The sequence below is a fragment of the Leeuwenhoekiella obamensis genome (assembly GCF_055391795.1).
Genome location: NZ_AP029251.1, coordinates 3119836 through 3350521, shown reverse-complemented (window position 1 = coordinate 3350521; position 230686 = coordinate 3119836). Strand labels below are relative to the sequence as shown.

Genomic DNA, 230686 nt, shown 5'->3' with positions numbered 1-230686 from the left:
AGAAGCATGATTTTAACAGCGCATCATTAGAGATCACCCCTTCGCTTACTAAAGGTGTTTACCTCTTAAAAATTGACAGCGATGGACTACACAAAACTCAAAAAATCATCAAAGAATAAAATCTACGCTATGAAATTCAACCATAAAATAATACTATCCTTTTTCCTGTTTTGTCTAATAACGTTACCCATGGCAGCGCAACTCACCCTGCCTGGCGGTGAAACAACTGTAGATGACGCACCTATCGACGGACTCATCGCAGTAGGGTTAATTGCAGGCGCAGCTATTGGGCTTAAAGCCAAAAGCAAAAAATAGAGTATTTTTAACCTTAAACTCAAAGCCTCACAATTGATTGTGAGGCTTTTTAAATTATAACATTGATAGATCCTAAAGACAAACTAATATCGAAGATTACGCAGTTCTTAAACTCCATTGGTATTGAAACTCAAGAAACGAAAATTCATGAAGCCACCTTCCTTCCGGGAATTTGCATTAAAAACGGTGTATTACTTTTTGATTCTACAAAAATCTATCCCGGAGATTTACTTCACGAAGCCGGCCATATTGCTTTAATGCCCTCCAAACATAGAATAAAGTTAAGTGGCGACGTAGATAAAATTGAAGAATTGGGTAACGACGGCTTAGAAATAGGCGCTATCTGCTGGAGTTATGCAGCAGCAAAATACCTTGATATTGACTTAAATATTCTCTTTCACAAGGATGGCTACAAAGGTGAAGCAGACTGGCATATCAACAATTTTCAGTCTGGAAATTACATAGGATTACCGCTGTTGCAATGGATGGAAATGTGCAAAGGCCCAACAGACACAACCGATTTAAAGCCCTTTCCGCATATGATAAAATGGCTAAGAGATTAGTCTAAAGAAACACCAAACTGCCGGGCAAGATCTTGAGCAAGTTTTGTAGAGTTTGCATTGTCATGCGAAAGCAACTGCGCTATCATTTCCTTTTTTTGAGCAAGTGTCATTTGGTCTTCCTGAGTCTCTGGCACTTCGTTAGCCTGAATAATTCCTTCTGAAAGAAAAAGATCTTTGAGCCAATCGTTCACTTCGCAATCAATAACAAGATGCACACGAGCCGAATTCCCTTTGTTAACTACAGAATGTGATTTACTAAAATCTGCAAACCAGCACTCACCTTCCTTCATATCAATACGCGCATTGTCTACAATAAACTCAACTTCAGGATTAGTGAAAACAGGAATATGAATTCTCACATAACCATCCCAAAAAACCATATCAAAGTCCTTGTGTTCGCGTATTTCAGAATTTGGCTGCAGCCTTAAAAAACGCACAGAAAGTTTAGGACATTGCAAAGCATCCACAGCCTTTTTTGTATACGACAGATCGCCATAAATAGGCTTATCTTCAAAACCACCTGAAGCTACATTGCCAGCCGACAAACCATGAGAAGTGTCTATCGGCCCACGCAAAACGATCCCGCTCCAATCACCAGAATAGTAATCTGTATTAAAATGGCTCGTCCAATTTACCAAAACTCCATTTAATTCCTCCTGCAATTTTGCAGCGTCAAACAGCAATGGAAGTTGGTGTGCCGTTTTCATAATTAATGCGCTTCTAGCCAGTTTTGACCTGTCCCAAGGTCAACATCAAGCGGCACGGTCAATTTGTAAGCATTTTCCATTTCGCTTTGTATCATTTTTGAGACTTTCTCTAATTCTGGTTTATAGACATCAAAAACCAATTCATCATGCACTTGTAGTAGCATTTTGGTCTTAAAATCTTCTGTCTCCAGTTTTTTGTGAATATTGATCATCGCGATCTTAATGATATCCGCAGCACTTCCTTGTATTGGTGCATTTACGGCGTTACGCTCTGCAGCACCTCTAACAACTGCATTACCACTGTTGATATCCTTCAAATAACGACGACGACCTAAAACGGTAGAAACATATCCATTATCACGTGCAAAATCTACTTGCTCGCTCATATAGTTTCTAAGCTTAGGATATGTTTTGTAATACGTGTCGATCAGCTCTTTAGATTCAGCGCGCGAAAGCTCAGTTTGATTACTCAGCCCAAAAGCAGAAACCCCATAAATAATTCCGAAGTTCACAGTTTTCGCATTGCTACGCTGCTCACGAGTCACCTCTTCCAAGTCCACATTAAATACTCTAGCCGCTGTAGATGCGTGAATATCCTGCCCTTCTTGAAAGGCTTTGATCATATTCTCTTCTTCGCTCAATGCAGCAATGATGCGTAATTCTATCTGTGAGTAATCGGCAGCGAGTAAGATGTAATCTTCACTGCGCGGAATAAACGCTTTTCTAACCTGACGACCACGCTCTGTGCGAATAGGAATATTCTGCAGGTTTGGGTTGTTTGAACTCAAACGCCCTGTGGCTGCCACCGTTTGCATATAATCAGTATGCACATGTCCCGTTTTAGAATTCACTTGATCTGGCAAAGCATCTACATAAGTGCTTTTTAATTTGGTCAACCCGCGATAATCCAGCACATGCTGAATAATATCGTGCTTAGGTGCGAGATAAGAAAGCACATCCTCAGCCGTACTATATTGACCAGTTCTGGTTTTCTTCGGCTTGTCAACGAGCTTCATTTTGTCAAACAAGATCTCACCTAATTGCTTTGGCGAACCAATGTTAAACTCCTCGCCTGCCTCGTCATAAATTTTTCGCTCTAGCGAAAGAATATCTGCATTTAATTCTGCCGCAAGGCTACTTAAAAATTCTTCATCTAGATTGATACCTTCAAGCTCCATATCTGCCAAAACACGCAACAAAGGCACCTCAATATCATCAAAAAGGCTTTGCGTATTCGCCTCACCTAGCTCCTTCTCAAAATGCTCTTTTAATTGGTACGTCACGTCAGCATCCTCCACCGCATATTCCGTTTGCTGCTCTAGCGGCACATCACGCATCGATTTTTGATTTTTGCCCTTTTTCCCTATCAATTCTTCGATAGAAACCGGCGTATAATTCAAATACGTTTCGGCCAGCACATCCATGTTATGACGCATATCTGGATTGATTAGATAATGCGCAAGCATGGTGTCAAAAAGTTTCCCTTTTACCGCAACATCATACTTTTTAAGCACCTTGATATCATACTTAAGGTTCTGCCCTATTTTCTCAATATTCTCGTTCTCAAAAAACGGTTTTAACTCGTCGATGAGTTTTTGGCTTTCGCCAAAATCCTCCGGAAACGGCACATAGAATCCTTTTCCTTTTTCCCATGAAAATGCAATACCTACCAGCTCTGCATCAATAGGATCAAGACTGGTGGTTTCGGTATCAAAACACACCGAGTCCTGCTTCATTAAATTCTGCAGGAAAAGCTTCATTGTCATGCCCGGTTTTACGAGTTGGTACAAATGCTCAGTATCCTTAATGGTCTTGCGCTGATTAAGCTCTTCGATCTCCATCCCGTTACCTTCTCCACCAAAAAGGGTGTACTGCCCAGCACCAGCCTTAGCAGCTTTCTCAGCTGAAGAAACCAGTTTTTTAGCAGTCTCAGTATTGCTCACAGCAGCGCCGGTATCGCTATCTAGATCACCACTAAAGATCTTAATAAATTGATCCTTGATACGACGAAATTCCAGTTCGTCAAATATCTCCTGAACCTTTTCAGCATCAGGTTTAGAAAGTTCATATTTCTCAGCGTCAAACTGCACATCACAGTCGATCATGATAGTAGCAAGCTTTTTTGAAAGTCGGCCCAGATCAGCATTCTCAATGACCTTTTCTTTCATTTTGCCTTTAAGCTTATCTGTATTTTCAAGAAGACCTTCCATGCTTCCGTATTCCTTTATAAACTTCTTTGCCGTCTTATCTCCCACACCAGGCAATCCCGGAATATTATCACTCGCATCACCCATCATCCCGAGGTAATCGATCACCTGCAATGGATTCTCAACTTCAAACTTTTTCTGAACCTCCGGGATTCCCCAGATCTCTATACCGTTACCCATTCTTGCCGGGCGGTACATGAATATATTTTCACTTACAAGTTGCGCATAATCCTTATCTGGCGTTACCATAAAAACTTGGTAACCTTCTTTCTCTGCCTGCTTTGCCAGAGTACCGATCAAATCATCTGCTTCAATTCCTTCAATTTCAACACATGGCACATGCATCGCTTTCAGGATCTTCTGGATCCACGGCACCGCAACTCTAATCGCTTCTGGCGTTTCATCACGATTTGCTTTGTAATCCTCATACATTTCTACACGATCTGCACTGCCACCTTTATCAAAAGCAACCGCAAGATGATCTGGCTTTTCACGCTTGATCACGTCAAAAAGTGAATTGACAAACCCCATTATTGCAGAGGTATCCATCCCCTTGCTATTGACACGTGGATTCTTTATAAGTGCGTAATACCCACGGAAAATAAGCGCGTAAGCATCGAGTAAAAAAAGTCTTTTAGGTGCAGACATGTTTTGAATTTTGAAAGGATTTAAAAATAAGAAGAAATACCGCGACGGACTAGCTTCTCAATAAACAATGCTTAAATTTCCATAGCACTTTTATAAAGTATTTAATGTCATGCTGAACTTGTTTCAGCATCTCACAAGAATGATGAGACCCTGAAACAAGTTCAGGGTGACCACAACCACAAACTTATAGTAAAGTAAATCATGACCACACCATCTACATACTCAGAATTTGAAGCAACATTATCCCAAGAAAATCCGCCAGTAGATTGGCCAGAGACATTAAAATCTCTTTGGCACCAAGCCAAAGGAAACTGGGAAGCTTCACATGATATCGCTCAAGATATTCATGATACAATGGGAAGTTTAATTCATGCGCATTTGCATCGCGATGAAGGTGATGACTGGAATGCCGGTTACTGGTATCGCCAAGCGGGAAGAACTTTTCCTACTACTTCACTTAAGGAAGAATTAAGGGAGATTGTTGAGGAGGTTTTGAGTGGTCTAAGATGATATAGCTCTGCTATGCGCTCGCAATTAGACATAAAAAACCTGCTAAGTTTTTAGCAGGTTTTTGTGTTTGAGTCGCTTTCGCGGAAGCGATATTATAAATCCGTTTTCACGGAAATTGTTATAGCTCTAATGCTTTAAGCACGTTATTGTCCATCAATAATTCTTCTGGATTTTCAATAGCTTCTTTGATCGCTACTAGGAAACCTACAGATTCTTTACCGTCAATGATACGGTGGTCGTAAGAAAGCGCCACGTACATTACTGGTGCAATTGCGATAGCTCCATCACGAACGATGGCACGCTCTACGATGTTATGCATACCAAGAATCGCGCTCTGTGGAGGGTTGATAATTGGTGTAGAAAGCATACTACCAAAAACTCCACCGTTAGTGATCGTAAATGTACCTCCGGTCATTTCATCTACTGTGATCTCACCTTCTCTAGCACGAATTGCAAGACGTTTTACCTCGCTCTCCACACCACGGAAACTAAGATTCTCTGCATTGCGGATTACAGGAACCATAAGACCTTTAGGTCCAGAAACGGCAATTGAAATATCCTGATAATCGTAAGTGATCATTTCCTTACCATCAATCATTGAGTTAACCGCAGGATATAATTCTAACGCACGAACAACAGCTTTTGTGAAGAATGACATAAAGCCAAGCCCAACACCGTGTTTTGATTTAAAATCATCTTTGTACTTGTTACGCAGTTCAAAAACAGCGCTCATATCAACCTCATTAAAAGTGGTCAACATTGCTGTTTCATTCTTAGCCGAAACAAGACGCTCTGCTACTTTTCTACGTAGCATGCTTAATTTACTTCTAGACTCTCCACGGTTTCCTGTTCCTGGAGTTCCCATAGCAGCTTTAGCATTTACCGCATCTTCTTTTGTGATGCGACCGTCTTTGCCAGTTCCTTGTACTGCGCTTGCAGCAATACCCTTCTCATCAAGTACTTTTTTAGCTGCAGGACTTGGAGTTCCTGTAGCGTATGTATCTTGTTTTTGAGATGGTGTTGAAGCTTTAGAAGGAGTTTCAGTTTTAGCTTCAGCCTTATCACTTTTATCTGCTTCTTTTTCTGCAGCTTTATCGTCACCGCCTCCTGGCTTTTCAGCATCGGTATCAATTAAGCAAACCACAGCACCTACAGCTACTGCGTCTCCTTCTTCCGCTTTAAGCGTAATAATACCGCTTGCCTCAGCAGGAAGTTCAAGTGTTGCTTTGTCGCTATCTACCTCAGCGATTGCCTGATCTTTCTCAACATAATCACCGTCTTCAACAAGCCATTGGGCTATTTCAACTTCGGTGATCGATTCTCCCGGAGATGGGACTTTCATTTCTAAAGCCATAATCTAATTATTATGATATTTTAATTGCTTTCTTAGTCTTCTTTAATTTGGAATACATCTTCTATTACACGCTGATGTCTGCGTTTGTAGCGCACTGCACTACCTGCTGCCGGCGAACCATAGAATTTACGGCTGCACACACGGAAATCTTTTGCCTCTGGCAAATGCATTAACATGTGCCCGTATGCTCCCATGTTGCGTGGTTCTTCTTGTGCCCACACGATATCGTCAGCATTACTGTATTTTTTGATCGCCGCTCGCATTTCTTGCTTTGGCAGCGGAAATAATTGCTCCACTCTTACCAAGGCTACGTCTGTGCGACCTAAGTCTTCGCGTTTATCCAGCAAATCATAATAGAATTTACCCGTAACGAAAACTACTGTTTTCACCTTATCAACTTCAACTGATTCATCATCAATCACCATCTGGAAGCTGCCATTAGCAAGCTCTTCTTTAGTTGAATTCACCTTAGGGTGACGCAGTAAACTTTTTGGTGTAAACACAATAAGCGGTTTTCTAAAATCACCTTTCATCTGGCGACGAAGTAAGTGATAGAAGTTAGCCGGTGTTGTACAATCTGCAACATACATATTGTCTACCGCACAAAGCTGTAAATAGCGCTCCATCCTCGCCGAAGAGTGCTCTGCACCTTGACCTTCATACCCGTGAGGAAGTAACATTACGAGTCCATTTTGTAATTTCCACTTGTCTTCTGCAGCAGAAATATACTGGTCTATCATGATCTGTGCGCCGTTGCTAAAATCACCAAACTGCGCTTCCCATATAGGAAGTGTGTTTGGACTCGCCATTGCATAACCATAATCAAAACCTACAACTCCATACTCAGATAGTAAAGAGTTGAAAATATACATATGCCCTTGCTCGCCTTTAAGGTTATTGAGCAAGACAATTTCTTCTTCGCTTTCTTCAACCTTAGTAACCGCGTGACGGTGAGAGAACGTACCACGCTCTACATCTTGACCAGTCATACGAACATCAAAACCTTCTTTAAGCAACGAACCGTATGCTAGAAGTTCAGCAAGACCCCAATCGATCTTGTTATCTTCAAAGTACATGGTCTTTCTCGCATCAATAAGTTTTGCGATCTTACGCATGAACTTCTTGTCTTTAGGCAACTGCGTGATAACCTCAGCAATTTCAGAAAGGTCATCAAGATTATAAGAAGTATCAATTTTTGCCATCATGTTATCTTCAGTAGCTGGGTGGAAACCTTCCCACTCATCCTGCATGATAGCTGTAATTCTTGTAGTTTCTTCCTTACGAGAAATCTCTAATTTCTCCTCAAGGGTTTCCTTGTATTTCTCCTCTAAAGAAGATACAAAGTTGTCATCAATAACACCTTCAGACTTAAGCTTCGCTGCATAAATATCTCGTGCGTTATCATGTTTGGCTATAGCCTTATACAATTTAGGCTGAGTAAAACGCGGCTCATCACCTTCATTATGACCGTATTTTCTGTAACCTAAAAGATCAATAAATACATCACGACCAAACTCCATTCTAAAGTCTAATGCGAATAATGCTGCGTGCACTACCGCTTCAACATCGTCTGCATTTACATGCAATACCGGAGAAAGCGTGGTTTTACCTACGTCTGTACAATATGTTGATGAACGTGCATCCAGATAATTTGTAGTAAAACCTATCTGGTTATTGATCACAATATGAATGGTACCTTTTGTAGTGTAACCATCTAACTGTGCCATTTGCACAATTTCGTACACCAAGCCTTGACCAGCGATCGCCGCATCACCGTGAACTACGATGGGCAACACATCTGCCGGACTGTCAAAATGGTGTTTATCTTGTTTTGCACGTGCAATACCTTCTACCACGGCTCCTACCGTCTCAAGATGAGAAGGGTTTGGTGCAATATTTAAGTTAATTTCTTTACCGTTGTCTGTTGTACGGCTAGAGGTCCAACCCAAGTGATATTTAACGTCACCGTCAAAAACCTCCTGATCGTAATCCTTACCGTCAAACTCGCTAAAAATATCCTTAGCGTTCTTACCAAAAATATTAGTCAGTGTATTTAAACGACCACGGTGAGCCATCCCCATCACAAATTCCTTCACACCAAAATCTGCCGCAGCTTCAATAATAGCATCAAGCGCTGGGATAAAGCTTTCTCCACCTTCTAGCGAAAAACGCTTTTGCCCCACATATTTTGTATGTAAGAACGTCTCAAAAGAAACCGCTTCATTCAGTTTTTTGAGAATGTGTTTTTTTCTGTCTGAAGAAAACTTAGGGTGATTGTCATTAACGTTGAGCTTGTTCTGTATCCACTGAATTTCTTCAGGTTTACGGATGTACATATACTCAACACCAATAGACTCACAATAGATCTTTTGCAGGTGCGAGATAATTTCGCGTAAGCTAGATGGGCCTATGCCTAAGATCTCTCCTGCAGAGAAATTTGTGTCTAGATCACTTTGGCTTAAGCCAAAATTCTCTATATCTAATGTAGGCACGTACTGCCTACGCTCCCTTACCGGGTTTGTTTTAGTAAAAAGGTGGCCGCGGGTGCGGTAACCGTCTATGAGTTTTACAACCTGAAATTCCTTTTGAAGATTCGCAGGAATTTCAACATTTTGACCAGCCTGTGGCTGCGTCGTTATCTCTCCATCATAATCACTCTCCTGTTGCCCGAAATCAAAACCCTGAAAAAAAGCCCTCCAACTGGGCTCTACACTGTCTGGATGCTCAAGGTATTGTTCGTACAGGTCAGCAAAATAATCTGTGTGTGCTGCATTTAGGAACGAAAATCTATCCATCTGAATTTTTAACGCAATAATTGGGCAAAAATACAATATTTGCAGGTCATAGCTTTGAACAATTCAACTTTTTCTAGCTATGATTAACAAGGCCTTAACGGTTATGCTAAAATGATGCGTCTCTAAATTTTACTTTTTTCAACTCTCGCGTTAAAATCAACGAAGTAACCTGTGTCGCAAGATCATCTACCGTGTTAGCTGGCAGCGCTTTAATCGCCCGCTCAGAAACATCTATCGCATACAGCAGGTTGAGATAAACTGCCATATCACTCACAATTAGATCATATAAAAATGCTCTAAAGCTGCGCTCAAGTGAAGCTGGCGTAATATCTTCAGGATAATTCTCTTGTAAACCGGCTCTATTGAGATCTTTATTAAGTTGCCGTACCAGCAGGGTGTATTTTGCAGTTTTTACCGCTTCTTGTAGAATTTCAGCGCTTTTCTGCAGATCTGCCATTTACACTTTTCTGTTCATAAGGCTTTCGCCAAATTTCCTCAGCAACATTTTCTTGTCATCACTCACTTCTATCTTATCTAGAACAGCAAATGCTTTCTCAGTATAATTCTTGATCTCTTCCTTAATAGCATCAGTCGCACCAGAAGAAACATAATGTTGTTTTACACTCTCTATCTTTTGTGTAGAATCCTGCGGACTTATACTAAAAAGGTGCTCTAGTTGCAAAGCCTCTGCATCAGGAAGATTTTCGTGTGCAACGAGATACAAGAAAGTCTTTTTATTCTCTATAATATCACCGCCCACTTGTTTCCCGAAGGTTTTAGGGTCACCAAAGGCATCCAGATAATCATCCTGTAATTGGAAGGCGATCCCTAGATTTTTACCAAACTCATAAATACTCTGCTTACTCGCATCAGAAGCTTGAGCCACGATTGCTCCCATTTGTAACGCCGCACCCACAAGAACCGCAGTCTTAAATTCTATCATTTTAAGATACTCTGGCAAAGTGACATCATCACGAGATTCAAAATCCATATCATACTGCTGCCCTTCACAAACTTCTAGTGCGGTTTTAGAAAACAATTTTGCCAATTCTCTAAAGACCTCAGCATCATAATTCTCAAACAATTGGTAGGCAATGATCAGCATCGCATCACCACTCAAGATCCCAGTGTTCACATCCCACTTTACATGCACGGTCTCTTTACCGCGACGCAGTGGCGCATCATCCATAATGTCATCGTGAACAAGCGAGAAGTTATGAAATACCTCAACAGCAAGTGCTGCATCAAGCGCTGTTTTATGGCTTTCGCCAAAAATCTCTGCACTCATTAACGTAAGCACGGGACGCAAGCGTTTACCACCCAGATCCAGTATATAATTTATTGGATCATAAAGCGTTGCCGGCTCTCTATTTACAGATTTATTTTTAAGATATTGTAAGAATGCTTCGGTGTATTCCGGTATGGTGAGCATTAAGGAAAATTTTGCTTCAAAAATAGGCCTTTAAGCACATTGAAAAAAGGAGGCTAAACTTTCTTTCAAAAAAAGTTTAAAAATTTTAAAGTAAAACCGCTTTTCATTCGTCTTATATAATGTGGAGCAAGCTAAAGCTTTAAAAATGTCCGATCAGGAAAAAGATAACATGATTTCGCAAGCGGTTGTAGATTATGGAGAGCGTTTGCGCTCTTTCATACAACCTAAGGTGAATAATGATGAAGATGCTGAGGATATTTTACAAGAAGTATGGTACCAGTTTAGTAACCTCACAAACATTTCTCAAATAGTAAACGTGGGCGGCTGGCTGTATAGAGTTACACGCAATAAGATCACAGACAGTTACCGCAAGAAAAAAACAGCAAATCTTGAAGACTTTGTCTACGAGGATGAAGAAGACAGTTTCTCTATTAAAGAATTACTCCTGCTAGATCATGAAGAAAGTCCGGAGTTAAAATTCTTCCAAGAAGAGATATGGAACGAGATGAAAACCGCGCTTGATGAATTGCCAGAAAAACAGCGCGTAGTTTTCATTTTAAATGAAATAGAAGACAAAACACTACAAGAGATCGCTGACAATCAAAACGAAAATTTAAAAACCATCATAAGCCGCAAACATTATGCAGTAAAACATCTGCGCATGCGTCTTGCTCAGCTTTATGATGATCTAGAAAACATTTAATTACAATATTATGAGACAAAAAATGAAAGGAAAAAGGAAGTTGCTTTTTCTAATCCCAGTAGCGCTGCTCTTTATTATTAGCGCAATTGTTAAGTGGCTATGGAACTCATGTTTAATAGATGCCACAGGTCTTAATGCGATCACCTACTGGCAAGCGATGGGAATTCTTGTTTTGAGCAAGATCCTTTTTGGCGGATTTCACGGTTTTAGAAAGCGCGGTGAGCACATGCGCAAGAAAAAATTCTTTGACAAGATGAAAAACATGACTCCAGAAGAACAACAGCGCTTTAAAGAAATGTGGAAGCAACGCTTTGACAAACAAGGATTTTGCAAGCATTGATCAATTAAGAATAGCACTTAGATAATTCTCCATTATGCAACATTAAATAATTGTGAAACTTTGGAAACTTTTATTGTTTTTAAAGTTTCCATGATTTACTTTTGCGCCAAATTATGGAAGAAACTTTATTAAATAAAGCAACAGAGATGTTCCTGCAATATGGTTTTAAGAGCGTTACCATGGATGATATCGCTACAGAACTTGGGATGTCTAAAAAAACAGTGTATGCACACTACCCCACAAAATCTGCTTTAGTAGAAGCTGTGGCAATTAATGTTTTTGAGTCAATTTCTAAGGGAATTGATGAAATACGATCTAGAAACCTTAACCCTATTGAAGAAATATATGTCATAAAAGACTTTGTAAGAAAATTACTCAAAGACGAGCAGTCCTCGCCAGAGTTTCAGCTTTGCAAGTATTATCCTGATGTGCATGAAAAGATGCATGGTCAGAAGTTAGAAACCATGATGGTTTGTGTTACTGAAAATTTAAAAAAGGGTATTGATCAGGGGCTTTTTCGCGAAAGCATAAAACCAGAATATATCGCTCGTTTTTATTTTGGCGGTATCGCAGCCATTAAAGACACTACTTTATTCCCTACTAATGAGTTTACACCGGTTACCACCATGGACGAATTTGTAGAATATCACTTGCGCGCTATTGTAACTCCAGAAGGAGAAAAGATTCTTAAACAGCACATTGATGAAAATAATGATTAAAAACATATCACTCTTCCTGATGCTAGTGCTTCTGGCCTACTCAACAAAAGCACAGGAAACCACAACCCAGAACTACACCTTCTCTTTAGAAGAAGCCATAGTCTACGGTCTGGAAAACAACTATTCGGCAAAAAACTCTAGTAGAGATATCGCTATTGCGCTAAAGCAAAAATGGGAGATCATCGCACAAGGGTTACCACAAATTAGCGGTAAGATAGATTATCAAAATTACCTGAAACAACCGGTAACTCTTATTCCTGGTGAGATCGCTGGCGGTGCGCCTGGTACATTTGTTCCTGTGACCTTTGGTACAAAACAAAATGTAAATGCAACCGGCACATGGAATCAGATCATTTTTGACGGAAGCTATATTGTAGGTGTACAAAGCGCCAGAACATTGCTTCAAATAAGTGAGAACGCAAAAGTAAAGTCTGATCAGGAGGTTAAGCAAGCCATCATAGATGCTTATGGCAATGTTTTACTTGCTCGCGAGAGTGTAGACATTTTACAGAAAAACGTTACTACACTTACTAAGAATCTAGATGATACACAGAAGATCTTTGATAATGGTCTTGCAGAAGAAGAAGATGTTGAGCAATTACAGATCACACTTTTAGGCCTTGAGACTAATCTTAACAATGCAAAGAGACAAGAAGCTATTGCGCTAGATATGCTAAAGGTAACTTTAGGAATTCCGCTAGAGAATGAGGTGATGATCACAGATTCTTTAGAAGATCTTTCAATGCAGTATTATGACCTTGGTATTCTTCAACAACAAATCGCGGTAGAAGATAATATTGATTATCGCATTGCAGAAGATCAAGCCAATCAAGCAGAAATTCAAGTGAAGTTAGAAAAGGCTAAAGCGCTTCCTTCATTAACCGGATTTGTGAATTATGGCTTTCAAGGAAACAGCAACGAGTTCTCTTTTCTTGATAGTGATCAGGAGTACTTCCAGTCAAGTATTTTGGGCGTAAGCCTAAACATCCCAATCTTTAGTAGCGGTATGCGCAGCGCTCGTACAGCTCAGAAGAAGATCGCTTATCAGCAGTCGCTAGAGCAGCTAGAAGAGACTCGCAACAGGGTAAAACTTCAGATCGCTTCCGCGAAAAATGATTACAAATTTGCATTAGACAATCTCGAGAATCAGAAAAAGAATCTCAATCTAGCAGAGCGTATTGAAAATAAGAATCAGATCAAATTCTTTGAAGGTATCGCAACAAGTTTTGAACTAAGCGAAGCTCAAAGTCAACTCTACCAGGCACAAAGCGATTATCTGCAAGCCATGCTAGATGTAATAAGCAACAAAGCAGCGCTTGAAAAAGTGCTAGACACAAGTAAATATCAACCAGAAGAATACCAGAAATAAAAGTCACACACCCATGAAAAAAATAATAACACTAGCTCTTGTAGGCTCACTTCTTGTCGCCTGTGGCGGTAAGGAAGATTCAGTAGATGGGATCATTGCAAATGGTAGCGTAGATGCTATGCGTGCAAAGAAATCTGAACTTACTAATGAGCAAAACGCGATCAAAGCAGACATTGAGAAACTTACAAAAGAGATCGAGAAAAAAGAAGTAGGTAAACGCGCTTCTCTTGTTACCACAACAACAATTGAAGATACAACCTTTAAACATTATATAGAAGTTCAGGGTAATGTAGAGACTGATGAGAATATCATAATCTATCCAGAATATAGCGGTGTGCTTACGGCTGTGTATGTTGAAGAAGGACAACGCGTGAGCAAAGGGCAACGCCTTGCTAAGATTGATGATGGCGGACTAGGAAGTCAACTTGCTCAACTTGAAGCACAGGCTTCTTTAGCAAAGACAACATACGAACGTCAAAAGAGACTTTGGGATCAAAAGATAGGTTCTGAGATTCAATATCTGGAAGCAAAAACAAACTATGATGCTTCACAGGCTTCTGTAAACCAGATGAAAAGTCAACTAGGCAAAACAGTGATCACTGCTCCATTCTCTGGTGTAGTTGATGATATTATTGCAGAGCAAGGTCAGGTTGTAACGCCAGGACAAACTGCGGTAATTCGTTTAGTGAATCTTAGCGACATGTATGTTAATGCATCGATCCCAGAATCATACTTAGGTAAAGTAAATAAAGGTACAGATGTACTTGTAGACATTAGCTCAATAGGCGAATCTTATGAAGGGCAGATCAAACAAGTAGGAAACTTTGTTAATCCAGACAATAGAACCTTTAATGTTAAGGTTGGCATCCCTAATCCTGACAACAAGGTAAAACCTAATCTTATCGCAACCGTTAAGATCAACGACTACACTGCACAAAATGCTATCGTGATCCCTCAAAATGTGATTCAGCAGAATGCTGCTGGCGATAACATCGCATTCATCTATGATAGTAAGACAGATACAACTGGAGTTGCAAAACAAGTTGTTCTTAAAACAGGAATGTCACAAGGTGATGATGTAGAAATTACAGAAGGTCTTAAAGACGGAGAGATCTTAATTCTTGATGGTGCTCGTGCACTACGTCAAGATCAAAAAATACGTGCCAAAGACTCAGATAACAACTAACCATGGCAAAGAATAATTATAAAGAATTTAAGCTCTCTTCATGGGCGATAGATAGCAGGATGACGGTTTATGTCATCATGGCCATACTTCTTGTGGGTGGTCTTGCTGCATACTATACCATGCCTAGAGAAGCTTTTCCAGAAATTGTAGAAACTAAGATTTACGTAAGTTCTGTAAATCCTGGTAATGCTGCAGAAGATGTAGAGAAGTTTATCACAGAGCCGCTAGAAGAAGAATTTAAAGACATTAGCGGTTACAAAGAGATCACTTCCACCACGGTTCAAGATTACTCTATTGTGATCGTAGAATTTGAAGAAGATGTTGATGTTGATGTGGCTAAAGCCAAAGTAAAAGACAAGGTAGACCTTGTTAAAGCTGCAACCACATGGCCTACGCTAGACAATGGCGCAAAAGTAGAGCCTAATGTCTTTGACCTCAATTTCTCTGAAGAAGCTCCTATTTTAAACATTAACCTTACTGGTGATTACAAAGTTCAGCAGCTTAAGGATTATGCAGAACATCTACAGGATAAAATAGAATTGCTTCCTCAAATTAAAGAAGCTACCATACGTGGTGCTGAAGAAATGGAAGTTGAGATCGCTGTTGATATTTATAGAATGAGCGCCTCAAAGGTGAGTTTTGATAATATCATCAATGCAATTCGTTCAGAGAACTTAACCATCTCTGGTGGTAACGTGATCACAGACGGACTTAGAAAAAACATCAGGGTTTTAGGAGAGATCGACAATCCGCAGGAGTTACAAGATGTCGTGGTAAAACGTGACGGTGGTAACATTTTTCTTAAAGATATCGCAGATATTAGATTTAAAGAAAAAGATCCTACTACTTATGCACGCGAATATGGCGAGCCTGTGGTAATGCTTGATGTTAAAAAGCGTGGTGGTAAAAACATGATCGAGGCGGTAGAATCTATCAAGAAGATAGTAGCTGAAGAAGAAGCAAATTATTACCCAGAGACGCTCCACATTTCGTTGACAAACGATCAATCTATCAAAACAGAAAATCAAGTAGATGATCTTGTAAACAACATCATCTTTGGGGTGATCCTAGTAGTACTTGTATTGATGTTCTTCTTAGGATTCCGTAATGCATTATTTGTAGGATTTGCGATTCCGCTTTCTATGTTCCTGTCGTTATTTATTCTATCAGGACTAGGATTTACATTAAACACCATGGTACTCTTTGGACTTGTAATGGGTCTGGGTATGCTTGTAGATAATGGTATTGTGGTTGTAGAGAACGTCTACACGCTTATGGCGCAAGGTATGCCGCGTATCAAAGCCGCAAAACAAGGTATGGGTGAGATCGCATGGCCTATTATCGCTTCAACAGCGACAACGCTTGCCGCATTCTTCCCATTAGGATTATGGCCGGGTACGATAGGTAAATTCATGATCTACTTCCCTATCACACTTTCTATCGTGTTAGGTTCATCACTTTTTGTGGCATTGATCATTAACTCTATGCTTACGTCTAAGTACATGGAGACTGAAGAAGAGCCGCTTTCGCGAAAGCGCCTAATACGCACTAGCGCCATTCTTGCAGGTGTAGGAGCATTGCTTCTTATCGCAGGATTTGCAGGCGATATGGCAGGATTTAGAGGTATGGGTAACCTGCTTATTTTCTTTGCTATAATGTTATGGATCTACAAATATTTTATCGCTGGTGCAGTAGAATATTTCCAATACAAGTCGCTTAAAAAGCTTGAGGATATTTACGAAGCTTTCTTGAAGTACGCTTTGCGCGGAAAGAGGATTTACTTCTTTATTTTCGGAACCTTAGGAATTCTTATTCTATCATTCATGCTTGTGGGGATCGCACAGCCAGATGTTCTTTTCTTCCCAGAAAATGAACCAAACCAGATCATCACATACATAGAATATCCTGAAGGTACTGATATTGAAAAAACAAACGAACTGACTAAACAGGTTGAGCAACGCATTTTTGAAGCCATCAAGAAATATGAAAATGAAGATGGTTACAACTACATGGTTGAAAGTGCTATCTCACAAGTAGGTCAGGGAGCCGGTAACCCACAAACAGATGGTGGCCAGAGCAACGAGATGCCTCACAAAGGAAAAGTCACTTTATCCATGCGCGATTACAAAGAGCGTAACGGAGTAAAAAGTAGCGACGTTCTTAGTGAAGTGCGAGAAGCTGTAAAAGGTTTCCCAGGAGCTTCTATCATTGTTGAAAAAGATGCTGCTGGACCTCCTGTAGGCTACCCAGTTAACATCGAGATCCAAGGTGAAGATTATGCTCAAATGCTTGCTGAGGCACAACGCATGAGAACCTTCATTGAGGATCGTGGCATAGGCGGTATTGAAGAGTTAAAGATCGATGTAAACCGTGCGAAAAGCGAACTTGCCGTTAAGGTAGATAGACAAAAGGCGGGTCAATTTGGCGTAAGCACAGCACAAATAGGTCAAACATTAAGAAGATCTGTTTATGGTGAAGAAGCTGATACGTACAAAGAAGGTGAAGATGATTATGAGATCAACGTGCGTTTTGATGACAAATACAGATATAATGAAGATGTATTGTTCAATCAGCCTATTACGTTTAGAAACAATTCTGGTCAACTTATCCAAGTTCCTATTTCGGCATTGACCGAAAAAGAAACACAGTCAACCTTTAGCGCAATTAAGCGTAAGGATCTTAAACGTGTGATCACTCTTTATTCTAACGTCTTGAACGCCTATAACCCTAACGAGGTTGTGCAAAATGTGAAGCAAGAATTAAGCGGTTATGAGATGCCAGATGGTCTTTCTTACTCATTTACAGGTGAGCAAGAAGAGCAAGAATCTAACATGAATTTCTTACTTATGGCACTTGGTATCGCCGTAGGTGGAATCTTGTTAATCCTTGTAGCGCAGTTTAACTCGATCTCAAAACCTATTATCATTCTTTCGGCGGTTGTATTGAGTCTTGCAGGTGTATTCTTAGGTATGGTTTTCTTTGGTGACGACTTTGTGATCATCATGACCATGATGGGTATTATTTCGCTTGCCGGTATTGTAGTAAACAACGCGATCGTATTGATAGATTACACACAGATCTTGATAGATCGTAAGAAGGAAGAAATGGGTATGGATGAAGAAGATCATCTTACCAGAGAAGAATATTATGACACGGTTGTTGCCGGTGGTAGATCACGTTTAAGACCTGTACTACTTACAGCGATCACAACCGTATTAGGACTTATTCCTCTGGCAATTGGTCTTAACATAGATTTCTTCGGACTCTTCACAGATTATGACCCAGGAATTTACCTAGGTGGTGACAACGTGATCTTCTGGGGCCCACTTGCATGGACGGTAATTTACGGTCTGATCTTCGCAACCTTCCTTACCTTAGTGATCGTTCCTGCAATGTTCTATCTAGTAAATAGGATCAAGATCAGATTAAGAAATAGAAGCAAACGCAAAGAGCAAGAAAAACTAGAGCGCAAAGCGTTAAGAGAGCAAGCTCAAGAATAAAATAGTTATTGATTTTATCTCCTTTCGGAGAAAAGTAAAACGCCTGGATCACTTCGGGCGTTTCTTTTTTAGAATGATTTTAAATTATAGAAATGTGCATAATTTGGAGTAAATCGATTTAATAAAAAGTCTTAACGTATTCTAAAAATCTTTAAATTACCCACTCTAAAATGCGCGATATTTAAGGAAATCAAAATATAGCGCCAAATAATTCAGAATTAAATGCAAATTATTGAAGACTCAACGTTCTATGACGCCATAATTGTAGGCTCTGGAGCGGGTGGTGGTATGGCCACAAAAGTTTTAGCTGACGCCGGTCTTAAAGTCGCTGTGGTAGAAGCAGGACCATTTTTTGACCCCGCAGATCCCGAACAAAGAACACAATTACGCTGGCCTTATGAATCAGAGCGACGCGGTGCAAGCACCTCACGTCCTTTTGGTGATTTTGATTCAGCTTACGGCGGATGGGAAATTGAAGGAGAACCTTATACACACGCAGAGGGAACTAAATTTGACTGGTTTAGATCTCACATGTTAGGTGGTCGTACAAACCACTGGGGAAGGATCTCTTTACGTTTCGGGCCTCATGATTTTAAGCATAAAGATATAGATGGATATGGTGATAACTGGCCTATCAGTTATGACGATGTTAAACCATATTACGATAAGGTAGATAAGATGATCGGGGTCTTTGGGACTAATGAAGGTCTTGCTAATGATCCTGATGGATTCTTCCTTCCTCCACCAAAGCCACGTCTTCACGAGCTATTTTACATAAAAGGAGCTAAGAAGTCTAACATCCCGGTTTACCCATCAAGAATGTCTATGTTGACTAAGAAGATCAACAATGACAGAGGGGTTTGTTTTTACTGTGGTCAATGCTCTAGAGCATGTATGGCATATGCAGATTTCTCTGCAGGTACATGTCTTGTATTCCCGGCACAAAAGAGCCGCGGTCAAGTTGACCTATTTGTAAACTGTGTAGTTCGTACAGTTACAACAAATGATGAAGGTAAAGCAACTGGTGTATCTTACATCAACAAAGAAGATAGAAAAGAATACAAACTTAAAGGTAAGGTTGTGATCTTAGGAGCTTCAGCATGTAGCTCTGCTAGAATTCTTTTAAACTCAAAAAGCAAGCAACACCCTAATGGTTTAGGAAACAGCAGCAACTTAGTAGGTAAATATCTACACGATTCTACTGGAGCTGACCGTATGGGCTTCATCCCAGATCTTATGAACCGTAAGGTTTCTTATAACGAAGATGGTGTGGGTGGTATGCACGTTTACTCACCATGGTGGGGCGACAACTCTAAACTAGATTTCCCTCGTGGGTATCACATTGAAGTTTGGGGTGGTATGGGTATGCCTAGCTACGGTTTTGGATTTAATGTGAATGACTTTAACCAGTTCTTTGGCACAAATGCGGGTGGATATGGAGATATCCTTCGTAGCGACGCTAAGAAATACTACGGTGCCGTTGTAGGTATGAGTGGTCGTGGTGAGTCTATCGCTAGAAAAGAAAACTACTGTGAGATCGATCCTAATACTGTAGACCAATTTGGTATTCCGGTGTTAAAATTCAACTACAAGTGGTCAGATCTAGAGCGCAATCAGGCGAAGCACATGCAAGATACTTTTGAGGAAATCCTTGTAAATATGGGCGGTATTCCTTTGGGCGAAAAGCCAGGAAAAGATATAGACTACGGTCTACACGCGCCAGGTAGAATTATCCACGAGGTAGGAACCACTCGTATGGGTGACGATGCTAAGACTTCTGTGACAAACAAATTTAACCAGCTTCACGACGTAGATAATGTTTATGTTGTAGATGCAGGACCATTTGTTTCACAAGCTGATAAAAACTGTACCTGGACGATCCTTGCACTTTCTTGGAGAGCTTCAGAGCACATCGTTGAGCAATTAAAACAACAAAATATATAAGTACCATGGATAGAAGAGAGAGTATTAGATCAATGGTATTAGCTTCTTTTGCAGGAGGTCTTGCCATGTATGGTTGTAAACCAGATGGCACTCCCATAGAAGCTGAAGAAGTAGCTACAGCAACTGCTGAGTCTAAAGAATGGCGCACGCCACTAGAGAATGCAAAAATTGAAGAGCTTAATAGCGAGCAATTCTTTAATGAGCATGAACTAGAAACGCTTACTGTACTTTGTGACCTTATCCTTCCTGCAAGTGATGAGTTTAAAAGCGCATCAGATGCAGAGGTTGTGCCGTTCATAGAATTTATGTCTAAAGACATTCCTGAAATGCAAGGACCTTTGCGTGGTGGTTTAATGTGGATAGATCATAAAGCAAACGCTGAGTTCAACAAAGAATTCATCGCAGCTTCTGAGGATGAGCAAAAAGCAATTCTTGATGAGATCGCTTTTTATGATCCTAAAACTCCACAAAACGAGCGCCCATTTGAAGTAAACTGGTTCTCATTAGTAAGAAACCTTACAATGACTGGATTTTACACTTCAAAGATCGGTATCGAAGAAATAGGCTATAAAGGTAACCAACCTAACACTTGGGATGGTGTGCCGCAAGACGTGCTAGATCAGCATGGCGTAGCGTATGATGAAGAGTGGATCGCAAAATGTGTAGATCACAGTAAAGCTGGTATTCAGGCAGAGTGGGATGATGAGGGTAACCTTATCACTTAATCTGTAGATCATATTAGATTTTATTTCGCTTAAAGCGAAAAGGAAACACCCGGCATTGCTGGGTGTTTTTTATTTTATACCCTTATAAAATGGAGTTCTGCTTTGCCTACAATGCGCACTTCCATTCCGTCGATGGTTTCAATTCTATCAATAGGTATTTCTAGATGCAGATTCTCACTGTCTAGCAGCGTGATTTTCGCGTTAAGCGTAGCATTATCTACAACTAAAAACAAAGATTCTTCATCAAAAGAATAACTACCGCTAGATAAAAAATCTGCCGCAACAATGGGAATTACTTCCTCATAACTTTGCCCTATAAACGTGGTTTGCAATGTGAGATTAAAATTACCTTCAGAGGTGAAATCTCCATTTTCCTTAAGTTTAAGTAAATAGAAAAATTCATTTCCAAGACCTGCGACATAAGCAGTTACCGGCTGTCCACCAATATTTGCAGAAGCCGTCGCATTCTTAAGATTTAAATATTCAAGGCTCCAAGTATTAATGATGAGATCTGTTTGCACCTCGTCCTGATCATTACCGGTTGACACGTCACCTTCCACATAATCAGGCGGTATATCATCTGTAGTTCTATCTAAAATATAAGGCTCATTCTCACACGACTGAAGAACAAAGAACATAATTAATATGGGCAACAATCTCACAATTCCTTTCATAGCTGACATTTAAGTGATTAAATGCATTCTTTATAAAATTATCGAATTTCTCTCCTGCATCAAATATTTTAACGCCGCTATGCGCTAAGCCCGCTTAACTTCTTAAATTTGCACCTCTTATTTATAAGCAATGTACAGATCACACAACAATGGAGCCTTAAGGGCTGAAAATATTGGAGAAACAGTAACCTTATCTGGCTGGGTGCAAAAATCCAGAGATAAAGGTTTTATGATATGGGTTGACCTTAGAGATCGCTATGGCATCACGCAACTTATTTTTGATGAAGAGCGTACGCCAAAAGAAGTGATGGATAAAGCGCGTGAACTTGGTAGAGAATTCGTGATACAAGTAGAAGGTGAAGTTATTGAGCGCGAATCAAAAAATGCTAAGATCCCAACTGGTGATATCGAGATCCTTGTAAAAGAACTTAAAGTTCTAAACGACTCAAAAACACCTCCTTTTACCATTGAGAATGATACTGATGGTGGCGAAGATCTAAGAATGAAATATCGCTATCTAGACATTCGTCGAAATCCTGTTAAGGAGAAATTGATCTTCCGTCACAAGGTTTCTATCGCTGTGCGTAATTATCTTTCTGAGCAAGGATTTATTGAAGTTGAAACTCCGTATTTAATAAAATCTACACCAGAAGGTGCTCGTGATTTTGTTGTGCCTAGCCGCATGAACGAAGGACAATTCTACGCATTGCCTCAATCGCCACAAACCTTTAAGCAATTGCTTATGGTAGGCGGTATGGATAAATACTTCCAGATCGTAAAATGCTTTAGAGACGAAGATCTTAGAGCAGACCGCCAGCCAGAATTCACGCAAATTGACTGCGAGATGGCGTTTGTAGAACAAGAAGATATTCTTGACACTTTTGAAGGACTTACAAAGCACCTGCTTAAGGAAGTTAACGGCGTTGAGATCGAGAAGTTCCCAAGAATGACCTATGATGAGGCTATGGCCAAATATGGTAACGACAAGCCTGATATTCGTTTTGGGATGGAGTTTGGCGAGCTTAACGAAGTTGCCCAGCACAAAGACTTTAATGTATTTAATAGCGCAGAGCTTGTAGTAGGTATTGCAGTACCTGGCGGTGGCAAATATACTCGCAAAGAGATCGATAAATTGATCCACTGGGTGAAGCGCCCACAAGTGGGAGCGCTTGGGATGGTTTATGTAAAATGTAACGAAGATGGTTCTTATAAATCTTCTGTAGATAAATTTTATGATCAAGATGACCTTGCAAAATGGGCTGAGAAAACCGGTGCTAAACCTGGTGATCTGATCTGTGTTCTTTCTGGCGAAAGCCAAAAAACAAGAGCGCAACTTAGCGCACTACGTATGGAAATGGGAGAGCGTCTTGGCTTGAGAAAAGCAGATGAGTTTGCTCCACTTTGGGTTATAGATTTCCCGCTTCTAGAATGGGACGAAGAAACTGAAAGATACCATGCAATGCACCACCCGTTCACTTCGCCAAAACCTGGTCAACTAGAAATGCTTAATACAGATCCTGGCGCGGTAAAAGCAAACGCGTACGACCTTGTATTAAATGGTAACGAAATAGGCGGTGGATCTATCAGGATCTTTGACAGCGAGACGCAGTCTACAATGTTTGACCATCTAGGTTTTACAAAAGAAGAAGCGCAGGCACAGTTTGGCTTCTTGATGGAGGCGTTTAAATATGGTGCTCCTCCACACGGTGGTCTTGCCTTTGGTCTTGATAGACTGGTTGCGATCCTTGGCGGTCAAGAAACCATTCGTGATTTTATCGCATTCCCTAAGAACAATGCAGGTCGTGACGTGATGATCGATGCGCCGGCAACTATTGATGATGCACAATTAAAAGAGCTAAATCTTAAGGTTACGCTTTAAGATTTCAGTAGTTATACAACACAAGAAACCCGGGCAGATGTCCGGGTTTTTCTTTTGGCTTAAAGCCAAAAAAACTCCCACTCAATTAAGAATGGGAGTAATTTATGGCTAATAGTAATATGGAATATTATTTAGTCCAACCTGCACCCCAAGTAGCGTATGCAGCTGTACCATCATAATCACCTTCTGAAAGGATGAAATCACCTTCGTCGAAAGTTACTCCTGTATCATTTTTAAGTTTAGTAGTAACGTTTACAAAGTTTACACCAGTAACGTTAAGATCACCATCTACAACACCTTGACCAGTTGGGCTATCACCACTGTCACCATCAAGATCAAAACCTTCGTAGAAATCCTGGATGTAGATGTTAGTGAAGATACCGCGAGTTCCTGCACGTAGACGTACAGCTTCGCTACTATCGTCAGCTGCATTAAATCCTATGAATGTAGCGTTAGAGATCTCTGGCATTGAGAAATAAGTTGGGTTAGAGTTGTTACCTATATCTGTGTTGAAACCATCAGCTTCCACAGCTTTGTCATGAGACTCCATATGCTTAACATAAGCATAGTTTACGCTACCAGACCAACCTTCAGTCCAGTCGATAGAGTCATCTTGAGCACCTACTACAGAAAGGTAAGCTACGTTTACTGTACCACCGAAGAATTCAACACCATCATCAGCACCGATGTATGTTTGAATGTGGTTTACAGTAGTACCGCTACCTACACCGTAGAAAGAGAAACCGTTGTTTTCTGACTGACCATCAGCAGCACCACCACCATACTCAACACGAGTGTAAGTGATAATTCCAGAAAAATCAGCATCGTCATTACCACCGTAAGGAAGACCGCCTATCTCTGAAGTAGAAGTTGCACCACCAGAAGTAGAGTTTATAGGAGCACGACCTAGAACGATAAGACCTCCCCAGTCACCAGCAGCAGGAGCACTAGCACCTGAAGTCATTACGATAGGAGCGTTAGCCTCACCTTGAGCATCAATAGTTGCACCTTGAGAAATAGCGATATAAACAGAAGCACCACTTGCATCAGCTACGATAGTAGTACCTGCAGGGATAGTAAGCTTTGTTCCAGGAGCCATGATCATAGCACCAGTAAGCATGTTGTTATCTTGTGGTCTAAGTACAACATTATCAGTATAAGTACCAGCAAGAGTTACATCTTTACCAGTCTCATCGTCTTCACCACTATTATTAGGGTTATTGTTTACTACGCTGTTGTCAACACTATTATCTGTATTGTTAATCACAATCTCAGCAGTGTCATCAGCTTCACAAGAGGCAAACAACATTGCCACAATTGCTAAGCTTAAGAATAGATAATTAGTCTTCATCGTGTTTTGAGTATTAAATTAATTTTTGTTCAGAATTGATAATTAGAATTTGTATTTCACGGCAAGACCTAAGTCTATACCTCTTTGATATTTAGAGATTGCAACATCACCTTCTGATGTTCCTTCTCTTACGTATTGAATTGTAGGATCTAGTAGATTCTTTGCGCTTAAGTTTAGCTCCCAAGCTTCACCTAACTGGTTTTTCCAGATAAAGTCTAGCGTGCTAACACCGGTTTCTACGATGTTACCTAGTTGACCAGAACCAAGTGCATCGATACGATCTGCGAAATATGAGTAGATCAAACTAGCGTTAGGCGTCCAGTTCTCAAATTTTGCTGGGCTCCAGTTTATGTCTGCGTTGATCAAGAAAGGAGATGCACCTTGTAATTGCTCTTCTCCGCTTAATGTTGAAGAGTACAAACCATTAGAGCTCTTTAGATCTTGATTAGTATACATGTAAGTAGCATTAACACCTGCTGAAAGCTCAGAGTTGTCATCTTCATCAAGAAGTAAATTCTTTCTTACTTCTAGCTCAACACCATATACATTTGCTTTATCTCCCGTTCTAAAGTAACGCTGAGTACCAGTTGCATCGTTAGCGATCACTTTGTTAATAGGATCGTTGATCTGTTTTGCAAAACCAGCTACAGAGATCAATTCTCCCTTAGTTACAAACCACTCCCATTTCAGGTCTACGTTATAAATTTTTGAAACTGCAGGATCTTCAAGAAGATCAGAGTTACCACCCACACGAGTTGTTACGTCTTCATAAACAAACGGCGCAACCTCTTTAAATTCTGGGAAAGAAACTGTCTTAGATGCAGAGAACCTTAAGTTCATATCATCATTAAGCGCATACTTAACGTTAAGACTAGGTAAATAGAAGTTCTCATAAGAAGATGCAAAACCATCGTCATTTACAAGGTTTATCACATCATAAGAGATAGATTGATCGTAAGACTCCATACGGAAACCAGGAACAAATAACCACTTACCCGTAACGATCTCTGCATTGATGTAACCTGCATGAATTCTTAAGTTACCTGTATATTGATTCTCGTAAGTACCAGGAACGTTACGCTGGCCTATACCTGCATCAGGAATTTCGTTAAAAACGAATGTATCATAAACAACACCTAGGTTGTCAACATTAAAAATGCTGTTTAGATTATTGATATCTTGCACTTCTGTATTTGGCGAAAGCAAATCATAACCATAACGAGTGTTCTCAAAATAACGCTCTTTGTAACGACCGTTATAACCAAAGCTGAATTTAAAATTCTCTGAAGCTTTATACTCAACATTTAAACGGCTGTTAAGTTCTTCATCTTCGATATCCTGAAAATATCTCTGGTTATCAAAGTTTGTGTTGTTATAAAAAGTAGGGCTTGTACTTGCATCATTGTCTAAAGCAAGATCATAACGCTCTAACGTGAAACGCTTTCTATCTGGCTGGTGAGCAAAAACCTTGTTATAACCCACACCCCAATCAAGTGTCCAGTTGTCATCAAATTGATGTAAACCAGAAAGCTGATTCACAAAAATTAAATCTTCTTCAAAAAGTATGTTTCTTACAAAGAAACCTTTATCTGTATCGCGAATCGCATCACGGTTTTGACCCATACCGTCAATACCATAATCACCAACCTCATCATTAGAACTATTGATAAACAAGCTGGTAAAATTGATCTTGTGATTACCATTTCTATAGATAAAGTTTGTCATCGCAGTAGTTGTAGTTGAGTATTCAAACTCTTCTACATCGTCAAAACGTTGCTTAACCGTAGTTGTATAATCTACCGCAGAACCTCTTCTGTATTCAAAACCATTTGTGAATGACGCTGTCGCGAAAACACTAAGTCGACTATCATCTTTAAAGTCAAAAGACTTACCACCAGAGATAGTTCCGTTTATGTTGATAGGTGTACCACCATCTACTGGATCTACAGGGTGAGAAAGAATAACTGCAAATGGATGGTGTGCGTATCTGTTGTAGAAACCAAAGTATCCAGTACCCTCACTACGCATGAAGTTTTGACCAGCAGCTCTTGTGTTAATTCCAGAACCAAGTTCTGCTTCAAGATAACCTCTTCCTTTATAATCTTTAGGAGTTACATCAATGTTACTTGCTGCAAAGTCTCCATAGAATTTAGAACTGTATGCTTTACTTACAGCTACATTCTGTATTACATCAGATGGAAAAAGATCTAAATCAATATTCTTTTTCTCGATATTGTTTGAAGGAAGTGTTAGTCCGTTTAAGGTTGTGTTTAAGTAACGGTCACCTAAACCACGTACATATACGTTTCCAGAACCACTGTTTTGTTTAGAAACACCACTTATTTTTGCGATAGCAGCGGCAGCGTTGCTTACACCTTTTCGCGAAAGCTCTTGTGCACCTATCGCCTCTGTGATAGAAGTTGCGTTCTTCTGCTCAAGTAATAATGCAACCTCAGACTCTCTAGATACTGTAGTTGTAATTACAACCTCATCTAGCGCAGCAGCGGCAGCACTAAGACCTGTATTGATCTCTGTAACTTTACCTGCTTCTACAGTAACATTAGGAACTTCTAGAGTTTCATAACCCACAAAACTAAAGATCACAGTATATGATCCTGGATCTACATTGTCTATAGAGTAAAGACCGTCAAAGTCTGTAGTTGCTCCTTTAGTAGTACCTTTAAGTTGAACCGTTGCGAATGGCAGGGGCTCATTATTCACTTCATTGTCACTAAGTACTCCTACGATCTTTCCCTTATCTTGAGAAAATCCCGAGAATACTACAGTAAGTAATACAAGTGATAATAGATAAATTTTCCTCATTACTAGCTTTAATTAGTCGAGGGCAAAATAACGGCGCGCCTGTAAAGCCATTGTTACCTCAGGATTAAACAAGGTTTACGTTTGTGTTACCTAAACGTTAACACCGCTAGTGCTCAAAACTAGCGTTAAGCTCTTCACCTACTTTTCAAATAACGTATCTTGCAAACTGAAAAAATTACAGCTATGATGCACTGGGAGCAATTGCTTTCGCTAAAGAAATTTGGAGATCAAACCAAGCGATTAAGAAATGAGCAAGACGAAACTCGTCTAGGTTTTGAAGTAGATTATGATCGCGTGATCTTCTCATCAGCTTTTAGAAGTCTGCAAGATAAAACGCAGGTGATCCCGCTTTCTAAAACAGACTTTGTGCACACACGTCTTACACACAGCCTTGAAGTTTCGGTTGTGGGAAGGTCGCTAGGCAGACTTGCAGGAACGCAGATCCTCAAGAAATACCCGCACCTTCAGAAGGTGCATGGGCATCAGGTAAATGACTTTGGAGCGATCGTCGCGGCGGCGGCACTGGCGCATGATATAGGTAATCCACCCTTTGGCCACAGTGGCGAAAAAGCAATAGGCGAATTTTTTAAAAGCGGTGCAGGAAAAAGGTTTAAAGACAGGCTTTCGCCAAAAGAATACCAAGACCTCATCAAATTTGAAGGTAACGCTAATGGTTTCAGGATCCTTACAAAAAGCCGGCCAGGCGCAGAAGGCGGAATACGCTTATCGTATGCGACCTTAGGAGCTTTTACAAAATACCCTAAAGAATCTTTACCGCACAAACCCACGCCACACATTGCCGATAAGAAATATGGCTTTTTTCAAAGTGAGAAAGACTTTTTCACGGAAGTGGCAGAAGAGCTTGGCTTGATAAAAAGAGGAGCAAAAGAAGACATTGCATATTGCAGACATCCGCTTACCTTTCTTGTAGAAGCTGCAGATGATATTTGCTATACCATCATTGATTTTGAAGATGGTATAAACATGGGACTTATTGAAGAAGAGTTTGCTTTAGAATATCTGGTAAAACTCGTGGGCAAGACAATAGACAAAGCAAAATATTCTAGCCTCACCACCACTCCAGAGCGCATAGGCTACTTACGCGCACTGGCGATCAACACTTTGATACGAGAAGCTGTTGAAATTTTCATGACGCATGAAGAAGATATCTTAAAAGGCGAATTCTCATCTTCTTTATTAGATAAAAGCACATTTTCAGCTCAGATAGACGACATCATCAAGCTAAGCATAGAACGTATTTATGAAAGTCATGAAGTGATAGAAAAGGAAATTGCAGGGTATGAGATCATGGCGACTTTGCTTAAAGCAAAATGTTCTGTTCTTGATGAAGACAGTCATTATAGTCATTTGCTCACAAAGTTATTTGGCTCTAAACCAAAAGAAGAAAACCATCTCTACGATAATCTCGTAGAAATATGTACAGAGGTTGCTCTTATGACAGATGGGCAAGCGTTGAGATTGTTCAGAAAAATTAAGGGTATTAACTTAATTTAATCGTCAACTTTATTTGAAAATCGATAAATTTAGGCCGTTTGAAACCCCTTTAAGTTTACTTTTTTCATAAAATCATAGGTGCCTTTGTGGGTTTATCAAACTTCACCCAAAATTTATTCTATGAAAAAATATTACATTCTATTTCTTTTGGCCTTGAGCCTCACCTCTTTTACGCTACAAGCGCAAAATTATGAAGCGGCAATTGAGGCTTACATTAGTGCAAATCAGAAGAAGTTTACGGGCACTACTTCTCCAGAATATGTACTGTCAACTTTTGCTGAGAAGAAAAAAGATTATGCTACTGTATACGCAAAGCAGACGTTAAATGGTATTGAGATCTACAATGCGATAAGCAGCTTTGCTATTAAAGATGGTAAAGTGATCTATGCGGCAGATAGGTTTGTAAAAAATTTAAAATCCAGAAGTGCAGAACAACCCAATATCGATCCTCAAACCGCAGTTGAAAAAGCTGCTAAACGATTTGATCTTGGTGCTACTGGAACTATACAAATCGTAGCCGCAGAGGGTAAGGATTATCTTTTGTCTAAAGGTAATATCTCTTCTAAGAATATCCCGGCGCGATTACTTTATGTCAATACAGAAGATGGTTTAAAGTTGTCTTGGCATGTAACCATTTATGAAAAGTCTGATCTACACTGGTGGAGTGTAAATGTGGATGCTAAATCAGGAGAAATACTCACGATCAATGACCTAGTACTTTCATGCAACTTTGATGAAAATCCATTTTCTAGATCAAATCATACAGGGCACAATCATGATCATTTTGACTTAAATCTTCAAAACTCAAATGCTTCGTCAGCCCTAGCAGGAGAGCAATATAGAGTTTTTGCACTACCTTTAGAAAGCCCGAATCATGGGTCACGTTCACTAGTTGTAGAACCACAGGATGATCTTGCATCACCTTTTGGGTGGCATGATATAGATGGAGCTCCTGGCGCAGAATGGACAGACACAAGTGGTAATAATGTATACTCTATTCTTTATGACTCAGAAACTGAAGACCTATATTTTGCTGAAGGTGGTACAAATTTAAATTTTGATTTCGATCTTAATTTAGATTCTCGCCCTATAGATTACTTAGATGCTTCTCTTACGAATCTATTTTATATGAACAATAAAGTTCATGACATTCTCTACCACTATGGCTTTGATGAACAAAGCGGTAATTTTCAAACAAATAACTACGGTAGAGGTCGTGTAGACGATGAAGATAATCCTATAGGTGATGATGATTTTGTTTTCGCTTTAGGTCAAGATGATTCTGGACTTAACAACGCAACCTTCGCTACTGATGTAGATGGAGTAAGCGGAGTAATGCGTATGTTTTTATGGTCTGCTACAGGTCCTGCTGGAAAATTATTGACAATCAACAGTCCTAATTCTTTAGCCGGACAATATGGAGCTACCGAAGCAACTTTCGGGCCGAGTCTTACAGATCAACCCATTTCAGGTGATTTAGCTCTTATGAAAGATGATAATTCAGGTTCGTCTACTGACTCTTATGATGCTTGTGACCCGCTGACAAATGGTAATGATCTTAATGGTAAGATAGCCGTAGTGCGACGTGGTTCCTGCGACTTCACGTCAAAAGTTAGCAAAGCTCAAGCAAATGGAGCACTTGCTGTAATTGTAGTTAACAATGTTGAGGGAGAACCTATTGTAATGGGAGGTGTAGATGAAGGAATAAATATACCTTCAATAATGATATCACTTTCAGATGGAACTCCAGTTATAAATGCATTACTTGGAAATGAAGTTATTAATGCTTCTTTAGCTTTTAATGGACCATATCAAAAAGATGGCTCCTTAGACAATGGTATTATAGCTCATGAGTATGGCCATGGAGTGTCAAATAGATTTACTGGCGGGCCAGATCAGGCAGATTGTCTTATCGCATGTACAGAACGTGATACCGATGGTGATTGTGTAGGCAGTACCTACACGGAACAAATGGGTGAAGGTTGGTCTGATTATATCGGCTTGATTCTCACTATGACAGCTAACGATTCTGCAGAAGACCCAAGGGGTTATGGAACTTACGTAATAGGCGAAGGAACTGACGGAAATGGAATAAGACCTGAACCTTATACTACAGATATAGCAATCAATCCGCTAACTTATAAAGACACTAACAATGACATTAAAATCTCTGCACCACACGGTGTAGGTTCTATCTGGGCAGAAATGTTATGGGAAATGACCTGGTCATTAATTGATGTTTATGGCTTTGACCCTGATTTCTACGAAGGTAATGGCGGCAACAATATTGCGCTTCAACTTGTGATGCAAGGTATGAAGATGCAACCTTGTCAGCCTGGTTTTGTAGACGGTCGCGACGCCATTCTTGCTGCAGACGATCTTCTTTATGGTGGTAAACACAAATGTTTTATCTGGAAGGCTTTCGCCAAAAGAGGTCTTGGACTTAGCGCAGATCAAGGAGATCCTTTAAAAAGAAGAGATCAAAAAGAAGCTTTTGACATCCCAGAAGAATTTCAAGGAGAATGTGTGCTAGGAGTTAAAAATGTACAAACTCAAGGCGCTTTTAAAGTTTACCCTAACCCAAACAACGGATTATTTAGAGTTTCTCTTAACCGTAGTTTTGGAGATGGAGAATTAACTCTTTATGACCTTAATGGAAGAAGAGTATATCAAGAAACAAAAACGCTAGAAGGAAATATAGAACTTAATGTAGGTTCACTTTCTAAAGGTGTTTATATCCTAGAGATCAAAAATGACCAAGTTTCTCAAACCGAGAAATTACTTATTCAATAGTATATAAATAATAACAGATAAAAGAGAGCGGCTAATTGGCCGCTCTCTTTAGTTTCTTAATGCGCTAATCTTTTGCTCTAAAGCATTTCTATCTATACCGGCGATGGTGTGGAGTTCTTCTGTCGTGCCATGCTCTATGAAGTTATCCGGAATTCCCATAATTTGTATGGATTCTTTGTATCCTTTTTTCGCTGCAAAGCAAACCACATTACTGCCAAAACCACCTACCTCAGCGCCATCTTCTATGGTGATGATGTTTGTATACTGATCGAATATTTGAAGTAACATATCTTCGTCCAATGGTTTGACAAAACCAAAATAAAACACCCCTACTCCATCAAATTCTTCTGCAACTTCTAATGCCAGATCAGTGATCTTACCGGTTGTGAGAATGGCAATGTCTTTTCCTTTTTTCAAAATTTCAGCTTTGCCAAAAAGGGTTTTCTCAAATGGTTTCTCCCAATCTATTAAATCACCTCTTCCCCGCGGATAACGAATAGCAAGTGGACCGTTAAGTCCGTTTTGCGCAGTAAACATGATATTGCGCAAAGTGACTTCGTCACGTGGAGCATAAATCGCAATGTTTGGAATACAATTAAGATAAGCCAGATCAAAAACTCCGTGGTGCGTGGCACCGTCCTGGCCCACAAGACCAGCTCTATCTAAACAAAATATAATAGGCAGATTTTGCAAAGCCACATCATGGATCACTTGATCGTAAGCTCGCTGCAAAAAAGTAGAATATATATTACAAAAGACTACAAATCCTTCAGCTGCCATACCAGCCGAAAGCGTAACCGCATGTTGCTCGGCAATCCCAACATCAAATGCTCTGTCTGGTAATTGCTCCATCATATACTTAAGAGAACTACCTGTAGGCATCGCCGGCGTGATACCTATGATCTTTTTATTTTTTAGCCCAAGCTCTACTATGGTTTGCCCAAAAACATCCTGAAATTTTGGTGGCTGTAAAGCAGTGGATTTTGGCAACGTTTCGCCAGTTATGGCATCAAATTTACCGGGAGCATGATATTTTACTTGATCTTTTTCGGCTTGTTTTAAGCCCTTTCCTTTTGTGGTAATTACATGAAGAAACTTAGGTCCTTTAATCTTTTTCATGGTATTTAAAACCTCGATCAACTTCTCTAGATCATGACCATCTACGGGACCAAAATATTTAAAATTAAGCGCTTCAAAAAGATTCTCATCTCGCTGATTTCCTGTTTTGACATTCGTCAAATATCTTTTTAAGGCTCCCACGCTGGGATCAATACCTATCGCATTGTCATTGAGAATAACCAGCAAATTCGCATCAGTTACTCCCGCGTGATTTAACCCTTCAAAGGCCATCCCACTTGCAATTGAAGCATCACCAATTACCGCAACATGTTGCCTATTTTCATCTCCTGTAAGCTTTGCTGCGATCGCCATACCCAGCGCAGCAGAGATCGATGTACTGCTGTGCCCTGTACCAAAGGCATCATAATCACTTTCTGCTCTGCGAGGAAAACCGCTAATTCCATCCAGTTGACGATTCGTCTCAAAAACATCTCTTCTACCCGTTAAGATCTTATGACCATACGCTTGATGGCCAACATCCCAGATTAGTTTATCTAGCGGAGTTTTATACACATAATGCAGCGCGATCGTAAGCTCTACAACACCCAGACTTGCTCCAAGATGACCTTCTTTTACCGCAACAATATCAATGATAAATCTTCTTAATTCTTCACTAAGTTGTTGCAGTTGCTCTAGAGAAAAATCTCTAAAGTCTGCCGGGTCATTAATAGTATCAAGAAGTCTGGATGCCATACGTCAAATTTATGCTTTAAACCAGCCCGCAGCGCAGCGGGAAACAAAAATCTTGGTTATCTTGCGAGCTACAAAGTTATGGCATTACTAGAACCTTTTGACGATAATTACTTCATGAAACGAGCCCTTGTGGAAGCGCAAGCGGCGTATGATGCTGGCGAAATTCCTGTAGGAGCAATCATCACGGTTAACAACACAATTATCGCTAGAGCGCATAATCTCACAGAGCGGCTTAATGATGTTACGGCTCATGCTGAAATGCAAGCGATCACAGCTGCTGCAAATTATCTAGGAGGTAAATATTTGAAAGATTGTACAATGTACATCACCTTAGAACCCTGCCAGATGTGTGCCGGCGCGTTATACTGGAGCCAGATCTCTCGTCTTGTGATAGGCGCTTCAGACCCGCAGAGAGGTTTTGCTGCTATGGGCGCAAAACTTCATCCTAAAACCGCGGTAACATCAGGAATTATGGCTGAAGAATCTTCTCAATTAATGAAGCGTTTTTTTATCGAGAAACGTAATCTCAACTAGTTTCTTGCAGCGTACTTTTTGCCGAAAGGCTTTTTGTTTTTCTTTATAAATTTGGGTAAACCCAAATTACATGAGCCAGAATACGATCGCAGCCCGCGTTTATGACTTTTTAAAGAGGTATCCGCCTTTTACTTTTATGGAAACTGCAGATGTGCGCGAAATCGCAGATCAGGTTAAGGTGATCTATCTTGAAAAAGGCAGCGAGGTTTTTAAAGCCGGCGAGGAAGACAAGGGAATTTTTTATATGGTAAAAGATGGTGCGGTAAAGATCATGCGCGAGCAACCAGATCTTCAGATCGTAGACATGTGTGATGAGGGCGATCTTTTTGGTTTGGGACCGCTAATTATTAACGAGAACTACAAACTTTCAGCGGTTGCTAACGAAGAAAGTATCGTATACGGTATCCCGATCCAATTACTGCTTCCGCTTGCGATGCAAGATAAAAAAGTGAGTAATTATCTTATTACAAGTTTTGCCAGCAACGTGAAAGATCCATATTCTTTAGAGGACAGCGGCAAACTTTTTACAGACTACATAAAAGAAAATACGCAGGATGTAAGCGATCTGCAAAAGATTAAATACTCTCGTGATGCATTGATCTGCAGTCCAAAGACCAAAGTTCAAAAAGCTGCAAAAATGATGCAGGAAAAACGCGTAGGTTCTATCATTATCACAAAAGATGATAAACCTGTGGGTATTCTAACAAACAGAGATTTGCGCGATCATATCGCTACAGGAAACTTCAGTATTGATGCGCCCGTTGAGCAAATTATGAGTCATCCTGTAAAATGCTTTCAGGCGGGACCCACGGTGGCTCAAGCCCAACTTATAATGCTTAAGAACAACATCAATCACCTTTGTATTACAGAAGATGGAACACCAGACACAAAGGTGCTGGGCATTATCACGCAACATGATGTTGTGGTTGCATTTGGCAACAATCCGGTGGTTTTAATGAAAGAAATAAAAAGGGCAAAACGCTACAAAGAACTCAGAGAAATTAGACAAAAAGCTGAGAGCTTACTGAAGAAATTTCTAGACCAAAATCTGCCATTATCAGAAATTCTCAACATTCTCAACGAGATCTATTATGCTATAAATACAAGAGTTGTTGAGCTTGCGCTAAAAAAACTCAAATCACCTCCATGCAGGTTTGCCTGGTTGGCTTTGGGAAGTTTGGGACGCAAAGAGCAGCTTCTACTCACAGATCAGGATAATGCAATCGTTTTTGAAGACGTTGCAGAAGAAGACTACGAAAGTGTCAAGAGTTACTTTCTTGAGCTAGCAAAAGAAGTCACAAAAGGCATGCACAAAATAGGCTATGAATACTGCCCTGCAGACATGATGGCTAGCAATCCTAACTGGTGTAAATCGCTTAGCGAATGGAAAAAACAATACACAAACTGGATTCTTAATCCTACGCCAGAGAGTATTCTACTGGGCACCATCTTCTTTGATTACAGTTATGTTTATGGTGACACGATACTGGTAACAAAATTATCTGACAGTATTTTTGAAGTGCTTAAAGACGGTAATACATTTTATAATAACCTCGCGAGAGAAGCCGTAAAAAGTAAATCACCGCTGGGATTCTTCAGGCAGTTTCTTGTTGAGCCAGATGGTGAACACAAAGACTTTTTTGATATTAAAAGCAGAGCGATGATGCCGCTCATTGATGCTGCTCGCGTGCTGAGTTTAGAACATCAAATAAGAAATATAAACAACACCGCTGGCCGTTTTGAAAAACTTGCCATGCTAGAAGAAAACAACAAAGAGATCTATGAAAGTTGTGCTTATGCTTTTAAAGCACTTTTAAAGTTTAGAACACGTCAAGGCATTTTACACGGAGATAGCGGTAGATTTATAGAACTCGCAACGCTCACAAAAGCCGAAAAACTTAAATTAAAACGCTGTTTTAAACCCATTAGAGACATTCAGGAGATATTGTCTGTACGCTATCATTTTGTTCAAAACGTGATCTGATGAAGTTTTCTTTTTTTGGCGCCAAGCAAAACAATATTCCCAGCTTTTATGAGGAATACGAGAAGAAGTTTACAAAAGAACAACACGCTCTTGAGAACACTCCGTTTGTGGCTTTTGATACTGAAACCACTGGTCTAGATGTGAAGAACGACCGTATTTTGAGTATTGGTGCGGTAGCGATCATGGACAACACCATTTACACAGATGAGTCTTTTGAACTTTATATTGAGCAAGAGGTTTATAAATCTAGTTCTGCGGTAATTCACGGAATTTTAAAAAAAGGCAAACAGCAACGGTTTACTGAAGTAGAAGCCATCAAAGAGTTTCTGGATTTTATAGGTAACGCAGTGCTTGTGGGTCATCACGTGGGTTTTGATTATACCATGATCAACAACGCACTAAAACGTCTGGGCGCTCCTAAACTCAAAAACAAACTTCTAGACACAGGCACTTTGTATAAAAAAAGCGTGCACGAGGTGAATTTACTTCACAAAGACAAAGTGTATAGTCTTGACGAACTGTGCAACGAGATGAAAATAAGCATGGAAGACAGGCATACCGCGGCGGGCGATGCTTACATCACGGCTTTGGCTTTTTTAAAGATCTGCTCTAGACTTAGAAAAAAGGGTAAGCTTTCGCTAAAAGATCTCTTCAGGAATTAATTGTAGTGAAAGGCGCTAAGATACGTTTGTATCAATGAAGCATTCGTAGCTTCGGTGAAATTTGAAGGTGTATCTATCTCACTTCTAAGCTTCTTTATCTTATGATAAAAAGGCACATTTTCTTCATCATCCAGATACTGAATATAATTATCCAGACACTGAAAGAGGATTTTATCCAGCTTGCTATTAATACCCATTTCTTTAAACTGCATCAATATTTTTTTAACGCAAGAGTATAACAATTGTGGATGACTCGTTAAAGTATGCACTACAACATTAAAATACTTTAGAACCTCTTGGCCCATATGTTGCTCCTCGATACTTATGTTTTTGTGAGGATCATCTGCATGAAAGAGATACAAATACCTAATAATAAAATTAGAATAATCCTTCTCTGAAATGTAGTAAACATCAAGCCCGAGACCAGTGCTTACCACGAAAACGTTTTCGTTTATAGAGTCAAAAAGAAATCTGCGTAGAGCGATTTCCTTTTCTGGCTTTAAAATGCTTTTGCGTTTATAGCCCGTGTTTCTAAAACGTATAGATCTTAAGTTCGCTATGTCTGTAGCGTGAATATTCATCCTTCAATTAACTCAACAAGATGATTTAAGCCTTGCATACGCGCATGATCTGCAGCCTTCTGCCCTCTAGAATCTGTAAGATCAGTATCTGCATTATTGTCAATTAATAATTTTACGATCTCTTCTTGATTAAAGGTCGCCGCAAAGATCAGAGCAGTTGCTCCATTAAAATTCTGCGCGTTAACATCTGCACCGCTTTCGATCAATAATATTGCGATACCGGGATATCCTTTAAAAGAAACGCCCATTAACGCGGTATTTCCTGAGGCATCCTGAGCATCAATATTTTGATCAAATTTTAAAACCTCTGCCGCTACATCTTCAAAGCCATAATAGGTTGCTAATAGTAAAGCTGTAGAGCCGCGTTGATCTTTGGCTGCAGCCAAAGAAGGATCTTTCTCCAGTAGTTCTTTAACGCGAGTGGCATTTTGCGATCGTATCGCATCAAACAATTCATCTGTGTGCATAATTCTAAAAGTAATAAAAAAAGCGGAGTCACTAATCATCCTCCGCTTTTTTGGTAATATTTTAAGCTATTATTCTACCTCGTCTGGATCTACATTACTGTTAGGATCTGCTTTTTCACTTTCTTTAAGCGTCGCCATGGCATGCTCTACACCCTTGCGATAATCCGGATCTGCTTTTTCAAAATGACTCAATTGCAACTGCACGATCTCTTCACTTACTCCATCTAGCGCAGTAGCTATATTCTTGAATAATCGCTGCTTTTCTTCATCATTAAATAACCTAAAAAGATCTCCCGGCTGCTTAAAATCGTCATACGAAGAATCAAAACCATAGCGATCTACATCACCTGAGATCTGCATAGGTGGTTCTTGAGCTTCTGCCACCGCCACTGGACCACCTTTTGTATTTGGCTCATAGTAAGCGTCTGGATTTTCATTGTGATTTTCAAAAAAGCGCATCGCACCATCTTTATGATAATGATTTACTTCGCTTTTAGGAGTATTTGCAGGTAGCGCTTCATAATGCGTCCCTAAACGATATCTGTGCGCATCAGCATAACTAAAGATCCTTGCTTGCAACATCTTATCTGGCGAGAAGCTTATACCAGGCACAATATTGCTAGGCGAGTATGCGGCATTCTCAACATATTGAAAATAGTTACTAGGGTTGCGATTAAGCTCCATCACTCCCACATCTATTAGCGGATAATCGCCATGCGGCCAAACTTTAGTAAGATCAAAAGGATTATAAGGCGTTTGCTCTGCTTCCTTCTCTGGCATGATCTGAACTTTCACATCCCATTTTGGGAAATTGCCATCCTCAATCGCGCTGAACAATTCTTCTTGATAGGTCTCTCTACTTTTTCCAACTATTTTCTCGGCTTCCGCATTTGTGTAATGTTTATGTCCTTGCTGAGTTTTGAAGTGAAATTTCACCCAGTAGCGCTCGCCTTCTTTGTTCCAAAAGCTATACGTGTGCGATCCATAACCGTTCATGTGCATAGGGGTTTGTGGTAAACCACGATCAGACATTAATATAGTAACCTGATGCAAACTCTCTGGCTGTTGTGACCAGAAATCCCACATGGCTTCTGGCGATCTAAGGTTTGTTCTAGGATGTCTTTTTTGTGTTCTTATAAAATCAGGGAATTTGTATCCATCTCTTATGAAAAATACTGGCGTGTTATTACCCACGAGATCCCAGTTTCCTTCTTCAGTATAGAATTTTAAAGCAAAACCACGCACATCACGTTCTGCATCTGCTGCACCTTTTTCTCCTGCCACCGTACTAAAACGCGCTAGCATCTCTGTTTTTTTACCTACCTCACTAAAGATCTTAGCACAAGTATATTTTGAAATATCATTAGTCACAGTAAATGTACCGTGAGCTCCCCATCCTTTTGCATGCACCACGCGCTCTGGGATACGCTCTCTATTTTGATGGGCAAGCTTTTCTATAAGTTGGTAATCTTGTAACAAAACGGGTCCTCTTTCTCCCGCAGTGATCGAATTTTGATTACTAGGTTGAGGAGAACCTGCAGTTGTTGTTAATTTCTTTGACATGGCTTTACTATTTTTGGATTCGTATAAAAGTAGACCGCAGACTTTCTAAAAAAATCTTAAGACCTATCTCATGTATATATTAGACAATCAATAAAACCTATTGAGTTAAAGAAAAGCCAAGCTTATGAAACCCCTATTTTATTTATTATTTATTCTATTTTCTTTTTCGGCTTTCGCCCAAAAGATCCACTTCCCAAGCTATGGTGAGCAATGGGAAGCCATGACTTCTCAAGAAGCCAAGCTTAACGACACTAAAATTCAAGAAGCAGTAGATTTCGCGGAAGCGAACGAATACAGCGAAAGCAAAGATCTGCGTCAAGCCATCCTTAAAGGATTTATGCGCGAACCTTATCATCAAATCTTAGGTCCTACAAAACGTCGCGGCGGCCCTGCAGGAATGATCATAAAAAATGGTTATGTAATTGCCAGCTGGGGAGATACAAAACGTGTAGATATGACCTTTAGCGTTACTAAAAGTTTCTTGAGCACAACCGCAGCGATCGCGTTAGAAAAAGGTTTTATAACAAAAGTAAATGATGTTGTTGCAAATTATGTTTGGGATGGCACCTTTGACGGTGATCATAACAGCCAGATCACTTGGAAGCATCTTTTACAACAAAACTCTGACTGGAGCGGTGACCTCTGGGGTAGTAAAGATTGGGCAGATCGCCCACCACGCGACGGCGGCATAGACGATTGGAAAAATCGTAAGCTAGAAACTCCAGGAACCGTTTTTGAATATAATGATGTTCGCGTAAATGTTTTAGCATACAGCTTAACAAATGTATTGAGAAAGCCATTACCGCAGGTTTTAAAAGAAGAAGTGATGGATCGTATAGACGCATCTACAACATGGCGGTGGTATGGATATGATAACAGCTGGTTTACTCTAGATGGTCATAAAGTACAAAGTGTAAGTGGCGGCGGTCATTCTGGTGGTGGGATGTTTATCTCTACAGAAGATATGGCGCGTTTTGGACTACTTTTTATGAATGATGGTAAATGGAATGACGAGCAAATAATCGCACCTTCATGGATCAAAGCACTTAGAACTTCGTCAACGCCTAATCCTAACTATGGTTATATGTGGTGGCTTAATGCAGATGGGCCAAGACAATGGGAAGGCGTGCCAGATCATGTGTACTATGCAGCAGGTTTTGGCGGAAACTTCATCATTGTAGATGACAAAGAAGATCTTGTGATCGTTACACGCTGGTTAGAACCTTCAAAAGTGGGTGAATTTGCAAAACTGATCTACGAGGCGCTCTGATGTCAAAACCCTGTTAAAGGGAACGGCAGGTTGTTTTGTATCTTTTAATTTTATTGAAAATTAGATGTATGAGCAACGCAATTGAAGCCTGGTTAGAAAAAGATACACTTCCTGCAAACGTAAGCCGCGGACTTATCTCTGGCGTGCTGGGCGGACTTGCCGGAACGGTGGTGAAATCTGCAATTGAGAAATTCTTGCCGGTGCGTAAACCCAATACGCGCAGTGCTCAGATCAAACTCGTTGATGAACTGAGCGTGAAGGTTACTGGCGATCGCATCAGTGAGAGCAATCATGAGCTCGCAGAACAGTTGGTTAATATCCCTATTGGTGCCAGTCTGGGAGCGACTTACGGTTATGCAAAACGAGATCGCGTAGGAACTAATGTTATTGAAGGCGCAATGTTTGGCGCTTCTACCTGGGTTGCAACACACGAAACTTCGCTGCCCATGATGGGCCTTGAAGAAGAGCCAAAGGACATTCCTGTAAAAATGCAGGCTAACGAACTTATCGCTCACATTGCTTTTGGCGTAACCACAGAACTTGTAAGAGGTTTGATCTCTAAAAAACTTCGTAGCTAGCACTTTACATTTCTATTGTTTACTTTTAAAGCATTAGGATTTTTCGCTATATTTGACAGTATTGCAAACGTTGTAAATTTCCTGTCATGAAAAAACTGTTGTTTTCCTTAGCGATGCTTGTATGTTTTTTTGGCTATAGCCAAAATCTTAAATACACACTCACAAAAGATATAGTCTGGGCTTCGCCTGAAGGTTTTGACCTCACGATGGATATTTACCATTTTCCGCAAACGGCAAAACCACTTCCTGTTTTAGTGATCTTGCATGGTGGCGGCTGGTTGATCAACAACAAATCTATCATGGATGAGATGGCAGCTTATGTCGCAACAAACGGAAACTACATTGTTTGTAATGTAAATTATCGCCTTCTTGGAGATCAAGAAAATACAGTAAAGCTCAACGAAATTATTGAAGATGCGCTAGGTTCTGTGATCTGGGTAAATGAGCATATTCACGAATATGGCGGCGACCCTAACAGAATCGCAGTAACTGGTGATAGCGCTGGCGGCCACTTGTCTGAAAGTGTTGTGCTCTTTAGTGATGACCTTTCTTCTACTGGTTTTGATGGTGAAAAATTGGGCTACAAGCCAACGTATTTACCAGTAGGTGTAACCGCAGAGGAAGCTGAAGAAAAAGAACTTGCAAAAGTTGAAACTGCAATAATAAGTTATGGCGCTTTTGATCTTTATGCTGCTGCAAAAGGTGGTTTTGAAAGTGATGGGAATTTCTTCTGGCAAATGGGCGGCGCAAAAGCACGACCACTTTTTGGAGAAGGAACTTCTCTTGAAAAAAACCCAGAATATTATAAAGCGATCTCTCCTATTTATCACGTTCCACAAGCTACTGATCGTAAACTACCTCCACAGTTTTTTACCGTGGGAAGTAAAGACAATACCACCACACCAGAATCCGTAAAAGCGTATTTCAACAAACTGAAAGAAGCCGGACAAGATGTTGAGTTCTGGATGTATGAAGATAGACCGCACGCATTTTTAGACTCAGGCGCTAATGAATTTCTAGGAACTTCTTTTGAAAAAGATGCACCAGAGGCCTTGGATCTTATGATTCAGTTTCTTGATAAGCATTTAGATTAGAAAATTCGCTTTCGCGAAAGCGAATTATTCTTTTTTGATCAACGTACCGTCTTTTTTATAATACTCCCTGGAGGTTACCACACCCAGGGTCCTAAATTCCTTGAGCTTCAATTCTCCAGATTCATAATAGGTGAAGGTGGCACCATTTTCATGCTTTTGTTTTACATTTCCGTTTTTGTGATAGAAAACTTGATCGCGTGGGCCATATGCACTATACTTAGCCTCGCTATGCAGTGCGCCATTGGTATAAAATGTCTTCCATACACCCGTGGGCTCATTTTTCTTATAAGCACCTGTTTGCTTTAACTGCCCATCGATGAAATACCAATTTAATACCCACGTCATGGTAGGGGAATCATACGTTCCGGCAAGCTTTGTCTGACCCGTGGTGTACAATGTTTTAATGGTTCTATCACTTCGGGATTGCGGTAATTTATCTTCTTTGGGCACAAAATAATCTTCTTTCTCTTCTGGTCCTATGTAATCTGTGTACAGTATTGACCCATCCTCATTGTAGTGGTCAAATTCACCATGGGCCAAGCCATTTTCGTAATTTCCTTTAAGTTTTAAATTGCCGTTTTCGTAATAATTCTCCCAGATGCCCTGCTGTTTACTTTTAGAATAAGAACCTTTTGACTCTAATTTTCCGCTCTCATAATACAACTCCCACTCGCCTTCTCTTTGTTTATTAATGATCCGGCCGCGCTCTTTGAGATTTCCATTTTCATGATAAAACTCTAGTGGTCCTAGCGGTTCGCCGTTATTATATTTTCCTTTTGAACTTAGATTTCCATTTTCATAAAACCACTCCCAATCATTGTACATCTTGTTGTTGATCCATGTGCCGGTAGCTTTCTTTTTGCCAGACGGATAATAATATGTTGTGGTGAACATGTTAGGACTTTTCTTGTCATATTCTTCCACGCGCTGCAAACCGCCCGATTCATAATAATACTTCCACTCGCCTACTTTTTGTTCCTTTTTTAATTTGCCTTCGCTCTTGATCTTGCCATTATCGTAGTATGTTTTTTCTTGGGCTTTCGCCAAAAGAACTCCGCCAATGATCAAGAGGCAAACTGCTAGATGATTTCTTAACGCCTTCATAATGCTGATTTTTACAATAGTGAAGGTAGCAGGATTGAAATTTTTCTTCAATAAGGCATATGACGTATTTAGAAAACGCATGAAATATGTTAAATTTTATCCATATCACTAATAGCCAAAAAGTTGCTCATCGCAGTCAGGCTGTGGCTCTGAGCGTTATATAAATACTTTAGAGAGATACTAATTATCTGTGATTATGGTTTTCCGTACGTTTATTCCAGAAAAATTGCGAATTTTGCGTTAATCATTCAGGGTAATGATTAGTATAGGGGACTTAAAAGAGCATCTGTAAAAGGATGCTCTTTTTTCATTTATAATTATCAATAATAATATAAAAAAAAAGCACTCTATGCTTTAAGGTGCTTTTGTTGTAGCCTCGGCAAGAATCGAACTTGCATCTAAAGTTTAGGAAACTTCTATTCTATCCATTGAACTACGAGGCCTAATTATCACAAAATTAGGTTATTTACAATCTAAATTAAAAATCCAACTTACGCTTAAGTTTGCGTCATGCTTCTTTTGGCGAAAGCCAAATACTGCTATTCTGTATAGCCTTTTTTATGACCTTCCCAATGCTCTGCGATCTCTGCTACTTCTGTATACCAATCTTCACCAAACTTTCTTATCAACGCGTCTTTAGTGAATTTGTAAACGGGAACTTGCAATTCTTTACCCAGTGAACAGGCATCATCACAAATGGGCCAGCGGTGGTAATTTACCGCCGAAAATGATGAATACTTCTGGATGCGCACAGGATAAAGATGACATGAAATAGGTTTTCTAAAATCTATCTCGCCTGCATTGTAAGCATCTTCAATTCCGCATGAGGCAACGCCTTCTTCCGTGAAAGTAACATAGGCACATTCTGCACCGTTTACCAGCGGAGTTTCTAGATCACCAAGGTCTGTTTCTATGTGTGTTCCTTGCGCCTCAATAGCTTTGATGCCTTCTTCTCTAAGAAACGGTTTTACCTTGGGATAAATCTCTTTAAGGGTCTCAACCTCATCTTCTTCTACCGGCGCGCCAGCTTCTCCAGCTATACAGCATTCGCCTTTGCATGAAGCGAGATTACACACAAAATCCTTCTGGATCACATCCTCTGATACTATGGTTTTTCCTACTTGAAACATACTGCAAAGATAAGGTAATAAAAGTGCAATTTATTTAGCAAAAAATTAATGTTAAGGTAAATTGTCACAATGGGAAATGGGAGTACTTTTGCGGCCTTTTAAAACACCATAGTGATGAATTTTGATTTTAAGGAAATAGTTACAGCGAGCATGATCCTTTTTGCGATCATAGATATTGTAGGTAGTGTCCCAATTATATTAGGCTTGCGCAAAAAAGTAGGTCATATACAAAGTGAGAAAGCCTCTATTGTGGCGTGTATCATTATGATCGTTTTCTTGTTTTTAGGAAAAGAGATCCTAAATCTTATAGGCATAGATGTAAACTCATTTGCTGTGGCGGGTGCTTTTATTATCTTTTTCTTAGCGCTTGAGATGATCTTAGGAATACAATTATACAAAGACGACGCTCCTGAAACTGCATCTGTAGTGCCGCTTGCCTTCCCGCTTATCGCTGGTGCTGGTACGATGACAACGTTGCTTTCTTTAAGAGCTGCTTATGCGGTAGAGAATATTATAATCGCAATTATTGTAAACATCATATTTGTTTACATCGTTCTTAAATCTAGCGGGAAGATAGAGAACTTTCTTGGCAAACAGGGAATCAACATCATTCGTAAGATCTTTGGTGTGATCCTTCTTGCGATCGCAGTGAAGTTATTTGCGTCAAATATTCAGGGATTATTGAGTCAAGAAGGCGGTTTGGCTTCTAGCTTTTAGAATTTTGGTTACCAATAAAAAAGGGTACTTTTGCACACCCTAATACTTCATTCTTAAAATTAGCCCATGAAGACTTTTATTTACATAATTCTAGCGCTTGCTGGTGCCCTTTTTATTTTTAACCTCGCTCAGATAGATTTTGCTGCGCCGCTCAAAGGCGAAAGCGAGATCGCTGTGATCTCTGCACTTGCCACAGGCTGTGCTATTTTACTTCTTGTAATTCTTATTATGAGTAGAAGAATCGCTGATAAACGCGGTGATAATGCTCCTAAAGTGAAGACTAAATTATAGCTTTCGCCGAAAGGCTAAAAGAGATAAACCAGTAATGGATCGTAAAATTCGTATGCGATCCCACCCACAAACAACACGATTGAAAGTATCAGGAAGACTTTATGCAACGTCTGAAAGATCAAAATGCGTTGCAACTTCTTAAGCAGCTTCTTATCCTTAACGCGGTTCATTTGTTGTTTAACCTCGCGTCTTGACAGATAAAAAGGGTTTACAGAAATACCATTAGATATAAGCACACCCGCACTGTTATCTAGCAGCCTAAAAACAGCTGCGATACAGAAGACAAATATGGATGCGATAATTACCATTATCTTTTATCTAATTCTATTACTTTTTTGATCACAGGATCATTTTCATTAAGCATTTGTTCATACACATTATTATTGAACAATTGCTGCGCCATCACGGCCTTTATGTAATTTTTGTACGTCTGGCTATAACTGCGAATGCGTACTGTGATGTCTCTCCTTTTGGCGAAAGCGATAAAATCACTTAAGTCTGCATCAGAGATCTTTACATCACTCTTAAAACGCTCCAAATTTAAACTATTATAATAAATTCGGTTTTTTTCTATGAGTTCAAATACAAATCTGGATAAAAATCCTGACTTAAGGAAATAATCTAGCGACTCCATCTCATAATTTGTATCCTTAGGCACAAAAATGTCTGGGATAATCCCGCCGCCGCCATAAACCACTTTACCTCCAGGTGTTACAAATCGCAAACTATCTGCCACCTGAATGCTATCAACACTCTGCAGTTCGCCATTTTTATAACGAGACAGATAATCTTTATAATATTCTTCTGTACCGCCGTCGTATGGGCGCTGTATACTTCTACCCGTAGGTGTGTAATATCTTGCGATGGTTAAGCGCACTGCACTACCATCTCCCAGTTCCATCTCACGTTGCACAAGACCTTTACCAAAGGATCTTCTACCTATGATCGTACCTCTATCATTATCTTGTATCGCTCCTGCTACGATCTCACTTGCAGATGCAGAATTCTCATTGATCAGCACATAGACCTTTTTATCTTCAAAGGTTCCTTCTGACGTGGCGTAGGTGTTCTCGATGTTTCCGGTTTTGTTCTTTGTAAAAAGTATTAGTTTATCGTCTTTAAGAAACTCATCTGCCATTTTTTGCGCTGCCGAAATATAGCCACCAGGATTATCGCGCAAGTCAAGAACAATGCCTTGGGCTCCTTTTCGCGCAAGCGAAGACAAAGCTTTAGAAAATTCATCTGGAGTAGACTCTGCAAAGCGATTAACCTTAACATAACCCATGATAGAATCTACCATGTAGCTTGCTAAAACACTGCGCAAAGGCACAACATCGCGCACTACCTTAAAATCTAGCAAACCTTCTACACCAGGTCTTTTTACTTTAAGATTTACGCTAGTTTGACGTTGACCTTTAAGACTTGATGTAACGGTGTCGCTAAGCAAAACATCGCCTATAAGCGATTCTCCATCCGCGGCGATTATTCTGTCTCCCCCGCGAATTCCCACTTTTGCACTTGGGCCACCAGGAATAGTGCGAATCACCGCAAGAGAATCTTTAAAACTGTAAAATTGAACTCCGATGCCCACAAAATCTCCCTTCATGTTCTCGGCAACTTCTTGTAACTCGCTAGGCGGAATGTAAACTGAGTGTGGATCTAGCGATTCTAGAATGCTATTTACGGTAACCTCAACAATGCTGTCTGTATTGATGGGATCTACATATTCGTACTCAATGTAATCTATGAGACGGTTGAGTTTTTCTTTTTTGGCATTACCGCCCAGAACATTAGGGTTTGCGCTATAATTGAGTTGAGCGCCTATAAAAATCCCCACAGCAATAGCGAGCCCTATAAAAAAAGGAAGATATATTTTTTTGTACCCGCTCATTAATCGTCCAGCATCTCTATTTGTTCAATCTCAACACCTGCCCGTTCTAAAAATTTAAGACCGCTGTCATCTTTGTATAAATTATGATACACAATGCGCGTTATGCCCGCTTGATGTATCAATTTACTGCATTCTCTACACGGCGAAAGCGTGATATAAAGCGTCGCTCCATCACAACTTTGTGCTGACGACGCTACCTTAGTTATCGCATTTGCCTCGGCATGTAGAACATACCATTTTGTGTAGCCTTCTTCATCCTCACAAAAGTTCTCAAAACCCGTAGGTGTGCCGTTATAACCGTCTGAGATTATCATTTTATCTCTAACGATCAATGCACCCACTTGCTTGCGTTTACAGTAAGAAAGTTTTGCCCACTCTCTCGCCATACGCAGGTAAGCTACATCATACTTATGTTGTTTCTTTGATTTTTCTTTTTTAGGCATGCGCCAAAATAAATCAGGCAGTTAGCAATGTAAATCTCTAACTAGCGAATATAAAAAACTTAACCGGGTTGTAAGCTATATTGATCAAAATTACCAAGGGTATGTATTCATCAACATCGGGATCACAATACCTATCACAACGGCAGAGATAAACATAACCCAATCTCTTCTAGAAAATCTAAAGACTCCCTGAAAGATCAAGTTACAGATCAACACTATAAGCACAACAATGATCTGTGACGCTTCAATACCCAAAGCAAATTCTAACAGCGGAATCATCTTGCTATCTAAAGAGGCAGTAAGCATCTTAAAGAAAGAAGAAAATCCTAAACCATGTATCAACCCGAAGAACAGCGCAGCAAATAATAACAGATTAAATCTGTCTTTTCTGCCGCTTTTTCCCGCGGTAAAAACATTATACAACGCACTTACAAAAATGGTGCACGGTATTAAAAATTCAACCAGCGCCGAATCTACACTTACAACCTCATAAACAGATAAAATAAGTGACGTGGTATGCCCCAGCGTAAATAGCGTAACCAGCAACAACGTACGTTGCCAATTCCTAAACTCATACGGCACGGTAAGCACTATAAAAAAGAGAATATGGTCATAAGCATGAATATCTAACACATGCTCTAAACCCATTTTAAAATAAAACCAAAAATCACTCATAATATCTAGGCTTACGCCAAAAATACAAACGTTAAACTAACGATAAACACAAAAACCGAAATAAAAAGCTTTTGTAATTTGACCATTACCAAGCCATATTATGAAAGGTATTTTTAAAGTTTTATTGTGTCTTAACACGCTTGTTTTTCTGGGATGTGGAGCAGCGCCTGTTGATCAGTCATTTAGCGATAAGCAAAATATTCCCAGAGCGACATACACATATCTGGATGCTTGGGGAAATCAATATGTGATCACAAAAAACAAACTAGAATACACACCCGCCTCTGAAGAAAATTCTGTAGATGGTTACGAAGATCAAGGCAGGTATTCTCAACTTAACATCACACTCAATGAATATGGCAAAATTGCCAGCGTTTGTGATGCAGAATTAGCAAGAGCTCAAGATCTTCCATATTCTACAAACGATAGTTTACCGGTGCCTTCTCTCACAAGATCCTTTAATGAAGTTTCTTCTACAGATCTAGACCTTGACGGCGTGCGTGAACTTAATTTTATTCTCAAACCCTTTCTTAAGGCCAATCAATAGATCTTGAAAAGACGAGTAATTTACATAGCCAACTTTATAAAAAAAACGTACATCGCCTGGGATTCTAACGATCCTTTTGCGCAAAGTGCGATCATCGCATATTACACGCTTTTTTCTTTGCCTTCTCTTCTAATGATCGTTACTACCATTGCTGGACAATTTGTGGGGCGTGAAGCAGTAACTGGCAGAATAAGTAGCGAGATAGGAAATTATATAGGTGAAGGATCTGCAGAGGCTGTGGAAGATATGATATCTAACGTAGCACTAACTGACGGTGGCGCGTTTACTATCATTGTGGGAATTGGAGCGCTTCTTTATGGTGCAACCGGAGTATTCTTCCAGATGAAGAAAGCTATGAACAACATCTGGAACGTGCGCGAGAAAAAACAAACGTTTATAAGAATGTTGATCAACCGTGCTATTTCCTTTGGGATGATTCTTGTTATCGGGTTTTTGCTGCTTGTTTCGTTTATGATCACGGCGGCGGTTGGTGCTTTTAGTGAATATCTTAATGACACAGCTCCTGTGATTGCAAGTGTATTTGCAGATAGCTTCAACTTTGTTTTCTCTTTCATCTTTATAACGGCTTTGTTTGCTGCGATCTTTAAGATCCTGCCTGATGTAAAAATGACTTACAAAACCACTATTCTAGGTGCGAGTATTACTGCGGCGCTCTTTCTTGTGGGTGAGTTTGCTTTGGGCTATTACTTTTCGGCTAGCAATCCTGCTTCGGTTTATGGTGGTGCGGCTTCTGTGGTTTTAATTTTGCTTTGGGTTAATTATACGTGCTTGATTCTGTTTTTTGGAGCCGAGATAACCGTGCAATATGCGCTTGCTACAAAGCATAAGATCGTCCCGAATAGTCATGCAGAACTTGCTTATAATCAAGAAATGCAAGAGTTAAAAGAAAAAGAAGAAGAGGTGGCAAAAAATAAAAAAAAAGCCAAAAAACTAATGGAAAATCCTGAGGAGTAGTCCTTTTGGCGAAAGCCTAATCAACCTCCTTTATCAAGTAAATATACACGGGAAAATGGTCGCTGTAACCGCCTGTAAATGATCCATTAGCAAAACTCCTAAACGGATAACCTTTGTACTGACCCCGCGGATTCATCAAATAATTTTTATTAAAAATGCCTGCCTTATAAAAGCGATATGAGCTAAAATTATTTTTAAGCAATGGCTCGCTGATGATGATCTGATCAAACAGATTCCAACTGTCGCGATATGCAAGCGTGCCCACGCCATTTTTATACATCGTCTCCATGGGATTAAACAGTCCGAAGGTTTTGACCTTTTTACGCTTTGCTTTTGCTTCCAGAATATCTTTTACACTAGCGTTTGTGGGATCGTCATTAAGGTCGCCCATGGTGATGATCTTTGCCTCAGGCTCCGACCTCTGTATTGAATCTATCAGCCGCTTGTTTAAAGCAGCGGCAGCTTCACGCAACGGTCTTGTGCGCGCTTCTCCCCCGCTGCGACTGGGCCAGTGATTTACAATCACACTTATTTTGTCACCATCCAGCAAACCCGTAACTAGCAATTGATCGCGCGTGTAAACACGCTTTTCTGGATCTTCCAGATCATAAATCACAAGCTCGTGTTTTGTAGCGCTGATGACTTTAAAAATGTCTTTTTGATAAAGTAATCCCACGTCAATACCGCGTCTGTCTGGCGAATCATAATGGGCGATACTGTAGTTTTTATCAGCTAAAACCGGTTGGTTTATTAACTCCTCAAGTACCTTTCTATTTTCAATTTCGGCGACGCCAATGATTGCCGGCGAGGTTTTTGTAACCTCCTCGCCTATCTCGGCGATCACACGCGCCATGTTTTCCAGCTTTTGATCGTAGATCTCCTCCGTCCAATGATCTTTGCCATCTGGCGTGCGATCATCGTCAAAAGTTACTGGATCATTTTCTGTATCAAATAGATTCTCTAAGTTGTAAAATGCTACTGTTATTACACGATACTGTTTGGTCTGGGCTTGCGCCAAAAAACCACAAATCAAAAGGCAAAATAGTATCAAAAAACGTTTCATCTCAAAACCTATTAAACTGATAGTCAGACATAAAAATAAATGAATTTTTGAATAAATAAAAAATATACACTATATTAACACCTGAATTACAGATTATTACGCCTCAAAATTCTTAAAAACCTACGCATCTAGTAAGAAATAACATTTCATAAAAGATGGTAAGGAAATTATTGACTCTAGTTCTGATCTTTATCAGTCAGATCTGCTTTGCGCAACAGTATAGCGTTACGGGTAATCTCGCAGGTGCAACAACTGCAAAAGCAATTGTAGACGCAACGATCACGATCGAAAAAACAGACTTCACAACATCCTCAACAACTGATGGAAGTTTTGAAATTACAGGAAATCTTCCTCAAGGAAACCAAGTCTTAAGAATTCAGAAAGACGGCTATCTTACTCTGCGACTTCCTCTGCTTTTAGAAAATGAAATGCTTCTACCCATCGGTACGATTCCCATGGAAGTTGATGTCTCACAAGAACAATTACAAATAGGTCTCATCAGCCTTTCAGACAATGATCTTAATGGCGATGACGATCAAGGAGATTATGCGATCGCCGGCTTACTCTCAGCTTCAAACGATGCGTTCATAAATGCTGCTGCCTTTGATTTTAGCGCGACTTTTTTTCGCCCTCGAGGCTATGGAAGCGAGAATGCAAAGCTTCTTATCAACGGCATAGAAATGAATAAGATCTTTAACGGCAGACCTCAATGGGGCAACTGGGGCGGCCTCAATGATGTGCAGCGCAACAGAGAATTTAGTATGGGGCTTTCGCCAAATGACTATCAGTTTGGCGGCTTAGGCGGAGCTACAAATATCACGATGCGAGCCTCGCAATACCAAGCCGGCGGAAGAATTTCATACGCCATCTCAAACCGAACCTATACCGGCAGAGTTATGGCCAGCTACCACAGCGGACTGTCGCAAAACGGTTGGGCGTTTTCATTTTCTGCCGCAAGGCGATATGGCAATGAAGGTTTTGTGAATGGCACTTTGTACGATGCAAATTCATTTTTCACTTCTATCGAAAAAAAGATAAACGATCACCACAGCATTAATCTCACCGCGTTCTATACTCCAAACCGTAGAGGAAAATCTTCTGCAAACACGCAGGAAGTTTATGATCTAAGAGACATCAAATACAATTCGTATTGGGGCGAGCAAAACGGTGAGATACGCAACTCGCGCATTAGAAAGATCCAAGAGCCCGTGATCATCTTAAACCATTATTGGGATGTGAATGAGACCACCAGACTCAACACGAATATCGCATATCAATTCGGTAAAATAGGCTACAGTAGGTTGGGCTATGATAACGCTCCTAATCCTGACCCTTCGTATTATCAAAAGTTGCCCAGCTACTTTCTCGCCACAGAAGATCCTAACTACAAAAGCGCCTATCAAGCCTATGAAAATTTCACACTTGACGGCCAGATAGATTGGCAAAACATCTACGCCACAAACATTGCTTATGGCGGCACTTCTCGCTATTATCTCTATGAAGATCGTGTGGATGATAAGCAGATTTCAGTCAATACCATTTTTACAAAAAACATCAACGATGCTATTGTTTTTACGGCTTCCGCCAAAATGAATCAGCTAAGATCACACGCATTTGCAAATATGGTAGACCTTCTGGGTGGTGATGGATATCTGGATATTGATACATTTAATCAAGGTGATGCCGCTCAAAGCGACTTGAATAATCCTAATAGAATTCTTGGCGAAGACGAGATCTTAAAATACAATTATGAGATCGACGCGCAGGTGTATGGTGGCTTTGCCCAGGCACAATTTAGCTACAGCAAAATAGATTTCTACTTAGCAGCAAATGTTGATCAAACTTCATATCAACGCAACGGACTTTTCCGAAACGGGAATTACCCTGAGAGCTCTTTTGGCGAAAGCCAAAAACTAAACTTCACAACTTACGGCGGTAAGGGTGGCGCGACTTATAAATTCACAGGGCGACACCTGCTGGATGTGAATGCGGCACATTTTACTGATGCGCCTATGGTGAGAAATAGTTTTTCTAACGCTAGGCAAAACAATGAAACGGTAATGGGCTTAACGCCCGAAAGTAAGACATCGCTTGATGCAAGTTACATTTATCGTTCGCCGCTTGTGAAAGCGAGATTGACAGGTTATTACACCATGATCAACGATGCTACTGAGGTTAGTTTTTATTACGCTGACGGGATTTCGGGTATAGGCAGAGATATTACCACAGCTTTTGTACAAGAGGTTTTGACGGGATTAGATAAAAAACACATGGGCGCAGAACTAGGCATAGAAGCACAAGTCACACCTACTTTTAAACTAAAGGCAGCTGCAGCTTATGGAGAATTTACTTATGCTAACAATCCTGATCTTTATCTCACTTCTGATGATTTTACTGAGGCGCTAGATTTTGGCGAAAGCCATCTTAAAAACTATCGCATCGCTGGTGGACCGCAGCAGGCGTATCAATTAGGTTTTGAATATCGGGATCCTGATTATTGGTGGGTGGGCGTGACCACAAATTACTTTTCACATGCTTTTCTGGATGTTGCTCCGCTTACGCGAGCAAGTAATTTTTATACAGACGCAGATGGCTTGCCTTTTACAGAATATGATGAAGCGCAAGCTAGAGATTTGTTGCGACAAGAGCAGTTTGATGATTACGTCCTAGTCAATATCGTGGGCGGTAAATCATGGCGTATTAAAGACAAATATGTAGGCTTTTTTGCCACGGTAAATAACGTGCTGGATCAGCGGTATAAAACAGGTGGTTTTGAACAAGGTCGCAGCGCCAATTATAGAACGCTTTTAGAGGATGCGTCGAATGAAAAGCCTGTTTTTGGACCAAAATACTGGTATGGCTACGGCACCACATTTTACCTCAATGTGTATTTAAGATTTTAAAAAATGTACTGTTATGAAAACACATAGATCACATTTACTAATTCTCGTTTTTCTATTTATTTCTTGCGTTCAGGGTGATGATTTTAATCTGCCTCCTGTGGAATTTGAGGAACCGCAAGTGACAGCAAATTTTGAGATCAGCACTATCAAAGACCTCTACCGCGGATTTCAATCTGTGAGAATTGAATCTGGCACAGATTCCAATACAGAACTTTGGATCGAAGCCTATGTTGTAAGCAGTGATGAATCTGGCAACTTTTACAAAACGCTCATCATTCAAGATTCGCCTGAAAATCCTTTGCACGGCATATCGATCTCTACCGAGAGTACAGACTTGTATACCTTCTACGAACCGGGCAGAAAAATCTATTTTAGAGTGGATGGATTATTTAGTGGTGAGTATGCAGGACTGCCAACCATCGGTTTGCAAGGCAGTGGTGACGGTGAAGTTCAGCGGATTTCGATTGAAGAATTTCAAAATCGTATTAAGCGCTCTACCGAAATTACAGAACTCAAACCTAAGATGGTAACCATTGACGAGATCACCGAAGATCACCTCAACACTTTCATACAATTACAAAATGTTCAATTTACAGATGAGGAGTTGGGCAATTCTTACGCCTATCTTAGCGGCTCATACAGTGCAAATCGCGATCTAGAAAACTGCAACAAAGCGTCCACTATCATTTTAAGAACAAGCGGATTTTCAGATTTTAAGAATCTACCGCTTCCAGAAGGCAACGGAACTATCAATGCGATCGTAAGCATTTTTAACAGCACGATGCAATTGTTCATACGGGAGCCTGATGATGTGAATTTTACGCAAGCTCGTTGCGAGTAGGTTTTATTTCTTTTCGCTTTAAGCGAAAAAAACGCATCAATCTTCTATTTTGAAAACACAATACACAGGAAAATGGTCGCTGTAACCTCCTAGATAATTGGGACCGGCATACGTGCGAAAAGGATTTCCTTTAAACTTGCCGTCATATTCTGTAAGGTAATGATCGTTATAAATGTCTGAGCGGTCATAAACCAATGGATTGTCGTACGCCTTCATCCAGCTGTGTGACAAAATGATCTGGTCAAAAAGATGCCACGTAAATCGGTGATTTAACGAACCTTCATAACGCGTATGCAAGAAGATCATGGGATTGTAAAGATCGGTTTGCACCAGAGCATTGCGCACTTCATCTTCCTCTGGATCTGCATTAAGATCGCCCATAACGATAATGCGCGCCATTGGGTTTTCGGCTAGAATTTCATCTATTTTCACGCGATTAGTTTCTGCCGCCGCAATGCGTTTATGCTGTGTGATCTCAGCGCCTTCTCGCCTACTGGGCCAATGATTTACCAGAATATGAACTTCCTCGCCGCTTAACTCGCCATGCACATAAAGAATATCTCGAGTATAATCTCGCACGCCGGGATAACTCTCAACATTAAGCGTAATTGGCTCTGAGTAAATTACATCAAAAAATGCCGAGCGATACAAGAGTGCCGTGTCAATACCCCGCTCATCTGGACTATTGTAATGCACAAAATCATAACCGTATTCTTTTAAAACCGGCTCAGCAATGAGGTCTTTCAGGACCTTTTTGTTTTCTACTTCTGCAATGCCAATTATTACTGGTGGCCCGCCGGTTTCTTTTTCGCTTACGCGCGAAATGACTTCTGCTAACTTCCTTAATTTATTCTCGTAGCGTTTTGGCGTCCAGTTATTTTGGCCTTGAGCCGTAAAATCATCATCCAGAATATGCGGGTCATTAACCGTATCAAATAAATTCTCTAGATTGTAAAAAGCTACCGAAATCTTCTTAGTGTGCATGTGTAAAGGTATTGCGATAAAATTAAGAAAGCTTTACTTCTTAATTAGTTAACTTTGCCTTCCTATTATTTTTTATGTTAGAAAAGAACACAATAGAATATGAAAAGACCGTACTGATAGGTCTTATTACACAAAGTCAAGACGAGGTTAAATCTAAGGAATATCTTGACGAATTAGAGTTTCTTGCTTACACTGCTGGCGGTGAAGTATTGGGACGCTTTACGCAAAAATTAGACGCTCCTAATCCTAAGACTTTTATAGGAACGGGTAAAATGGAAGACGTCAAAGCTTTTGTTGATCAGCATGATATAGGCACGGTGATCTTTGATGATGAATTGAGCCCGGCACAGCAAAAGAATATCGAGAAGATCTTAAAATGTAAGATCATTGATAGAACAAATTTGATCCTTGACATTTTTGCACAACGAGCACAAACAAGTTATGCGAGAACGCAGGTAGAACTTGCGCAATACGAATATATGTTGCCACGCCTTGCAGGATTGTGGACGCACCTTGAGCGTCAACGAGGTGGTATCGGGATGCGTGGTCCTGGTGAAACAGAGATCGAGACAGACCGTCGTATTGTACGCGATCGCATTGCGTTGCTTAAGAAAAAGCTTGAGAAGATCGATAAGCAACAAGCTATACAACGCGGCAATCGTGGCGCGCTTGTGCGTGTAGCGCTCGTGGGTTACACAAACGTGGGTAAATCTACCCTTATGAATGTAATAAGCAAGAGCGAGGTTTTTGCCGAAAACAAACTGTTTGCAACGCTAGATACAACTGTGAGAAAGGTTGTAATCCGCAATTTGCCTTTCTTGCTTACAGACACCGTGGGATTCATCAGGAAGTTGCCTACGCAGTTAGTAGAGTCTTTTAAAAGTACGCTGGATGAAGTAACAGAATCTGACTTGCTGCTGCATGTGGTTGACATCTCTCATCCCAACTTTGAGGAGCATATAGAATCTGTAAATCAAATTCTGGATGAGATCGATAGCGCTGATAAGCCTACATTGATGGTTTTTAATAAAATTGATGCTTACGAGCACGAAACCATCGCAGAAGATGATCTTGTTACCGAAGCTACAAAAGCACACTACACGTTAGACGACTGGAAGGAAACCTGGATGGCTCGTGTGGGAGAAGATGCGATTTTCATTAGCGCAATAAACAAAGAGAATATTGAGGAGTTCAGGAAAAAGGTATATGAGCGCGTTCGCGAAATCCATATCACCCGCTTCCCGTATAACAACTTCTTGTATCCGGAGTATGACGCTTATGTTGACGAAGAAGAATAAAAAAAGCCCCGATCAAGGGGCTTTTGTTTTTTTGGCTGCAGCCAAATATTAAAAATTATAAGTAAGACCTAATAACCAGTACGACTGAAGGTCGTTATCTACCGTTTCAAAAGTTGGTGTAGTTTCTCCTTCTGCGGTTTGTTTTATGGTATAATCAAGCGCTTCTTGCTTGTTGCCACGTAAACCAAATTCAAAACCTACACCAATCGCATTCCATAATTTGTAGCTAAAAGAGTTGATCCACGTGAAGTTTGAAAGGTTTGAATCTTCATAACTCTGAAAGGTTGATAAATTAGATTTAAGGCTAATTCTCCCAAGCGTTCGCGTATAATCTACAAGGATCTTTGCACCGGCAGAAGACTCATAAATATCATCACCACTGCTAAAAACAAAGTTGTAGTTAATAGGGTTTACCACCACATTTAAATTTGTAACGGGCCTCCAAGTAATACCGGTACCTACGTCAAGATATCCAGGATCGTTGAAGTTGCTAAGCAGCGTTGTGCGGTATTCTGCAAGCGCAGATAAAGCCAGTTTTTCGCTTAGTTTGTAACCATAAAGTGATGTTACATTAAACACATCTGTAGCCTGCTGAAAGCTATCATCATCTTCAGGATCGTCTTTATCATCAAATTTAAACCACTGCAAATTTGTGTTCAGTGAGTTGTTCCAGAAGTGTTGCTCTGTCTCAAGGTTTGCAAAAGCATTAAGCGTAACACCTATCTTACCAGAAGAAACATTAGGCGCTTTTTGCGCATACCAATTATTAAATTCTGAGATATTAAAACCTATTGTCCCAAAGGCTCCAAGCTCCCATCCTGCTGGGATCGCATTCAGTTTTTTGTCAATAGCATCTATGCGTTTTTGAATTTTAGCAATGCTATCTTTTTTAGCTTTTTTCTCGGTTTCTAGTTGTTGTTTTAGCTGTTCTTGCTCGTCAATTTCTTGCGCAAAAGCAGCTCCTGCAAGCATAAAGCTCACAAAGAAGAATAATAGTTTCTTAGTCATAACTTGGTGATTTTGTATGCAAAGATAGGCACGACACATCACAGTAAAGAACGATAGAAGATAGAAATCTGCCTGAGTTTATTTTCTCTTAAACAGCGGCACAGAAGAACATGCCTCACCATACATCAAGTTTTTCACGATGGGCTGAAGTTTTTGAATCAGCAGTAAATATGCATTTTCTGGCACGGGTTTATTGCTACACCCTTTTACGATCACATATTCATCCTTATATTTTGAGAAATCTATCTCATGGATCTGATCTGTAAAAAGAATAGTTTCAAGATCTTCAAGAGAACCTTTCACAACTTTTTTGGCTGCAGCCAAATATGTCGTCACCAGCATATACGCCCAGCCTGGTACGATCGCATCTGTACTGCAATGCAAGGCTACAAAGGCATTATCATATTGCGACCAGTCGTGTGTTTTTAAGCTTTCGCGAAAATCCTTCTCACGCAATAAAAAACCCTCCAAAAGCCATTGCGAAATATCAAGTTGCATGCGCTGACCTGCAGGATAATATTGCTCTAGATCAAAAGTGATCAATTTACTATTTGCTACTCTGTTTACGATCTCGTCCATTATTCTTTAACCTTATGATAAATGTAATCTGACGTTATGGGTGCAATGTCATTTTGCCTTGCAAGTAATGAGATCTGCGCGCGGTGATGTGTGGCGTGATTTGCAAGATGCAATAGAATATCACCAATTTTTGCGCTATACGCATCGCCTGACGAACTGTGATAATTTAGAATTTCTTCTAGGTCACTTTGTGCAATGATCTGCAGGCTTAACTCATGATTAAGTTGCTCTATCTCTTCCCAAAGATCTATATTGTTCTCTTGCCAGACACCCACAGTCATATCATCTTTAAGGATCCTATGATTCCAAATATGATGTGCATTAAGAGTATGATCAAAAAGCTGAATTACCTTAAGCGGAAGTTCACTTCTATTTTCTTTGATGAATCTTATAAACTGCAGGTTCGTCTTATGAGAGTATTCAAAAAGCCTTAAAAGGTATTCTTGAGAAGTCGCCATTTACAGCAGTCCAAGCTCAAGTTTTGCTTCCTCGCTCATAAGATCCTGGCTCCATGGCGGATCAAATGTGATCTCTACTTCACAATCTTTTACTGCATCGATGCTTTTTACCTTTTCTTCTACTTCTACGGGTAGCGTTTCGGCAACTGGGCAGTTAGGCGTTGTAAGTGTCATAAGGATCTTTGTATCATAATCCTCGTTTACAAAAACATCATAGATCAAGCCTAGCTCGTAGATATCTACTGGGATTTCTGGATCGTATATTGTTTTAAGAACGCGTACGATCTTCTCGCCTAGTTCTGCTGTATCTATTGTTGTTTCTTCACTCATGATTTGCCAAATTTTTCTCTCAGTGCTTTTTCAGTCGTATAAAATAGGTAAACACAACACAAAATTAGAATTAAAACTCCAAGTATGCTTTGTGATCCTGCACTGAGAAATTGAATGTCAAAAATAAGAAATAAACCTGCCAGAATAAGCATTACAAATCCGCAGGTTTTCATTTTTATGCTTGAGAAGCGTTGTGCAAAATCCCATCTTTCTTGGGTTTGCATAGATCGCTTTGTTCGGTAGCCGTAAAAGTGGTTGATCTCTTTTGGCGGAAGCCATAACATTACATAACCCACAATGACGAAGATCGCCCCGCTAAGTCCCAATATTAAACTGAGACTGTTTGTCATTTTATTGTTGTTTTGCTTGGTAAGCCACGGCGTAAAGTTTGATCTGTTTGATCATGCTTACAAGACCGTTTGCTCTGGTGGGTGATAAATGCTCTTTAAGGCCTATCTCGTCAATAAAAGCTGTATCTGCCTCAATGATCGCCTCTGGTGGCTGCCCTGAGAATGCGCGTATCAAAATAGCAATGATCCCTTTTGTAATGATCGCGTCGCTATCTGCAGTAAAAAGCACATCGCCTTCTTTCATATCTGCGTGCACCCAAACTTTACTCTGGCAACCTTTAATGATATAATCGTCTGTCTTGTATTTATCATCAATAAGAGGAAGCGATTTGCCCAACTCGATCATGTATTCATAACGCTGCATCCAGTCGTCAAACATTGAGAATTCGTCTACGATCTCTTCCTGTATTTCTTTTATGGTTTTACTCATTATCTATTTTTCTGCGACAAGAAGAAGCATTTCATCTTTATATAATTTTAATCTTCCTCTTTTAAGTTGATATGTTGTTGCGTTGCGCAAAGCTTCTAAGAATCTGTATTCTTGCGTTGATCCTTCTGGACACAACATCTTAGTAGACTTTGCTGGTGTAAATTTAATACCCCCATTTGCAAGTGTGTAATCTGCGCTGTATTTATTGCAAATTGCTGTACCGCTAACTTTGTCATTAACCTCATCAAAGATCATCTCCATAGGGCCATCCCAGATAGAATCTTTATCTACGAGTTTAACTTCAAATTTTCCTGATGGTTCTGGCTGAATGCCGTTTTTGCTCTTACAACTTCCTAAAATCGCACATGCGATAATCACAAAACATAAACTTCTCATAACTTGCTTTTTAGGAGTGAATTTAGCTATAAATGAACAATCTAAAGCCTAGCACTTTCACAAATTTCGCAAATGTGAATGGTAGTAAGAAAAGAATTACGACAACATTTGTACAGCCTTCTTCAAAGCTTCAATAAAAACGTCTATTTCCTCTTTTGTGTTGTAGAATGCAAATGATGCTCGCACCGTGCCGGGAATATTATAAAAACTCATGATAGGTTGCGCACAATGATGCCCAGTTCTTACCGCAATACCCAGTTTATCAAGAATTGTCCCGATGTCATAAGGATGAATTTCTCCCACATTAAAAGAGATCACAGCTGTTTTCTCTTTAGATTCACCGTAGATCTTTAAACCTTCTATCGCTAGTAATTTCTCGGTAGCATAGGTTAGCAGTTCGTGCTCATAAGCTGCGATCGTTTCAAAACCTATGGCGTTCATGTAGTTTAACGCTTCCGCGAAAGCGATACCTCCACAAATATTAGGCGTTCCAGCCTCAAACTTATGCGGAAGGCCAGCGTATGTGGTTTTCTCAAAAGTAACTTGATCTATCATCTCACCACCACCTTGATATGGCGGCAGTTTTTGCAACCACTCTTCTTTACCATAAAGCATCCCTACACCAGTAGGTCCGCACATTTTATGACCAGAAACCACATAAAAATCTACATCTAACGCCTGCACATCTGCCTTAATATGTGGAGCAGCTTGCGCACCATCTATAAGCACCGCACCACCTGCAGCATGCGTTTTCTGGATGATTTCTTCAATGGGATTTACTGTACCCAGCGCATTACTCACGTGGTTTACAAAAACAAGTTTTGTTTTACTAGACAATAGGCTATCAAAAGCATTCATGTCTAGTTCGCCGCTCTGTGTCATTGGGATGACTTTAAGAACAGCACCTGTTTTTTCACAAAGCATTTGCCAAGGCACAATATTAGAATGGTGCTCTAATGCCGAAACAATGACCTCATCGCCTTCTTCAAGAATAGATGCAAATCCCGAAGCGATCATATTAATACCGTGCGTCGTCCCAGAAGTAAAGATCACCTCATAAGGATTTGCGATATTAAAATGCTTCTGGATCACGCCTCTGGCTTGCTCATAAGCATCTGTAGCTTCTTGCGACAGCGCATGAACTCCACGATGGATATTTGCATTATAACGCGAATAATAATTTACAATAACATCTATTACCTGCTTAGGCGTTTGTGACGTTGCTGCATTATCAAAATAGACTAATGGCTTCCCGTTTACTTCTCTTTCAAGAATGGGAAAATCTTTTCTTATCGCCTCAACATTAAAATCAGATCGTGCTGCCATTGTCTTGCGGAATCGTTTTTGAGAAATTTTCGCTACAGCGAAATATTAAATATCAAAACCTATGTTAACCCCTATCTTATTTGCGATAAGCTTATTAACTCTAGTTTTAAGCTGTGGTATCTTCACACTCTCTAGCACTGTATTTGCAAATGCATACATAAGCAATGCGCGCGCTTCTTTAACACCTATACCACGAGAACGCAAGTAAAATAAAGCGTCTTCATCTAGCTGACCTATGGTACAACCGTGAGAACAACGCACATCATCTGCAAAGATCTCTAACTGTGGTTTTGAGTTAATAGTCGCTTTATCGCTTACAAGAATATTGTTGTTACTCTGGTATGCATTAAGCTTTTGTGCTACTTTGTCTACAAGCACTTTACCGTTAAAAACTCCGGTAGAATTATCATCATAAACACCTTTGTAGTCCTGATGACTTTCGCAATCTGGTTGGGTATGATGCACTAAAGTGTTGTGATCTACGTGCTGCTTATCTTCAATTATGGTAACTCCTTTTAAGATTGAGTTACTGTGAGAACCTCTTTGATAATAGTTAAGGTTATTTCTTGTTAGCTTACCGCCAAAAGAAAAAGTATGTAGCGCAACTTCGTTATTCGCATGCTGCTCAATGTGAGTATTATCAATTAAAGAAGCGGTCTCTTTATCATTCTGTATCTTGTAATAATCTACAAGGGCACGGTCTCCAGCAAAAATTTCTGTAACACTATTAGTGAAAACAGGATTTTCTGAAAGACTCTGGTGACGCTCAATGATCTGCACTTCTGCACCTTCTTCTACAACGATAAGGTTGCGCGGCTGAAGCATTAAGTTTGCCTCGTTACCTGTTGAGAAATGCACTATTTGTATAGGCATATCTACTGCTTTACCCTTAGGCACGTAGATGTACACACCTTCTTTGGCGAAAGCCGTATTTAAAGAAACAAGACTATCTGTCTTTGCGATCTTATTAAAATACTTATCAATTACCGGCTTATACTTAGGCTTAGTCATCGCTGCGCTAAGCAAGCAAATATCTGCGCCTTCATGTGTGGTTTGTGATAAGTGACTGCTGTAAACACCATCAATAAAGACAATTTTGTAACTGTCTATATCATGAATGAAGTATTGTTTAACCTGACTATATTCTAAAGTTGTATCTACCTTAGGAAAAAGGCTATAATCTACTTTAGTAAGTGCATTAAGCGAGGTATACTTCCAGGCTTCGTCTTTTTTAGTTGGGAAGCCTTTTTCTTCAAATTCTTTGATAGCCTCATCTTTAATATCAAGGATATCGTTATCCACTCCCAAGTTCTCTTGGAAAGTTACGTATGAAGAAAGAAGTTTATCTTTTAGACTCATTGAATCTTTTTAAAAAGTTAGCGATTAAGATGCCTTAGGCTAGTTCTGCTTTTACCCAGTCGTATCCTTTTTCTTCTAGCTCGTAAGCAAGCTCTTTAGTTCCTGATTTTACGATCTTACCGTTTACAAGAACGTGTACAAAATCTGGCACGATGTGATCTAGCAAACGCTGGTAGTGTGTGATCACAACAACAGCATTGTCTTTAGAACGTAGCTTGTTTACACCATTTGCAACGATTCTTAATGCATCGATATCAAGACCAGAATCTGTTTCATCAAGAATTGCAAGCTTAGGCTCTAGCATCGCCATCTGGAAGATCTCGTTACGCTTTTTCTCGCCACCAGAAAATCCTTCATTAAGAGAACGGCTTAAGAATTTGCGATCTATCTCAAGAAGCTCTGCCTTATCACGAATCATTTTAAGCATGTCGCTTGCTGGCATCTCTTCAAGACCTTTAGCTTTTCTGGTCTCGTTGATAGCTGTTTTGATAAAGTTTGTTACAGAAACACCAGGGATCTCAACAGGATATTGAAAGCTTAAGAAAATACCTTCGTGTGCACGCTCTTCTGCATCCATCTCAAGGATAGATTCACCATTGTAAAGAATGTCTCCAGACTCTACTTCATACTCTTCTTTACCTGCAATTACTGAAGAAAGTGTACTTTTTCCTGAACCGTTAGGTCCCATTATCGCATGAACTTCACCAGGATTAACTTCAAGGTTGATACCTTTTAAAATATCCTTACCTTCTATCCCTGCAACAAGATTTTCAATTTTCAGCATAATCTATTTATTTGAGACGTTGTTCTTGTTTCTGTCTCTTGATTTATCGTTAGTTTATCTTATTTGTATTTTTCCATTTTGCTCATCATACCCTTCTGGATGCATGACAGCTATAATGTCTGTAACCTTAATGATCGTATCCCAAGTTTCTGCATCTATCTCTCTAGGTGCTTTTTTTGCCTTGATGTAAACCGGCACCCAGTCTGAAGATTTCTTCTGATAGCCTTTTACTTGCTGCACAAGTTTTTCAGACATCTCATCGCCTACTACCATCAAGAAATTGCCTTCTTCTGTTTCCAGAACTTTAATGCTATCTCCTTGATACATGAACGCACCACGCACTTCAACTGGCTCTCCTGTAAAAGAGATCTTTTGGCGACAGCCAGACAATGCTACAAGCAAAAATGCTACTGCTAGAAACCTTTTTACAATCATCTTATCCTACTGATCCTTCTAATGAAATCTCTAGAAGTTTTTGAGCTTCTACAGCAAATTCCATAGGAAGTTTGTTAAGTACTTCTTTACTAAAACCGTTTACGATCAAAGCAATTGCCTTCTCAGTATCGATACCGCGCTGGTTACAGTAGAAAATTTGATCCTCACCTATCTTACTGGTGGTTGCCTCATGTTCTACTTGCGCTGTTTTATTTTTTGCCTCAATGTATGGGAAGGTGTGTGCACCGCACTCATTACCCATTAGCAAACTATCACATTGAGAGAAGTTTCTCGCGTTGTCTGCTCTACCGTTGATCTGTACTAGACCGCGGTAGCTGTTTTGAGATTTACCTGCAGAGATACCTTTAGAAATGATCGTACTCTTAGTATTCTTACCTAGGTGAATCATTTTTGTACCTGTATCTGCCTGCTGAAAGTTATTAGTAACTGCAATTGAGTAAAATTCTCCTATTGAGTTATCTCCTTTAAGCACACAGCTAGGATATTTCCAGGTTACTGCACTACCGGTCTCAACTTGCGTCCAAGATATCTTTGCATTTTTCTCGCAAAGGCCACGCTTTGTTACAAAGTTGAAAACTCCACCTTTACCTTCATCATTACCTGGATACCAGTTTTGAACGGTGCTATACTTTATCTCTGCATCGTCTAAAGCGATAAGCTCTACAACCGCCGCGTGCAACTGATTCTCGTCACGCATTGGTGCTGTACAACCTTCTAGATAACTTACATAACTACCTTCATCAGCTACTACAAGCGTTCTCTCAAACTGACCTGTACCTGCCTGATTGATCCTGAAGTATGTCGACAATTCCATTGGGCAACGCACGCCTTTAGGGATGTAGCAAAATGATCCATCACTAAAAACAGCAGAGTTTAATGCCGCATAAAAGTTGTCGCGCTTAGGAACTACGCTACCTATATATTTTTTTACAAGTTCTGGGTGATTTTTGATCGCCTCAGAAATTGAACAGAAAATAATTCCTTTTTCTGCAAGTGTCTTTTTAAAGGTTGTTGCTACAGAAACTGAGTCCATCACAACATCTACTGCAACGCCTGCAAGTTTCTTTTGCTCGTCAAGCGAAATACCAAGCTTCTTAAAAGTGTCAAGTAGCTCAGGATCTACTTCATCAAGGCTCTCGTATTTTGGCTTTTTAGATGGCGCTGAATAGTAAGAAATGCCTTGAAAGTCTGGTTTTGCATAATTTACATTAGCCCAGTCTGGCTCTTCCATTTGCTCCCAAAGTCTAAAGGCCTCTACTCGCCACTCTGTCATCCACTCTGGCTCTTCTTTTTTATGAGATATTGCGCGTACGACATCTTCATTAAGACCCACCGGAAAAGTGTCAGATTCTATGTCTGTATAAAATCCGTACTTATATTCTTTGGTCTCGAGTTCCTTCTGTAAATCGTCCTCTGTATATGCCATATAGCTTTTATGGTATTGTTATTTCCGGCTTGACCGGTATAATTCTTATAATTTTATAGTGAAAAACTCTCACCACACCCGCAGGTGCGTTGTGCGTTAGGGTTATTAAAAACAAACCCCTTGCCGTTAAGGCCACCGCTATATTCTAACGTGGTTCCTATGAGATAGAGAAAGCTGCGTTTATCAACGATTAATCGTATATCATTATCCTCAAATATCTTATCTTCTTCTGAGGCAGATTTATCAAACTTTAATTCATACGATAAACCAGAACATCCACCGCTCTTCACCCCTACGCGCACATAATCTTGTACCGCATCAAAACCCTCATCCTCCATAAGGACAACGATCTTTTTTCTAGCCTGTTCGCTTACTTTTATCATACCTTTTAATAATTGTTGCAAATATATCATATATGTAGGGTTTAGCCATACTACCTTACATTAATCTATCCTATGCTGTTATAAAGTTTAAGAATCGTGCCACAGATTTTAAATAAATCAAACTTATACGTGATTTAAATATCGCTTGTTTGTAAAGCGGTGACTACCTTTGCAGGCAAAATTCTATTTATGTTTCAGGACAAAGATCAAAGCCGCACACCATTATCACAATTAGGAGAATTTGGTCTCATAGATCATTTAACGCAGCATTTTACATTGTCTCAAAAGAGCACTGTGAAAGGCATAGGCGATGATGCCGCTGTACTAGATCATAGCAAAAAGCAAATCGTAGTTACAACAGATCTTCTTGTTGAGGGTGTACATTTTGATCTTAGCTACATGCCGCTTAAACACCTGGGATATAAATCTATCATCGTTAATCTTAGCGACGTTTATGCAATGAACGCCATAGCAACACAGGTTACCGTGAGCATCGCAGTTTCAAACCGTTTCCCGCTAGAGGCGCTAGAAGAACTATATGCCGGTATTGGCCTTGCGGCGAAAACGTATAACGTAGACGTCATAGGTGGCGACACAACCTCTAGCACTACAGGTGTAATGATATCTGTTACCGCAATAGGTGAAGTTGAAAAAGAAAAGGTAGTTTATAGAAATGGTGCAAAACCTAATGATCTTATCGTTACTTCTGGCGATCTAGGATCTGCATACATGGGATTACAAGTTCTTGAAAGAGAAAAAGAAGTCTTTAAGGTTAACCCAAATTCTCAACCAGATCTTGAACCTTATACGTATTTAGTAGAACGCCAACTGAAACCGGAAGCGCGTAAGGATGTTGTAGAACTTCTTGAAAAACTTGAAGTACAACCTACATCAATGATAGACATAAGCGACGGACTCTCTTCTGAGATCATCCATATTTGCAAAAATAGTAAAATGGGATGTAGAATTTATGAAGATAAAATTCCGTTAGACCCGCAGCTTATAAGTACTTGCGAAGAGTTTAAACTAGATAGTACTACGATCGCGTTAAGTGGCGGCGAGGATTATGAGTTACTTTTTACAGTAGATCAAGGTGATTATGATAAGATCAAAGCTAATCCTAACCTTACTGTAATAGGCCACATCACCGAAGAAAACGCAGGACTCCACCTGGTAACAAGAGCAGAAACGCTTGTTCCTATAATTGCTCGTGGATGGAATGCTTTACAAGAAGAAGATTAAGAACCTGTGCGAGCAGGTCTGCGCATTTGTAAAACCTCCATGGCTTCATGAAGATGGCGCAACCTTGGTGTTAACGGAGTAAGTTCTCCAGATTCATCATACGTAAATTGTTTTTTGCAGCATTTGCATTCATACTCCAGATCATCTGTGTGATACTTGCGAAGCAATTGATACGAATGCCCCAAAATTTTGCACTGCAATTTCTGCAGCAGCGAAGAACGCTTTTTAAGGGTTTTTACTTCTGTCATTTTGTTTGAACTTGGGATTGATGAATTTAAAAAAATCCATGAAAGAATCAAAAAAACGCCAAAAAACACTTTGCTGAAAAAATTATGATAAAATTATCATTATAACACCACAAACATTATCAAATCAGGAATTTCTTTAGGCTTTTATTAACAGTTTCTAAATTTTCTATATAGCTCATGTGGCCGCCATCGGTGATCGTAACGTCCACATTTTCACCTAAAAACTCATTTTTAAGCGCAAAAGCGTCAATTAAAGTGTCTTTTTCTCCTAAAAGCATCGCTTTTTCGAAAGTTGCTTTTTTCCAGAAACTTACAAGATCTTCACGCTGCATCATCCCTTTTTGACTCGCAACGTATCCTTCTTCTGGTGTTTTTAAAGCTTCTTGTTTTGCTTGCTCTATTTCATCAGGAAATTGCGCTCTACTTTCATTTGAAAACAGATTTGCGACAGACATACTTACTAACGGTCTGTAATTTTTCAGCGCTACTTTCACACCGTGCATTCTTAATTTTTTGCGCTCTTCTGTGTCTGGATATGGTGTAGAATTCATCAAAAAGACACCGGTAGTTTGAGTGGTAAACTTTTTGGCGAAAGCCAAAGCTACATAACCGCCCATAGAATGCCCCACGAGATAGGCCGAGTTCTCACCAGCAGCCTGCAAAATTTTATGAACGATAGTTGCCATTTCGTCCATGGTGTTATCGCCTGGCAAAGCGGGAGTTTTGCCATGCCCCGGGAGATCAACTTTAATCGCCTTAACGCCATCTAGATCTGGCGCTATGTTATTGAAGATCGTATGATTTTCTAAGAATCCATGCAGAAAAACAACGGGCTTTCCTTCTCCTTCTACTGTATAAAATACTTCTGTGTCTTTGTAAGTTATCGTCATTTTTACTCTTATCTTTCGGGGCAGCAATTTACCGCCACACATGAGATTACACAAGGAAACGATCATCACCGCTTTTGCTATTTTTTCGCTATTCTTCGGCGCTGGGAATTTGATCTTTCCGCCATTTTTAGGCCATGAAGCTGGCGCTGAGTGGAGTTTAGCGACCATTGGTTTTGCGGTTTCTGCGGTAATAATTCCTATTCTGGGGATTGCTGCGCACTCAAAATTACAAGGCACTTTAATGGACTTTGGCAAAAAAGTCCACCCGGTTTTCAGTTTGATATTTGGGATTCTGGTTTATTCTATTTCTATAAGTATTCCTGCGCCGCGCACGGCTTCTGTGAGTTATGAGATGGCGTTTGAGCCGTATCTAGATTGGGGAAGTTTACTTTTTAGCTCCATCTATTTTTCTATCGTGATGTTCTTTGCTTTAAATCGTTCGCGATTGCTTGATATTTTAGGAAGATATATTACTCCGGCGCTTTTGCTCATGCTTGTAGCGATCATTGGTGTTGCGAGTTTTGGTGATGAGATTCCTACTGCAGACTCGGTTTACGATAATACTTTTGGCGAAGGTCTGTTGCAAGGTTATCAAACTTTTGACGCTATTGCGGCGATTGTAGTGGGCGCTGTGATCATCATTTCGCTAAACTTAAAACATCCCAAAAATTATGAGCGCAAGCAAAAGCTTATTTTGTTTGGTGGCATTCTTGCCGGCTTAGGTCTATTAGCCGTTTATGCCGGACTCATTTTTATAGGGCATTTATATGAGGGAGATTTTAATTCGCATACAGATCTTTTGTCTTTTATAAGTTATGACACGCTAGGTCGCGGCGGGAGATTAATGCTGTCGTTCTTAATGACACTTGCTTGTTTAACTACCGCAACAGGAATTGTAACAGGAACATCAGATTTTGTCAAAGAATTATGCAAAGGATCACAAAACGCTTACGTGATCACGGTAATTCTAGGTTGTTTGTTAGGAGTCCTTATTGGACAATTTGAAGTTAGTTTTATCATTGACGTAGCCGTGCCAGTGCTCTACTTCATATATCCTATAACGATCGCTTTAATACTGCTTAATCTGCTGCCAAAATCACTAAACACACCATTAGTTTTTAGAACGGTGATCGTTACTGTTTTTATTTTTAGCATTCCAGATTTTATGGCCGGCTTCAACATAGCACAAGACATTCGTGATAGGTTGCCGCTGGGCGGTCTTGGCCTAGGATGGTTACTCCCGGCCATCATCGCATTTATCATCGCTGCGATCATTCAATCTAGTAAGAACAAAAAAACACAGGCCTCATGAGATTGATCAGTACGCTTATCGTTTGTTTGAGTTTTCATTTTTTGGCTTTAAGCCAAAACAAAACCAACCCAATTCTTATCGAGTGGAACGATGAACAACAACTGAAATGGAATGATTTTATGGGTGAAAAACCTGAAGAAACCATTCTAGGTGACGCCGAAACGATCTACAGCATAGAGATCCTGCCAGCAAGTATTATGGTTGATGAAAACAACAATATCGTGAACTATAAAGACCTGGATGTCGCGACGTATTTTCATGCGGATAAATCGTGGGTTTCTGATGAAAAAGATGCGCTGTTGCGTAACCAGCAATTAAAATTTGACATTGCAGAATTGCACGCAAGGATGATGCGTAAGGAGTTTGAAAAACTCAAAGCTTACAAAACGCAAGACTTTGATTCTTATCAAAAAGTGTATTCGGTTTTCTGGGCAAAATGCCGCGAAATGCAGAAGCAAAGCAACAATGCAACTAACCGCGGTGTCAACTTAAACGCAACGATAGATTGGGAAGACAAAGTCTATAAAGAGCTCAAAGCGCTTGAAGAATTTGCGCGCTAACCTCTAGTAACAGTCCATTTTTACCTGACCGCGTTTTTGATAATGACTAAGCGGTTTTAAACCGTTTTCTTCACAGATCTTAGTCAATGCATCGATCACCTCGCGTTGCATGCTAATAGAACCGCAAATAAGCAAAATAGAGCCTTTTTTTAACGCTTCCGCGAAAAGTGCTCCATCTCGCGCAATTAGATGTTGCACGTAGATTTTCTCAGCACCCACACGCGAATATGCCGGAATGAAATTTTGCAGTTTACCACTCGCCTGAAAATCTTCAATTCGGTTTTTGTAAAGTGCAAAACTCTCTTCGTTACGACCACCCCAATACAAGCTAATATTTTTGCGCTGCTCGTTATCTTGGATCATCCCTAAGAAAGGCGCAATACCCGTCCCGGTAGCGATCATAATTGCATTTTGCGAGGATTTAAGATGAAACTCTGGATTTTTAACCTTAACCGCATCAATTGAATCGCCCACTTTAATATCGTTGAGATAATTAGAGCACAACCCAAATTCATGCCTTTTTATACTCAGCAAGATCTCACCATCAGCATCTTTTCCTATTGAATACAAGCGCTCGTGTGTTTCCATGTGCGGGTAGATCGCAAGCAAATCGCCCGACTTAAATTTGGTTTTCTTTTCCGCTTTAAGCGAAATCAAAAAAGTATCGTCTGCGCTTTCTTGTGCGGTGGTTTTACTAAGAACCTTAAACTTCTTGGGAGTTTTTCGTGGTTTTGTCGCATCGTTCTCTCTAGGAACATCTACATGAATTCCCATTTTTTCACTCCACTGATCTACCCATTGATCAAAAGCTTCCCAAGACTTATTATTAATGGTGTAAGGCTTTAAAAATTCTGCTGCATTTCCAGACGATCTTAGCGAGTCATCAACTTCAAAAGCAAACTTGCAATAACTAGGATATGCCAGAGAACCAAAGCCCACAACACTATACTTATAGGATTTTGCAGGATCTGTTGCTTTCAATCTGGAGATGAATTTTTTTGCATTTGCTGGCGGCTCGCCATCACCATAGGTTGATGTAAAAATGATGAGTTGTTCCATTTTAGCGAAAGCCTGATATTTATCCATCTGCGTAACAAAAACCTTCTTACCTTCTTTGATCAACGCCTTACAAAACAACGACGCAAATGCCATAGTACTTCCCGTTTCAGAACCCACAAGAATCACGATCTCGCTGTTTGTCGCTTTGTATTTATTCTTGATGCGACCCTTGCGGCGCATAAACGTCATCTTAAAACCAGAATAGATAAAAAACAGAATGCTGATGCAGGCTGCCGCCAAAATGATCGCCCACAGAACACTGCCACGACCGGTATGTAAAACCGTGCTGTAATGCGACAGAATATTGATTAGCGGATAGTTGACTTCACTAATGATCTCACCGGTGTACTGATTTACCAGAATCTCTTTGTCTGTCAGTCTTATTTTATAAGGATCTTCAACATCAAAACTGAATGGAAATTCAATAGAACGAACATCATCAAGCATGATATTCTGAAGCGCAGGGAAATCTGCTAATTGGCGCTCAGGCGTTTCTGCCAACTGCCCAAAATCATAGTCATGATCTATGAGAACATTGGGTACAATTTCAAAACGCTGCAGCGAAAGATAAACACCCGTAAGCGTTATGATTATAATAGGAATAAGTGATAATCTCCCCAGATAAATATGCCAATATGAGTAGAAATTGTCTTTAATGATCTTATCAAAAAACGCGCGAATGCCTTGTTGTCTTTTGATTATAAGAATAAGCCCTGTTACACTTATTAAAAACAATAAAAATGAAGCCAGGCCAACAAAAAATCTACCGATACCTTTAAGAAAAAGGCTGCGATGTAAACTCGTTGCAAACTGGTAGATCTCGGCTTGCTTTGGGATTTCGCCTAGTTTTTTCCCCGAAAGGGGATCAATATAAAAATCACCACTATCGCCATCCATACTCAACACAGAAGCCTGCACAAAACCGGCTTCATCTACCTCAAGACTCAAAACCTCATCATAAGTAGATTTTAGCGTGTCTATCACCTGAGATACTGGCAATGATGATGCATTTACCACATCATGATCTAGCGCAGCATGTTGCACTGGCTCAAAGGCCAAAACAATACCCGTAAGCGCAGCGACAAGTATGAATAAAAAAGAAGATACAGCCAAAGCAAGGTGACTGTATCTCCATAGTGATAATATCATAAAGCTATTAATTGCTCGCCATCAGGCGCACATATCTTATGTATCCTTTACCTTCAAATTTACCTTGAAGATTTGCAGTAGTAAGCGGAATTTCTAGATCGTCTTGATAGTACTTCTGATCTTCAACAGCGGTTTCAAATCTTAATTTATAACCTTTATCAAGCTTATCTGATGCTATTGCAAATGCGCCCATACCACGACCACCTGCGCCCACTGTAGCTCCAGCGATCGCATCCACATCCTCGTCTTTACTCTTCTGATCATCCCACCAGCCCGTAAGGTCTGGATACCATTCTTCATCATCACCTTGCACAAGCAATGTTTTCTCATATTCTCCATCTGGGTTTATAAGAGAAACCACAACATATGCACCTTCACCGCTGTAGTTTGTGATCTGTATAAGACATTTAAAGGTGGTGTTTGCCGGCTCTTTCTCTACAAAAGAAAAAAGTGCAAAACAAAACACAGCCAATGCCAGCGTTCTAAATTTTGTAGCCATTTGAATTATTTTTTAAGAAAATCCAGGTTAGTATTATTGTTAGAAAGAATCTCATTCTCGCTTGCTAGATCGTATACGCTTTCGCCAAAATCTGTTGTAGCGGTTGTATCTGCACCATTCTTAACGAGCAATTCTAAGATCTTAGTGTCATTTGCTCTAAGCGCAGCGATCTGTAAAGGCGAATTACCATCTGCGTCAGCTTCATTAACATCAATATCTAATTTTAGAGCTTTTTCAATTAATGGTAAGCTGTTCTTTTTTACAGCAAGAAGAAGCATGTTCTCACCGTTTTTTTGCGTTGCCGCGAAATCTACTCCCGCATTAGTAAGAAGATTCATTTTAGCATCAAAATTCTCAGCTGAACGTGGGCTGTATGCATCGGCTAAATAATACATTAAAGTATTTCCGTCAGCATCTACAACCTTGGCATCAGCACCTTTTTCTAGAAGAAACTCTAACACTTCAGGAGAATTTCCGGCGACAGCCATAGTAAGCGCTGTTTGTCCTTCTTTATTCGCATGATCAATATCTGCTGTTTTTGCCGCAAACATTTTTACAACATCTAGATCATTGCGAGAAGATGCGTAAATAAGTGGCGTATTTCCACGACCGTCTACAGCTGCCGCATCAACACCTTTACTTAAGAAATAATTGAAAATATCCATATCCTTATTTCTGCCGGCAAGGATGTGCAACGGGTTTGTACCAGCTGTTGTAGTAACGTTGATCTCAACGCCTAGATCTTCTAAATATTTAAAAACACTTAGCGGACTTGAGCCACGACGAGAGCCTTGCGCTGCAAAAAGCACGGCGTTTCCGCCTTCGTTATTTTTAGCTTTTGGGTCAATACCTTTTGCGATAAGCTTATTCATCATATCCACGTTTCCTGAACGTGCTACATAAATAAAAGCGTTGTTGCCTTCATCATCTGTATCTTTTAAAGAAAGGCCTTTAGACTCAAAATAATCTACCATTTTAAAGTCCTTCTGACTTGGCAGATTAAGCAATAAAGCGTTTGCGCCGTTGTGATTTTTCTCTGCCTTGGGGTTAGAACCTTTAGCGATAAGATAGTCATAGATCTTAGTATCTGTAACACCCGCATTTGCCGCAAAATTGAGCACAGAATAGCCGTGATCATCCACAAGATCCATTGGCGCACCAGCATCAGCAAACTTCTTTACTAAAGGAAAATTTCCGCGGTAAGCGGCCCAAAAAATATACGTACGACCATCATGCGTAAGTTTGTTTACCGTGTTTCCTTCTTGAGCAAAAAGATAATCTACCACATCTACAGAAGCATCACTTGTGATCGCCAAAACTACTGGATCAAAATTGCTTCCATTGCGTTCTGCTGGGTCATTACCAGCTGCAACTGCTTGTTTTACATCAGCCACAGAAGGTTTAGCCGACCAAAAATCACGTGATAAAAGTTTATTAGTTTCTTGTGCATTAGCGACTGTTATTGCGACAAAGAACACAAATAGAAGAGATAATTGTTTCATTTTCATATCAATACGTTTAATCCAAACTTTGCTGTAAGCGTTAGACTTTATTGTTTAGACTTAGTTTAAATAAGCATAGTGCGAATATACAAGATTTTTCTATTTAAGGAATTCTTTTTTCGTTACCAGACCTTTAAAATTTGAGTTGTGAGGTGATGATTTGTTTTTTGGCTTTAAGCCAAAAGAAATAACAGCGCATAAAAAAACCGCCCTCTATGAAGGCGGTTCTTATAACACTTAAATTTATGTCTTAAGCTTCGCAGCTTACACACTCTTTCTTTTGCTTAAACTTCTGCGCAGCGTTCATACTGTGTTGATAGTATAGCGATTTAAGACCAAGCTTCCATGCAGTGATGTGAATCTTGTTTATCTCTTTAATAGGCATCTCAGGATGCACTAGTAAGTTGATAGATTGCCCTTGATCAATGTGGTTTTGTCTGTTTGCCGCCTGATAGATGATCGCCATTTGATCGATCTCTGCATAGGTTTTAAACACATCTTTTTCATGCTCTGTTAAGAAATCTAGATGTTGAACGCTACCATCATTATCTCTAATGCTTCTCCAGATCTCTGGTTCGTTCATACCTTTTTCTTCTAGCAACTCTTCAAGAAATGGATTCTTGATCGTTGTCTTGATCTTAGCGATATCCTTAACATACACGTTAGACCAGATAGGCTCAATACCTTGTGAAACCTGACCTAAGATAAATGCAGATGATGTTGTAGGCGCCACAGCGTTAAGCGTCGTGTTACGTCTACCATAACCTTTAAGAACTTCTGGTTCACCAAAACGCTCTGCTAACTCTTCTGAAGCTTTGTAAGAACGCTCTTTGATCTCACGGAAGATCTCACTGTTTAAGTTATATGCTTCCTGGCTATCAAACGCATGTCTTTTTGCCTGAAGCAATGAATGCCATCCTAGCACACCTAGACCTAGCGCTCTGTTCTCTTTTGCAAAATTATACGCACGCTCCATGAACATGAAAGTCTGGCGGTGATCACGATTTTCTGAATCGCGATAATCTTCTAACTTCTCAATAAATTCTGTAAGAACAGCATCTAGGAAGCAAACCATTGTTTCTACTGCGTCAGTCTCTTTCCACTTATCATAATGCAGCAAGTTGATAGAAGAAAGTACACATACAAAAGACCAATTGTCATTAGAAGGCAACATGATCTCTGTACATAAGTTACTCGCGTAGATATCTAGATTCTTGTCTTTATAAACCTGTGGCTTACCGTTATTAGCATTATCTGTATAGAAAATATATGGATAACCCATCTCACCACGACGCTGAAGCACTTTTGCCCAAAGCTCTCTCTTTTCAACATCTCCATCGATCATTTCTTGCATCCACGTGCTATCTACAGTAACACCGTGTGTTAACTGCTGGATAGAGTTACCTTCTGTCCCTATTTCAAGAAATTCTTTAACGTCTGGGTGACTAATAGGTAAATAAGGGGAAAATCTACCACGACGCACAGATCCTTGACTTACCACATCTACCATCTTGTCAAACAACTGCATAATATGTACCGCACCACTAGCGTAACCATTATTCTTAACAGCAGCTCCTCTGTGACGTATTTTCCCGAAGTAACCAGAAGTTCCTCCTCCTAGTTTAGACATCATACCAACTTCTGACTGCGTATATAGAATGTTACCCATATCATCATCAATATGAGAACCAAAACAGCTAATAGGAAGACCTCTCTTCTTACCAAAGTTTGACCATACTGGCGAAGCTAATGAGTAAAAACCTTCACCCATATACTTATAGAACTTATCAGAAAAACCTTCAATCCCTAAGATCTGCTCAGCGCGGTCAGCGATCTCTCTTATTCTTTCTTCTGCGCTAATGCCTTCAGAAAGATATCCTGATGCTAAAAATTGTCTACTGTGATCAGTTAACCATGCAAAAGATGGCTCTTCTGATTCAGAAGCTGTAGTTGCATTTTTAAGAGTTCCTTTTCTTGCTTTTAGTAATTCGTCTGCGGCAGAGTGAGTAGCATCTGTGCTAACCTCTTGATTTAATTTGGTAGTTGTGCTTGACATAGTGGATTAGAATAAATCGTCGCTGGTTATACTTTGTGTTCTTTTGCTGTAATTAATTGATCTCTTAACAAAGAAATCTCCATGCTTTGTACCTATGATCTCGTCATTAAACCATTCGGTTTCTTCAAGCAGGCTCTCGTCAATATCAAATATTTTTTCAATCCCTATCGCTTCTAGAGATTTGTTGAATCTGTTTTTAATAAACTCGTTGATCACTGTCTTTGGCAAGAAGTCTAATTCTCCTTCTTCAAAGATCCAGTCTATCACTTTACTTTCCGCCTCAAAGGCATTTTGACACATTTCCTGGATCATCTTCATGTATTCTGCATCAAACCACTCAGGATTCTCTTTCTTGATAATGTTGATGATATCAACACCAAAGTCACCATGAATTTGCTCCTCTTTAGAAGTAGCCTCAACAGCATTAGAAATACCCTTAAGCATGTTCTTATACTTGTTAAATGCCATGATGATCAAGAACTGAGAGAAAAGAGAAACGTGCTCTATAAACAATGCAAATAGCAATACAGACTCAGAGTATTCTTTATTGTCATCACTTTTAGCATGCTTAAGCGCAGTCTCTAAATAATGCACACGCTTCATGATCACTGGCTTTTTCTTAAGCTCTTTAAACTCTTCGTTAAGACCTAAGATTTCAAGAAGATGCGAATATGCGTCATGGTGTCTTACTTCACTCTCTGCAAATGTTGAACCTACCGCACCAATTTCTGGCTTAGGCATACGGTGATAGATATCACCCCAGAAGGTCTTAACAGCAACCTCAATTTGAGAGATCGCAAGCATTGTATTCTTGATCGCGTTACGTTCAGGACCAGTCAAACTGGTTTTAAAATCCTGTATATCGCTGGTAAAATTAAACTCAGTATGAATCCAGTATGAGTGTCTAATTGCGTCTACATACTGATTAAGCTCTGGGTATTCGTAAGGCTTAAGGTTAATACGCTTTTCAAAGATGTTTGATTTACGCTCTAACGCTCTTTTGTTACGATACAAGATATACGCCTTAGCAACATCATGAAACTCACTGCTCATCAACTTATCTTCAACCATATCCTGCACCTGCTCTACAGTAGGGATATAATCTGCTTCCTGCTCCTTATTCTTAAGCAAAGATTCATAGACCTGCATTGAGATCAACTTTGCATCCTGCTCAGACCCGTGACCTACAGCAGCCATTGCCTTTGTAACAGCACTAGTGATCTTTTCTAAAACAAAAGGTACCGTTTCATAATCCCTTTTTATAACCTTCGAAATTTTCTGCGCTTCCATAACGTAACCTTAAAACAACTTTATTTAATAAGAGACTTAGCAAGGCTAATTGTTGATCAAAAACAACTACTCACTTATACTTAGAAATTTAACAACCAAAAAGCCTTGGAGATTTCAGTATTGTAAAGTTTCAATTTTAGACGTTATGTTTTGGCTTAAGCCAAAAAAGGTTTTCAACGACTTATTAACGAAGATGTTGAGTAAGTTTTAATAATCTCAATTTCAGTAGTTTAAATCATTATAATCAAAAATTATAACGAAATAGATTTACATAATTTCACAAGCAAAATCACCCGAAAATTCGAGCTAAAATTTCATTAAGAAAACCTTATGAAATACGCAGTATTCAACGCCTGAAGCAGGAAACAGGAAGGTGTATAAAAAATACTAATAGTACTTGAATCTGAAGCGGTATTCACACTCAAAACTTTAACATATCACCACTTTATCGCCAGGCTAGTTTTTCAACAATTCAAAATTTATAAACAAAAAAAAAGTCGAGATCAAAAATCTCGACTTTTCGTTTGTACCTTGGGTGGGAATCGAACCCACACTCGTAAAGAACTGGGTTTTGAATCCAGCGCGTCTACCAATTCCGCCACCAAGGCTTCTCATCAGCCCGGCTACCATCCCGAAAACTAACAGGACCACCACCAAGGCATTTGGGAGGGCAAAAGTATAAATAATTTCATTTATTTATGCGTTTTTAAAACAATTTCGTGCGACAGACACAAATTAATTTCTAAATTTGCACCTCTTTTTGAGCGAAGTAGCACAAAATCAACATTAAGTATGTCATTGCCAGCCCCTGAAGCTAAGATTTTTGCCTGTTCACAGAGCCGCATTCTTGCCGAGAAAATCGCAAAAGAATACGGTCAGGATCTAGGTAAGATTATTACTAACACATACAGTGATGGTGAATTTCAACCATCGTTTGAAGAATCTGTAAGAGGTTCTAGGGTTTTTCTCATAGGCTCTACAATGCCTAGCAGCGAGAATCTTATGGAAATGCTTCTTATGCTAGATGCCGCAAAACGTGCGTCTGCAAGACACATCACAGCAGTAATACCTTATTATGGCTGGGCAAGACAAGATCGCAAAGACAAACCTCGTGTTCCTATCGCAGCAAAACTTATCGCAAGTTTATTAGAGACTGCAGGAGCAACAAGAATTATCACCATGGATCTGCATGCTGATCAAATTCAAGGGTTTTTTGAAAAGCCAGTAGATCACCTTTTTGCGTCTACTATCTTCTTGCCATATTTAAAAAGCTTAAATCTAGACAATCTTACGATCGCATCTCCAGACATGGGTGGTTCTAAAAGAGCTTATGCGTACAGTAAAGCACTAGATAGTGATGTTGTGATCTGCTACAAGCAAAGAGAGAAAGCTAATGTTATAAGCCACATGGAACTTATAGGTAATGTAGAAGGACGCAATGTTGTTCTTGCAGATGACCTTGTAGATACCGCCGGCACATTAACAAAAGCAGCTGACCTTATGATAGAAAAGGGAGCAAAAAGCGTAAGAGCGATTTGTTCTCATGCCATCTTAAGCGGCAGCGCTTACGAAAGGTTAGAAAACAGCAAGCTTGAGGAACTTATCGTAACAGATAGTATACCGCTTAAGCAAGAAAGTAGCAAAATACGCGTACTTAGTTGCGCAACACTTTTTGCAGATGTAATGCACCGTGTGAACACAAACACAAGCATCGCATCAAAATTTATCATGTAAATTTTTTAATACTTAATATAAATTAAATGAAGTCAATTTCGATCACAGGATCTAAAAGAGAAAGCGTGGGCAAGTCAGCGACTAAAGCCTTACGTAATGCTGGAGAGGTACCTTGCGTAATCTACGGCGGGGACGAACCTATTCACTTCAGCGCACCAGAACTAGCGTTTAAGGATTTGGTTTACACTCCAGATGCGCACACTGCGACATTGGAACTTAACGGAGAGACCTTTATGGCTATCCTTCAAGACATCCAGTTTCACCCAGTGACAGATCGCATCCTTCACATAGATTTCTACCAGATCTTTGAAGGTAAAGAAGTAACCATGACAGTACCTGTACACTTTGTAGGTAACTCTCGTGGTGTGCGTAATGGTGGTGTATTACGTAAAACTTACCGTACACTACGTGTTAAAGCACTTCCTAAAAACCTTCCAGATTTTATCGAGGCAGATATCACTAAACTTAAAATTGGTGACAAGCTTTACATCACTCACGTTGAGCAAGGAGACTGGAAGTTCCTTCACCCAGACAACACAGTTGTATGTCAGGTTAGAACTTCTCGTAACGCAGTTGATGACGTTGATGATGAAGACGAAGAAGAAGGAGCAGAAGGTGCTGAGGCAGCAGCTACAGAAGAAGCAGCTACTGAGTAAATTCTGACAAGAATTAAAAATAGAACACCCGTCTTATGGCGGGTGTTTTTATTTGGCTTAAAGCCAAAACATCTACCACAGCATCTCGTTTCAAAATGCTAAATTTGTTTCAAAGAACAAACGTATGCTGGCTTTTTTCGGGAGAATTTTTAAAAAAGAAAAATCGTCTGAAAGCACAACCGCAACGACTATGAAAAAGTATCTTATCGCAGGCCTAGGAAACATTGGCCCAAAATATCACAATACCCGTCACAACATAGGTTTTAAAGTGCTTGATGCATTTGCAGAAGCAAACGATCTCACTTGGGAAACCGAAAAACTAGGCGACATCGCAAGACATAAAATCAAAGGTCGGCCCGTGATCCTTTTAAAGCCTAACACATACATGAACCTTAGCGGTAAAGCGGTGCGTTACTGGCTACAAAAAGAAAATGTAGATCTTGAAAATCTATTGGTCATCACAGATGATCTTAATCTCGACTTTGGCACCATTAGATTAAAAGGTAAAGGTAGCGACGGCGGTCACAATGGCTTAAAAGACATACAAGCGCAGGTAAATACCACAAATTATCCTAGATTTAGATTTGGCATAGGTGATTCTTACAGTCGAGGCAAACAAGTAGATTTTGTTTTAGGAGAATGGTCTAAAGGCGAAGATCTTGACATGCCAGAGCGCTTAGACACTTCATGCAAAGTCATCGAAAGTTTTGTAAAAGGTGGGCTCGCAAACACCATGAATTCATTTAACGGTAAGTAAATTGAAGCAGCATACCTCAGCATATAATTTTGACGGAGAGAAAGCAACTGTCGTAACCATTGGCACCTTTGACGGTGTGCATCGCGGCCACAGAAAAATTGTAGATAGACTTATTGCAAGTGCTCAGGGCAACGATCTTGAGTCTGTGGTGTTGACGTTTTTCCCGCACCCGCGTATGGTGGTACAAAAAGGGAGCAACATTAAGCTTATTAACACCATTGAAGAACGCGTACAACTACTAGAAGCTACAGCGCTAGATCATCTTATCGTGCATCCTTTTACGCATGAATTCTCTCGCCTTTCGGCAGAAGAGTTTGTGGAAGAAATTCTTGTAAAGCAACTTAATGCTAAACGTGTTATCATAGGTTATGATCACCATTTTGGCAGAAATAGAAATGCCAATATTGATGACCTTAGAAAATTTGGGAAGCAGTATGGTTTTGATGTTGAAGAAATCTCAAAACAAGATATTGACGATGTAGCCATCAGCTCTACTAAAGTGCGCAAAGCTCTTGAGGGAGGTGATTTGGCTCTAGCCAATGAATTTTTAGGAAGTAAATTTTTACTCACCGGCGTGGTGAGCAAAGGCAAAGGCTTGGGTCGAAAACTCAACTATCCTACAGCAAATCTTAAGATCGCCGAAGATTATAAACTTATCCCGGCTAAAGGCGTTTACGTAGTGCGTTCTACAATTGAAAACACCTTGTATTATGGCATGATGAGCATAGGCACAAACCCTACTGTGGGTGGTGATGCGCTAACGATTGAGACCTTTTTCTTTGACATGAATATGGATCTTTATGACAAAAAAATTCAAATAGAAGTGTTAACGCGCATTAGGGATGAAAAAAAGTTTGATAATTTAGACCAACTTGTAACTGCTATGAAAAACGATGAGCAGTTCTCTCTTAATTACATTAACACGATTAAATGATAGAAAAATGGTTATTTAAAAGGGTAGACAATAGCGCGTTAATTGTATTTCGTGTCATTTTTGGCCTTTTAATTACCATCGAAGCCTGGGGAGCGATAGCCACAGGATGGATAAAGCACACACTTCTAGAAGGTGCTTTCACATTTAATTTTATTGGTTTAGACTTTCTGCAGCCGTTGCCGGGCAATGGTATGTATTACTATTATGGCCTCATGGGACTCTTTGGAGTTTTTGTCATGATAGGTTTTAAATACCGCTATAGCGTTTTTTTCTACGGCATTATGTGGTCTTGCGTTTACCTGATGCAAAAGTCTTCATACAACAACCACTATTATTTACTCATGCTCTTACTGGGTATTATGACTTGCCTTCCGGCGAATAGGTATCTGTCTGTAGACGTTTGGCGAAAGCCAGACCTTAAAAAGATCTCGATGCCAAACTGGGTCTACATCGTCATCATCGCCCAGATGTGGATCGTTTATACCTACGGCTCGATCGCAAAATTATATCCAGATTGGTTAGATGCGACTGTACCGCGTTTGCTGATGCTGGGCAAAAAAGACTACTGGCTCATAGGCCCAATTTTACAAGAATCGTGGACACATTATACGATCGCGTACGTTGGTATACTTTATGACGGACTCATTATCCCGGCGCTTTTTTGGCGTAGAACGCGATGGTTTGCTTTTGGCTTTTCCATCTTTTTCCACCTGTTTAACTCTATTGTTTTTCAGATCGGGATCTTCCCGTATATGTCACTGGCGTTCTCGCTTTTCTTTTTTGATTCAAAAATGGTGCACCGCATCTTTTTAAGAAAAAAAGAATACTACACCGGCGGCGAAGTCGTAGTTCCAAAAATCTACAAACCAGCACTCGCTGTTTTTGTTATTTACTTTATTTTTCAAGTTGGGTTGCCGCTTAGACACTGGTTTATTCAAGATAATGTGTTGTGGACGGAAGAGGGCCACAGGCTCAGTTGGCGTATGATGTTGCGCACAAAACACGGGCAGATCTCCTTTAGAGTCAAGAACAAAAAAACACAAAATATCCTTTTGTACGAGTTAGATATGCTTTCGCGAAAGCAAAACAGAGCGATCACCTCAAAGCCAGATATGATATGGCAAATGGCACAGCGCATCAAAACAGAAGAAGCTGCAAAAGGTAATGATGTAGAAGTGTATGTTAACGCCAGAGTGCGCGTAAATGGCAGGCCTTATGAAACACTTATCGATCCTGAAGTTGATCTGGCAGCAGCCCAATGGGATTATTGGGGTCATAACGACTGGATCCTGCCTTCTAACTTAAGCGTTGCCCCCACCTACGGTCTGGACTCAGATTCTTCTGCGGATTAGTCAAAGAATCCCTTTTTTCAAGCTTCTTTTTCCTATTTTTACGCCTCCAAAATTAGACCCATGTTACAGGTAGCTGATATTCGCGATAACAAAGAAAATTACATTAAGGCTCTTGCCAAAAGAAACTTTAATGCTAGCGAAATTTTTGAAGAAGTAATTGCTCTAGACGAGAAACGTCGTTCTACACAAACAGAACTAGACAGCACACTTGCTGAAAGCAACAAACTTTCAAAAGATATAGGCATGCTTTTTAAAAACGGTGAGCCTAAAAAAGCAAACCTGCTTAAAGAGAAAACTGCCGGTCTAAAGGAAAGATCAAAGGAACTTCAAGAAACATTGAATGCTGCAGTATCAGAACTAGAGACTGCTTTGTACAATATCCCTAACATTCCGCAAGACAGTGTACCTCAAGGAAACAGCGATGAAGATAATGAGGAGGTTTTTCGCGAAGGCGAAATACCAGAGCTTACAGATGCTTTACCACACTGGGAACTTGCAAAGAAATATGACATCATAGATTTTGAGCTTGGTAACAAAATTACCGGCGCTGGATTCCCAGTTTATAAAGGTAAAGGTGCAAGATTACAACGCGCACTTATCGCTTATTTTCTAGACAAGAACACCGCCGCTGGTTATACTGAATATCAAGTTCCGCATCTTGTGAACGAAGCTTCTGGTTTTGGCACGGGACAATTGCCAGACAAAGAAGGTCAAATGTACCATGTAACTGCAGATGATCTTTATTTGATCCCTACCGCAGAAGTGCCGGTTACTAATATGTTTAGAGGCGATCTACTTGCTGAGAGTGATCTACCTATCACTTGTACGGGATATACGCCATGTTTTCGCCGTGAGGCAGGATCTTATGGTGCGCACGTGCGTGGTTTAAATCGTCTGCACCAATTTGATAAAGTAGAGATCGTACGTGTAGAGCGTGAAGAAGATAGCGATGCCGCGCTAGATGGCATGGTTGAGCATGTAAAAACTATTCTTGACGAACTTAAATTACCGTATCGCATTTTGCGTCTTTGTGGTGGTGATCTAGGCTTTACTTCTACCCTAACCTATGATTTTGAGGTATTCTCTACCGCACAAGATCGCTGGTTAGAGATCAGTTCTGTGTCAAACTTTAAAAGCTTTCAGGCAAATCGTCTTAAACTGCGTTATAAAGACAAAGATGGCAACAAGAAACTTGCGCATACTTTAAATGGTAGTGCACTTGCTTTACCTCGCGTTTTAGCAGGGATTCTTGAGAATTACCAAACTCCAGATGGCATTAAGATCCCAGAGGTTCTTGTACCATATTGCGGGTTTGATATGATCTAAGCTGTTAAGCAGGCTTTCGCCAAATAATTCCTGGCCTAATTTTGGTTATATTTACCAAAAACAGAACAATTGCGTCACTTCAAGGCTTTTTTGCTTGTATTCTTTATTTCCTTTGCTTCTCAAGCTCAGGAAGATCAACTTGCGCGCAATTATTTTGATCAAGGTGAATTTGAAAAAGCAGCAGCAACCTATGAATCACTGCTAGAAGCTTCACCAAAGAACAAGATCTATATTCTAGGTCTGGTAAAATCTTACCAGCAAATAGAAGCTTATGACAAGGCAGAAGCACTGTTGCGCAAGCATATGGATACTTCTTTACCTCAACCTGATCTTGAAATAGAATTAGGTCACAACTACGACCTAAGAGGTAACAAAGAAGAAGCACAAAAATTTTACCGTATCGCGCAGCAACGCACCTTTGAGAATCCGGGATATGCGTATGTTGTAGGTCGTGCTTTTGAGAAATATAGTATTCTAGATTTTGCCGCAGAAACGTATGAAAAGGCTATGGAAAATGAAAGCAGAATGGTCTTTCACCCACAGCTGGCTCAGATTTATGCAGAGCAAGGTCACATTGATAAGATGTTCTCTATTTATGTAGATCTTATAAAAAGAGACATGCAATACCAGCCTATTGCACAACGGTTTTTTGCGCAGTACATAACAGAAGATCCTGCTAACAAAGCAAATGTTACATTCAGGAATATGCTTTTAAAACGCATTCAGCAGGATCCTGATCTTATTTATAATCAATTGTTGAGCTGGCTTTTTATCCAACAAAAGGATTACAAAAAAGCCTTTTTACAAGAAAAAGCTATTTACAAAAGAAGTAATGGCGACATGCAAGGGATCATTGATCTTGCCGGCATCACCATAGAAGATAACGATCAAGAGATCGCAGAAGAAGTCTTGACTTTTGTGATAGAGAATAGTCAAAATCCTAACATAAAACTTTCAGCGAGACAGCAATTGCTTACGCTAAAAAGCTTAAACGCTCCTGAAAAAGAATACACTGAGATCGCTGAAGAATATCAAGCGCTTATTACAGAATTTGGCCGTGAGCCATTAACGCTTTCTCTGCAGGTTGAGTATGCGCATTTCTTGGCTTTTAATATGGATCAAAAAGAGCAAGCGATCGCCTATTTAAAAGAAAGTCTAAAGCTTAATCTTAATGATTTTCAGGAAGCGCGAGCAAAAATGGAACTTGCCGATATTCTTGTGCTAGATGAGAAATTCAACTCTGCGCTGATCTATTATTCGCAAGTGCAAAAGAAGGTAAAAAATGATGTGCTGGCGCAAGAAGCTCGCTATAAAGTGGCGAGAACGAGTTATTACAAAGGTGATTTTGAGTGGGCGCAAACGCAGCTTAAGGTTTTAAAATCTTCGGCAACCCAACTTATTGCAAATGATGCTCAACGCCTCTATTTACTCATCGCAGACAATTCTCTTGAAGACACAACGCTAACGGCTTTAAAGCTTTTTGCACATGCAGATCTTTTGGCATTTCAAAAGAAAAAAGAAGAAGCAGCAAAAGCTTATGGTCTTATCCTAGAAAATCATAAAGGTGAGAGTATTGAGGATGAAGCTTTTTTGGCGCAAGCCAAAGTATATGAAGAACTAGAAATGTATGAGGAAGCTAAAAAAGACTACCTCAGCATTATACAGTATTACAGCAAAGACATTCTGGCAGATGAGGCGCATTATCATCTTGCGAATCTGTATGCCGGCCCATTAAATGATCTAGAAAAAGCGAAAGAACAGTATGAGCAAATTCTCTTTAATTATGAGGATAGCATTTACTACGTTGAAGCACAAAAAAAATACAGGCGTCTGCGAGGCGATGCCATAAATTAAAATTCCCCTTAATGGTAATATATAACGTAACATCTAATGTAGACGATAGCATTCATGAAGAATGGCTACAATGGATGAAAGAAGAACATATCCCACAAATTCTAAGCACTGGTAAATTTGCCAAAGCTCTTATGAGCAAAGTACTGGTTGAGGAAGAAATGGGCGGCACAACATATTCTGTGCAATATTTTGCAAAATCTAGAGAACATCTGGACAAATACTACGCAGAAGACGCACCTGAATTGCGCAAACACGTAGCCAGATTTACAGACAAACTGGTTTCTTTTCGCACAGAAATGGAAGTTATAGGCGAAGCATCTATACAAAAGTCATGAGCAAAAATCCCTCTGGCAGCGTACGCGCAAAAAAACATCTGGGACAACACTTTCTCAAAGATGAGAACATCGCTGAGAAGATAGGAGACACGCTCACGCAGCATGGTTATGACCACGTACTTGAGATAGGTCCTGGTATGGGTGTGCTTACAAAATACATCTTGCAAAAAGATCTTGATGTTACCGTTATGGATCTAGACACAGAGTCTATCGCGTATCTGCAAGAGCAATTCCCGTTAGAGCATCCCGCGCTTAAGCTAGACAGATTCACGATCCTAGAAGGAGATTTTTTAAAGTATGATCTTTCTGAGATCTTTGGCGATAAGCCATTTGCCATCACAGGTAACTTCCCGTATAATATTTCGTCTCAGATCGTTTTTAAAGCGATAGAATGGCGCGATCAGATCCCAGAATTTACCGGGATGTTTCAAAAAGAAGTTGCGCAGCGCATTTGCGAGCCAGAAGGTTCAAAAACTTACGGTATTCTTTCTGTTTTAACGCAGGCTTTTTATGATGCCGAATATCTTTTTACAGTTCCGCCCACGGTTTTTAATCCGCCGCCTAAGGTAGATAGCGGGGTTTTACGCTTAACGCGAAAAGAAAACTTCCATGATATAGGCTGCGACCCTAAGTTGCTTTTTAGAGTTGTAAAAACAGCATTTCAACAACGCCGAAAAACCCTGCGGAATAGCTTAAAATCCTTCGGGTTGAGCGATGAGTTAAAAAGCGATCCACTTTTCGCCGAAAGGCCAGAACAACTAAGTGTAGCGCAATTTATCGCGCTCACAAATATGCTGGCATAAACAGTTGCTCGCTTTACTTTAATATGCGTTTAACGCATTATTACTGCCCTTAGCAGGATACTTTAATTATATTTGTTCGGCAAAAAAACCTGACGGATGATCACAAGGCCCATTCCATTTGAGGTTACAGACGAGCTACTAGACCAGATCAGGCAGCTCATTAATGAAGGTGACAATAGTGGCCTTGAAGAGCTTCTTGAAGAAGTTCACCACGCTGATATTGCCGAAATTCTAGATGCCCTCAACACTGAGGATGCAACATATCTTGTAAAACTTCTTGATAGTGAGAAAACCTCTGAAGCTCTTATGGAGCTTGACGAGGACGTGCGTGAGCGCCTGCTAGATAATCTTACTGCTAAAGAGATCGCAAGTGAGCTAGAAGAGCTGGATACTGATGATGCGGTAGATTTTATCTCTGAGCTTGACGACGAGATGCAGCGCAAGGTTATTAGCGCGATAGAAGATGAGAAGCATGCTCGCGACATCGTAGAGATGTTAATGTATGACGAGGATTCTGCGGGTGGTCTTATGGCAAAAGAACTTGTGCGAGTTCGCGAAACCTGGACGGTTGCTGGCTGCGTGCGCAAAATGCGAGCGCAAGCACAAAATGTAACTCGCGTTCATAGTGTGTATGTTGTGGATGCTCAGGATAGATTAATAGGTAGATTATCGCTTAAGGATCTACTTACCGCTGACGCAAAATCTAAGATCGCAGATATTTACATAGCTAATGTAGATCATGTTAACGTTAAAGATAAAGGCGAAGAAGTTGCTCGCTTGATGCAAAAATATGACCTGGAAGCCATCCCGGTTATCAACGATGCAGGCACGCTTCTAGGAAGAATTACCATTGATGACATCGTAGATTTTATTAGAGATGAAGCAGATCGTGATTATCAAATGGCGGCAGGTATCTCTGAAGATGTAGAAGCAGATGACTCGGTTTTTAGGATCGTAAGAGCACGTTTGCCTTGGTTACTTCTTGGCCTAGTAGGAAGCCTTTGTGCGGTTTATATCATGCAAGGTTTTGGCAGCGCGCTTACCAGTCACCCAGAATTATTTTTCTTTACTCCGCTTATTGCAGCGATGGCAGGTAATGTAGGAGTTCAAAGTAGCGCGATCATCGTACAAGGTCTTGTGAATGATAATGTAAAAGGCAGTCTATTTCTTAGATTGATCAAAGAAGTTAGCATCAACCTCATCAATGGCGCGGCCGTTGGTATGCTTGTTATCGCTTTTGCTGCGATAATTTCGCTCGAAACTATGGTAGGCCTCACCATAGCGATCGCCATGATTTGTGTGATGATGGTAGCGGCGCTTATTGGCACTTTTGTCCCGATAATTTTGCACAAACGCGGTATCGATCCGGCGATCGCAACCGGACCTTTTATTACCACTAGCAACGATATTTTCGGGATATTTTTATTCTTTCATCTTGCAAAATGGATCTTGGGATTCTAGTTTTCGCTTAAAGCGAAATTTACTCCCATTGCTTTACTTCTCAACACGCTGTGTTTTACCTTTGCAGCAATGAAACCTGCGGTATTTAAAAAAGAAATTACAGTTGCTGCATCTGCGATAGATTTGATGAAGCATGTAAATAATGTGCAATATTTGCAATGGGTACAGGATGTTGCAGAAGCACACTGGAAGCAGGCCGCAACAGCAGAACAGCTAGAGCATTTTGCTTGGGTTGCATTAGAGCATCATATAAAATATGAGGCGCCAGCATTTGAAAACGAAATACTAATTCTAGAAACTTGGGTAGAAAAATTTGAAAGCGTAAAAAGCATACGACGCACAAAAATTTACAGAAAAGAAGACAGCAAAACGATGGTTAATGCTACTACACATTGGTGTCTGTTGACCATGCCTAAAGCAAGACCCGCCCGAGTTACAACAGAGATTATTGAAAGATTTTAAAGCAATGAAAGTTTTACATATAGACGCAAATCACCCATTATTAATTGAGCAATTAGCAGATCTTGGTTGCGAGAATCATGAAGATTACACTTCTTCAAAAGAGGATGTTGAGCAAAAGATCGCCGCTTATGATGGCGTAATCATTAGAAGTAGATTTAAGATCGATAAGCAATTTCTAGACGCGGCTACAAACCTTAAATTCATAGGTCGTGTAGGCGCTGGTCTAGAAAGTATTGATGAAGAATATGCTGCGCAAAAAAATGTAAAACTCATCGCTGCGCCAGAAGGCAACCGCAACGCTGTGGGCGAGCATGCTATGGGAATGTTGCTTATGCTTTTCAACAAACTCAATCTTGCCAATGCAGAAGTGCACGCCGGCCAATGGAATCGTGAAAAAAACCGCGGCGTTGAGCTTGAAGGCAAGACCGTGGGCATCATAGGTTATGGCAACATGGGTAGAGCCTTTGCAAGAAAACTTAGAGGTTTTGACTGCGAAGTGATATGCTATGATATTAAGCCAGATGTTGATAATGCAGATGCAGAGCAAGTCTCACTTGCAGAGTTTCAAAAAGAAGTAGATGTTGTAAGTCTACATACACCGTGGACGCCGCTTACTAACCAGATGATAAACAAAGAATTTATTGATGGTTTTGCAAAACCGTTTTGGTTTATTAACACGGCACGAGGCAAAAGTGTGGTGACCGCAGATCTTGTTGAAGCGCTTAAAAGCGGTAAGATCCTAGGGGCAGGATTAGATGTTCTTGAGTATGAAAAACTCTCTTTTGAGACGCTTTTTACAAATCCTGATGAGATGCCAGAGCCGCTTAAATACCTTCTTAACGCAGACAATGTTGTACTCACACCGCATATAGCCGGCTGGACGGTAGAAAGTAAGATGAAACTTGCACAAACCATTGTAGACAAGATCAAAGCGCACTTCTTTAACTAACTTAAAGATAACGTTAGGATTCCGTATTATTTTTTAACTTGGTAGTCACTAACCTGATTACCATGAACATATTCTCACCAAACGACCAGAACAAAAGTCTAACCGTGAGAACCATCACAGCGTTAGACAAACTGAGCGATGGTCTCAAACACCTTTATATTAAGGGTCAAAAAGCCACCGGCCTCACACCTTTACAGATCAAGATCATGCTCTACATTGCTGGTCATGAACCTGAGCTCAACACCGTTTCTAATTTAGTACGCGAACTCATGGTCACAAAAGCGACAATAAGCGACTCTATAAAAGCGCTCGAGAAAAAACGCATGATCATAAAAAAACTGGATACAAAAGACAACAGGAGTTTTAGTATCTGGCTTTCGCCAAAAGGTGAAAAAAGCATAGAAGAGCTGCAAAACCTCATGCAGCCATTTGAAAAAGCACTTCACAACCTCTCTACCGAAAGTTCCGAGCGTTTGTATGTAGAACTATATTCCATTTTAAAAGTTCTAGATTCTTCAAAAACGATCAATATTCAGCGGGACTGTCTTTCTTGTAAAAATTATCGCAGTGACGGTATCAATCACGCATTTTGCATGAAACTAAGAACACAGATCAAAGCGCATGAAAAACGCATGGATTGCCCGGTTTATGAAAAACAATTAGTCAAATCTATAAATTAAGATCATGAAAAAAAGAGTTACAGGCTTAGGCGGATTTTTCTTTAAATGCAAAGATCCAGATGCAGTAAAAACATGGTACAAAGAAAGTCTAGGTATCCCAACAGATCAATACGGCTGGACCTTCTGGTGGCGAGATGAAGATGGTAAAAAATGCTCTACGCAATGGAGCCCTATGGATCAAGGCACACCCTATTTCGCGCCAAGCGCAAAACAATTTATGATGAACTTTAGAGTAGAGAATCTTGTTGAATTACTCAAAGTGCTCAAAGAAGAAGGCGTCACTATTGTGGGAGAAATTGAAGAATATGAGTATGGTAAATTTGGCTGGATTCTTGACCCAGAAGGAAATAAAATTGAACTTTGGGAGCCTGTAGATACGGCGTTTCTATAATTTTATTAGTTTTAAGCACATCAATTAACAACCATGGAAACCAATCAAAATTTCAACACCGGCAACGAAAGCTGGAATCAACCAACACCGCCACCATCTAACGACAAGAAAATTCTTGCAGGGATTTTAGCTATCGTTCTAGGGTCGCTAGGCATCCACAAATTTGTGCTAGGTTATAATCAAGAAGGCATCATTTTACTGGTCGCAACCATTGTAGGTTATATCTTAATGTGCGTTGTCGTTGGAGCATTTATTGTAGTCGCAACAGGAATTATAGGCTTGATAGAAGGCATCATTTACCTCACAAAATCAGATCAAGAGTTTTATGAGACTTATGTTCTGAACAAAAAACCCTGGTTTTAATTTTTGAAAAAAATTGTCTCTTTAATATTTCTTTTGATTCCCATAGCTATATTTAGTTGTAGGGAATCAAAAGAAATTTTTACTTATACGCAAAGCATACAAGCATGCGATACTTGTGAATTTCAAAATCCTTATACAATATTTAGATGGAGAAAAAGTCTAATTTTTGAGAACGATTCCTTACTAAAGTTCAGTGCAATGCTGCATGATGTGGGAGCGGTAGCTGATATCAAATATTTCCGCACCGACAATTTTATATTTATCGATTCTCATTCAGTTAGCAGCAAGAAATATTTGCAAGATTTTCCTCAAAATATATATGGTCATGTATTAGTGGACTACAAAGATTCAATTGTAGACAAAGAGACATTAGAAACTTATGTATCCAAAAAACATATTGATTCTATTATTAAATCCTACAAAAAAGTTGTTTACGTAATAATAGACAATAAGAAAATTCGAATTTCAAAAAGAAATTCTATGAATATTCATCAACTTAAGCTCCTAAAAAATTTGGATGTCAAGATTTTAGACAAAAAAATTGCGCAAGACAGATTTAACATTAACTCTAGATATGACACTTATATAATTAATCAAATAGTCAATACAAATTCTATTAAGTAGTGGAAATTAGCATAAATATTTTTTCTATAAGAGATTTTCCAAATGTTGTCAAAATATACAAAGCCGGACTAGACACCGGCATCGCAACTTTTGAAACCGCTGTTCCGTCTTATGAAGAATGGGATGAGCGGTTTTTAAATGTTTGTAGGTTTTGCGCTTTCGCGGAAAATACTCTTGTGGGTTGGGCAGCGTTAAGCCCACGATCTAAGCGATCTTGCTACAGCGGTGTCGCTGAAGTGACGATCTATCTCGAACCACAATTTCAAAGAAAAGGTTTCGGTAAAAAACTACTCGCTCATCTTATAACCGCAAGTGAGCATGAAGGCTTCTGGACGCTTACAGCACATATTTTCCCAGAAAACAAAGCCAGCATAGCATTGCACGAAAAGCTAGGTTTTAGAGTCGTGGGACAGCATGAACGTATTGCACAGCGCAATGGTAAATGGCATGGAAATGTGATATTAGAACGCCGCAGCGAGAAGTTTTAATCTTCGTCGTCTTCGTTAAGGCTTTTTCCTGCCTCAAGCTTTTTCTCAAGTTCTGCTTGAAATTCTTCTAAAACAGGTTTTACCGTACTTTCAGGAAGGTCTGCGATGCGTATGTACATCAACCCATCTACTGAGTTATTAAACAAAGGATCTACATTAAAAGCGATCACCTTTGCATTTTGCTTGATGTACTTCTTAATAAGGACAGGAAGGCGCAGATTACCGGTTTCAAGTTCTTCTATGAGTTTATCAAATTTGTTTAAATCTGCTTCACTTTCATCAAAAACAAACTCTTTATCAGCATCCTTAAGTTTTACCTTAAACTCCTTTTTAGGTCTTATGTATTGCGCAACATAAGGATCGTAGTAATGCGACTTCATAAACTCAATCATCAACGACTTTGAGAAGTTTGAAAACTGATTGCTGATACTCACGCCGCCTATTAAATATTTATGCTCTGGATGACGCAAGGTGGTATGCACAATCCCCTTCCAAAGTAAGAAAAGCGGCATGGGTTTTTGCTGATATTCTTTGATGATAAACGCGCGTCCCATCTCGATGCTTTCGCTCATCATTTTGTGCAATTCTGGATCAAACCGGAAGAGACTTTGCAAGTAAAAACCATTTATACCATGATTCTTGTAAATCTCTTTACCCAGACCCATTCTATATGCTCCAGCAATTCTCTTTGTCTCATCATCCCACAAAAACAAATGGTGATAATATTGATCATATGGATCAAGGTCCAAAGGTTCATTAGTTCCTTCTCCTACCTCTCTGAAGGTTATTTCGCGTAAGCGACCAACTTCTCTTAGCGCATTAGGCACAACTTGCGCTGGCGTGAGAAAAACTTCATAATTCTTACTTTGCAGAAGACGGCAGTCGTTTTCGCGCAAGCGATCTATTTCTTGTTCTATTAATTCGCCGCGTACTTCTCCTGCGATTTCTTTTGGCTCTTTTGCAATTTTAAGCGATTGCGGAATGTTACTTAGCAGTTTCTTTTTTTCAAAAGTCTTTGCTAGCATGTATGTTTTTTTGCGCAAAAATTCTGTGAACTCATTGAGATCTTCGTGCTCTTTTTGCGCTTTTACAGAAATGGGATGCCCTATACGCACTTCTATCACTCGGTTTTTTTGAGTAAAAAGCTCAGACGGCAATTTTGCTGTACGCAATGTATCGCTCATCTGCGATAGCTTGTAGAAAAGTCGGCTGTTTTTTGCATGAAAATAAATAGGTACAACGGGCACTTCGGCCTTTTTAACCAACTTCATTGCGGCCATTTCCCAAGGACGATCAATAATGAGTTTATCATCTTTATAAGTAGAAACCTCACCCGCCGGAAAAACTCCCAGTGGATGACCGTCGCGCAAATGCGATAAAGCTTGCTTAAAACCAGCAACGCTACTCTTAACATCCTTGCGATCTTCAAACGGATTTACCGGCATCACATACGGCTTTAACGGCGCTATGCGATGTAATAAGAAATTTGCGATGATCTTAAAATCTGTGCGCTGCTCTAGCATAAGTTTAAGCAACAAAATGCCGTCAATACCACCTAGCGGATGATTGCTTATCGTGATAAAAGCGCCGTCTTTTGGTAAGCGTTTAAGATGTTCTTCGGGCATGTCGAATTTGATCTCAAACTCGTCAAGAATCGCATTAAGAAACTCAAGATCGCTAAGATGCTTGTTTCTATTGTAGATCTCGTTTGCTTTAGAAATGCGCAAAACCTTCATGAGTGTCCACCCCATAAACGTTCCCAAAAAGCCAAATTTATCAGCCTTTATACTTTGAGCAACTTCTTTTGCGGTAACTAATCCCATGGTTGGTTTCTTAGATTTTTTTGGTAAACAAAGATAGAATAAAATGGATTTAGTCCTTTTTAAGAACCATTTGTACTGTGTTACCTAATGTTTGTTTAATGAGCACTTCTGCCTGCTGCTCAATATCTTTAACAGCCTTAGCCGTTGCATGTCTTATGGTAAAAAGATCTACAGGATGTTGCACACTAACTTTAAAATTCGCCTGAAGCTCTGCAACCAGCTCATCTAGCTTAGTGTATTTATCATTAACACAAACAGAGAAGCTTATCGCCGAATTCTGTATCAAGTCTACTTTCATTTTAAATTTTCCCAGCAATTTGAACACCTCGCCTATGTTCTCTTCCATCATAAAAGAGAAATCTAACGACGAAAGCGAAATAAGCACCTGATCTCTTTTTATAATATAACACGGCGTTGCAGGTTCTATTGCATCACCTAGCGTTACGCAAGTTCCTTCTTTGGCTGGAGCCAAAAAAGGTTTTACATACAGCGGGATCTCCTTGCGCTGCAAAGGCTGTAACGTCTTAGGATGAATTACAGAAGCACCATAAAAAGCAAGCTCTATCGCTTCTTCATATGAAATGTTATTTAGCAAAACAGCGTTCTCAAAATATCGCGGATCTGCACTTAAAACCCCAGGAACATCCTTCCAGATCGTGAGGCTTTTACCATCCAGACAATAGGCTACGATCGCACCCGTATAATCACTTCCTTCTCGTCCCAGCGTTGTGGTGAATCCGTTCTCGTCAGACGCTATGAAACCTTGCGTGACGTACATTCCGGTTTTTGAGATGTGAGATTTAAAATGCTCTCTAGTCGCTTCCCAATTCACTTTACCTTCACGGTAATTACTATCTGTTTTTATAAATTCACGCGCATCGATCCACGTATTTTCATTGCCATTAATCTTCAAAAATTCATGAATGATCAGCGTGCTTATAAGTTCTCCTTGACTCACCACCTGATCATAAACAAAGTCATAATTAGGTGATTTATTGCGTGAGAGAAAGTCTGTGATCTCGTTGATTTGGCTTAAAGCCAAATTAAAAACAGCATGACCCGCAGGGAAGAGTTCGTCAAGAATATTCTTGTGATAACTCCACACGGCGGCGAGATGATCTTTAAAGGTTTGGCTTTCGCCAAAATAAGCCTTAACCACTTCCTCTAGCGTATTTGTGGTCTTACCCATCGCCGAAACTACGATCACCATATTCTTAACCTGCGTGGTGTTTAAAACGTTGAGAACATTTTTTATAGCAGCAGCATCTTTTACTGATGCTCCGCCAAATTTATAAACCTCCATGCGCTTTAACGAAGTTCTCGATTCCTTCTTTATCCATTTGTACGGTGTGCCAATCTTTCATCACGAGAGCTCCGCTTTTTTCGTAGAAGTTAATGGCGTTCTCATTCCAGTCTAGCACAACCCATTCTACACGACGCACGCCTTGTTTGTGGCCGTATTTAATTACAGCCGCATATAGCTCCTGCCCTATCCCTTCGCCGCGTCTTTCGTGCTTGACGATAAGATCTTCAAGGTGAACGGTGCGACCCTTCCAGGTTGAGAAGCGGTAATAGAAAAGCGCAATGCCTACAATACCGGTTTCATCTTCTGCAACAAAGCATTTAAACTCAGGATTATCACCAGTTCCATAGGCGATAAGATCGTCTACAGTGATTTCAACCGCATCGGGTTCTTTTTCAAAGACAGCAAGTTCATTGATCAATCGTAATACTGATGCCATATCATTAGCATCGGCAAATCGTATAGTAACGCTCATGGGAATATTGTTTATATCCCAAATTTAATCAACCGTTGTCTTTTTCGCGGAAGCGAAACGCTATTATTTATCTAGTAAGTATAAGTAATCGTCAAAGTCTATCCCACCCTGAAAGATCTCTATTGAGCGTCTAATGATCTTCTTTGACTTATCTGCATTGAAGCCCAGACCTATAGCATAGCGCTCTATCAAGAATCTCTCGTGATCGTCTATAGAGTGATCTACAAAGATCATTCTAAAAAGATCGTGCAGGCGCTCTAGGCGTTTTTCAGATTCGTTAGGTGGATTGATAGGATATTTTGTAGGATCCTTAAGCACTTCTTTATATTCTGTCTCACTAATGTCTAGCTTTACAGCAAAGCGACGCAGTAGTTTTTCTTCTTCTTCATTAAGCGCACCATCTACGGTCGCGATATTAGCAATTGACGCAAAGTGGCTTAGGTTTCTTCTGTGTAGACCACTATCAAACAAATCTGTAAAAGACATACTTCTTTTTTTAAAGTGCCCAAAGATAGCTATATCTACAACTTTTTAAAACTGATTTCTTGCTTTTGTGCGATAGGCTGTTTTGAGCAATAGACTTTGAGTTCTTACCATAAGATTAAGGGCCTTCGCTAATGTTTTCTTAATCACAAAGCGAGTTTACGGTTCAATTGGTAATTTTCAGTTTGATCAACATTTTGCTTTGAAAAATATTACCCGAGAACCGCTTTTACAATTTAATGAAAATGGTATTTACTGCGCTGCCGCCGGAGTCTATCTTGATCCGTGGCGCAAGGTGGATAAAGCCATTATTTCGCATGGCCATGCAGACCATAGCCGCTGGGGAATGAAAAGCTACATCACGCATAATTCTAACATACCTATTATCAAGCATCGCCTGGGAGAAGATATCACGGTTGCTGGTTATGATTTTGACGAAAGCTTTACCATAAACGGCGTGAAGTTTAGCTTTCATCCTGCGGGGCATATTATAGGAAGTTCGCAAATAAGAGTGGAACACAAAGGCGAAGTTTGGGTTTTTACAGGTGATTATAAAACTGAGGATGATGGCGTTGCCGTGCCTTATGAAATGGTAAAATGTGATACGTTTATCACAGAATGTACCTTTGGATTACCAGCTTTTAAATGGCGACCACAAGAAGAGGTTTTTAAAGACATCAACAACTGGTGGGCAGAAAACAAGGCCGAAGGAAAAACTTCGGTTCTTTTTGGGTATTCGCTAGGCAAAGCGCAGCGACTTTTAAAACATCTGGATACTGACATCGGGAAGATTTACACCCACGGCGCTATAGAAAACATGACTGAAGTAGTGCGCCAACTTATAGACTTACCGCCAACTGAACGCGTAACTCGAGAAACAAAAAAAGAAGATATTAAAGGTAATATTGTTATCGCTCCGCCTAGCGCGCATGGCACAACCTGGATAAGAAAAATGGTTCCTTATGTCACGGCATCTGCGAGTGGATGGATGACGTTTCGTGGTGCGCGAAGGCGACGTGCGATTGACAAAGGTTTTGTGCTAAGCGACCATTGCGACTGGCAAGGATTGCTACAAAGCATTAAAGCCACAGGCGCTGAAAAAGTGATTTGCACACACGGATACACAGATATTTTCTCCCGCTTTCTCCGCGAACAAGGCTATGACGCCCGCACTGAAGCCACACAATATGAAGGCGAACAGGGTGAAGAATCAAAAAGTGAAACTTCTAAAGACGATGAGGCATGAAAAGATTTGCAAACCTCATCCGGAAAATAGACAGCACAAACAAGACCAACGTTAAGGTTGACGCGCTGGCTGATTATTTTAGAGAAGCTCCCGCAAAAGATAAACTTTGGGCAATCGCGATTTTGTCGCACCGCCGTCCGCCGCGCCCGGTGAACACGACTTTGTTGCGACTTTGGGCTACCGAGCTGGCTAAAATCCCATTGTGGTTGTTTGAAGAAAGTTACCATATCGTGGGCGACCTTGCCGAGACGATTGCCTTGGTCATTCCAGCTTCAGAAGAAAGTACTGAAAAAAGTCTGAGTCAGTTTCTTGAAGAAATCGTGGAGCTCAAAAAGCGCAGCGACGAGGAAAAACGCGAGTATCTGCATGAGAACTGGACGGACCTTAATTATTATGAGCGTTTCGTTTTCACGAAATTGATTACCGGAAGTTTTCGCATTGGCGTAAGCCAAAAACTCATGACGCGTGCCCTTTCTAAAGCGACAGAAATTGATGAAGATATTCTCGCCTATAAACTTATGGGCGACTGGACGCCGATGAAAACCACGTTTGAAAAGCTGATACTCGAGGAGAACGAGGAAGATTACCTCAGCAAGCCGTATCCTTTTTACCTCGCGTATGCGATTGAAGATGAACCTGAAGATTTGGGCGATGTGAGCGAGTGGTTTGCAGAGCACAAATGGGACGGAATCCGGTCGCAGGTCATCATTCGCAATAACGAGGTTTTTGTGTGGAGCCGCGGTGAAGAGCTGGTTACAGACAAATATCCGGAGTTTCAGGAATTTGTCAATATCATCCCAAATGGCACTGTCATCGACGGAGAGATTTTACCTTTTAAGGATGAGAAAATCGGTACGTTTAATGACTTGCAAACCCGCATTGGGCGCAAGAATGTTACAGGAAACTTGCTCAAAAAGACTCCGGTAATTGTCAAAGCCTACGACATTTTAGAATGGAATGGCGAGGACATTCGCAATATGGCTTTCGCCGAAAGGAGAAAAATATTAGAGAAACTTTACAACGAGGTGCGCAATGAAGAAATCCCGTTGCGACTTTCAGAAACCATGGAGTTTGAAAATTGGGATGACGCTGCCGCGGAAAGGGAACGCAGCCGGGAAGTGATGAGCGAGGGATTGATGCTTAAGCGAAAGGATTCTCCATATCTCGTGGGGCGCAAAAAAGGCGACTGGTGGAAATGGAAAGTTGACCCGCTCACTATTGATGCTGTACTCACTTATGCCATGCGTGGTCACGGTCGTCGCAGTAATTTGTTTACTGATTACACCTTTGGGCTTTGGGACGAGAATAAGGAAGAATTAGTCACTTTCGCGAAAGCGTATTCTGGATTGACAGACAAAGAATTCAGGTCGCTGGATGCGTGGATCAAGAAGAACACTTTAGAGCGTTTTGGCCCAGTGAGAAGCGTGACGCCGCATCATGTTTTTGAAATCGCCTTTGAAGGAATCGCCGAATCTTCTCGCCACAAAAGTGGTGTCGCAACGCGCTTCCCGCGAATGTTGCGCTGGCGAACAGACAAAAAAATTGAGGAGGCGAATACATTGGAAGATTTGAAACAACTAATTCCAAGACCCAAGAAAGACAAAACTTAAAAAGACTCCCCTCCTTATTCAAGGAGGGGTGCTTCGCAAACTGCGAAGCGGGGTGGTTAAAAAGGGAAGGAGTTTGAAAAACTCAAAAGATTATTTTGCGGCAATTGCAATGACGAATACTCAAGTAAAATCCTTAGCAAAAAAGTGGTTCAAAACCCAGACCTGGAAGCCATTCCCCTTTCAAGAAGAGACGTGGGATGCATTTCTTACGGGTAAAAACGGACTGCTGAACGCACCCACGGGAAGCGGGAAAACCTATGCGCTGTGGATTCCTATTGTTTTGGATTACATCCAAAATAATCCTGAGTATAAAACCAAGCACAAAAAAGGATTAAAAGCAATTTGGATTACTCCACTACGTGCACTTTCAGTAGAAATCGCGCAGGCGAGTCAGCGGTTTGCTGATGGTCTCGAAACACAACTTACCGTCGGGATTCGTACGGGAGATACGCCTTTGGCCGAAAGGCAAAAACAAAAGAAAAATCTGCCCGATTTACTCGTCACCACTCCTGAAAGTCTGCAACTGCTGCTGAGCAGTAAGAATTATGATAAGATGTTTAAGGATTGCTCTGCGATTATCGTGGATGAGTGGCACGAATTGCTAGGCACAAAACGCGGAGTTCAGGTTGAGCTAGGCCTTTCTCGACTTAAAACTATTGCTTCTAAAATACGTATTTGGGGAATTTCGGCGACCATTGGTAATCTTCCTCAAGCGCGCGAAGTGTTGCTGGGAACTGGCTCAAAAGCATTGGAAAATTCAGTGTTGATAAAGGCTGAATTAGACAAAAACTATCTGGTGAAAAGTATAATTCCAGATAGTATGGAATCCTTTCCATGGCGCGGGCACCTAGGCCTGCATTTGCTTGACGAGATTGCACCTATTATAAATTCAAGTAAGACTACTTTAGTTTTTACCAATACACGTGGACAATGCGAATTGTGGTTTCAACGGTTGATGCACAAGTATCCGGAGTTTGCCGGCGAAGTCGCTATGCACCACGGAAGCATCAGTAAAGACACGCGGATTTGGGTTGAAGAAGCCATTCGTAATGAAACGCTGAAGGCCGTGATTTGTACTTCGAGTTTAGACCTCGGTGTAGATTTTGCTCCAGTGGAAACTATTATTCAAATTGGCGGCCCCAAAGGCGTCGCGCGTTTTTTACAACGTGCCGGCCGAAGTAATCACCGTCCCGGCGAACCCAGTGTGATTTACTTTTTGCCCACGCACGCCATAGAGTTGGTTGAAGCTTCCGCATTAGGAAAAGCTGCGGTAAATCAAGTGGTAGAAGATAGAGTTCCATATTTGTTGAGCTTTGATGTTTTAGTGCAATACCTCACGACTTTGGCGGTTTCTGATGGTTTTTATCCCGAGGAAATCTGGCCCGAGATCAAGCAGACTTTTTGCTTTCAAGCGATAAGCGAAGACGAGTGGCGCTGGGTGCTCAATTTTATCACAAAAGGCAGTCAATCTCTGGAGGCTTATGATGAATACAAGAAAGTTGAGATTGAAGATGACGGCAAATTTAAAGTGAATAACCGTGGCATCGCCATGCGTCATCGCCTGCAAATAGGCACCATTGTGAGCGACGCCATGCTCACTGTAAAATATCTCAAAGGCGGCTTCATCGGTACGATTGAAGAATGGTTTGTTTCAAAACTTTCACCCGGCGATGTGTTCACCTTTGCAGGAAAAAACCTCGAACTCTACCGCATCAAGAACATGCAGGTTTTGGTCAAAAAAGCCAATCCAAAAAAGAAAGCACGCACCGTAAGTTGGATGGGCGGTCGCTTGACACTTTCGGCGCAGATGAGCGAGCTGTTGCGCAAGGAACTTTACTCGGCCAACGAAGATGCTTCAAAACAAACGTGCGAAATGCGGGCCTTGGACCATCTTTTCGCGCGACAGCGCAAAGAAAGTATCGTGCCAAATGAGAATCAATTTCTCATAGAAACCTTTAAAACCCGCGAAGGTTTTCATCATCTTTTTTATCCTTTTGAAGGTCGGTTTGTGCACGAGGCGCTAGGCAGTTTGCTCGCGTATCGCATCAGTTTGTTGTCGCCCATTTCCTTTAGTCTGGCGTTTAATGATTACGGTTTTGAGATACTTTCAGACCAGCAAATCGATATACAACAGGTGATAGATAACGACTTATTCACGCCCAGTTTTTTACTTGACGATCTACAAAAAAGTCTCAACTCAACTGAAATGGCCCGAAGGAAATTTAGAGACATCGCTGTTATTGCCGGCATGGTCTTTACCGGCTATCCCGGCAAGATGATCAAGAACAAACATCTGCAAAGCAACAGTCAGTTATTGTTTGATGTTTTTCGGGATTATGAGCCTGATAATTTGCTGTATCAACAGGCATATCGAGAGACGTTTGAGCACCAACTGGAAGAAGGTCGTTTGCGACTGGCTCTTGAGCGTATCGAGCAGCAAGAGATCATCCACAAAGCGTGCGAAAAAGCTACGCCTTTCAGTTTCCCGATAATTACAGACCGCTTACGCGAAAAGCTCTCAAGTGAGAAACTTGAGGACAGAATCAAGAACATGTTGCGGTATCTGGATAAGATTTAGGTTTTCGCTTACGCGGAAAGACCGAATTAACCCTTCCGTCATCGCGCTTAGGCGCGCTGCCACCTTCCCTTAAAAAGGGAAGGAGTTTAAAGTTCTCTTGCTTAATCGTGCTGAGCTTGGATTCGCCATAGACGAAGACGGGGTGGTGCTTTTTGGCGAAAGCCAAAACCTCATCCTTAACAATTTTTAGTCTTTCATTTAGAAGAAAATAACGTGAAACAGCCTGAAAACACTGGGGTTGCTTTGTATCTTTATTAAAAACCAAGAGTTATGAAAAGTATACAACCATATTTGACATTTAGAGGAGAATGCCAGCAGGCGCTCGACTTTTATAAAGGAATTTTTAATGCCGAAATCAAGAATGTTGAGACTTATGAAAATAAGGAAATTGATATTCCCGGTGATTACCGCAAGAAGTATCAGCATGCAGAATTGAAAGGAAAAGGCATCAATATAATGGCGTACGATGCATCGCCAGACACACCGATAAATGAAGGAAATCAAGTGTCTTTGAGCATTGACCTTGAAAGCAAGGAAGAAACGGATGAGATTTTTGAGAAATTATCGCAAGGCGGGCAAGTGAGAGAAAAATTGCAAGAGACGAGTTGGAATGCTTATTACGGCAGTTTACGCGATAAATTTGGCGTCAACTGGATGCTGAATTACCAGAAAAACTAGACATTAGATTGATATGAAAAAGAGAAAAACCGGGACGAGAGTCTCGGTTTTTTGTTTTGGCGAAAGTCAAATAAAAACACGATTTTTGTGTAGCTATGAACAAGACCATTACTATTCTTGATAACACCTTCACGCTGCATCCTTGCGGGTCTGTTTTTTGGGAAGAAAAAAACACCCTTTTAATCGCCGATGTGCATCTTGGCAAAGTGTCGCATTTTAGAAAACATGGAGCAGCTGTGCCGCTTAAGGCGATGCATGAAAACTTCAAACAGCTCACAAAAACCGTTGAAGCTTTTAATCCAGAAATCGTGTGTTTTTTAGGTGACCTTTTTCATAGTTCGCTTAACGCGGAATGGAAACTTTTTGAAAAATGGGTTGCTTCCCGAAGTGAAAAAATTATTCTCGTGGCTGGAAATCATGATATCATTTCGCCACTGAAATACGAGGCGATAGATATTAAGATCTATTCTGAAATTGAGCTGCATCCATTTTTATTGACGCATCATCCTGAAGAACGCGAGGGCTTTTTTAATTTCTCAGGACACATTCATCCCGGGATCAAACTCGGCGGAATGGGGCGTCAACTCTTAAAACTTTCATGTTTCTTTAAGACTGAAAATCAAATGATACTTCCGGCTTTTGGTACATTTACAGGAAATTACTTTTTAGATCCTCAAGACGGTGACGAGGTTTTTGCGGTCACAAAAAATGAGGTAATACAAGTGTGCTGATGAGAAAGAAACTTGCTATCATTAATTTACTTTCTGTGATCGTGGTGATCGCAGTGAATTATTACGCTCAGATCTTTAAGATTAACGGAGTTACCGTGGGCGAAGTGAGCAACAAATATGATACGCTGTTCACTCCGGCAGGGTATGCTTTTGCGATTTGGGGAGTGATCTTTCTTGCGATCTTAGGGTTTGCTTTGTTTCAAGTGCGGCGAGCGTTTTTCAGTGAAAAAGATTCTCCTTTTATTGAACAAACTGGGTATTGGTTCGCTATTGCGAACCTTTGCAACACTGCTTGGGTCATTGCCTTTAGTTATGAGGTTTTATGGCTTAGCGTTATTTTGATCTTCGGCCTATTTATCTCTTTGATGAAAATCGTGTTTCGCACGAATATGGAGCGCTGGGACGCGCCTATTGAAGTTATTGCATTTGTATGGTGGCCTATTTGTTTTTATAGCGGCTGGATCGCTGTGGCTAGCATTGCGAATGTCGCTGCGTTTTTGGTCAAAATGGATTTGGCGGGAAGCCAACTAACTCAAATTATTTTCACAATGGTCATGATCGTTATCGCTGTGTATATCAACAATATCATGACCAATCTACGCAACATGCGAGAATTTGCGATGGTGGGCGCTTGGGCGCTTGTTGCCATTTTCATAAAAAACAAAAATGATATTATGAGCGTGGCGTATTTAGCATTGCTAGGTGCGATAATTCTTGCTGTAACCGCAGGTTTACACGCCTATCGCAATAGAGCGACTTCACCCATGGTGAAGTGGAAAGAGAGATTTACTAATTCAAGAAAGTAATTTTTTATTATATTTAAATGCTTATTATCAAAAAGTTAATAATTTGTAGCTTTTAAAAACTATTAATAATTTTACACCATAACGTCCAAAGAAGCGGATTTACCACCTTTAGATTTTCCGTCTAAAGGATTAATAGCGGTAAATACTGACTTTGGACTTTTTTTATTTATGAAAACTGCTATTTTAATTGATGGAGGTTTTTTTATTAAAAGATATTCATGTATCAAAGGCTTTGAAAAAAGTGATACACCAGAACAAGTCGCTAAAAATCTGGTGTCCTATTGCTTTAAACATATCCAACGTATAAATCGATATCGCGAGAGATACAATTTACCTCCCACAGAACTATATAGAATATTTTTTTATGATGCTCAACCATTTGATGGAGATTCTCATAATCCAATTAGTGGGAAATCAGTAAGCTTTAAAAAAACAGACGTTTACAAATTCAGGCATTCTCTTTTTACTGAATTAAAAAAACAGAGAAAGATTGCCTTACGACTAGGTTTCCTAAAAAATAGTTCAAGACTCTGGTCTATTAAGTCTAGGCACACTAAACCTCTTATAAGTGGGAAAATTGAAATTTCTGATTTAACTGAAAATGATTTGGAATATCCCTTATCACAAAAAGCTGTCGATATGAAAATTGGCTTAGACATTGCCACTCTAGCATTCCAAAGTCAAGTAAGCCAAATGGTATTGATTGCGGGAGATAGTGATTTTGTCCCAGCTGCAAAATTTGCCAGAAAAGAAGGTGTTGATTTCATATTGGACCCAATGCTCAATAATATTGATCCGTCCTTACACGAACATATAGATGGATTAATGACGATTAAAACAATGTCCAATAAAAAAATTATTCCGTAACTATTAAACCATCGCCTTAATATCACTTGCCCAACTAGGATACGTAAAAATCATTCCTTTAAGCGTTGAGCAATCTAGCTTGCCACACATTGCCATAACAAACATATTTATAGTTTCGGCGGCATCTGCGCTAAGAATATGAGCGCCAATTACCAGTCCGGTTTTTTTATCTACAAGCGTTTTGTACGCATAGCAATTCTGGTTAAAGCGCTTGCTGTTGTACCAGTGCGGCACGTTCGCCTCTTCCACATGAAAATCATACCCTTTTTCTCGCGCCTCTTTTTCATTAAGTCCCACAGAAGCTAATTGCGGCTGCGTAAAAACTACGCTGGGCGTAGGCGGCACTTCTAGTTGCATCACGTTACCCTTTAGCAAATTGTATTTTACCACACGCGCTTCCTGCGAAGAAAGCGGCGTCAACGGCAACGTCCCACTTGCCGAAACATCACCACAAGCAAAAACATCAGGATTTGTGGTGCTTTGCAGATATTCATTTACGGTAATCCCGTCTTTCTCAAAAGCGATATTTCCTTTCTCAAGATCCAGTTCTTCTATTGATGGCACACGGCCGGCGGTATTAAAAACCATTTCGGCTTTTACTTCTACGGTTTCTTCTCCTCTTTTTCCGCTTACGCGAAAATTCTTCCGAAGTTTTTCAATCTCAGTTACCTGAGTTCCTAAGACAAACTCAATACCAAGCTGTTCGCTATTTTCTTGCAAATAACCGGCAAGCGTTTCATCAAAATTAGACAGGATCTTGTCGTCAGAATCTATCACCGTTACTTTCACTCCACAACGCGCAGCGATGTGCGCAAACTCCATCCCCACATATCCCGCACCGATGAAGATCATACTTTCGGGCAAATGCGGAAGCTCAAGAAAATCATCACTGATCAAAGCATGTTCGCGACCTGGAATTTTCAGTTCTACAGGATGCATTCCTGTTGCGATAACGATCTTTTTTGCTTTCACCGTTTTTCCTTCAACCGAGAGTGTATTCTCATCTATAAATTTAGGCGACTGATGATACATCTTTACGCCTAGTTCAGTGAAATCCTTTTCCGTCGCAGCGGGAATTGCATCAGTGAACGTGCTTTTAAATTTCATCAGATCTTCCCAATTCACCTCTGGCACACCGTTGAGTCCTTTTCCCGTAAGGTTTTTACTCATTTCCATAATTTCTGTAATGCCTACAAGCACCTTTTTTGGGTCGCAGCCGCGGTTAGAACATGTTCCGCCATATTCTCTTCTATCTGCAATAGCCACGCGCCATCCTGCTTCTACACAAGCAGTAGCTACGCGTTTTCCTGCGGTTCCTGTTCCTATTACAAAAAGATCAAATTCTTCGATTGCCATACATTTTGAGGTCTTTTGGCGAAAGCCAGATTGAATTTTTCTAAAATTAGGTAAGGCAACGGCGGTTGTATGTTAGCGTTTTGATAAATCTTGTTAAGCTATTGCAAGAAGCGGGGATTAGCGATTATCTTTGCCAGCGATGGGTAAAGCCGATATTCAAAATCTCATTGCGCAGTCTTCGCAAGTGCGAAAACTAGGGGCTTCTATTGCCCAGCCGCAAGCGCGCGTCGCACTTAATGGTCTTATAGGTTCTTCGTTTTCTTTCGCTGTCGCGGAAAGTTATAAAGAGGCAAAAAAGCCGTTTCTCGTTATTCTTAACGACAAGGAGGAAGCTGCATATTTCTTGAATGATTTTGAAACCTTGCTGAAGGAAGAAAATGTGCTTTTTTATCCTGGGAGTTATCGTCGCCCATACCAAATTGAAGAAACAGACAACGCCAATGTTTTACTGCGTGCCGAGGTTTTAAACCGCATCAATAGCCGCAAAAAACCGGCACTTATCGTCACCTATCCTGATGCACTTTTTGAAAAAGTAGTCACCCGCAAAGAACTTGAAAAAAGCACTTTAAAGGTAAAGGTCAACGATAGTTTGTCGCTGGATTTTGTAAACGAAATGCTGTTTGAATACAAATTCAAACGTGTGGATTTTGTGAGCGAACCTGGCGAATTCTCCGTGCGTGGTGGGATCATTGATGTGTTTTCTTTTTCGCATGACCAGCCGTATCGCATTGAGTTTTTTGGTGATGAAGTAGATAGTATTCGCACGTTTGATGTAGAAACCCAACTCTCTGTTGACAAGGTGAAGAGCATCTCACTGATGCCTAATGTTGAGAAAAAAGAGCTGCTAGAAACGCGTGAGAGCTTCCTTAATTATGTGTCTGACGACACCGTGGTTTTTGTAAAAAGCATCGAGCAGTTAAGCGATACGATAGATAAGACTTTTGCTAAAGCAGAAGAGGCTTTCGCCAAATTAAGCGCCGATATCAAGCACAGCAAACCTGAAGAATTATTCTGTACTTCAAAGCTTATTCGCAAGGAGTTGCTGGATTTTTCATTGGTGCAATTTGCTGAGACCCTGAATCAAGTTCAGGGTGACGCTGAAGAAATTCAGTTTAATCAGCAGCCGCAGCCTGCGTTCAACAAGCAGTTTGATCTACTGATCAAAGACCTCAACGACAATCACGAGAAGGGATTCCATAATTATATTTTTTGTGTAAGCGAACAACAAGCAAAGCGTTTTCATGATATTTTCAGCGATTCTAAACTGGATGTAAAACAATACGAAACGGTTTTGATCTCGATGTTTCGTGGCTTTATAGACGATGATCTAAAAATCGCTTGTTATACAGACCATCAGATATTTGAGCGTTATCACAAATTCAATCTCAAGAACGGTTACGCAAAGAAACAAGCCATCACGCTTAAGGAATTGACCAGCCTGCAAGTGGGAGATTATGTGACGCACATTGACCATGGTATTGGAAAATTCGGTGGACTGCAAAAAATTGAAGTAGAAGGCAAGCAACAAGAAGCAATTAAGCTTATTTATGGCGAGCGCGACGTGCTGTATCTCAGCATCCACTCGCTGCATAAAATCACAAAATATAACGGGAAGGACGGTAAAGCGCCGCAGATCTATAAACTGGGCAGCAACGCTTGGAAAAAGCTAAAGCAAAAGACCAAAACCAAGGTTAAGGAGATAGCTTTTAACCTGATTCAGCTTTACGCGAAAAGACGTTTGCAAAAAGGGTTTGCCTTTGGTCCAGATAGTTATTTACAAAACGAACTAGAGGCGAGTTTTATCTATGAAGACACGCCAGACCAAAGCTCAGCCACCGAAGCTGTAAAACTCGACATGGAAAGCGAGCGTCCAATGGACCGCCTGGTTTGTGGAGATGTAGGTTTCGGGAAAACCGAAGTCGCTATCCGTGCTGCGTTTAAAGCCGTGGACAACAATAAACAGGTTGCAGTGCTAGTGCCAACAACGATTTTGGCATTTCAACATCATCAAACATTTACTGAGCGTTTAAAGGATTTGCCAGTGCGTGTAGATTATTTGAACCGTTTCCGTACAGCGAAAGAAAAGCGCGAAACCCTAGCTGATCTTGAAGCTGGAAAAGTGGATATCATCATCGGCACACACCAGTTGACTAACAAAAACGTGAAGTTTAAAGACTTAGGCTTACTCATTGTTGATGAGGAACAGAAGTTTGGGGTTTCGGTAAAAGACAAACTGAAAACCATCAAGGAAAATGTGGATACGCTGACCTTGACTGCAACGCCTATTCCGCGTACGTTGCAGTTTAGTTTGATGGCCGCACGTGATTTGAGTACGATTACAACGCCGCCACCTAACCGCTACCCTATCGAAACGCACATCGTTAGACTGAATGAAGAAACCATTCGCGATGCCGTTTCTTATGAAATTCAGCGTGGTGGACAGGTGTTCTTCATTCATAATAGAATTGAGAATATCAAGGAAGTTGCTGGTATGATTCAGCGTCTTGTTCCAGACGCAAAAGTGGGTGTGGGACACGGCCAGATGGACGGTAAAAAGTTGGAAGATTTGATGCTTAATTTCATCAATGGGAATTTTGATGTTTTAGTAAGCACAACAATTATCGAGAGCGGACTTGACGTACCTAATGCCAATACGATTTTCATCAACAATGCTAATAATTTCGGGCTTTCAGACCTGCATCAAATGCGTGGTCGTGTGGGCCGAAGCAACAAAAAAGCATTCTGTTATTTTATCACTCCGCCGCTTTCTGCGATGACAGACGAAGCCAGAAAACGTATGACCGCGCTAGAGCAATTCTCAAGTTTAGGTAGTGGTTTTAACATTGCCATGAAAGACCTTGAAATTCGTGGAGCCGGAGATTTATTAGGTGGTGAACAAAGTGGTTTTATCAACGAAATAGGTTTTGACACCTACCAAAAAATCCTCAACGAAGCCATCGAAGAACTTAAGGAAAATGAGTTTGCCGAGCTGTATGCAGAACAAACCAAAGCTGAGGACAAAGAATACATCAAGGACACGGTAATTGATACAGATTTCTCGCTGTTGTTCCCGGATGATTACATCAACAACATCTCTGAGCGTCTTAATCTCTACACCCAACTCAACGACCTCAAAACCGAAAAAGAGCTTGAGGAATTCGAGCAAAAGTTGGTTGACCGCTTTGGAGAATTACCACCACAAGCACGTGATCTATTGAATTCTGTGCGCATCAAGTGGATCGCGGTAAAATATGGTATGGAAAAAGTGGTGATGAAAAACAACAAACTCATCTGTTTCTTCATCGCAGACCAGCAGTCTAAATTCTATCAGAGTCCGGCGTTTTCTAAGATGTTGCAGTTTGTACAGCAATACTCGCACCGCGTGACGTTAAAGGAGAAAAAATCTACAAAAGGTTTACGCTTGATCCTCACCGCCCCCGGAATCAAATCTGTAGATAAAGCTTTTGAAGTATTGTCACCGTTAATGCCTAAGGAAGCTGTCGCAGCGAATCAGGATTAATTCACACGGTTTTTTCGCTTAAAGCGAAAATCACTCAAACTGCCTTTAGAAGAAATAAAAAGCATCCTCAAAATGCTCTAGCTGTTCTTGTGTCTTGTTTTTGAGGATTGCAACAATATCAAATCGCACCTCGTTGTCAATGTCATTTGCGATGATATATTCGTTTGCGGCTTTGACGATGAGCTTGATCTTAGAAGGTTTTACAAACTCCTGCGGGTCGCCAAAAAAAGCACTGTTTCTAGTTTTTACCTCAACCATGACAAGCGTCTCGCCGTCCATCGCGATGATGTCAATTTCGGCTTTATCGTAGTAAAAATTGCGTTGTAGAATTTCATAACCCTTCCGCTGCAGGTAATTTGCTGCGTATTCTTCACCCCATTTCCCGAGTTCGTTATGATCCATCTGCGTTGTTTTGGCGAAAGCCAACTTAAAAAACTTCTCGATATATTCGCCAGCTAGCAAACACTAGAAGTAACATTAATTTTTAAAATCTAGCGTCACGCTATCATCTGCAACATTTAAAGTCGCCTCACGGCCCATGATCAAGGTGCGGTTGTCGTCAAGATGCCCAGCCGGGAAATCAAAACAAACGGGATAATCATAGTCCTTCACGGCATCCCAAATTATCTCTTTCGCATTTTTGCCAAAAGGCACACTATTGTCATGCATTTTTGTGAGTCCGCCCACGACGAGTCCACACAGATTTTTAAGCAATCCGTTGCGTTTTAGGTTCATCATCATGCGGTCTACGTGATACAGATATTCGTCCAGATCTTCTAAGAAAAGAATCTTGCTATCTGTCGTGATCGCCGATGGACTGCCACACATAGAATACAACATTGAGATGTTGCCACCCACCACTTCGCCGGTTTGCGTCCCCTTCCTGTTCATAGGATGCGCCGGGATGGTATAGTTTAGGCTTTCGCCAAAAAACGCCTTGCGCAAAGACGCTACCGCAGCATCAGAATTATCGTCTAAATGATACGGCATAATGCTGTGCAAAGTCTCAATTCCCATTTTATGAATATGACTGTGAAGCACGGTTACATCGCTATATCCTGCAAGCCATTTTGGGTTCTTTGCAAACCTGTAGAAGTCGATATTATCAATGATTCGCACTGTTCCATAACCGCCCTTTGCACACCAAACGGCTTTTATCTCTGGATCATTAAACATCTTCTGAATATCATCTAGACGCTCATAATCTGTCCCGGCATATTGATCGCTTTCATTATCAATTGTATTGCCTATCACAGGCACTAAACCCCATTTTTTCAATTGCTCAACGCCATCTGCGATTTGAGCAGAAGTTATCTTACGCGCTGTGCTAACAATACCTACTTTGTCTCCCTTTTTCAGTGCCGGAGGTGAAATCATAAATCAACTTTTCTAGCAAATTAATAAATATATCGGCTTTATGTAAAAAAGAGATATTTTATTTATTTTGGCTACAGCCAAATATCCAAACCCCTGATCACCCAGTATTTCTGGGCAACCACAATGAATATAACAAACTGCAATACAGGATCTTTAGCAGTTTTTGAACCCAATGATGATAATCCTTGGGATGTTGCCGCTGCAAAACATTTATACCGAAGATTAGAAAATGGAGCCACGATCGCTACACTTAATATTGCGGTTAGCAAACCAGTTTCTGCCGCTGTAGATACTATAATTGATCGCGCAATTACCGCACCAAATAGTGACAGAGTGCCGTGGTCTCAATGGTCTTACAGTGATTTTTCTGATTATAATGAGCAGAACAATACCTTTCGCACAGATCAATATAGAGCAGCTTGTGGTAAGATCTTTAAAGGCGGATTAAAAGGCAGGATGGCCTTCTTTTGGCTGAATCATTTTGTAACCCAGATCGAGACCTACAATCACATCCCATACACTTATCAATATTGGGATATTTTGTTGCATCATGCTGTGGGCAATTTTAAAGAACTCACTAGAGCAATAGGTCTAACTCCTGCAATGCTAGCGTTTTTAAATGGTTATGAAAACTCAAAGCAACATCCTAACGAGAATTATGCTAGAGAGCTTTATGAGCTTTTTACGCTAGGCGAAAATAATGGCTACACACAACAGGATATTGAAGAAACTTCGCGTGCTTTAACCGGCTATAATACCGTTGCAGAATATGGCGCAGCGGTAACTTTTAACCCGAACACCTTTGATAATAGCGAGAAGACCATTTTTGGTCAAACAGGAAATTGGGATTACAATGATGTTATAGAGATCCTTTTTGAGCAACGCGCCTCAGAGATTGCGCATTTTATCTGCGAGAAGCTTTACACCTTTTTTGTAAGTCCACAGATCTCTGAAGAGATCATCGCTGGCATGGCACAAACATTTATTGCAAATGATTTTGAGATCACACCTGTTTTACGTCAACTCTTAAAAAGCGAGCACTTTTTTTCAGAGGCGGCGCGGGCTACCGTGATAAAAAGTCCGTTTGATCTGTGCTGTGGTTTTCTTAATGAAAGTGCCTTTGCTTATGACGACAGCACCTTTCATATAACAGATGTGATCATTTATGCCTGCAACTTGATAGGTCAGAATATTTACCAACCACCAGATGTTGCTGGCTGGCAACGCGATAAAACATGGATCAACAACAACACCATAGGCGGTAGATGGGAGTTCATGCAATATCTCGTATGGTTATGTTGGGAAGAGGATCAGGATCAATTTAGACAATTTGCAAAAGACTTATCAAACAATAGCAGAGACACCGCTGTGATCACAAAAGCTATTGTAGATCATTTTTTAGCAAAACCGCTGTGGACAGATACAGATTACGCTTCCGCGGAAAGTGTTCTAAGATGGGAAGTGCCACAAAATTATTATGACAACAATACCTGGAGTCTAGACTGGGATTCTGCGCCTTATCAAGTAGTTCTATTGATCTTTCAAATCTTTAGAATGCCAGAATTTCAACTTAAATAAGAAATATGTGCTCTAACAAAACAAATACAAAACCCAGAGCCATACGTCATCACGACAGTGGTCATGACCATGATCATTTGGCCTGGAGCCGAAGAAGTTTTATGCAAGTGCTAGGCTTAGCAGGCGCAGGTTCTATGTTTCTGGGAGGATCACATCTTTCGGCGGCGGCGCCCAATGCAATTAACGCTGCACTCGCCAGCACAGATAATGATCGTATTCTTGTGCTTATTAGACTTAAGGGAGGTAACGATGGCCTTAACACCATTGTGCCGCTTTATGACTACGACCTCTATGCGCAAAAAAGACCTACGATAAGACATCAGCAACAATCGCTTTATAACTTAAGTAGCAATTTTGGCTTGCCAGATTCGCTTAAAGCGCTTCAAGAATTATGGGGCGAAGGCGCGATGAAAGTCGCTCACGGCGTGGGATATCCAGATCAAAATCTCTCACACTTTAGAAGTGCAGACATTTGGGCTTCAGGCAATAATCAGCAAGAGCTAGATACTGGTGTTTTAGGAAGGTATTTTCAAGACCTATATCCAGATTATCTTATGGATCCACCTGCCGAACCTACCGCGATACAAATAGGCAGCATAGGTAATTTACTTTTTGAAGGTACAGACACAAACTATGCATTTACACTTAATAATCCAGATCAATTAGCCACCGTTGCAGAAAATGGTAAACTGCACGATCTGGCTAATTTACCCTCGTGTACCTATGGATCGCAGCTGGGATTCTTGCGTAGCACAACAAATAATACTTTGGCTTACGCCGAAGTAATAAACGCAGCGTATGAAAATGGATCGAATACCATAGAATATGGCACAGATCAATTATCCAGACAGCTTTCTATTCTTGCTAAGATCATAAAAGGTGGACTAAGAACCCAAATGTATCTTGTAACATTAGATGGTTTTGACACCCACGCAAATCAAGTGGAGATCCACAATAGATTAATGCAAAATCTAGCCGAAGGTGTTTCTAATTTTTACAAAGACCTTGAAGCCGGTGGTCATCATGATCGTGTGCTTTCAATGACGTTTTCAGAATTTGGCAGGCGTATAGAAGAGAACGGTAGTAACGGCACTGATCACGGCGCAGCATCGCCAGTTTTGATTTTTGGATCTGGGCTAGAAGGCAACGGTTTTATAGGCAATCATCCAGATCTTAGCGCTCCAGATGACATTGGCAACTTGCAATATTCTACAGACTTTAGATCATTGTACGCCACCGTGCTTAAAGATTGGCTTTGTATCGATGCGCCTGTGGTAGATGCTCTATTGCCTAATGGGCCGTATGAAAGTAAAGATCTAGGATTCTCTTGCACAAGCCTGAGCAATCCTGCATTTGCAAATACAACAACTTTTATGCATTATGCGAGTTTTCAAGGCGATCAGACTTTTATAAACTATGAGAATAATACGCATGGCAGAGTTAAAGTCGAATTATACTCTATGCTTGGGCAAAAGATAGAAACACTACTTGACGAAGTGCAAACTGCAGGAAATAAACAGATCAACATCAAGCAAAACGCAGAAACCACTTTATTCGCCGGCCCGTATATTTATGTAATCACCATTTCGGGGAACCGCTATAGTAAAAAGCTGATCTTAAAGTAAGATCTACATTCAATTCTTGAGATAAATTCTTGTTTTAAGCTCTTTATTCTTTTGGGTTAAACCCAAAAAAGGAATCTTACGCCAATCTTATAACAAATGGTATCTTTGCGGCTCAAATTAAGCATATGAGTCAGCCGAAACGCTACACGATAACCGCGGCACTGCCGTATACAAATGGACCCATTCACATAGGTCACCTTGCGGGAGTTTATGTACCTGCAGATATTTACTCGCGCTACCTGAGATTGAAGGGTGAAGATGTTGCTTTCATCTGCGGAAGCGATGAACACGGGGTTGCGATAAGTATAAAAGCAAAAAAAGAAGGTACGACGCCACAAGAAGTGGTAGATAAATACAACAAGATCATCAAGGATAGCTTTGCTGATTTTGGGATCTCTTTTGACAATTATTCGCGCACTTCTGCGAAAGTGCATCATGACACTGCTTCAGAGTTTTTCAAGAAGTTGTATGATCAAGGAGATTTTATTGAAGAAACTGGTGAGCAATTGTATGATGCAGAGGCAAACCAATTTCTCGCAGATCGTTTTGTAACGGGAACTTGCCCAAAATGTGGCCACGAAGAAGCCTACGGCGATCAGTGCGAAAAATGTGGTTCTTCACTCAATGCGAATGATTTAATTGACCCAAAATCTACAATCACCGGTTCTGTGCCTGTGATGAAAGAAACTAAGCACTGGTTTTTACCATTAGACCGTTACGAAGGTTTCTTAAAAGAATGGATCTTAGAAGGTCATAAAAACGACTGGAAACCCAATGTTTACGGGCAATGTAAATCATGGATCGATGAAGGTTTGCGCCCTCGTGCCGTAACCCGCGACCTTGACTGGGGAATTCCTGTGCCTGTGCTGGGGGGCGAAGGCAAAGTGCTTTACGTTTGGTTTGATGCGCCTATAGGTTACATCTCTTCCACTAAAGAATGGGCTGAGCGCGAAGGCAAAGATTGGGAGCCGTATTGGAAAGACGCAGATACAAAATTGGTGCACTTCATCGGGAAGGATAACATCGTTTTTCACTGTATCATTTTCCCAAGTATGCTTAAGGCAGAAGGAAGTTATATTTTGCCAGAAAACGTTCCTGCAAATGAGTTTTTGAACTTGGAAGGCAACAAACTTTCCACTTCAAAAAACTGGGCGGTTTGGCTGCATGAGTATCTAGAAGATTTCCCGGGACAACAGGATGTTTTACGTTACGCATTAACGGCAAATGCTCCAGAAACTAAGGACAACGATTTTACTTGGAAGGACTTCCAAGCGAGAAATAATAACGAGTTGGTTGCCATTTTTGGTAACTTCATTAACCGCGTGGTGGTGCTTACAAACAAGTATTACGATGGCGCGATTCCAGAAGCGTTTGACCTTAATGAAGAGGACAAAGACACGCTTTCTGAGCTTAGAAATTTCCCTCAGGTGATTGCAAATTCATTAGAGCGTTATCGCTTTCGCGAAAGCCAAAATGAACTGATGAATCTGGCGCGACTAGGTAACAAATACCTCGCAGATGCTGAACCTTGGAAAACCATAAAGACTGATGAAAACCGCACGGCGACCGTGATGCACATTGCTTTGCAAATCGCCGCTTCGCTTGCGATTGTGAGCGAACCGTTCTTGCCGCATACTTCTGCTAAGTTGAAGCAAATGCTCAACATGGAAGTAACTGCTGAAGATTGGAGCCGTATTTCTCAGGAAGAGGATATTTTGCCGCAAGGCCATAAAATTAATAAAGCCGAGTTGCTGTTCACTAAAATTGAAGATGAGCAAATTGAAAAGCAACTTGAAAAATTAGAAAAAACAAAAATGGATAATAAAGCTAGCGCTCAAGTTGAAGATAATTCCGCTTCCGCGGAAGTAAGCATCACTCCACAAAAAGAGACGATACAGTATGATGATTTCATGAAACTGGATATGCGCGTGGGAACCATCCTTGAAGCTGAAAAAATGCCAAAAGCTGATAAACTTCTTGTTTTAAAAGTGGATACTGGTATTGATGTTCGTACGATCGTTTCGGGGATTGCAGAGTCTTTCACACCTGAAGAAATCATAGGTAAACAAGTAACCGTTCTTGTAAACCTTGCTCCTAGAAAATTACGCGGAACCGTTAGCGAAGGTATGATCCTGATGACAGAGGATAAAGAGGGCAAACTTGTCTTTATGAATCCAGACCGCGCCGGCGTTGCTAATGGCGGGATGATAAGCTAATCCAGTATTAATCGAATAGAAAAAGGAGCCTAAATAGGCTCCTTTTTTGTTTTTTATTTCCATTGGCGAAAGCCGAGTATTAATTTCCTTCTGGTATTTTTTCTCCATTGTAAAACCTCCCCGTATATATTTTTAAATTTTCTGGTTTTGGAACATTAGGTATTATATACTTAGGTTTATCATTCTCAATTAAAACTACTTCTTTATCATTTAGCATTTTTGCAGACCAGGCAGAAGTTCCATAAAAAACCTTCCCCTCAAAAAGCTGCATTCTACTTTTACCTTCATAGTCCACATACATTACTATAGGACCTTCAATCTCTTTGAGCTTCACAACTTCACCCTTATCTTGATTTAAAGGTTTTTCAGTATATAAATACTTCTCTTGATCCTCTATATAAAAAAATCATAGTTTTTATCCGAGCGAGACAAATCATTTTGCTCTACCCCTTTTACTAGCAAATACGCTTTATCATTATAGCCCCTGTACGCAAGATATGGATCATCCTTTTGTACGAACTTTATAGGCAATTTCTTTATATCTTGATCTTTATCATAAAAATTTTCAACAACTAGGTATTCACCTGTTATAGGCACGTAGAGATAAAGAGTGCCCCCTATAAATTGAGAGGTTACCCCAGACAGTAGTCTATCACCTACTTTTAATGTATAATCTGTAGAATAGTCATTCTTTTTCTCCACCGTAATACTTCCTGCCTTGAGCTCGTCACGATATATTACATTAGAATAAATTGTTTTTATTTCTCCCGTTTTTACATCTTTCTTAGTTGTGCAATTCCCCTTTGCATCAGGAATACACTCATATTTTTTACCTGAATACCCTGTAGAGAACATAAGTTGACCGTCTTTATAACTATAATCAAAACTCTCCTCTCCTCCTGTAGTATATACCTTTCGCTCATGTACGTGCAGCATTCCGCCTTCTTCTTTATAGGTATAGGTTGAGGTTACCTTCTCATTATAACTCGTGTTGGTTATAATTTCTTTTTTAAGTCTGTCCTTAACATCATATTCATATTCTTTAAGTCGGTTAGAATATGTCGATTTTGTCAACAAGCCCTTAGCGTTGTATTCATAGATATATTTCGTGGTGCTTTTTTGGTCAATTATTTCTAGAATATTGCCATTTTTATCCCGTTTTATATAAGGTACTTTAGCCTGGTAAGCTTCCGCATAAGAGAGATCTATAAACTTCATGAAACTAGTGCCATCATCTAATAATCGCTCTCCCTTCTCGTTGTAGAAATTTCCAGCATAGTAGGCCACATCACCTTTTAAGGCAGCTGGCAAAATATACTTTTTCTCTTCAAGAGGTCATGGGTTCATTGGCGCTTCCCCGAAAGCGGGATTCTGCGCATGCATAAGGCTAGCGCTACAAAGGAACATGATGTAAAAAACATTTTTCATAAGTAGGAATGTTTAAATGAGAATAAAAAGTGTATTAAATCGTATTACGCCTCTGGTTTTAGGGCAATAGCGGTCTGCTTTTTCACAAAAGCTTTAATCTCTTCTTCAGTTGCTTCTAGTTTTGTACCGTCTTTAAGCGTCACGCTGCGCACCTTCAATTTTAAGGTTTCAGGGTTGTAGAATCCTTTATCATACATCTGGTAACATCTCACTACCCATTGATCACCTTTGTACAAATAAACTGACTGCTCCGCCAATATTGTCGTATTATCTTTGTGGACCTCAATTTTGTTTAAATTACCTTTATCATCATAGCTATAATGCTTCGTCAGGATCACATTTCCTTCTGCATCTTTTCTTATGGTTTTCTTTTTCCTGTCATTTTTAAAACTGGTGACCTCTGTATAGTTTAACGCTCCCTTGGTGTGCAAATCCATCTCTTCTGTATTTTTTAGATAGCGATAATCCTTAAATAATTTACCAGAAGAAAATTCTTGCCAGCGCTCTATTTTCCCATTTTTAGTATAGATCGTAATACCAAGTATCGTTTTAATGGTATCTCTCGTGTATTTACTAGTAGCTTCATCAAAATTCCCTTTTATCTCAATGTCAAAGATGGTGTCAGGATTTGTATGGCTATAATAAAATCTCTCGCTATACTCTACTCTACCGCGCTTTACGTGTGACCCCTTGTAATTGATAATATCTAAATGATTTATACCATTGCCATGCGGAGTGTAGTGATGAGTCCCAACTTTTCTACCCGTATCGTTGTCTGAAATAATTTTTGATAGCAAATGACCATTGAAAACGTATTCCTCTGTACTACCACTAATATTTAAGTTGTCTTTTGTGATATTAAAAGATCCATAGCTCTCAACGATAGATATAACATCATCCGTAAGATCCATACTTTCTTTAGTCACGATCTTTTGACAATACGCTGAACAAACAAACAGTAAGCAACTAGTTAAAACAATATTTCTCATAATATGTTGATTTTTACATCTCAAAGCTACTTTGGCTTTCGCCAAAAAGAAATAGGGCAACTGCCGTAATTTCATTGAGAAGACTATCACATCTGCGTATCTTGCAGTTCGCAAATTTGAAGCATGACCATTACCGATTATATCTTAAAACATCTTGACCTTAGCCCGAAGCAGGTCAACAACACTATAAAATTACTTAACGAGGACGCCACGATTCCGTTTATTTCGCGCTACCGCAAAGAGATGACCGGTAATCTTGACGAAGTGCAAATAGGCGAGATCGTAAAATTCAAAGAGCAATTTGAAGCGCTAGAAAAACGCAAGGAAAGCATCTTAAAAAGTCTGGAAGAACAAGAAGTGCTTACAGATGAGCTCAAGGCAAAAATCACGCAAACGCAAGACCTCACCACGCTAGAGGATATTTACCTTCCGTTTAAAAAGAAGCGCAAAACCAAAGCTGATACCGCACGTGAAAACGGCCTGGAACCGCTTGCCAAGATCATCATGGCGCAAAACAGCCGCGACCTTGATGGTTCTGGTTCGGCGCAGCGTTTTGTAAATAATACCGTTCCTTCAATTGAGGACGCTCTAGAAGGTGCGCGCCACATTATCGCAGAGTGGATCAACGAGCGCACGGACATTCGCAATGACATAAGAAACCAACTGGAGCGTTACGCAATCCTTTCCACGAAAGTGGTAAAAACAAAAAAAGACGAAGAGGACGCCCAGAAATATCGTGATTATTTTGAGTGGGACGAACCTTTAAATCGCTGTCCATCGCACCGTTTTCTGGCAATTTCTCGTGCCGCAAGTGAAGGATTCATCCGCATGAATGTGGAGATTGATAACGAGCGTGCTTTAGAGAAAATAGAGCGCAAGATCATTCGTTCTAATAACGCTTGCGCGGAAGAGATTCAAACAGCGATCGCTGATGCGTACAAACGTTTGCTGTTCCCTGCGCTGTCTAACGAAATCCTCAATGCCGCCAAGGAAAAAGCAGATGCAACCGCAATAAATGTATTTGCAAAAAACCTGAAACAGTTGTTGCTGGGTTCGCCTCTTGGCGAAAAAAGAGTTTTGGGTATCGACCCGGGTTTTCGCACGGGTTGCAAAGTGGTTTGCCTGGATGCAAACGGCAATCTTGAGCATAACGAAACCATCTATCCGCATGCGCCAAAAAACGATTTTAAGGGTGCGAGCAATAAGATTCATTATCTCGTGAATGCGCATAAAATAGAAGCTATCGCAATAGGTAACGGTACCGCTTCACGCGAAACGGAGCGCTTTATCCGCAAAATTCCTTTTAAGCAGGATCTGCAGGTTTTTGTGGTGAGTGAAGCCGGAGCTTCGGTATATTCTGCGTCAAAAATCGCTCGTGATGAATTCCCTAATTATGACGTTACCGTGCGCGGAGCCGTTTCTATAGGTCGCCGTTTACAAGACCCGCTCGCCGAACTGGTGAAAATAGACCCAAAATCCATAGGTGTGGGACAATATCAGCACGATGTGGATCAAACTGCGTTAAAAAACGAACTAGACCGCGTTACAGAATCGTGCGTAAATGCCGTGGGCGTGAACATCAATACGGCTAGTGCTTCCTTGCTAAGTTACGTTTCGGGCATAGGGCCTAAACTTGCCGAAAATATGGTAAAACACCGTGAAGAAAATGGTGCTTTTACTTCGCGAAAAGAAATTCTGGATGTTCCCCGTCTGGGTGGAAAAGCCTTTGAACAAGCCGCTGGTTTCTTGCGTATCAAGAATGCAGAGAATCCGCTGGATGACTCTGCTGTGCATCCTGAGCGCTATGCCTTGGTAAAGCAAATCGCAAAAGACGAGAAGAAATCCATTGAAGATTTGATTGGTAATTCTTCTGTTTTAAAAAGCATCGAACTGAAAAAATACGTTTCTGAAGATGTGGGTTTACCCACGTTAGAAGATATCATCAGCGAACTTGAAAAACCAGGTCTTGATATCAGAGCGGAAGCCAAAACCTTTACTTTTAATCAAAACATCAAGACCATTAATGATGTAAAACCCGGCCAACTTTTACCAGGAATCGTGAACAATGTGACCAATTTTGGAGCGTTTGTAGACATTGGTATTAAAGAAAGTGGATTGATCCATATCTCAAATCTCGCCGATGGTTTTGTGAGCGACGTTAATGAACACATCGCATTGCACGAACAAGTGGTGGTAAAAGTCCTTGAGGTTGACATTCCGCGAAAGCGTATACAATTGAAGCTGGAGAAGTTGAATAGCACAAAATAAGTAAAAGCTTAAATTCACCGTGGTATGACCTTTGTGATCGCCTTTATATAACTAGCCGTTTTTTATGATCAAATTTCTACGTTACTCAGCAATTTTATTTTTTTCTCTATTCTTAAATTTAACTCACGCCCAATCTTCGCAAGATAAAATCCTTAAAAAGATCTCTGAGTTTGTATCAATACCACAGACTTTAACCTATTTACACCTCAACAAATCCACATATTTACAAGGAGAACAAATAGGCTTTAAGGCTTATGTAGTAAATAAAGCAGATTTAAAACCTGATCTCGAAACTTCTAATCTTTATGTGCAGATTTTAGATGATAAAGAAAATGTTGTTGTAAAGAAGATTATGCCAATTATTGATGGGACATCCTCTAATTCAATTTCCATCGATTCAACTTTAGCAGCTGGAGAATATACTCTTAAGGCTTATACTAACTGGCAATTAAACTTTAAACAACACAATTTTTATGCTGAGAAAATCAGAATTATTGATACCAAGGCTGAAAACGTTGAGTTGAGTGAAGGTGCTATGGAAATCGATGCACAATTTCTTCCTGAAAGTGGACATGCTATTGAAAATATCATTAATACTATTGGAGTAGTCATTAAAGATAAAAATGGTATTGGTTTACCTAATGCAGGTGTAAAACTTCTAGACAAAACCGGAAGCCTAAAAGCACAAACTACGCTTAATGATTTTGGCATTGGCAGGCTAGCTTTTGTGCCAGAAATAGGTGAAGATTATGAAGCACATATTGATCTAAATGGAAAGGAATTTAAAATTAAGGCAGATCTAAAAGTTGAAAAAAAGGGATTAGTACTATCCCTCATCCCTTTAAAAGACCAAGTGCGCTTGACGGTCAAGACAAATGATGAAGCGCTAAGTCTTAGAACATATACTCTGGGTATTCACAACAATAAGACAGTAAAAGCCATTGATGTTGATCTAGCCGATTCTAAGACAAAATCAATCTTAATACATCAAGACGAACTTGTTAGTGGTATAAACATCTTTACACTTTTTGATGACAATCAAAACCCCATTGCAGAGCGACTTTATTTTAAACATATAGCAATACCTCAATTGAATCAGATAGAAGCTTCTACCGAAGTTTTAAGCGACTCTACGCAAATTGATCTCTCTTTTAAAAACGCTGAAAACATCACCTCAGCCAGTGTTTCTATTCTTCCTAAGAACTCTAAGGCATCTGTTTATAATAATAGTATTCTGTTTCAAATGCTTTTAAGACCTTACATTAAAGGTTCTGTACAAAATGCATCTTGGTACTTAGAGAATACCAACTCAAAAAAAGCTCAAGAGCTCGACAATTTATTGCTGACCCAAGGTTGGAGTAGTTATGACTGGCAAGATATTTTTAACACCTCCTTCAATCCACAGCATGAAAAAACTAAAGGATTTGTTCTAAAGGGTGTCATAAACGATGATGATAAAAATGAAAAACAATTTATTATTCATCCTTCAGATAATTATCCGCCACAGATATTCAAAATCCCTCCAGGAAAAGACTCTTTTGAAATTGATGATTTCTTTGCCATAGAAAATGAGGAAATCAGCATCTCTGAAATAAAAAATAGAAATCGTCTAATAAAGACTAAGCTCTATTTATCGCTATACCCATCCCAAGCACCAAATCTTAATGCGGATTTTGCTACATCTACACTATACAAATCAGAAGATATTGTAAAGACGAATAATACCATTTATTCAAATTCAGAGATAGCAAACTTCTTGAGTGAATCTGAAACTTTAAATGAAGTTGAACTATATACCAAAAAAGTAAGTGACCATAAAAAAGAGGAACGGAAGCTAAACAATCACTCTTGGGGAAGAGTCCATTTATTAACCATTGAGGACAGACTAACTTTTGCCACTTTAGCAGACTTTTTACGATCTAAGGGATTAATAGTAAATCAGGCTCAAGGAGGATTGCAAGTAAATGCAATTGCCGGGGGCGACCCTCAAGCTAGCGTCGATCTGGGTCCCGATCAAGATTTCTCTAATGGGAGCAGGCAATCTGAAGATGACGATATAGATAAACAAATACTGTTTTATCTTGATGGTGTCCCCATGCTAGATTCTTCAATGTTTGCTAATTTTTCTATGGCTACAGTTAAAACTGTAGAAATAAACATTGGGCCTAATTCAGCAATGGGACAAGGGTTTTTAGGTTCTAATGGCGTTATTAAAATAACTTCTGATCTTACTGCTGAGAAATTTGGTGCAAGACCTAATGGCATGCAATCATATTCACTACCCATAGGTTACAGCAAATACAAAAAATACTATATCCCAAAGTTTCAAAATGAAACTGATGATTTCTTTCAGGCTTATGGTGTTATTGACTGGATTCCTGATCTTGAATCTAGTAAAAAAGGAGAGATATCGTTTAAGATAAAAAAGCCTAAAGTTGATTTTCAGATTATATTGGAAGGTTTATCTTCCTCAGGAAAACTAATCCATGTAGAAAAGGATTTTAATCTAGAGAATTAATTCAGTTTGCTCAAAATCGCCTATCATCCTATTTACAAGCATCCGTTGCCAGACGGTCACCGCTTCCCGATGCTCAAATATGAGCTGTTGCCTAAGCAACTTATTCATGAAGGCACGTGTACAGAGGCAAACTTTTTTGAGCCAAAAATGCCAGATGAGAACCATATTCTTACCGTTCACGACAAGGAATATGTTGAGAATCTCAAATCGCTTTCGCTAGATAGAAGCGCTGTGCGCAAAATAGGTTTTCCGCTTAGTGAAGCGTTAGTGCAGCGTGAATTTATCATTGCAGACGGCACCATAAAAGGTTGTCACCATGCGCTTGAAAATGGCATTGCCTTCAACATTGCTGGCGGCACGCACCACGCATATTCTGATCACGGCGAGGCGTTTTGCATGTTTAATGATCAGGCTATCGGCGCGAGATATCTTTTAAATAAGGCTTTCGCCAAAAAAATCCTCATCGTAGATCTGGACGTGCATCAAGGTAATGGCACGGCTGAAATCTTTCAAAATGATGACAAGATTTTTACTTTCTCAATGCACGGGGCGGGTAATTATCCTTTTAAGAAAGAAACCTCAGACCTTGATATTGCCGTTCCTGATGGTAGTGGCGATGAAGTTTATTTAGGTTTACTTAAAGAAACCTTACCTCAACTCATTATTAAAGACGTAAAACCTGACTTTATCTTTTACCTCAGCGGTGTTGATATTTTAGAAAGTGACAAGCTCGGCCGACTTTCATGCTCGGTAGAAGGTTGCAAAGAAAGAGATAGATTCTGTTTGAGTCTTTTTCGCGAAAGCGAAATCCCTGTGCAATGCAGTATGGGGGGCGGGTATTCTCCAGATATTAAAGTAATTGTTGAAGCACATGCAAATACGTATCGCCTAGCGCAGGAAGTTTACTTCTGATCATCATTTTCAAGTTTTGGCGGATCAGGAATAGCTGTAGCTGGTTTTAAAGGCTCTATTAAAAATTCTTGAGGTAGATATTGCTCTGCTATTTTATTTTGAACATAATCAAACCAACAAACCTTAAAAAAGACTTTTGACACAATCTTTTTTGGTTCTCCACTTTTCTCATAAAAACTTGATTGCTCATCATTTTCTTTAATTCCAGTAATAACAAGTTCTGGACATCGAAATGTGGGATACTTAAAGACATCTTTTAATTTTTTACGATGTTCAAGTTTAGCTGTTTTTAGCTGAACGACTTTTCCTAACTCATAGGTTGCAATAGCATAATCCTCAACCTCTTCAATCAAAGTTTTTTGCTTGTCAACATTTTCCTCTTTTCTAGAAAACTTAAGTGATTTAAAAGATTCCAGAAGATCTTCATAAATAGTTAACTCAAAAAAAGAGCTTTTATGATCATTAAAATAAACACAAGTGTATTTTACTCTTGAACTGATCTTTGCACTCTCTATGGTTGAATGAAAAATCTTTTTATCAGTTGACTCAATAAAAATCTCTTTTATCATCAACATGGGCGGATGTTGAATACTGAAAGATTCTCTCTGCTGGTTAGGAGCGTGATCTATAAAGTGTCGGTGAGACTTTAATGTTACAATTTCCCCTAAAGTAAATTTATTCAATGGTTTGAATTTTAAGTTATTGGGTTAAATATATAAATATTACTTTTGAAAATAAGGGGGTTGGCCGAAATAGAACGATTGGCTGAACCGTAGATTTTTTAAATCACTTGGTTTCGACCTTAGGGGAAAAATTAAATATGGAAATTAGGAAAAAGGTTACTGTTGCTTCACAACCCAATATTGTGATATGAATCAACAGTACTAGAATTATGCAAACGCCGTGCCATTTTCGAGATGTCAGGCTGACACCTCGACCGACAAGGCGAATCTGCTTAGATATTGATTTAATAAGGCTTTCTAACATAAGTTCTACAATTGAATTAATAAAGTACGTAAAAGTTAGCGGGAGTCGAGAATTCGGCTAGTGGTTCAATTCTATTAGAATGTTATGTTCTATTTCTGGTAAAATCCGCAAATAAACCCAACCCCCTTTTTATTAGAATGAACAAAAAGAAAAAAGATAAAGATTGGTTTAAGGATAGGGGCTATTTACATTTTACAAACAGAATACCAATAGATAAGCGTTCTTCTGTTTTAAAATATATTTTAGATCCAAAAAATATTGCTCAACATTCATTCTCTCCCCTTATTTTAAAACATATAAAACAAAGACGTTTTAAAAAATCTGAATTTAATGGTCTAAGTAGACGCTCGCACAAAACAATTGAGGACGGTGCTTATATCTCTAATACAAAAGTGCGTGATATAATGTATGCTACACATATCGATGCACATATATATTCATATTACACGCAAAAAAGACTTTATCCACTTTATAATGATTATTTAAATTCTAAAAATATCTTAACCGCGTCCGTTACCGCGTACCGCCAAATTCCTTCTGATAATGGCAAAGGGTATAAGAATAATGTCCACTTTGCAAAAGATGCTTTTGATGAAATAAAATCTAGAGAAAATTGCGTTGCTCTTACATTTGATATTAAGAATTTTTTCCCCAGTTTAGATCATAAGCATTTGAAAAAAATGTGGTGTAACCTACTTAAGACTAAATCACTTCCAAAGGATCATTATAATCTATTCAAAGCTGTCACGAACTTTTCTTACGTAAAACAAAAAGATCTTAGAACAGTAAAAGGACATTTTGATGAAAAGAAAATTGCTCAAAATAAGAAGAATGGAAAACAAACCTTTTTTTACAGTTTAAAAGAGCTTTTTGAATCAGGAATTCAGATTTATAAAAATGAAAATAGGAAGAAAGGAGATATTTGTGGCATTCCACAAGGATTGCCAATTAGTGCAATGCTTGCCAATCTTTACATGCTTCCTTTTGATGAAGAAATAATAGAAAAATTCGTTAAGACAAAAGGTGTGTTCTACCGGAGATACTCTGATGATATTATTGTGATTTGTAATCCTAAAGACAGAGAAAAAGTAGAAGCTTTTATTTATGAAGAAATAAAAAAAATCAAACTCAAAATTTCACCTGAAAAAACAGAAAGATATTTATTCTCTCAAGGCGAAGATAGATTGACCTGTTCAAAAATGATCAATAATAAATGGATTGAAAATATCCCTCTAACTTATTTAGGTTTTGAATTTTATGGCTATCAAACTTTGATAAAATCGAAGAATTTATCAGCTTTTTATCGAGAGATGAAAGAGACAATACATAGAAAAGCAAATAGGGTAAATTCTGTAAAAAGTAAATATCTTCTAGACGAAGCACCTATATTCAAGAGAAAAATTTATAGGCTCTACTCATATAAAGGTATAAAGAAACGTAAACTGCAGAAAGGTAAACAAACCAGAATTTTTAGAGGTAATTATATAAAATATGCCTATCGCGCAGCCGAAGAAATGAATGCCCCTGAAATAAAAAAACAACTTCATAATCACTGGAAAATTCTTCAGTCAACTCTGCATAACCACGATTTCTCAAATATTAATAAAAATCAGGAATGAGTCTTTTTTGCGAAAGCGAAATACCCGTGCAATGCAGTATGGGCGGCGGGTATTCTCCAGATATTAAAGTAATTGTTGAAGCACATGCAAATACGTATCGACTAGCGCAAGAAATCTACTTATAATTATAGGGGAAAACCCCCTTTTTAGGGTCAAAACACCCCCGAATTGCCAATGGTATGTTAAAATGATGTAATTTAGCGGCTCACTAAACCTAAGTCCTTAATTATGAAATTTTTAAAACCTACTTTATTACTAGCGTTCGTAATGATTGCTTTTACTTCTTGTGAGAAGCTTGACGAACTAACTGAAATTGATGTAAACGACACAATTACTCAAACTGTTACTGTAAGCGTGAGCGGTGGTACTACCTTCTCTGAGTCTATGACAATTTCTGTGGCTGATCCTGATGTTCAGGACAATATAGATAAGATACAGTCTGTTACTGTAGAGAGACTTACTTATGAGATCACTGATGTAACTGGTACAGAAGGTGTTATACTTAATGGAGCCTTTAAAGTAAACGGAGGAACGCTCGCTTTAACTAGCATTGATCTTTCTGCTTCTGACAATGCAAATACCGTGACTGATATTACTGCTCAAGCAAATTTAGTTCAAGCATTAGCTTCTTCTATTAAAAACAATGCTACAGCAACTCTTGCTCTTGACGGTTCTGTAAGCGCAGAGCCTGTGAGCTTTAAAATTAAGATCGTTGCAGATGTAAAAGTTACTGTTGACGTGCTTTAATACACATTTATAAAACATATTAAAACCGGCCCTTTGTGGCCGGTTTTTTTATTCTTTAATTTCTGAGGGAATAGTTCATATTTTTTCTATAACGATTTAGTAATTTTAATGCTCCGACTGAAAAAAATTAACAGAAATGAGTAATTACCATATCAAGAATTTAGAAGAATACTTTCAAGTATATAGAAAAAGCGTGCGCGACCCAGAAAACTACTGGGCTGAGATTGCCGAAGAGCATTTCACATGGCACAAACGCTGGGATAAAGTTCTTGAATGGGATTTCTCAAAACCTGAGGTAAAATGGTTTCAAGGTGCAGAGTTGAATATAACTGAGAACTGCATAGACCGTCATCTTAGAACTCGTGGCGATAAAACCGCGATTCTCTTTGAACCTAACGACACTAATGCAAGCGCTGAACACATCACGTATAATGATTTGCACGAGCGCGTATGCAAGTTTGCAAATGTGCTCAAGGCGAAAGGCATAAAGAAAGGAGACCGCGTTTGTATATATTTGCCCATGATTCCAGAGTTGGCTATCAGTGTTTTGGCTTGCGCCAGAATTGGGGCGATTCATTCGGTTGTTTTTGCGGGATTTTCTTCAACGGCACTTGCCACGCGTATTAACGATGCCGAGTGTAAAATGGTAATAACGTCTGATGGTAGTTTTCGCGGAAGCAAAACCATAGACCTTAAAGGCATCGTGGATGAAGCGTTGAAAAAATGTGATTGTGTTGAGCATGTGCTTGTCGCAAAAAGAATTGCGAGTGACATTCACATGGAAGAGAATCGTGACCACTGGCTGCAACCGCTACTAGATGAAGCGAGCAACGATTGCCCTCCCGAAATGATGAAAGCTGAAGACCCGCTTTTTATTCTTTATACTTCGGGAAGTACTGGTAAACCTAAGGGAATGGTGCACACCTGCGCCGGTTATATGGTGTACACAGCGTTTACTTTTAAAAACGTATTTCAATATCGTGAGGATGATATTTACTGGTGTACGGCAGATATCGGGTGGATCACGGGACACAGTTATATAGTTTACGGTCCGCTGGCAAATGGAGCCACAACCGTGATGTTTGAAGGTGTTCCCACGTATCCAGACTACGGCCGTTTCTGGGAAATTGTAGAAAAACATAAAATCACACAATTCTATACGGCTCCTACGGCGATTCGGGCTTTGGGTAAAGAGTCGCTAGATTATGTTGAGAAATATGACCTGTCTTCGCTTAAGGTTTTAGGAACGGTGGGCGAACCGATAAATGAAGAAGCGTGGCACTGGTATGATGAAAATATTGGGAAGCGCAAATGTCCTATCGTTGACACCTGGTGGCAAACAGAAACCGGCGGAATCATGATTTCGCCAATACCTTATTCCACTCCGGCGGTTCCTACATTTGCGACCTTGCCCATGCCAGGAATCCAGCCTGCGTTGATGGATGAAGAAGGCAAGGAGATTAAAGGCAATCAAGTGGACGGTAGATTGTGTATCAAGTTCCCGTGGCCATCTATGGCAAGAACGATTTGGGGAAATCACGACCGTTATCGCGACACCTATTTTTCGGCATTTAAAGACATGTATTTCACCGGTGACGGCGCATTGCGAGACAGTGTGGGATACTATCGTATCACCGGCCGCGTGGATGATGTGGTGATCGTCTCTGGTCATAACCTGGGAACCGCGCCCATAGAAGATGCGATAAATGAGCATCCCGCTGTTGCGGAAAGTGCTATCGTGGGCTATCCGCACGACGTAAAAGGCAACGCATTATACGGTTATGTAATTCTCAAAGAAACCGGTGGAACGCGCGATAAAGACAACCTTAGAAAAGAAATTAATCAGTTGATTTCTGAAAGAATAGGGCCAATTGCAAAACTGGACAAAATTCAATTTACATCTGGGTTACCAAAAACCCGAAGCGGAAAGATCATGCGTAGAATTTTGCGTAAAATCGCTTCTGGTGACACTTCAAATCTGGGCGATACATCTACATTATTGAACCCTGAAGTTGTTCAGGAAGTAATGGATAACGTTATAAAATAAAGGGAAATGCATAAAATTTTAGCGACCGTTCTTTGCGGTCTCATACTTGCTCCGGCAGTACTTTTCGCGCAAGCGGAAAAAGAAAAATTATATCCTGAACTGCACATCAAGGATGGCGACAAGGTGATGATGTTGACGTATTTTAGGCAGCGATATCCCACCCGCATTGAGATTGACGATGATGGAAATATTATAGAAGTGCCGCTACCAGACCCGATGCTTGAGGCGAGTTTGCACATCGCACTTTCTACTGACGGTCGCAATTGGACGCCGCTTAATGACAACAAACCCATCTGGGACCAGTGGATGCGCGACCCGTATGTGCGCCGAGGTCCTGACGGTACTTGGCATATTCTCGCCACTGGCGGGATGGGAGAGCTTGAGAAAGATAAAGTTGGCCCTACGTGTTTGTACGCTACATCAAAGGATTTGATTTACTGGAAGGCTGAGCGTTCTTTGCCGTTGATGCAAGAAGCAAAAGAGAATGGGGCTTTCGCCAAAAACATATGGGCGCCAGAGTGGTTTTATGATGAAGAAAACAGCGAGTATGTTCTTGTGTGGTCGTCATCCTTTGATGAAGCCGGCTGGATGAATAGCCGCTTGTGGTATTCCCGCACAAAGGATTGGAAAGATTTTACCCCAGCAAAAGTGCTTTTTGACCCGCCATATTCTGTGATAGATGGTACGATCTTAAAAGAAGATGGAAAGTATTATCTGTTTCATAAAGAAGAAGAATTTGGAGCAAAAACCGGTGAGCGCCGCGCGATTCGATTAGCAGTTTCAGATAATCTGGAAGGACCTTATGAAATCGTGGAAGGACATCTTAACGACGGTCAAATCGTCCCCGTAATTACCGAAGGTCCCAGCGCAATCCCAGACCCTTTTGAAGATGGTTACTTGTTGTATTATGATTTCTGTATGACAAACCGTTTTGGCGTTTCATATTCTGATGACTTGACTAACTGGGAAATTCAGGAAGATGCTGATTTTCCTGATGCGGCGAGACATGGTACGGTTTCAATAATTTCTTCGGCGGAAGCTGAAAAATTGATGAAAACGTATCCTAATAAGAAATAAAAAAAGAGGAAAACATCTTAAGTGACGTTTTCCTCTTTTTAGTTTTTTGGCTACAGCCAAATAGCTTTTTAAACGATTATGGCGCCGGATTAGGATGAATTGCATGAACTGCATTGATCTCTTCTAAAACTTCGTCAGAAAGCGTAAGATCAACGCTAGCGATGTTTTCTTTAAGCTGCTCCATAGTTGTTGCTCCTATGATGTTTGAGGTCATAAATGGTCTGTCTGTAACAAAAGCTAAAGACATCTGAGCAAAGTTGAGATCGTATTTTTCTGCGATGTCACGATACATACTGGTTGCTTCAAAGCTTTGCTCGCTGTGATAACGCTTATACTGCGGAAACAAAGTCACTCGTGCATTCTCTGGTTTCTTACCATCAAGATACTTCCCTGAAAGTGTACCAAAACCAAGCGGCGAATATGCTAACATACCCACATTTTCGCGGTGTAAAATCTCGGTCAATCCTACTTCGTCTTTACGGTTAAGAAGGTTATATGGATTTTGAACGGTAAGCATTTTTGGGAGATCATGTTTTCTTGATTCTTCTAGAAATCTAAACAAACCATACGGCGTCTCATTACTCAAGCCGATGTGTCTGATCTTGCCTGCTTTTATGGCTTGTTGCAAAGTTTCAAGAACTTCTTTAAAGTTATCTTCCCACTGCTCGTCACTATCGTGTTTGTATCCCAACTCACCAAAATAATTAGCGTTGCGCTCTGGCCAGTGCAATTGATAAAGATCAATATAATCTGTTTGCAGGCGTTTTAAGCTTTTCTCAATAGCGTCGTTGATCTCGTGAGCTGCATAGCCACCAGTGCGAATATGTTTTGTCATATCTGCCGGCCCAGCGATCTTAGAAGCTATAATAAGATCATCACGTTTGCCTCGCTTGTTAAGCCAAGTTCCTATGATGCGCTCTGTACTTCCTTGTGTTTCGGCTTTCGCCGGAACGGAGTACAATTCTGCAGTATCGATAAAATTAACGCCTTGCTCAACCGCATAATCTAGTTGCTCATGACCTTCTGCTTCGGTGTTTTGCTGGCCCCAAGTCATGGTGCCCAGGCATATCTTACTGACTTTTATATCTGTATCTGGAAGTGTGGTGTATTTCATTTTCTTTTTTGGTTTACCTCAAAGTTAGGCTATGTCAAACAAAAAACCTGCTGACTTGAAGTACAGCAGGTTTGTGTTGTTTTTTCTTTTGGCGAAAGCCTAATTAACTTCAAAATATTGCGTGATATAAATGGGCTTGCCATTTTTTGTAAATCCTTGTATCACGATTTCAAATGTGCCTGAGATATCTGAAGTGAAAAACTCAAAGGTCTTATTGTCTTTAAAATCAGCATGCGGCTCCCATAGAAGTTGGTATCTATAATCTGGCGTTCTCTTGTTATCGCCATTACTGTATTGCTGTTTAAAGTATTTTTTTGCAGGATCTATTGAACCAATCTTTGCAGCGGTAGCTGAACTTGAGGAGTAATACGTTTTCTTAAAATCCTCATCCTTTGTGTTGATGATCAACATACCAAAAAAGACATTTGGCCCAAAGTTATATTCTTCTCTAACCACAGTGATCGCCTCAATATTGCGAGAAGGGTAACTTAAGATCGTACTTGGATCCTTCTGGATAATACCATCTACGATCAATAGCGGATCTCCTTCTCCTCTACCCACGCCTAAGTCTGGTAAAAACACTCTGAATCTTAGCTCTTGATCAATGCGACGTACAGCTACATTCTCAATGATCTCAATAAAGGTTTCTCTCACTGTATTAAAACGCGTGTAAGCATCCAGATCATATTTCTTAACATCTACACCTTTACTGTTATAAAACGGGTCTTTTATTGCCTCTACAACAAGCGTATCTGGCTTTAAAGCGAAATATGCATTCTCCACTTGATTGGCAACGCTTCGTTTTAAAATAGCTTCGTTTTGAGCATTAGTTATCTTAAAATCTTTGAATCTTAAGTCACTAAAGTTTGGCGTAGGTGTGGGATTAAGAGTTACCTCATAATCCTTGTCATCTAGCACAACAACTGAGGCATATTGAGAATCGTAAGGCTCATCAAGAACGAAGAAAAATTCACCGTCTTTAACCGTGCTCGCTACTTGAATATTGAGATTGTCATCAGGAATGGATAGCGCCACTTTTTTAGACGAAGTCACATTTGCAATATCCTGACCATAGATCTTCCCGTTTATCACCTCACCTCTAATCTCAGGAACGATCAATTTTTCAATATTTTGAACATCGACTTTTTCAAATTTTGTTGAGGCAAAATCTAGACTTGTTTTTTCTTGCTTCCGCGAAAGCGCATCTAACTTCCTCACAGAAATTGAAAGGTCTGCTTCTAAATTCTTTGAAAGGCTTACAGTTACTTTTTGTCTTTTTCCCGCTACTGAAGGTGTTATGTTTAAAGACGTATTTGTATTGTTTGAAACTGACTTTTGAAGTTCAATTTTTACTGGATTATCTTCAACGGTAAGTATCTCACCTTGATCACCATTGTATGGATTGATCACATTAAGCGGCGTTTGAAAATACATCTCACCCGAGGCGTTAAGCATCCATAAGGTGTACGCGATCACAGCATAATTTCCAGACGGAATGTTTGTGTCTAAGAAAATTTCGCCTTGAGCTTTACCATCTACAACACCTACTTTTTGACTTTTAATGATGTTTTTGTCCTCATCTAAAATCGCAACATAAAGTATTTTACTAAGCGTGCTGGGAGAATTTATGTCCTTTAAGAAGGTATAAGCACTATAAAAAAGCGTCTCGCCAGCTAGTGCGGTTGTGGTATTGAGATGTAAGAAGACTTTTTCTTCATCATAATCGCTTGCCGATGAAATCGCTTGCTGACCGTTGACATTGAGAGTCAATAAAAGTAAAAATATATATAGCGTATTTTTCATCTATTCTTCCCAAAAATCTGGTTTAACATTCGTACCATGCAATGTACAATCTATACATCCAGAAGGCATAACTCTATACGGGCCGCCTCCTTCAATAGGATGAGCTTCTGGTGGTGCCTCTGCTAAAAATTTAACTCTGTTATCTAATAAAAGTCTTACAAGCTCCTCCAGACCAGGGCGCGTAACATCACAGATACTATTAAAATATCCCCTTTCATCATTAAGTGAGAAAATATCCTCAAAGTTGAAGAAGATACGTTTTTCAGAAACCGAAGAAACGCTGAAAAAGCCAATTACCTTTTCATCAGGATTAGTCTGAGAGACGATATTACCAGCAAGAAAACCTGGCTGATTCTGCACAAAAATGCTCTCAGTTTCTGAAATGTCTTTTAGTGTATTGTAAAACTCATAACCTGCTCTGTTAAGCACAAATTGTTTTACAAGAATACTGTAGCGTTGAGCAACCTTAGGGTCTGTTTGTGGTACAAAGTTTACTTGAAAATCCTGAACAACGTCCTGTTGAAATTTGCTAGTGCTTTCGATAATAATATCGCGAGAAACATCAAAATTATAACACACATACTCCTCGCGCTCTTTAAAAACTCTATCTACCTCATAAGGCTCTACTGCACTTATCACGATTAGATCTTGTATTGGGTTCTCTCGAGATAGGATCTTATATGCTTCCTCAAACCTATATTGATAATAAGTGGCATCATTATTTACTCCAGATCCATTTACTTTAATAGCAACTCCTGCTACTCCATTTTCATCAACCTTGCGTTCAGCATAAACTTCGTCTATCTGCGCTTCTGGAGTTACTTCTACAGCATCAGATCTGTATTCTCTACCATTTGCTGTTTGTATATTCAGGGTGTATTTTACATTAGGCTTTGCGCCAAATTGCTGCTCAGAGAAGTATTCTCCGCTTTGACTTTCCGCGAAAGCGTAAGAAGAGCCATCGTCACCCGTTACAGTAACATTAGCTGAAGTTTCTGGGAAAGGTCCATCGCCCACATCGGCATACGTTCTACTTATTTTAAGTTCTTGAGTAGTTACTTGGTCTGTAATTGTTGCTTCTACTACTATCGCATCTTCAAATGTTTCTGCCGCGTATTCAAATTTTTCTACACAACCTTGTATTAAAATGCTAAGCACAAGTAGCGCTAACGCACAGATCACTCTTTCATACCTCATCCTCATCATGATCAAAATTTAAAGTTATAAGTGATCGTTGGGACAGGCACCGAAAAAATACTGTTTTGATATGCCTGCACTTCACCGTTATCTGTTACAAAATAAACCGCGTATGGATTATTTCTTCCCAAGACATTGTACACAGAGATGTTTATGAAACTATGTCCTACTTTTTCAAGTTTATGATTACCCTCTATGTTTATCCCTAAGTCTAACCTGTAATAGTCTGGTATTCTAAATTGATTTCTATCGCTGTATAAAACATATTCTGCATCATTATACGTGTAAACCGCCACAGGAAAAGTAACCGGCCTTCCCGTTTGATAAACAAAGTTTGCCGAAAAGCTAAAACGCTTTGTTAGCTTGTAATTTGCAACCAGGCTTACATCATGTGGTTTATCGTAGTTTGTTGAGAAAAACTCGCCGTTATTGATCGTCTCTTCTCTGTAAGGACTATCAAACTTTTGTAATGAGCGCGAATATGTGTATCCTAAATATCCATTGAATTTACCTAGAGTTTTCTTGATCAATAGTTCAGCACCATAGGATTTGCCCTTGCCTTGTAAAACCTCTGTTTCTATGTTTTGATTTAAAAACAATTGAGAACCGGTTTTAAAATCGATCACATTATTTGCTGTTTTATAATAGCCTTCTAGACTTACTTCATATTCTGAGTCGTTGAAGTTTTTATAAAACCCTAAAGAAAATTGATTTGCTCTTTGCGGCTCGATAAATGAACTAGACAATGTGTACGTGTCCGTAGGTGATGCCGTGGTATTGTTAGACAGCGTATGAATGTATTGCAAGGTGTTGTTATAACTCGCCTTAATAGAAAATGTAGGGTTGAGTAAATATCTTGCAGATAATCTTACCTCTGGGCCTCCATATGTTTTAATGAAATCATTGTTTCCATAAGCTGTAGAGTCTGTAACCGTGCCTTCGCTTAATGGCACTCCTTCTTCATAATTTCTTTCTGTGCGTGGTCCTAGAACATTAAACATGCTAAGACGCAAACCTGCATTTACAAGAAGCTTATCGCTTATTTTATAATTGTCTGAGAAATAAATGGCAGACTCTAGACCTTTTTCACTGTCAATATCTACGGGTGAGTAGTTGCTTTCTTGACCTTCTGGTGTAAGGCTTCCGGGTTGTACATTGTATAGTTTAGAGCTTAAACCATATTCAAATTGATGCTTTGCGCTTTTTAGATATTTAAAATCTAGCTGCAGGCTTGTTTCATTAATACCATAATTCTGCCCAAAGCTATTTGCTGGATCTGAATCATAATCAATATTAAAATCATAATCGCTATGACTAAAGGTTAGCGCTCCGGTAGTCTTTTCTTTGATCTTAAAATCATATCCCAAATTCACAAGCATATTGCTGTATGAGAATATTGAGTCTGAGTTTATACTAAAGCGGTCTTTACTATAATATCCTGATGCTCTAATTGCGTTACGATCGTTGATCTTGTGATCATATTTGGCGAAAGCGTCATAAAAAGAAGCGCTGCTATTTTTTAAAGACTCCTCATCTAGCGCTTTTAAGATATAATCAGAATATGTGGCTCTACCGCCCACAATAAGTCCACCTTTTTCTTCGCTTACAGGAACCTCAACCATAAGATTACTGGTTACAGGACCTATGGATGCCTCACCATTAAAGTTGGTCGTGCTAGCTTTTTTTGAATGAATATCAAAAACTGATGAGAGTCTACCGCCAAATTTCGCCGGAATGTGCCCTTTATAAACATCTACACTTTCTGTAGTAAATGGGTTGATCGCAGAGAAAATACCAAAAAAGTGTGACGGATTATAAATGATCCCTTTATCAAGCAATACAAGGTTTTGATCTGCCTTTCCTCCTCTTACATTAAAACCTTGTGAGGCCTCACCCTGCGTGCTAATTCCTGGTAAGGTTGTCGCAACTTTAAAGATGTCTCGCTCTCCTAAAACCAGCGGAATATTCTTAGATTCTTCTACATTGATCTCTTCGGCGCCAGCTATTGCATCTTCTACATTTTGGTTTTTTGTGGCATCTAGCAACACTTCACCTAGTTGCTGTAAATTCTCAGATAGCTGAATGTTTAAATTCCCGTCGTTGTAAATGATCACATTTTGAATAAGCGTTTCTGTACCCAGAGATTTAAACTCTAAAACATTAGAACCTGCAGGAAGGTTTATCTCATAATAACCTCTATCATCTGTTACTGCGCCTACGTTGCGATCGCGTACCACAATGGCAAGATCTGGTATAGGATCACCGGTTTGTTGCAATGTGATGTAGCCTGTTAATCTAAATCTCTTTTGACGGTTTGCCGCATTCTCACGGCCTATTCTCACTGTTTCTGCAGTGCGTGTTTCTCTATTTTGACTGGTGTAGAAAACGGGTGCGGCAACAGTTTCAACTTCTGCTTCAGTGACTGTTTCATTTTCTTCCTTCGGGTAAAAAACTGATGGTAAAGTGTCGTAAATCGCATTATTTAAAGTGATGATCACTTTATCTCCATCTACAAAATAGTTAAGGTTTGTTTCATTAAAAAGTGCATCTAAGACCTCACTTATTGATGCATTTGTAAACTCTCCTGTAAAGGATTTTCCTTGCGTCCAAGTTTTTGAGAAATAGAATTCATAACCTGTTTGTGCCTCGATCTTTGTTGCGATTTCTTCAAAAGAATTTTCTTTCGCTTTAAGCGAAATAACCTCTTGCGCCTGGCATACAGCCACGGAAATAAAAATGAGAAAAATTATAACTCTCTTCATATTTCCTTATCTGTATTTGAGTATAACTGGCTTAGCAAGGATTTGTAAAAAAGCGTTTTGTTATTTCTCCTGGCGGCGGAGTTGCTTTTATAATATGCCTTGATCAAATTTTCTTTATCAGGAAAAGCCTTGATCCAACTGCGCTGATTACTTATTTGAAAATAATTTGACCCGTTCTTAGCATAAAACGCATCTGGTCGGTCTTTAAACTCAAAGTATTTGTATTCTTTATCGCGCTTTTCGTTAAGGTTTTTTCTCAGTTTTTTAAGCAGTTTCACCTCACCTGCACTATAAATCTCCTCGTAAAAACCAGAGTCAATATCTTCTTCCTCGCCTATGTATTGAAATCTGCGGCCATTAACTTCAAAGTGATCAATGAACTTCTGATTCAGCTTAACGTTCTTAATTGCATTGTCTGTCTTGATGCGTATCAGCAACAAATCGTCATAAACATTGTAATTTAAAGACACGTCATAATACGGCTGCCCATAATAAACTAGGCTTCCTTCTTGATATTCTGGCAGTAGAAATTTTGTATATTCATTGAGCGTAACATGCTCTTCGCGATAGATCGTACCGTTGCTAAGTGGCGTATTATGTTGGCCTACTATTTTGTCAAAAAGTTGATAGTATTGTTTTGTTTCCGTTTTGGCTTGCGCCAAAAGTGTAGCGCTCGTAATTAAGGACAAAAACAAAAACGCATATTTCATAGGGGCGGCTTTAAAGCATAGACTTTAATTGACCTCAATATACTCTTTAATTACGATAGAATCTCCATTTTTTGTAAATCCTTTTAGTGATACTTCAAAAACACCATCTACGTCTGAAGTGTAAAAAGAATACTCATCTTTTTCTGCAACGTTAAAATTTGGCTCCCAAGCCAATAAATACCTGTAATCAGGAATTCTGGAGTCTGCTCCTGATGCGTAGGATTGTTTATAATACTGCTTATTTAATGCTACCGGTTGCTGTGTAAATGCATGATCATTGTAAGAAAGATACCTTTTTGCAAAATCCCCATCCTTTGTCTTAACGTCTATGATACCATAAAACAGCTTTGGGCCGAAGAAATACTTGCTGCGTATTACTGATATATCATCGATCAATGCCGCAGGATATTCTACCAATTTTGCATGATCTTCTAAGATGATTCCATCTACAATGACCATCGCAGCAGGATTATCCTCATAATACAGTTTATCTTCTACCTGCACTTTAAAAACAGGTTTACCGTCTTTGCTACGCAGCGATGCATATTCTACAACCTCTACAAAAGTTTCCTTTACCGTCTTAAACCTTGTGTAATCGTCTAATGCAAATGTTTCTCCTATCGCTCCATAGAACTTCTGGCCAGATGGCGGAGTGATGATCGTGTCTGGCTTTTTTGTGAAATATGCATTTTCAATTTGGTTTGCGACACTTCGTTGTTCGATCTGTTTTTTTAAGTCGGGCGTGAGTTTGAAACTGGCAAAAGATAGATCAGAAAAATCGGGTTGCGCTTTCGCGGAAAGTTTAACTTCATAATTTTCTGCATTTTCTAACGGATTAACCACTGCATTTTCAATGGCAAATGGCTTATCTACTACAAACTTAAAAGTTCCGTTTGCATCTGTTTTTGTTGTATAAATGCTTGTGTTGCGATCCTGCGGAAATGAAAGTCCAAGTGTGATATTGTTCACCGATCTTTCATCTGAAGATATTGAGCCTTCAATGATCTCGCCTCTTAATTCTGGTAAAATATCTGCACTTTGCTTTGACACGGGTTGAAACATAGAAGTCCTTTTCGCAAAAGCGATAATTGCATCATTATCTTGTTTAAAAAATGGATCTACACGTTTTACTGTAAGTGTAAAATCTTCTCTTAGACCTACTGTTTTAGGAGTAATATCAAGCGTTACTTTTTTGCGGTTGCCTATTTTATGAGTGCTGATCTTGAGATCTATTTCTTGAGCGGCGATAGGTTTTAAATCAACATTTTCTGCCTTTGAAATGTTGCTTTCTGTAAAGCCCTTCTGATCGCCCAGATATGGATTTACGATCACGAGATCTGTTTGAAAAAAATGTTTTGCAGATGCATTTAACATCCACTGTGTGTAAGCGACCAACTTATAATTGCCCGAAGGCACAGCGGTTTTTATAAAAATATCTCCTTGAGCTTTACCATTTGTGATTTGAGATTTCTGCTCATGAATCACATTTTTATCAGCATCTATGATCTTTACATACAACACCTTGCTTAATGCTGAATAATGCTGCAGATCACCCAGAAAAACATTAGCCTTGTAATACAATGTCTCTCCCGCAAAGACAGTGTTATCGCTTAGCGTTAAGTGAACTTCTTCTTGATCTAATGTCGTTTTGTTTTGCGCCAGAACTACAGAACCAGCGATGAGAACAAAAAATACGATGAGTGTGTTGCGCATAATTTTTTAGTCTATCCAGAAATCTGGTTTTACATTAGTTCCTAGCAAAGTACAATCCATACAAGCGGCGGGCACTACAAGATAAGGCCCATCAAAAGGCTGCGGATTATCATTGTCTTTAAGGTATTTTGCAGAGCCTGTATCTAGTAAAAAAACCAGACTTTCTACCGCAGGAGCTGATGGCTCACAATTTTCAATAAAATCTCCCGGTCTATCTTCAAAATCATAAAAGTCATCATAGTTAAAAAAGATGCGCTTTTGCGATACGCTAGAGACATTAAAATAGCCTAAAACAGGTTCGTCTTCATTTGTTTTAGAAATGATATTACCAGTGAGCAAACCGGGTTGGGTTTGTGTAAATAAACTTTCGTTTTCAGAGAGATCCTTTAACGTGGCATAAAACTCATAAGCCTCACGCGTACGCACATATTGCTTAACAAGAATGCTATACCGTCTGGATATTTTTGGGTTTAACCTATCAAGAAAATTCACCTCTGCACGTTGCACATTGCCAGAAGATAGATCTTGCGTAGAAGTAAGTATAATTCTATCGCTATCTAAAGTGTTATAACAGGTATATTCTTCTTTTACTTTATCTACTTTTTTAACCGAATACGGAAAAGTAAGACTCACAACTTCTAAGTCTGTATCTGATCTATATGGCGATTGGATCTTGTACGTTTCTTCAAAAGTATATTGAAAATAATATGCTTCATCAGCAAGCGTATTACTATCTACAAAGATCCCAACACCGTCGTTGCCAAAATCATCTTCTACACGCTCAGCATACAGATCATCTATCGCTGCTGCCGGTGTAAGTTGAGTAGAGATAGAAGCATATTCTCGCCCATTTGCTTGTATCTCTAAGGTATAATTAATGTTTTGGCTTGCGCCAAAATCCTCTGAAGACAAGTAATTGCCTGTTCCATCATCCTTAAATATGTAAGAAGATCCATTATCGCCCACTAATCTTACATTAGCTCCCATAACAGGTTTTGGATCTGTTGTATCGAGCTCATAAGATCTAGTGATTTTGATTTGTTGCGTTCTAACCTCATCTGTGATCGTAGCCTCTACAACCAGCGCACTGTCAAAATTCTCCACCTCATAATCATAAGGCTCTACGCAGTTATTAAAAATAAGAGCCACTACAAGCATGAAAATAAACCTCGTTGTATTCGTAAACTTTTCTCTCTTCATCGCTCCTAAAATTTAAAGTTATAGGTGATCGTTGGCACCGGTACAGAGAATATCGAACTTTGATATGCTTTAACCTCTCCACTCTTAGTCACAAAGAAAACTGAGTAAGGATTATTTCTTCCCAGCACATTATAGACCGAAATATTTATAAAACTATGTCCCGGTTTATTCTTCTTATGATTTCCCTCAATATTTACGCCTAGATCCAGACGATAATAATCTGGAATTCTAAATTCGTTACGCTGACTGTAATACACATATTCCCCATTATTAAATTGATATTTACCTATAGGAAATGTCACAGGACGCCCCGTTTGATACACAAAATTTGCAGAGAAGCTGTAGCGCCTTGTCAACTTATAATTTGCAACTACACTAAGGTCATGCGGCTTATCATAATTTGATGGAAAATACTCACCCTTATTGATTCTCTCTTCGCTAAAATCACTATCAAACTGTATAAAAGACCGCGAATATGTATAACTCAAATACCCATTAAAATCACCCTTAGTTTTCTTAACCATAAACTCTACACCATACGATCTACCATTACCTTGCAGAACTTCGGTTTCAACATTGGGGTTTAAGAAAAGATTAGATCCTGTTTTAAAGTCTAGCACATTCTCACTGCTTTTGTAAAAACCCTCTAAACTTAGCTCATACATTGCCTCGTTTAAGTTCTTATAAAAGCCCAGCGAGTATTGCTGCGCGCGTTGCGGTTCTATATTAGAATCAGACAAAGTGTAAGTGTCTGTTGGTGCTGGCGTTGTATTATTTGAGAGCGTGTGCACATATTGCAAAGTGTTGTTGTAGCTGGCTTTCGCCGAAAAGTCCTCTGTAAAGAGATACCTTCCTGAAACCCTTACTTCAGGACCGCCATATGTTTCAATAAACTCATTGTTCTCATACGTGTTTGTTGAAGTTACTGTTGCATCACTTTTAGGCAAACCATCTTCATAAACACGTTCTGTTCCTGGACCCAGAGCGCTATACATTGAGTATCGCAAACCAAGATTAAGAAGCAGCTTATCGCTTACTTTAAAATTGTCTGATATGTAAATAGCAGATTCTAATCCGCGGGAATCTTCAATATCTAAAGGCTCAATATCAGAGTTATTCTTAGGCTCACGCTTACCCGGTTCTACATTATATAATTTCGTCGAAAGACCATAATCAAATTGATGATTTGCGCTAAGAACGTATGTAAAATCTGCATTGAGGTTTGTTTCATTGATCGCATAATTCTGGGCAAAACTATTGTTGCTTTCACTTTCATAATCAATATCAAACCTATAATCTGTATGGCTTAACGTTACTTCACCTCTATTTTTATCGTTGATCTTCCATTGCCAATTTAATGTGGCTAAGGCATTTTGATAACCATACAATGAATCTGATGTTATGCTGAAACGATCTTTACTAAAATAACCTGTCGCAACGATCTTGTTCTTCTCATTGATCTCGTGGTTGTATTTTAAATTCACATCATAAAATGAAGCGCTGCTATTTTTTAAAGATTCTTCATTAAGCGCTTTTAAGATATAATCAGAATAGGTTGCTCTTGCCCCAACTAGCAATCCAGACTTTTCTTTAACCACAGGTGTTTGAAGCATTAAGCTACTTGTAACAGGACCCAGAGAAGCTTCACCATTAAAATCTGTTGTGCTAGCATCTTTTGTTTTAATGTCAAAAACAGATGACAATCTCCCACCAAATTTCGCCGGAATATGTCCTTTATAAATTTCGGCAGTTGCTGTTGTAAATGGATTAATACCTGAAAAGATCCCAAAGAAATGCGTGGGATTATAAATCACTCCGTTATCGAGTAAGATCAGGTTTTGATCTACTTTACCACCACGCACGTTATAACCTGCTGCTCCTTCTCCTGCACTAGAGATACCAGGCAACGTGGTTGCCACTTTAAAGATGTCTCGCTCTCCCAGCACCAGCGGAATATTCTTGATATTTTCAACATCTATTTCTTCCGCTCCAGCGGTAGCATCCTCAACATTCTCGTTAAGTTGAGCATCAAGAAAGATCTCTCCCAGCTGCTCATAATTCTCGTTAACGCTCATATTAAGTGTGCCGTCATTATACATGATAACTTCTTGCACAAGGGTTTCGGTACCCATAGATTTTGCCTCAAGCACATTAGATCCTGCACGCAATCTTATCTCATACTTACCTGCTTCATCTGTTACAGCGCCTACGTTTCCATTTTGAGAAACGATCGCAAGATCTGGGATAGGCTCTCCTGTTTTTGCATTTGTTACTTTACCGCTAAGCGTGTAGCGCTGTCTATTATCAGTTTTATTTGCCTTACCTATTCTTACGGTTTTTGCATATCTAGATCGTGAACTGCTGTTATAAAAAACCGGAGCTCTATCACCAGCAACCGCATTAGTACTCGTCTTATTACCTGTAGAATCTACCTCTGGGAAGAATCCTCTGGGAACCTCACTGTAGATAATATTATTGAGTGTGAGAATTACTTTTTTATCAGTTGTGAGAAAGTAGTTAAGCGCTGTACCTTCAAAAACTGTTTCAAGAACTTCGTCTAGCGGTGCATTAGTAAATTCTTGGTTTATTGATTGTCCCTGCATCCATTCTTCAGAAAAATAGAATGTATAGCCTGACTTTTTCTCAATATCAAGAATAATCGCAAACAGATCTTCGTTATTATACTGCGCTGTGATAAGTGGTAGATTTTCTTGCGCAAAAAGCCCTGTGATGGTTAAGATGGTCAAAAGTGTAAATAGCTTCTTCATCGCATCTCGTTTAAAGTGTTAAGAAAATTACCTAACTGTATATAAAATGCATCAGGGTCATTCTTTTTCAGTGATCTTCTTTCTTTAAAAAATGCTTTTAAAGCATCTTTCTTTTCGGCAAAAGCCTCATACAGATCTTTAGCTTCTTCTACTCTTGTGAGTGTACTTTTCGTGTAAACGAAATAAAAAGGATCTCTTTCTAAATATTGATAATATGTCACTTCGCGATCCAGCTTTTTCTTCTCGGTTTTACGGTGTTTTTTTAGGATTGCCACTTGCTCATTCTTGGCCAACAATTCATAAAAAGCCGCAGGCTTAGTAGGATCAAAATTCCTGATGTTTATAAAGTGATTCTTCCCAAGAGTAAAGGAGCTCACCTCATTTTGCACAGGTTTTAAAATACTTCCCTCAAAAACGTCTTTAAGCTGAAAAAGCAACTGATCATTAAAAACATCATAGTTTAGGCTTACGCCAAAATACGGCTGCCCGAAGTAAGTAACGCTCCCAAGGTCAAAGCCGCTGGTAAGAAAATATTTGTTCTTTTCACCTACAGATGGGCGCTGGTCTGTATAGCTTATCCCGTTATACAGCGGTGTGTTTGCGACACCTATTTTACTATCAAACCACTCATAATATTCAGAAGGGAGACTCTCCTGAGAAGTTATCAGATTTGGCAGGAGTAAAACAGCTACAAGCGTTAAAAATAGTTTTAACATAGTAGAAGTTTGATTGATGATTATTTGGCTTTCGCCAAAAGAAAAACGAGGCCTTGAAAACTCAAAACCTCGTTAAACGTATAACTTTAATTTTAATTACTAAAACGATTAGTCTTAATATTTAGAATTATATGTCATTTAACAATTTTGTTACTTCATCTAGTTTTGGGGTAAGAATAACTTCTATTCTTCTGTTTTTTGACTTACCTTCTGCGGTTTCATTTGTTGCTACTGGCGCAAACTCACCACGACCTGCGGCTGTAAGATTTTGAGCTTCAATTCCCGCGGTTTGCAGTAAGATCTCAACAATTGCAGTTGCACGCTTTGTTGAAAGATCCCAGTTGTCTTTTAAAGGTCCGTTTCCGCCGTAAGGCACATTATCTGTATGACCCTCTATCAACACAGAGATGTCTGGATTTGTAGCAAGAACACTGGCAAGTTGCTGTACTGCTTGTTTACCTTGTGTTCCCACGGTCCAGCTACCGCTGTCAAAAAGCAACTTATTCTCTAGCGACACATATACTTTGCCATCGCGCTGCTCTACCGTTAATCCCTTACCTTCAAAGTCTACTAGCGCTTTGCTTATCGCATCTTTTAACGCACGCATTTTTGCATCTTTTTGTGCTAATAATCCTTCTAACTCATCTACTCGTTGTGAGCGCTCTGCGAGATCACGACGCAATTTGTCTAACTGGGCACGCTCTTCTGCAAGGGCGTTTTGTTTCGTTTCTAGTTCGCTAAGTAGTTCTCTGTTCTTTCGGCTATTTTCTGCGATTGTTGCAGAACTATTTGCTTCTAGCGCATCAAAACTTTCTTGAAGATTATCTAGATTTGTTTTTGTAGATGTGTATTTGCGTTGCAGTTCATCACGCTCTGCCGTTGCTTTTGCTAAGGCTTGTTCTAATTCTTGTGACTGCTTTTCAAATTTGTTCCATTCTTTTTTGGCGGCAGCCAGATCTTCTCTCAAGTCTGCATTTTCATCCTGCAAAGTGCTAAATCTAGACTCTAGGTCTTTATACACTTTTGCAGAAACGCAGGAGGTTAGTAAACCCCCCGCAAGGATAATGGTTAGGATTCTTTGTATCATGAATTTGTTGTTAGTTAATTTATTTCTACCAGATGCGGACAGTGGTCGCTGTGCATTGCATCGGGTAATATAACGGCTCTTTTGATATTTTCTTTTATAGGATCGCTCACCATATTATAATCTATACGCCAGCCTTTATTATTTGCACGCGCATTTGCTCTGTAACTCCACCAGGTATAATTGTGCGGCTCTTTGTTTAAATGGCGAAAAGAATCTGTAAAACCACTATCTATAAAGTTGCCTATCCACTCGCGTTCTACGGGTAGAAAGCCGCTTACATTTGCATTTCTCACAGGATCATGAATATCTATCGCCTCGTGACAAATATTATAATCACCGCCAATGATAAGATTCGGACGCTTCTTTTTCAGTTCGTTAACATACTTCTGAAAATCATCCATAAACATCAACTTGTGATCCAATCTGGCAATATTAGTTCCTGATGGCAAATACAAACTCATCACAGAAATATCACCAAAATCTACTCTGATATTTCTTCCTTCAAAATCCATATAATCCACGCCAGTGCCATATTCTACGTGATCTGGCTCTTCTTTTGTAAAGATCGCCACACCGCTGTACCCTTTTTTCTGCGCGCTAAACCAATAGCTATGATATCCTGCAGCTTCTATCTCTGCCAGGTCTACCTGCTCTTTATTTGCCTTTGTTTCTTGTAAGCACAAAACATCAGGTTGCGCCTGCTGCATCCATTCTACAAGACCTTTGCGCATCGCCGCGCGTATTCCGTTTACGTTATATGATATTATCTTCATGAAATTTCTTTGTATGCGTGCTAAATTAAGAACTGTAATCCAGTTTCCTTTCATTTGGCTTAAAGCCAAAACTACTATTCTTATCTTTCGCTAAAATCTAGATACTTTTTTAGTTCTATTGCTGTTACTATCTTGATGCCAAATAAGTACTTTTTTCTCTTGCTGTTGCTGCCTGCACTCCTCTGGGGTCAAGAGCAGAACGCGCCTGAAGAAAGAGTAAAACGCCTGGCAATTCAAGATACAATTGTGCTTGATAGCGTGAGTATCAACAATTCTTTTTTTAGCGTTTACTTGAAAAATGGTGCGCCATTAGATAGCTCAACCTATATCATAGATTATGGAAAAGCCATTTTTTCTTTCAAAAAAGATCTACAAGCAGAAGAAGATACACTGATCTTTAAATACCGAGTTTACCCAGATTTTCTCACAAAAAAATACTTTCTCTACGACAAAAACCGCATCGTGAATAACAACGGCGCGTTAGAGAAAGTCTATGCTATACAACAAGAAGAAAACAATAGGTCTTTTGTGCCTTTTGATGGCCTGCAAACTTCTGGAAGTATTGTGCGCGGTGTAACTGTGGGCAATAATCAAAATAGCACAGTAAACTCTGAACTGGACTTACAGATCACCGGAAGATTAAGTGACAAAGTAGGAATTAGAGCTTCGCTACAAGATGCAAATATCCCGCAGACGCAATATGGCTATTCACAAAGATTAGATGAATTTGATCAAATCTTCATTGAGCTTTTTAGCGACAACTGGAACATCAGAGCCGGTGACATTAATCTGAGAAATCAGGATTCATATTTTGGGCAATTCACCAAGAAGATCCAAGGATTATCCATCAATGCAAATATATCAAATGATGATAGTTCTACAGAACTTTTTGCCGCAGGCGCTATCGTAAAAGGTGTTTATAATCGTACAAGCATTCAAGGGCAAGAAGGTAATCAAGGACCGTATAAACTTACAGGCCCTAATGGTGAGTTATACCAACTCATAATTTCTGGAAGCGAACGCGTTTATGTAAATGGTGTTTTGCTTCAACGTGGCGAGAATGAAGATTACATCATAGATTATAATGCTGGCGAATTAAAATTCAATGCGACATTCCCTATTACCAGCGAGATGCGAATCATTGTAGAATATCAATACAGCGAGCAGAATTTCACTAGAATTATCGCTTATGGCGGCGGAAATCATGAAAGCGCAAATGGTAAATTCAAAATAAGTGCAAGTGTGTACTCTGAGAATGATGCAAAAAACCAACCGCTATTGCAAAACCTAAGCAGGGAGCAAGTAGAAATTTTGGCGCAAGCCGGAGATAACTCATCACAAATGATCGCTCCTAGCGCCGTGATCGATGAGTATAGCGAGAACAAAATTCTGTATCGTCAAGAACTTGTAAACGGCAACACGATTTACATTTTTTCTACTGATGAAAGCGAAGAATTATACAATGTTAGATTTACAGAAGTGGGCGCAAATCAAGGCAATTACATACTTGCAGATAATGCTGCGGTAAGTCGCATCTTTGAATATATCGCTCCTGTAAATGGCATCCCGCAAGGGGATTTTGAACCTATAATTCAGTTGACAGCGCCTAATAAAATACAGTTAGCGACCATTTCGGGAAGTTATGATCCTTCTCAAAAAACGCACATTGCCTTTGAAGCTGCAGGAAGTAAATATGATCAAAACCTTTTTTCTCAACTTGACGACAACAACAATAATGGTTTTGCAGGGCATTTTGAAGGCAGGCAGTTAGTTTTTGGTACGCGCGACAGTACACATCTTGATGCGTATGCGACTTTAGATCACATAGGTTCTAACTTCCAGAATATTGAGAGAAACTATAACATTGAGTTTAATCGCGACTGGAATTTACCACTCACCACACGCCAACTAGATGGTCTCACGCTGGCAACCGGTGGATTTAATTACAACACAGCGCGGTATGGGAATTATAATTATCAGTTTGAGCATCTTGATTATGCCTCAACACTTTCGGGCAGTAGACATCTTGTAAATGCTTCGGTGAATCGCGAGAAGTTCAAAGCGTTTCTTAACGGGAGTTTGCTTAAAACTTCGTCAGATTCTTTAACTACAGACTTTCTTAGGCTTAACGCTTTCGCCGTAAGGGGATTTAAAAAAACGTGGCTGGGCGCAAAAATCCAGACAGAAAATAACCAGCGACTAAATACCTTTATCGATCAAAAAGACAGTCTCTCGCAACGGTTTATTGCTTATGAGGCTTTCGCCGGAATAGGTGACAGCACAAACGTTTTTGCCGAAATAGGTTACAGACAGCGTTACAACGACAGTTTGCGCGGCAATGAGCTAACACGTGTAAATCATAGCAACACGTATTATTTAAAGTCGCAACTCATAAAAAGCAAGAACACAGCCCTACGTGTTTTTGTGAATTATCGCAGCCTGAAGTATACAAATGAGGACATTGCTGATGAGAATTCGCTAAACTCCAGAGTGGTGTATGATCAATATTTGTTTGACAGATTACTGCGCTGGAACACCGTTTATGAAACAAACAGCGGAACGTTACCGCAACAAGAATATTCATTTTTACGGGTAGATGAAGGTCAGGGAACACACACCTGGATTGACTACAACAACGACGGAATACAGCAATTGCAAGAGTTTGAAATTGCGCAATTTCAAGATGAGGCAGATTTTTTAAAAGTGCTTTTGCCTAATAGTGTTTTTGTAAAAACGCATCAAAACAAACTGAGTCAGATCATAACCTTAAATCCGCAGCAATGGAGCGGTCAGCAAGGGTTAAAGAAGTTTCTTTCTCACTTTTATAATCAAACCAGCTATTTACTAGACAGGAAGATCTTGCGCAACGGCGACGGCTTTGAGCTCAATCCTTTTACAGAAACGGCTGGCGAACTGGGCGTCAACCTCAGCCTACGCAACACGCTTTTTTTTAACCGCGGGAAACAACATTACACAACGAGTTACACCTATCTGTCCACAGCCACAAAAAATCTGTTGAGCATAGGTTTGCAGGAGAATGAATTGAAAAGTCATCAGCTCAATTTTCTGCATAAGATCAAGCAAGATTATATTTTCAATTTTAAGACAGAGCTAGGCAGTACAGCAAGCACTTCTGAGAATTTTGAAAGCCGCAATTTTAAGATCGACAATCTGTCTTTTAACCCTAAGATCTCCTACTTGATCAACGACAGAGCACGTATTGAGGGTTTTTATGCTTTCGCCAAAAAGGAAAATCAGCTAGGCGATGGCGAGCTATTAAAACAACAAGATCTGGGCGTTGCTTTTGCGTATGCTAATGCGGGTAAAATTTCGCTCAATGGCGAAATAAAATACATCAACAACAACTTTGAAGGCAGCAATTTTACTCCGGTTTCTTATCAAATGCTTGAAGGTTTGCAGCCGGGATCAAACTTCACGTGGAGTTTACTTGCTCAAAAGCGCTTGACAAAATTCCTGGATCTCAATGTAAATTACTTTGGCAGAAAAAGCGAAAAAAGCCGCACCATTCATACAGGAACAGTGCAGCTTCGTGCATTTTTCTAGGGTTTGGGTCCTTTTCGCCGAAAGGCAAAACCTATTTTACCGCGATCTTCTTTGTCGCAAAACCACTCTCATCTCCCAATCTCACCACATAGATCCCAGAAGCAGCATAAGACATATCAAGATCATAAGTGTATTTACCTGATGTATTTGAGATCCAGTTTGAAGCCAGCGTTTGACCGGCAAGATTGTAAATCGCAAACTTGAGATCATCTGTACGTTCTGTGGTGCGCAATGTGATCGTAAAATGATTTTTCTCTGGCTCAATGATCTCGAGATTCGCACCGGCAAAGGTGCTATTCTCTACAGACATTGACGCTGTGACGCGCAAGGTGTAATCGTTAATTCGGCCAAATTCTAGATCATCACATGGGTCTGTAACATCACCGTCATAATCTTCATCTTCGCCGCGCACACGCATTCTATAATCGCCTATGGGCAGATTAGATGGTAAAGTAAGCGTGAACTCAGTATCTGTGTTTTCTAGCGCTACAAGGCCATTTGCAACCATCTCATCACTTTCAAACGTGTTGTTATTATCTATATCTACAAAAAACGCATATGCGCTATCATCAAAGCCGGTTTGCAAGGTTCCTGTAAATGGATTGTTTGATAGATCTACAGGTATGATCGTCGAGGTGTTATCTGTGTATCCAGTAGCAGAACAGTCTGTCGTTATCGTGGTTTCGCCCAGCGTGAACTCGGTAACACCATCATTAAATTCTTCACAATTACCTTGAGGAATACAAAGTTCTCTGATGATCTGTAGAGAAAATTCATCATTCGTAGCATCTTGATCTCCATTAAGATCTGTGCCTGCAATAAGATCATAGGTTCCTGTTGCATTTACATTTATGGTCTGTGTAAATGAATAGATCGCTGTAGATTGTCCTGGCAAGACATCTGTAAAAACTTCGTTTATCTGCGCATTTTGATCCAGTTTAAAATACACCGGGAAGTTAGTCTGTGATTGATCACCATAATTTGTGATCTCTACTCTTACCTCTGCAGTTGTGGTTCCTTCAGGATATTGATCTGGACTCAAGATCGCGGAAACGCCAATGTCGTTTTGAAAGATATTCTGCACCTGTTTTGTGATAGCGTCATTTGCAGTGTCTTCATCGCCGGTAAGATTTACATCTGCTGTGATGGTATAAATTTTACCATCTACAGATAGATCTGCTGGCACGGAGAAGGTGTAGTCTGCACTTTCGTTAAAAGCAAGCGTACCTGAGAAATTTTCGGCGACAGCCGTACCACCATCAATGCTATATGTTACCTCAAAATTGCTTTGTGCATTTGTGCCGTTATTTCTTATCGTGATCGTCACATCTTCTGAAGCGCCTACGTTACCCGTTTGTGGAGCGACAATTTGTGTTACCATAAGATCATCTCTTAGATCTGGTTGCAAATGAAATTTAGCAACAACATCTGCTCTGTCTGGGTTAAAATATTCTGTAATGAACCAAAAATCTCTTTCATTCACAGGATCTAGCGTCATGTGTGTGTAATCTGCATACCGCTCAAAAGAGCTATTACCGGTACTATTTGCGATCGTAGATTCGGGCACACTCATTTCTCCTAGTGGATCATTTACATATCTTCCTGTAAATCGTATCCCAACGCTTTGTGTGGGCGAAACTGTACTGTAACCAAGAGCGATATTTCCCTCATCATCCATAACCATACTGCCGGCAAATGCATTTGCGCCTGATGGCGAAACATAAGTTCCTTCTTGAAAAATACTCCACGGTGCGCCTTCTGCATCCTGCCTTAATTCATACCATCGTATCCCTGCAAGTTCACCGCTAGATGAACCATCTACATCAACCACAAAATTGAAAATAGCCGAATTATACGTAGGGAATTTTCTAAACTGCGCCTGATTCATGATCGTGGCTTGAAGTGCATCTATATCTTGACCGTTAGGCTGTGTGAGGTTTGCAAAATCACCTCCATCAAAAACGCTATTAAAATCTGCCGTGGTGATCTGTGTAGGGTTAGAGATCGAAGAATTTTCAATGGTTTGCCAATCCATTGTGATTTCCCAAAGTTTTAAATGATCATCAGCAACACCAGCCCATGCATCATCCTGCATATAAACCACAGTTGCCGGGCCGCCAGCTGGTAAAGTAGGATTTCCTGCATTAAAGAATTGCGGACTGTAAAAACCTATATCCTGAATGCCCGTTAATGGGAAACCCACAAATCTTGCATCTTTACCCGCAAGAAGACTGTCGCGCTCCATGACAAAAACTTGGTTCTCGGTGTTATAAATATTTGCAGTTACATAATATCCGTCATGCCACACAGAATATTTGGGATAATCTGGGAATTTCCCTGTGTCGTATGAAGTATAAATGTACCACTCGTCATTCACAGGATCTGGACCAGCACAGACAGCGATATTTAAACCATGCTGATAATCATAATCAGGATCATCATCATTCTCAAAATCGTCATCCTCAAATTCTGTAATTATAAAACGATCTGCCGCAGCATCATAAAGTACAATTGGGTCACCGGCGTTATTCCCTTCAAAGAGCGTCCCCAGTTTAGCTTCTGGTGTTAGCGGATTTCCTGTTTTATCAAAAATGCGAAAACCTGTATTCCAAGCTGCGACATAATGATTAGGTCCTACGGCACCGGTAGGATCTGTAGGCGCAAATTCAAAATCATCTTTTGCATCAAAAACCAGATCTGGAATTATGGGTTGCATAGGAGCTCTGGTCGCACTTCTGGTAGGCAATTGCTCTATAAGTGGATCTGCACCTCGCGGAAAACCCTTGCCTGGCACGACTCTATTGCCGTGTCTACGCTTTGGGTTTACTTCTCTTTCTTCTTCCTCACCTGGCAACTGCAGCGTACCGTTACGCATCTGCTCTGCAAAACTGGGTGCAACACGCACAAGTTTAAGACCTGCTATTTTTTCGGGTCCTTGTTTTTGGGCTTTCGCCGAAAAGGAAACCAAACAGACGGCAAGTATAAAAAGGAGATTATAGGCATTTTTCATAGGGGCAGATTTTTGGCCTTGAGCCATAATAGCTCTAAGATATGTGAATATACGCACAAAGCATAAAAAAAGCCTCAATGTCTTGAGGCTTAATCGTTTTATTTGATCCAGTGCTTAAAATCAAGCTTATCATGCAGTATTTGTGATAGTTGATCGATAGGCACTCGCTTTTGCTCCATTGTGTCACGATCTCTTATGGTAACACTGTTGTCTTCTAACGTGTCGTGATCTACCGTGATACAAAATGGTGTACCCGCAGCATCCTGACGACGATATCTTCTTCCTACAGCATCCTTCTCATCATAGTCAACGTTAAAATCCCACTTAAGTTCATCGACGATCTTGCGCGCAACTTCTGGCAATCCGTCTTTCTTAACTAGTGGAAGAATCGCAGCTTTTACCGGTGCGATAACCGCCGGGATTTTAAGAACCGTTCTTGTGGTACCGTTCTCTAACTCTTCATCCATAAGTGATTGAGAGAAAACAGCTAGAAACATACGATCAAGACCTATAGAAGTTTCGATCACGTAAGGCACGTAATTCTCGTTAAGTTCTGGGTCAAAGAATTGTAGCTTTTTACCAGAATGCTCTTCATGCGCTTTAAGATCAAAATCTGTGCGGCTATGAATACCTTCAAGTTCTTTAAATCCAAATGGGAAATTAAATTCTATATCTGCCGCAGCATTTGCATAGTGCGCCAATTTATCATGATCGTGGAAACGATAATTTTCTTCACCAAGACCTAGAGACAAGTGCCATTTTAAACGGTCTTCCTTCCATTTTTCATACCACGCTAACTCTTCTCCTGGGCGTACAAAGAATTGCATTTCCATTTGTTCAAACTCACGCATACGGAAGATAAACTGTCTCGCTACGATCTCGTTTCTAAACGCTTTACCTGTTTGTGCAATACCAAAAGGAATTTTCATCCTTCCTGTTTTTTGCACATTCAAGAAGTTTACAAAAATACCTTGAGCCGTTTCTGGACGCAGATAAAGATCTGTAGCTGTCTCTGCAGATGCTCCCAGTTTTGTACCGAACATCAAATTGAACTGGCGAACATCTGTCCAGTTTTTAGAACCAGTTTCAGGATCTGCGATTCCCAGTTCCTCTATCAATGCTTTTACATCGGCAAGATCTTCTGCTTCTAGCGAGCGCGCCATTCTTTCTAGCACCTCACGTTGCTCTGTGCGGTAACGCACCACACGTGGATTTGTGCTTACAAATTGCTCCTCGTCAAAGCTTTCGCCAAAACGCTTTTTCGCCTTAGCGATCTCCTTCTCTGCCTTTTGATTAAGCTTCTCTGCATAATCTTCTATAAGCACATCAGCACGGTATCTTTTCTTAGAATCTTTATTATCGATCAACGGATCGTTAAAAGCATCAACGTGTCCTGAAGCCTTCCAGGTTGTAGGATGCATAAAGATAGATGCATCGATCCCCACAATATTTTCGTGCAATTGCACCATCCACTTCCACCAGTAATCACGAATGTTTTTCTTAAGCTCTGCCCCGTTTTGACCATAGTCATACACCGCGCTTAACCCGTCATAGATCTCACTACTGCTAAAAATATATCCGTACTCCTTTGCGTGAGCAATTACCTTCTTAAACTTATCTTCCTGTTGTGCCATTCTAAAATTTTAGTTTAGGGTGGTAAAAATAAAAAATCCATGTAATGCGGCACTTTTTAAGTGAGATGTATTTATGGCTTTCGCCAAAATTTTTCTCATCAGATCCCTAAAAAGCCATTTTTGACCACTTTTTTAAAAAAAGCGTACCTTTTAAAACATGAATGCGTTGCTAAATATCTTTTTTCCAGAAGTTTGCCCATCATGCCATGAGCATTTAAATATGGGTGAAAAGTTTATTTGCACCACTTGCAGGCATGCTCTACCTCGCACAGATTTTCACACACTTGAAGAAACACCAATTCATAATTTATTATTAGGTCGAGTTCCGCTGGAGTATGCTACGGCTTTGTTCTACTATCATAAAAAGAGCGATGTGCAGCATCTTATTCACAATTTAAAATACCGAAATCATGAAAGCATTAGTTACAATCTAGGCGCTTGGCTAGGTGAAGAATTAAAACTTTCAGGGAGATTTGCTGATGTAGATTGTGTGGTTCCCGTACCGCTTCATTGGATAAGACGACACTTTAGAGGATATAATCAAGTAGATGGTTTTGCTATAGAAATTGCAAAAGCACTCAATATTCCTGTGGTTAAAGATGTGCTTTATCGCCGTATCAGTACGTCTAAACAAGTATTCATGAAACGAGAATCACGAAGCACTTCTATCTTAAATTCTTTCGCCGTAAGGCAAAAAGAAAAACTAATGAATAAGCATATTTTACTGGTAGATGACCTCATCACCACCGGCGGAACTGCAGAGGGTTGTTATCTTGCGCTGCAAGAAATTTCTGGACTAAAAGTGAGTATGGCTTTTATGGCGATGGCAGCGAGCTAAAACCTGCACACGAAAACACAAAAATTTGTCGTTATTTTGCCATGCTTATGAGAAAGAGAATCCTCAATTTTTTAGCTTTTTGTGCGCTATTCATGCTTGTGGTTAATTGTGCTAAACGCAGTTCGCCCACGGGTGGTCCTAAGGATGAAGATCCACCGGTGTTTGTAAAAGCAGATCCGCCTAATTATACGATAAACTTTGATGAAGAAGAGATTCGCATTTACTTTGACGAGTACATCAAGTTTAAGGATATACAGAAGCAGCTAATTATTTCTCCGCCTATCTCTCCAAAACCTTTGGTTTCTCCCATGGGCGGCGCTTCAAAATATGTAAGCATCAAGATCGAGGATACAGCGCTAGTGCCTAATACTACATATGTTTTCAACTTTGGGCAAAGTATTGTAGACAATAACGAGGGTAATCCTTATCCATTTTTTAAATATGTGATGTCTACAGGAGATTATATTGATTCGCTTAAGGTAAAAGGTGAGATCAAAGATGCACTCATGCCGTTACCTGAGGATTATGTAACGGTGATGCTTTATGAAAGAGATAGTATTTATAAAGACTCGGTTGTGTTTAATGAGCAACCACGCTATGTCACAAACACGTTAGATAGTTTAACCACCTTTGAACTTACGAATCTTAAAGCTGGCACGTATCGACTTGTGGCTCTTAAAGACGAGGATAACAATTTCACTTTTCAACCAGATAAAGACAAAATAGGTTTTATTGAAGAGTTTATAACGCTTCCTGCAGACACAGCGAAGTTTCACACCATAACCTTGTTTAATGAAGATCTGTTGACTGAGGTTGAGCGCCCACGCCAACTGAAATCGCAGCGGGTTAATTTTGCTTTTCAGGGTTTTGCAGACAGTGTTGAAATTGATCTGATCTCACAAAAACCAGCAGATTTTGAGAAACTCATCACGTATCGTAAAAACGAAGACTCGATAAAGTATTGGTACAAACCCAATTTTGAAGCAGACTCTCTTGTTTTTAATATTAAAACACCAACGGCAAATGATACGCTTGTCTTAAGAAAAAGACCAGTGAAAAACGATTCTCTTGTTTTCTTGCCAGAGAACAGCAACAACATCGCACTTGGAGATATTTTTAAGGTAAACACAAACATCCCTATTGTCGCTGTTGACACCTCAAAGATCAGTATTGAGAAAAAGGATTCAACGTTTGTAAAAGACTTTAAGGTAAATCTCTATCCGCGTGAATCTAGGTTTACCATCGGTTTTAAAACAGATGAAAGCGAAACGTATAAGATCCAGATGCTTCCTGAGGCTTTTACAGATTTCTTAGGGCATAAAAACGACACGTTAACGTACGGCCCAAGGACTTCCCAATATTCTGATTTTGGTGATTTTGAAATTACTTTGGCTGCAGCCAAAGACAGTTTAGCATACATCGTACAGCTCACTACAGACAAAGGCGACGTAAAACTAGAACAAGCCGGCAAACCTGGTCAAACGGTATTTACCTTCAACACAGTTGCGCCATCTGGCTACTTAGTAAGAGTGATAGAAGATAAAAACGGTAATGGTAAATTTGACACTGGTAACTTCTTACTACGCAGACAGCCAGAAACTGCTTTTTACTATCCAGAAGTTGTGGATGTGAGAAAAGGCTGGTTCCCAAAACCTACCTTTATCTTATCTCAAGCTACAGATACAGCTCCTGTTACTGAAGAAGAAACTGATCCCGGTCTGCCAGAAAATTAAGTTTCTCGCGGGTTTCAATAATATGCTGCTTTGATAAAGTTGCAGTGATCGTAGTTTCGTCTTCATCTGCAAAAGCAATGGTAGCTCCCAGCGCATCATAAATTGCACTGTGGCCGGTATATTCATAATTACCGCCGTCTTTGCCTATGCGATTTACGCCTATGCTATATGCCATGTTCTCAATCGCTCTTGCTTGCAGTAAAGTATCCCAAGCGTGCACGCGAGTTTTAGGCCAATTTGCCACATAGATCACAACATCATAATCGCATGTATTTCTCGCAAAAACAGGAAACCTAAGATCATAACAAATCTGTAAAAACAGTTTAAACCCCTTGTATTCTACAGTTACCGGGCTTTCGCCTTTTTTGTACGCTTTATGTTCACCGGCAAGTGTAAAAAGATGTCGCTTATCGTAATTGGTTATTGAGCCGTCTGGTGTTACAAAATAGAATCGGTTGTAAAATGTGATTCCTTCCTTAACCATAAGGCTGCCGGCGATAGCTAAGTTCTTCTCAGCAGCTTTAGCCTTCATCCATTGCACGGTGGCGCCGTTTGTGCTTTCGGCGAAGCCTTGTGGATTCATACTAAATCCTGTTGAAAACATTTCGGGCAAGACAACAAGATCTGCATCTTGTATTGCATTGATCTTCTGCTCTAGATATTCACGATTTGCTGCGGGATCTTCCCAGGCTAGCGGCGCTTGTATTGCGGCAACATTAAGGGTATTATTCATGTAAGAAAATTACAAAATTGCCTGTAGATGTCGTGTGTGATTTTTTGGCTTAAGCCAAATAAAAAAGCCCTGCATAATGAGGGCTTGTACAAAAATATAAGTGAATATATTTTTAGTCTTGGATCACGCGCACTTGAGCGGCAACCATTCCTTTACGTCCTTCTTCTTCAATGTACTCTACCTGATCACCTTCTTCAAGCACTTGACCGTTAAGTCCTGATGCGTGTACGAAGATATCCTTACCAGTGTCGTCATTGGTGATGAATCCAAAGCCTTTAGACTCAATAAAGAATTTAACTGTACCTTTCATTATAGCATTATAAATATTTGATTAGTTACAAATCTACACTAATTATTGAAACGACCGCCCATTATTGTAGAATATATTGAAGCCGAAATCTATTGATTATCAGATTCTTTTGAATCATTATAATCGCGCATCTTTCTTATATTTTCTTCGTTAAGCATATAATCTGTTACATTTTTATCCTTCCAGCGGTGATATAAAAAGATGGGCATGAGAATAAATGCTCCGCTTAAGATCGCAATGCCTATAATTTTATCTCCCACGGCAAATGCTTCTTCTGATCTATAATAAAAACCTGTTGCCAAGGCAATTACAATAGAAAAGAAAATGACGATCATTAAAATTCTACGTGCTTTTTTCATGCTATATTTTTCCTGAAACTCTAAGAAGTTGTCTTCTGTAAACGGTAAGAAGTTTAGACTTTGAGATAAAGCCTAGGTATTTTCCGTTTTTGATCACGGGTAAATTCCATGCGCCGCTGCCTTGAAATTTGTTCATTACGGCTTTCGCCGAATCGCTCTCGAGGTAGATATATTCTGGTGCGGCATGCATGAGACTTTCTATCACGACCTTGTCATACAGTTTTGCATCAAACATGATATCTCTAATATCATCTAAGGTTATGACGCCTACTAGTTCGTTTTCATCATTCACAACCGGGAAGAGGTTACGCGTAGATTTTGCGACAGCGTTCTTAACCATTTCACCCAGTGTTGTTGTGGGTTTTACCGCGATAAAATTAGTTTCTATCACGCTGTTAAGATCCATAAGTGTAAGCGCTGCGCTGTCTTTATCGTGTGTGATAAGTTCGCCGCGCAAGCCCAGCTCCATCGCATAAACAGAGTGCGGCTGAAAGTATTTATTAATACCATAAGCGATCGCAGCGGTGATCATAAGCGGCACAAAAAGTCCGTAGCCATTTGTGATCTCTGCAATAAGGAAGATAGCCGTGAGTGGCGCATGCAAAACTCCGGCAAGTAAACCGGCCATTCCCACAAGTGTGAAATTACTTTCAGAAACATGGAAGCCTAAGCCCATGTTATTAATGATCTTTGCTACGCAATTGCCCAAACAACTTCCTGTAAATAGCACTGGCGCAAAGATCCCTCCTACACCGCCGGCGGCAAACGTAAATGACGTGGCAAAAACCTTAAAGATCACAAGACCTATAAGCAGCCCGATGATGATCCAGATGTTATCTAAATAGGCTTCAAAGAATGTATCGCCTAGCGCTTCAATATCATTTCCTAAAAGTAAGTTGTTTATTGTATCAAAACCCTCACCATACAACGGCGGAATAAGAAAAACGAAGAAACCAAGAGCAATTCCGGCGAAAGCCAACTTTTTATACGGCGATTGCCATTTGTTGAAAAACTTAAGAATGCTAAAGTAACTACGGCAGAAGTACACTGAGCTCAACCCCGCAACAATACCTAAAACCAAATAATATGGGAAGTCGTCAATGGTAAAATCATCTCTCAAGGTAAATGGCAAGATGGTATCATAACCAAAGAAAAAATGAGAGGTCAACACTCCAGAAATAGACGCTAGCAAAAGCGGCACTAGAGAAACTAAAGTAAGGTCAAGGCTAAAAACCTCGATCGCAAAAATGATCGCTGCAATAGGCGCTTTAAAAATACATGCCATCGCACCAGCCGCAGCACAGCCCAACAGTAATAAACGCGTTGCTTGATTTACTCTAAAGAATCTTGAAATATTAGAACTTATTGCGGTTCCTGTAATTACCGTGGGGCTCTCTAATCCCACAGATCCACCAAAACCCACAGTGAGCGGCGCACTTATCGCCGAAGCAAACATCTGATGTCTTCTTAAAAGTCCTTTTCTTTTTGAGATCGCGCGCAGTGTACTGCTAATACCATGATTAACGGGATGACGCACAAATACTTTAATGATGATCAAGGTTAAGATCAAACCTATTACTGGGAAAATGAAGTAAAAACCTAAGTGAGATTCTTCAATTAATTTTCCTTCTACCAGCCATTGTATAAGATAGGTAAGGTTCTTTAAAAAAACCGCTCCCAGCCCAGCCATAAGTCCTACCAGAATACTAAGTATGTAAATAAAATTCTGATTAGAAATATGCTTATATCTCCAGATGTGAAAACGGTGAAGTAAAGGCTTGTTGTGTGGCATAAGAGAAGATTACCTTTTTACAGCACAAAAGTAGTGAGATAGACATGAATTGTGCACTGATTTAGGCGCAAAAAAAATCCCGATCATCAAGATCGGGATTCATATTTTTTAATGTGTCTGATTAGCAGAACTCGTTAAAAGCATCTACAAGATTGTCTGCGATCATTTCTGCAGGACGACCTTCAATGTGGTGACGCTCTAACATGTGCACTAACTCACCATCTTTAAACAATGCCATAGAAGGAGATGATGGTGGAAAAGGCACCATAAACCCACGCGCAAGATCAGTTGCCTCACGGTCTACACCAGCAAAAACTGTAAAAAGATTATCTGGAGTTTTCTCATTTCTCAAAGCGATCTTAGCGCCAGGACGTGCATTTGCAGCCGCACAACCACAAACAGAGTTTACTACCACAAGTGTAGTTCCGCTTCTTTCCATTGCTGCTTTTACATCATCTGTAGTATGTAATTCCGTAAAGCCTACTTGAGTTAGGTCTTCACGCATAGGTTTTACTAATTCTGGTGGATACATATCTTATCTTAATTTTTTTAAAGTTACAAAGTTACATTATCTGTCGGGCAGAGTTTAAAAAACATACACATAATCTTGTTTTTTTGGCTGCAGCCAAAAATCTAAACCCAACAAAACCTCGCCATAAAGTAACAAATGCCACACATCTACTACTTATTTAATAGCTAGACTTTACTTTTGCAACCTAAAATTAGGCCAGTTTAATGATTAGATGGATAGGTGCCATTGTAGGCATGATGTATAGAGGTGTTCCTGGAGGGATCATAGGATTCTTCATAGGTATGCTGTTAGACAACGCACTGGGAACAAAAAAAACCGCCACAAAAAGTTGGGCGAATCCTACCTCAACAAGAAATGTTTCTCCCGGAGATTTTGAGTTAAATCTTCTCTCTCTTTGCTCTTTAGTTATAAAAGCAGACGGCAAAGTAAGCCAGCAAGAGCTAGATTATGTGCGTATGTATTTTGTGCGCTCTTATGGCAAAGAACGTGCAAACGCAACCTTTAGAACGTTTAACGATGTTATAAAAAACAGGCAAGTAGATGCTGCCAGAGTTTGCAATTATCTTGTCTCTCGCACGCGTTATGAAGTGCGCCTGCAAATCGTGCATTTTCTTTTTGGCATCGCACAAGCAGACGGGCTGGTTTCTGAGCCAGAGGTGAAAAAGATCGCTCAGATCGCTGGCTATTTAAGACTTAACCGCAACGAGTTTGAAGGTATCAAAGCCATGTTCTTTAAAAGTGCAGACAGCGCATACAAGATCCTTGAGATCGAGAGAAATGCAGACAATGCTGCTGTGAAGCGCGCTTACCGCGAAATGGCAAAAAAATACCATCCAGACAAGCTACAGCACATGGATGAAGCCTACCGCAAAGGCGCCGAAGAAAAATTTAGAAAAGTACAAGAAGCTTACGAAACCATCCAGAAGGAACGCGGCATGTAGTTTATACAAAAAGTGCTTTGAGAAAAGGCACTTTAGGCAAGCTCCAGATGATCTTTATATCTTCGCTTAAGGTTGATTCTCCATCCAGAAATCTAAAAATACGCTCTGGCGGATTCTTCTGAAACATCAGGGTAAATAGCGCTGCGCCGCGCTCGTTTTGCGCACTCAACACTTGCAGGAACAATTTATCATACCATCTAAAACGATCGGCTATTTTAAATTGCTTAAAGTCTTTTTCTGTTTTTAAAAAATCAAGAAGCTTTCGCGAAAACTTCTCTGCATAGTGAAACGTATAACCGGTACTGCCTCGCGTCCAGCCGCCAGCCGTGCCTATATGCATCACGTTTTTTGAGTTATGTTGCTCAAAGGGAAAAGCCGTCATGGGGATAACACCTTGCTCCTTATCTACGATCTCATAATCTGTGATCTGCCTTTCGGTTAAATAGTCTTTGATCGCTGCTTCATATTCCTCGTCTTTCAACAGATCTTTAGAGAAAAGCGTGTATTCTACAAGTGCTTCGTTCTTACCTTCTGGCAAGACATACATAAATCGTGTATTGCCTCGCTGTGGCACGGTAAAGTCCATAAACGTGGCAACATCAGGTGAAAACACGTTTTCCCTTGTCTTGATCTTCCACCCTATAAAATGCTGCTTCAATACAGGAAAAACCCTTTGTTTTTCTAATCTTTCTGGCGGTAAGAAACTGGTTAAAAGTTTTCTTGTGGTATACTCGTTTTGGTCGGTTTTAAGCGAGATACAATCGTCCTGCTCTTCGTAAGACACAAAGGCTTCCACTTTAAAATATATGTTTTGCGTCTGAGAAATTTTGGCGAAAGCCCATTTATAAAAATCCAGCGATTCTATCTTATGATACGCATAAGGCTCAATAGCAAATTGCTCGTCAAAATCTGTACTGGAAAATTGGATCTTTGGCCACGTTTTAGAAACCAACTCCTGAAAATCGCTATCGCCCTTTCCCCAATGGCACCAGGTTTTGTCGTTTTTAGTTTTCTCTTCTTTGTCTAAGATCAGGATTTGCTTGTCAGCGAAAAATGGGTCGCTAGCCATACGCGTTGCCATCTTGAGACCGCTAAGGCCAGCGCCAAGAATGATGTAATCGTAAGTAGGCATTTGATGGTTTTAAGCTTGCGCGGACTAAGATACGACTTGCTCTATTTTCTTTGGAATGTTTCTGTATTAATCCCATTGCTTCATTATTTAACACAATGACGGTCTTTATGAATGGCTTTATTTTAATTTTACAACATGCATAGATTGTACACCCTGGCACTATCGATCATCATGCTCACGCAGAGCATGGGTTTTGGCCTGGATGATATTATCAATCTCAAAATCCTTTTTGAGCACTACGAGATGCATAAAGCAGAGTATGGTGATACGCTGTATTCTTTTTTTGAGAAACATTATGGCGACCAGCGCAAAGAGCATGACGGCATGCATGATGAGCATGAGAAACTGCCTTTTAGCCATGCAAATGTTCATCTTGCTACAGTTTACATCACACCATTATCTTTTGAAGTTTTAAAAAATGAAACAAGCCCCATTCACAAGGGCGATTCCTTTTTTTATACAGATAACTACAACTTCACACAGAGGGCAGATATCTTTCAGCCGCCACGGCTTAGCTAAGTAAATACGAGCACCTTTTTCAGGTGAATTTCACTGTGCTTCTCATTGAGGAGGTCACAGCATTTTACAATCCTATTTATTTAGTTATCATGCTTTCAGCAATCATACGCTTTAGCATCAGGAACAAATTGATCGTCCTGTTGTTTACGGCACTCATTCTTGGTTTTGGATTTTATTCATTATCTAAGATCGCCATTGGCGCAACGCCAGATATTACCAATAACCAAATCCAGGTTATCACCACTTCCGAAAATCTTTCTACTCAGGATATGGAGCAATTCATAACGTATCCTGTAGAACTGCAAATGGCCAATTTACCAGGCGTAAAAGAAATACGTTCTGTTTCAAAATTTGGTCTTTCTGTAGTAACGGTCGTTTTTGAAGATGACCTCGGCACATATCTTCCGCGGCAGCTTATCGCTGAAAAAATTCAATCTGCGGCAGAGCAAATCCCAGAGGGTTTTGGCACACCGCAAATGGGGCCAATTACCACGGGCCTTGGCGAAATCTATCAATACACGCTTGACACAAAACCGGGGTATGAAGACCAGTATTCTGCCATGGATTTGCGCACCATTCAAGATTGGATAGTAAAACGCCAACTTTCAGGGATTCCTGGCGTGGTAGAGATAAATACTTGGGGCGGCTATTTAAAGCAATACGAAGTAGCGATTGACAATAACCAACTCAACGCCATGGGAATCACGGTTACCCAAGTCATGGATGCGCTGGAGAAGAACAACAGCATTGCCGGCGGCGGATATATCGAGCAATCCAATCAAGCGTATTTTATTCGCGGAGAAGGTTTGGCGCAAAGCCTAGATGAAATAGGAGATATCGTTGTTGCCAATAAAAACGGTACGCCTGTTTATGTTAAGGATATCGCGACTTTAGGTTATGGTCATGCAACGCGTTTTGGTGCGATTACTGGTAACGGCGAGGGTGAAAAAGTGCTGGGACAAATCATGATGCTCAAAGGCGCTGGGACTAAAAAAGTTATTGATGCCGTTAATGAACGTGTCGCCGAAATCTCTAAATCACTGCCCGAAGGTGTTTATATCAATCCATTTCTTGACCGCAGTGACCTCATAGGCAGAACAACATTCACCATTGCCGAAAATCTGATTCTGGGATGTCTCATCGTCATCTTTGTGGTGGTTTTGCTTTTAGGAAACATCCGCAGCGGACTTGTGGTTGCATCGGTAATCCCGTTGTGCTTGATGTTTGCGCTTTCGCTGATGTACATTTTTGGTGTAGATGCAAACTTGATGAGCTTGGGAGCAATAGACTTTGGTATCATCATCGATGGTGCTGTAATTATCGTTGAGTTTACTGCATTTCAGTTGGCTTCACGCCAAATAGACCCAGCGGTAACAGATAGAAAACAATTAAGAGCGATTAAGAATCAAACCACGCTAGAAAGCGCATCAAAAATGATGAACTCTGCTGTTTTTGGTCAACTCATTATTTTAATAGTTTTCATCCCCATTCTCTCGCTTAGCGGTGTAGAAGGCAAAATGTTCAGGCCTATGGCATTGACCTTTTGCTTTGCGTTGATAGGCGCGATGATTCTTTGTTTTACTTACGTCCCCGTGGCATCGTCACTATTTCTCAAGGCCGGCGGTAATACTACAAATAAGCTTTCGCGAAAGCTAATCTCATGGCTCAACCGGGCGTATAGTCCATTGATTGAAGGTGCGATGAAAGCAAAAAGGCTCGTGATTCTTAGCGCTGCCGTTTTACTGGGTATCGCCACTTTTATTTTTGTGAATATGGGAGGCGAATTTGTACCCACGCTTGACGAAGGTGATTTTGTGATTCAGCCGGTTTTAAAAACAGGAACTTCCCTGAGCGAGACCATAAAAATCACCACAAAAATGGAGCAAATCCTCATTGACCAGTTTCCTGAGGTAAATCAAGTGGTGAGCAAAATAGGCGCTGCAGAAGTTCCTACAGACCCCATGTCTATGGAAGAAAGCGACGTTAACGTCACCCTAAAACCTAAAAGCGAATGGGTAAATGCTGACACTAAAGACGAACTCGCCGAAAAAGTAAAAGAAGCGCTTAGCGTGATTCCTGGGCTTGAGCTAGAGTTTACCCAACCTATCGAGATGCGTTTTAACGAACTCATCACTGGCGTGCGGGCAGATATTGCGATTAAGGTTTTTGGCGAAGACCTAGATATCCTTAGCGAGAAGGCTAACGAGATAAGCAATCTTATCCAAAATGTGGAAGGTGCAGCAGATATCACCGTTGAGAAAGTAACCGGTTTGCCACAAATCATGGTAGACTATAACCGTGCAAAAATCGCGCGCTATGGTCTCAACATTGCCGATATCAACAAACTCATCACCATGGGATTCGCAGGAATTTCTCAAGGCAGCATTTTTGAGGGTGAAAAGCGATTTGACCTCGTTGTGCGCTTTGATGAGAATAGCCGCGAAAATATAGAAGACCTACAGAATCTTTTTGTGGATTTGCCTTCCGGCGAAAAGGTGCCACTTCAAGAACTTGCCACCATTTCTTACACAAAAGGAGCCGCAAAAATCTCTCGAGACGACACTCAGCGACGTATCGTGGTGGGAGTGAATGTGCGCAATAGAGATTTACAAAGCGTAGTAGATGAAATCATGCTTAAAGTAAATAAGAACATCATTTTACCCGTAGGTTACACCATTGATTATGGCGGGCAATATGAAAATCTTCAAAATGCATCCGCGCGATTAAAGGTGGCAGTGCCTATTGCATTATTACTCATATTCATCATGCTGTATTTTGCATTTAAATCTGTAAAAGAAGCCTTGATAATATTCTCAGCCATTCCACTTTCTGCGGTGGGTGGCGTGCTGTTTTTATGGATTAGGGATATGCCGTTCAGTATCTCAGCCGGTGTTGGGTTTATCGCATTATTTGGTATCGCAGTGCTTAACGGCATTGTACTGATTGAACATTATAAAGAACTCAGAGAACAAGGCATGAAAAACATAAATGAAATTGTAGTAAAAGGAGCTAAAGACAGACTTAGAGCGGTATTACTTACAGCTTCAGCTGCTGCATTAGGATTCTTGCCTATGGCAGTTTCTCAAGGCTCGGGGGCCGAAGTTCAGCGCCCACTGGCAACTGTTGTAATAGGTGGTTTGATTACAGCGACTTTGTTGACGCTGATTGTGCTACCTGTTTTGGTTTCGATTTTTGAACATGATACAAAGAAAAAGTTCAAAAAAGCCTTACGCTTAAAGTGGTTAATACTGCCTATTCCGTTTGTTCTTTTCGCGGAAGCGAACGCACAAGAAAAGGTGGCAAACTTTGATGATTTGCGGGCCATCGCAATTGAAAACAACGCAGCTTTAAAGGCGGCAAACCTGCGCACGCAAGCACTGGAAAAGGAAGTGGGAAGCGCCTTTGATTTCGATAAGACCGAAGTTTATTACCATTATGACGAGAACAATCTGGCGTATAACAATCAGCCGATTCACGTGTATGGCGTGCAGCAAAGTTTTGCATTTCCCACGGTTTATTTTGCCAGGGCACGACTCAACCGCAGTCAGTTTAACTTGAGCGAGTCGCAGGAAGCGATGGCAAAAATCAATTTTGAAAAAGAATTGGCCATCAATTACAATGAGTTGCTGTGGCATGAAGAGCAACTGAGCATTTATGAAAAGTTAGACAGTATTTATAAGGATTTTGCTCATGCGGCAAGCAGGAAGTTTGAACTGGGCGAGTCTAATTATCTTGAGAAAATTACGGCTAAAGCCAAACAAAAAGAGCTCGAAACCCAGCGTGCCCAAGTGTTTGAACACAAACGAGCATCTATGATTACTCTAACAAATATGGCGCAGGCAGAGGATTCTTTGACTTTTGAATTCCCGCCATTAACCGCCATGCTCATCGTGCAAACCGCCGAAAGTGTGCAAGCGGCAACACAGGTTTATGAAGCGCAAGGCGAGGCCGCTGTCGCCGAAAGTAATCTAAACAAGCAAGCGCTTTTACCAGATTTGACGGCAAGTTACTTTCAAGGCAGTAATAATGGAATTGATGAAAACTTAATTGGTTATCAACTGGGCGTTAGGATTCCGCTGTTCTTTAATGGTAAAGTCTCAAAAATAAAAGCTGCAAAACTTAGGCAAGAAGCTGCAGAACAGGATTTAGCGAATTATAAAATACGCATTGAATCTCAGGAAGCAAAGCTTAGGGCCGAACTCACGAAGTACAGGAAGGCCCTTGAGTATTACGACAATGAGGGCGAGGAACTTTCGCAACAGCTTATAAAAATGGGCGCAACTAGTTATAAAAATGGAGAAATCGACTTTTTTGAATACATCCAGACGCTAGAAAATGCCTATGAAATAGAGCTTGCCGCGCTCAAAACTCTACACGATTACAATCGTGTAGCTATCCAACTCAACTACTTAACGCTATAAAAAAATCATCATGAAATCAACATATATAATCATCACACTAGGATTTTTAACGCTCTTTTCGTGTAAAGAAAATGAGCCTGAAACCGCAGAGAATCCTGAAACCGAAACTGCAGAAGTTGCGGCAAATACGGTAACTCAAGCACAATTTGACGCAATGAATTTTGCACTGGGCAAAATGGAAACAAAAGCCTTTAACGCTGGTGTAACTGCCACTGGAAGCATCGATGTGCCACCAGAGAACAGAGCGATAGTTTCGCCAGTAATGGGTGGATATATCGTTAAAAATCCTTTGCTAGAAGGCGATTATGTGAAGCGTGGCGATTTGCTTGCCGTGCTAGAAGACCCGGCGTATGTTGAGCTGCAGCAGCAGTATGCTGAGAGTGTTTCGCAGTTAGATTATCTCAAAAGTGAATATGAGCGTCAAAAAACGCTGTATGATGAGAAAATCACTTCGCAGAAAAATTACCTCAAAGCAGAGAGTGATTACAAGCGCACCAATTCTCAAGTTAACGCTTTAGCGAAAAAGCTGCGCATGCTAAGTCTGAGTCCAGAACGGGTGGCTGCTGGCAACATTAGTTCTACGGTCGCTATTTATGCACCTATAACCGGGAAGGTTAGCCATGTAGAAGTTTCGCGCGGAAGCTATGTGAATCCTTCTGACCATATCATGGAAATTATTGATACAGAGCATATTCACCTGGAGTTAAATGTCTTTGAAAAGGATATGTTGAAAATCGCTAAAGAGCAAAAGATAGAATTCAAAATCCCAGAATCTTCTAAAGAAACCTATCAAGGAGAAGTTCACCTTCTAGGGAATACGATCAATGAGCCACGCAGAACCATAAAAGTGCATGGCCACATTGCTGAAAGCAAAGCATATCCTGATTTTGCTGTTGGGATGTTTGTAGAGGCAAAAATCCTTATAGATGAATATGAATCTATGGCATTACCCAGCGAGGCTGTTATTGAACTCAACGGGAATCATTTCGCTTTAGCGCTAGAGAAAAAAGAAGGTGACAGTTATACTTTTAAACGCGTTGTCATTGAACCGGGAGTTACAGAAAATGGCTTTACCGAAATCAAGAATGCTCAGGACCTTGATGCTTCAAAGCAATTCTTAACAAGTGGCGCTTATGCGTTGATACAGTAATCAATCAAAAGAATACCGCAGCCCGATAAATCCCCGTATGCCCTGATTTGCGGCATAAACATAACTTGGGTCAAAAGTTAGCGCATACGGATTATTTGCGGTGGGTTGCACATTACCGGCATTGTCAAACGTCACGTTTTTATCAAACGGGTCGCTGCTGCGCGCGATGATAAAGGGATTGTTTCGGTTAGGCGTCCAGTTTAAGAGGTTTTTTACCCCGCCATAAAGTTCGAGGTTCTTAAAACCGTCATAGGTAAATTGAATATTTTGTATGCTATAAAGTGGTGAATATTCCTCACGCGGGTCTAAGTCACCCAGCAGTGGCAAACGCATGGGGCCATACGCATTTCCTGTATAATCAATTTTAAGGTTTAAGGCCTGTAAATCATAGCTTAGCGCCCAGACACCCATAAAACTTTCGGTTAAGATCTGGTCTCGTTTTATACCGTTTTCTTCACGGCTTACATCTTGAAAAGTCGCTCCTACTCTGCCCGTCACACCATTTAAAAGGTTGAAATCCATATTGACGCTTATACCCTGTGTTATAGCTTTTCCGTCAAGGTTTTTATAAATGATCTGGTTAGGATCAGTGTCATAATCAGGTAGAATAGCATTAGTGAAATAGGTGTACCAAGCCGAAGCATCCAAGGTGAAAAACATGTTCTTCAAATAGATTTTCCCGAGGTAATTAAGGTTTACATTAATGGACTTCTCTGGTTTTAAATTCTCTAGGATCACCACATTGCGCGAACCGGTAAGTGCCGCATGGTCTTCTGTAAAAAGATTCACAACTCTAAAACCCGTGCCGCTATTTAGCCGGAAGCTGTGCTCATCATTAAAACTATATTTATACGCCAGTCGCGGTGTAAAAATACTCCCATGCCTGCTATCATAATCATAACGTGCGCCCAGGAGCAGGTTGCTTTTTGCATTAAATTTCCATTCATCCTGTACAAAAACCGAAGGAATCACAACCTCATCTTCAGTAGTTGTAGCCGGCGTATTATCATTGTAAAAATTATACCTGCCTGCCGTGCCAAAAAGCATTTCATGTTTTCCTAGTGACTTATTCCAGGTAGCCTGCAAAAAGCCTATGCGTTGTTTTGCTAAATACGGCACATCGCCATAAACCGAGTTCTGGTCATGGTCTGTGTATGAAAATTGCAGCGCCACATCCTCAACACCCGGCAACTCATACTTGCCCAGCAATTCGTAACGCGTGGTATAAATACTTTCACCATAAATACTATCGCCTCCGCGAAATTGCGGCGTCCACTGCATCTCGCCGCCCCAGCGGTCTTCATAAAAAAAGCGCCCAGCAACATAAAATTTCTTGTTTGCCTTTCGGCGAAAACTCCACGAATTAAATATCGAAATGCGATCCTGCAGCGTAAGATCAGTGAAATTATCGCCATTGTCATCTCTAGGATCTTGATAATTGAAATAATTCACGCCCAGCAAAGAAGTCGCCTTTTTACTTACTTTAGTCTTAAAAGAAAGATCGGTGTTGAATTCTTGCCAATTATTTGCCCGCACATCAGCAACAAAAGTATCACCAGATTCAGGAGATTTTGTTATGACATTGATAAGTCCGCCCACGGCTTCACTACCGTATAGCGAACTCGCGGGTCCTTTTACAATTTCTATATGGTCAATGAGCGCGTTAGGAATCCCCGAAAGTCCGTAAACCGTAGACAAGCCGCTCACAATGGGCATCCCATCGATCAAAACTAAAGTGTACGGACCTTCCAATCCGTTGATGTGAATATCGCCCGTATTGCACACATTACAATTGATCTGCGGTCGCACGCCATTCACATTCTGTAAGGCTTCAAAAATATTGGGCGTTGGATTTTTTCTTAAAAACGACTGACTATAAATCTCCACCAGCACAGGACTTTCAGAGCGCAGCACGGGCTTCATCGTTCCTGAAACCACAACCTCATCAAGATTAGAAGCTGCTTCAAGATCAAAATCAACCTTCAGGTCTGTATTGAGATTGATTTTTTGAGTTTTTGGCTTAAAGCCAACGAAAGAAACACGCACTTCATAAGTACCCGCAGGCAAGGTCATTACAAACGATCCATCCTCTGCCGTGGTCACGCCTTTATTTGCAGAAGGAATAAAAATATTAGCATATGGCAGCGCATCGCCTTGAGAAGTTACGCTTCCGCGAAAGCGAAACTCCTGCGAAAACCCGCTGAAGGATGTGAGAATAAATAGAAGAACGCTAAAAGGTTTCAAAACAATTAATTTTATTTTTAGGCAAAGCTAAAAATAATATTTAAGAAAATTATTTTATTTTTGGGCAAGCTTAAATAGCAATGACATTATCTGAAGAAAATTATCTTAAAGCGATCTACTCGCTACAAATAGAATATCCTAGCGGCGTGAGCACAAATGCGATCGCTGAACATCTTGAGACTAAGCCGGCCTCAGCGACTGATATGATCAAGAAGCTTAACGATAAAAACCTTGTGCATTACAAGCCGTATCAAGGGGTTTTGCTTAATGAAGACGGAGAAAAACATGCGCTTAAGATCATAAGAAAGCACAGGCTTTGGGAGACTTTTTTAGTAGAGAAACTCAACTTTGGTTGGGATGAAGTTCATGAAGTTGCTGAAGAACTTGAGCATATTACCTCAGAGAAATTGATCGCAGAATTGGATCTTTTTTTAGGTGAGCCCAAATATGATCCGCATGGTGATCCCATACCAGACAGCGACGGCAAACTGCCAGAAACCGCTAAACTGAAACTTTCTAAACTTAAAAAAGGAAATACAGGAACCTGCATAGGTGTGAACGATACCTCTTCTTCATTTTTAAAATATCTCGCAAAACAAAAGATAGAACTGGGAACCAGCATCGAAGTATTGCATTTAGAGAGTTTTGACCAGAGTATGACGATCAAGGTGGATGATCGCGAACTTCTATTATCACATATCGCCACCGAAAATATTTACGTAAGAAAAAACTAATCAATGGACCAAATTGTATCCTATTTTGAAAGTCTAGACCCTGTGGTTGCGGCTTTGTATGCAACGCTTTTTACCTGGGGAGTTACCGCCCTGGGTGCAGCTCTTGTTTTCTTCTTTAAGGGAATGAACAGAGCGCTGTTTGACACTATGCTGGGTTTTACCGGCGGTGTGATGGTCGCAGCAAGTTTCTGGAGTTTACTTGCGCCTGGTATAGAGATGAGTCCAGGAGAGGGTTTTGAGAAAGTGATCCCGGCGGTGGTAGGATTTGCACTAGGAGCTGGTTTTATATTTGGTCTGGACAAGGTTCTCCCTCACCTGCATGTAAACTTCCAGATGCAGGATAAAGAAGGTATTAAAACACCGTGGCACAAGTCGGTATTACTTACACTTGCGATCACATTGCACAACATCCCAGAAGGTCTTGCGGTGGGCGTTTTATTTGGTGGTGTTGCCGCCGGTTTTGAAGGTGCATCGATAGGTGGCGCGGTGGCGCTGGCATTGGGAATAGGTTTGCAGAACTTCCCAGAAGGTTTTGCCGTTGCCATGCCGTTAAGAAGACAAGGTCTTAGCCGCTGGAAGAGTTTTAACTACGGTCAATTATCTGCGATCGTTGAGCCTATGGCGGCTGTTCTAGGTGCGTATGCGGTAATGTCTTTTGAGCCTATTTTACCGTACGCGCTTTGTTTTGCTGCGGGCGCAATGATCTTTGTGGTGGTAGAAGAAGTGATCCCAGAAACGCAACAAGGCAATTATACAGATCTTGCCACTTTAGGCTTCATCGGTGGGTTTATGGTGATGATGACGCTTGATGTGGGTCTTGGATAATGCAACAATGTGATTAACTTTCAGTACTTAAAAAGAAAAGCTATGAAAAAGTTTCTACTGGCAGTTATGATGATTTGTGGCGGGGTGCTTTTCGCGCAAAGCGATACAACAACAACTAAAGGTCCTGCGCATCCTCCTACTATCGTGGTAAAAGCTCCTATGGGTAAACGCATTACCATAGGCGATTATAGCATAGAACTTAAGAAGATCGTGGATAGCCGCTGCCCTGCAGACGTGACTTGCGTGTGGGCGGGTAATGTAAAAGCTACGGTAGACACGTTTTTAAATGGTGAACTTATAAGCACAAAAGAGATCACGCTTGACGCGAAAAGGAGTGCTATCAATCTTTTTGACAGTGATGAAGTTACTTTAACTCCACATTCGGTTGCGCCTTATCCCAAAACTTCATTAGGTAAGATCGCTCAGGAAGATTATGTGCTTAATCTAGTTATGGCGATACAAGAGGATTAATGACAACCGCAATTGCCGTCACCACATGATCCGCCTTTTTTGTTACCGCTTAAGAACGCGGGTTTGTAAATGAATTTTGTAAATAAATAGGCTACTGCCAAAATAAATACCAAGATCACTAAAACTGTCTGCATCATCTCTCTTTCTTTTTACTTTATTATCTGGTAAGCTACTAAAGCTACAACATAAGCAAAACCACTCATAAATACCAGCTGAATGGCTGGCCATTTCCAAGTGTTGGTTTCTCTTTTTACGATCGCTAATGTACTCATACACTGCATCGCAAATGCATAAAACAACAATAACGAGATACCGCTGGCGAGGTTAAATAACGGTCCGCCGAGCACGGGATTTATCTCTCCTGCCATTCTGTTTTTTATGGTTTCTTCTTCCTCGCTACCCACACTATAAATGGTAGCAAGTGTTCCTACAAATACTTCCCTTGCGGCAAAAGAACTCACGATCGCTATACCTATCTTCCAATCATAACCTAGAGGTTGTACAATGGGCTCAATACCTTTACCTATGTGGCCTATGTAACTATTTTCTAGCTTGTATGAAGCGATGTGTTTCTCAAGGTCTTCTTTTGGGAAGGCGCCATTATTCATCTCCTGAGTGACAACGTCTCTCGCCTGGCTCATCGCATCTCCGGGACCGTAAGATGCCAATACCCACAGCACGATAGAAATAGCAAGAATGATCTTACCAGCGTCAAATACAAATGATTTGGTCTTCTCTATCACATTATACACCACGTTCTTGAACAACGGCATTTTGTAGTTTGGCATTTCTATCACAAAGAAAGATTTGCTCTTTATTTTCAGGATCTTATTTAAGATCCATGCAGCCCCTATGGCACTTGCAAACCCTAAAATGTAAAGCCCCATAAGCACAAGCCCTTGCAAACTTATAAAGCCTAGCAACAACTTATCTGGGATCACCAGTGAGATAATGATAAGATATACAGGCAAACGCGCAGAACATGTTGTAAATGGCGTTACAAGTATGGTTATAAGGCGTTCCTTCCAGCTTTCTATATTTCTGGTTGCCATTACAGCAGGTATTGCACATGCAGTACCAGATACTAATGGCACAACACTTTTACCGCTTAAGCCAAACTTACGCATACTGCGGTCCATAAGAAATACAACACGGCTCATATATCCTGTTTCTTCCAGTATAGAAATAAACAGGAACAAGAACGCGATCTGTGGTATAAAGATCACGATACCTCCCAGACCGGGTATGATACCTTCTGCTATCAGGTTTGTGAATGCACCTTCTGGCATTGCTTTATCTACTGTTTCACTCATCCAGGCAAATGCCATATCGATAAGATCCATAGGATAAGAAGACCAGTTAAATATCGCCTGAAAGATCACTAACAAGATCGCAAAGAAGATGACATATCCCCAAAAGTTATGCGTGAGCACTCTGTCTAGACGACTGCGAAGGTCTTTCGCGGAAGCGTGATCAATACTCAACGTCTCTTTAAGCACCCCATTAATGAACTGGTAGCGCAGAATAGTTTCCTTTTGCTGCAAGCGCTTAAGATTGCTCTTACTCTCTGTCTTAAAACTCTCTATGTCTTGTACCTCATTACGGTCTAGCTTACCGAAGTTTACATCTTGTGTGATCACAAGCCATAACTTGTACAGGTCCTGCTTAGGGTAAGCGGATTTTAAACGCTCAAAGTATGCAGGTGAGATATACGAGATATCTACATTAGGCTTTGTAGAAAGTGTTTTATAATCTGCGATCAATTCTCGCAAACGCTCAAAGCCGGTGTTCTTACGCGAACTCACCAAAGCGATCTTTGTGTTGAGCTTTTCTTCTAGCTGCTCAACATCTAGTGTGATGGCCTTGCGCTCCATCCTATCTGCCATATTGATCACCAAGATAGTTGGGATCTTAAGATCTTTGATCTGTGTAAACAGCAGCAAATTGCGCTTAAGGTTCTCTATATCGCTCACTACCACAGCAACATCTGGGTAGTCTTTATCATTTTTATTAAGTAGTAGCTCAATGACCACGTTCTCATCCAGCGAGCTGGCGTTAAGGCTGTATGTACCGGGAAGGTCTAAAATGTGCGCTTTAACCCCGCGATCCAGTTTACAGATCCCCTCTTTTTTCTCAACGGTGATCCCTGGATAGTTACCCACCTTTTGATTAAGGCCGGTTAACCGGTTAAAAACAGAAGTCTTACCGGTATTGGGGTTTCCTATGAGCGCAACATTTAATTGTTTGCTCATGGAGTAATTTTTTCAATCCCTATGTGATAGGCGGTTTCTCTACGTATAGCAACATGGCTCCCATTAATGTTAAGATACATGGGATCTTTAAAGGGTGCGGTTTGCACGAGTTCTACCTCGTTGCCTGGCAAACAACCCATTTCGAGTAGTTTAAGCGGTACAAACTCGATCTCAAATTCTTGAATTATCGCCTTTTCGCCACGCTTAAGATGTGCAAGAGAAGTGCCCAAAATTAATTTAGATTGATTTTAAACAGAGCAAAAGTACGGTAAAACCAACTACTAGAAAAAGAAATATGGTGCAAAGTGAACTCCCCTCGCATTGCTAAAGCAAAACATTTCCCCTCTTCTAGCGAAGAGGGGAGCTTTTACCTGTTCTAATTATTATTAGAACAGGTAAAAGCTCCTCCCTTATACAAGCGAAGCGAAGTAAAAGGGAGGTGGCCGATGTACGAGGTCGGAGGGTTCCCTAGCTCCTAAAATGCTCCTCTATCTCCATAAGCACAGAAGGCAGAGCGTCAAAAACCATTTTGTTTTTAAACCTCAGCACGGTAAAGCCTAGATCACTAAGGTATGCGGTGCGTTTAGCATCATATTCTTGTGCCGCGGGCGAATTATGTACTTCACCATCCAGCTCAATGATCAACTTTTCAGAAGCGCAATAAAAATCCACGATGTAAGTGCCTATACTATGTTGACGGGTAAATCTCTTGCCTTTAAATTTTCTGGCTTTTACCTGTTTCCAGAAAAACGCCTCTGCCGGAGTCATCTTTTTTCGCAGCTCTGCCCGGTATTCTTTGAGGAACTTAAGTGTATGTATGTTCTTCTTTTTCAAAACCTTAATTGATTAAAAATAAGATTTTTCACGCGAACTCCCCTCGCATTGCATCGCAATGCATTTCCCCTTACTTCGACAAGCTCAGCACATGCTTCTGGCGAAGAGAGGAGCTTTTACTTGTTCTAATTATCATTAGAACCAAAAAAAAGCTCCTCCCTTTTACAAGCGAAGCGAAGTAAAAGGGAGGTGGCCGAGGCACGAGGTCGGAGGGTTACCCTTCCCGCATCCAGCTTCTAACAAAACAATCTATCTTTGCAGCATGTACTTATACCTTAAATCACTGCACCTCATCTTTGTGATCACCTGGTTTGCCGGGTTGTTTTACATTCCGCGGTTGTTTATCTACCAGATAGAAGCCCATGCGCAACCAGAACCAGAGCGCAGCATACTCTATAAGCAGTTAAGCCTTATGGCAAAAAGACTCTGGCACATCATCACCTGGCCGTCTATGATCCTCGCGATACTTTTTGGCCTCAGCCTGTTTCATATCAATCCCGGGCTTATTTATGCCCCGTGGATGCAGATCAAACTGGGCTTTGTGGTATTGCTTATTATGTACCATATAAGAAATCACGTGATGTTTAAGCAATTGCAACGTGGCGAGGTAAAGTACAGCAGCCGCTACATGCGCATCTGGAACGAGGGCGCGACGCTTATTCTCTTTGCTGTTGTTTTTTTGGTTATAACCAAAAGTGCAACCAACTGGATCTGGGGATTAGCAGGATTGATCTGTCTTGCTGTGCTGCTCATGCTAGGTATAAAACTTTACAAACGCATAAGAGATAAAAATCCTGAAGCTTAACGGCTCGGTTTTTGATAACTTACACCTTCAATGAAGCTTAGCAACCTCTCCTTACGCACCCGTATTTTCTTTAGTATGATACTTCTCATACTGGGCGCGTCTATTCTTATCGGGGTGCTATCAGTAAATCAATACCGCGAGGAAGCCACAGAGTATCATACAGATCGCCTACTGCGCAAGCAAGACCAGATACGCGAGGAGATCGCTTATGTATTAGAAGAGACCACATACCCGGTAGAAGAATCGTATGTAGAGCTCATCTTTAAATTCAATAAAGATATCTACCGCATCGCCAATGTGCATGACATCCCCATTAAGATCTACGACCTGCAGGGTAATATGCTGGTAAAGTCTGATGACGGATTCATAAAAGACACCACAGATGCACATATCCCGCAACACATACTCAACAGCCTTTCAAACTCTCCCGGTAAGCGCTGGGTAGAACACACAGATATTGAGGGTGTAGACTACCAGCAGTCGTTTACCTATATCAACGATACACAGTTCACGCCGCTGGCAATATTGAGTTTGCAGTATATAGAAAATGATGAGTTCATCACCCGCGAACTGGATGAGTTCTTACGCCGCCTTGCCGAAGGTTATCTGTTTATGTTCCTGGTGGCTATTGGCTTGTCGTACATTCTCTCACGCTATATCACAAAGAGTTTAAAGACCATAAGCGATCAGATGGTAAAAACCCGTCTTGATAAACGCAACCAGCGCATTAAGATAAGCGACTCTAGTGAGGAGATCGTCAACCTTGTTGAGGCATATAATAATATGATAGACGAGCTAGAGAACAGTGCTGCTAAACTCGCTCAGGGCGAAAGGGAGCAAGCTTGGCGCGAAATGGCAAAACAGGTGGCTCATGAGATCAAGAATCCGTTAACGCCTATGCGATTAACCGTGCAAAGCTTTGAACACCGCTTTGATCCAGACGATCCAGACATTCGCAAAAAACTGAAAGAATACAGCAACACGATCATACAACAGATCGATATTATGAGCAGCATTGCAGAGACCTTCTCAAACTTTGCAAAAATGCCTGCCCAGCAAACAGAGACGCTCAATGTGCCTTATGTGGTGAAGTTGGCCCTAGATATCTTTAATGAGCAGTTCATAAGCTTTTTTGCAGAAGCAGATGAGGTGATCGCAAAGTTTGACCGTACACAGCTCATCAGGGTGGTTACAAACCTTGTTAAGAACGCCATACAAGCCACTGAAGATGTTGAAGAACCCAAGATAAGGGTTGAGGTTAAAAAAGACACAGAGCGCGTTTGTATTCTTGTGATCGATAACGGCGCGGGTATTAGTGAAGAAAACGCTCCTAAGATCTTTGAACCTAAGTTTACAACAAAGTCTAGTGGTATGGGGCTGGGCCTTGCCATGGTAAAGAGCATTGTGGAATCCTGCAACGGAAGTGTTACCTTTACTTCACGCACCGGCAAAGGCACTGTTTTTAAAGTTTCTCTGCCGCTTTCAGAGGAAGCTTAGACCTTCCGCTTTTTAAAAAATACACTTATGAATTACGAGAATATCCTTTTTTCCGTTGATGGAAATATCGGCACGATCACCATCAACAGACCTAAAAAACTCAACGCACTTAATAAAGACACGATCGCTGAGCTCAGTAACGCTTTCGCGGAAGCGAATGCAGACAAAGACATAAAAGTGATCATCATCACCGGAAGCGGAGAAAAAGCCTTTGTAGCCGGCGCAGACATCAGCGAGTTCGCAGACTTCTCACCCGCAGAAGGCGCAGAACTGGCAAAAAAAGGTCAGGAAACCTTGTTTGATCTCGTTGAAAATCTTGAGACACCAGTGATCGCAGCGGTTAATGGTTTTGCCCTAGGCGGCGGACTAGAACTTGCCATGGCGGCACACATCAGGGTGGCGAGCGAGAATGCAAAAATGGGACTTCCAGAAACTTCTTTAGGGTTGATCCCTGGATATGGCGGTACACAACGTTTGCCACAATTAGTGGGCAAAGGCCGTGCTTTTGAGATGATCATGACCGCCGGGATGATAGATGCTCACCAGGCATTGCAATACAATTTGGTTAACCACGTGGTCCCACAAGAAGATCTTTTAAGCTTTTGCGAAAAGATCGCTGGCAAGATCACAAAGAATTCACCTGTGGCCATCACGGCAGCGATCAAAGCAGTGAACGCAGGTTTCTCGACTGATGGTTATACGGCTGAGATCAAAGCCTTTGGTGATGCGTTTGGCACAGAAGATTTTGAAGAAGGAACCTCAGCATTCTTAGAAAAAAGAAAAGCCGACTTCCCCGGAAAATAATAGCCAGGATTGGAGATAAGATTTTAAAACCTGTTAGTTCAAACTAGCAGGTTTTTTTGTGAATGACATTGTTTAAAATATTGGATATATTCCATAATTTTGGAATAAAACCAAAATCTTGTCACAAGAAGAATATAAAAAAGGTAGAGGTGCGCAGAAGCATATCACCAATAGATTTTTTGAAAACAGTCATGAGATGCGTGATGATTTCTTGAACCATTGCGCTGCAGAAGGTGATGCTCCAGAAGAAACACGCACGCTGTACATAGATACCTTCCCAAAAACGATCGTCAACAAAGTAGAAAGTCCGGATGTGGGTATGGGGCATTCGCTTAATCCGTATCAAGGTTGTGAGCACGGCTGCATTTATTGCTATGCGCGCAACTCACATGAATATTGGGGTTATGACGCCGGCCTTGATTTTGAAAGTAGAATTCTAGTAAAACGCAATGCGCCGCAATTACTAGAAAAGAAACTAGCTTCAAAAAGTTGGAAAGCCACGCCTATCGTTCTTTCGGGGAATACAGATTGTTATCAACCGGCAGAAAAAGAGTTTAAGCTTACGCGAAAACTACTCGAGGTTTTTTTACGCTATAAACATCCGGTGGGTATCATTACAAAAAATGCGCTCGTAACGCGAGATATTGATATTCTCAAAGAACTACAAAAAGACGATCTGATCGCAGTAAATGTGTCCATCACTTCCCTAAGCGAAGAAACCCGAAGATTATTAGAACCCAGATCAGCGACCATAAAAAAGCGCCTGGCAACAGTAAAACAACTAAGCGATGCAGGTATACCTGTGCGTGTGATGACAGCGCCTATTATTCCGGGGATCAATAGCCATGAGGTTTTACCACTTATCAAAGCTGCTGCAGACAATGGTGCAAGAGCAATAGGTTATACTGTGGTGCGACTCAACGGCGCAATAGGTGAGATCTTTGAAGACTGGATTCACAAAGCTATGCCAGACAGAGCTGATAAAGTTCTTAATCAGATCGCTGCTTGCCACGGCGGTAAACTTAACGACTCCAGATACGGTAAACGCATGAAAGGTGAAGGAGAATTTGCTTTGCAGATCGCGAGGCAAATAACTTTAGGCACAACCAAGTACATGAAAGGCCGTGAAATGCCAAAACTTAACTGCGACCTTCACGAGCAATACAAAACAGGACAATTAAAATTATTCTAGCGTTTGCCTTCCCATTCGGCATAAAATTGCTTCAGAAAATCTTCCATGTAGGCGTGACGTTGCTTTGCGATCTTTTTGGCTGTAGCCGTATGCATAAGATCTTTAAGCAAGAGCAGCTTTTCATAAAAATGATTAATGGTAGGCGCAGTAGATTTTTTGTACTCTTCTGGTGTCATGTCCAATTTTGGTGGTATCTCTGGATCATAGAGTTTGCGCATTTTATGGCCGCCATAATTAAAGGTGCGCGCGATGCCAATAGCTCCTATCGCGTCCAGGCGATCTGAATCCTGAACCACTTTTAATTCTTGTGATTCAAAGATTTTATCAAAATTTCCACCTTTAAAAGAGACATTCTTTATGATGTTTACCACATGATCTACAACGGTGCTATCTGCATTATTCTTTATAAGAAACTCTGTTGTGATCTTAGGTCCTACGGTTTCATCACCGTTGTGAAATTTACTATCTGCGATGTCATGCAATAATGCTCCAAGGGCAACAATTAAGGCATTCACCTTTTCGCCTTGAGCGATATGAACAGCGTTGTTATACACGCGCTCTATATGAAACCAATCGTGGCCACCTTCAGCATTTTTAAGGGTTTCTTTGACAAAGGCTTTTGTTTTCTCAATGAGAATTTCGTCTGCTGTATTGAGCATGTTGATGTTGAATTAAAGTGGTGTAGGCCCTTTTTTGCGAGGTCGCACTTCTGGGAAATCGGCTAAAATGATATCCTGCACTTTTTGCACAAGTTCTAGCGGTTCATAATCTGCAACGGCCATTTCTTGATGCACGGTGTGCGTAACGTGAACGCCCGGATACAGTGGGAAAGCGCCCCATTTTTGCAATTTGTACGAGTTGTGAATGGTGATAGGCACAACCTTAGCATTGGGCAAGGCTTCAAAAAGTGTTGTGAGTCCGCCGCGGGCAAATTCGCTGGGCACACCGTCGCGGCTACGCGTACCTTCTGGGAAGATCACGATACTGCGATTAGTGCGTTTAACCATTTCGGTAAGTTTCTTGATCGCCTGTACCGCCTGCTCTTTGTCCTTACGGTCAATAAGCGCAGAACCGCCATGACGCAGGTTGTAACTCACGCTAGGCACGCCGCGACCCAATTCTTTTTTGCTTATGAACTTGGGATGTAAACGACGCAAATGCCAAATGATAGGCGGTATGTCATATTCTCCCTGATGGTTTGTAACGATGATGTGGGGGCAATTTCGCTCAAAGCGATATGGGTTTTTAAATGTAAATCGCGCCCCGATGAACAACATGCTTTTTATGATGCAAAAGTTGAGGTAATCAACGCTTTTTTTGTGGGCTTGGTAGCCAAAAACATTAAAACAAAACCACTGAATCCCATGAAAGATCACCAGTACGATCAAAAATACCAGGTAAAAAATGACAGTTAGCGGATATGCGATTATTTTTAACATATTGAAATATATGTAATTACATCGTTAAAAATCGATTGAGAAATGCGAATTAAGCATATTTCTTTTGCGATTATGTCAAAATTAAAACTATGGATTTAATTTAAAGTGTTAGATTAGCCAATATCTAACAGAATCTGCCCTCAATCTGTTTGCATTTTAATTAATTCAAACATCTACTGCAATGATTGCACTTTCAACCTTAGACTATGTCTTGATCTTTAGTTTTTTTGCCATTACCCTAATTGTGGGATTTTGGGTCTCAAAAAAATCAGGAAAGAGTAGTTCTGAATATTTTCTCTCTGGTCGTACAATGCCTTGGTGGTTGCTGGGCGTGAGTATGGTCGCAACAACATTTTCAACAGATACACCTAACCTTGTAACAGACTTTGTGCGTACACAAGGTGTGGCGGGTAACTGGTCTTGGTGGGCGTTTTTGATCTCTGGTTTACTTACCGTTTTTATTTATGCTAAGCTATGGCGAAAAAGTGACGTGGGCACTGATATAGAATTTTATGAATTGCGCTATGGCGGAAAGCCAGCACGTTTTTTACGTGGATTTAGAGCGGTTTATCTAGGCGTTATCTTCAACATATTTGCAATGGCAGCAGTAACGCTGGCAGCGATAAAGATAGGTCAGATCATGTTAGGTTTAAGTCCGCTGATGATAGTGGGTCTTGCTGGGATCGTAACAGCGATCTTCAGTACCGTGGGAGGATTTAAAGGTGTGGTTTATACAGACTTTATCTTATTTATCACCGCATTTGTAGGTGGTATTGGTGCAGCATGGTATTGTGTAAATCTTCCAGAAGTAGGCGGAATCACAGAAATGCTTCAGCATGAAAGTGTGCAGTCTAAAATGAATATCCTGCCAGACTTTAGCGATATGAATAGTTTGATCCTGTTATTGATCATTCCGCTTGCTGTGCAGTGGTGGAGCGCTTGGTATCCAGGAGCAGAGCCTGGTGGTGGTGGTTACATCGCGCAACGTATGCTTGCCGCAAAGGATGAAAACCACGCAATTGGAGCGACATTGTTCTTTAATATTTTACATTATGCATTGCGCCCATGGCCATGGATCCTTGTGGCTTTAGCTTCACTTATTGTCTTCCCAGATGTTGCTAGTATTCATGAAGCTTTCCCGCAAGTGGCAGAAAGTAAACTAGGAAATGACCTTGCATATTCTGCGATGTTGACAAAGCTTCCTAGCGGATTGCTGGGTCTTGTACTGGCTTCTTTGATCGCGGCATATATGTCAACGATCTCTACACACCTTAACTGGGGTTCTTCATACATCGTGAATGACTTTTATAAGCAATATGTAGAAAAAGATGCTTCAGAGAAAAAACTGGTGAACGTAGGTAGAATTTCGACAGTGTTACTAATGGCGGTGAGCGCCCTTTTCGCATTAGCGCTAACAAACGCAACACAGATATTTAATATCATTATCATGTTTGGAGCAGGTACAGGATTGATCTTCCTGCTGCGCTGGTTCTGGTGGAGAATTAACGCTTGGAGCGAAATATCTGCAATGTTCGCTTCTGGTATCATCTCAATACTATTCAACTTTACAGAGCTGGGAACCTACCTTTTTGGAGGAACTAACGCTGTTACCGGTGAAGTAATTGAAGGATTGATGCCTTCTTATATGCTGTATCCTTTTATTGTGCTTATCACTTCTATTGTGTGGATCGTGGTGACGTTTGCCACTCCGCCAGAGAGCAAGAAAACCCTATTCTCTTTTTACAAGAAAATACAACCCGGCGGACCAGGTTGGGAAAAAACGGTTAAAGATGCCGAAGCTGATAATGAACAGATCATTCTCAATTCTCAAAAATGGAATGTTCCTGCGGGTATTAAAGCCACCATACTAGGACTATTTATGATCTACGGCGCTTTATTTGCTACCGGTTACTGGATCTATGGCAAATATTTGCAAGCTACAATACTCACTGTAATTGTGATCATTGCGGCATTTATGCTTAAGAAATTCTGGTCAAAGATCAAGGCGGTAGTATTTTAAGAAATCAAATAGGGGGAAAATACGGGTTGTTGTGCGTAAGGCGATTAGCTAATTTGCATAGCATATCTCATCAACCTCATGACCGTTAAAAAAGAATATTATATACTGGGCTTTAGTGCGCTCTTTATTTTAGGCTTTGTTTTATTTCTTGCCTCATATACAGAGATAGCCTGCTTCACATTCATAGCAGCCGCCATAATCGCATTTTTAAAGCTCTATTAGACCATTTCATTTGGCTTTCGCCAAATCAACCACTCATGAACAAAGAAGCCAGCAAACGCTGGCTTTTTTACGTTATATGGTTTTAGGAAACGTCATAAAACAAAAAAGCCACACAGATGTGTGGCTTTGTTTGCTCCCCCTCTTGGGCTCGAACCAAGGACCCTTTGATTAACAGTCAAATGCTCTAACCAACTGAGCTAAGGAGGAATTTAATCTTTATATTTTTCCTTGAGTTTAATTTGAAGTTCTTCATACTTCTTTAAACTCTCGTAATATTTTCTACTTTTCATACGCTTAATCTAAATAAATAATATAAACCGTATGATTAAGAACGTTTTCCACTTAATCTCTAACCTCCCGATAGCTATCGGGATGAGCTAAGGAGGAATGCTTTTTCTTTAGCGGATGCAAATATACATAACTTTTAAAGTTGGCAAAAAGAATTTCAGGAAATATTTAAAATAAATTTTTACACTTTGATTTGCAGCATATTGCATTGATGAAATTTATCTTCTTTTCGCTTAAAGCGAAATAAAAAACGCCCCGACTAAGCGAGGCGTTAATGCTATAATTTTATCACTAATGATCAATCACCAAATATCCAGCGATATACATCATTACCGTTTGCAAAGAGTACAAGACCGATAAGAAGGAAGAATCCTATGATCTGTGCATACTCCATGAATTTATCACTAGGCTTGCGACCCGTGATCATCTCATACAGTAAGAACATCACGTGACCTCCATCTAGTGCAGGTATCGGCAGGATGTTCATAAAAGCAAGAATGATTGATATAAAAGCTGTGGTTTCCCAGAAGCTTAACCAATCCCATGTAGGAGGGAAAAGCTGCGCGATAGCACCAAATCCACCAACCTGTGTTGCGCCTTTAGTTGTGAAAACATATTTAAACTGCACTACATAATCATGCAACGTCCAGTAGCCGTGAGAAAGACCTTCTGAGATGCTTTCGCCAAAGGAATACTTCTTCTCATGTTGTGGAGCGATATAATCTGGATCTGTGTTCTTAAAGAATACGCCTAGTTTACCTTCTTCTCCTGTTTGAACGTCTAATATCTTTGTCTCACCATCTCGTAACACAGTAAGTTTAACTGTGCTTGTAGTATCGCGAATAAGCGCATTATCTATATCAGACTTATATTTTACATCCTCACCATTAACCTGAACGACTTTGTCTGTAGTTAGCAGACCTGCTGCTGCTGCCGGACTATCTGGAATGATGCTATCTGTTTTAAAAGGGTAACGTGTTGCTGTGAAACCAAACATCTCTCCTCTTTCAAAAAGTGTAGAGCCTATATCATCTGGTAATTGCAAGGTTTCTTCTTCGCCATTTTCATGCAAAACGGTAACGTTACTAACGTCACGTACCATCACGTAGTTTCTTATAGAAGTCTGATCTAGTAACGGTTCGCCATTTACAGAAACGATCTTATCACCTTGTTGAAAGCCATATTCTTCCATGGTAGGATATACGCCAAAACCGTATTTCATATCATCTGCAGTGGTGTACGTGCGTCCGTAACTTGCGATGATAAGAATATAGATCAAGAAGCCTACAATGATATTTACTGTTACACCGCCTATCATTACAATAAGACGTTGCCAAGCTGGCTTACTTCTAAACTCCCATGGTTTGGGAGGTTCTGCCATTTGTTCTTTGTCCATGCTTTCATCGATCATCCCAGAGATCTTAACATAACCTCCTAGGGGTAACCAACCTAAACCATAAACTGTTTCTCCTATTTTTTTCTTGAAAAGCGCAAACTTCACATCAAAGAATAAGAAGAATTTTTCTACACGTATCTTAAAGTAACGGGCTGGTAAAAAGTGCCCAAATTCATGAAGAACAATTAATATTGAGAGGCTGAGAATTAACTGGCCTGCTCTGATCCAAAATACATCCATCGTTTACTATATCTGTCAAAAGCCGCACAAAAGTAACCTTTTCCTTTTACATGCTAAATCAAGGGATTAAAAAGCAGATAAAGTCTTTGTGCTGTTGTAATTTTGCAGGGCAATTTTCAGGCCAAAATACTTTACTGCCATGCTTTCATTTTTTGCCAAATACAAGAAGTTTGCAATCGTGATGCTTATTCTTTCTGCGATCATTCTCACTACGTTTAATTACTTGATGCAGCCGCCACCATCTTTACCTATTTATCAACCCACCATGGTAGATGGCTCGCTGGTAGACTCTACGGTAAAGTATGTGAAGAAATATCATAAGATAGCAGACTTTAAACTGGTGAATCAAAATGGCGATACCATCACACAGGCAGATTATGACGGTAAGATCTATGTTGCCGACTTTTTCTTCACCACCTGCCAGACGATTTGTCCTATCATGACAGATCACATGGTTAAGATACAGAAGGAGATTCGTAATGATCCTAATGTAAAATTACTGTCGCATAGTGTTACCCCAGAAATTGACTCTGTCGCCCAACTAAAAAAATACGCACGCGAAAAAGGTGTAGATAGCAACATCTGGAATCTGGTTACAGGGCCTAAAAAAGAGATCTATGACCTTGCACGCAAAAGCTATCTCGCTGTAAAAACCACAGGCGATGGTGGCAAATATGACATGATCCACACAGAGAATTTCATGCTAATTGATACAAAAAAGCGTATTCGCGGGTATTATGACGGCACAGATCCAGACGCCATTGATGATCTTCTAGAAGATATCCAGACCCTTAAAGAGATAGAAAAACTAGAAAGAGAGTAGGTTTTTGGCTTAAAGCCAAAAGAGGAACCCTTCCGACCTCGTTCCTCGGCCACCTTCCCTTGACAATGGAAGGAGCTTCATTCTGTTTTACTTTGCTGCGCTCGTAAATTGAAGAGATGGGTGCTGGAAGCGGGAAGATGGGTTAACTTGACGCTGTGGGCGCAGGCTTCCTCATAAGATTACTTCACTGCGCTCTTGAGGTAGTTTGTTTTATTCTCAAATAAATCTCTGGGTTGAAAATGGGGAAAATCCCCCTTTTACATCGATATAGAAGCCACTACTTTGTGCCCTGTGATCATTATTGATATCACGACCAGTAAATACTGTATTAAACTTATTCTTTTTCTATACGTCTAAAAGGCATGTCGCGCCTGTAAAGGCATTAGAAGAGACTACATATTAAATTTCCATCAATGATTGACCTGGATACTGCTACCGCGGTGTCCAGGTCTTTCTATTTTGGGGCGTGGGGAACCCTTCCGTCAGCGCGAGGCGCTGCCACCTTCCCTTCATTTTACTTTGCTTCGCTCGTAAAAGGGAGGAGCTTTTTGCTGTTTTACTTTGCTGCGCTCGTAAAATTTAGAGATGGGTGCTGGGTGTTTGATGCGGGAAGTGAGAAAATAGGTGCTGGAAGCAGGAAGGTGGGAGCTGGAAGATAGACTTCTTGTAGCGCTAGCGCACTACTGATACGCTGTGCTTATAAAAAGACCTGCAGAACTTCTTGTGGGACGTGAGGTTTTGCAGGTCTAGAACAGGGCATCAAAGGTAATGAACATTGTTGCGTGTGTTTAGGGGTTAGTATGTATGGTTATCTCACGAGTACTCCCATTTTTTCTAATAGTTGGGGCTTGTCTGCCAGGGCGAGTACTGCCAAGCCTTTAAGCTGAGTGACGTGTGCTTTGAGTTCGTCGAGTTTAAGGTTGCGCTGGCGCGTGGCTTCTTGCGACTCCCCCTTTTCTACCTGTGCTTTGTTGCGCAGATCCTTAAGTGCGATAACAGCATCACGCTCTGCGGTGAGCGTCTCTGTGGTTTTGCCAAAGGGCGCCAAACTAGTCACAAAAGCGGTCTCGTTAAGCAGGTTATTATAAAAGGTGGTCACTGCTTCTATCCACTGGGCAATGGCCCCGGGATAACTATCAGGGATGCGGAGACGATCAATAAGGTTTTGATCTTCTTTTGCCATAAGACGAACGATCTTAATGGTTTTTGTGACGGTGTCTTGTACGGCTTCTTGCGCGGCAAAATAGGTGTCATACGCTTCTGCTTCTTCCTGTTTTTCGCGGTTTTGATCTTGTACAAGGGTCATAGTTTCTGAATAGAGGTCTACCCCCTCTTGCAAATATTCTGTGGTGAGACCGAACCCGGTAAGTGCAGCCTCGATCTCTGGATCACGGCTATTTACTACGGCAAGACGGTAACTTTCTAGAATATTAGCTAATGTTCTAGCTTTCATATCGTTAAAAGTTTAAGTTGTGAGATTAAATATAACACATATTTTGTAATAACCTGATTATCAATGCTTATTATTTTTACTCTGGACGCGTTGTGCAGCGCCTTAGCGCTCTGTGCAGCGTCTGGACTCTCTCTGCAATGCCTTAGCGGGCTATGCATTGGCTTAGCAGGCTGTGCAACGGCCGGAACACACTTTGTAATCACCGGAACGCGTTGTGCAACCTCCGGAACGCATTGTGTAACCGCCGGGACGCGTTGTGCAGCGCCTTAGCGGACTGTGTAACTCCCGGAACACACTTTGTAATCACCGGAACGGGCTGTGCAACCTCCGGAACGCATTGTGCAATAACCGGAGCGTACTTTGCAACGGCTTAGCGCACTGTGCAGTATATAACATGCGCTATGCAACAGGTGTATTGAGCATTTTATACGATAAAGCGGTAGTAATGCTTTAAAACATTATGGAAAACCGTAAACAGTATTGTGCGTCAGTGATTTATATGGGTTTGTGATTTGAAATGTTAAGATTTTGGGGTAGATTGGGGAGAATTTGTAAGAGCCCCTCATTTTAGTAATAATGATTATTAATAAAACAAAATTTGGATGGAACTAAAAAACATTGTACTTCATCATATACAAAGAGACGAGAATGATGAACCAGTACTAAATATTTCTGATCATTTACTTGATAAAGATAATAACACTGTAAAGGAGTTCGTAAATAAGCTAGTTAAAAGCTTCGGATCAAAAAATCCTACATATGGTGAATTTCAAAGTGATTCAAGATTATATCCTTTCCAATCCTATGCTCAAACATATTTAACGGACCAAGATTTTCTAAAATTCTCTACTGAATCTATGAAAATTTTAGACAAGGAAATTCGTGTACCTCAAGCAAAAGGAGGATATGTAGTCTTCACACATTACGTTAGAAATGAAACAGATTTTCTAATAACAATAATGCTAGATAAATCTGAACAATTCACAATTAATGATCAAAGTCTTGATATACGAAAGTTAAAAACTCTCGATATTGACAAATTAGCTAGAGCGAACAGAATTAATTTTACTAAATGGAAAAATAACGAGGACTTATACCTTTCGTTTATAAAAGGTACAAGAGATGTTTCTGGGTATTTTCAAAAATTCATAGGAAATACAGATTTAACTTCTTCTAAAAAAAATTCTCAAAATTTAAAAAATGCCATTTCTAAATTCATGAGAGAAGAAGAGTTTAGTGATGAAAAGAAAGAAGAAGTAAATGCAAAAATTAATGGTTATTTATTAAAACAATACAGAAATAACGAGGATGTCCAATTGAATGCGATATCAGCTCATTTAGACCCAGAAAATCCTATTAGCTTTGTTAGTTATGTACAAGATAATCCACAAATTGAAGTTAGTGGAAATTATAGGTTATCTCAAAAAGCAGATTTCAATATATTTCATAGAGCAAAATTTACTGGTGATGGTTATAAATTTGAATTTGAAAAAAATTTAATTCGTCAAGGCAAAATAGTTAGACAAGGAAATGATATAATTTTGAAGGACTTACCACAAAATGAACTTGACAAACAGTTTGAATTGTAATGAACCTTCGAGACTTTATACTATTTAGAAAAAAATTACTAAACGTAAGTATAAGCTCATCTACACTAAAAGGTGAAGTTGTAATTGAAAAGGAATCAGATAAAGATCTAATTCAAAAATTTCAGCCCAATGAAATACGGGAGGCATATTTCAAGGGTAATAATGAATCTGCAAACCTACAGAATCTAGATATTGGAGATAATGTAATACTAAGAATAGACCTTGTAAGTTTTCAGAATTACTATGAGACATTTGATGATTTCATTAGGATAAATAAATATGATCTAAAAAACGATCTTTATTATATATATGATATTGACTATCATCCCATTGATAGTCAAAAAAATGAAAAAGTAGAATCCCTTTCACAAGTCTTAACACTAATTTCTTTTCTAAAAGAATTGAGTTCATATGAAAAAGAATCAAATGGAGAAATAGAACTCTTTTTTCATAAACCTGATAAAATTTGTGCACTAGCACTAAATTACTCTCATGATGATCTCAAAAATCTTGATTTTAGAAATACCGTCGAAGAAATTGAAATTGATGTTTTGGAAAGTAACGACAGTAAAACCCGCCGAAAATTATTCACCAATGAGATGATTAATTTGCTATCTACAGAAGACAATAGTTTTCCAGAAGTATTAAGAAGTTGGGATACAATATGCAACTTCTATAAACGCAGTTTTGAAATCTACTTATCAGAATTTTCGTTTAACAAAATTAAAACATCGTCTCAAGAATATTTTCATGAGTTAACCGATAGGATATACTCTACAATACACAAGTTTTCAGCTTACATTCTTGCAATTCCTGCTGCGTACCTTTTGATTTTACGCTTTTTCGATTTTAAAGGAGAAAATATAATTAAGGATTCATTTCTTCTAGTACTAGGGCTGTTATATTTCATCATTATTTGGTTTGTACTACTAAATAATCTTAGAAGGGCATTTAATGCAATTGAAAATGATATTTCAAAATTTCTTGAAAGGATAAAAAATGAAGAACATTTACAAACAATCACAGAAGACTTAACCTCTCAAAAAGACATAATTATACCTGCTCAAAAGAGGAAAATATGTCTAGTGAAAATTATCAGTTTAATTATACTAGTTCTATTTATTAGTGCTTATGCCTATATCTACATAAAACAAATTATTGAGCACTTGAATTTTCAATAATTGTTATTTCCCAAAACATAACTTATTATTTGATACTCCTTTTCGCGCTAAGCGTATTAACCTTATGTGCTAGTGTGGGTAGCTTGCTTGTTTGAGGTTGGGGCAGGATATTAGGAGTCGGGTAACCCTTCCGTCAGCGCGGGGCGCTGCCACCTTCCCTTATCAAGGGAAGGAGCTCTTTGTTGTTTTACTTTGCTACGCTCGTTAAAGGGAGGAGCTTTTTACTGATTTACTTTGGTGTGCTCGTAAAAGGGAAGTGATCACGCATTCCTTTTCGCGCTAAGCGAAAAACCCAAGTAACAAACACCCGGTGTGCCCGTCTTATGGGAGAAATAGGTATTTTTAACCTACTGATCATCAATCACACCAACCTATCATGCCAAAAAAACGATCTAAACGCGTTATACAGGTCCTGCTGTTAACAGGTACTTTTATCTCTTTATTCTATGTGCCGTGGCCCATTATCTGGGCGTGGATTTTACCGCTGCCAGATACTGTGCAGGAGCAGGTGGATGATGCGTTGCGACATGATTTTGACGGGATCATTGTATATGTAGATGTTGCGGATGAGCCGGCAACTACCTATGCTGCCGGTTGGCATGACCGCGATAAGAAAATACCTGCGCGACAAGATGCGTATTTTAAGATCGCCAGCATTAGCAAACTGTATGATGCGGTGGCGATCACTAAGCTAGTAAGCAGCGGCAAACTGTCGCTAGATAAGACTTTGGCAGATTACTTCCCGGCGCTAGATGGCCGTATTGAAAATGCAGATCGCATCACCCTACGTATGATGGTGCAGCACCGCAGCGGTATCCCAAACTTGACAGATACGCCTAACTTTTGGTCTGATCCACCGGCAAACAGCGATGAGGCGTTGCAACGGGTACTTGACCTCCCTGCCGACTTTGAGCCGGGAGAAGATTATGCGTATTCTAATACTAATTACTTGTTGCTACACAAGCTCATTGAGCAAACCACAAGCGGCGACAGGTTTGCGTATATCAAGAGGGTTATTCTTGATCCACTGGGGCTGACACATACTGTGGGTTCGCTAGATGATGTAAATAACGATGATGTAATGAGCGGATATTATGTGGGTATAGAAGAAGATGTTAAAGATTCTGAATACGGCTCTAAACTCACCTCAATGCTTGCCACGGCAGAGGATGTGGGCATCTTTTTGCGTGCGCTTAATGATGGTTCTGTTTTTAACGGTGATGAGCAGGAGATCTATTCTTCCATCTATGTGTATAATCACACCGGCTACATGCCCGGTTATCAAAGCATCGCAGAGTATCACCCAGATATTGATGCGGTGGTGGTACAGTTTACAAACACGACTAACTTTCAGGGTTATGAGTGGAATATCTCAGAAGTGGTCTATAGTCGCATTATGAAGATCTTGCGTAAAAAACAAGAAGATAAGTAAGGATTTTTAGGGGTTTTGGTTTTTGGCTGTAGCTAAAATGTAATAACTTTGTGCGTACAAAATAAAAGTTATGGAAGCTTCTATTATTAAAATAGGTAACTCAAAAGGGTTGCGATTAAGTAAAACAATACTTGAAAAATACAAGATCAAGGATAAAGTTGAGCTTATTTTAGAACAAGGTCAGATCATTTTGCGTCCTATCACTACACCTCGCAGAGACTGGGAAGAACAGTTTAAAACAATGGCAGAAAATGGTGATGATGCTTTGTTAATGGATGACGTTTTTGCAGAAGAAGACTTTGAAGAATGGAACTAGAACAATACACCATTGTCTTAGTGAATCTTGATCCCACCATAGGTAGTGAGATAAAAAAGACACGACCCTGTGTTATCATTTCGCCAAATGAGATGAACAGGTATCTCAAAACGGTGATAGTTGCTCCCATGACTACAAACACAAAGCGCTACCCTACTCGGGTTTCAGTTACTGCAAATGGCAAGAAAGGTATGATCGCCATTGATCAAATTAGAACCATTGACAAGCAGCGAATCGTAAAGGTTTTTGGTTCACTCTCTTCTACTGAGGTTAAAAAATGCAAGCAAGTGCTAAAAGAAACTCTTATAGATTAACGCATAAAAAACCCGCAGATCTATTAGGCTTTCGCCAAAAGCACTGCGGGCAGGTTATGAGAAATTGGGTAATCTTTAATCCTCTTCTTCTACTGAAAGATAGTCTAAGTTAAGCGCATTAAACTCACGATTGAAAGCCTCAACCTCAGCATCTACCAGTTTATCAAACGCCTCAAGATCTTTTGTGATCTGTGCGGTTAATTCATTTTTTACGGCGATGTCTTGATCTGTGGGTCCAAAATCTCCCATACCAACCAGGCTATTTAAGTGCGCCAGTTTATTAGTTGAGCGTATAGGGAAGTTCAATGGATCTTGACCGCTGCGGTTTTGGGTTTGGTACAGTGACTTTTCGATCTCGGCAAACTGCTCTCGCATTTCTTTAGATTTTTCGCGTAAAGGCTTAGTGCGCTCATCATCTTTATACTTTGCTTCAAACTCTTTCAGCTTGCTTTCAAAGCTTCTTATTTTCTTGATGCTTTTGTGCGCACGGTCTACCGTTGCGTTTACATCGTTTATGAATTCAAACTGTGCCTTCCAGCCTTCAGCATCTTCCTCAGAACGTGGATCAGGAATTACGGTATAAGGCTGTGTAAAAGATTTACCATTAACATCAAGGCTTACTTTATACTCTCCAGGGATTTGCATGGGTCCGTCTGTGCTTGCCCACCACAGGATCATTCCTGGTAAGCGCTCTGCACCATCATAGGTCATATCCCAATTGAATTGATTCAGACCACTTTTCGCGCTAAGCGTATTCTCCTTCCCGTGATTAGAATAGGTTTTTATAGTGTCTCCTTTTGCATCATAGTACGTTAAGCTCACTGTGTCTTGTGCCGCATCAAAATCTTCCAGATAGAAATAAGTCATCACACCACCCGGATGATTTGCTCCGCTAGTAAGTGAACCAGATCTACCGCCACCACTCATGCGATACGTATCCATAGGTTTAAAAAGATAGTTCTTTGCATCCTCTGGCATATCGTATAACTGGTGCAGCACTGTAAGATCATCTATGATATAAATACTGCGGCCTTGTGTCGCCACGATAAGATTATTGTCTTTGATCGCAAGATCTGTGATAGGCACGATAGGCAAATTAAGCTGAAACGGCTCCCAGCTATCACCATCATCAAAAGAGATATACATACCGTTCTCTGTACCGGCATACAAAAGACCTTCTTGCGCTGGATCTTCTCTCACAACGCGTGTAAAATGCTCTGCAGGGATACCGTCTGTGATCTTTTCCCAGGTTTTACCATAGTCTGTGGTTTTGTACAGATACGGCGTATAATCGCCTGTTTTATATTTTGTGCCTGCGACGTAGCATGTGCCTTCGTCAAAGTAGCTAGGTTCAATGCTATTGATCATCATCCATTTTGGCATGCCTTTCGGCGTAACGTTCTCCCAATTCTTACCGCCATCACGAGTAACATGGATAAGTCCGTCGTCACTACCGGTCCAAAGCACACCCTCTGTTATCGGACTTTCGTTTGCTGCGAAAATGGTACAGTAGTATTCTACGGAAGTGTTATCCTGAGTGATAGGCCCGCCGGAAGAACCTTGCTTAGATTTATCATCTGTAGTAAGATCTGGGCTGATCACTTCCCAGCTTTGCCCCTCATTTGTGGTAAGATGCACGTGGTTTGAGAACGTGTATAATTTATTTGGATCGTGACGTGAGAACATGATAGGGAAATTCCACTGAAAGCGGTATTTCATATCCTCTGCCCCATGCCCCATTGGGTTATCTGGCCATACAGAAACAGAGCGCACTGTGTTTTTCTCATGGTTCACTCTCGTTAAGAAACCATCGTAACTACCGCCATAAACGATCTCAGGATTTTCTGGATCTACCGCAATATGCGCAGACTCGCCACCGGCGGTTTCTTCCCAGTCATCTTCTGTGATCGCATAACCATCTGTGCGGTGTGAGATCCTTACTGTGCTGTTATCTTGTTGAGCCGCGTAAATTCTATACGGGAAGGCATTATCTGTCGTCAAGCGATAGAACTGCGCAGTAGGTTGATTGTGATATGTGCTCCAATTTGCACCGCCATCATAACTTACCTGCGCACCACCATCATCACCCATGATCATTCTATAAGGATCTTCTGGAGCGATCCACAGGTCGTGGTGGTCACCATGCGGCGCATTAGCCGACTGAAAACTTCTACCGCCATCTGTACTGGTGTGGTATCTTACATTAAGTACATATACTTTGTCTGGATCTTGCGTATCTGCATAAACACGGGTGTAATACCACGCACGTTGACGCAAGTTGCGATCGTCATTAACATGATCCCAAGTGTCGCCACCATCGTCGCTACGGTACAAGCCGCCGTTTGCTTTATTCTCTACCATAGCATACACACGCTGTGAATCTGCTGGTGAAACCGCCACACCAATGATCCCTAAAGTATCAGTAGGAAAACCACTGTTTGCAGAGATCTCTGACCATGTTTCACCGTTGTCTGTACTTTTCCATAATGCAGAACCAGGACCGCCACTACTCAAACTGTATGGCGTGCGGCGCATATTCCAGGTAGAAGCATACAAAACACGAGGATTACTAGGATCTATCACAAGATCAACAGCGCCGGCATCTTCGTTGGCAAAAAGCACTTTCTTCCAGGTTTTACCACCGTCAACGGTTTTATACACTCCGCGATCTTCTGTAGGCTTATAAATATCGCCCAGCACAGCAGCATACGCGATATCTGCATTGTCAGGATGCACACGTATTCTAGGCACATGTCTGCTTTTTTCAAGACCTGCACGTTGCCAGGTTTTACCGGCATCAATAGATTTCCAGATACCATCACCAGAAGAAACATTACCTCTCACGGTTTGCTCTCCTCCACCCACATAGATCACATTATGATCGCTAGGCGCTACCTCAACAGAGCCTATGCTTCCGCCAAAATAACCATCTGTAATATTCTCCCATGTATCGCCGCCATCTTCTGTGCGCCAAACACCACCGCCTGTCGCTCCAAAATAATACAAATACGGCTCACCGGGCACTCCGGTTACAGCGGCACTTCTTCCACCACGGAAGGGACCTATTAATCTGTATTCCAGATTTTCATAAAGAGAAGTATCAAATTCTTGTGCTATTACGCTTTCGGCGAAAGCCAAACACATAAAGAGAATTGCAAAAAATGAATACGAGAAGTTTTGCTTCATTATCACTAGTTTTAGGGATTTCCGCCTAAAAATAATGAAAAAGCCGTTTTGTTTTAAGAATTTTTTAAGGTTTTGCGTATTTCTCTATTTAAAAACCAACCTGTGATTATCGTAGAAAAAAGATCGGCTAGCGGGAAGGAGATCCAAACGCCTAATTCTCCGTAGTATTTTGGCAATATCAACACCAGCGGAATAAAGAAAAATCCTTGTCTTGTGAGCGTTAATAACAATGCTGGCACAGCTTTGCCTATCGCCTGAAAATATGCAGACCCTATCAACTGAATTCCCACCACGGGAATTGCCGCAAACACCCACCGCATGGCAGAGGGTGTTTTTGTCAGGATCTCACTTTCGTCTGTAAAAACAGACACGATCGCCGTGGGAAATGCCATGATCAGAATAAAGATCAATAGCGCCATCACACTTGCATACAAGATCGCCTTGTTAATGCTTTCGCGAACGCGAGATAACTTCTCTGCGCCATAATTGTAACCCGCAATAGGTAGAAAACCTTGTGTCACGCCCAGCACTGGGAACAGCGCAAACATGAGCATGCGCCCTATGATCGCATAGACCGTTACTGAGGTCTCACCGCCCAATTCATAAAGTGTATTATTTATTAAAAGATAAGTTATACTTACCACCGCCTGTCGCGACAAGGTCACAAAGCCCAGCGCACCCATTTCTTTTAGTATTTTGGCTTTAAGCCAAAGGTGTTTTAAGGTGATCTTTAATTCAGAATTCTTGCTTAAAAAGTAGTACAACACATACCCGAAACAGAAAATATAAGAAGCTGTTGTTGCCCAAGCTGCGCCGTACATTCCTAGATCTAGTACATTGATCAAGAGATAATCTAACAATAAATTACTCACCGAAGGAATGATCATTGCGATCATCGCAAATTTAGGATTTCCCTCTGCGCGTATTACTGTATTTCCCATCATGCAGAGCGCAAGAACAGGAACTCCATACAGTACGATCTGGTAATAAACCTTAGCAGGATCAAAGATCTCACCCTTACCACCAAACGCCGGAATGATATCATTTACAAACGTTAGGCCTACGACTACCATCGTAATGGTAAGAATAAGCGTTACAGAGATCTGATTGCCAAAAGTAGATAGCGCCTGCTCCTTGTCTCCCGCTCCCAGAGCACGTGATATAATTGAAGCACCACCTATACCGATCGCCATACCAAGCGCAGCGATAAAAAACGAAACAGGAAGTACAACATTGATCGCAGCGATGGCGATAGAACCTATCCAGTTACCCACAAAGATCGTATCGATCAAAATGTTGAGCGACATCACAAGAATTCCCACAGAGGCGGGCACCGCTTGTTGCACAAGTAATTTACTTATGGGTCTAAAACCCAGCGCATCTGATTTTTTAGGTTCCAAAGGACCTGCTTTTAAAAATTAAAATCGCTAAGCAACAGGAGTTTTTGACTCCACTTTTGCCCAATCATTGATCCAACCAGAAAGTACTTCTGCCCAATCATCACGATCATTTAAACATGGTATGGTCGTAAATTCTGTACCGCCCATCTCATGAAAGATCTCCTCGCCTTCCATAGCGATCTCTTCTAAAGTCTCCAGGCAATCGCTTACAAATGCCGGAGTGACAATAGCCATTTTCTTTGTGCCTTCTTTTCCTAAGCGCTCTATTGTACGGTCTGTATATGGCTTTAACCATGGATCAAAACCTAAACGCGATTGAAATGAAGTAGAGTATGTGCCTTCTTTAAGATTCAATTTTTCAGCGACCTGTTTTGTAGTTTCAAAACACTGGTGGCGATAGCAAAATTGATGTGCGGCAGATGCTGTTGCACAACAAGAACCATCTATTTTACAATGGCTTTTTGTAACATCGCTTTTGCGAATGTGACGCTCTGGCACTCCATGATAGCTGAACAAAAGATGCTCGTAGTCAAGATTTTCAATTTGCTCGTTTATGCTTCGTGAAAGCACCTCGATATATTCTTCCTTATTATAAAATGCAGGAATGTCTGAAAACTGCATATTTGGGAAGTGCTTCCTTCGCAATTCTTCTGCCAGTACAATAATAGTTTCAGTTGTTGCCATGGCAAATTGTGGATACAATGGCACAATTAGCACCTCATCCACACCTTGATCATGCAATTCTTGCAATCCCGTTTTTAGCGAAGGTTTACCGTAACGCATTGCCAGAGAAACCGGCATGTCTACGTGTTGTTTGATTTTCGCCGTAAGGCGCTCAGAAATAACAATAAGCGGCGAACCTTCTTCCCACCAGATCTTAGAATAAGCCTCTGCAGATTTCTTAGGGCGCGTATTAAGCACGATGCCTTTTACAAGAAAAGAACGAAACCAATATGGCACATCGATCACGCGTTCATCCATTAAAAATTCGCCTAAATATCGCTTTACATCCTTAGGGTCTGTGCTATCTGGCGACCCAAGATTTACAAGAAGTACTCCTTTTTTCATGCTGTTCTTTATTCGCTTTCAAATTTACAACTACCAATGCGTACGAAACACACGCTCACAATAATCTTTCTTGATGAAACAATAATCTTTTATTTAAGCAACCATAGCATCACATCTTCCAGATGTTGTCTAAAACCGGGTTCGTCATACGATTCTTCTGTATGGCCGCCGCCGGTGTAGTACATCAAACCATCGCCCACTTCTTGAAACCACGCGTGCGGATGATTCTCTCCATTCTCACCGCCCTCGTAGGATGACTCATCTAGCGAGAGTGTTACGGTAACCTCAGGATTCAAATTGTAGAAATTGTACCACTCGTCAAAACGTTGCATCGTTTCTGGGAAGGCTTTTACCGTTTCATGCGCCGTAGTTTTATGGATCGTGGCGTTTTGCTGCTTCGGGTGACTTTTAAAATATCCCCCTATGAATTTCCCAAACCATTCCCATTCAAACTCTGTGTCAGATGCGGCATGAATGCCAAAGAACCTTCCGCCGTTTTCCATGTAGTTTTTAAAGGCTTTTTCTTGGCTTTCGCCAAAAATATCACCCGTTGTATTCAAGAAGATCAGAAGATCGATCTTGTCGAGATTCTTTTTGGTGAAAACCAAAGAATCCTCAGAATGTGTAATGTTCCAATTATGCTTTGCTCCTATTTCTTTAAAGGTTTGCACGCCTTTTTCAATAGAAGAATGCCTGAAACCATTTGTTTTAGTAAAAATCAAAACCTCTTGCTGCGCTTGTAAAACAGAGCAAAAAAACAACGCTAAAATAAGTGTGAATCTCATGCGAGTGATTGTATGTATTTTTTTGGTGTGGTGCCAAATTGCTTCTTAAACGCCGAAATAAAATGACTCGCTGTGCTGTAACCCACACGCAATCCCACTTCGTTTACATTATGCGAACCAGAAGCTAATAATTGGCGTGCGACTTCCATTTTGTAATCAAACAAAAAGCTGTACACCGAGTCGCCATAAATCTGTTTAAAACCTTCCTTAAGTTTGTTAAGGCTCAATCCCACTTCTTCTGAAAGTTCCTGTAAAGTAGGCGGCTCAGCCATGCGCGCAAGAATGATCTCTTTTGCTTTTTTTATCTTGATAACGTTCTCTTCATCAACCAGAAATGGGCATTGTTCCACATCAACATCTGTAGGCCGGTTAAAGTATAAACTCAGCAGTTCGTATGCTTTTCCTTTAAAATAAAGCGGCTTGATGCTGGGATGTAAATTGAAATTTATAAGCTGATTCAGCACGATCGCCATACTTGGCGTCAGGCTACCGTCTTTATAATATTTTCGGTTTTTGTTCTCGTCGCTCAAGAAGGTGATATAGTTCGCTTCACGCGAAAACAACGAGTGGAACTTTTTGATGGAAATCAAAATAGAGATCACCCAAGAATCTGTGTTCACATCAAGATTCATGGGCAAATCCCGCTGCGGATTGTACAGCAATAATGAGTTTTCTTCCTGCAGAGGCAGTTTATAATTGCCATCATTAAAATTAAAAACGGCAGAACCCTTCGCACAAAAATGAAACTGAATGAAATTGCTATTTACCTCGCGCGTAACTCGCTGAGGTTCCTGCGATTCATTATTAAATTTAAGCACCGAAAAACCTTCCTCGATCTCCGTTTCTTCATACAGGCTTAGGGCGTTATTTTTAGTTTCCATAGCTTCTTAAATTTTCTTAATTATTTAGAACATTTCTAAACAACTTGAATAACCTATAACGTAATATTCCCACTAAAATAGCTTATTCTGGGCATTTTAATGCCTCTGGCGTTGTTTTTATTCTCATGCCGACACAATTCGTGCTTCTAGCGTTATTTTTTTAAAAATCCTCCACATACTTTTGCACCCGTTGACAATTTGGTATGAGCGTCAAACCCTATTTTTATCCTTCCTACCCAGGAAATTTTTATGCCATAGGCCTTAGTTATCTTAAAGCAGATGCTGAGGTGCGTGGTCATTTTAGTATAGATTCTTCTACACAGATCAACATTCTTGAGCAGGCAAAACGAGATGGTCTTGAGGGACTTTCTATCATTTCTACCTGCAACCGCACAGAGATTTATGGTTTTGCAAAAGATGCTGGTGACCTCATCGATCTACTTTGTGTTCACACACAAGGAACTCGTGAGGAATTTGAAAAAGTAGCCTATATCTATAAAAATGAAGCTGCAGTTGACCATCTTTTTAAAGTGGGAACAGGTCTTGACAGCCAGATTTTAGGTGATTTTGAAATTATCAGTCAGTTAAAAAGTGGCTTCAAGCGTGCAAAGAAACTCAACCTTGTCAACCCATTTATGGAGCGTTTAATAAACGCTGTGATCCAGGCGAGCAAACACATCAAGAGCAAAACAAATATTTCAAGCGGAGCGACTTCAGTAAGTTTTGCCTCTGTGCAATATATTTTGGCCCGCGTGCCATTTATTTCTGAAAAGAATATTTTGCTTTTTGGCACCGGAAAAATAGGTCGCAATACATGCGAAAATCTTGTAAAGCACACCCAGAACGACCACATCGTTTTGATAAACCGCACAAAGGATAAAGCTGAAAAGATCGCTGGGAAATTTAATCTCGTGGTTAAAGATTATGCGAATATTCAAGCTGAAATCGCAAATGCAGATATCTTGATCGTCGCAACGGGAGCAAGTAAACCCACAATTTCTAAGGAGTTGCTTTACCTTAAAAAACCGCTGTTGATCCTAGACCTTTCTATCCCTAAAAATGTGGATGAAAATGTCCAGGAAATTGAGGGTGTATCGCTGGTTCATCTTGACCAACTTTCTAAAATGACTGATGAAACCCTAAACCGTCGCAAGGAGCAAGTTCCGCAGGCGCTGGGTATCATCAAAGAAATACAAAGCGAATTTTACGAGTGGTTAGAAACCCGAAAATTTGCTCCTACCATTAAAGCTTTAAAGAATAAACTTGTTGACCTTAAGGAAGGTGAACTTGATTTTCAGCGTAAGAAAATTGCAAACTTCAATGAAGAGCAGGCTGAGATCATAAGCAACCGTATTATTCATAAAATCACAACACAATTTGCCAGTCATTTAAAATCTGAAAATGGTTCACAGGCCGCTAGCCTTGAACTCATTCAGAAGGTTTTTAAACTGGAAAATCACTAGCCCTTGACAAAGACCATCCGCATAGGCACACGCGACAGCGAACTTGCCCTTTGGCAGGCCAATACCGTAAAAAATAAGCTAGAAGATCTTGGTTACAAAACTGAGCTTATCCCGGTAAAATCTACGGGCGACCTTATTCTGGACCAGCCGCTTTATGAGTTGGGCATCACAGGTATTTTCACAAAAACGCTTGATGTCGCCATGATCAAAGGCGAGGTTGACATCGCCGTGCACAGCATGAAAGATGTTCCCACACTTTTACCCAATGGTATCGTGCAAGCTGCCGTTTTAGAACGCGCTGCTGTGAAGGATATTTTAGTGCATAAAAGTGACGATCTTCATACAGATTTGACTAAGCCAAAAACCATTGCAACCGGTAGCCTTCGCCGCAAGGCACAATGGCTGCATCGCTATGAAAATCACAATGTGGTTGACTTGCGTGGCAATGTAAATACGCGCATGCAGAAGTTACAAGACAGCGATTGGTTAGGGGCGATTTTCGCGCAAGCGGGATTAGAACGCATCAACATTAAACCAGAAAATCATATTGAGCTAGACTGGATGATCCCAGCGCCGGCACAAGGTGCGATGGTAATCGCCGCGATGGAGAATGATGATTTTTGTAAGGAGGCTTGCGCCAAATTGAACGATGAACAGTCAGAGATCTGCACGCAAATAGAACGTGAATTTCTAAGAACGTTAGAAGGCGGTTGTACTGCGCCAATAGGAGCTTTAGCCACGGTTGAAGGTGATGAGATAAGATTTATTGGGGCGTTGTTTAGTTTAGATGGTAAAACAAAGATCGAACTTGAACGAACCGTGCGTTTCAAAGGTCATGAAGGTTTTGGTAAGGCTTGCGCCAAAGAGATTTTAGCAGATGGAGGAGCTGAACTGATGCAGAAAATAAAAGAACAATTATAAACCTCCCCTCTTCCCTTTGGGAGAGGGGTCGGGGTTGAGGGAAGTATTGTCTTTCACCTCTCCCTAACCCTCTCCTCAAGGAGAGGGAACATAAATGAAAATCTCAAAAACAAATATCGCAAGGCAATTAAGGCAGGAACAAACCGAAGCCGAAAAATTGCTATGGGACTTTTTGAGAAACAGAAAGGTTGAAAATCTTAAATTTAGAAGACAACATCCTCTCAAAGATTATATTGTAGATTTTTACTGTCATGAACTTATGCTTGTTATAGAATTAGATGGCGGTTATCACAATAAAGCCGAACAAAAATTGAAGGATGAACAACGCGATTTTCATTTAGAATTTTTGGGATACATAGTTCTTAGGTATAAAAATGAAATAGTTACAGTGAATCCTAAAAGAATATTTGAGGATATAACAAAAGTAAAACAGCATAGGGCTATAAATCCTATAAAAAAATACGACAACCAATCTCCCCTCTCCGGCGGGAGAGGGGCTGGGGGTGAGGAGAAAAAAGAACCTAAAAACTCAAATCATAAAATTCCTTCTTCCTCTATAAAAAGAGCAGACGGAGGTGATGTAACTTCTAGCACGATCCTATCCACAAAAACATTGAGCCTGGCTCAAAAAAACCTCATCCTGAATGCAGGAGTTGGCTTTGTGGAATATGATGCTATTAAAATAGTTTTCGGGCAGTTTGAAATGCCGCGCAGCATCACAAATGCCATTTTCACCAGCCAGAATGCGGTGCGCGTGATAAATTTTGGCGAAAGCCAGATAAAAAACTGTTTTTGTGTGGGTGAAAAGACCGCTGAGCTTTTAAAGCAGAAAGGTCAAAATGTGATTAAAATCGCTCAAAACGCCTCAGATTTAGGTGAATTTATAGCAGAAAATTACAAAAACGAACGTTTCTACTTTTTCTCAGGAAACAAACGCAGAGACGAACTTCCTGTGATCTTAAAAGAAAATAATATGGATTTGACCGAGATCTCAGTTTATGAGACAAAGTTGAATTACAAGAAATTTGAACAGGATTTTGATGCGATTTTATTCTTTAGCCCTAGCGGTGTTGAAGCATTTACACATCATAATCCCATAGAGGATAAACTTGCGGTTTGCATTGGCGAGACCACTGCTGCCCAGGCCAAAAAACATGCACTTAATATCGCTGTGGCAAACAGCACCAGCATTGAAAGTGTGATTGCAAAGGCCGTGAAAAAACTAGCCAAATAACATGATAAAAAACGACTTGTTTTTAAGAGCCTTAAAGGGCGAAACCGTTGAGCGGCCACCGGTGTGGATGATGCGTCAAGCTGGGCGCTACCTGCCAGAATTTATGGAGCTCAAGGATAAATATGACTTCTTCACACGTTGTCAAACTCCAGAACTTGCGAGCGAAATCACCGTGCAACCTATTCGCAGATATGGGATGGACGCGGCGATATTGTTCAGTGATATTCTAGTGATTCCACAGGCGATGAATATTGACGTAGAAATGCGTCCGGGTGTTGGTCCTTGGTTGCCAGAGCCTATTCAAAAGCCAGAGGATCTAGAACGTGTTATCGTGCCAGATATCAATGACACACTGGGTTATGTGATGGATGCCATAAAGATCACAAAAGAGAAACTTAACGACGAGATTCCGTTGATAGGTTTTGCAGGTAGCCCATGGACGATTTTATGTTATTGCGTTCAAGGTCAGGGTTCTAAAAACTTTGATAAAGCAAAAGGTTTCTGCTTCACTCAACCAGAAGCTGCGCATCAATTGCTTCAAAAAATCACAGACACCACCATTCTTTATCTTAAAGAAAAGGTGAAAAACGGTGTGAATGCCGTGCAGGTTTTTGACAGTTGGGGCGGTATGCTTTCGCCAGTAGATTATCAAGAATTTAGCTGGCAGTACATTCAGCAGATCATTGATGCGTTGAAGGATGAGATTCCTGTAATCGCCTTTGGTAAAGGTTGCTGGTTCGCTCTAGGCGAAATGGCAAAAAGTGGCGCTTCTGCCCTAGGTGTAGACTGGACGTGCAGTGCAAGAAATGCCCGTTACCTAACTGGCGGAAACATCACTTTGCAAGGAAACTTTGACCCGTCGCGCTTGCTTTCGCCACCGAGCGAAATAAAAAGAATGGTGAAGCAAATGATTGATGAATTTGGCAAAGACAAGTACATCGTGAACTTGGGACACGGTATTTTACCTAATATCCCGATTGAAAATGCGGGTGCGTTTATTGAGGCTGTAAAAGAATATAAGCAAGACTGATGAAGGTCTGGTCGCGGTTAAAAACCATGAATTTGTCGCAACTATTTAAGTTGGCAAAGGTTTTTATTCAGCGGCCGCAATACATCAATTTGACGCTTAAAGCCTCCCGAAAAGTGATGACGATCGCTTCCCGGGAATATGGCAAAAAGCATCATGGCAATAATCCGGCAAATGCCTTTAGACATGCGCTTTGGGTAACGCTTATCGCACAAGGCGTGTATCGCAAAAAAAAGGATTTGGCTGCAGCCAAAAACTGGGCGAAAAAAGTAACCGATTTGCACGAAGATATTGCTGTAAATAAGCCGCTTGAACGTGCGATGGATTTGCATAACAACAAGATAGGTTTGCAGCATTTTGACGCGATTTTTGACAAAAACGAGCAAGAAACGGTTGATTTCTTAAAGAAAACAACTGAAAATGCACAAAAAATCAAAAACCCGGAAGACACAAAAAACCACCCAAAAGAATTTGTTTTTATAGATGATTAGCAACATTGTAAAAGGACTGGCAGCATACAAAGACTCATTTTCCCTTATCGGGAAATTGGGGTTGTGGAAGTACTTTGCCGTGCCCATGCTAATTAGTTTTTTGACGGCGGTTTTGATTGGGTTTTCAGCTTGGGGATTATCTGATAATCTGGGCGCATGGATCGCAAAAATCTGGTTTTGGGATTGGGGCGCAGAAACCTTTAGAACCATCAGCAACTGGATAGGCGCAATCGCGATTATCGCGCTGGGATTAATTTTATACAAACACATCGTGATGGCACTTTCTGCGCCGTTTATGAGTCCGGTGTCTGAAAAAATTGAGGCGTATTTATACGATGGTGTTCATCAACATCGCGATACGACAAACTTGGGCCAACTGTGGCGCGGCACGAGAATTAACGTGCGAAACCTTGTTTATGAGTTGCTATTTTCAATTCCTATTTTACTTCTGGGATTGATTCCTGTGGTGAATATTTTCACGTCTATTTTGCTCTTTCTTGTGCAAGCATACTACGCCGGTTTCGGGAATATGGATTACACGCTCGAGCGTCATTTTCGCTATAGCGAAAGCATAAAATTTGTAAAGCAAAACCGCGGTTTTGCAATAGGAAACGGCATTGTTTTTATGCTGTTTTTGCTCATTCCCGTGCTGGGAATTATTTTGGTTTTGCCCATTTCGGTAACTGCGGCGAGCAAGACCACTTTAGATATTTTGAACAAAGAAAAACAGGTCACGCATGCGAGATAAGTTTGTAAACTATATAGAAAACTTACAAGACAAAATCACCGAAACCCTTGAGAATATTGATGGTGAGGCTAAATTTCATCAAGATTTATGGGAGCGCCCAGAGGGTGGCGGTGGCCGTACGCGCGTGATTGAAAATGGAGCTGTTTTTGAAAAAGGCGGCGTGAATATTTCTAAAGTTCACGGTGCGCTTGCTCCAGCGATGCAGCAGTATTTTAAAGTGGGTGATGTAGATTTCTTTGCCTGTGGATTGAGTCTGGTTCTGCATCCTAAAAATCCATACGCGCCCACCGTGCATGCAAACTGGCGTTATTTTGAGATGTTTGAAAAAGACGGTACGCTGGTCGATAGTTGGTTTGGTGGCGGGCAAGATTTGACGCCATATTATCTTTTTGAAGAAGATGCCAAGCATTTTCATAAAGTTTCAAAAGCGGCTTGTGATGCGCATGACACGAAATTCTATCCTGAATACAAGAAAAAGTGCGATGAGTATTTTCACAATGCGCATCGTGGTGAAGCACGAGGAATAGGCGGACTGTTTTTTGACTATCTTAAAGCCTCCGAAACTCAAAGCATGCAAGATTGGTACAACTTTGTGACCCAGGTGGGCAACAGCTTTTTAAATGCATATGTTCCCATCATTGAGCGCAGAAAGGATTTACCTTACGGCGAAAAGGAGCGCAACTGGCAAGAAGTGCGCCGCGGTCGTTATGTAGAGTTTAATCTTGTGCATGATAAGGGGACCCTTTTTGGGTTGAAAACAAACGGAAGGATTGAAAGTATCCTGATGAGTTTACCGCCGGTCGTGCAATGGAAATATGACCATCATCCTGAGCCAGGAAGCGAAGAAGAAAAGTTAGTTGAAGTACTGAAAAACCCAAAAGACTGGGCATGAACAAGCAATTCTTTAAAAAATTAAATGCCACGCTTTTTAAGCTTTTAAAGAAAAGCGGCGATCCGCTTACAGAGAAGCGAGAGTTTACGCATTGGTTCTATTTTGAGAAGCAAGAAGACCTTGAAAAAATGGAGCAATATGCCTATGACATCGGTTTTCACACGGTGAAAAAGGAAAAGGCTAAGCTGATAGGCAAAGACCTTTTGCTCGTTATGGGCATAGAAGAAAAGCCTAACCTCGCCCGCATAGATTTTGATTACATGGAGTTCTATAAAAAAGCCGCAGAATACAACGGAAAATATGACGGCTGGGAGACTTCTTTAGAGAATTAGATTCCTAATTTTCCTGAACTTGTTGCATTAAAATATTTATCTTCATCTTTTTACAAAAAATAATGTTAGAAAGTTTACTAGAAGCCCTACAGTTTTCCCCGGATAATATTCCCTTACGTTTACAAATCGCAAAATTATACCTGCAGGAAGGCAATGCCAGTGAGGCAGAAAAGCACTTGCTTTTTATAATAGACAAACAGCCACAAAACTTAGAAGGTAAATATGAGCTGGCTAAATGTTTCTATAAAGAACAAAAATATTCAGCGGCCGAGATTCTCCTAGAAGAAATCCTAGAGAAAGAAAGGTCTGAAAAAGCACTAGAATTAATCTGTTATTGTCACATTCATCAAGAGAATCTTTTTGCCGCTCAAGAAGCATATAAAGAGCTTCTAGAATTAGACCCAAAATATACCAACGAATATTTTAATGAAAGACTAAAGGGTGCTGTTACGCAAGACCAAGAATTTACAGATGAAGACGCTTTAAAATTCATGGAAAAACCTGAAGTAGGTTTTGCTGATGTGGGCGGCATGGATGATGTAAAAAAGGAAATTGACCTTAAGATCATCAAACCTTTACTTCATAAGGATATTTACAAAGCTTACGGAAAGAAAATAGGTGGAGGTATCTTGCTATATGGCCCTCCCGGATGCGGAAAAACACATTTGGCGAAAGCCACAGCGGGAGAAATCAATGCCGATTTTATAAACGTAGGCATTAATGACATCCTAGACATGTGGATAGGAAGTTCAGAACGCAATCTTCATGAAATTTTTGAAGTTGCCCGCGCTAACAAACCGTGTGTGATTTTTATTGATGAAATTGACGCACTAGGCGCAAACCGTAACGATATGAACAAAACTGCCGGCAGAACGGTTATCAATCAGTTCTTGGCAGAATTAGATGGTATAAACTCAGATAATGATGGTATTTTAGTGCTGGGTGCCACTAATGCCCCTTGGCATTTAGACCCGGCATTTAGACGTCCCGGTCGTTTTGACAGGATAATATTTGTAGCGCCACCAGATGCTGAAGCTCGCGAAGCGATTTTTAAAATCCATCTTTCTAAAAAGCCAAATGAAGGTATAGACTATACCGCACTTGGCAAGGCTAGCAAAGACCTATCTGGTGCAGATATTCAGGCGGTGATTGACGTCGCCATTGAGGAAAAGCTAGAGCAATCCTTCGCTGCTGGTGTTCCCACGCCTTTAAAAACTAAAGACGTTTTAAAAGCCATAAAACGCGTCAAGGCAAGTACAAAAGAGTGGTTCGCTTCCGCGAAAAACTATGCGCTATATGCTAACGATGCCGGACTTTATGATGATGTTTTATCTTATCTAAAAATCAAGAAGTAATGGCAGACTCTATTCAGCGTGGCATCGCATTATTTGATCTTGGGCGTTATAAGGATGCTTTGAAGGAATTTGGCGAAAGCCCAGAAAATCCTACTGCGCAACGCTACATGATGTACAGTTTGTACAATCTGGAGCGTTATAACGAGTCTGAGGCGATGGCAAATAGTTTGCTTGCCCAAGACCCAAGTGACCCTGATATTTTCTTTTTAAAAGCACGAATTGAGAAGCAGCATGATAACGATAATGCCGCGCTTGAATATCTTAATGAAGCAATCTCCATCTATCCTGAAGATGCAGATTATTTTGGTCTTAAAGCTGCCATCTTACTTGATAAGAAAAAGTATGATGATGCTCTGGGTTTTGCAAATCATGGTCTTTCGCTTGACGCTAAAAACAGATTTTGCATCAATTTACGGGCACAGATTCTCACAAAGCTCAACCGTAAGGAGGAAGCAGGCGAAACTGTAGAATATATTCTCTATGATAACCCAGAGGACAGTTACTCGCATGCCAATGTAGGCTGGGTGGCACTAGAACATGGTGATCACAAAAAGGCGATAGAGCATTTTAGACAAGCGCTGATGTTAAATCCTACAATGGATTATGCGCGTAGCGGTATGAGTACTGCGCTCAAGGCGAAAAATTTTCTTTACAGATGGCATTTAAAATATGCTTTCTGGATAAGTAAGCAAAGTGGCAAAAACCAGTGGATTTTTATAATTGGTCTTTATGTGGGTTACCGCCTTGCAGTAAGTGCGCTGGGTGCTGCCGGGCTCACATATCTTGCCGCACCATTAATTATTGTGTACCTTCTTTTTGCATTGGGTGGATGGATGATCAATCCTATTTCAAATGCCATCTTAATGCTTGATAAAAACGGTAAGTTTCTTCTTGACAAGAACGAAAAGACCAGCGGTCTTACAATTTTTGGTCTTTTCTTAACCGCTATTTTATGCGGCACGGCGTTTTACGCAACTTCATTTGCAATTTTTGGTACAATAGGTTTTGCTTCGCTCTGCGCTATGGTACCTTTGCCCAACTCATTTTTGCGAGAGGAAAAAAAGAGCAGATTTTTTGCTATGATCTACGGAGCATTAATGCTATGCGTTGGTGTTTTTGGCCTTTTTGTCGTGCCTGAACTAGGCTCAATAATTTTGGCAGTTCTGTTTATGTTAGTCGCTTTTACGTGGCTTGATAATTTTATAAAATAACTACGATGTTCCCATTACAAAGAAATAGAAGACTAAGAACCAGCGAAGCTTTGCGCTCAATGGTACGCGAAACCATAATAACTCCTAGCGATTTTATTGTGCCTCTTTTTGTTGTAGAAGGCAAAGGCAAAAAAGAAGAAATCGCTTCTATGCCGGGGTATTTTAGGTTGAGTCTGGATAATCTGGAGAAAGAAATTAACGAACTCTGGAATATGGGATTAAAGTCGGTTTTATTGTTTGTAAAGGTTGATGATAAACTCAAGGACAACGCAGGCACTGAGGCCTTAAATCCTGACGGTTTAATGCAGCGCGCTATAAAAACCGTAAAAAACGCATGCCCAGAAATGGTGGTGATGACAGATGTTGCGCTAGATCCATTTTCAAGTTTTGGACATGATGGAATCGTTTCTGGAGGAAAAATATTAAATGACGATACCTCAGCTATTCTTGCAGAGATGGCACTTTCTCACGCTAAGGCTGGTGCTGACATCGTTGCGCCCAGCGACATGATGGATGGCCGTATTTTTGAAATGCGCACCTTACTGGAAGATGAAGGTTTTCACGACACTGGTATTATGAGCTATTCAGCGAAATATGCCAGCGCTTTTTATGGGCCTTTTCGCGATGCTCTTGATTCTGCTCCCGTGGATTTAAAAGATATACCGAAGGACAAAAAAACTTATCAAATGGACCCTGCAAACCGCACAGAAGCGGTTAAGGAAACCTTGATGGACATTGATGAAGGTGCAGACATCGTGATGGTAAAACCAGGTCTTTGCTATCTTGACATTGTGCGTGATATTAAAAATGCTGTTGATGTACCTGTTTCTGTATATCAAGTAAGTGGTGAATATGCAATGATCAAAGCCGCTTCAGAGCGTGGCTGGCTAGATCATGATGCCGTGGTTATGGAGCAGGTAACAGCAATTAAACGGGCTGGTGCTGATCTTATCGCAAGTTATTTTGCTAAGGATGTGGTTAGACTTTTATCTTAATCAGCATATAGAACATTTTCAAAGCTTCCAATAATACCAACACTTATTTCGCGGTTCAATTGGTTGTCAAAAACCCAAGCAACAAAATAAAAATTGCCGCTAATGTAATATTGGGAGTATTCTGTAATGTTTACATATCCACCTTGCGCTACGATTCCTGAACCTGCATATGCTGAGGGTGTATACCCCGCACCGCCTTCTACAAGAGTGCCATTGTTCATACCTTCTACCCAAAACGCCGGATAAACAGTGGAGGAATAAACGTGTGATGCAAGTTTTAAATATCCAGATGGCGAATACAAAAGAGGATAACTACCCACCCCTGTGATATTGAGATCCTTCATTGAAACCCATTCAATACCGTTTTCAAGACTACTGTTATCAAACCTTATTTTACCCTCGTTCCAATAAGCAGTATTAAACTCATAGTAAGGAGCAGAGTACGCTCCGTTTGAGCCTACTATTGTCCAACTCACACTAAGTGGTAATTCAACAAAGACCTCTTCTTCTTCCTCTTCAAGTTCATCAATTAACTCGCATGAATTAAAAATTAAAAGAGCCATCAGCAACAAGAGTAAATATTGGGGTTTCATGATTTAAACATTTTGATTTGTTCAAAAATCACCTCATTTACAGATAGAATCAATACCCGCTTATGGGTATTTATTTATTTGGCTGTAGCCAAATAGACTCTCAACCTTTTCTTAATCCTGCGGGTGCTGTGTGCCATTTGTTTTATATTTATCAAAAAACTAACCTGAATGGCTCTACTGATCGCGTATGCGCTGATTTCGATATTCTTTTCATTTCTATGTTCCATCCTTGAGGCGGTGTTGCTAAGTGTGACACCATCATTTATCAGGATCAAAACCAAAGAAGGCAAGCACTACGCTGAAACGCTAGCAGCATTTAAAAAAGATATAGATAGGCCGCTTATTGCTATACTTACATTGAATACTGTTGCGCATACCGTGGGCGCCATCCTTGTGGGAAATCAGGCGGGTAAACTTGCCGTAGAAGGTGGATATTCCATTGAGTTTTTTGGACTTGATTTTGTAGCGCTTATCTCGGCGGTGATGACGTTGCTTATTCTTGTTTTGTCTGAAATTATTCCAAAAACCATTGGAGCAACCTACTGGAAATCGCTGGGAAACTTCACAGCAAAGACCCTTAAAATCATCATATTCTTTCTTAAATACACTGGGATTTTATGGTTGATGACCTTGATCACAAAAGCAGTAGGCAAGTCGGCGCATGTAAACACCATGAGCCGCGAAGAGTTTATCGCACTTACTGACGCTGCCGAAAAAGAAGGCGTTATCGAGGAAGATGAAACTACGGTAATCCGTAATATGTTGATATTTAAATCTGTTCAAGCTAAGGATGTGATGACGCCCTTTCCTGTAGTAACGATGGAAGAAGAGAGCACAAGCTTGACGGAATTTCATCAAAAATATAAGCATCTTAAATTCTCGCGAGTTCCCATTTATAAAGAGAAAACGCACAATATCACGGGATTTATTCTTAAAGATGATGTCCTTGAAGAAATTGTAGAAGAACATGGTGAGAAAACGCTTGCCGACCTGCGTCGCGAAATGCGTGTTGTGAATGGCGACAAACCCATTCCTGAGCTTTTTGAGACGTTTATACAACTGCGCACGCATATCGCATTGGTTGTGGATGAATTTGGCAACACCGTAGGAATCGTCACCATGGAAGATATTATCGAAACGCTTCTAGGCCTCGAGATCATGGACGAGAGCGACACCATAGAAGACATGCAAGTACAAGCCCGCCGCAACTGGGAACGCCGCGCAAAACGCATGGGCATCAACCTGCAAAAAGACGAAAAGAAAAAACCACAGGAAACAGACGAAGAATCTCAAGAAGATGAGCACAAAGAATAGCGCAATCATCGATTCTCCGCTGGGCCAGATCTTGCTAGAAGGTAATGAAAACGGTCTTAGCAAAGTGCATTTTCTGGATGATAATCATGAGCTTTCTAGCTATATTCCTCAATGTTTGGCTTTCGCCAAAAGGCAACTCACAGAATATTTCGCCGGCGAGCGAAAGGATTTTGATCTCAAATTAAATCCTGAAGGCACCGATTTTCAAAAGCGTGTTTGGCAGAAATTACAGGAAATTCCATCTGGGAAGACAGCCACTTATCTTGACATGGCAAAAGAACTGGGCGACCCAAAAGTGATTCGTGCAGCGGCAAGTGCAAATGGCAAGAATCCCATAGCCGTGATCATACCGTGTCACCGCGTTGTGGGTAGCGATAATTCGCTTACCGGTTACGCTGGCGGACTGTGGCGCAAAAAATGGTTGCTGGAGCATGAAAGTCCCGTAAAGCAAACTTCGCTTTTCTAAACAACTGATTTTTAGTTATATTCGTTTACACGAAATCTACTTATGATTGCCAGACTCAACTTAGAGAATATCCTTTTTCTTGATATTGAGACCGTTCCGCAGGAGCGTTCTTTTGCAGACCTAGATGATGAATTCAAGGCGCTGTATGCTGACAAGACAAGATATCAACGCAAGGATGAATTCACGCCAGATGAGTTTTATGATAAGGCAGGAATCTGGGCAGAGTTTGGGATGATCGTTTGCATATCGGTAGGGTATTTTAAGCTTACCGGAGATATGCGGCAGTTCCGTACGACTTCTTTTCACGGAAGTGAAGAAATGCTACTCAAAGAGTTTAAGAATTTACTTGAAACGCATTTTGGACGCGCTCAGCACGTTCTTTGTGCGCACAACGGTAAAGAGTTTGATTTTCCTTATATCGCCCGCAGAATGATCGTAAATGGCATCAAACTGCCGTTTAAGCTTGATCTTTTTGGTAAAAAACCTTGGGAAGTACCGCATCTCGATACGCTGGAGCTTTGGAAATTTGGAGACTACAAGCATTATACTTCGCTTAAGTTACTTACAAAAATCCTGGGCATTCCTTCTCCCAAACAGGATATTGACGGCAGCCAGGTGCGCAATGTTTTTTATGAAGAGAATGACGTAGACCGCATTATTGAATATTGTGAGCGTGATGTTGTGGCTGTCGCCCAAATCGTTCTGCGTCTGCGCAATGAGCAATTGCTGGATGATAGCGAAATACTTTCTGTCTAATTTCTCAACATTTACGCACTTTCTCGCGATGTAACTTTGTAAATTTCTCTCGTGGAGCAACAAGCGATTTTAACGGTAAAGGATCTTACAATAGGATTTAAAAATGAGAACGGATTCTCTGAGGTAATTCATGGGATCAATTTTCATCTTAATGCTAATGAAATCTTAGGGATTGTCGGCGAATCTGGATCAGGTAAATCGGTAAGTAATCTTGCTGTTTTAGGGCTGTTGCCCAAGAAGATCGCACGCATTACTTCTGGTATGATCTTGTTTAAGAATGAAGATCTGCTTACAAAGCAAGAAAAAGATTTTCAACGCTTACGCGGAAATGATATCTCAATGATCTTCCAAGAACCGATGAGTTCTCTTAATCCGTCGATGCATTGCGGCAAGCAGGTTCAGGAGATTTTGCTACAGCATAAAAAGCTCTCAAAAACCGAAGCTAAGGAAGAGGTTATCTCGCTTTTTAATAAAGTGAAATTGCCAAGACCAGAAGCTATTTTTAAATCGTATCCTCATGAGATAAGCGGTGGTCAAAAACAGCGTGTGATGATCGCAATGGCAATCGCTTGCGAGCCACAGATCTTGATCGCTGATGAGCCCACAACGGCGCTAGATGTTACCGTGCAAAAAGAAATAATCTTATTACTGCGCGAGTTACAGCAAAAGAACAAAATGAGCGTGATCTTCATTTCTCATGATCTGGCTTTAGTTAGTGAATTTGCAGACCGTGTGCTCGTGATGTACAAAGGGAATATTGTAGAAGAAGGCACCGCGAATGCGATTTTTAAGAATCCGCAGCATGATTATACAAGAGCTTTGGTTCACGCAAGACCACCAGAAAATGCCAGACCTCAACGTCTTCCTACGGTTTCAGATTTTCTAGAGAAAAAAGCGCCGGCTGAGTTTATTTCGGCGCAAGCCAGAAAAGAACAACACGACAAGATCTACGCGCAACAACCTTTGCTAGAGATCAAAAACGTTGATAAGATCTATTTTTCTAACGCTGGATTTTTAAGTACACCAAAAGAAACAAAAGCGGTTAATAATGTAGATTTTAAAATTTATCCCGGTGAAACCTTAGGTCTCGTAGGCGAATCTGGTTGCGGAAAATCTACGCTAGGTAATGTGATCTTGCAGCTAGATAAAGCTACGCACGGCCACATTTTTTATGAAGGTAGAGACATCACAAACCTCAACAAAAAAGAGTTTAAAAAACTACGCAGAGATATACAGATCATTTTTCAGGATCCTTATTCTTCTCTTAATCCCAGAATCACTGTGGGCCGCGCTATTGTAGAAGTGATGCAGGTGCATAAGTTGTATTCTTCATACAAAGAGCGCAAGGAAGAGGCAATCAAGATCTTAGAAAAAGTGGGGTTATCTGCAGAGCATTATGGGCGATATCCTCATGAGTTTAGCGGTGGTCAGCGACAGCGTGTGGGCATTGCAAGAACAATTGCTTTAAAACCGCGTTTTATCGTGTGTGACGAATCTGTTTCTGCATTAGATATTTCTGTGCAGGCGCAGGTTTTAAATCTTCTTAATGAATTAAAGGATGAGTTAGGATTTACCTATTTATTTATTTCGCATGATCTTGCCGTAGTTAAATATATGGCAGACAGATTATTAGTAATGCGAGAAGGAGAAATTTTAGAGCATGGTGATCCTGATAAGATCTACGCGTCTCCAGAAAAGAAATATACTCAGGAACTTATAGATGCGATTCCTAAAGGCATCTAGAACATAAACAGAAATACCTTTTTTGCCACATAAAAAAAGTGCGCACAAACACGAATTCCGTTTTTAAAATTTGACCAGCCTTTACCTATAAAGGACTGTAGTTGAGCATTTGATGAATTTTCCATTGGGGTGAAAAAGAATTAAAATATCAAAGAAACCTTAAAATTATACAAAATTTATGTTAATTCAAAATGTATAGAAACAAAAAAAACAGCGAACCTCCACTCGCTGTTTTTTCTAACAAATCATAACATCAAAACACTCTTAACGTTTTGAAAATCTAAGTTCAAGGCCTCTAATCTCGAACTTTATATTTAAAACAAATTCTGTTTGGGGACTGCTAAAGTAGATTATTAATTTAATTCTACAAAGTGAATTTCACAGTTTTTGTTAAAAAAACGTGTTTTTAGTCGTAGATAATGTGATTTTCGTCTTTCAGAGGTGTTTCACGGTGTCGTTCATCGTGAAATTTATATGCTTCAACTTTTTTTGGCTTTAAGCCAAAACCATTTCTGGAATATCGCCATCGATGATCAAATTTCCTTCTGTGGCATTTTTGATCTCTTCTACAGAAACTCCAGGCGCTCTCTCAAGCAGTTTAAAGCCGTTTTCTGTGATTTCTAGCACGGCGAGATTAGTTACTATCCTTTTTACACAACCCACGCCTGTGAGCGGCAAACTGCATTTTTTAAGCAGTTTTGATTCTCCGGCTCTGTTTGTATGCATCATGGCCACGATAATATTCTCTGCGCTTGAAACGAGATCCATTGCACCACCCATACCTTTTACCATTTTACCAGGAATCTTCCAGTTTGCGATATCACCGTTCTCAGCGACTTCCATCGCACCAAGGATCGTGAGATCTACGTGCTGGCCACGTATCATAGAAAAACTCAACGCAGAGTCAAAAAATGAAGCTCCTTTGAGCGTAGTAATGGTTTGTTTACCTGCATTGATAATATCTGCGTCTTCTTCACCTTCAAAGGGAAAGGGGCCCATTCCTAGAACCCCGTTCTCACTTTGAAATTCAACTTCAATATCATCACGCACATAATTTGCCACGAGCGTAGGAATACCTATCCCAAGGTTAACATAATATCCATCTTTTACCTCGCGAGCGATGCGTTGTGCTATTCCGTTTTTGTCTAACATTTTTACTTATTAGGTTGTGGAGTCATGCGTAAATATGGCTTGATCTCTGTGTGTCCTTTTGGGAAATGATTAGGTATATCCTCAGTCTTGATAGAAGGAGAAACTACACAATCATCACCGTCTTTCCAGTTTGCTGGTGTTGCTACTTTGTGATAAGCCGTAAGCTGTAAAGAATCTATCACACGTAGAATTTCATCAAAATTTCTACCTGTAGAAGGTGGATACGTCAATGTAAGTTTTATGCTTTTGTCTGGAGCTATAATAAATACAGAACGCACAGTGTGTTTAGAGTCTGCATTAGGGTGAATCATATCGTACAGTTCTGCCACTTTGTGATCTTCATCTGCGATGATAGGATAATTTACCTCTGTGTTTTGAGTTTCGTTAATATCCTTGATCCATTCTTTGTGAGAAACAACGCCGTCTACGCTAAGTGCGATAGGCTTTACATTTCTCTTCTCAAATTCTGGATAATAGTTTGCTACAGTACCAAGTTCTGTAGTACAAACTGGTGTATAATCTGCAGGGTGCGAAAATAAAATCCCCCAGCTATCCCCTAGCCACTCATGAAAATTTATTGTCCCTTCTGAAGTTTCTGCAGTAAAGTCTGGTGCTGTATCACCTAATCTTAAATGTGCCATTGTAAATTTTTGTTTTTTTTGGTTAATCCTAGTAATTCTGTCGGATTTATAGTCTTTGTCTTACAGTGCGTTGTTCAATTCTTTTTTCAAAGTGTTCTCCTTTAAAAATACGTTGAACAAAAATCCCTGGAATATGAATTTCATTAGGATCTAATTCTCCTACTGGGACGAGTTCTTCAACCTCTGCGACAGTAATTTTTGCAGATCCACACATTACAGGGTTAAAATTGCGCGCTGTGCCTTTAAAAATAAGATTACCTGCCTCGTCTCCCTTCCACGCCTTAACGAACGAGAAATCGGCTTTAAATGCCTCCTCAAGCACATACATCTTACCATTGAATTCTCTGGTTTCTTTACCAAAGGAAACTTCAGTACCATATCCTGCCGGAGTATAAAATGCAGGAATACCCGCTTGAGCTGCTCTACAACGCTCTGCCAAGGTTCCTTGAGGTATAAGTTCTACATCAAGTTCACCGCTTAACATCTGCCTTTCAAACTCTGCATTCTCGCCCACATAACTAGATATCATCTTTTTGATCTGGTGCTTTTTTAGCAAAAGTCCAAGACCAAAATCATCTACACCGGCATTGTTAGAAATACAGGTAAGTCCTTTGACATTAAGATCTACCAACTTGTTTATAGCATTTTCTGGGATGCCACAAAGACCAAAACCACCAAGCATAAACGTCATGTTATCTTTAACGCCTTCTAATGCTTCTGTGACTGTTGCAACGGTCTTGTTTATCATAATCTCATTTTTATCATTTGAAAATTACGAAAAACCTGTGTGAGCGCAACATTTTTAAGACAAATATGACATTTACATAAAAAGTTCTTTTCTGCGCCAGCGATTGCAGTGAAAATCAAAATCCCCGCCGGTGATGGCGGGGATTTTATTGTAACGTAAAGCGCGGTTTTGCCCTTAAGGCAAAAGGTGCCCTAAAAGTCTAATTCGTCAGGAACTTCTTGTCCTCCTGTATTTGTATCTTCTGGTGGCGTATCGCAATCTATGCGAATGCTAAGATTCTCTGGCTTTTTAAATTCTTCTTTTGAAACATTGAGATCCTCGTCTTCGTAGCACTTGCGCATGAATAATCCCCATGCAGGTAATGCCATTGTTGCTCCCTGACCATAACGTATTCCAGGAAAGTGAATAGATCTATCCTCACCTCCTACCCAAACTCCGGTAACAAGATTAGGTACAATACCCATAAACCAACCGTCACTTTGATTTTGTGTAGTTCCTGTTTTACCCGCAATAGCATTTGTAAAACCGTATGGATAACCTGTAACTACATTTTTAAGATCATATCGATCACTAGCACCACTACGCAAACGCGCACCAGAACCATAACGTGTTACACCTTCCATTAGATTAAGGGTTACATACGCAGATTCTTCACTGATAACATCATGTGTTTCTGGAACGCTTTGAAAAAGGATAGTACCGTTTTTATCTACAATAGTTGTAACGATCTGTGGAGAAACATGTACACCTTGATTTGCAAATGCTGTGTATGCAGATACCATCTCAAACAGACTTAGATCTGGTGTTCCCAAAGCAATAGAAGGTACCGCAGGAATATTCTTTGTGTCAATGCCTAATTTATCGAGCAACTCTATCACAGGACCAGGACCTACGCGGTGCATTAATCTTGCAGAAACTGTATTGATAGAATGTGCTAATGCCTCTTTTAAAGAAACCATATTACCCATCTCACCGCTACTGTTTTCAGGACACCAGTCGTTTGTGTTGCCCATTTCGCCAGCAGGAATACAGTATAAAACGTTAGGCACCGTATCACATGGCGATAAATGCAATTGATCAATAGCTGTAGCGTACAAGAAAGGCTTAAAAGTAGAACCCACTTGACGCTTACCTAGCTTCACATGATCATACTGAAAGTGCTTATAATTAATACCACCTACCCATGCTTTTACATTACCGGTTTGCGGCTCCATACTCACAAGGCCAGAGCGTAAAAACGTTTTGTAGTAGTAAATAGAATCACGCGGAGTCATGATAGTATCACGCTCACCTTGCCAAGTGAAAATGCGCATTTCAGTTTCAGTATCAAAAGACTTTTTGATCTGATCTTCATCTATATTCTTTGCTTTCATTTCGCGCCAGCGGTTGCTATTGCGTATCGCTCTATTGATGATTCCTTCTTCTTCATCTTTTGTGATGTCTCTAAAGGGAGCTGTTTTATTGTTCTTATTCTGTTTATTGAATTCGTTTTGAAGATTTGCTATATGCGCTGTAACTGATTCTTCAGCATACTTCTGCATACGGCTATCGATGGTTGTTGTAATTACAAGTCCGTCGCGATAAATATTGTAATACTCAGGATTACCATCTGCATCCATGCCTTTAGGATTTTCTTTGATCCAATCTTTCATGAATGCTCTAAGATATTCTCTAAAATAAGTAGCAATACCGTCTGCGTGGCCTTCCGGCGAAAAGTCCAATTTCATAGGCAATGCCTGTAGACTATCCTTTTCCTTTTCCGAAAGTTTACCAGTTTCTGCCATTAAAGACAAAACTGTATTTCTACGTAAAAGCGCTTTATCTTTTGAAACTTCTCTGTTAGGATTAAACTGTCGCGGATTCTTCAACATCGCTGCGATCACGGCAGATTCTTCCACGTTGAGATCCTTTGGCTCCTTGCCAAAATAAATTTTTGAAGCAGAGCGAATTCCCACCGCATTGTATAAAAAGTCTTGCTTGTTGAGATACATTGTGATGATCTCTTGCTTGGTATATTGACGCTCTAGACGAGTGGCGATGATCCATTCTTTAACCTTTTGCATAAGTCGCTCAAGGGTGCTATCTGGAGTGTCTGAGAAAAGTAGCTTTGCTAACTGTTGCGTGATCGTACTTGCACCACCTTTAGAACCTAGATATGCAAATGCACGAGCGGTACCTCTTCCATCAATACCTGAGTGATCATAAAATCTGCGGTCTTCTGTGGCTACAACTGCATCCACGAGGTTTTGCGGTAGGTCGTCATATTTTACAGGTGTTCTGTTTTCGTTGAAAAACTTACCCAGCGTTTTACCATCTGATGAAAGAATCTCTGTCGCAAGGTTTGTCTCAGGATTTTCTAATTCTTCAAAAGTGGGTAGCTTACCAAAAACGCCCCAACCTGCCATTAAAAAAATCAATATCACGGCAGCCAGACCGCTGCCAAAAAGGATCCAAAAGATCTTAATGTATTTACCGTTGCTCTGTGGCTTCTTTTTTGCCGCTTTCTTTGTTTGGGCCATTATTCTTCAGAGATTTTTTCTATTCTTAAACCTACATCTTTTACCCCTTTGAGCGTTTGCAGGGGTTCTACATTACCATTTACACGCATAGCATGTTTTACTGAAAAAGTATAGGTGCTGTCTTCATCAAAGACAACGCCTTCTTTATACCAGAATTTATTTTCTTTTATGTCACCAGAGCCAGCTCCCAGAAAACTTCCATCTGGTCTTGCCATCTCGTATTCTAAAGTATCTGTTATTGTCTTACCATGCGGAAACTGCATGTTTGTGATCAAAAAAAGATTATTAAACGCGTACTCATGATCGTTGCGCATGGTGATAAAAAGGTTGTAAGCATTTACAGTATCTGGCGCATTTACTTTAAAAACCACAGTGCTATCTATATCCCACTCGCCAGTTATTGTTTTGTAATCATCAAAAACAAAATCTTTATCACAGGAAACTAAACTTGCCATGATGGCAATAACTGCAATAATCTTACGCATTTTTCTTCTGTGATTTCTTACGGAAATTTCTAGGCTTCTTGCCTCCTCCGCCTTTACGCTTTCTTCCTTTGCCTTTTTTCTTAGGTGTATCAAAACGCGTTAAACTATCTTGACCCACAACGTTACCAAAGTCTGTTTTAGTATCGTCTATATGCTCTGCAGCATATTCTTCAAGACTAGCAACGGGTTGATTTTTCTTATTTGACTCAATGATCTCGTTCGCCTGACTAGTGGTTAATTTATGCCAATTCATCCACTCGCCTTCATAAGCATACCACAAGAACCCTTGAAAAATGTCAATCTTTTGACAAACAGCTGTTCCCTTTTCGGTTTTGAGTTTTACCTCTGTCTTTGGGAAATCCTTAAGCGCATCGAGATATGCGTCTAATTCATAGTTAAGACAGCATTTTAATTTACCACATTGACCGGCCAACTTTTGCGGATTAAGTGATAATTGCTGATAACGCGCAGCGCTTGTCGTAACAGATCTAAAGTCTGTGAGCCACGTGGAACAACACAATTCTCTACCACAAGATCCTATACCGCCTAGTCTTGCTGCCTCTTGGCGAAAACCTATCTGGCGCATTTCTATCCTTGTGCGGAACTCGTGAGCAAATTCTTTAATAAGTTGTCTAAAATCTACACGTTCTTCTGCGGTGTAGTAAAAAGTAGCTTTACTACCATCTCCCTGAAATTCTATATCAGAGATCTTCATTTTAAGATTTAAACGAATGGCTATTTGACGTGAACGCACCTTCATAGGTTCTTCACGTTCTTTCACACCCTTCCAAACATCTATATCACGCTGTGTAGCTTTGCGATAAATTTTTAAATAATCATCAGAGGTATAAGAAACCCTCTTTTGCTTCATCTGCACTCTTACTAACTCTCCAGCAAGAGAAACTATACCTATATCATGACCTGCTTGTGCTTGTACTGCTAGTACATCGCCCATGTTTATTTGCAGTCCTTCTACATTTTTAAAATAATCCTTTCGGCCGTTTTTAAATCGTACTTCTACGAAATCAAAGGGTTTTTGGCCGTCAGGCAAACTCATATTTGAGAGCCAGTCAAAAACCGTAAGTTTATTACAACCATCTGTACCACAGGTACCATTATTTTTACATCCTCGTGGTTGCCCATTTACATTGGTACCACAATTTCCACACGCCATGTATCTATATTTTGAAGGCTGGTAGCAAATTAAAACGCCCCACCTGATGAATAAAATTAATTAAGCAAAGTTGCACAAAAAGGCTGATATTCTTTTTGCACTCTCACAAATTAATAAATATTAAACGAAAAGAAATAGAATATCGCATCGCATCACATAAAAAAAGCCAGTGAGAACACTGGCTTTTCTAATATATCTATTTGTTTCTTAGTCTTCTATAGCTGCAATACCAGGAAGGGTTTTACCTTCTAGCATTTCTAGCATTGCACCACCACCGGTAGAAACATAACTTACTTTGTCATCAAAGCCAAATTGCTTCACAGCAGCTACACTATCACCACCACCTACAAGTGAGAAAGCGCCTTTTTGAGTAGCCTCGTCAATAAAGTTACCTAGCTCTATAGTTCCGTTTGCGAATGGTTTCATTTCAAAAACTCCTAGAGGACCGTTCCAAAGGATGGTTTTGCTCTCTAGCACAACGTCTTTAAAGTTCTCAAGTGATTTAGGACCTGCATCAAGACCTTGCCAAGCATCAGGGATTTCGTAGATATTCTCAACTTTTGTGTTTGCAAATTCAGAGAAACTATCTGCTGCTACAACATCTACAGGAAGGTGAACTTTTACGTTCTTTTCTTCAGCTTGTTTAAGGATGTCTAGTGCTAATTCTTGCTTATCGTCTTCACAGATCGAGCTACCCACATTTCCGCCTTGAGCTTTAATAAAAGTATATGCCATACCACCACCTATGATAAGGTGATCTACTTTGTCTAGCACGTTCTCGATCACAGTGATCTTTGAAGAAACCTTTGCTCCACCTAAAATTGCAAGCACTGGTTTTTCATTGTTGTTCAATACTTTATCTAGACTTTCGATCTCTTTTGCAAGCAATAGACCGAAGCATTTATTTTCAGGGAAAAACTCTGCTACGATTGTTGTAGAAGCATGTGCTCTGTGAGCTGTACCAAAGGCATCATTCACATAAATATCTCCCAGTTTTGACAACTTTTCGGCGAAAGCCTTATCACCAGCAGTCTCCTCGTTGTAATATCTTAAGTTCTCAAGTAACAAGATCTCACCTGGCTCTAGCGCCGCAGCAGCTGCTTCTGCCTCTGCTCCTACGCAATCTTCTACAAATTTTACTTGCACGCCGATGATCTCAGAAACCTTAGACACGATATGCTTTAATGAGAATTCTGCTTCTTGCGCTTTAGGTCTTCCTAAATGCGACATAAGCACAGCGCTACCGCCATCTTCAAGAATTTTTACGATGGTAGGTTTTGCTGCTTCAATTCTTGTAGTGTCTGTCACTTCATGATTGTCATTAAGTGGCACGTTAAAGTCTACACGTATTAAAGCTTTCTTGTCTTTAAAGTCAAAATCGTTTATTGTCTTCATTACCTTGATTGGTTTTTTCTTGGTTTAGTTTAATCATTTTCGCTTCCGCGAAAGCAAAAAGGTCAACAAATATAGCGGATAGCGATAATTAATACGTTACAATTCTGTTATATTTGGCGCATGTTGTTTAAGGATATCGTAGGGCAGGAATTTATAATTAATCACCTTACCACCAGCGCAGATGGCGGAAGAATTGCACACGCACAACTTTTTGTAGGACCTCCAGGTAGAGGCGTTCTTCCCACAGCAATTGCTTATGCTCAATATTTGATCTGCCAAAATAGTAATGGAGAGAATGAAAATGGCAATGCTGCCTGCAATCTTAAATTTCAGCAGATGGCACATCCAGATCTGCATTTTGCCTTCCCCGTTACAACCACAGAAGAAGTAAAAACGCACGCTGTTTCTGCAAAATTTGGAAAAGAGTGGCGCGAGTTTCTTACTAAAAATCCATACGGGACGCTCTTTGAATGGTACAGACATCTGGGTGTTGAGAACAAGCAAGGTCAAATAGGTGTAGATGAAGCACAGGATATTTTAAAATCGCTTTCGCTAAAAGCATACGAAGGTGGTCTTAAAGTGCTTATCGTCTGGATGGCCGAAAAAATGAATACCGCTACAGCAAACAAATTGCTTAAACTGGTAGAAGAACCGCCAGATAAAACGGTGATCATTCTTGTAGCAGAAAACGAAGAAAATATCATACAAACGATACGATCTCGCTGCCAGGTTTTGCATTTTCCTCCCATGGGAGAAGCATATATTGAAGAAGCGCTTATAAAGAATGAAGATGTTCCTTTGGCTGAAGCCAAAAGAATAGCGCATCAATGTCAAGGAGATTACAACACAGCTTTGCATATTTTGCATCGTGACGGTGATGAAGAGCAGTTTGAAACCTGGTTTGTAACCTGGGTGCGCACCGCATTTAAAGCAAAAGGAAACAAAAAATCTATCCTAGATCTTATCGCGTGGGCCGAAAGTATTGCTTCAAAAGGTCGCGAAACGCAAAAGAATTTCTTGAGCTATTGTGTTGACTTTTTCCGTCAGGCGATGTTGCTTAATTATAAAGCAGATAATCTTGTGTATTTACAGCCTGTGACCAAATTTGAGCTGGCAAAATTTGCGCCTTTTGTTCACGGCAATAACATACTTGAGATCACAAAAGAACTAGAAGACGCCGCTTACCACATAGAGCGTAACGGGAATGCTAAGATCATTCTCACAGATCTCTCTATAAAACTTACTCGCTTACTTCACAAAAAGCAATAAAAAAACCCTGCGCAATGCAGGGTTTTTAATTTTATCTCAACACCTACTACTTATTTAGTAGCAGTTGTATCTGCTGGTGTAGTAGCCGCAGGAGTTGATGTTGCAGATGGTGTGTACTTATCGTTAAGTTCTTTAAGTATCTTCTCTGTTACATCATATTCTTCTTTACCATAAAGAACACCGCTAGAAGTTTCACTCTGGCCGTAGATGTAATCATAACCTTCGCGTGCGCCGTATTCTTTGATATAATCTTTAACACGTTTTACGATATCATCTATTGCTGTCTGACTTTCTTCTTGAAGTCTGCGAGATTTAGTTTGTTGCTCGTTTCTTATCTGGTTTTGCAACGTCATGATCTCTTCTTCTTTTTGAGCGCGCTCTGCATTACTCATGCGCTGTGCAGTTTGTTGATACATCTGCATTTTTGTCTCATAAGAATCGATCTTAGGTTGTAGAGACGCTTGGATGTCTTCGCTCATTTTTGTGTACTTGTCACGAGCGTCATTCATTTCCTGATAATCCTGAACGATCTTTTCAGTATTTACAAAAGCTGTTTTTTGCTTATCACAGCTTATGATCATAATTGCCAATAACGGCAAAAACAAAAGTTTTTTCATTTCTTAAAAAATTTTGACAAATGTAAAAAAACAGACTTCTTAATCACTTAAATGTTGCAAATATAGATGTATAAATAAAAATTATATTATTTAGTTTTATCTATAAATTTAAACTATAAAATAATGGTATTTATTAGACTGTTTAAGCGATTTTCAGAAAATCTACTAGTAAATACCTATTTTAAACTTAAAGATCGTTTAGAAGCTATTTAAACGCGTTTTTTAAGGATGTAAATGTGAGATGAAGCCTCGCCGGTAGATAATGCAGAAATATTTGATCTAAGACCAGAGAAAATTCCTTTTACAAAAGAAAATTTTGAATTTTCATATTTTTCTGAAAGAATAGAAACATAAAACGAATCAAACCACATAGGTTTTACATCTACTAAAGCAAAGTTCACTTCGCTAAAAATTGTTCTAATAGATTTTTCAGAGAAATTGTATAAATGTCTAGGCACATCGTAAGCTGCCCATTTTGATTTATACTTTTTAGCATCGTAAGATTTGTAATTAGGAACAGCGATTACAATACAACCATTTTCTTCAAGATGTTCTGCGAGCCATTTTGCTTCTTTTTTAAAGTCGGCTAAATGTTCAAATACATGCCAAAGCGTAATAGCATCAAATTTTTTATCTAACACATCTTTTGAAGCGTGAAGATCTATTCCTTTTTCTGTGGCTAGATTTCTTGCTGCAGAATTTGGTTCTACTCCTGATGTTGTGAAATTTTGTTTTTTGGCTGTAGCCAAAAAATCTCCTGTACCAGCTCCAAGATCTAAAAGTGATTTTCCGTTTGTGTGCTTACTTACCAACCTCACCTTTTTGCGCAGCATGTATTTTTTTACAAACTGGTACGTCTTATTGAAAATTCCGGATGAAGCATCTGTGTGCGAAATGTAATCTTCGCTTTCGTAATACTTAGGTAAATTTTCAGGTGAAGGTTGTGGATGCGTCTTGAGAAGATCGTAGTGAGCATTATAAATTAACTCAAACTCCTCCCCGCTTACTGAATGATCTTTTACCGTTAGAAAAACTTCTTTTTCCTGCATGAAATTAAAAATGTTTCACGTGAAACGTTAGCGACCCATGTAAACTAACATCACAGAAATATCGCTTGGAGAAACTCCGCTTACACGAGAAGCTTGTGAAATTGTCGTTGGTCTAATCTTAGAAAGTTTTTCTTTTGCCTCGTATGACAGCGACTTTAATTTAGAATAATCAAAGTCATCAGGAATCTGAATATATTCAAGACGATTTAATTTATCAGCGTTAGCTTTTTCTTTTTCTATATAACCTGAATACTTGACTCTGATCTCTGCCTGTTCTAAAACTTCTTGGCCAAGATCATTCTCTTCGATGTATTGTTTTACATCTTTAAAGTTCTTCATCTCCTCAAGAGTAACTTGTGGACGACTAAAAATCTTAAACATCTTATCAGATTGTTTCATCAAAGAAGAACCTTTTTCTTCAAGAACAGGATTTGCCTCTTCAGGATCAAGACTTGTTTCTTTAAAGAAATGTATCAAATCATCTGCCTGAGATTTCTTTTTTTCCATGGCTTGCATTCTTTCTTCTTTGGCAAGACCTATTTTAAAACTTTTTGGCGTAAGCCTAATATCTGCATTATCCTGTCTCAAAAGCGTGCGGTATTCTGCTCGAGAAGTAAACATGCGATATGGCTCTTCTGTTCCTTTTGTGATAAGATCATCAATAAGAACTCCTATATATGCTTCGTTTCTTTTAAGAATAAAAGGATCTTTTTCTTGCGCTTGAAGACTAGCATTTATTCCTGCCATCAATCCTTGCGAACCTGCCTCTTCATAACCCGTAGTTCCGTTGATCTGTCCTGCGAAATAAAGTCCGTTTACAAGTTTAGTTTCTAGCGTGTGCTTTAACTGTGTTGGCGGGAAATAATCATACTCAATTGCATACCCAGGACGGAAGAATTTTACATTTTCAAAACCAGCTACAGAACGCAAAGCTTTTGCTTGAACATCTTCTGGCAACGAAGTAGAAAATCCGTTTATATAATATTCGCATGTATCCCAACCTTCTGGTTCGGCAAAAAGCTGATGACGATCTTTATCTGCAAATCTATTTATTTTATCTTCGATTGAAGGACAGTAACGAGGTCCTGTAGATTTAATTCTACCATTAAACATTGGTGAGCGATCGAAACCTTCACGAAGCAAATCGTGAACTTCAGGACTTGTATAACTCATGTGACAAGAACGCTGATTTTTTAAGACAGAAGTCTTATCAGAGTAACTGAATTTTTGTGGATCTTCATCACCTGGTTGCTCAATCATTTTAAAGAAATCCAAAGAGCGACCATCAACACGAGGAGGCGTTCCAGTTT

The 230686-nt window shown here is 40.2% G+C and carries 199 protein-coding genes, 3 tRNA genes and 1 pseudogene (2 of these 203 running past the window's edge); 104 read left to right on the top strand and 99 right to left on the bottom strand.

The window, feature by feature from the left end:
• The 3 genes from ACZ5L8_RS14845 to ACZ5L8_RS14835 all read left to right on the top strand — a co-directional run.
• A protein-coding gene (locus ACZ5L8_RS14845; protein WP_464438444.1) for a T9SS type A sorting domain-containing protein crosses the window boundary here: on the top strand, window positions 1–119 show its final stretch. It extends 2629 nt beyond the left edge of the window; 119 of the gene's 2748 nt are visible here — the last part of the coding sequence; its start codon lies beyond the left edge, outside the window; the stop codon is at window positions 117–119.
• A gap of 70 nt (window positions 120–189) precedes the next feature.
• Window positions 190–315: a hypothetical protein gene (locus ACZ5L8_RS14840; protein ID WP_464438443.1), complete on the top strand. Its 126-nt coding sequence runs from the start codon at window positions 190–192 to the stop codon at window positions 313–315.
• 62 nt (window positions 316–377) lie between these two features.
• On the top strand, window positions 378–878 hold the full coding sequence (locus ACZ5L8_RS14835; RefSeq protein ID WP_464438441.1) for a hypothetical protein: 501 nt from the start codon (window positions 378–380) through the stop codon (window positions 876–878).
• Here ACZ5L8_RS14835 and ACZ5L8_RS14830 read toward each other — a convergent pair.
• Together ACZ5L8_RS14830 and polA are read right to left on the bottom strand one after the other, a co-directional pair.
• Window positions 875–1585: an aspartyl/asparaginyl beta-hydroxylase domain-containing protein gene (locus tag ACZ5L8_RS14830; protein ID WP_464438440.1), complete on the bottom strand. Its 711-nt coding sequence runs from the start codon at window positions 1583–1585 to the stop codon at window positions 875–877. The genes ACZ5L8_RS14835 and ACZ5L8_RS14830 overlap by 4 nt on opposite strands.
• Window positions 1586–1587: 2 nt before the next feature.
• Window positions 1588–4440, bottom strand: coding sequence for a DNA polymerase I (gene polA / locus ACZ5L8_RS14825; RefSeq protein ID WP_464438439.1), 2853 nt, complete (start codon window positions 4438–4440; stop codon window positions 1588–1590).
• 201 nt (window positions 4441–4641) lie between these two features.
• Here polA and ACZ5L8_RS14820 point away from each other — a divergent pair, with 201 nt between their 5' ends.
• A complete protein-coding gene (locus ACZ5L8_RS14820; RefSeq protein WP_464438438.1) occupies window positions 4642–4950 on the top strand; it encodes a hypothetical protein in 309 nt (102 codons plus the stop codon).
• A 118-nt stretch (window positions 4951–5068) separates the two neighbouring features.
• On the opposite strand, the gene odhB is transcribed toward ACZ5L8_RS14820, so the two are convergent.
• From odhB to ACZ5L8_RS14800, 4 genes are all read right to left on the bottom strand, one after another.
• Complete coding sequence (gene odhB / locus ACZ5L8_RS14815) at window positions 5069–6304, bottom strand: 2-oxoglutarate dehydrogenase complex dihydrolipoyllysine-residue succinyltransferase (RefSeq protein WP_464438437.1); 1236 nt, start codon at window positions 6302–6304, stop codon at window positions 5069–5071.
• A gap of 32 nt (window positions 6305–6336) precedes the next feature.
• Window positions 6337–9099 (bottom strand): 2-oxoglutarate dehydrogenase E1 component, encoded by a 2763-nt coding sequence (locus ACZ5L8_RS14810; protein WP_464438436.1) that lies wholly within the window; start codon window positions 9097–9099, stop codon window positions 6337–6339.
• 106 nt (window positions 9100–9205) lie between these two features.
• Window positions 9206–9556, bottom strand: coding sequence for a hypothetical protein (locus ACZ5L8_RS14805; protein ID WP_464438435.1), 351 nt, complete (start codon window positions 9554–9556; stop codon window positions 9206–9208).
• Window positions 9557–10531: a polyprenyl synthetase family protein gene (locus tag ACZ5L8_RS14800; protein ID WP_464438434.1), complete on the bottom strand. Its 975-nt coding sequence runs from the start codon at window positions 10529–10531 to the stop codon at window positions 9557–9559.
• Window positions 10532–10676: 145 nt separating this feature from the next.
• Here ACZ5L8_RS14800 and ACZ5L8_RS14795 point away from each other — a divergent pair, with 145 nt between their 5' ends.
• The 8 genes from ACZ5L8_RS14795 (at window position 10677) to ACZ5L8_RS14760 (ending at window position 21017) form a co-directional block, all read left to right on the top strand.
• Window positions 10677–11234 (top strand): RNA polymerase sigma factor, encoded by a 558-nt coding sequence (locus tag ACZ5L8_RS14795; protein WP_464438433.1) that lies wholly within the window; start codon window positions 10677–10679, stop codon window positions 11232–11234.
• 10 nt (window positions 11235–11244) lie between these two features.
• A complete protein-coding gene (locus tag ACZ5L8_RS14790) occupies window positions 11245–11574 on the top strand; it encodes a hypothetical protein (protein WP_464438431.1) in 330 nt (109 codons plus the stop codon).
• 113 nt (window positions 11575–11687) lie between these two features.
• On the top strand, window positions 11688–12293 hold the full coding sequence (locus tag ACZ5L8_RS14785) for a TetR/AcrR family transcriptional regulator (protein ID WP_464438430.1): 606 nt from the start codon (window positions 11688–11690) through the stop codon (window positions 12291–12293).
• On the top strand, window positions 12286–13662 hold the full coding sequence (locus tag ACZ5L8_RS14780) for a TolC family protein (protein WP_464440971.1): 1377 nt from the start codon (window positions 12286–12288) through the stop codon (window positions 13660–13662). The genes ACZ5L8_RS14785 and ACZ5L8_RS14780 overlap by 8 nt, the downstream gene beginning before the upstream one ends.
• Window positions 13663–13675: 13 nt before the next feature.
• Window positions 13676–14848 carry an efflux RND transporter periplasmic adaptor subunit gene (locus ACZ5L8_RS14775; protein WP_464438429.1) on the top strand — a complete coding sequence of 391 codons (1173 nt, stop codon included), beginning with the start codon at window positions 13676–13678 and terminating at the stop codon, window positions 14846–14848.
• Window positions 14849–14850: 2 nt separating this feature from the next.
• Window positions 14851–18348 carry an efflux RND transporter permease subunit gene (locus tag ACZ5L8_RS14770; protein WP_464438428.1) on the top strand — a complete coding sequence of 1166 codons (3498 nt, stop codon included), beginning with the start codon at window positions 14851–14853 and terminating at the stop codon, window positions 18346–18348.
• A 222-nt stretch (window positions 18349–18570) separates the two neighbouring features.
• Window positions 18571–20292, top strand: a complete 1722-nt coding sequence (locus ACZ5L8_RS14765) for a GMC family oxidoreductase (RefSeq protein ID WP_464438427.1) — start codon at window positions 18571–18573, stop codon at window positions 20290–20292.
• 5 nt (window positions 20293–20297) lie between these two features.
• Window positions 20298–21017 carry a gluconate 2-dehydrogenase subunit 3 family protein gene (locus ACZ5L8_RS14760; RefSeq protein ID WP_464438426.1) on the top strand — a complete coding sequence of 240 codons (720 nt, stop codon included), beginning with the start codon at window positions 20298–20300 and terminating at the stop codon, window positions 21015–21017.
• Window positions 21018–21091: 74 nt separating this feature from the next.
• Here the strand turns inward: ACZ5L8_RS14760 and ACZ5L8_RS14755 are convergent, their stop codons facing one another.
• Window positions 21092–21691 carry a hypothetical protein gene (locus ACZ5L8_RS14755; protein ID WP_464438425.1) on the bottom strand — a complete coding sequence of 200 codons (600 nt, stop codon included), beginning with the start codon at window positions 21689–21691 and terminating at the stop codon, window positions 21092–21094.
• Between the two features lie 130 nt (window positions 21692–21821).
• Between ACZ5L8_RS14755 and aspS the strand changes: the two genes are divergently transcribed.
• Window positions 21822–23570 (top strand): aspartate--tRNA ligase, encoded by a 1749-nt coding sequence (aspS, locus tag ACZ5L8_RS14750; protein ID WP_464438424.1) that lies wholly within the window; start codon window positions 21822–21824, stop codon window positions 23568–23570.
• Window positions 23571–23697: 127 nt separating this feature from the next.
• Here the strand turns inward: aspS and ACZ5L8_RS14745 are convergent, their stop codons facing one another.
• Window positions 23698–24921, bottom strand: coding sequence for a multidrug transporter (locus ACZ5L8_RS14745; protein ID WP_464438423.1), 1224 nt, complete (start codon window positions 24919–24921; stop codon window positions 23698–23700).
• Window positions 24922–24963: 42 nt separating this feature from the next.
• Window positions 24964–27744, bottom strand: coding sequence for a TonB-dependent receptor (locus tag ACZ5L8_RS14740; RefSeq protein ID WP_464438422.1), 2781 nt, complete (start codon window positions 27742–27744; stop codon window positions 24964–24966).
• A gap of 186 nt (window positions 27745–27930) precedes the next feature.
• Here ACZ5L8_RS14740 and dgt point away from each other — a divergent pair, with 186 nt between their 5' ends.
• Window positions 27931–29259: a dGTP triphosphohydrolase gene (gene dgt, locus ACZ5L8_RS14735; protein WP_464440970.1), complete on the top strand. Its 1329-nt coding sequence runs from the start codon at window positions 27931–27933 to the stop codon at window positions 29257–29259.
• Window positions 29260–29379: 120 nt separating this feature from the next.
• A complete protein-coding gene (locus ACZ5L8_RS14730) occupies window positions 29380–32052 on the top strand; it encodes a T9SS-dependent M36 family metallopeptidase (RefSeq protein ID WP_464438421.1) in 2673 nt (890 codons plus the stop codon).
• Between the two features lie 48 nt (window positions 32053–32100).
• On the opposite strand, the gene ACZ5L8_RS14725 is transcribed toward ACZ5L8_RS14730, so the two are convergent.
• Window positions 32101–33864 (bottom strand): 1-deoxy-D-xylulose-5-phosphate synthase, encoded by a 1764-nt coding sequence (locus tag ACZ5L8_RS14725; protein ID WP_464438420.1) that lies wholly within the window; start codon window positions 33862–33864, stop codon window positions 32101–32103.
• Between the two features lie 78 nt (window positions 33865–33942).
• On the opposite strand from ACZ5L8_RS14725, the gene ACZ5L8_RS14720 reads away from it, so the two are divergent.
• The 3 genes from ACZ5L8_RS14720 (at window position 33943) to ACZ5L8_RS14710 (ending at window position 37044) form a co-directional block, all read left to right on the top strand.
• Window positions 33943–34398: a nucleoside deaminase gene (locus ACZ5L8_RS14720; RefSeq protein WP_464438419.1), complete on the top strand. Its 456-nt coding sequence runs from the start codon at window positions 33943–33945 to the stop codon at window positions 34396–34398.
• A gap of 70 nt (window positions 34399–34468) precedes the next feature.
• On the top strand, window positions 34469–36382 hold the full coding sequence (locus ACZ5L8_RS14715) for a DUF294 nucleotidyltransferase-like domain-containing protein (protein ID WP_464438418.1): 1914 nt from the start codon (window positions 34469–34471) through the stop codon (window positions 36380–36382).
• A complete protein-coding gene (locus ACZ5L8_RS14710) occupies window positions 36382–37044 on the top strand; it encodes a 3'-5' exonuclease (RefSeq protein WP_464438417.1) in 663 nt (220 codons plus the stop codon). The genes ACZ5L8_RS14715 and ACZ5L8_RS14710 overlap by 1 nt, the downstream gene beginning before the upstream one ends.
• Here ACZ5L8_RS14710 and ACZ5L8_RS14705 read toward each other — a convergent pair.
• The 3 genes from ACZ5L8_RS14705 to ACZ5L8_RS14695 all read right to left on the bottom strand — a co-directional run bounded on the left by ACZ5L8_RS14705 (window position 37041) and on the right by ACZ5L8_RS14695 (window position 39655).
• Window positions 37041–37625, bottom strand: a complete 585-nt coding sequence (locus ACZ5L8_RS14705; RefSeq protein WP_464438416.1) for a hypothetical protein — start codon at window positions 37623–37625, stop codon at window positions 37041–37043. The two genes, ACZ5L8_RS14710 and ACZ5L8_RS14705, sit on opposite strands and share 4 nt — an antisense overlap.
• Window positions 37622–38092 carry an ankyrin repeat domain-containing protein gene (locus tag ACZ5L8_RS14700; RefSeq protein ID WP_464438415.1) on the bottom strand — a complete coding sequence of 157 codons (471 nt, stop codon included), beginning with the start codon at window positions 38090–38092 and terminating at the stop codon, window positions 37622–37624. The genes ACZ5L8_RS14705 and ACZ5L8_RS14700 overlap by 4 nt, the downstream gene beginning before the upstream one ends.
• 69 nt (window positions 38093–38161) lie before the next feature.
• Window positions 38162–39655: a catalase gene (locus ACZ5L8_RS14695; RefSeq protein WP_464438414.1), complete on the bottom strand. Its 1494-nt coding sequence runs from the start codon at window positions 39653–39655 to the stop codon at window positions 38162–38164.
• Between the two features lie 124 nt (window positions 39656–39779).
• Between ACZ5L8_RS14695 and ACZ5L8_RS14690 the strand changes: the two genes are divergently transcribed.
• From ACZ5L8_RS14690 to ACZ5L8_RS14680, 3 genes are all read left to right on the top strand, one after another.
• Window positions 39780–40925 carry a serine hydrolase domain-containing protein gene (locus tag ACZ5L8_RS14690; protein ID WP_464438413.1) on the top strand — a complete coding sequence of 382 codons (1146 nt, stop codon included), beginning with the start codon at window positions 39780–39782 and terminating at the stop codon, window positions 40923–40925.
• 68 nt (window positions 40926–40993) lie between these two features.
• Window positions 40994–41503 carry a DUF1440 domain-containing protein gene (locus tag ACZ5L8_RS14685; RefSeq protein WP_464438412.1) on the top strand — a complete coding sequence of 170 codons (510 nt, stop codon included), beginning with the start codon at window positions 40994–40996 and terminating at the stop codon, window positions 41501–41503.
• An 86-nt stretch (window positions 41504–41589) separates the two neighbouring features.
• A complete protein-coding gene (locus tag ACZ5L8_RS14680; RefSeq protein ID WP_464438411.1) occupies window positions 41590–42597 on the top strand; it encodes an alpha/beta hydrolase in 1008 nt (335 codons plus the stop codon).
• A 24-nt stretch (window positions 42598–42621) separates the two neighbouring features.
• Here ACZ5L8_RS14680 and ACZ5L8_RS14675 read toward each other — a convergent pair whose 3' ends face one another.
• The 3 genes from ACZ5L8_RS14675 to ACZ5L8_RS14665 all read right to left on the bottom strand — a co-directional run bounded on the left by ACZ5L8_RS14675 (window position 42622) and on the right by ACZ5L8_RS14665 (window position 44831).
• Complete coding sequence (locus ACZ5L8_RS14675; protein WP_464438410.1) at window positions 42622–43701, bottom strand: toxin-antitoxin system YwqK family antitoxin; 1080 nt, start codon at window positions 43699–43701, stop codon at window positions 42622–42624.
• A gap of 371 nt (window positions 43702–44072) precedes the next feature.
• A tRNA-Arg gene (locus ACZ5L8_RS14670) sits at window positions 44073–44144 on the bottom strand.
• 96 nt (window positions 44145–44240) lie between these two features.
• Entirely contained in the window at window positions 44241–44831 is a 591-nt protein-coding gene (locus ACZ5L8_RS14665; protein WP_464438409.1) for a DUF3109 family protein, read from the bottom strand.
• A gap of 114 nt (window positions 44832–44945) precedes the next feature.
• Between ACZ5L8_RS14665 and ACZ5L8_RS14660 the strand changes: the two genes are divergently transcribed.
• On the top strand, window positions 44946–45548 hold the full coding sequence (locus ACZ5L8_RS14660) for a MarC family protein (protein ID WP_462599896.1): 603 nt from the start codon (window positions 44946–44948) through the stop codon (window positions 45546–45548).
• Window positions 45549–45614: 66 nt separating this feature from the next.
• Window positions 45615–45839: a hypothetical protein gene (locus tag ACZ5L8_RS14655; RefSeq protein ID WP_464438408.1), complete on the top strand. Its 225-nt coding sequence runs from the start codon at window positions 45615–45617 to the stop codon at window positions 45837–45839.
• Window positions 45840–45853: 14 nt separating this feature from the next.
• On the opposite strand, the gene ACZ5L8_RS14650 is transcribed toward ACZ5L8_RS14655, so the two are convergent.
• The 4 genes from ACZ5L8_RS14650 to ACZ5L8_RS14635 all read right to left on the bottom strand — a co-directional run bounded on the left by ACZ5L8_RS14650 (window position 45854) and on the right by ACZ5L8_RS14635 (window position 48848).
• A complete protein-coding gene (locus ACZ5L8_RS14650; protein WP_464438407.1) occupies window positions 45854–46147 on the bottom strand; it encodes a hypothetical protein in 294 nt (97 codons plus the stop codon).
• Complete coding sequence (locus tag ACZ5L8_RS14645) at window positions 46147–47730, bottom strand: S41 family peptidase (RefSeq protein ID WP_464438406.1); 1584 nt, start codon at window positions 47728–47730, stop codon at window positions 46147–46149. Before ACZ5L8_RS14645 ends, ACZ5L8_RS14650 begins: the two co-directional genes overlap by 1 nt.
• The gene (locus tag ACZ5L8_RS14640) at window positions 47730–48173 is read right to left on the bottom strand and encodes a deoxycytidylate deaminase (RefSeq protein ID WP_464438405.1); all 444 of its coding nucleotides are present in this window, start codon (window positions 48171–48173) and stop codon (window positions 47730–47732) included. Before ACZ5L8_RS14640 ends, ACZ5L8_RS14645 begins: the two co-directional genes overlap by 1 nt.
• A gap of 90 nt (window positions 48174–48263) precedes the next feature.
• On the bottom strand, window positions 48264–48848 hold the full coding sequence (locus ACZ5L8_RS14635; RefSeq protein ID WP_464438404.1) for a HupE/UreJ family protein: 585 nt from the start codon (window positions 48846–48848) through the stop codon (window positions 48264–48266).
• A 100-nt stretch (window positions 48849–48948) separates the two neighbouring features.
• Here ACZ5L8_RS14635 and ACZ5L8_RS14630 point away from each other — a divergent pair, with 100 nt between their 5' ends.
• Together ACZ5L8_RS14630 and ACZ5L8_RS14625 are read left to right on the top strand one after the other, a co-directional pair.
• Entirely contained in the window at window positions 48949–49395 is a 447-nt protein-coding gene (locus ACZ5L8_RS14630) for a hypothetical protein (protein ID WP_462599902.1), read from the top strand.
• Between the two features lie 3 nt (window positions 49396–49398).
• Window positions 49399–50370 carry a YihY/virulence factor BrkB family protein gene (locus tag ACZ5L8_RS14625; RefSeq protein ID WP_464438403.1) on the top strand — a complete coding sequence of 324 codons (972 nt, stop codon included), beginning with the start codon at window positions 49399–49401 and terminating at the stop codon, window positions 50368–50370.
• A 16-nt stretch (window positions 50371–50386) separates the two neighbouring features.
• On the opposite strand, the gene ACZ5L8_RS14620 is transcribed toward ACZ5L8_RS14625, so the two are convergent.
• Window positions 50387–51433 (bottom strand): endonuclease/exonuclease/phosphatase family protein, encoded by a 1047-nt coding sequence (locus ACZ5L8_RS14620; RefSeq protein WP_464438402.1) that lies wholly within the window; start codon window positions 51431–51433, stop codon window positions 50387–50389.
• 155 nt (window positions 51434–51588) lie between these two features.
• Between ACZ5L8_RS14620 and ACZ5L8_RS14615 the strand changes: the two genes are divergently transcribed.
• Together ACZ5L8_RS14615 and ACZ5L8_RS14610 are read left to right on the top strand one after the other, a co-directional pair.
• The gene (locus tag ACZ5L8_RS14615) at window positions 51589–54336 is read left to right on the top strand and encodes a TonB-dependent receptor (RefSeq protein ID WP_464438401.1); all 2748 of its coding nucleotides are present in this window, start codon (window positions 51589–51591) and stop codon (window positions 54334–54336) included.
• Between the two features lie 13 nt (window positions 54337–54349).
• Window positions 54350–55177, top strand: a complete 828-nt coding sequence (locus tag ACZ5L8_RS14610; RefSeq protein ID WP_464438400.1) for a DUF5689 domain-containing protein — start codon at window positions 54350–54352, stop codon at window positions 55175–55177.
• A gap of 36 nt (window positions 55178–55213) precedes the next feature.
• Here ACZ5L8_RS14610 and ACZ5L8_RS14605 read toward each other — a convergent pair whose 3' ends face one another.
• Entirely contained in the window at window positions 55214–56161 is a 948-nt protein-coding gene (locus ACZ5L8_RS14605) for an endonuclease/exonuclease/phosphatase family protein (protein WP_464438399.1), read from the bottom strand.
• A gap of 74 nt (window positions 56162–56235) precedes the next feature.
• Here ACZ5L8_RS14605 and hflX point away from each other — a divergent pair, with 74 nt between their 5' ends.
• A complete protein-coding gene (gene hflX, locus ACZ5L8_RS14600) occupies window positions 56236–57459 on the top strand; it encodes a GTPase HflX (protein WP_464438398.1) in 1224 nt (407 codons plus the stop codon).
• A gap of 48 nt (window positions 57460–57507) precedes the next feature.
• Here the strand turns inward: hflX and ACZ5L8_RS14595 are convergent, their stop codons facing one another.
• The 13 genes from ACZ5L8_RS14595 to ACZ5L8_RS14535 form a co-directional block, all read right to left on the bottom strand.
• Window positions 57508–58467: a DUF3078 domain-containing protein gene (locus ACZ5L8_RS14595; protein ID WP_464438397.1), complete on the bottom strand. Its 960-nt coding sequence runs from the start codon at window positions 58465–58467 to the stop codon at window positions 57508–57510.
• Between the two features lie 78 nt (window positions 58468–58545).
• Window positions 58546–59046: a DUF2480 family protein gene (locus ACZ5L8_RS14590; RefSeq protein ID WP_464438396.1), complete on the bottom strand. Its 501-nt coding sequence runs from the start codon at window positions 59044–59046 to the stop codon at window positions 58546–58548.
• Entirely contained in the window at window positions 59046–59504 is a 459-nt protein-coding gene (locus ACZ5L8_RS14585) for a DinB family protein (RefSeq protein WP_464438395.1), read from the bottom strand. The genes ACZ5L8_RS14590 and ACZ5L8_RS14585 overlap by 1 nt, the downstream gene beginning before the upstream one ends.
• Window positions 59505–59834, bottom strand: a complete 330-nt coding sequence (locus ACZ5L8_RS14580; protein ID WP_462599912.1) for a DUF59 domain-containing protein — start codon at window positions 59832–59834, stop codon at window positions 59505–59507.
• Window positions 59831–60184 (bottom strand): SdpI family protein, encoded by a 354-nt coding sequence (locus ACZ5L8_RS14575; RefSeq protein WP_464438394.1) that lies wholly within the window; start codon window positions 60182–60184, stop codon window positions 59831–59833. Before ACZ5L8_RS14575 ends, ACZ5L8_RS14580 begins: the two co-directional genes overlap by 4 nt.
• 1 nt (window position 60185) lies before the next feature.
• Window positions 60186–60614, bottom strand: coding sequence for a SufE family protein (locus tag ACZ5L8_RS14570; protein WP_462599914.1), 429 nt, complete (start codon window positions 60612–60614; stop codon window positions 60186–60188).
• 3 nt (window positions 60615–60617) lie between these two features.
• On the bottom strand, window positions 60618–61010 hold the full coding sequence (locus ACZ5L8_RS14565) for an META domain-containing protein (RefSeq protein ID WP_464438393.1): 393 nt from the start codon (window positions 61008–61010) through the stop codon (window positions 60618–60620).
• A gap of 96 nt (window positions 61011–61106) precedes the next feature.
• Window positions 61107–62336: an aminotransferase class V-fold PLP-dependent enzyme gene (locus ACZ5L8_RS14560; protein WP_464438392.1), complete on the bottom strand. Its 1230-nt coding sequence runs from the start codon at window positions 62334–62336 to the stop codon at window positions 61107–61109.
• 45 nt (window positions 62337–62381) lie between these two features.
• Window positions 62382–63695: a Fe-S cluster assembly protein SufD gene (sufD, locus tag ACZ5L8_RS14555; RefSeq protein WP_464438391.1), complete on the bottom strand. Its 1314-nt coding sequence runs from the start codon at window positions 63693–63695 to the stop codon at window positions 62382–62384.
• 34 nt (window positions 63696–63729) lie between these two features.
• The gene (gene sufC, locus ACZ5L8_RS14550) at window positions 63730–64479 is read right to left on the bottom strand and encodes a Fe-S cluster assembly ATPase SufC (protein WP_464438390.1); all 750 of its coding nucleotides are present in this window, start codon (window positions 64477–64479) and stop codon (window positions 63730–63732) included.
• Window positions 64480–64533: 54 nt separating this feature from the next.
• Window positions 64534–64914 (bottom strand): hypothetical protein, encoded by a 381-nt coding sequence (locus tag ACZ5L8_RS14545; RefSeq protein WP_464438389.1) that lies wholly within the window; start codon window positions 64912–64914, stop codon window positions 64534–64536.
• Window position 64915: 1 nt separating this feature from the next.
• The gene (gene sufB / locus ACZ5L8_RS14540; protein ID WP_464438388.1) at window positions 64916–66361 is read right to left on the bottom strand and encodes a Fe-S cluster assembly protein SufB; all 1446 of its coding nucleotides are present in this window, start codon (window positions 66359–66361) and stop codon (window positions 64916–64918) included.
• 53 nt (window positions 66362–66414) lie between these two features.
• Window positions 66415–66744, bottom strand: coding sequence for a HesB/IscA family protein (locus ACZ5L8_RS14535; RefSeq protein ID WP_464440969.1), 330 nt, complete (start codon window positions 66742–66744; stop codon window positions 66415–66417).
• Window positions 66745–66933: 189 nt separating this feature from the next.
• Here ACZ5L8_RS14535 and thiL point away from each other — a divergent pair, with 189 nt between their 5' ends.
• On the top strand, window positions 66934–67986 hold the full coding sequence (gene thiL / locus ACZ5L8_RS14530; RefSeq protein WP_464438387.1) for a thiamine-phosphate kinase: 1053 nt from the start codon (window positions 66934–66936) through the stop codon (window positions 67984–67986).
• Here thiL and ACZ5L8_RS14525 read toward each other — a convergent pair.
• A complete protein-coding gene (locus ACZ5L8_RS14525) occupies window positions 67983–68234 on the bottom strand; it encodes a hypothetical protein (RefSeq protein ID WP_464438386.1) in 252 nt (83 codons plus the stop codon). The two genes, thiL and ACZ5L8_RS14525, sit on opposite strands and share 4 nt — an antisense overlap.
• Window positions 68235–68353: 119 nt before the next feature.
• A complete protein-coding gene (locus tag ACZ5L8_RS14520) occupies window positions 68354–69124 on the bottom strand; it encodes an alpha/beta fold hydrolase (protein ID WP_464438385.1) in 771 nt (256 codons plus the stop codon).
• A 40-nt stretch (window positions 69125–69164) separates the two neighbouring features.
• Between ACZ5L8_RS14520 and brnQ the strand changes: the two genes are divergently transcribed.
• Window positions 69165–70436, top strand: a complete 1272-nt coding sequence (gene brnQ / locus ACZ5L8_RS14515; RefSeq protein WP_464438384.1) for a branched-chain amino acid transport system II carrier protein — start codon at window positions 69165–69167, stop codon at window positions 70434–70436.
• The gene (locus ACZ5L8_RS14510; RefSeq protein ID WP_464438383.1) at window positions 70433–70996 is read left to right on the top strand and encodes a hypothetical protein; all 564 of its coding nucleotides are present in this window, start codon (window positions 70433–70435) and stop codon (window positions 70994–70996) included. The genes brnQ and ACZ5L8_RS14510 overlap by 4 nt, the downstream gene beginning before the upstream one ends.
• Before the next feature lie 3 nt (window positions 70997–70999).
• On the opposite strand, the gene ACZ5L8_RS14505 is transcribed toward ACZ5L8_RS14510, so the two are convergent.
• The 6 genes from ACZ5L8_RS14505 to ACZ5L8_RS14480 all read right to left on the bottom strand — a co-directional run bounded on the left by ACZ5L8_RS14505 (window position 71000) and on the right by ACZ5L8_RS14480 (window position 79159).
• A complete protein-coding gene (locus ACZ5L8_RS14505) occupies window positions 71000–73204 on the bottom strand; it encodes a PepSY domain-containing protein (protein WP_464438382.1) in 2205 nt (734 codons plus the stop codon).
• A 7-nt stretch (window positions 73205–73211) separates the two neighbouring features.
• A complete protein-coding gene (locus ACZ5L8_RS14500; protein ID WP_464438381.1) occupies window positions 73212–73703 on the bottom strand; it encodes a DUF2271 domain-containing protein in 492 nt (163 codons plus the stop codon).
• Window positions 73704–73708: 5 nt separating this feature from the next.
• Entirely contained in the window at window positions 73709–75205 is a 1497-nt protein-coding gene (locus tag ACZ5L8_RS14495; protein WP_464438380.1) for an ankyrin repeat domain-containing protein, read from the bottom strand.
• Between the two features lie 250 nt (window positions 75206–75455).
• On the bottom strand, window positions 75456–77261 hold the full coding sequence (locus tag ACZ5L8_RS14490) for a ribonucleoside-diphosphate reductase subunit alpha (RefSeq protein ID WP_464438379.1): 1806 nt from the start codon (window positions 77259–77261) through the stop codon (window positions 75456–75458).
• A 6-nt stretch (window positions 77262–77267) separates the two neighbouring features.
• Window positions 77268–78551, bottom strand: coding sequence for a ribonucleotide-diphosphate reductase subunit beta (locus tag ACZ5L8_RS14485; protein WP_462599931.1), 1284 nt, complete (start codon window positions 78549–78551; stop codon window positions 77268–77270).
• A gap of 527 nt (window positions 78552–79078) precedes the next feature.
• A tRNA-Leu gene (locus tag ACZ5L8_RS14480) sits at window positions 79079–79159 on the bottom strand.
• A gap of 184 nt (window positions 79160–79343) precedes the next feature.
• Between ACZ5L8_RS14480 and ACZ5L8_RS14475 the strand changes: the two genes are divergently transcribed.
• The 17 genes from ACZ5L8_RS14475 (at window position 79344) to ACZ5L8_RS14395 (ending at window position 93720) form a co-directional block, all read left to right on the top strand.
• Window positions 79344–80285, top strand: a complete 942-nt coding sequence (locus ACZ5L8_RS14475) for a ribose-phosphate pyrophosphokinase (RefSeq protein WP_464438378.1) — start codon at window positions 79344–79346, stop codon at window positions 80283–80285.
• A gap of 26 nt (window positions 80286–80311) precedes the next feature.
• Window positions 80312–80941, top strand: a complete 630-nt coding sequence (locus tag ACZ5L8_RS14470; protein WP_462599939.1) for a 50S ribosomal protein L25/general stress protein Ctc — start codon at window positions 80312–80314, stop codon at window positions 80939–80941.
• Window positions 80942–81065: 124 nt separating this feature from the next.
• On the top strand, window positions 81066–81698 hold the full coding sequence (gene pth / locus ACZ5L8_RS14465; RefSeq protein ID WP_464438377.1) for an aminoacyl-tRNA hydrolase: 633 nt from the start codon (window positions 81066–81068) through the stop codon (window positions 81696–81698).
• Window position 81699: 1 nt separating this feature from the next.
• On the top strand, window positions 81700–82632 hold the full coding sequence (locus tag ACZ5L8_RS14460) for a bifunctional riboflavin kinase/FAD synthetase (protein WP_464438376.1): 933 nt from the start codon (window positions 81700–81702) through the stop codon (window positions 82630–82632).
• Window positions 82629–83984: an HTTM domain-containing protein gene (locus ACZ5L8_RS14455; protein WP_464438375.1), complete on the top strand. Its 1356-nt coding sequence runs from the start codon at window positions 82629–82631 to the stop codon at window positions 83982–83984. Before ACZ5L8_RS14460 ends, ACZ5L8_RS14455 begins: the two co-directional genes overlap by 4 nt.
• A 60-nt stretch (window positions 83985–84044) precedes the next feature.
• A complete protein-coding gene (gene serS, locus ACZ5L8_RS14450) occupies window positions 84045–85310 on the top strand; it encodes a serine--tRNA ligase (RefSeq protein WP_464438374.1) in 1266 nt (421 codons plus the stop codon).
• Window positions 85311–85379: 69 nt separating this feature from the next.
• A complete protein-coding gene (locus tag ACZ5L8_RS14445; protein ID WP_464438373.1) occupies window positions 85380–87164 on the top strand; it encodes a tetratricopeptide repeat protein in 1785 nt (594 codons plus the stop codon).
• An 11-nt stretch (window positions 87165–87175) separates the two neighbouring features.
• The gene (locus ACZ5L8_RS14440) at window positions 87176–87499 is read left to right on the top strand and encodes a DUF4286 family protein (RefSeq protein ID WP_464438372.1); all 324 of its coding nucleotides are present in this window, start codon (window positions 87176–87178) and stop codon (window positions 87497–87499) included.
• The gene (gene rsmA, locus ACZ5L8_RS14435; protein WP_464438371.1) at window positions 87496–88302 is read left to right on the top strand and encodes a 16S rRNA (adenine(1518)-N(6)/adenine(1519)-N(6))-dimethyltransferase RsmA; all 807 of its coding nucleotides are present in this window, start codon (window positions 87496–87498) and stop codon (window positions 88300–88302) included. Before ACZ5L8_RS14440 ends, rsmA begins: the two co-directional genes overlap by 4 nt.
• Before the next feature lie 111 nt (window positions 88303–88413).
• Window positions 88414–89763 (top strand): magnesium transporter, encoded by a 1350-nt coding sequence (gene mgtE / locus ACZ5L8_RS14430; protein WP_464440968.1) that lies wholly within the window; start codon window positions 88414–88416, stop codon window positions 89761–89763.
• A gap of 69 nt (window positions 89764–89832) precedes the next feature.
• Complete coding sequence (locus ACZ5L8_RS14425) at window positions 89833–90225, top strand: acyl-CoA thioesterase (protein WP_464438370.1); 393 nt, start codon at window positions 89833–89835, stop codon at window positions 90223–90225.
• A 4-nt stretch (window positions 90226–90229) separates the two neighbouring features.
• On the top strand, window positions 90230–91174 hold the full coding sequence (locus ACZ5L8_RS14420) for a 2-hydroxyacid dehydrogenase (protein WP_464438369.1): 945 nt from the start codon (window positions 90230–90232) through the stop codon (window positions 91172–91174).
• Window positions 91175–91236: 62 nt separating this feature from the next.
• Window positions 91237–91854, top strand: coding sequence for a MarR family winged helix-turn-helix transcriptional regulator (locus tag ACZ5L8_RS14415; RefSeq protein ID WP_464438368.1), 618 nt, complete (start codon window positions 91237–91239; stop codon window positions 91852–91854).
• Window positions 91855–91858: 4 nt separating this feature from the next.
• Window positions 91859–92245 (top strand): VOC family protein, encoded by a 387-nt coding sequence (locus ACZ5L8_RS14410; RefSeq protein WP_464438367.1) that lies wholly within the window; start codon window positions 91859–91861, stop codon window positions 92243–92245.
• A 33-nt stretch (window positions 92246–92278) separates the two neighbouring features.
• The gene (locus ACZ5L8_RS14405) at window positions 92279–92608 is read left to right on the top strand and encodes a TM2 domain-containing protein (protein ID WP_464438366.1); all 330 of its coding nucleotides are present in this window, start codon (window positions 92279–92281) and stop codon (window positions 92606–92608) included.
• Between the two features lie 3 nt (window positions 92609–92611).
• Window positions 92612–93232 (top strand): hypothetical protein, encoded by a 621-nt coding sequence (locus ACZ5L8_RS14400; RefSeq protein WP_464438365.1) that lies wholly within the window; start codon window positions 92612–92614, stop codon window positions 93230–93232.
• Window positions 93232–93720: an N-acetyltransferase family protein gene (locus ACZ5L8_RS14395; protein ID WP_464438364.1), complete on the top strand. Its 489-nt coding sequence runs from the start codon at window positions 93232–93234 to the stop codon at window positions 93718–93720. The genes ACZ5L8_RS14400 and ACZ5L8_RS14395 overlap by 1 nt, the downstream gene beginning before the upstream one ends.
• On the opposite strand, the gene ACZ5L8_RS14390 is transcribed toward ACZ5L8_RS14395, so the two are convergent.
• The 4 genes from ACZ5L8_RS14390 to ACZ5L8_RS14375 all read right to left on the bottom strand — a co-directional run bounded on the left by ACZ5L8_RS14390 (window position 93717) and on the right by ACZ5L8_RS14375 (window position 97807).
• The gene (locus tag ACZ5L8_RS14390) at window positions 93717–95543 is read right to left on the bottom strand and encodes a GNAT family N-acyltransferase (RefSeq protein ID WP_464438363.1); all 1827 of its coding nucleotides are present in this window, start codon (window positions 95541–95543) and stop codon (window positions 93717–93719) included. The genes ACZ5L8_RS14395 and ACZ5L8_RS14390 overlap by 4 nt on opposite strands.
• A gap of 49 nt (window positions 95544–95592) precedes the next feature.
• Entirely contained in the window at window positions 95593–96846 is a 1254-nt protein-coding gene (locus tag ACZ5L8_RS14385) for an aspartate kinase (protein ID WP_464438362.1), read from the bottom strand.
• A complete protein-coding gene (locus tag ACZ5L8_RS14380) occupies window positions 96833–97321 on the bottom strand; it encodes a GNAT family N-acetyltransferase (protein WP_462599955.1) in 489 nt (162 codons plus the stop codon). Before ACZ5L8_RS14380 ends, ACZ5L8_RS14385 begins: the two co-directional genes overlap by 14 nt.
• A gap of 63 nt (window positions 97322–97384) precedes the next feature.
• Window positions 97385–97807: a tellurite resistance TerB family protein gene (locus ACZ5L8_RS14375; protein WP_464438361.1), complete on the bottom strand. Its 423-nt coding sequence runs from the start codon at window positions 97805–97807 to the stop codon at window positions 97385–97387.
• A gap of 199 nt (window positions 97808–98006) precedes the next feature.
• Between ACZ5L8_RS14375 and ACZ5L8_RS14370 the strand changes: the two genes are divergently transcribed.
• The 7 genes from ACZ5L8_RS14370 (at window position 98007) to ACZ5L8_RS14340 (ending at window position 106320) form a co-directional block, all read left to right on the top strand.
• Window positions 98007–99050 (top strand): ligase-associated DNA damage response exonuclease, encoded by a 1044-nt coding sequence (locus ACZ5L8_RS14370; RefSeq protein ID WP_464438360.1) that lies wholly within the window; start codon window positions 98007–98009, stop codon window positions 99048–99050.
• On the top strand, window positions 99047–100660 hold the full coding sequence (locus ACZ5L8_RS14365) for an ATP-dependent DNA ligase (RefSeq protein ID WP_464438359.1): 1614 nt from the start codon (window positions 99047–99049) through the stop codon (window positions 100658–100660). Before ACZ5L8_RS14370 ends, ACZ5L8_RS14365 begins: the two co-directional genes overlap by 4 nt.
• A gap of 109 nt (window positions 100661–100769) precedes the next feature.
• Entirely contained in the window at window positions 100770–103238 is a 2469-nt protein-coding gene (locus ACZ5L8_RS14360; protein WP_464440966.1) for a ligase-associated DNA damage response DEXH box helicase, read from the top strand.
• Between the two features lie 270 nt (window positions 103239–103508).
• Complete coding sequence (locus ACZ5L8_RS14355) at window positions 103509–103916, top strand: VOC family protein (protein ID WP_464438358.1); 408 nt, start codon at window positions 103509–103511, stop codon at window positions 103914–103916.
• Between the two features lie 95 nt (window positions 103917–104011).
• Window positions 104012–104647, top strand: a complete 636-nt coding sequence (pdeM, locus tag ACZ5L8_RS14350; RefSeq protein WP_464438357.1) for a ligase-associated DNA damage response endonuclease PdeM — start codon at window positions 104012–104014, stop codon at window positions 104645–104647.
• Window positions 104647–105453: a tryptophan-rich sensory protein gene (locus tag ACZ5L8_RS14345; protein WP_464438356.1), complete on the top strand. Its 807-nt coding sequence runs from the start codon at window positions 104647–104649 to the stop codon at window positions 105451–105453. The genes pdeM and ACZ5L8_RS14345 overlap by 1 nt, the downstream gene beginning before the upstream one ends.
• Before the next feature lie 168 nt (window positions 105454–105621).
• Window positions 105622–106320 (top strand): NYN domain-containing protein, encoded by a 699-nt coding sequence (locus tag ACZ5L8_RS14340; protein WP_464438355.1) that lies wholly within the window; start codon window positions 105622–105624, stop codon window positions 106318–106320.
• A 3-nt stretch (window positions 106321–106323) separates the two neighbouring features.
• Here ACZ5L8_RS14340 and ACZ5L8_RS14335 read toward each other — a convergent pair whose 3' ends face one another.
• The gene (locus tag ACZ5L8_RS14335) at window positions 106324–107676 is read right to left on the bottom strand and encodes a dihydrolipoyl dehydrogenase family protein (RefSeq protein ID WP_464438354.1); all 1353 of its coding nucleotides are present in this window, start codon (window positions 107674–107676) and stop codon (window positions 106324–106326) included.
• A gap of 139 nt (window positions 107677–107815) precedes the next feature.
• Here ACZ5L8_RS14335 and mfd point away from each other — a divergent pair, with 139 nt between their 5' ends.
• Window positions 107816–111196: a transcription-repair coupling factor gene (gene mfd / locus ACZ5L8_RS14330; RefSeq protein ID WP_464438353.1), complete on the top strand. Its 3381-nt coding sequence runs from the start codon at window positions 107816–107818 to the stop codon at window positions 111194–111196.
• Between the two features lie 45 nt (window positions 111197–111241).
• On the opposite strand, the gene ACZ5L8_RS14325 is transcribed toward mfd, so the two are convergent.
• The gene (locus ACZ5L8_RS14325) at window positions 111242–111598 is read right to left on the bottom strand and encodes a YraN family protein (RefSeq protein WP_464440965.1); all 357 of its coding nucleotides are present in this window, start codon (window positions 111596–111598) and stop codon (window positions 111242–111244) included.
• Between the two features lie 75 nt (window positions 111599–111673).
• Window positions 111674–112573: a S66 peptidase family protein gene (locus tag ACZ5L8_RS14320; RefSeq protein WP_464438352.1), complete on the bottom strand. Its 900-nt coding sequence runs from the start codon at window positions 112571–112573 to the stop codon at window positions 111674–111676.
• A 123-nt stretch (window positions 112574–112696) separates the two neighbouring features.
• Between ACZ5L8_RS14320 and ACZ5L8_RS14315 the strand changes: the two genes are divergently transcribed.
• The 3 genes from ACZ5L8_RS14315 to metG all read left to right on the top strand — a co-directional run bounded on the left by ACZ5L8_RS14315 (window position 112697) and on the right by metG (window position 117992).
• Window positions 112697–114151, top strand: a complete 1455-nt coding sequence (locus ACZ5L8_RS14315; protein WP_464438351.1) for a DUF1800 domain-containing protein — start codon at window positions 112697–112699, stop codon at window positions 114149–114151.
• A gap of 5 nt (window positions 114152–114156) precedes the next feature.
• Entirely contained in the window at window positions 114157–115776 is a 1620-nt protein-coding gene (locus tag ACZ5L8_RS14310; RefSeq protein ID WP_464438350.1) for a DUF1501 domain-containing protein, read from the top strand.
• A 125-nt stretch (window positions 115777–115901) separates the two neighbouring features.
• Window positions 115902–117992 carry a methionine--tRNA ligase gene (gene metG / locus ACZ5L8_RS14305; protein WP_464438349.1) on the top strand — a complete coding sequence of 697 codons (2091 nt, stop codon included), beginning with the start codon at window positions 115902–115904 and terminating at the stop codon, window positions 117990–117992.
• A gap of 79 nt (window positions 117993–118071) precedes the next feature.
• Here metG and ACZ5L8_RS14300 read toward each other — a convergent pair whose 3' ends face one another.
• From ACZ5L8_RS14300 to ACZ5L8_RS14290, 3 genes are all read right to left on the bottom strand, one after another.
• Window positions 118072–118326 (bottom strand): hypothetical protein, encoded by a 255-nt coding sequence (locus tag ACZ5L8_RS14300; protein WP_464438348.1) that lies wholly within the window; start codon window positions 118324–118326, stop codon window positions 118072–118074.
• 59 nt (window positions 118327–118385) lie between these two features.
• Window positions 118386–119303 carry a hypothetical protein gene (locus tag ACZ5L8_RS14295; RefSeq protein WP_464438347.1) on the bottom strand — a complete coding sequence of 306 codons (918 nt, stop codon included), beginning with the start codon at window positions 119301–119303 and terminating at the stop codon, window positions 118386–118388.
• A gap of 161 nt (window positions 119304–119464) precedes the next feature.
• Window positions 119465–120409 (bottom strand): hypothetical protein, encoded by a 945-nt coding sequence (locus ACZ5L8_RS14290; protein WP_464438346.1) that lies wholly within the window; start codon window positions 120407–120409, stop codon window positions 119465–119467.
• A gap of 123 nt (window positions 120410–120532) precedes the next feature.
• Here ACZ5L8_RS14290 and ACZ5L8_RS14285 point away from each other — a divergent pair, with 123 nt between their 5' ends.
• From ACZ5L8_RS14285 to ACZ5L8_RS14275, 3 genes are all read left to right on the top strand, one after another.
• Window positions 120533–122677 (top strand): Tex family protein, encoded by a 2145-nt coding sequence (locus tag ACZ5L8_RS14285; protein ID WP_464438345.1) that lies wholly within the window; start codon window positions 120533–120535, stop codon window positions 122675–122677.
• Window positions 122678–122741: 64 nt separating this feature from the next.
• Window positions 122742–125195 (top strand): hypothetical protein, encoded by a 2454-nt coding sequence (locus ACZ5L8_RS14280; protein ID WP_464438344.1) that lies wholly within the window; start codon window positions 122742–122744, stop codon window positions 125193–125195.
• 6 nt (window positions 125196–125201) lie between these two features.
• The gene (locus ACZ5L8_RS14275; RefSeq protein ID WP_464438343.1) at window positions 125202–126107 is read left to right on the top strand and encodes a histone deacetylase family protein; all 906 of its coding nucleotides are present in this window, start codon (window positions 125202–125204) and stop codon (window positions 126105–126107) included.
• Here the strand turns inward: ACZ5L8_RS14275 and ACZ5L8_RS14270 are convergent.
• Window positions 126098–126790, bottom strand: a complete 693-nt coding sequence (locus ACZ5L8_RS14270) for a hypothetical protein (RefSeq protein ID WP_464438342.1) — start codon at window positions 126788–126790, stop codon at window positions 126098–126100. The genes ACZ5L8_RS14275 and ACZ5L8_RS14270 overlap by 10 nt on opposite strands.
• A 441-nt stretch (window positions 126791–127231) precedes the next feature.
• On the opposite strand from ACZ5L8_RS14270, the gene ACZ5L8_RS14265 reads away from it, so the two are divergent.
• The 5 genes and pseudogenes from ACZ5L8_RS14265 (at window position 127232) to ACZ5L8_RS14245 (ending at window position 132584) form a co-directional block, all read left to right on the top strand.
• Entirely contained in the window at window positions 127232–128713 is a 1482-nt protein-coding gene (locus tag ACZ5L8_RS14265) for a reverse transcriptase domain-containing protein (RefSeq protein WP_464438341.1), read from the top strand.
• 17 nt (window positions 128714–128730) lie between these two features.
• Window positions 128731–128838 (top strand): annotated as a pseudogene (locus tag ACZ5L8_RS14260) (histone deacetylase); the annotation flags it as partial.
• A 103-nt stretch (window positions 128839–128941) separates the two neighbouring features.
• On the top strand, window positions 128942–129460 hold the full coding sequence (locus ACZ5L8_RS14255) for a hypothetical protein (protein ID WP_464438340.1): 519 nt from the start codon (window positions 128942–128944) through the stop codon (window positions 129458–129460).
• A gap of 136 nt (window positions 129461–129596) precedes the next feature.
• Complete coding sequence (gene acs, locus ACZ5L8_RS14250; protein WP_464438339.1) at window positions 129597–131507, top strand: acetate--CoA ligase; 1911 nt, start codon at window positions 129597–129599, stop codon at window positions 131505–131507.
• A 6-nt stretch (window positions 131508–131513) separates the two neighbouring features.
• Window positions 131514–132584, top strand: coding sequence for a glycoside hydrolase family 43 protein (locus ACZ5L8_RS14245; protein WP_464438338.1), 1071 nt, complete (start codon window positions 131514–131516; stop codon window positions 132582–132584).
• 76 nt (window positions 132585–132660) lie between these two features.
• Here ACZ5L8_RS14245 and ACZ5L8_RS14240 read toward each other — a convergent pair whose 3' ends face one another.
• The 11 genes from ACZ5L8_RS14240 to ACZ5L8_RS14190 form a co-directional block, all read right to left on the bottom strand.
• On the bottom strand, window positions 132661–133698 hold the full coding sequence (locus tag ACZ5L8_RS14240; protein WP_464438337.1) for an NADP(H)-dependent aldo-keto reductase: 1038 nt from the start codon (window positions 133696–133698) through the stop codon (window positions 132661–132663).
• A 99-nt stretch (window positions 133699–133797) separates the two neighbouring features.
• Complete coding sequence (locus ACZ5L8_RS14235; RefSeq protein WP_464438336.1) at window positions 133798–135468, bottom strand: hypothetical protein; 1671 nt, start codon at window positions 135466–135468, stop codon at window positions 133798–133800.
• A gap of 33 nt (window positions 135469–135501) precedes the next feature.
• Window positions 135502–136707 carry a DUF4249 domain-containing protein gene (locus ACZ5L8_RS14230; protein WP_464438335.1) on the bottom strand — a complete coding sequence of 402 codons (1206 nt, stop codon included), beginning with the start codon at window positions 136705–136707 and terminating at the stop codon, window positions 135502–135504.
• 2 nt (window positions 136708–136709) lie between these two features.
• Window positions 136710–139460 (bottom strand): TonB-dependent receptor domain-containing protein, encoded by a 2751-nt coding sequence (locus ACZ5L8_RS14225; protein ID WP_464438334.1) that lies wholly within the window; start codon window positions 139458–139460, stop codon window positions 136710–136712.
• Window positions 139457–140170 carry a hypothetical protein gene (locus ACZ5L8_RS14220; RefSeq protein ID WP_464438333.1) on the bottom strand — a complete coding sequence of 238 codons (714 nt, stop codon included), beginning with the start codon at window positions 140168–140170 and terminating at the stop codon, window positions 139457–139459. The genes ACZ5L8_RS14225 and ACZ5L8_RS14220 overlap by 4 nt, the downstream gene beginning before the upstream one ends.
• A gap of 24 nt (window positions 140171–140194) precedes the next feature.
• Window positions 140195–141883, bottom strand: a complete 1689-nt coding sequence (locus tag ACZ5L8_RS14215) for a hypothetical protein (protein ID WP_464438332.1) — start codon at window positions 141881–141883, stop codon at window positions 140195–140197.
• A 6-nt stretch (window positions 141884–141889) separates the two neighbouring features.
• Window positions 141890–143083: a DUF4249 domain-containing protein gene (locus ACZ5L8_RS14210; RefSeq protein ID WP_464438331.1), complete on the bottom strand. Its 1194-nt coding sequence runs from the start codon at window positions 143081–143083 to the stop codon at window positions 141890–141892.
• 5 nt (window positions 143084–143088) lie between these two features.
• Complete coding sequence (locus tag ACZ5L8_RS14205; protein ID WP_464438330.1) at window positions 143089–145851, bottom strand: TonB-dependent receptor; 2763 nt, start codon at window positions 145849–145851, stop codon at window positions 143089–143091.
• The gene (locus ACZ5L8_RS14200) at window positions 145848–146567 is read right to left on the bottom strand and encodes a hypothetical protein (RefSeq protein ID WP_464438329.1); all 720 of its coding nucleotides are present in this window, start codon (window positions 146565–146567) and stop codon (window positions 145848–145850) included. Before ACZ5L8_RS14200 ends, ACZ5L8_RS14205 begins: the two co-directional genes overlap by 4 nt.
• A 127-nt stretch (window positions 146568–146694) precedes the next feature.
• The gene (locus ACZ5L8_RS14195) at window positions 146695–147654 is read right to left on the bottom strand and encodes an OmpA family protein (RefSeq protein ID WP_464438328.1); all 960 of its coding nucleotides are present in this window, start codon (window positions 147652–147654) and stop codon (window positions 146695–146697) included.
• Between the two features lie 14 nt (window positions 147655–147668).
• Window positions 147669–148427, bottom strand: coding sequence for an exodeoxyribonuclease III (locus ACZ5L8_RS14190; RefSeq protein ID WP_464438327.1), 759 nt, complete (start codon window positions 148425–148427; stop codon window positions 147669–147671).
• Between the two features lie 135 nt (window positions 148428–148562).
• On the opposite strand from ACZ5L8_RS14190, the gene ACZ5L8_RS14185 reads away from it, so the two are divergent.
• The gene (locus ACZ5L8_RS14185; protein ID WP_464438326.1) at window positions 148563–151991 is read left to right on the top strand and encodes a hypothetical protein; all 3429 of its coding nucleotides are present in this window, start codon (window positions 148563–148565) and stop codon (window positions 151989–151991) included.
• Between the two features lie 31 nt (window positions 151992–152022).
• Here ACZ5L8_RS14185 and ACZ5L8_RS14180 read toward each other — a convergent pair whose 3' ends face one another.
• Both ACZ5L8_RS14180 and ACZ5L8_RS14175 read right to left on the bottom strand, forming a co-directional pair.
• Window positions 152023–155001, bottom strand: a complete 2979-nt coding sequence (locus ACZ5L8_RS14180; RefSeq protein WP_464438325.1) for a GEVED domain-containing protein — start codon at window positions 154999–155001, stop codon at window positions 152023–152025.
• Window positions 155002–155099: 98 nt separating this feature from the next.
• Window positions 155100–156635 carry a glycine--tRNA ligase gene (locus ACZ5L8_RS14175; protein ID WP_464438324.1) on the bottom strand — a complete coding sequence of 512 codons (1536 nt, stop codon included), beginning with the start codon at window positions 156633–156635 and terminating at the stop codon, window positions 155100–155102.
• A 157-nt stretch (window positions 156636–156792) separates the two neighbouring features.
• Here ACZ5L8_RS14175 and ACZ5L8_RS14170 point away from each other — a divergent pair, with 157 nt between their 5' ends.
• The gene (locus tag ACZ5L8_RS14170; RefSeq protein WP_464438323.1) at window positions 156793–157473 is read left to right on the top strand and encodes a ComF family protein; all 681 of its coding nucleotides are present in this window, start codon (window positions 156793–156795) and stop codon (window positions 157471–157473) included.
• A gap of 47 nt (window positions 157474–157520) precedes the next feature.
• Window positions 157521–159206 carry an Ig-like domain-containing domain gene (locus ACZ5L8_RS14165; protein WP_464438322.1) on the top strand — a complete coding sequence of 562 codons (1686 nt, stop codon included), beginning with the start codon at window positions 157521–157523 and terminating at the stop codon, window positions 159204–159206.
• On the opposite strand, the gene ACZ5L8_RS14160 is transcribed toward ACZ5L8_RS14165, so the two are convergent.
• From ACZ5L8_RS14160 to ACZ5L8_RS14140, 5 genes are all read right to left on the bottom strand, one after another.
• Window positions 159166–159939: an amidohydrolase gene (locus ACZ5L8_RS14160; RefSeq protein ID WP_464438321.1), complete on the bottom strand. Its 774-nt coding sequence runs from the start codon at window positions 159937–159939 to the stop codon at window positions 159166–159168. The two genes, ACZ5L8_RS14165 and ACZ5L8_RS14160, sit on opposite strands and share 41 nt — an antisense overlap.
• Before the next feature lie 112 nt (window positions 159940–160051).
• Complete coding sequence (locus ACZ5L8_RS14155; protein ID WP_462599987.1) at window positions 160052–160249, bottom strand: cold-shock protein; 198 nt, start codon at window positions 160247–160249, stop codon at window positions 160052–160054.
• A gap of 89 nt (window positions 160250–160338) precedes the next feature.
• Window positions 160339–160608: a hypothetical protein gene (locus tag ACZ5L8_RS14150; protein ID WP_464438320.1), complete on the bottom strand. Its 270-nt coding sequence runs from the start codon at window positions 160606–160608 to the stop codon at window positions 160339–160341.
• A 1-nt stretch (window position 160609) separates the two neighbouring features.
• Window positions 160610–162400 (bottom strand): chloride channel protein, encoded by a 1791-nt coding sequence (locus tag ACZ5L8_RS14145; protein ID WP_464438319.1) that lies wholly within the window; start codon window positions 162398–162400, stop codon window positions 160610–160612.
• 121 nt (window positions 162401–162521) lie between these two features.
• The gene (locus ACZ5L8_RS14140; RefSeq protein WP_462599990.1) at window positions 162522–162932 is read right to left on the bottom strand and encodes a BrxA/BrxB family bacilliredoxin; all 411 of its coding nucleotides are present in this window, start codon (window positions 162930–162932) and stop codon (window positions 162522–162524) included.
• A 203-nt stretch (window positions 162933–163135) separates the two neighbouring features.
• Here ACZ5L8_RS14140 and ACZ5L8_RS14135 point away from each other — a divergent pair, with 203 nt between their 5' ends.
• Window positions 163136–163873, top strand: a complete 738-nt coding sequence (locus ACZ5L8_RS14135; protein WP_464438318.1) for a TerB family tellurite resistance protein — start codon at window positions 163136–163138, stop codon at window positions 163871–163873.
• Window position 163874: 1 nt separating this feature from the next.
• Here the strand turns inward: ACZ5L8_RS14135 and ACZ5L8_RS14130 are convergent, their stop codons facing one another.
• Complete coding sequence (locus tag ACZ5L8_RS14130; protein ID WP_464438317.1) at window positions 163875–165005, bottom strand: lycopene cyclase family protein; 1131 nt, start codon at window positions 165003–165005, stop codon at window positions 163875–163877.
• 135 nt (window positions 165006–165140) lie between these two features.
• Between ACZ5L8_RS14130 and ACZ5L8_RS14125 the strand changes: the two genes are divergently transcribed.
• From ACZ5L8_RS14125 to ACZ5L8_RS14115, 3 genes are all read left to right on the top strand, one after another.
• Window positions 165141–165524 (top strand): hypothetical protein, encoded by a 384-nt coding sequence (locus ACZ5L8_RS14125; RefSeq protein WP_464438316.1) that lies wholly within the window; start codon window positions 165141–165143, stop codon window positions 165522–165524.
• Between the two features lie 89 nt (window positions 165525–165613).
• The gene (locus tag ACZ5L8_RS14120; protein ID WP_464438315.1) at window positions 165614–169945 is read left to right on the top strand and encodes a CusA/CzcA family heavy metal efflux RND transporter; all 4332 of its coding nucleotides are present in this window, start codon (window positions 165614–165616) and stop codon (window positions 169943–169945) included.
• 10 nt (window positions 169946–169955) lie between these two features.
• Window positions 169956–171095 (top strand): efflux RND transporter periplasmic adaptor subunit, encoded by a 1140-nt coding sequence (locus ACZ5L8_RS14115; RefSeq protein ID WP_464438314.1) that lies wholly within the window; start codon window positions 169956–169958, stop codon window positions 171093–171095.
• Here the strand turns inward: ACZ5L8_RS14115 and ACZ5L8_RS14110 are convergent, their stop codons facing one another.
• Window positions 171096–173339: a TonB-dependent receptor gene (locus ACZ5L8_RS14110; protein WP_464438313.1), complete on the bottom strand. Its 2244-nt coding sequence runs from the start codon at window positions 173337–173339 to the stop codon at window positions 171096–171098.
• 80 nt (window positions 173340–173419) lie between these two features.
• Here ACZ5L8_RS14110 and ACZ5L8_RS14105 point away from each other — a divergent pair, with 80 nt between their 5' ends.
• From ACZ5L8_RS14105 to ACZ5L8_RS14095, 3 genes are read left to right on the top strand one after another with little or no spacing between them, the layout of a single operon-like run.
• The gene (locus ACZ5L8_RS14105; RefSeq protein ID WP_462599995.1) at window positions 173420–174073 is read left to right on the top strand and encodes a metal-dependent transcriptional regulator; all 654 of its coding nucleotides are present in this window, start codon (window positions 173420–173422) and stop codon (window positions 174071–174073) included.
• A gap of 3 nt (window positions 174074–174076) precedes the next feature.
• Window positions 174077–174898, top strand: a complete 822-nt coding sequence (locus tag ACZ5L8_RS14100; RefSeq protein ID WP_464438312.1) for a ZIP family metal transporter — start codon at window positions 174077–174079, stop codon at window positions 174896–174898.
• A gap of 42 nt (window positions 174899–174940) precedes the next feature.
• Complete coding sequence (locus ACZ5L8_RS14095) at window positions 174941–175369, top strand: hypothetical protein (protein ID WP_464438311.1); 429 nt, start codon at window positions 174941–174943, stop codon at window positions 175367–175369.
• On the opposite strand, the gene ACZ5L8_RS14090 is transcribed toward ACZ5L8_RS14095, so the two are convergent.
• The 4 genes from ACZ5L8_RS14090 to ACZ5L8_RS14075 form a co-directional block, all read right to left on the bottom strand.
• Window positions 175366–175503, bottom strand: a complete 138-nt coding sequence (locus ACZ5L8_RS14090) for a FeoB-associated Cys-rich membrane protein (RefSeq protein WP_464440964.1) — start codon at window positions 175501–175503, stop codon at window positions 175366–175368. The genes ACZ5L8_RS14095 and ACZ5L8_RS14090 overlap by 4 nt on opposite strands.
• Before the next feature lie 15 nt (window positions 175504–175518).
• Entirely contained in the window at window positions 175519–177621 is a 2103-nt protein-coding gene (gene feoB / locus ACZ5L8_RS14085) for a ferrous iron transport protein B (RefSeq protein ID WP_464438310.1), read from the bottom strand.
• The gene (locus tag ACZ5L8_RS14080; RefSeq protein ID WP_462599999.1) at window positions 177618–177851 is read right to left on the bottom strand and encodes a FeoA family protein; all 234 of its coding nucleotides are present in this window, start codon (window positions 177849–177851) and stop codon (window positions 177618–177620) included. Before ACZ5L8_RS14080 ends, feoB begins: the two co-directional genes overlap by 4 nt.
• Window positions 177852–178089: 238 nt before the next feature.
• Window positions 178090–178455, bottom strand: coding sequence for an endonuclease domain-containing protein (locus ACZ5L8_RS14075; RefSeq protein WP_464438309.1), 366 nt, complete (start codon window positions 178453–178455; stop codon window positions 178090–178092).
• Window positions 178456–178717: 262 nt separating this feature from the next.
• Here ACZ5L8_RS14075 and ACZ5L8_RS14070 point away from each other — a divergent pair, with 262 nt between their 5' ends.
• From ACZ5L8_RS14070 to ACZ5L8_RS14055, 4 genes are all read left to right on the top strand, one after another.
• A complete protein-coding gene (locus ACZ5L8_RS14070; protein ID WP_464438308.1) occupies window positions 178718–179260 on the top strand; it encodes a CopD family protein in 543 nt (180 codons plus the stop codon).
• 30 nt (window positions 179261–179290) lie between these two features.
• A complete protein-coding gene (locus ACZ5L8_RS14065; RefSeq protein WP_464438307.1) occupies window positions 179291–180757 on the top strand; it encodes a sensor histidine kinase in 1467 nt (488 codons plus the stop codon).
• 27 nt (window positions 180758–180784) lie between these two features.
• Window positions 180785–181561 (top strand): enoyl-CoA hydratase/isomerase family protein, encoded by a 777-nt coding sequence (locus ACZ5L8_RS14060; RefSeq protein ID WP_464438306.1) that lies wholly within the window; start codon window positions 180785–180787, stop codon window positions 181559–181561.
• Window positions 181562–181679: 118 nt separating this feature from the next.
• On the top strand, window positions 181680–182753 hold the full coding sequence (locus ACZ5L8_RS14055) for a PA0069 family radical SAM protein (protein WP_464438305.1): 1074 nt from the start codon (window positions 181680–181682) through the stop codon (window positions 182751–182753).
• Here the strand turns inward: ACZ5L8_RS14055 and ACZ5L8_RS14050 are convergent.
• Both ACZ5L8_RS14050 and ACZ5L8_RS14045 read right to left on the bottom strand, forming a co-directional pair.
• Window positions 182750–183412 (bottom strand): HD domain-containing protein, encoded by a 663-nt coding sequence (locus ACZ5L8_RS14050; RefSeq protein WP_464438304.1) that lies wholly within the window; start codon window positions 183410–183412, stop codon window positions 182750–182752. The genes ACZ5L8_RS14055 and ACZ5L8_RS14050 overlap by 4 nt on opposite strands.
• Window positions 183413–183424: 12 nt before the next feature.
• Entirely contained in the window at window positions 183425–184192 is a 768-nt protein-coding gene (locus ACZ5L8_RS14045; RefSeq protein ID WP_462600016.1) for a lysophospholipid acyltransferase family protein, read from the bottom strand.
• 181 nt (window positions 184193–184373) lie between these two features.
• Here ACZ5L8_RS14045 and ACZ5L8_RS14040 point away from each other — a divergent pair, with 181 nt between their 5' ends.
• Window positions 184374–186212: a sodium:solute symporter family protein gene (locus ACZ5L8_RS14040; RefSeq protein ID WP_464438303.1), complete on the top strand. Its 1839-nt coding sequence runs from the start codon at window positions 184374–184376 to the stop codon at window positions 186210–186212.
• Window positions 186213–186567: 355 nt separating this feature from the next.
• Here ACZ5L8_RS14040 and ACZ5L8_RS14035 read toward each other — a convergent pair.
• Together ACZ5L8_RS14035 and rseP are read right to left on the bottom strand one after the other, a co-directional pair.
• Window positions 186568–186641 (bottom strand) — tRNA-Asn (locus ACZ5L8_RS14035).
• Window positions 186642–187020: 379 nt separating this feature from the next.
• On the bottom strand, window positions 187021–188358 hold the full coding sequence (rseP, locus tag ACZ5L8_RS14030) for an RIP metalloprotease RseP (RefSeq protein ID WP_464438302.1): 1338 nt from the start codon (window positions 188356–188358) through the stop codon (window positions 187021–187023).
• A 139-nt stretch (window positions 188359–188497) separates the two neighbouring features.
• On the opposite strand from rseP, the gene ACZ5L8_RS14025 reads away from it, so the two are divergent.
• The gene (locus ACZ5L8_RS14025) at window positions 188498–189181 is read left to right on the top strand and encodes an SCO family protein (RefSeq protein WP_464438301.1); all 684 of its coding nucleotides are present in this window, start codon (window positions 188498–188500) and stop codon (window positions 189179–189181) included.
• A gap of 808 nt (window positions 189182–189989) precedes the next feature.
• Here the strand turns inward: ACZ5L8_RS14025 and ACZ5L8_RS14020 are convergent.
• The gene (locus tag ACZ5L8_RS14020; protein ID WP_464438300.1) at window positions 189990–190634 is read right to left on the bottom strand and encodes a PQLLE family protein; all 645 of its coding nucleotides are present in this window, start codon (window positions 190632–190634) and stop codon (window positions 189990–189992) included.
• A gap of 602 nt (window positions 190635–191236) precedes the next feature.
• On the opposite strand from ACZ5L8_RS14020, the gene ACZ5L8_RS14015 reads away from it, so the two are divergent.
• The 5 genes from ACZ5L8_RS14015 (at window position 191237) to ACZ5L8_RS13995 (ending at window position 195466) form a co-directional block, all read left to right on the top strand.
• The gene (locus ACZ5L8_RS14015) at window positions 191237–192223 is read left to right on the top strand and encodes a nucleoid-associated protein (RefSeq protein ID WP_464438299.1); all 987 of its coding nucleotides are present in this window, start codon (window positions 191237–191239) and stop codon (window positions 192221–192223) included.
• A complete protein-coding gene (locus tag ACZ5L8_RS14010; RefSeq protein WP_464438298.1) occupies window positions 192223–193404 on the top strand; it encodes a hypothetical protein in 1182 nt (393 codons plus the stop codon). Before ACZ5L8_RS14015 ends, ACZ5L8_RS14010 begins: the two co-directional genes overlap by 1 nt.
• A 376-nt stretch (window positions 193405–193780) precedes the next feature.
• Complete coding sequence (locus tag ACZ5L8_RS14005; protein ID WP_464438297.1) at window positions 193781–194836, top strand: serine hydrolase domain-containing protein; 1056 nt, start codon at window positions 193781–193783, stop codon at window positions 194834–194836.
• Between the two features lie 70 nt (window positions 194837–194906).
• Window positions 194907–195152, top strand: a complete 246-nt coding sequence (locus ACZ5L8_RS14000; RefSeq protein ID WP_462600026.1) for an AbrB/MazE/SpoVT family DNA-binding domain-containing protein — start codon at window positions 194907–194909, stop codon at window positions 195150–195152.
• Window positions 195143–195466, top strand: coding sequence for a type II toxin-antitoxin system PemK/MazF family toxin (locus ACZ5L8_RS13995; protein WP_464438296.1), 324 nt, complete (start codon window positions 195143–195145; stop codon window positions 195464–195466). Before ACZ5L8_RS14000 ends, ACZ5L8_RS13995 begins: the two co-directional genes overlap by 10 nt.
• Before the next feature lie 75 nt (window positions 195467–195541).
• Here the strand turns inward: ACZ5L8_RS13995 and ACZ5L8_RS13990 are convergent, their stop codons facing one another.
• The 5 genes from ACZ5L8_RS13990 to ACZ5L8_RS13970 form a co-directional block, all read right to left on the bottom strand.
• The gene (locus ACZ5L8_RS13990; protein ID WP_464438295.1) at window positions 195542–198652 is read right to left on the bottom strand and encodes a WD40/YVTN/BNR-like repeat-containing protein; all 3111 of its coding nucleotides are present in this window, start codon (window positions 198650–198652) and stop codon (window positions 195542–195544) included.
• 53 nt (window positions 198653–198705) lie between these two features.
• Window positions 198706–200052, bottom strand: coding sequence for an MATE family efflux transporter (locus ACZ5L8_RS13985; RefSeq protein ID WP_464438294.1), 1347 nt, complete (start codon window positions 200050–200052; stop codon window positions 198706–198708).
• A 27-nt stretch (window positions 200053–200079) separates the two neighbouring features.
• On the bottom strand, window positions 200080–201120 hold the full coding sequence (gene hemH / locus ACZ5L8_RS13980; RefSeq protein WP_464438293.1) for a ferrochelatase: 1041 nt from the start codon (window positions 201118–201120) through the stop codon (window positions 200080–200082).
• Between the two features lie 89 nt (window positions 201121–201209).
• Window positions 201210–201905: a ThuA domain-containing protein gene (locus tag ACZ5L8_RS13975; protein ID WP_464438292.1), complete on the bottom strand. Its 696-nt coding sequence runs from the start codon at window positions 201903–201905 to the stop codon at window positions 201210–201212.
• Entirely contained in the window at window positions 201902–202786 is an 885-nt protein-coding gene (locus ACZ5L8_RS13970) for a helix-turn-helix domain-containing protein (RefSeq protein ID WP_462600032.1), read from the bottom strand. The genes ACZ5L8_RS13975 and ACZ5L8_RS13970 overlap by 4 nt, the downstream gene beginning before the upstream one ends.
• A gap of 203 nt (window positions 202787–202989) precedes the next feature.
• Here ACZ5L8_RS13970 and hemA point away from each other — a divergent pair, with 203 nt between their 5' ends.
• The 11 genes from hemA (at window position 202990) to hemB (ending at window position 213455) form a co-directional block, all read left to right on the top strand.
• Window positions 202990–204249: a glutamyl-tRNA reductase gene (gene hemA / locus ACZ5L8_RS13965; protein WP_464438291.1), complete on the top strand. Its 1260-nt coding sequence runs from the start codon at window positions 202990–202992 to the stop codon at window positions 204247–204249.
• A gap of 3 nt (window positions 204250–204252) precedes the next feature.
• Window positions 204253–205170, top strand: a complete 918-nt coding sequence (gene hemC / locus ACZ5L8_RS13960) for a hydroxymethylbilane synthase (RefSeq protein ID WP_464438290.1) — start codon at window positions 204253–204255, stop codon at window positions 205168–205170.
• A gap of 94 nt (window positions 205171–205264) precedes the next feature.
• The gene (locus ACZ5L8_RS13955) at window positions 205265–206404 is read left to right on the top strand and encodes a DUF559 domain-containing protein (protein ID WP_464438289.1); all 1140 of its coding nucleotides are present in this window, start codon (window positions 205265–205267) and stop codon (window positions 206402–206404) included.
• A 1-nt stretch (window position 206405) separates the two neighbouring features.
• Complete coding sequence (hemE, locus tag ACZ5L8_RS13950) at window positions 206406–207434, top strand: uroporphyrinogen decarboxylase (protein ID WP_464438288.1); 1029 nt, start codon at window positions 206406–206408, stop codon at window positions 207432–207434.
• A gap of 32 nt (window positions 207435–207466) precedes the next feature.
• A complete protein-coding gene (locus ACZ5L8_RS13945) occupies window positions 207467–207922 on the top strand; it encodes a DUF6973 domain-containing protein (protein ID WP_464438287.1) in 456 nt (151 codons plus the stop codon).
• The gene (locus ACZ5L8_RS13940; RefSeq protein ID WP_464438286.1) at window positions 207915–208670 is read left to right on the top strand and encodes an EI24 domain-containing protein; all 756 of its coding nucleotides are present in this window, start codon (window positions 207915–207917) and stop codon (window positions 208668–208670) included. The genes ACZ5L8_RS13945 and ACZ5L8_RS13940 overlap by 8 nt, the downstream gene beginning before the upstream one ends.
• On the top strand, window positions 208660–209562 hold the full coding sequence (hemF, locus tag ACZ5L8_RS13935; RefSeq protein WP_464438285.1) for an oxygen-dependent coproporphyrinogen oxidase: 903 nt from the start codon (window positions 208660–208662) through the stop codon (window positions 209560–209562). The genes ACZ5L8_RS13940 and hemF overlap by 11 nt, the downstream gene beginning before the upstream one ends.
• Window positions 209559–209894, top strand: coding sequence for a ribonuclease E inhibitor RraB (locus ACZ5L8_RS13930; protein WP_462600040.1), 336 nt, complete (start codon window positions 209559–209561; stop codon window positions 209892–209894). Before hemF ends, ACZ5L8_RS13930 begins: the two co-directional genes overlap by 4 nt.
• A gap of 62 nt (window positions 209895–209956) precedes the next feature.
• Window positions 209957–211249: an AAA family ATPase gene (locus ACZ5L8_RS13925; protein WP_464438284.1), complete on the top strand. Its 1293-nt coding sequence runs from the start codon at window positions 209957–209959 to the stop codon at window positions 211247–211249.
• Entirely contained in the window at window positions 211249–212460 is a 1212-nt protein-coding gene (locus ACZ5L8_RS13920; RefSeq protein ID WP_464438283.1) for a tetratricopeptide repeat protein, read from the top strand. The genes ACZ5L8_RS13925 and ACZ5L8_RS13920 overlap by 1 nt, the downstream gene beginning before the upstream one ends.
• A gap of 5 nt (window positions 212461–212465) precedes the next feature.
• Window positions 212466–213455 carry a porphobilinogen synthase gene (hemB, locus tag ACZ5L8_RS13915; RefSeq protein ID WP_464438282.1) on the top strand — a complete coding sequence of 330 codons (990 nt, stop codon included), beginning with the start codon at window positions 212466–212468 and terminating at the stop codon, window positions 213453–213455.
• On the opposite strand, the gene ACZ5L8_RS13910 is transcribed toward hemB, so the two are convergent.
• Entirely contained in the window at window positions 213452–214048 is a 597-nt protein-coding gene (locus ACZ5L8_RS13910; protein WP_464438281.1) for a hypothetical protein, read from the bottom strand. The two genes, hemB and ACZ5L8_RS13910, sit on opposite strands and share 4 nt — an antisense overlap.
• Before the next feature lie 168 nt (window positions 214049–214216).
• Between ACZ5L8_RS13910 and ACZ5L8_RS13905 the strand changes: the two genes are divergently transcribed.
• The 4 genes from ACZ5L8_RS13905 to ACZ5L8_RS13890 are packed head-to-tail and all read left to right on the top strand — an operon-like array spanning window position 214217 to window position 218327.
• Window positions 214217–215362 carry a CNNM domain-containing protein gene (locus tag ACZ5L8_RS13905; protein ID WP_464438280.1) on the top strand — a complete coding sequence of 382 codons (1146 nt, stop codon included), beginning with the start codon at window positions 214217–214219 and terminating at the stop codon, window positions 215360–215362.
• Complete coding sequence (locus ACZ5L8_RS13900) at window positions 215346–215828, top strand: methylated-DNA--[protein]-cysteine S-methyltransferase (protein WP_464438279.1); 483 nt, start codon at window positions 215346–215348, stop codon at window positions 215826–215828. The genes ACZ5L8_RS13905 and ACZ5L8_RS13900 overlap by 17 nt, the downstream gene beginning before the upstream one ends.
• Window positions 215829–215870: 42 nt before the next feature.
• Window positions 215871–216584 carry a 3'-5' exonuclease gene (locus tag ACZ5L8_RS13895; protein ID WP_464438278.1) on the top strand — a complete coding sequence of 238 codons (714 nt, stop codon included), beginning with the start codon at window positions 215871–215873 and terminating at the stop codon, window positions 216582–216584.
• A gap of 51 nt (window positions 216585–216635) precedes the next feature.
• Window positions 216636–218327 (top strand): ABC transporter ATP-binding protein, encoded by a 1692-nt coding sequence (locus tag ACZ5L8_RS13890; protein ID WP_464438277.1) that lies wholly within the window; start codon window positions 216636–216638, stop codon window positions 218325–218327.
• A gap of 495 nt (window positions 218328–218822) precedes the next feature.
• On the opposite strand, the gene ACZ5L8_RS13885 is transcribed toward ACZ5L8_RS13890, so the two are convergent.
• The 7 genes from ACZ5L8_RS13885 to ACZ5L8_RS13855 all read right to left on the bottom strand — a co-directional run bounded on the left by ACZ5L8_RS13885 (window position 218823) and on the right by ACZ5L8_RS13855 (window position 226441).
• Entirely contained in the window at window positions 218823–219479 is a 657-nt protein-coding gene (locus ACZ5L8_RS13885; protein WP_464438276.1) for a CoA transferase subunit B, read from the bottom strand.
• A gap of 2 nt (window positions 219480–219481) precedes the next feature.
• Window positions 219482–220120, bottom strand: a complete 639-nt coding sequence (locus tag ACZ5L8_RS13880; protein WP_462600051.1) for a peroxiredoxin — start codon at window positions 220118–220120, stop codon at window positions 219482–219484.
• A 46-nt stretch (window positions 220121–220166) separates the two neighbouring features.
• Window positions 220167–220868, bottom strand: a complete 702-nt coding sequence (locus tag ACZ5L8_RS13875) for a CoA transferase subunit A (protein ID WP_464438275.1) — start codon at window positions 220866–220868, stop codon at window positions 220167–220169.
• A 191-nt stretch (window positions 220869–221059) separates the two neighbouring features.
• Window positions 221060–223387, bottom strand: coding sequence for a penicillin-binding protein 1A (locus ACZ5L8_RS13870; protein WP_464438274.1), 2328 nt, complete (start codon window positions 223385–223387; stop codon window positions 221060–221062).
• On the bottom strand, window positions 223387–223872 hold the full coding sequence (locus tag ACZ5L8_RS13865; RefSeq protein ID WP_462600054.1) for a gliding motility lipoprotein GldH: 486 nt from the start codon (window positions 223870–223872) through the stop codon (window positions 223387–223389). Before ACZ5L8_RS13865 ends, ACZ5L8_RS13870 begins: the two co-directional genes overlap by 1 nt.
• Window positions 223865–225046 carry a PSP1 domain-containing protein gene (locus ACZ5L8_RS13860; RefSeq protein WP_462600055.1) on the bottom strand — a complete coding sequence of 394 codons (1182 nt, stop codon included), beginning with the start codon at window positions 225044–225046 and terminating at the stop codon, window positions 223865–223867. Before ACZ5L8_RS13860 ends, ACZ5L8_RS13865 begins: the two co-directional genes overlap by 8 nt.
• 207 nt (window positions 225047–225253) lie before the next feature.
• A complete protein-coding gene (locus tag ACZ5L8_RS13855; RefSeq protein ID WP_462600056.1) occupies window positions 225254–226441 on the bottom strand; it encodes a phosphoglycerate kinase in 1188 nt (395 codons plus the stop codon).
• A 120-nt stretch (window positions 226442–226561) separates the two neighbouring features.
• Between ACZ5L8_RS13855 and ACZ5L8_RS13850 the strand changes: the two genes are divergently transcribed.
• Window positions 226562–227710, top strand: coding sequence for a DNA polymerase III subunit (locus tag ACZ5L8_RS13850; protein WP_464438273.1), 1149 nt, complete (start codon window positions 226562–226564; stop codon window positions 227708–227710).
• A 50-nt stretch (window positions 227711–227760) separates the two neighbouring features.
• On the opposite strand, the gene ACZ5L8_RS13845 is transcribed toward ACZ5L8_RS13850, so the two are convergent.
• The 3 genes from ACZ5L8_RS13845 to mnmG all read right to left on the bottom strand — a co-directional run.
• The gene (locus ACZ5L8_RS13845; RefSeq protein WP_464438272.1) at window positions 227761–228327 is read right to left on the bottom strand and encodes an OmpH/Skp family outer membrane protein; all 567 of its coding nucleotides are present in this window, start codon (window positions 228325–228327) and stop codon (window positions 227761–227763) included.
• A gap of 209 nt (window positions 228328–228536) precedes the next feature.
• Window positions 228537–229376, bottom strand: a complete 840-nt coding sequence (locus ACZ5L8_RS13840) for a class I SAM-dependent methyltransferase (RefSeq protein WP_464438271.1) — start codon at window positions 229374–229376, stop codon at window positions 228537–228539.
• Window positions 229377–229403: 27 nt separating this feature from the next.
• Window positions 229404–230686, bottom strand: the 3' portion of a protein-coding gene (gene mnmG / locus ACZ5L8_RS13835; protein WP_464438270.1) for a tRNA uridine-5-carboxymethylaminomethyl(34) synthesis enzyme MnmG. The gene runs 595 nt beyond the window's last position; 1283 of the gene's 1878 nt are visible here — the last part of the coding sequence; its start codon lies beyond the right edge, outside the window — the gene reads right to left on this strand; it ends in the stop codon at window positions 229404–229406.

Coding starts and splice junctions, on each gene's coding strand:
- hemB (WP_464438282.1), top strand. CDS start 212,466: ATGTTCCCATTACAAAGAAATAGAAGACTAAGAACCAGCGAAGCTTTG.
- ACZ5L8_RS14310 (WP_464438350.1), top strand. CDS start 114,157: ATGTGCTCTAACAAAACAAATACAAAACCCAGAGCCATACGTCATCAC.
- ACZ5L8_RS14060 (WP_464438306.1), top strand. CDS start 180,785: ATGAATTACGAGAATATCCTTTTTTCCGTTGATGGAAATATCGGCACG.
- ACZ5L8_RS14320 (WP_464438352.1), bottom strand. CDS start 112,573: ATGATTTCACCTCCGGCACTGAAAAAGGGAGACAAAGTAGGTATTGTT.
- ACZ5L8_RS14620 (WP_464438402.1), bottom strand. CDS start 51,433: ATGAAACGTTTTTTGATACTATTTTGCCTTTTGATTTGTGGTTTTTTG.
- ACZ5L8_RS14830 (WP_464438440.1), bottom strand. CDS start 1,585: ATGAAAACGGCACACCAACTTCCATTGCTGTTTGACGCTGCAAAATTG.
- odhB (WP_464438437.1), bottom strand. CDS start 6,304: ATGGCTTTAGAAATGAAAGTCCCATCTCCGGGAGAATCGATCACCGAA.
- ACZ5L8_RS14545 (WP_464438389.1), bottom strand. CDS start 64,914: ATGATTGTAAAAAGGTTTCTAGCAGTAGCATTTTTGCTTGTAGCATTG.
- ACZ5L8_RS14680 (WP_464438411.1), top strand. CDS start 41,590: ATGAAAAAACTGTTGTTTTCCTTAGCGATGCTTGTATGTTTTTTTGGC.
- brnQ (WP_464438384.1), top strand. CDS start 69,165: ATGAGATTACACAAGGAAACGATCATCACCGCTTTTGCTATTTTTTCG.
- ACZ5L8_RS14100 (WP_464438312.1), top strand. CDS start 174,077: ATGGACCAAATTGTATCCTATTTTGAAAGTCTAGACCCTGTGGTTGCG.
- rseP (WP_464438302.1), bottom strand. CDS start 188,358: ATGGATGTATTTTGGATCAGAGCAGGCCAGTTAATTCTCAGCCTCTCA.
- ACZ5L8_RS14615 (WP_464438401.1), top strand. CDS start 51,589: ATGGTAAGGAAATTATTGACTCTAGTTCTGATCTTTATCAGTCAGATC.
- ACZ5L8_RS14040 (WP_464438303.1), top strand. CDS start 184,374: ATGATTGCACTTTCAACCTTAGACTATGTCTTGATCTTTAGTTTTTTT.
- ACZ5L8_RS14240 (WP_464438337.1), bottom strand. CDS start 133,698: ATGAAATACACCACACTTCCAGATACAGATATAAAAGTCAGTAAGATA.
- ACZ5L8_RS14415 (WP_464438368.1), top strand. CDS start 91,237: ATGAACATATTCTCACCAAACGACCAGAACAAAAGTCTAACCGTGAGA.
- ACZ5L8_RS14120 (WP_464438315.1), top strand. CDS start 165,614: ATGCTTTCAGCAATCATACGCTTTAGCATCAGGAACAAATTGATCGTC.
- ACZ5L8_RS14655 (WP_464438408.1), top strand. CDS start 45,615: ATGAAGACTTTTATTTACATAATTCTAGCGCTTGCTGGTGCCCTTTTT.
- pth (WP_464438377.1), top strand. CDS start 81,066: ATGCTGGCTTTTTTCGGGAGAATTTTTAAAAAAGAAAAATCGTCTGAA.
- ACZ5L8_RS13920 (WP_464438283.1), top strand. CDS start 211,249: ATGGCAGACTCTATTCAGCGTGGCATCGCATTATTTGATCTTGGGCGT.
- ACZ5L8_RS14730 (WP_464438421.1), top strand. CDS start 29,380: ATGAAAAAATATTACATTCTATTTCTTTTGGCCTTGAGCCTCACCTCT.
- hemF (WP_464438285.1), top strand. CDS start 208,660: ATGCGAGATAAGTTTGTAAACTATATAGAAAACTTACAAGACAAAATC.
- hflX (WP_464438398.1), top strand. CDS start 56,236: ATGTTAGAAAAGAACACAATAGAATATGAAAAGACCGTACTGATAGGT.
- ACZ5L8_RS13895 (WP_464438278.1), top strand. CDS start 215,871: ATGATTGCCAGACTCAACTTAGAGAATATCCTTTTTCTTGATATTGAG.
- ACZ5L8_RS14765 (WP_464438427.1), top strand. CDS start 18,571: ATGCAAATTATTGAAGACTCAACGTTCTATGACGCCATAATTGTAGGC.
- ACZ5L8_RS14245 (WP_464438338.1), top strand. CDS start 131,514: ATGCATAAAATTTTAGCGACCGTTCTTTGCGGTCTCATACTTGCTCCG.
- ACZ5L8_RS14675 (WP_464438410.1), bottom strand. CDS start 43,701: ATGAAGGCGTTAAGAAATCATCTAGCAGTTTGCCTCTTGATCATTGGC.
- ACZ5L8_RS13865 (WP_462600054.1), bottom strand. CDS start 223,872: ATGCGTAAGATTATTGCAGTTATTGCCATCATGGCAAGTTTAGTTTCC.
- ACZ5L8_RS13880 (WP_462600051.1), bottom strand. CDS start 220,120: ATGGCACATTTAAGATTAGGTGATACAGCACCAGACTTTACTGCAGAA.
- ACZ5L8_RS14010 (WP_464438298.1), top strand. CDS start 192,223: ATGAACCTTCGAGACTTTATACTATTTAGAAAAAAATTACTAAACGTA.
- ACZ5L8_RS14660 (WP_462599896.1), top strand. CDS start 44,946: ATGAATTTTGATTTTAAGGAAATAGTTACAGCGAGCATGATCCTTTTT.
- ACZ5L8_RS14115 (WP_464438314.1), top strand. CDS start 169,956: ATGAAATCAACATATATAATCATCACACTAGGATTTTTAACGCTCTTT.
- ACZ5L8_RS14745 (WP_464438423.1), bottom strand. CDS start 24,921: ATGAAGACTAATTATCTATTCTTAAGCTTAGCAATTGTGGCAATGTTG.
- ACZ5L8_RS14650 (WP_464438407.1), bottom strand. CDS start 46,147: ATGGTAATTATCGCATCCATATTTGTCTTCTGTATCGCAGCTGTTTTT.
- dgt (WP_464440970.1), top strand. CDS start 27,931: ATGCACTGGGAGCAATTGCTTTCGCTAAAGAAATTTGGAGATCAAACC.
- ACZ5L8_RS13845 (WP_464438272.1), bottom strand. CDS start 228,327: ATGAAAAAACTTTTGTTTTTGCCGTTATTGGCAATTATGATCATAAGC.
- ACZ5L8_RS14440 (WP_464438372.1), top strand. CDS start 87,176: ATGGTAATATATAACGTAACATCTAATGTAGACGATAGCATTCATGAA.
- sufC (WP_464438390.1), bottom strand. CDS start 64,479: ATGCTGAAAATTGAAAATCTTGTTGCAGGGATAGAAGGTAAGGATATT.
- ACZ5L8_RS13990 (WP_464438295.1), bottom strand. CDS start 198,652: ATGAAGCAAAACTTCTCGTATTCATTTTTTGCAATTCTCTTTATGTGT.
- ACZ5L8_RS14265 (WP_464438341.1), top strand. CDS start 127,232: ATGAACAAAAAGAAAAAAGATAAAGATTGGTTTAAGGATAGGGGCTAT.
- ACZ5L8_RS14485 (WP_462599931.1), bottom strand. CDS start 78,551: ATGGAAGCGCAGAAAATTTCGAAGGTTATAAAAAGGGATTATGAAACG.
- ACZ5L8_RS14785 (WP_464438430.1), top strand. CDS start 11,688: ATGGAAGAAACTTTATTAAATAAAGCAACAGAGATGTTCCTGCAATAT.
- ACZ5L8_RS14200 (WP_464438329.1), bottom strand. CDS start 146,567: ATGTTAAAACTATTTTTAACGCTTGTAGCTGTTTTACTCCTGCCAAAT.
- ACZ5L8_RS14565 (WP_464438393.1), bottom strand. CDS start 61,010: ATGAGAAGTTTATGTTTTGTGATTATCGCATGTGCGATTTTAGGAAGT.
- ACZ5L8_RS14410 (WP_464438367.1), top strand. CDS start 91,859: ATGAAAAAAAGAGTTACAGGCTTAGGCGGATTTTTCTTTAAATGCAAA.
- ACZ5L8_RS14580 (WP_462599912.1), bottom strand. CDS start 59,834: ATGAGTGAAGAAACAACAATAGATACAGCAGAACTAGGCGAGAAGATC.
- ACZ5L8_RS14710 (WP_464438417.1), top strand. CDS start 36,382: ATGAAGTTTTCTTTTTTTGGCGCCAAGCAAAACAATATTCCCAGCTTT.
- ACZ5L8_RS14390 (WP_464438363.1), bottom strand. CDS start 95,543: ATGGGATTAGTTACCGCAAAAGAAGTTGCTCAAAGTATAAAGGCTGAT.
- ACZ5L8_RS14220 (WP_464438333.1), bottom strand. CDS start 140,170: ATGAAATATGCGTTTTTGTTTTTGTCCTTAATTACGAGCGCTACACTT.
- ACZ5L8_RS14725 (WP_464438420.1), bottom strand. CDS start 33,864: ATGGCATCCAGACTTCTTGATACTATTAATGACCCGGCAGACTTTAGA.
- ACZ5L8_RS13930 (WP_462600040.1), top strand. CDS start 209,559: ATGAACAAGCAATTCTTTAAAAAATTAAATGCCACGCTTTTTAAGCTT.
- ACZ5L8_RS14510 (WP_464438383.1), top strand. CDS start 70,433: ATGAGATTGATCAGTACGCTTATCGTTTGTTTGAGTTTTCATTTTTTG.
- ACZ5L8_RS14255 (WP_464438340.1), top strand. CDS start 128,942: ATGAAATTTTTAAAACCTACTTTATTACTAGCGTTCGTAATGATTGCT.
- ACZ5L8_RS13955 (WP_464438289.1), top strand. CDS start 205,265: ATGAAAATCTCAAAAACAAATATCGCAAGGCAATTAAGGCAGGAACAA.
- ACZ5L8_RS14160 (WP_464438321.1), bottom strand. CDS start 159,939: ATGAATAATACCCTTAATGTTGCCGCAATACAAGCGCCGCTAGCCTGG.
- ACZ5L8_RS14420 (WP_464438369.1), top strand. CDS start 90,230: ATGAAAGTTTTACATATAGACGCAAATCACCCATTATTAATTGAGCAA.
- aspS (WP_464438424.1), top strand. CDS start 21,822: ATGTACAGATCACACAACAATGGAGCCTTAAGGGCTGAAAATATTGGA.
- ACZ5L8_RS14490 (WP_464438379.1), bottom strand. CDS start 77,261: ATGTCAAGCACAACTACCAAATTAAATCAAGAGGTTAGCACAGATGCT.
- metG (WP_464438349.1), top strand. CDS start 115,902: ATGAGTCAGCCGAAACGCTACACGATAACCGCGGCACTGCCGTATACA.
- ACZ5L8_RS14070 (WP_464438308.1), top strand. CDS start 178,718: ATGTACTTATACCTTAAATCACTGCACCTCATCTTTGTGATCACCTGG.
- ACZ5L8_RS14560 (WP_464438392.1), bottom strand. CDS start 62,336: ATGGCAGCACGATCTGATTTTAATGTTGAGGCGATAAGAAAAGATTTT.
- ACZ5L8_RS13975 (WP_464438292.1), bottom strand. CDS start 201,905: ATGAGATTCACACTTATTTTAGCGTTGTTTTTTTGCTCTGTTTTACAA.
- ACZ5L8_RS14335 (WP_464438354.1), bottom strand. CDS start 107,676: ATGGCAATCGAAGAATTTGATCTTTTTGTAATAGGAACAGGAACCGCA.
- pdeM (WP_464438357.1), top strand. CDS start 104,012: ATGAACAAGACCATTACTATTCTTGATAACACCTTCACGCTGCATCCT.
- ACZ5L8_RS14645 (WP_464438406.1), bottom strand. CDS start 47,730: ATGAGCGGGTACAAAAAAATATATCTTCCTTTTTTTATAGGGCTCGCT.
- ACZ5L8_RS14780 (WP_464440971.1), top strand. CDS start 12,286: ATGATTAAAAACATATCACTCTTCCTGATGCTAGTGCTTCTGGCCTAC.
- ACZ5L8_RS13870 (WP_464438274.1), bottom strand. CDS start 223,387: ATGGCCCAAACAAAGAAAGCGGCAAAAAAGAAGCCACAGAGCAACGGT.
- feoB (WP_464438310.1), bottom strand. CDS start 177,621: ATGAGCAAACAATTAAATGTTGCGCTCATAGGAAACCCCAATACCGGT.
- ACZ5L8_RS13840 (WP_464438271.1), bottom strand. CDS start 229,376: ATGCAGGAAAAAGAAGTTTTTCTAACGGTAAAAGATCATTCAGTAAGC.
- sufD (WP_464438391.1), bottom strand. CDS start 63,695: ATGAGTCTAAAAGATAAACTTCTTTCTTCATACGTAACTTTCCAAGAG.
- polA (WP_464438439.1), bottom strand. CDS start 4,440: ATGTCTGCACCTAAAAGACTTTTTTTACTCGATGCTTACGCGCTTATT.
- ACZ5L8_RS13905 (WP_464438280.1), top strand. CDS start 214,217: ATGGCTCTACTGATCGCGTATGCGCTGATTTCGATATTCTTTTCATTT.
- thiL (WP_464438387.1), top strand. CDS start 66,934: ATGTTTCAGGACAAAGATCAAAGCCGCACACCATTATCACAATTAGGA.
- ACZ5L8_RS14130 (WP_464438317.1), bottom strand. CDS start 165,005: ATGCCTACTTACGATTACATCATTCTTGGCGCTGGCCTTAGCGGTCTC.
- ACZ5L8_RS14425 (WP_464438370.1), top strand. CDS start 89,833: ATGAAACCTGCGGTATTTAAAAAAGAAATTACAGTTGCTGCATCTGCG.
- ACZ5L8_RS14215 (WP_464438332.1), bottom strand. CDS start 141,883: ATGCGCAACACACTCATCGTATTTTTTGTTCTCATCGCTGGTTCTGTA.
- ACZ5L8_RS13940 (WP_464438286.1), top strand. CDS start 207,915: ATGATTAGCAACATTGTAAAAGGACTGGCAGCATACAAAGACTCATTT.
- ACZ5L8_RS14720 (WP_464438419.1), top strand. CDS start 33,943: ATGGCATTACTAGAACCTTTTGACGATAATTACTTCATGAAACGAGCC.
- ACZ5L8_RS14090 (WP_464440964.1), bottom strand. CDS start 175,503: ATGCAGACAGTTTTAGTGATCTTGGTATTTATTTTGGCAGTAGCCTAT.
- ACZ5L8_RS14340 (WP_464438355.1), top strand. CDS start 105,622: ATGAAAACTGCTATTTTAATTGATGGAGGTTTTTTTATTAAAAGATAT.
- ACZ5L8_RS14125 (WP_464438316.1), top strand. CDS start 165,141: ATGCATAGATTGTACACCCTGGCACTATCGATCATCATGCTCACGCAG.
- ACZ5L8_RS14290 (WP_464438346.1), bottom strand. CDS start 120,409: ATGAGAAATATTGTTTTAACTAGTTGCTTACTGTTTGTTTGTTCAGCG.
- ACZ5L8_RS14140 (WP_462599990.1), bottom strand. CDS start 162,932: ATGTATCCACCAGAATTAGTAAAACCTATGCGTGAAGACCTAACTCAA.
- ACZ5L8_RS14170 (WP_464438323.1), top strand. CDS start 156,793: ATGAATGCGTTGCTAAATATCTTTTTTCCAGAAGTTTGCCCATCATGC.
- ACZ5L8_RS14385 (WP_464438362.1), bottom strand. CDS start 96,846: ATGGAGGTTTATAAATTTGGCGGAGCATCAGTAAAAGATGCTGCTGCT.
- hemA (WP_464438291.1), top strand. CDS start 202,990: ATGAGCGTCAAACCCTATTTTTATCCTTCCTACCCAGGAAATTTTTAT.
- ACZ5L8_RS14760 (WP_464438426.1), top strand. CDS start 20,298: ATGGATAGAAGAGAGAGTATTAGATCAATGGTATTAGCTTCTTTTGCA.
- ACZ5L8_RS14195 (WP_464438328.1), bottom strand. CDS start 147,654: ATGATACAAAGAATCCTAACCATTATCCTTGCGGGGGGTTTACTAACC.
- ACZ5L8_RS14585 (WP_464438395.1), bottom strand. CDS start 59,504: ATGGCGACTTCTCAAGAATACCTTTTAAGGCTTTTTGAATACTCTCAT.
- ACZ5L8_RS13995 (WP_464438296.1), top strand. CDS start 195,143: ATGGAACTAGAACAATACACCATTGTCTTAGTGAATCTTGATCCCACC.
- ACZ5L8_RS14285 (WP_464438345.1), top strand. CDS start 120,533: ATGACCATTACCGATTATATCTTAAAACATCTTGACCTTAGCCCGAAG.
- ACZ5L8_RS13925 (WP_464438284.1), top strand. CDS start 209,957: ATGTTAGAAAGTTTACTAGAAGCCCTACAGTTTTCCCCGGATAATATT.
- ACZ5L8_RS14155 (WP_462599987.1), bottom strand. CDS start 160,249: ATGAAAGGTACAGTTAAATTCTTTATTGAGTCTAAAGGCTTTGGATTC.
- ACZ5L8_RS14225 (WP_464438334.1), bottom strand. CDS start 139,460: ATGAAGAGAGTTATAATTTTTCTCATTTTTATTTCCGTGGCTGTATGC.
- ACZ5L8_RS14520 (WP_464438385.1), bottom strand. CDS start 69,124: ATGACGATAACTTACAAAGACACAGAAGTATTTTATACAGTAGAAGGA.
- ACZ5L8_RS14000 (WP_462600026.1), top strand. CDS start 194,907: ATGGAAGCTTCTATTATTAAAATAGGTAACTCAAAAGGGTTGCGATTA.
- hemH (WP_464438293.1), bottom strand. CDS start 201,120: ATGAAAAAAGGAGTACTTCTTGTAAATCTTGGGTCGCCAGATAGCACA.
- ACZ5L8_RS14525 (WP_464438386.1), bottom strand. CDS start 68,234: ATGACAGAAGTAAAAACCCTTAAAAAGCGTTCTTCGCTGCTGCAGAAA.
- ACZ5L8_RS14180 (WP_464438325.1), bottom strand. CDS start 155,001: ATGAAAAATGCCTATAATCTCCTTTTTATACTTGCCGTCTGTTTGGTT.
- ACZ5L8_RS14065 (WP_464438307.1), top strand. CDS start 179,291: ATGAAGCTTAGCAACCTCTCCTTACGCACCCGTATTTTCTTTAGTATG.
- ACZ5L8_RS14375 (WP_464438361.1), bottom strand. CDS start 97,807: ATGTCTTTTACAGATTTGTTTGATAGTGGTCTACACAGAAGAAACCTA.
- ACZ5L8_RS14210 (WP_464438331.1), bottom strand. CDS start 143,083: ATGAAGAGAGAAAAGTTTACGAATACAACGAGGTTTATTTTCATGCTT.
- ACZ5L8_RS14630 (WP_462599902.1), top strand. CDS start 48,949: ATGAAAGGTATTTTTAAAGTTTTATTGTGTCTTAACACGCTTGTTTTT.
- rsmA (WP_464438371.1), top strand. CDS start 87,496: ATGAGCAAAAATCCCTCTGGCAGCGTACGCGCAAAAAAACATCTGGGA.
- ACZ5L8_RS14475 (WP_464438378.1), top strand. CDS start 79,344: ATGTCATTGCCAGCCCCTGAAGCTAAGATTTTTGCCTGTTCACAGAGC.
- ACZ5L8_RS13970 (WP_462600032.1), bottom strand. CDS start 202,786: ATGGAAACTAAAAATAACGCCCTAAGCCTGTATGAAGAAACGGAGATC.
- ACZ5L8_RS13910 (WP_464438281.1), bottom strand. CDS start 214,048: ATGAAACCCCAATATTTACTCTTGTTGCTGATGGCTCTTTTAATTTTT.
- ACZ5L8_RS14145 (WP_464438319.1), bottom strand. CDS start 162,400: ATGCCACACAACAAGCCTTTACTTCACCGTTTTCACATCTGGAGATAT.
- ACZ5L8_RS14715 (WP_464438418.1), top strand. CDS start 34,469: ATGAGCCAGAATACGATCGCAGCCCGCGTTTATGACTTTTTAAAGAGG.
- ACZ5L8_RS14700 (WP_464438415.1), bottom strand. CDS start 38,092: ATGCACACAGATGAATTGTTTGATGCGATACGATCGCAAAATGCCACT.
- ACZ5L8_RS13855 (WP_462600056.1), bottom strand. CDS start 226,441: ATGAAGACAATAAACGATTTTGACTTTAAAGACAAGAAAGCTTTAATA.
- ACZ5L8_RS14315 (WP_464438351.1), top strand. CDS start 112,697: ATGAATATAACAAACTGCAATACAGGATCTTTAGCAGTTTTTGAACCC.
- ACZ5L8_RS14185 (WP_464438326.1), top strand. CDS start 148,563: ATGCCAAATAAGTACTTTTTTCTCTTGCTGTTGCTGCCTGCACTCCTC.
- ACZ5L8_RS14595 (WP_464438397.1), bottom strand. CDS start 58,467: ATGACTAAGAAACTATTATTCTTCTTTGTGAGCTTTATGCTTGCAGGA.
- ACZ5L8_RS14045 (WP_462600016.1), bottom strand. CDS start 184,192: ATGTTAAAAATAATCGCATATCCGCTAACTGTCATTTTTTACCTGGTA.
- ACZ5L8_RS14575 (WP_464438394.1), bottom strand. CDS start 60,184: ATGACAAACAGTCTCAGTTTAATATTGGGACTTAGCGGGGCGATCTTC.
- ACZ5L8_RS14135 (WP_464438318.1), top strand. CDS start 163,136: ATGATTAGATGGATAGGTGCCATTGTAGGCATGATGTATAGAGGTGTT.
- ACZ5L8_RS13860 (WP_462600055.1), bottom strand. CDS start 225,046: ATGGCGTGTGGAAATTGTGGTACCAATGTAAATGGGCAACCACGAGGA.
- ACZ5L8_RS14020 (WP_464438300.1), bottom strand. CDS start 190,634: ATGAAAGCTAGAACATTAGCTAATATTCTAGAAAGTTACCGTCTTGCC.
- ACZ5L8_RS14795 (WP_464438433.1), top strand. CDS start 10,677: ATGTCCGATCAGGAAAAAGATAACATGATTTCGCAAGCGGTTGTAGAT.
- ACZ5L8_RS14800 (WP_464438434.1), bottom strand. CDS start 10,531: ATGCTCACCATACCGGAATACACCGAAGCATTCTTACAATATCTTAAA.
- ACZ5L8_RS14605 (WP_464438399.1), bottom strand. CDS start 56,161: ATGCACACTAAGAAGATTTCGGTAGCTTTTTACAATCTAGAGAATTTA.
- ACZ5L8_RS13885 (WP_464438276.1), bottom strand. CDS start 219,479: ATGTTAGACAAAAACGGAATAGCACAACGCATCGCTCGCGAGGTAAAA.
- ACZ5L8_RS14165 (WP_464438322.1), top strand. CDS start 157,521: ATGAGAAAGAGAATCCTCAATTTTTTAGCTTTTTGTGCGCTATTCATG.
- ACZ5L8_RS14665 (WP_464438409.1), bottom strand. CDS start 44,831: ATGTTTCAAGTAGGAAAAACCATAGTATCAGAGGATGTGATCCAGAAG.
- ACZ5L8_RS14360 (WP_464440966.1), top strand. CDS start 100,770: ATGACGAATACTCAAGTAAAATCCTTAGCAAAAAAGTGGTTCAAAACC.
- ACZ5L8_RS14810 (WP_464438436.1), bottom strand. CDS start 9,099: ATGGATAGATTTTCGTTCCTAAATGCAGCACACACAGATTATTTTGCT.
- ACZ5L8_RS14705 (WP_464438416.1), bottom strand. CDS start 37,625: ATGAATATTCACGCTACAGACATAGCGAACTTAAGATCTATACGTTTT.
- ACZ5L8_RS14690 (WP_464438413.1), top strand. CDS start 39,780: ATGAAACCCCTATTTTATTTATTATTTATTCTATTTTCTTTTTCGGCT.
- ACZ5L8_RS14805 (WP_464438435.1), bottom strand. CDS start 9,556: ATGGCAGATCTGCAGAAAAGCGCTGAAATTCTACAAGAAGCGGTAAAA.
- ACZ5L8_RS14570 (WP_462599914.1), bottom strand. CDS start 60,614: ATGAGTAAAACCATAAAAGAAATACAGGAAGAGATCGTAGACGAATTC.
- ACZ5L8_RS14840 (WP_464438443.1), top strand. CDS start 190: ATGGCAGCGCAACTCACCCTGCCTGGCGGTGAAACAACTGTAGATGAC.
- ACZ5L8_RS13900 (WP_464438279.1), top strand. CDS start 215,346: ATGAGCACAAAGAATAGCGCAATCATCGATTCTCCGCTGGGCCAGATC.
- ACZ5L8_RS14535 (WP_464440969.1), bottom strand. CDS start 66,744: ATGATAAAAGTAAGCGAACAGGCTAGAAAAAAGATCGTTGTCCTTATG.
- ACZ5L8_RS14685 (WP_464438412.1), top strand. CDS start 40,994: ATGAGCAACGCAATTGAAGCCTGGTTAGAAAAAGATACACTTCCTGCA.
- ACZ5L8_RS14015 (WP_464438299.1), top strand. CDS start 191,237: ATGGAACTAAAAAACATTGTACTTCATCATATACAAAGAGACGAGAAT.
- ACZ5L8_RS14175 (WP_464438324.1), bottom strand. CDS start 156,635: ATGGCACAACAGGAAGATAAGTTTAAGAAGGTAATTGCTCACGCAAAG.
- ACZ5L8_RS14455 (WP_464438375.1), top strand. CDS start 82,629: ATGATAGAAAAATGGTTATTTAAAAGGGTAGACAATAGCGCGTTAATT.
- ACZ5L8_RS14005 (WP_464438297.1), top strand. CDS start 193,781: ATGCCAAAAAAACGATCTAAACGCGTTATACAGGTCCTGCTGTTAACA.
- ACZ5L8_RS14105 (WP_462599995.1), top strand. CDS start 173,420: ATGACATTATCTGAAGAAAATTATCTTAAAGCGATCTACTCGCTACAA.
- ACZ5L8_RS14820 (WP_464438438.1), top strand. CDS start 4,642: ATGACCACACCATCTACATACTCAGAATTTGAAGCAACATTATCCCAA.
- ACZ5L8_RS14470 (WP_462599939.1), top strand. CDS start 80,312: ATGAAGTCAATTTCGATCACAGGATCTAAAAGAGAAAGCGTGGGCAAG.
- ACZ5L8_RS13875 (WP_464438275.1), bottom strand. CDS start 220,868: ATGATAAACAAGACCGTTGCAACAGTCACAGAAGCATTAGAAGGCGTT.
- ACZ5L8_RS14775 (WP_464438429.1), top strand. CDS start 13,676: ATGAAAAAAATAATAACACTAGCTCTTGTAGGCTCACTTCTTGTCGCC.
- ACZ5L8_RS14590 (WP_464438396.1), bottom strand. CDS start 59,046: ATGGACGAGATCGTAAACAGAGTAGCAAATAGTAAATTGATCACTTTT.
- ACZ5L8_RS14280 (WP_464438344.1), top strand. CDS start 122,742: ATGATCAAATTTCTACGTTACTCAGCAATTTTATTTTTTTCTCTATTC.
- ACZ5L8_RS14190 (WP_464438327.1), bottom strand. CDS start 148,427: ATGAAGATAATATCATATAACGTAAACGGAATACGCGCGGCGATGCGC.
- ACZ5L8_RS14695 (WP_464438414.1), bottom strand. CDS start 39,655: ATGTCAAAGAAATTAACAACAACTGCAGGTTCTCCTCAACCTAGTAAT.
- ACZ5L8_RS14790 (WP_464438431.1), top strand. CDS start 11,245: ATGAGACAAAAAATGAAAGGAAAAAGGAAGTTGCTTTTTCTAATCCCA.
- ACZ5L8_RS14205 (WP_464438330.1), bottom strand. CDS start 145,851: ATGAAGAAGCTATTTACACTTTTGACCATCTTAACCATCACAGGGCTT.
- ACZ5L8_RS14230 (WP_464438335.1), bottom strand. CDS start 136,707: ATGATGAGGATGAGGTATGAAAGAGTGATCTGTGCGTTAGCGCTACTT.
- ACZ5L8_RS14500 (WP_464438381.1), bottom strand. CDS start 73,703: ATGGCTACAAAATTTAGAACGCTGGCATTGGCTGTGTTTTGTTTTGCA.
- ACZ5L8_RS14495 (WP_464438380.1), bottom strand. CDS start 75,205: ATGAAACAATTATCTCTTCTATTTGTGTTCTTTGTCGCAATAACAGTC.
- serS (WP_464438374.1), top strand. CDS start 84,045: ATGTTACAGGTAGCTGATATTCGCGATAACAAAGAAAATTACATTAAG.
- ACZ5L8_RS14640 (WP_464438405.1), bottom strand. CDS start 48,173: ATGCCTAAAAAAGAAAAATCAAAGAAACAACATAAGTATGATGTAGCT.
- ACZ5L8_RS14365 (WP_464438359.1), top strand. CDS start 99,047: ATGAAAAGATTTGCAAACCTCATCCGGAAAATAGACAGCACAAACAAG.
- ACZ5L8_RS14355 (WP_464438358.1), top strand. CDS start 103,509: ATGAAAAGTATACAACCATATTTGACATTTAGAGGAGAATGCCAGCAG.
- ACZ5L8_RS14405 (WP_464438366.1), top strand. CDS start 92,279: ATGGAAACCAATCAAAATTTCAACACCGGCAACGAAAGCTGGAATCAA.
- acs (WP_464438339.1), top strand. CDS start 129,597: ATGAGTAATTACCATATCAAGAATTTAGAAGAATACTTTCAAGTATAT.
- ACZ5L8_RS14755 (WP_464438425.1), bottom strand. CDS start 21,691: ATGAAAGGAATTGTGAGATTGTTGCCCATATTAATTATGTTCTTTGTT.
- ACZ5L8_RS14740 (WP_464438422.1), bottom strand. CDS start 27,744: ATGAGGAAAATTTATCTATTATCACTTGTATTACTTACTGTAGTATTC.
- ACZ5L8_RS14610 (WP_464438400.1), top strand. CDS start 54,350: ATGAAAACACATAGATCACATTTACTAATTCTCGTTTTTCTATTTATT.
- ACZ5L8_RS14635 (WP_464438404.1), bottom strand. CDS start 48,848: ATGAGTGATTTTTGGTTTTATTTTAAAATGGGTTTAGAGCATGTGTTA.
- ACZ5L8_RS14095 (WP_464438311.1), top strand. CDS start 174,941: ATGAAAAAGTTTCTACTGGCAGTTATGATGATTTGTGGCGGGGTGCTT.
- ACZ5L8_RS14150 (WP_464438320.1), bottom strand. CDS start 160,608: ATGAAAAAAGCACGTAGAATTTTAATGATCGTCATTTTCTTTTCTATT.
- ACZ5L8_RS14505 (WP_464438382.1), bottom strand. CDS start 73,204: ATGATATTATCACTATGGAGATACAGTCACCTTGCTTTGGCTGTATCT.
- ACZ5L8_RS14345 (WP_464438356.1), top strand. CDS start 104,647: ATGAGAAAGAAACTTGCTATCATTAATTTACTTTCTGTGATCGTGGTG.
- hemE (WP_464438288.1), top strand. CDS start 206,406: ATGATAAAAAACGACTTGTTTTTAAGAGCCTTAAAGGGCGAAACCGTT.
- sufB (WP_464438388.1), bottom strand. CDS start 66,361: ATGGCATATACAGAGGACGATTTACAGAAGGAACTCGAGACCAAAGAA.
- ACZ5L8_RS14325 (WP_464440965.1), bottom strand. CDS start 111,598: ATGGATCATAACGAACTCGGGAAATGGGGTGAAGAATACGCAGCAAAT.
- ACZ5L8_RS14380 (WP_462599955.1), bottom strand. CDS start 97,321: ATGAGCGTTACTATACGATTTGCCGATGCTAATGATATGGCATCAGTA.
- ACZ5L8_RS14025 (WP_464438301.1), top strand. CDS start 188,498: ATGCTTTCATTTTTTGCCAAATACAAGAAGTTTGCAATCGTGATGCTT.
- ACZ5L8_RS13850 (WP_464438273.1), top strand. CDS start 226,562: ATGTTGTTTAAGGATATCGTAGGGCAGGAATTTATAATTAATCACCTT.
- ACZ5L8_RS14770 (WP_464438428.1), top strand. CDS start 14,851: ATGGCAAAGAATAATTATAAAGAATTTAAGCTCTCTTCATGGGCGATA.
- ACZ5L8_RS14050 (WP_464438304.1), bottom strand. CDS start 183,412: ATGCTCAATACAGCAGACGAAATTCTCATTGAGAAAACAAAAGCCTTT.
- mfd (WP_464438353.1), top strand. CDS start 107,816: ATGGGTAAAGCCGATATTCAAAATCTCATTGCGCAGTCTTCGCAAGTG.